Annotated in this window: 155 protein-coding genes, 3 rRNA genes, 2 pseudogenes and 3 riboswitches; of the genes and pseudogenes, 22 read left to right on the top strand and 138 right to left on the bottom strand. The window is 40.3% G+C overall.

Going from position 1 to position 184,510, the window contains the following annotated elements; translation table 11 throughout:
* Nucleotides 1–316 (top strand): 23S ribosomal RNA (locus J7E63_RS10040); the annotation flags it as partial.
* A gap of 660 nt (nucleotides 317–976) precedes the next feature.
* Here the strand turns inward: J7E63_RS10040 and J7E63_RS10035 are convergent.
* The 5 genes from J7E63_RS10035 to J7E63_RS10015 form a co-directional block, all read right to left on the bottom strand.
* Nucleotides 977–1,651: a response regulator transcription factor gene (locus J7E63_RS10035; RefSeq protein ID WP_215011551.1), complete on the bottom strand. Its 675-nt coding sequence runs from the start codon at nucleotides 1,649–1,651 to the stop codon at nucleotides 977–979.
* A gap of 147 nt (nucleotides 1,652–1,798) precedes the next feature.
* Nucleotides 1,799–2,485: a PspA/IM30 family protein gene (locus J7E63_RS10030; protein ID WP_215011549.1), complete on the bottom strand. Its 687-nt coding sequence runs from the start codon at nucleotides 2,483–2,485 to the stop codon at nucleotides 1,799–1,801.
* Between the two features lies 1 nt (nucleotide 2,486).
* A complete protein-coding gene (locus J7E63_RS10025; protein ID WP_215011547.1) occupies nucleotides 2,487–2,900 on the bottom strand; it encodes a hypothetical protein in 414 nt (137 codons plus the stop codon).
* 165 nt (nucleotides 2,901–3,065) lie between these two features.
* Complete coding sequence (add, locus tag J7E63_RS10020) at nucleotides 3,066–4,061, bottom strand: adenosine deaminase (protein ID WP_215011545.1); 996 nt, start codon at nucleotides 4,059–4,061, stop codon at nucleotides 3,066–3,068.
* 71 nt (nucleotides 4,062–4,132) lie between these two features.
* Nucleotides 4,133–4,233: riboswitch (purine riboswitch) on the bottom strand.
* Nucleotides 4,234–4,322: 89 nt separating this feature from the next.
* Entirely contained in the window at nucleotides 4,323–5,213 is an 891-nt protein-coding gene (locus J7E63_RS10015) for an acyl-ACP desaturase (RefSeq protein ID WP_168245907.1), read from the bottom strand.
* Between the two features lie 332 nt (nucleotides 5,214–5,545).
* On the opposite strand from J7E63_RS10015, the gene J7E63_RS10010 reads away from it, so the two are divergent.
* The 3 genes from J7E63_RS10010 to J7E63_RS10000 are packed head-to-tail and all read left to right on the top strand — an operon-like array spanning nucleotide 5,546 to nucleotide 7,883.
* On the top strand, nucleotides 5,546–6,190 hold the full coding sequence (locus tag J7E63_RS10010; protein WP_215011543.1) for a hypothetical protein: 645 nt from the start codon (nucleotides 5,546–5,548) through the stop codon (nucleotides 6,188–6,190).
* Nucleotides 6,191–6,195: 5 nt separating this feature from the next.
* The gene (locus J7E63_RS10005) at nucleotides 6,196–6,717 is read left to right on the top strand and encodes a phosphatase PAP2 family protein (protein ID WP_251033469.1); all 522 of its coding nucleotides are present in this window, start codon (nucleotides 6,196–6,198) and stop codon (nucleotides 6,715–6,717) included.
* A gap of 23 nt (nucleotides 6,718–6,740) precedes the next feature.
* Nucleotides 6,741–7,883: a glycosyltransferase family 4 protein gene (locus J7E63_RS10000; protein WP_215011539.1), complete on the top strand. Its 1,143-nt coding sequence runs from the start codon at nucleotides 6,741–6,743 to the stop codon at nucleotides 7,881–7,883.
* A gap of 60 nt (nucleotides 7,884–7,943) precedes the next feature.
* On the opposite strand, the gene J7E63_RS09995 is transcribed toward J7E63_RS10000, so the two are convergent.
* The gene (locus tag J7E63_RS09995) at nucleotides 7,944–9,119 is read right to left on the bottom strand and encodes an ABC transporter substrate-binding protein (RefSeq protein ID WP_215011537.1); all 1,176 of its coding nucleotides are present in this window, start codon (nucleotides 9,117–9,119) and stop codon (nucleotides 7,944–7,946) included.
* A gap of 365 nt (nucleotides 9,120–9,484) precedes the next feature.
* On the opposite strand from J7E63_RS09995, the gene J7E63_RS09990 reads away from it, so the two are divergent.
* Complete coding sequence (locus J7E63_RS09990) at nucleotides 9,485–10,315, top strand: metal-dependent hydrolase (RefSeq protein ID WP_215011535.1); 831 nt, start codon at nucleotides 9,485–9,487, stop codon at nucleotides 10,313–10,315.
* Nucleotides 10,316–10,416: 101 nt separating this feature from the next.
* On the opposite strand, the gene J7E63_RS09985 is transcribed toward J7E63_RS09990, so the two are convergent.
* Nucleotides 10,417–11,172, bottom strand: coding sequence for an NRDE family protein (locus tag J7E63_RS09985; protein WP_215011532.1), 756 nt, complete (start codon nucleotides 11,170–11,172; stop codon nucleotides 10,417–10,419).
* Nucleotides 11,173–11,178: 6 nt separating this feature from the next.
* On the bottom strand, nucleotides 11,179–11,310 hold the full coding sequence (locus J7E63_RS30090) for a hypothetical protein (protein ID WP_285289926.1): 132 nt from the start codon (nucleotides 11,308–11,310) through the stop codon (nucleotides 11,179–11,181).
* 205 nt (nucleotides 11,311–11,515) lie between these two features.
* On the opposite strand from J7E63_RS30090, the gene J7E63_RS09980 reads away from it, so the two are divergent.
* Both J7E63_RS09980 and J7E63_RS09975 read left to right on the top strand, forming a co-directional pair.
* A complete protein-coding gene (locus J7E63_RS09980) occupies nucleotides 11,516–11,749 on the top strand; it encodes a hypothetical protein (protein WP_215011530.1) in 234 nt (77 codons plus the stop codon).
* A gap of 94 nt (nucleotides 11,750–11,843) precedes the next feature.
* Nucleotides 11,844–12,023 (top strand): DUF3934 family protein, encoded by a 180-nt coding sequence (locus J7E63_RS09975; RefSeq protein ID WP_168241740.1) that lies wholly within the window; start codon nucleotides 11,844–11,846, stop codon nucleotides 12,021–12,023.
* A gap of 144 nt (nucleotides 12,024–12,167) precedes the next feature.
* On the opposite strand, the gene J7E63_RS09970 is transcribed toward J7E63_RS09975, so the two are convergent.
* The 30 genes and pseudogenes from J7E63_RS09970 to J7E63_RS09835 all read right to left on the bottom strand — a co-directional run bounded on the left by J7E63_RS09970 (nucleotide 12,168) and on the right by J7E63_RS09835 (nucleotide 49,727).
* Nucleotides 12,168–13,238 (bottom strand): LLM class flavin-dependent oxidoreductase, encoded by a 1,071-nt coding sequence (locus tag J7E63_RS09970; RefSeq protein WP_215011528.1) that lies wholly within the window; start codon nucleotides 13,236–13,238, stop codon nucleotides 12,168–12,170.
* A gap of 21 nt (nucleotides 13,239–13,259) precedes the next feature.
* Entirely contained in the window at nucleotides 13,260–14,105 is an 846-nt protein-coding gene (locus J7E63_RS09965; protein WP_215011526.1) for a VOC family protein, read from the bottom strand.
* Between the two features lie 250 nt (nucleotides 14,106–14,355).
* Nucleotides 14,356–15,738, bottom strand: coding sequence for an L-cystine transporter (locus tag J7E63_RS09960; protein ID WP_215011524.1), 1,383 nt, complete (start codon nucleotides 15,736–15,738; stop codon nucleotides 14,356–14,358).
* A 270-nt stretch (nucleotides 15,739–16,008) separates the two neighbouring features.
* Nucleotides 16,009–17,670 carry a glycerol-3-phosphate dehydrogenase/oxidase gene (locus J7E63_RS09955; RefSeq protein WP_215011583.1) on the bottom strand — a complete coding sequence of 554 codons (1,662 nt, stop codon included), beginning with the start codon at nucleotides 17,668–17,670 and terminating at the stop codon, nucleotides 16,009–16,011.
* A 141-nt stretch (nucleotides 17,671–17,811) separates the two neighbouring features.
* Entirely contained in the window at nucleotides 17,812–19,302 is a 1,491-nt protein-coding gene (glpK, locus tag J7E63_RS09950; protein WP_215011522.1) for a glycerol kinase GlpK, read from the bottom strand.
* A gap of 25 nt (nucleotides 19,303–19,327) precedes the next feature.
* Complete coding sequence (locus tag J7E63_RS09945; protein WP_215011520.1) at nucleotides 19,328–20,152, bottom strand: MIP/aquaporin family protein; 825 nt, start codon at nucleotides 20,150–20,152, stop codon at nucleotides 19,328–19,330.
* A 306-nt stretch (nucleotides 20,153–20,458) separates the two neighbouring features.
* Nucleotides 20,459–21,028, bottom strand: coding sequence for a glycerol-3-phosphate responsive antiterminator (locus J7E63_RS09940; protein ID WP_215011518.1), 570 nt, complete (start codon nucleotides 21,026–21,028; stop codon nucleotides 20,459–20,461).
* Nucleotides 21,029–21,150: 122 nt separating this feature from the next.
* Nucleotides 21,151–21,861 (bottom strand): heterodisulfide reductase-related iron-sulfur binding cluster, encoded by a 711-nt coding sequence (locus tag J7E63_RS09935; protein ID WP_308161937.1) that lies wholly within the window; start codon nucleotides 21,859–21,861, stop codon nucleotides 21,151–21,153.
* A 19-nt stretch (nucleotides 21,862–21,880) separates the two neighbouring features.
* Nucleotides 21,881–22,369, bottom strand: a complete 489-nt coding sequence (locus tag J7E63_RS29555) for a 4Fe-4S dicluster domain-containing protein (protein WP_308161936.1) — start codon at nucleotides 22,367–22,369, stop codon at nucleotides 21,881–21,883.
* The gene (locus J7E63_RS09930; protein ID WP_215011516.1) at nucleotides 22,362–23,513 is read right to left on the bottom strand and encodes an FAD-binding protein; all 1,152 of its coding nucleotides are present in this window, start codon (nucleotides 23,511–23,513) and stop codon (nucleotides 22,362–22,364) included. Before J7E63_RS09930 ends, J7E63_RS29555 begins: the two co-directional genes overlap by 8 nt.
* Nucleotides 23,506–25,125, bottom strand: coding sequence for an anaerobic glycerol-3-phosphate dehydrogenase subunit GlpA (gene glpA / locus J7E63_RS09925; RefSeq protein ID WP_215011514.1), 1,620 nt, complete (start codon nucleotides 25,123–25,125; stop codon nucleotides 23,506–23,508). The genes J7E63_RS09930 and glpA overlap by 8 nt, the downstream gene beginning before the upstream one ends.
* A gap of 244 nt (nucleotides 25,126–25,369) precedes the next feature.
* On the bottom strand, nucleotides 25,370–27,562 hold the full coding sequence (locus J7E63_RS09920; RefSeq protein ID WP_215011512.1) for an alpha-galactosidase: 2,193 nt from the start codon (nucleotides 27,560–27,562) through the stop codon (nucleotides 25,370–25,372).
* Nucleotides 27,563–27,733: 171 nt separating this feature from the next.
* Nucleotides 27,734–28,771, bottom strand: a complete 1,038-nt coding sequence (locus tag J7E63_RS09915) for a sensor histidine kinase (RefSeq protein ID WP_215011511.1) — start codon at nucleotides 28,769–28,771, stop codon at nucleotides 27,734–27,736.
* Nucleotides 28,768–29,442: a response regulator transcription factor gene (locus tag J7E63_RS09910; RefSeq protein WP_215011509.1), complete on the bottom strand. Its 675-nt coding sequence runs from the start codon at nucleotides 29,440–29,442 to the stop codon at nucleotides 28,768–28,770. The genes J7E63_RS09915 and J7E63_RS09910 overlap by 4 nt, the downstream gene beginning before the upstream one ends.
* A gap of 23 nt (nucleotides 29,443–29,465) precedes the next feature.
* Nucleotides 29,466–29,591: pseudogene (locus tag J7E63_RS29550) on the bottom strand (multidrug transporter); the annotation flags it as partial.
* Complete coding sequence (locus J7E63_RS09905) at nucleotides 29,569–29,715, bottom strand: hypothetical protein (protein ID WP_215011507.1); 147 nt, start codon at nucleotides 29,713–29,715, stop codon at nucleotides 29,569–29,571. The gene J7E63_RS09905 and the pseudogene J7E63_RS29550, both read right to left, overlap by 23 nt.
* 240 nt (nucleotides 29,716–29,955) lie before the next feature.
* Nucleotides 29,956–31,377 carry a sigma-54 interaction domain-containing protein gene (locus J7E63_RS09900; protein ID WP_215011505.1) on the bottom strand — a complete coding sequence of 474 codons (1,422 nt, stop codon included), beginning with the start codon at nucleotides 31,375–31,377 and terminating at the stop codon, nucleotides 29,956–29,958.
* 130 nt (nucleotides 31,378–31,507) lie between these two features.
* Complete coding sequence (locus J7E63_RS09895) at nucleotides 31,508–32,293, bottom strand: 3-hydroxybutyrate dehydrogenase (RefSeq protein WP_215011503.1); 786 nt, start codon at nucleotides 32,291–32,293, stop codon at nucleotides 31,508–31,510.
* A gap of 57 nt (nucleotides 32,294–32,350) precedes the next feature.
* Nucleotides 32,351–33,790, bottom strand: a complete 1,440-nt coding sequence (locus tag J7E63_RS09890) for a GntP family permease (protein WP_215011501.1) — start codon at nucleotides 33,788–33,790, stop codon at nucleotides 32,351–32,353.
* A 383-nt stretch (nucleotides 33,791–34,173) separates the two neighbouring features.
* Nucleotides 34,174–34,839 (bottom strand): 3-oxoacid CoA-transferase subunit B, encoded by a 666-nt coding sequence (locus tag J7E63_RS09885; RefSeq protein WP_251033456.1) that lies wholly within the window; start codon nucleotides 34,837–34,839, stop codon nucleotides 34,174–34,176.
* Nucleotides 34,839–35,498, bottom strand: a complete 660-nt coding sequence (gene atoD, locus J7E63_RS09880; RefSeq protein WP_215011499.1) for an acetate CoA-transferase subunit alpha — start codon at nucleotides 35,496–35,498, stop codon at nucleotides 34,839–34,841. Before atoD ends, J7E63_RS09885 begins: the two co-directional genes overlap by 1 nt.
* A gap of 281 nt (nucleotides 35,499–35,779) precedes the next feature.
* Nucleotides 35,780–37,243, bottom strand: coding sequence for a PstS family phosphate ABC transporter substrate-binding protein (locus tag J7E63_RS09875; protein ID WP_215011497.1), 1,464 nt, complete (start codon nucleotides 37,241–37,243; stop codon nucleotides 35,780–35,782).
* Between the two features lie 177 nt (nucleotides 37,244–37,420).
* The gene (locus tag J7E63_RS09870) at nucleotides 37,421–38,656 is read right to left on the bottom strand and encodes a Zn-dependent hydrolase (RefSeq protein WP_215011495.1); all 1,236 of its coding nucleotides are present in this window, start codon (nucleotides 38,654–38,656) and stop codon (nucleotides 37,421–37,423) included.
* A gap of 336 nt (nucleotides 38,657–38,992) precedes the next feature.
* Entirely contained in the window at nucleotides 38,993–40,015 is a 1,023-nt protein-coding gene (gene mglC / locus J7E63_RS09865; RefSeq protein ID WP_088085227.1) for a galactose/methyl galactoside ABC transporter permease MglC, read from the bottom strand.
* Nucleotides 40,016–40,026: 11 nt separating this feature from the next.
* On the bottom strand, nucleotides 40,027–41,532 hold the full coding sequence (mglA, locus tag J7E63_RS09860) for a galactose/methyl galactoside ABC transporter ATP-binding protein MglA (RefSeq protein WP_215011493.1): 1,506 nt from the start codon (nucleotides 41,530–41,532) through the stop codon (nucleotides 40,027–40,029).
* Nucleotides 41,533–41,804: 272 nt separating this feature from the next.
* Nucleotides 41,805–42,866 carry a galactose/glucose ABC transporter substrate-binding protein MglB gene (gene mglB, locus J7E63_RS09855; protein ID WP_215011491.1) on the bottom strand — a complete coding sequence of 354 codons (1,062 nt, stop codon included), beginning with the start codon at nucleotides 42,864–42,866 and terminating at the stop codon, nucleotides 41,805–41,807.
* A 234-nt stretch (nucleotides 42,867–43,100) separates the two neighbouring features.
* On the bottom strand, nucleotides 43,101–44,687 hold the full coding sequence (locus tag J7E63_RS09850; protein ID WP_215011489.1) for a response regulator transcription factor: 1,587 nt from the start codon (nucleotides 44,685–44,687) through the stop codon (nucleotides 43,101–43,103).
* Nucleotides 44,662–46,143 (bottom strand): sensor histidine kinase, encoded by a 1,482-nt coding sequence (locus J7E63_RS09845; protein WP_215011579.1) that lies wholly within the window; start codon nucleotides 46,141–46,143, stop codon nucleotides 44,662–44,664. Before J7E63_RS09845 ends, J7E63_RS09850 begins: the two co-directional genes overlap by 26 nt.
* Nucleotides 46,143–47,141 carry a sugar-binding protein gene (locus J7E63_RS09840; protein ID WP_215011487.1) on the bottom strand — a complete coding sequence of 333 codons (999 nt, stop codon included), beginning with the start codon at nucleotides 47,139–47,141 and terminating at the stop codon, nucleotides 46,143–46,145. Before J7E63_RS09840 ends, J7E63_RS09845 begins: the two co-directional genes overlap by 1 nt.
* Before the next feature lie 192 nt (nucleotides 47,142–47,333).
* A complete protein-coding gene (locus J7E63_RS09835) occupies nucleotides 47,334–49,727 on the bottom strand; it encodes a beta-glucosidase (protein WP_251033455.1) in 2,394 nt (797 codons plus the stop codon).
* 410 nt (nucleotides 49,728–50,137) lie between these two features.
* On the opposite strand from J7E63_RS09835, the gene J7E63_RS09830 reads away from it, so the two are divergent.
* Nucleotides 50,138–52,492 (top strand): glycoside hydrolase family 3 C-terminal domain-containing protein, encoded by a 2,355-nt coding sequence (locus J7E63_RS09830; protein WP_215011485.1) that lies wholly within the window; start codon nucleotides 50,138–50,140, stop codon nucleotides 52,490–52,492.
* A 47-nt stretch (nucleotides 52,493–52,539) separates the two neighbouring features.
* Entirely contained in the window at nucleotides 52,540–53,853 is a 1,314-nt protein-coding gene (locus J7E63_RS09825; protein ID WP_215011483.1) for a prolyl oligopeptidase family serine peptidase, read from the top strand.
* A gap of 54 nt (nucleotides 53,854–53,907) precedes the next feature.
* Here the strand turns inward: J7E63_RS09825 and J7E63_RS09820 are convergent, their stop codons facing one another.
* From J7E63_RS09820 to J7E63_RS09800, 5 genes are all read right to left on the bottom strand, one after another.
* Complete coding sequence (locus J7E63_RS09820) at nucleotides 53,908–54,897, bottom strand: LacI family DNA-binding transcriptional regulator (protein WP_215011481.1); 990 nt, start codon at nucleotides 54,895–54,897, stop codon at nucleotides 53,908–53,910.
* 3 nt (nucleotides 54,898–54,900) lie between these two features.
* Entirely contained in the window at nucleotides 54,901–55,959 is a 1,059-nt protein-coding gene (locus J7E63_RS09815; protein ID WP_215011479.1) for an aldose epimerase family protein, read from the bottom strand.
* 90 nt (nucleotides 55,960–56,049) lie between these two features.
* Nucleotides 56,050–57,534 carry a UDP-glucose--hexose-1-phosphate uridylyltransferase gene (gene galT / locus J7E63_RS09810; RefSeq protein ID WP_215011575.1) on the bottom strand — a complete coding sequence of 495 codons (1,485 nt, stop codon included), beginning with the start codon at nucleotides 57,532–57,534 and terminating at the stop codon, nucleotides 56,050–56,052.
* A gap of 11 nt (nucleotides 57,535–57,545) precedes the next feature.
* Nucleotides 57,546–58,535 (bottom strand): UDP-glucose 4-epimerase GalE, encoded by a 990-nt coding sequence (gene galE, locus J7E63_RS09805; protein WP_215011477.1) that lies wholly within the window; start codon nucleotides 58,533–58,535, stop codon nucleotides 57,546–57,548.
* Nucleotides 58,536–59,717: a galactokinase gene (locus tag J7E63_RS09800; protein ID WP_215011475.1), complete on the bottom strand. Its 1,182-nt coding sequence runs from the start codon at nucleotides 59,715–59,717 to the stop codon at nucleotides 58,536–58,538.
* A gap of 504 nt (nucleotides 59,718–60,221) precedes the next feature.
* Between J7E63_RS09800 and J7E63_RS09795 the strand changes: the two genes are divergently transcribed.
* Nucleotides 60,222–61,409 carry an ROK family transcriptional regulator gene (locus J7E63_RS09795; protein WP_251033454.1) on the top strand — a complete coding sequence of 396 codons (1,188 nt, stop codon included), beginning with the start codon at nucleotides 60,222–60,224 and terminating at the stop codon, nucleotides 61,407–61,409.
* A gap of 150 nt (nucleotides 61,410–61,559) precedes the next feature.
* Here the strand turns inward: J7E63_RS09795 and J7E63_RS09790 are convergent, their stop codons facing one another.
* The 17 genes from J7E63_RS09790 to J7E63_RS09710 form a co-directional block, all read right to left on the bottom strand.
* Nucleotides 61,560–63,368 carry a glycoside hydrolase family 2 protein gene (locus J7E63_RS09790; protein WP_215011471.1) on the bottom strand — a complete coding sequence of 603 codons (1,809 nt, stop codon included), beginning with the start codon at nucleotides 63,366–63,368 and terminating at the stop codon, nucleotides 61,560–61,562.
* A 31-nt stretch (nucleotides 63,369–63,399) separates the two neighbouring features.
* Nucleotides 63,400–64,230, bottom strand: a complete 831-nt coding sequence (locus tag J7E63_RS09785) for a carbohydrate ABC transporter permease (protein WP_308161934.1) — start codon at nucleotides 64,228–64,230, stop codon at nucleotides 63,400–63,402.
* 6 nt (nucleotides 64,231–64,236) lie between these two features.
* On the bottom strand, nucleotides 64,237–65,127 hold the full coding sequence (locus J7E63_RS09780) for a carbohydrate ABC transporter permease (RefSeq protein ID WP_215011469.1): 891 nt from the start codon (nucleotides 65,125–65,127) through the stop codon (nucleotides 64,237–64,239).
* Nucleotides 65,128–65,211: 84 nt separating this feature from the next.
* The gene (locus J7E63_RS09775; RefSeq protein WP_215011467.1) at nucleotides 65,212–66,483 is read right to left on the bottom strand and encodes an ABC transporter substrate-binding protein; all 1,272 of its coding nucleotides are present in this window, start codon (nucleotides 66,481–66,483) and stop codon (nucleotides 65,212–65,214) included.
* A 298-nt stretch (nucleotides 66,484–66,781) separates the two neighbouring features.
* On the bottom strand, nucleotides 66,782–69,025 hold the full coding sequence (locus tag J7E63_RS09770; protein ID WP_215011465.1) for an alpha-galactosidase: 2,244 nt from the start codon (nucleotides 69,023–69,025) through the stop codon (nucleotides 66,782–66,784).
* A gap of 285 nt (nucleotides 69,026–69,310) precedes the next feature.
* Nucleotides 69,311–72,346: a beta-galactosidase, LacZ type gene (lacZ, locus tag J7E63_RS09765; protein WP_215011571.1), complete on the bottom strand. Its 3,036-nt coding sequence runs from the start codon at nucleotides 72,344–72,346 to the stop codon at nucleotides 69,311–69,313.
* Nucleotides 72,347–72,385: 39 nt separating this feature from the next.
* Nucleotides 72,386–73,210 carry a carbohydrate ABC transporter permease gene (locus J7E63_RS09760; protein ID WP_215011463.1) on the bottom strand — a complete coding sequence of 275 codons (825 nt, stop codon included), beginning with the start codon at nucleotides 73,208–73,210 and terminating at the stop codon, nucleotides 72,386–72,388.
* Entirely contained in the window at nucleotides 73,203–74,072 is an 870-nt protein-coding gene (locus J7E63_RS09755; RefSeq protein WP_308161939.1) for a carbohydrate ABC transporter permease, read from the bottom strand. Before J7E63_RS09755 ends, J7E63_RS09760 begins: the two co-directional genes overlap by 8 nt.
* A 219-nt stretch (nucleotides 74,073–74,291) precedes the next feature.
* Entirely contained in the window at nucleotides 74,292–75,578 is a 1,287-nt protein-coding gene (locus J7E63_RS09750; protein WP_215011461.1) for an ABC transporter substrate-binding protein, read from the bottom strand.
* A gap of 175 nt (nucleotides 75,579–75,753) precedes the next feature.
* The gene (locus J7E63_RS09745; RefSeq protein ID WP_251033452.1) at nucleotides 75,754–77,517 is read right to left on the bottom strand and encodes a sensor histidine kinase; all 1,764 of its coding nucleotides are present in this window, start codon (nucleotides 77,515–77,517) and stop codon (nucleotides 75,754–75,756) included.
* 13 nt (nucleotides 77,518–77,530) lie between these two features.
* Nucleotides 77,531–79,087, bottom strand: a complete 1,557-nt coding sequence (locus J7E63_RS09740) for a response regulator transcription factor (protein ID WP_251033451.1) — start codon at nucleotides 79,085–79,087, stop codon at nucleotides 77,531–77,533.
* A gap of 303 nt (nucleotides 79,088–79,390) precedes the next feature.
* Complete coding sequence (locus J7E63_RS09735) at nucleotides 79,391–80,062, bottom strand: hypothetical protein (RefSeq protein ID WP_215011457.1); 672 nt, start codon at nucleotides 80,060–80,062, stop codon at nucleotides 79,391–79,393.
* 129 nt (nucleotides 80,063–80,191) lie between these two features.
* The gene (locus J7E63_RS09730) at nucleotides 80,192–81,562 is read right to left on the bottom strand and encodes an alkaline phosphatase (RefSeq protein ID WP_285289925.1); all 1,371 of its coding nucleotides are present in this window, start codon (nucleotides 81,560–81,562) and stop codon (nucleotides 80,192–80,194) included.
* Between the two features lie 307 nt (nucleotides 81,563–81,869).
* Nucleotides 81,870–83,477, bottom strand: a complete 1,608-nt coding sequence (locus J7E63_RS09725; RefSeq protein ID WP_215011455.1) for a M20/M25/M40 family metallo-hydrolase — start codon at nucleotides 83,475–83,477, stop codon at nucleotides 81,870–81,872.
* Nucleotides 83,478–83,590: 113 nt separating this feature from the next.
* A complete protein-coding gene (locus J7E63_RS09720; protein WP_215011453.1) occupies nucleotides 83,591–84,997 on the bottom strand; it encodes an amino acid permease in 1,407 nt (468 codons plus the stop codon).
* Nucleotides 84,998–85,038: 41 nt separating this feature from the next.
* Nucleotides 85,039–85,800 carry a dimethylarginine dimethylaminohydrolase family protein gene (locus J7E63_RS09715; RefSeq protein WP_215011451.1) on the bottom strand — a complete coding sequence of 254 codons (762 nt, stop codon included), beginning with the start codon at nucleotides 85,798–85,800 and terminating at the stop codon, nucleotides 85,039–85,041.
* Between the two features lie 17 nt (nucleotides 85,801–85,817).
* The gene (locus J7E63_RS09710) at nucleotides 85,818–86,672 is read right to left on the bottom strand and encodes a dimethylarginine dimethylaminohydrolase family protein (RefSeq protein ID WP_215011565.1); all 855 of its coding nucleotides are present in this window, start codon (nucleotides 86,670–86,672) and stop codon (nucleotides 85,818–85,820) included.
* A gap of 180 nt (nucleotides 86,673–86,852) precedes the next feature.
* Between J7E63_RS09710 and J7E63_RS09705 the strand changes: the two genes are divergently transcribed.
* On the top strand, nucleotides 86,853–87,587 hold the full coding sequence (locus J7E63_RS09705; RefSeq protein ID WP_215011449.1) for an IclR family transcriptional regulator: 735 nt from the start codon (nucleotides 86,853–86,855) through the stop codon (nucleotides 87,585–87,587).
* Between the two features lie 148 nt (nucleotides 87,588–87,735).
* Here the strand turns inward: J7E63_RS09705 and J7E63_RS09700 are convergent, their stop codons facing one another.
* The 15 genes from J7E63_RS09700 to J7E63_RS09635 all read right to left on the bottom strand — a co-directional run bounded on the left by J7E63_RS09700 (nucleotide 87,736) and on the right by J7E63_RS09635 (nucleotide 102,648).
* A complete protein-coding gene (locus J7E63_RS09700; RefSeq protein WP_215011447.1) occupies nucleotides 87,736–89,346 on the bottom strand; it encodes a glycoside hydrolase family 43 protein in 1,611 nt (536 codons plus the stop codon).
* 109 nt (nucleotides 89,347–89,455) lie between these two features.
* Nucleotides 89,456–90,073, bottom strand: coding sequence for a YesL family protein (locus tag J7E63_RS09695; RefSeq protein ID WP_308161933.1), 618 nt, complete (start codon nucleotides 90,071–90,073; stop codon nucleotides 89,456–89,458).
* A gap of 75 nt (nucleotides 90,074–90,148) precedes the next feature.
* The gene (locus tag J7E63_RS09690) at nucleotides 90,149–90,949 is read right to left on the bottom strand and encodes a carbohydrate ABC transporter permease (protein ID WP_215011561.1); all 801 of its coding nucleotides are present in this window, start codon (nucleotides 90,947–90,949) and stop codon (nucleotides 90,149–90,151) included.
* Between the two features lie 115 nt (nucleotides 90,950–91,064).
* Entirely contained in the window at nucleotides 91,065–91,940 is an 876-nt protein-coding gene (locus tag J7E63_RS09685) for a carbohydrate ABC transporter permease (protein ID WP_215011445.1), read from the bottom strand.
* A gap of 87 nt (nucleotides 91,941–92,027) precedes the next feature.
* Nucleotides 92,028–93,338: an extracellular solute-binding protein gene (locus J7E63_RS09680; RefSeq protein WP_215011443.1), complete on the bottom strand. Its 1,311-nt coding sequence runs from the start codon at nucleotides 93,336–93,338 to the stop codon at nucleotides 92,028–92,030.
* Nucleotides 93,339–93,432: 94 nt separating this feature from the next.
* Nucleotides 93,433–94,230 (bottom strand): response regulator transcription factor, encoded by a 798-nt coding sequence (locus tag J7E63_RS09675; RefSeq protein WP_215011441.1) that lies wholly within the window; start codon nucleotides 94,228–94,230, stop codon nucleotides 93,433–93,435.
* A gap of 7 nt (nucleotides 94,231–94,237) precedes the next feature.
* Nucleotides 94,238–95,371 carry a sensor histidine kinase gene (locus J7E63_RS09670; RefSeq protein ID WP_251033450.1) on the bottom strand — a complete coding sequence of 378 codons (1,134 nt, stop codon included), beginning with the start codon at nucleotides 95,369–95,371 and terminating at the stop codon, nucleotides 94,238–94,240.
* Entirely contained in the window at nucleotides 95,331–96,023 is a 693-nt protein-coding gene (locus tag J7E63_RS29545; RefSeq protein ID WP_251033449.1) for a hypothetical protein, read from the bottom strand. The genes J7E63_RS09670 and J7E63_RS29545 overlap by 41 nt, the downstream gene beginning before the upstream one ends.
* 154 nt (nucleotides 96,024–96,177) lie before the next feature.
* Nucleotides 96,178–96,774, bottom strand: coding sequence for a biotin transporter BioY (locus J7E63_RS09665; protein WP_215011439.1), 597 nt, complete (start codon nucleotides 96,772–96,774; stop codon nucleotides 96,178–96,180).
* A 211-nt stretch (nucleotides 96,775–96,985) separates the two neighbouring features.
* Nucleotides 96,986–97,516 carry a GDYXXLXY domain-containing protein gene (locus J7E63_RS09660; protein WP_215011437.1) on the bottom strand — a complete coding sequence of 177 codons (531 nt, stop codon included), beginning with the start codon at nucleotides 97,514–97,516 and terminating at the stop codon, nucleotides 96,986–96,988.
* The gene (locus J7E63_RS09655; RefSeq protein ID WP_215011435.1) at nucleotides 97,509–98,582 is read right to left on the bottom strand and encodes a DUF2157 domain-containing protein; all 1,074 of its coding nucleotides are present in this window, start codon (nucleotides 98,580–98,582) and stop codon (nucleotides 97,509–97,511) included. Before J7E63_RS09655 ends, J7E63_RS09660 begins: the two co-directional genes overlap by 8 nt.
* Before the next feature lie 239 nt (nucleotides 98,583–98,821).
* Nucleotides 98,822–99,415, bottom strand: coding sequence for a hypothetical protein (locus J7E63_RS09650; protein WP_215011433.1), 594 nt, complete (start codon nucleotides 99,413–99,415; stop codon nucleotides 98,822–98,824).
* Nucleotides 99,416–99,555: 140 nt separating this feature from the next.
* The gene (locus J7E63_RS09645; protein WP_215011431.1) at nucleotides 99,556–100,203 is read right to left on the bottom strand and encodes a response regulator; all 648 of its coding nucleotides are present in this window, start codon (nucleotides 100,201–100,203) and stop codon (nucleotides 99,556–99,558) included.
* Nucleotides 100,204–100,209: 6 nt separating this feature from the next.
* Nucleotides 100,210–102,264, bottom strand: a complete 2,055-nt coding sequence (locus J7E63_RS09640; protein WP_215011429.1) for an ATP-binding protein — start codon at nucleotides 102,262–102,264, stop codon at nucleotides 100,210–100,212.
* Nucleotides 102,265–102,312: 48 nt separating this feature from the next.
* Entirely contained in the window at nucleotides 102,313–102,648 is a 336-nt protein-coding gene (locus J7E63_RS09635) for a hypothetical protein (protein WP_215011427.1), read from the bottom strand.
* Between the two features lie 342 nt (nucleotides 102,649–102,990).
* Here J7E63_RS09635 and J7E63_RS09630 point away from each other — a divergent pair, with 342 nt between their 5' ends.
* Nucleotides 102,991–103,527, top strand: a complete 537-nt coding sequence (locus J7E63_RS09630; protein WP_168241690.1) for a ribonuclease H-like YkuK family protein — start codon at nucleotides 102,991–102,993, stop codon at nucleotides 103,525–103,527.
* 67 nt (nucleotides 103,528–103,594) lie between these two features.
* On the opposite strand, the gene J7E63_RS09625 is transcribed toward J7E63_RS09630, so the two are convergent.
* Complete coding sequence (locus tag J7E63_RS09625; RefSeq protein ID WP_215011425.1) at nucleotides 103,595–105,055, bottom strand: PAS domain-containing sensor histidine kinase; 1,461 nt, start codon at nucleotides 105,053–105,055, stop codon at nucleotides 103,595–103,597.
* Nucleotides 105,056–105,369: 314 nt separating this feature from the next.
* On the opposite strand from J7E63_RS09625, the gene J7E63_RS09620 reads away from it, so the two are divergent.
* Nucleotides 105,370–105,852, top strand: a complete 483-nt coding sequence (locus J7E63_RS09620; protein WP_308161932.1) for a hypothetical protein — start codon at nucleotides 105,370–105,372, stop codon at nucleotides 105,850–105,852.
* 111 nt (nucleotides 105,853–105,963) lie between these two features.
* Here J7E63_RS09620 and J7E63_RS09615 read toward each other — a convergent pair whose 3' ends face one another.
* On the bottom strand, nucleotides 105,964–106,974 hold the full coding sequence (locus J7E63_RS09615; protein ID WP_215011421.1) for a DUF418 domain-containing protein: 1,011 nt from the start codon (nucleotides 106,972–106,974) through the stop codon (nucleotides 105,964–105,966).
* Nucleotides 106,975–107,443: 469 nt separating this feature from the next.
* Here J7E63_RS09615 and J7E63_RS09610 point away from each other — a divergent pair, with 469 nt between their 5' ends.
* Entirely contained in the window at nucleotides 107,444–107,812 is a 369-nt protein-coding gene (locus J7E63_RS09610) for an SET domain-containing protein (RefSeq protein ID WP_215011419.1), read from the top strand.
* Nucleotides 107,813–107,860: 48 nt separating this feature from the next.
* On the opposite strand, the gene J7E63_RS30485 is transcribed toward J7E63_RS09610, so the two are convergent.
* From J7E63_RS30485 to rlmD, 13 genes are all read right to left on the bottom strand, one after another.
* Nucleotides 107,861–107,947, bottom strand: a complete 87-nt coding sequence (locus J7E63_RS30485) for a hypothetical protein (RefSeq protein WP_215011559.1) — start codon at nucleotides 107,945–107,947, stop codon at nucleotides 107,861–107,863.
* Nucleotides 107,934–108,056 (bottom strand): hypothetical protein, encoded by a 123-nt coding sequence (locus tag J7E63_RS30085; RefSeq protein WP_285289924.1) that lies wholly within the window; start codon nucleotides 108,054–108,056, stop codon nucleotides 107,934–107,936. Before J7E63_RS30085 ends, J7E63_RS30485 begins: the two co-directional genes overlap by 14 nt.
* A 57-nt stretch (nucleotides 108,057–108,113) precedes the next feature.
* A complete protein-coding gene (locus J7E63_RS30080; protein ID WP_215011417.1) occupies nucleotides 108,114–110,360 on the bottom strand; it encodes an outer membrane protein assembly factor BamB family protein in 2,247 nt (748 codons plus the stop codon).
* A 645-nt stretch (nucleotides 110,361–111,005) separates the two neighbouring features.
* Nucleotides 111,006–111,926 carry a ribokinase gene (gene rbsK / locus J7E63_RS09595; RefSeq protein ID WP_215011415.1) on the bottom strand — a complete coding sequence of 307 codons (921 nt, stop codon included), beginning with the start codon at nucleotides 111,924–111,926 and terminating at the stop codon, nucleotides 111,006–111,008.
* Nucleotides 111,927–111,938: 12 nt separating this feature from the next.
* On the bottom strand, nucleotides 111,939–112,955 hold the full coding sequence (locus J7E63_RS09590; protein WP_215011413.1) for an aldose 1-epimerase family protein: 1,017 nt from the start codon (nucleotides 112,953–112,955) through the stop codon (nucleotides 111,939–111,941).
* A 75-nt stretch (nucleotides 112,956–113,030) separates the two neighbouring features.
* Entirely contained in the window at nucleotides 113,031–114,377 is a 1,347-nt protein-coding gene (gene fucP / locus J7E63_RS09585; protein ID WP_215011411.1) for an L-fucose:H+ symporter permease, read from the bottom strand.
* A gap of 297 nt (nucleotides 114,378–114,674) precedes the next feature.
* A complete protein-coding gene (locus J7E63_RS09580) occupies nucleotides 114,675–115,691 on the bottom strand; it encodes a LacI family DNA-binding transcriptional regulator (protein WP_215011409.1) in 1,017 nt (338 codons plus the stop codon).
* Nucleotides 115,692–115,838: 147 nt separating this feature from the next.
* A complete protein-coding gene (locus J7E63_RS09575) occupies nucleotides 115,839–119,162 on the bottom strand; it encodes a DEAD/DEAH box helicase (protein ID WP_215011407.1) in 3,324 nt (1,107 codons plus the stop codon).
* Nucleotides 119,163–119,650: 488 nt separating this feature from the next.
* Entirely contained in the window at nucleotides 119,651–121,942 is a 2,292-nt protein-coding gene (metE, locus tag J7E63_RS09570) for a 5-methyltetrahydropteroyltriglutamate--homocysteine S-methyltransferase (protein WP_215011405.1), read from the bottom strand.
* 177 nt (nucleotides 121,943–122,119) lie between these two features.
* Nucleotides 122,120–122,300: riboswitch (cobalamin riboswitch) on the bottom strand.
* A 119-nt stretch (nucleotides 122,301–122,419) separates the two neighbouring features.
* Nucleotides 122,420–122,815 (bottom strand): VOC family protein, encoded by a 396-nt coding sequence (locus J7E63_RS09565; protein WP_215011403.1) that lies wholly within the window; start codon nucleotides 122,813–122,815, stop codon nucleotides 122,420–122,422.
* A gap of 611 nt (nucleotides 122,816–123,426) precedes the next feature.
* The gene (locus tag J7E63_RS09560) at nucleotides 123,427–123,756 is read right to left on the bottom strand and encodes a hypothetical protein (RefSeq protein WP_215011401.1); all 330 of its coding nucleotides are present in this window, start codon (nucleotides 123,754–123,756) and stop codon (nucleotides 123,427–123,429) included.
* Between the two features lie 713 nt (nucleotides 123,757–124,469).
* Complete coding sequence (locus tag J7E63_RS09555; protein ID WP_215011399.1) at nucleotides 124,470–125,432, bottom strand: tRNA dihydrouridine synthase; 963 nt, start codon at nucleotides 125,430–125,432, stop codon at nucleotides 124,470–124,472.
* A 261-nt stretch (nucleotides 125,433–125,693) separates the two neighbouring features.
* On the bottom strand, nucleotides 125,694–127,064 hold the full coding sequence (gene rlmD, locus J7E63_RS09550; RefSeq protein WP_215011397.1) for a 23S rRNA (uracil(1939)-C(5))-methyltransferase RlmD: 1,371 nt from the start codon (nucleotides 127,062–127,064) through the stop codon (nucleotides 125,694–125,696).
* Between the two features lie 183 nt (nucleotides 127,065–127,247).
* Here rlmD and J7E63_RS09545 point away from each other — a divergent pair, with 183 nt between their 5' ends.
* Complete coding sequence (locus J7E63_RS09545; protein ID WP_215011395.1) at nucleotides 127,248–127,574, top strand: hypothetical protein; 327 nt, start codon at nucleotides 127,248–127,250, stop codon at nucleotides 127,572–127,574.
* Nucleotides 127,575–127,791: 217 nt separating this feature from the next.
* Here the strand turns inward: J7E63_RS09545 and J7E63_RS09540 are convergent, their stop codons facing one another.
* From J7E63_RS09540 to J7E63_RS09500, 9 genes are all read right to left on the bottom strand, one after another.
* Nucleotides 127,792–129,255, bottom strand: coding sequence for a nicotinate phosphoribosyltransferase (locus J7E63_RS09540; RefSeq protein WP_215011393.1), 1,464 nt, complete (start codon nucleotides 129,253–129,255; stop codon nucleotides 127,792–127,794).
* Nucleotides 129,256–129,319: 64 nt separating this feature from the next.
* Entirely contained in the window at nucleotides 129,320–129,865 is a 546-nt protein-coding gene (locus J7E63_RS09535) for a cysteine hydrolase family protein (RefSeq protein ID WP_215011391.1), read from the bottom strand.
* Nucleotides 129,866–129,973: 108 nt separating this feature from the next.
* Complete coding sequence (locus tag J7E63_RS09530) at nucleotides 129,974–130,915, bottom strand: diacylglycerol kinase (protein ID WP_214998069.1); 942 nt, start codon at nucleotides 130,913–130,915, stop codon at nucleotides 129,974–129,976.
* 217 nt (nucleotides 130,916–131,132) lie between these two features.
* A complete protein-coding gene (locus J7E63_RS09525) occupies nucleotides 131,133–132,053 on the bottom strand; it encodes a hypothetical protein (RefSeq protein WP_215011389.1) in 921 nt (306 codons plus the stop codon).
* 84 nt (nucleotides 132,054–132,137) lie between these two features.
* Nucleotides 132,138–133,217, bottom strand: a complete 1,080-nt coding sequence (locus J7E63_RS09520; RefSeq protein WP_215011387.1) for a hypothetical protein — start codon at nucleotides 133,215–133,217, stop codon at nucleotides 132,138–132,140.
* A complete protein-coding gene (locus J7E63_RS09515; RefSeq protein WP_215011385.1) occupies nucleotides 133,214–133,759 on the bottom strand; it encodes an anti-sigma factor family protein in 546 nt (181 codons plus the stop codon). Before J7E63_RS09515 ends, J7E63_RS09520 begins: the two co-directional genes overlap by 4 nt.
* On the bottom strand, nucleotides 133,756–134,271 hold the full coding sequence (locus J7E63_RS09510) for a sigma-70 family RNA polymerase sigma factor (RefSeq protein WP_251033448.1): 516 nt from the start codon (nucleotides 134,269–134,271) through the stop codon (nucleotides 133,756–133,758). Before J7E63_RS09510 ends, J7E63_RS09515 begins: the two co-directional genes overlap by 4 nt.
* A gap of 221 nt (nucleotides 134,272–134,492) precedes the next feature.
* On the bottom strand, nucleotides 134,493–135,140 hold the full coding sequence (locus tag J7E63_RS09505; protein WP_215011555.1) for a pentapeptide repeat-containing protein: 648 nt from the start codon (nucleotides 135,138–135,140) through the stop codon (nucleotides 134,493–134,495).
* 77 nt (nucleotides 135,141–135,217) lie between these two features.
* Nucleotides 135,218–136,000 carry a class I SAM-dependent methyltransferase gene (locus J7E63_RS09500; protein WP_215011383.1) on the bottom strand — a complete coding sequence of 261 codons (783 nt, stop codon included), beginning with the start codon at nucleotides 135,998–136,000 and terminating at the stop codon, nucleotides 135,218–135,220.
* A gap of 232 nt (nucleotides 136,001–136,232) precedes the next feature.
* On the opposite strand from J7E63_RS09500, the gene plsY reads away from it, so the two are divergent.
* The gene (plsY, locus tag J7E63_RS09495; protein ID WP_215011381.1) at nucleotides 136,233–136,853 is read left to right on the top strand and encodes a glycerol-3-phosphate 1-O-acyltransferase PlsY; all 621 of its coding nucleotides are present in this window, start codon (nucleotides 136,233–136,235) and stop codon (nucleotides 136,851–136,853) included.
* Between the two features lie 54 nt (nucleotides 136,854–136,907).
* Here plsY and J7E63_RS09490 read toward each other — a convergent pair whose 3' ends face one another.
* Nucleotides 136,908–137,462, bottom strand: a complete 555-nt coding sequence (locus J7E63_RS09490) for a thioredoxin family protein (protein ID WP_215011379.1) — start codon at nucleotides 137,460–137,462, stop codon at nucleotides 136,908–136,910.
* Nucleotides 137,463–137,688: 226 nt separating this feature from the next.
* On the opposite strand from J7E63_RS09490, the gene putP reads away from it, so the two are divergent.
* Nucleotides 137,689–139,167, top strand: a complete 1,479-nt coding sequence (gene putP / locus J7E63_RS09485) for a sodium/proline symporter PutP (protein ID WP_215011377.1) — start codon at nucleotides 137,689–137,691, stop codon at nucleotides 139,165–139,167.
* A gap of 34 nt (nucleotides 139,168–139,201) precedes the next feature.
* Here putP and J7E63_RS09480 read toward each other — a convergent pair whose 3' ends face one another.
* The gene (locus J7E63_RS09480; protein WP_215011375.1) at nucleotides 139,202–139,747 is read right to left on the bottom strand and encodes a DUF1697 domain-containing protein; all 546 of its coding nucleotides are present in this window, start codon (nucleotides 139,745–139,747) and stop codon (nucleotides 139,202–139,204) included.
* 209 nt (nucleotides 139,748–139,956) lie between these two features.
* Here J7E63_RS09480 and J7E63_RS09475 point away from each other — a divergent pair, with 209 nt between their 5' ends.
* Nucleotides 139,957–140,388, top strand: coding sequence for a VOC family protein (locus J7E63_RS09475; protein ID WP_215011373.1), 432 nt, complete (start codon nucleotides 139,957–139,959; stop codon nucleotides 140,386–140,388).
* A 1,036-nt stretch (nucleotides 140,389–141,424) separates the two neighbouring features.
* Here the strand turns inward: J7E63_RS09475 and gatB are convergent.
* The 3 genes from gatB to gatC are packed head-to-tail and all read right to left on the bottom strand — an operon-like array spanning nucleotide 141,425 to nucleotide 144,625.
* Nucleotides 141,425–142,852, bottom strand: a complete 1,428-nt coding sequence (gene gatB / locus J7E63_RS09470; RefSeq protein WP_215011371.1) for an Asp-tRNA(Asn)/Glu-tRNA(Gln) amidotransferase subunit GatB — start codon at nucleotides 142,850–142,852, stop codon at nucleotides 141,425–141,427.
* A 12-nt stretch (nucleotides 142,853–142,864) separates the two neighbouring features.
* Nucleotides 142,865–144,322, bottom strand: coding sequence for an Asp-tRNA(Asn)/Glu-tRNA(Gln) amidotransferase subunit GatA (gene gatA, locus J7E63_RS09465; RefSeq protein WP_215011369.1), 1,458 nt, complete (start codon nucleotides 144,320–144,322; stop codon nucleotides 142,865–142,867).
* A 3-nt stretch (nucleotides 144,323–144,325) separates the two neighbouring features.
* Nucleotides 144,326–144,625, bottom strand: a complete 300-nt coding sequence (gatC, locus tag J7E63_RS09460; RefSeq protein WP_215011368.1) for an Asp-tRNA(Asn)/Glu-tRNA(Gln) amidotransferase subunit GatC — start codon at nucleotides 144,623–144,625, stop codon at nucleotides 144,326–144,328.
* A gap of 236 nt (nucleotides 144,626–144,861) precedes the next feature.
* Between gatC and J7E63_RS09455 the strand changes: the two genes are divergently transcribed.
* A complete protein-coding gene (locus tag J7E63_RS09455; RefSeq protein WP_215011366.1) occupies nucleotides 144,862–145,518 on the top strand; it encodes a lysozyme family protein in 657 nt (218 codons plus the stop codon).
* Between the two features lie 38 nt (nucleotides 145,519–145,556).
* Here J7E63_RS09455 and J7E63_RS09450 read toward each other — a convergent pair whose 3' ends face one another.
* A complete protein-coding gene (locus J7E63_RS09450; RefSeq protein ID WP_215011364.1) occupies nucleotides 145,557–146,051 on the bottom strand; it encodes a VanZ family protein in 495 nt (164 codons plus the stop codon).
* An 89-nt stretch (nucleotides 146,052–146,140) separates the two neighbouring features.
* Here J7E63_RS09450 and J7E63_RS09445 point away from each other — a divergent pair, with 89 nt between their 5' ends.
* On the top strand, nucleotides 146,141–146,593 hold the full coding sequence (locus J7E63_RS09445) for an OsmC family protein (RefSeq protein ID WP_215011362.1): 453 nt from the start codon (nucleotides 146,141–146,143) through the stop codon (nucleotides 146,591–146,593).
* 146 nt (nucleotides 146,594–146,739) lie between these two features.
* Here the strand turns inward: J7E63_RS09445 and J7E63_RS09440 are convergent, their stop codons facing one another.
* From J7E63_RS09440 to J7E63_RS09360, 17 genes and pseudogenes are all read right to left on the bottom strand, one after another.
* Nucleotides 146,740–147,174 (bottom strand): YueI family protein, encoded by a 435-nt coding sequence (locus tag J7E63_RS09440; RefSeq protein ID WP_251033447.1) that lies wholly within the window; start codon nucleotides 147,172–147,174, stop codon nucleotides 146,740–146,742.
* 301 nt (nucleotides 147,175–147,475) lie between these two features.
* A complete protein-coding gene (aceA, locus tag J7E63_RS09435) occupies nucleotides 147,476–148,759 on the bottom strand; it encodes an isocitrate lyase (protein WP_215011358.1) in 1,284 nt (427 codons plus the stop codon).
* A 46-nt stretch (nucleotides 148,760–148,805) separates the two neighbouring features.
* Complete coding sequence (gene aceB / locus J7E63_RS09430) at nucleotides 148,806–150,398, bottom strand: malate synthase A (protein WP_215011356.1); 1,593 nt, start codon at nucleotides 150,396–150,398, stop codon at nucleotides 148,806–148,808.
* Between the two features lie 188 nt (nucleotides 150,399–150,586).
* Nucleotides 150,587–151,219, bottom strand: a complete 633-nt coding sequence (locus J7E63_RS09425) for an NAD(P)-binding protein (RefSeq protein WP_215011354.1) — start codon at nucleotides 151,217–151,219, stop codon at nucleotides 150,587–150,589.
* A 3-nt stretch (nucleotides 151,220–151,222) separates the two neighbouring features.
* Nucleotides 151,223–152,671 (bottom strand): uroporphyrinogen-III C-methyltransferase, encoded by a 1,449-nt coding sequence (cobA, locus tag J7E63_RS09420; RefSeq protein ID WP_215011352.1) that lies wholly within the window; start codon nucleotides 152,669–152,671, stop codon nucleotides 151,223–151,225.
* Between the two features lie 27 nt (nucleotides 152,672–152,698).
* Entirely contained in the window at nucleotides 152,699–153,019 is a 321-nt protein-coding gene (nirD, locus tag J7E63_RS09415) for a nitrite reductase small subunit NirD (RefSeq protein ID WP_215011349.1), read from the bottom strand.
* 6 nt (nucleotides 153,020–153,025) lie between these two features.
* Nucleotides 153,026–155,447 (bottom strand): annotated as a pseudogene (nirB, locus tag J7E63_RS09410) (nitrite reductase large subunit NirB).
* Nucleotides 155,448–155,646: 199 nt separating this feature from the next.
* Nucleotides 155,647–156,633 carry a hypothetical protein gene (locus tag J7E63_RS09405; RefSeq protein WP_215011347.1) on the bottom strand — a complete coding sequence of 329 codons (987 nt, stop codon included), beginning with the start codon at nucleotides 156,631–156,633 and terminating at the stop codon, nucleotides 155,647–155,649.
* A 23-nt stretch (nucleotides 156,634–156,656) separates the two neighbouring features.
* On the bottom strand, nucleotides 156,657–156,884 hold the full coding sequence (locus tag J7E63_RS09400) for a hypothetical protein (protein WP_214998049.1): 228 nt from the start codon (nucleotides 156,882–156,884) through the stop codon (nucleotides 156,657–156,659).
* Between the two features lie 267 nt (nucleotides 156,885–157,151).
* Nucleotides 157,152–158,699, bottom strand: coding sequence for an L-glutamate gamma-semialdehyde dehydrogenase (pruA, locus tag J7E63_RS09395; RefSeq protein WP_215011345.1), 1,548 nt, complete (start codon nucleotides 158,697–158,699; stop codon nucleotides 157,152–157,154).
* Nucleotides 158,700–158,818: 119 nt separating this feature from the next.
* A complete protein-coding gene (locus tag J7E63_RS09390) occupies nucleotides 158,819–159,991 on the bottom strand; it encodes a CamS family sex pheromone protein (protein WP_215011343.1) in 1,173 nt (390 codons plus the stop codon).
* A 13-nt stretch (nucleotides 159,992–160,004) separates the two neighbouring features.
* A complete protein-coding gene (gene ligA / locus J7E63_RS09385) occupies nucleotides 160,005–162,014 on the bottom strand; it encodes an NAD-dependent DNA ligase LigA (RefSeq protein ID WP_215011341.1) in 2,010 nt (669 codons plus the stop codon).
* Nucleotides 162,015–162,090: 76 nt separating this feature from the next.
* Nucleotides 162,091–164,358 carry a DNA helicase PcrA gene (pcrA, locus tag J7E63_RS09380; RefSeq protein ID WP_215011339.1) on the bottom strand — a complete coding sequence of 756 codons (2,268 nt, stop codon included), beginning with the start codon at nucleotides 164,356–164,358 and terminating at the stop codon, nucleotides 162,091–162,093.
* A gap of 57 nt (nucleotides 164,359–164,415) precedes the next feature.
* Entirely contained in the window at nucleotides 164,416–165,111 is a 696-nt protein-coding gene (gene pcrB, locus J7E63_RS09375; RefSeq protein WP_215011337.1) for a heptaprenylglyceryl phosphate synthase, read from the bottom strand.
* 150 nt (nucleotides 165,112–165,261) lie between these two features.
* Complete coding sequence (locus J7E63_RS09370) at nucleotides 165,262–165,576, bottom strand: YerC/YecD family TrpR-related protein (protein ID WP_215011335.1); 315 nt, start codon at nucleotides 165,574–165,576, stop codon at nucleotides 165,262–165,264.
* Between the two features lie 26 nt (nucleotides 165,577–165,602).
* Nucleotides 165,603–166,652, bottom strand: a complete 1,050-nt coding sequence (locus tag J7E63_RS09365) for a DUF3048 domain-containing protein (RefSeq protein WP_215011553.1) — start codon at nucleotides 166,650–166,652, stop codon at nucleotides 165,603–165,605.
* Nucleotides 166,653–166,727: 75 nt separating this feature from the next.
* Complete coding sequence (locus J7E63_RS09360) at nucleotides 166,728–168,473, bottom strand: adenine deaminase C-terminal domain-containing protein (RefSeq protein ID WP_215011332.1); 1,746 nt, start codon at nucleotides 168,471–168,473, stop codon at nucleotides 166,728–166,730.
* A gap of 168 nt (nucleotides 168,474–168,641) precedes the next feature.
* Here J7E63_RS09360 and J7E63_RS09355 point away from each other — a divergent pair, with 168 nt between their 5' ends.
* A complete protein-coding gene (locus J7E63_RS09355) occupies nucleotides 168,642–168,944 on the top strand; it encodes a YgaP family membrane protein (protein WP_215011330.1) in 303 nt (100 codons plus the stop codon).
* Between the two features lie 237 nt (nucleotides 168,945–169,181).
* Nucleotides 169,182–169,295 (top strand): EYxxD motif small membrane protein, encoded by a 114-nt coding sequence (locus J7E63_RS30480; RefSeq protein ID WP_348982634.1) that lies wholly within the window; start codon nucleotides 169,182–169,184, stop codon nucleotides 169,293–169,295.
* Here J7E63_RS30480 and purD read toward each other — a convergent pair.
* The 16 genes from purD to J7E63_RS09275 all read right to left on the bottom strand — a co-directional run.
* Nucleotides 169,292–170,566, bottom strand: a complete 1,275-nt coding sequence (purD, locus tag J7E63_RS09350) for a phosphoribosylamine--glycine ligase (RefSeq protein ID WP_215011328.1) — start codon at nucleotides 170,564–170,566, stop codon at nucleotides 169,292–169,294. The genes J7E63_RS30480 and purD overlap by 4 nt on opposite strands.
* A gap of 18 nt (nucleotides 170,567–170,584) precedes the next feature.
* The gene (gene purH, locus J7E63_RS09345; protein WP_215011327.1) at nucleotides 170,585–172,123 is read right to left on the bottom strand and encodes a bifunctional phosphoribosylaminoimidazolecarboxamide formyltransferase/IMP cyclohydrolase; all 1,539 of its coding nucleotides are present in this window, start codon (nucleotides 172,121–172,123) and stop codon (nucleotides 170,585–170,587) included.
* Nucleotides 172,098–172,700, bottom strand: a complete 603-nt coding sequence (purN, locus tag J7E63_RS09340; protein ID WP_168241647.1) for a phosphoribosylglycinamide formyltransferase — start codon at nucleotides 172,698–172,700, stop codon at nucleotides 172,098–172,100. Before purN ends, purH begins: the two co-directional genes overlap by 26 nt.
* Entirely contained in the window at nucleotides 172,697–173,731 is a 1,035-nt protein-coding gene (gene purM, locus J7E63_RS09335; RefSeq protein ID WP_098934677.1) for a phosphoribosylformylglycinamidine cyclo-ligase, read from the bottom strand. The genes purN and purM overlap by 4 nt, the downstream gene beginning before the upstream one ends.
* Before the next feature lie 14 nt (nucleotides 173,732–173,745).
* On the bottom strand, nucleotides 173,746–175,158 hold the full coding sequence (gene purF / locus J7E63_RS09330) for an amidophosphoribosyltransferase (RefSeq protein WP_215011325.1): 1,413 nt from the start codon (nucleotides 175,156–175,158) through the stop codon (nucleotides 173,746–173,748).
* A complete protein-coding gene (purL, locus tag J7E63_RS09325) occupies nucleotides 175,134–177,359 on the bottom strand; it encodes a phosphoribosylformylglycinamidine synthase subunit PurL (protein WP_215011323.1) in 2,226 nt (741 codons plus the stop codon). Before purL ends, purF begins: the two co-directional genes overlap by 25 nt.
* Complete coding sequence (gene purQ / locus J7E63_RS09320) at nucleotides 177,343–178,026, bottom strand: phosphoribosylformylglycinamidine synthase subunit PurQ (protein WP_214998035.1); 684 nt, start codon at nucleotides 178,024–178,026, stop codon at nucleotides 177,343–177,345. The genes purL and purQ overlap by 17 nt, the downstream gene beginning before the upstream one ends.
* Nucleotides 178,023–178,277 carry a phosphoribosylformylglycinamidine synthase subunit PurS gene (gene purS, locus J7E63_RS09315; protein WP_215011321.1) on the bottom strand — a complete coding sequence of 85 codons (255 nt, stop codon included), beginning with the start codon at nucleotides 178,275–178,277 and terminating at the stop codon, nucleotides 178,023–178,025. The genes purQ and purS overlap by 4 nt, the downstream gene beginning before the upstream one ends.
* Complete coding sequence (purC, locus tag J7E63_RS09310) at nucleotides 178,270–178,983, bottom strand: phosphoribosylaminoimidazolesuccinocarboxamide synthase (protein WP_098934681.1); 714 nt, start codon at nucleotides 178,981–178,983, stop codon at nucleotides 178,270–178,272. The genes purS and purC overlap by 8 nt, the downstream gene beginning before the upstream one ends.
* Nucleotides 178,984–179,086: 103 nt before the next feature.
* Nucleotides 179,087–180,385 carry an adenylosuccinate lyase gene (gene purB / locus J7E63_RS09305; RefSeq protein WP_088085139.1) on the bottom strand — a complete coding sequence of 433 codons (1,299 nt, stop codon included), beginning with the start codon at nucleotides 180,383–180,385 and terminating at the stop codon, nucleotides 179,087–179,089.
* A 3-nt stretch (nucleotides 180,386–180,388) separates the two neighbouring features.
* Entirely contained in the window at nucleotides 180,389–181,537 is a 1,149-nt protein-coding gene (gene purK, locus J7E63_RS09300) for a 5-(carboxyamino)imidazole ribonucleotide synthase (RefSeq protein ID WP_215011319.1), read from the bottom strand.
* Nucleotides 181,530–182,018: a 5-(carboxyamino)imidazole ribonucleotide mutase gene (gene purE, locus J7E63_RS09295; protein WP_215011317.1), complete on the bottom strand. Its 489-nt coding sequence runs from the start codon at nucleotides 182,016–182,018 to the stop codon at nucleotides 181,530–181,532. Before purE ends, purK begins: the two co-directional genes overlap by 8 nt.
* 113 nt (nucleotides 182,019–182,131) lie before the next feature.
* A riboswitch (purine riboswitch) is annotated at nucleotides 182,132–182,233 on the bottom strand.
* A gap of 95 nt (nucleotides 182,234–182,328) precedes the next feature.
* Entirely contained in the window at nucleotides 182,329–182,526 is a 198-nt protein-coding gene (locus J7E63_RS09290; RefSeq protein WP_215011315.1) for an NETI motif-containing protein, read from the bottom strand.
* Nucleotides 182,527–182,553: 27 nt separating this feature from the next.
* Complete coding sequence (locus J7E63_RS09285) at nucleotides 182,554–183,414, bottom strand: mechanosensitive ion channel family protein (RefSeq protein ID WP_215011313.1); 861 nt, start codon at nucleotides 183,412–183,414, stop codon at nucleotides 182,554–182,556.
* Nucleotides 183,415–184,102: 688 nt separating this feature from the next.
* Nucleotides 184,103–184,219, bottom strand: a 5S ribosomal RNA gene (rrf, locus tag J7E63_RS09280).
* A 199-nt stretch (nucleotides 184,220–184,418) separates the two neighbouring features.
* A 23S ribosomal RNA gene (locus tag J7E63_RS09275) occupies nucleotides 184,419–184,510 on the bottom strand; the annotation flags it as partial.

The following is a 184,510-nucleotide window of genomic DNA, read 5'->3' as shown; positions in this document are numbered from 1 at the left end:
AAAGGCGTAGGCGATGGACAACAGGTTGATATTCCTGTACCACCTCTTTATCGTTTGAGCAATGGGGGGACGCAGGAGGATAGGGTAAGCGCGCTGTTGGATATGCGCGTCTAAGCAGTTAGGCTGAGAAGTAGGCAAATCCGCTTCTCGCATAAGGCTGAGCTGTGATAGCGAGGGAAATTTAGTACCGAAGTTCCTGATTCCACACTGCCAAGAAAAGCCTCTAGCGAGATAAAAGGTGCCCGTACCGCAAACCGACACAGGTAGGCGAGGAGAGAATCCTAAGGTGAGCGAGAGAACGCAAATCCGCTTCTCGCATAAGGCGATGGCGATACCCAAAAACAATATGCCTATTGCTATCAGAATCAGCAATAGAGAGCGGAATAACTGATACGTAAATGTAATATCTTTTCCCACGTACAATTGCCCAATGAATTGACCTTTTTCGTAAATGGCTCGACTTGTAATTATTAGCCGAATATCTTTAGGTGCCTCACGCGGATGAAAGCCCCCCTTCATTCCCCTTCCGTTTGAATTTCCTTTATCATGCAGTGTTTCCTTTCGAATTTCTCTTACGTTTTGAAATCTTCCATTTATTAGCTGCAGTAAATCAGAGCGCAAGCGGGGATCCGATTCATTCCCCATGATGATTTCTCCTTTAGAATTAACCACATAATAAAAGAACTGATTGACTCCAGCAAACACCAACTCTTGGTCTTCCATTCCTTGTAGATCATTCTGTTCATTTTTTAATAAATAACTTTCAATGAAATTTGCTTCCTGATTCACTAGTGATTGAAGTTCTCGTTCCTGGTTGTTTAGGATAACAACGTGTAGGACGATAAAAACGATCGTAATAAAAAGGACAAGAAAGAGCATGAGCAGTCCACCATACATGCGTGTTAATCGGCCTTGTGTGCTCTTAAAAATATCTTTTTCACCAAGGTTCGTGAATGTCTGTATGAATGAACTAAATTTAGTTACCAAACTTATACCCTACCCCTCTGATGCTTTGAAGCAAATTTTGTTTTCCGAAAGATTGGAGTTTCTTTCGGATTAATTTGACTGTCGCATCAATGGTTTTAGGGGCTACCTCTGAATCAAAGCCCCAGATTCGCTCAAGAATTACCTCGCGCGGCAGGACCTGTCCCTTATTTTTCACCATTAAATCTAATAACTGAAATTCACGAGGGCTTAGTTGAATTTCCTCTCGATCCAAACGTACAATATGGCTCTTCCGATTCAGAACCAATCCTTGAATTTGGATTTCGTCCTCCAAAATGGGTGCATAATTCCGGCGGGAAAGTGCACGCAGCCGAGCTAAAAGTTCGTCAATTTCGAAAGGTTTGACAAGGTAATCATCCGCACCAGAATCTAATCCCTCGATTCGGTCACCAACGGTATCTTTGGCGGTTAACATCAGAATTGCACCCGAATAACCCTGTTTACGCAATCGGCTGCAAATTTCTACACCCGTCCCATTTGGCATCATCCAATCCATGATTACTACATCGTAGTGAGCAGATGTGGCGTAATAGTAGGCATCTTCTCCGTCTACTACCCACTCAACCTGGTATCCGCCCTTCTTTTTAAGCATATAAACGATCAATTCCCCGAGACGTATATCATCTTCTGCTAATAATATATTCATGGTATGAACCCCTTTTGAGATTGATTTTTAGATGAATCTATTCATCTCTAGTAACACAAATCTAGCATCGCAACCTTAAAGTTTACTTAAGAAAAGATAATGATAAAAAAATGAAGCACCCTAAATAATGGGTGCTCCTTCCTCGTCCTATTTTACGATTTCTTCTAATTGCAGTACTTTTTCATTTTTTAGCTTTTCAAGTTCCTTATTTAATTCTTCTTCGTTTACAAAGTTGCTGTACGCCGCTTCATACTGGGCTAACGGTGCGGAAAACTGCTGACCAGCTTGTACCTCTGCTTCCATCATTAAAATCCGTTCTTCCGCACGGGCCACACGTCTAGTAATGTTGTCAGTTTGGAAGGACACCGTTGCATTTTGAATCTGCTTCATCGTCTGCGCCACATTCGCACGGGATGCTAAAAGGATTTTCTTATGCTGCATTTGGTTATAGGTGTCTTTCAGCTCATTTAATTTTTCGATAAGAATTTGAGTTTGGGCTTTAACCGCTTCATTTTGTTGCTTGTATAGGTCTAGCTGCTTTTCATGGACTAGTTTCTCTTGCACCGCTAACTTCGCGATTCCATCCTCACCCTGTTCAATCGCTAGTTTCGCTTGACGCGTACGCTTTGCTACCAATCCTTCGGTTTCCAAAATGAGAGCAGCTTGTTTATTCTCCACAAAAATTTGACGAGACAAGGCATTCTGGCCTTTTAGAATTTCTTGCTCCATTTCTCGTGAATATTCATTTAACATCGAAATTGGATCCTCGATTCCATCTAGTAACCCATTGATTTCTGCCATCGTTATCGTCTTTACTCTTTTAAAAATACCCATTTTACACATTCTCCTTTTTATTGGTTAAATTTTTTTCCCATGTATCTAAAATACTTGCATTTTGATTTATTACCGGTATATGTGAACCCACTGGTGTGTTAATAAATTGTTTCATCGATGAGGCCTTAGCCTTCTTTCTAAACCATCTCACTAAGAGAACCAAAACAGCTAGTCCAATTAGAAGACCGAGCCAAGGAAATCCTCCGCCGTGGTGCGGTCCGTTCATAACCTGGTGAGAACCAAAACCACCTTGTTGTCCCATGGCCCCTCCAGGTCCAGGGCCATGTCCGTGCGGTCCATTCGCATAACTACTATGACTATGGCCTCCAAATAAATAGTGGAGAACATTGACCACCAAAATCATGGCGGCGATTCCCACGCCCCAGAAAATACCTTTTTTCACTTTCGTATTCATCTCTCTTTCCTCCTTTCTACTTGATACCTGAAGTCTAATAAAGAATAGTGAAAACTTGGTGAAAGCCTGTCCCGTTTTTAAAAATTTTTCAAAATAAAAGAAAAGGTGTCAGGCACCATGTGAAAAATTCACATGGTGCCTGACACCTTTCATTCTACTTTTTTCTCAGGGCATAAATTTTTTTAGCATTTCCTTTGTTTCGGAATCGGCAAAGCATGCTTCGACACTATTAATGTAAATTTGCTTATAGTCATTTTCATTTATATTGAATTCTTTAAATACGATGTTACATTCATTCGCCATTGTAGTATCTGAAACGGTCCGGTTGTCCGTATTAACTGTTACCTTGATACCATCCTTATGAAACTGATAGATTGGATGTTCACTAAACTGGTTCACTGCTTTTGTTTGCACATTACTGGTTGGGCACATTTCAAGGACGACATCTTTTTCCTTCACAATGTTGTATGCTTCAGCACAATCCTTTATGAATACGCCGTGTCCAATTCTCTCTGCGCCCAAAAGTTCAACTGCCTCTAATACATTCTTCCCTATGCCTGTTTCACCCGCATGGATCGTAACTCTATAACCATATTCTCTGGCCAAGGCGATCGGTTCTACGAATCTTCCACAAAATCCTTCCTCTTCCGATGCACATAAATCGATGGCCACTACACCTTCTCCAAGGAATTTCTTCCCCTTCTCAACGACCTCAAAGGCACGGTCCGCAGACATCGTTCTCATACAGGAAAGAATCAAGTTGCCCTTTATATCAAATTGCTTTTCAGCATCCTTCATTCCAGCTAAGACGCTTTGAATGATATCTTCAACGTCTAATCCCCCTGCTGTATGAAGGAGTGGCGCAAATCTTACTTCCATGTATTTTACATTTTCCCGGGCCGCATCCTCAAACAGTTCAAAGGAAATCCTTCTAAGATTTTCCGCTGACTGCATAACTAAATTAGGAATAGAAAATTTCTCTAAATATTCATCAAGGGATTTACAATCTAATGGAGCAATGAGCTCTCCTTTAATCTCGTCTATGTTCATAGAGGGTAAACTGATACTCTCACTCTTTGCGATATCAATGATTGTTTCAGGTCTTAGACTCCCATCTAAATGGCAGTGAAGTTCAATTTTGGGTAAGGTTGCGAAATTCATGTGGATCTTTCCCTCCTAATTTTTGTTTGGTAAAAAAGTAAAAAAAAAATTCCTGATTACGAAGAAAATACACATCCATGTACCTTCTTCGTAATCAGGAATTTATTGGTTCCTGGTAGAGACCTCCAAACCATATCATTGGAGTTATACGAAATTTTCATTAAATTATTATTGCTTAAGAATAATAAATCTTATTTTTATTGTCAAGCGTTTTAGTTTCGATTGAATAGGCAATATTTTCCCTTTTTATTTGGAAGTAACTTATTTATTTTTATAAAAACGATCTCTTACTCTTTTCAACCGGGCGTGATAATTTAGAATGTCGAGTCTAGCTTTTTCTGCTTCTGGTGCAATCGGTCTTAATTTTTCCAACTCCCAATAATCAACAATCACATCTAAAACTTGATCAAAATATTCCAAAGGGCCGTAGTTTGCTTCTTTTGCTATAATGGCCATGCGATCTTCAAAATCAGGCATTACTGTTCCAGGCATTTGAAAATTCTTAATAACATGTCCTAAATGATAACAGTAATTGGGTTCTAGTTGCAGATGGAATTTAATCACGTCCCTGTAAAAGGCATAATGCAACGTTTCATCCTTTGCCAGTCGGCGAAGCAAACTTGCTAAATCCTTATCATGCGAACCAGCTACTTTGGCAACATTATTATAAAAAACCATGGTTGCCAGTTCTTGTAACGAGGTATAAACCATGGTTTCAAAAGGCGTATGGTAATCAGGATTCCAGCCATTCTCAACCGTTTGTTTGTGTAATTGGTGGAGTCGCTTCGGATCTACATTGCGTGTAATTAATAAATACGTTTCAATCAAGTTTGAATGCTGATCTTCTTCCGCAGTCCAAGTATGGACAAAATCTTTAATAACCGTTAAAGAACCTTTAAACGTTTGATCGAGATGCGAGGTAAACCATGGCAGGTTAACTTCGGTTAAAAGGGCGGTTTCAACCGCAGTAATAATGGATGGCGGCAGTGTGACCTGACTTTCGTCCCAGGGAACACGTCGAAAATCCATTGCCTTATCCCATGGTAGGAAATCATGGTAACCCCAATCTATTTTTTCAGACCGTTTTTTATGTTCTTCATATAAATCAATAAGTTTAGGCTCTAACCTAAAGTCCAAATCATTCGTTAACATCATAATCCCCCGTTGTTGTAAAAATTTATTTAGGTTTCCTGACAAGCGCTATTTCCAAATTTGAAATATAGGACCACTTATAAATCCCTCATAAAATCTGTAAAAACAATTAGTTTAATATCTGATATTAGTACCTACTACCAATTATATTATAGCACACTATTCTGAATTTATCTAATGAAGGGATTCTTAATATTCTCAGGTGTCAGGCACTCTATTCATGACGAAGATGCTGAATCTTACAATTTCTTTACATTCTTTTAACACCAGCTTAAGAAAAAATTCTCTATTCCCTTATACAATAAAGTAAATAATATCTTTGGAGGGATTGGATGAAAATTACCGTTGCTGGAGCAGGATATGCAGGGCTAGTCACAAGTGCTTGCTTAGCAGAATTAGGGCATATGGTGACATGTATAGACATTAAGAAAGAGAAAATTGACATGCTCCAAAATGGACGTTCTCCGATTTTTGAGCCTGGTCTTGAGTCTCTTTTAGAAAAAAACCTCCATAACGGTCAACTGAATTTTACAGAGAGCCATCACCAAGCCTATTCAGAGGCTGAAGTTATTCTTATCGCGGTCGGAGCACCCAAAAAGCCTGATGGGTCACGGGATTTAAAATACATCCATGTAGTTTCACACACGATTGCTCACTATATCGAAAATGATGTAACTGTATGTACAATAAGCACGGTTCCAGTCGGTACAAACAATCTGATCCAAGAAATTATTAATAGAAGCAAACCCCCGAACCTCCAAGCAAACGTGGTCGCTAATATCTGGTTTTTTCGGGAAGGTTCTGCAATCCGAGATTTTTTCCAAGGTGACCTAATCGTAATTGGAACCAATCATCCTGAAGCAGCAATCATAATGGAAAAAATTTATCAACCCTTGAAAATCCCGCTAATAATAACGGACATCCGAAGTGCTGAAATAATTAAAAACGCATCAAAGGCAGAGGGGAATAGACAATGATAAAAATGCTACATGTATTTTATGGTTTTGAATGCAGGGTCCTGCAAAAGGTAAACAGCCATTTTGATAAAAAGCTATTAAATCTTTTTTTCCGCACGGTTACACACCTTGGTGGAGCTAGAATAACTATCGCGGCGACATTTTTTCTCTTAATCCTCTCGCCAAGGGAGATCAGATTGATTGCCTTTGCCAGCGCACTTGCTTTATCAGCCAGTCATATACCTGTACATCTTGTAAAGTTGCTATTTCCTCGTAAAAGACCCTATTTAATGATTGAAAAAACAAAGTTTCCTGCTAACCCATTACAAGATCATTCTTTTCCTTCAGGGCATACAACGGCAATATTTTCTGTTGTGACCCCATACGTCTTATTCATACCTCTACTTTCTTATGTCCTAATCCCTTTAGGGCTATGTGTAGGCATATCTAGAATTTACTTAGGTCTTCACTATCCTTCCGATGTAATTGCGGGAGGAATTCTAGGGACCCTCACTGGGAGCCTATGCTTTTATTTATTGTGGATATGAGAGAAACAATTAGGAGGGATTATATGAAAATTGCTATTTTCACAGATACCTTTTATCCAGACATCAACGGGGTTGCTGGGACGCTTAAACGATTGACTACCTATTTTGAAGACCAGAATATTGATTTTAAAATTTTTGCACCCGATTCAAATTCCAACGACTATAGTTCTACGAATATTCATCTTTTTAAAAGCCGTTCCTTTTTCTTATACCCTGAATGCCGCCTAGCTTTTCCAAACCTTCTTCAAATCAAGTCAGAGTTACAACACTTCTCTCCTGATATAATTCATGTTGCGACCCCCTTTAATATCGGCCTTTGCGGTATTTATTTTTCTAAGAAATTAAACATTCCCCTTGTTGGTTCCTATCACACCAATTTTGATCATTATTTACGCTATTATGACCTTCATTTTCTTTCAAAAATCCACTGGAAATACATGCTCTGGTTCCATCGAACATGCAGAAAACTCTTTGTCCCCTCAACTGAAACATTCCTACAGCTTAAGCACCATGGATTTTCAAACTTAGAACTATGGCCTAGAGGTGTGGATTGCCAGCTTTATCACCCCTATTATGATAAAAACGCTGTTCAGTGTCATTACAGTACACAAGGAAAATACCTGCTTACCTATGTTGGCAGATTGGCACCAGAGAAAGATATCAAAACACTATTTGCCGTCGCAAAATCAATCCCAGCTGAAATAAGTGAAAAATTACATTGGTTAATCGTTGGTGATGGCCCTTTACGTGAGGAATTGCAAGCCCAAGCTGAAGCTAATATGACCTTTACAGGATACCTATATGGAAAAAGTTTAGCCGAAGTCTATTCAGCATCTGATCTATTGGTTTTTCCCTCACCTACTGAGACCTTTGGAAATGTTGTTCTAGAGTCCCTTGCGAGTGGAACACCTGTTATAGGAGCAAAGTCTGGAGGTGTCAAGAATATAATTAAAGCAGGGATTACAGGTGATTTATGTAAACCAGGTAATGTTCAGGAGTTTAAAGATGCCATTATTCAGATTTTAACGGATGATGGATTGCGAGAACAGATGGGAAACGCCGAAAGAGATTACGCATTAACACAGAAATGGGATCGGATATTTGAAAATCTGACTTGGCATTATACGAATGTAATCGAAGAACAAAACGGACAAAAGTATGCATGATTAATATAAATAAAAAAAGTGAAATGGAAGGACCATCCTTCCATTTCACTTTTCGCAATTTTATGGATTAACTTTCGTGTTAAACACTTGCTTACCGTCTTTATATTCTAAAACAGTTGCTGATTTAATTGGATTGTGGTCTTTATCGATAGTGATCTTACCTGTAATCCTAGAAAAATCTTTGGTATTTTCTAATGCCTCTTTAATCTTTGTCGTATCTGTACCGCCAGCACGCTCAATCGCATCAGCTAATAGATAAACTGTGTCATAGCCAAGTGCATTAAATGCATTAGGTGATTCACCATTGAACTTTTCTTTGTATGTTGTTACGAATTTTTGAATATTTTTATCTGGATCTTCAGATGTGTAATGGTTTGTGATAAATGTATTATTTAAAGCGTCAGCTCCAGCTAATTGCACTAACTTCGGTGAATCCCAACCATCTGCACCCATTAATGGAACAGTGATTCCTAACTCACGAGCCTGTTTTACAATTAAACCAACTTCTTCATAGTATCCAGGAATAAAAATGAATTCTGGATTTTTGGCTTTAATTCGAGTTAACGTTGCACGGAAATCAGTATCTTTCGCAACATATGCCTCTTCGGCAACCACTTTACCGCCAGCCTTTTCATATGTCTCTTTAAATGCAGCCGCCAACCCTTTGGCATAATCACTAGCACTGTCTGCAAAAATAGCTGCATTTTTTACATTTAATTTTTTCGCAGCAAAATTCCCAGCAACGATCCCTTGGAATGGATCAATATAGGAAGTACGGAAGACGAATTCGTTTAATTTTCCATTATCGCCCACTGTTACGTTTGGACTTGTTCCCGATGGAGTTAAAAGAATTGTTTTTGTATCATTTGCGATTTGTGCCTGTGCCACCGTATCACCACTAGTTGCCGCTCCAATAATGGCTGTAACTTTGTCTTGACTTGTTAATTTAATGGCACCGTTTGTAGCTTCTGCTGCTTCGGACTTGTTATCCACTTTAATAATCTCTAGCTTTTTACCCTTTACTCCACCAGCTTTATTAATCTCATCAACTGCAATATCGATACCGTTTTCGAGTGACTCCCCGTAAGAAGCAACCCCACCGGATAGCTCTAAGTTAACTCCAACTTTAATCGTTTTACTGTCACTGCCTGAACTTTTTGGTGCTCCTGAACAACCTGCAAGTATTCCAGCTAATAAAGTGGAAGCCATAAACATTTTTGCCCATTTTTTCTTCATTATAATGACCTCTTTCTTTTTCTGATTTTTCTGACATAACAAAGCGTAGATTGATAACTTTTATGATTCAAAATACTTTTGTTTACTGTCTTAACTAATTGATAAATATTATTTTAGTACAATTTTTTCGATTCGTCTAGTATATTATTCGATTTATTTAAATATTTCTGATTTTTTTGATTAATAATGTTTTTGGTAGCGCTTTCTTTTGCGTATCACCAATAAATGCTATTCAAATTATGTTTTGTGATTCACAAAACATTATACATAAATTTTATCGACCGATGAATAATCCGATTATGGTTCTTATTATTCATTTGAAAAAATAATATGGTATAAAGAGTCTCATTCTGAAGGTTATGGGGGTGTTTGCTCTGAAAATATTACGGCTTGGCCATGCCATGTACGTTCTAAAAAGTAAGGTTGGAAAAAATTATCTTATTGATCCGTTCTTTGATTTAAATCCTGGCTTTCCTCCGCAATTAAACACTGCTGATTTCTACCAATCTATTGATTGTGTATTTTTAACCCACGGTCATTTTGATCATACAAGCGGTCTTCCTAAGTTGGTTGAACATAAACCTGATATTATGATTGTGGCACAATACGAGCTGGCACTCATCCTTTTGCAGCAAGGAATTAAAAATGTCCTTCCCATTAATTTAGGAGGTTCTGTTTCCTTTGAGGATGTAAATGTAACCATGGTACAGGCAAAACATACTTCTTCCTATGGTGAAACCCAAGGCCAACCAGTATATGCCGGTGAATCGGCAGGTTATATTTTTGACTTTAATGACGATTATACGCTTTACCACTCCGGTGATACGGCATTAATGTCAGATATAAAGTTAATTCAAGATGTATATGAGCCGGAAATTGCGATCCTTTCTTCAAGCGGCCATTTTACAATGGGACCAAAAGAAGCCGCCTATGCTGTAAAAAACCTATTAAAAGTTAAATATGTGATTCCCAGTCATACCTTTCCGACACATGAAACAGCTGCCTCTCCTGAATCATTAGCCCAATTATTAAAGGCTTTCCCTGTTGTTGATTTTATGATTGATAAAGACAACGAGTTAAAGGAATTATTAAAGGATTTCCCAAAAACAGCCGTGATTACACTCTCTTATGGAGAAGAAACAGAGTTCGATAAAAACCTTTGGTCAGAAGCTTTAGTTAATAAGGAATTCTCATGATTAGCGAGGCACCCTTTAAGAGGGTGCCTCCTTTTTAAATAAAAGAGTGTCAGGCACCGTTCGTGGACATTTGTCCACGAGTGGTGCCTGACACCATGTTCTTATATTTCAATCTTATATTGCTGCTCACTTATGCCATCCTTAGTGAAGACTCGTTCCACATATTGAATTTCTTTATCTGACATCAACATGACGGTCGAGCTCCTCGTCCCGTAGTTTCCGCTTTTGATAAACAGCGGCGAAAGCATTCTTTCCCATTCTAAAGAAACGCCTGTGTGCGGAAGAAGTTCGTCTGGAGCTTGATCTGCATTTTGGAGGAGACTCAATAGCCATTCTACAAGTTCGACCTGTTCCCCGTTGATGATTTTGGACATGCCTTCCTTGCCTTTTTGCACCTTGGGCCATTCAGTATTTAATAAATGGTTGCTGACTCCATAAATACCAGGCTCCACCTTCAAAAGCTCCTGCCCTTTATTTGAATAATAATAAAGTTCCGTTCCATCCCCTGCGAGTAAGTTATAGCCAGGATACAGATCCTTTTTCTTTACAAGACTTTGCATATAATCCTTTATATTTCCTTTATATTTCAAGGCATCGGCCACCAACTCACCTCTCGAACGCTTTCCTTCCGTTACTTCCTTTGGGTCGCGATAATTGGTCAAAGCCGCAAAACGTCCAGATGTGGTAACTCCCATCCAAGTGCCCATTTTTTCTAAATCTCTACCGGCAAGGATGTCAGGTCTGTCTTCCCAATAATGAGCAGGCGCAGTAGGCCGCCCGTAAAATTCATCTCGGTTTGCCGCTACAAGGAGCTTGTAGACCGGATGGACTCTATAGGCAAAAACGATTAAACACATATACAATCACAGCCTTAAAAATAATGTAACCGGAGGGGTTTTTATTGGATTAATATCGTTCATCATCGAAACTAATTTACTAAACTCCAGTCCCAAACCGTCTTTTTGATCTATTAGGTATAATGTATCCAAATTCACTCCATTACCTCCATGTGGAAAAATAAACCACAAGTTATTATTCGCCTTGTCTCTAGAAAATCCTTTTAACATAGTGGAATCCCGAAGCGTTTTGTATCTTTTAAGTGTTAAAAATGCATAAGGAAAATAAATCTAATCCTGATTTTAATCTCAAGGTTGGAAATAATAATAGCTACGACCTAATTTAATTTGGAGGTGTGTTTTCATGTCAGAATTAGAGCCCTTAGAATACGAAACAGGGACTGCTATCCGCGAATACGACATTATTGATATTACCCAAACAGCCAACGGGTATGAAGTACTGCTTGATATAGAATTAGACAGCGGCTATTCCTTAGCAAGAACCAAGTTAGAAGTTACCAATGAGGACTTATTAGGGTATGAAACAAATGAAATTGAGGAAGGGATTAAATTTGCCTTAGGTTTTTTCAATCATTAACAACAAACTAATATTTTTGAGGGCAAATCACCATGAACTGTGTTAAACTAACCAACGACGTTAGAAGAACGTACATTAATAATGGAGTGGTTAAATGAGTAGTGCGAAAGGGAAAGGCGGAACAGGCAGAGGAACCGGCAAGAAGGGCTGGACTCGTTGGCAAGCAGGTGTCAAAAAAGCAAAAAGCGCCAAACCATATGTCAGCAAAGGTGTCAAAAGAGCAAATGACGGAAACAACACCAGCAATAATAAAGGTGACACATCCGAAAAATAGTAATAATACAAAGACTCAGGGGACTCCATCCCCCGAGTCTTTTTTCCCAGCAAACGACCTTTTCAAAAAAACGTCAGTCCACCACAGGTGGACAAATGTCCACAATCGGTGCCTGACACCTAATTTTTACACCTAATTTCCTTCTTATTTGCTGGTTTCCCTCCTTACGACTGGTGCTACTTCTGTTGCTAATCGCTCGATGCTTTCGGCGACTTGTTTAAAGGGCATTCCGCCGATGTCCATTTGGGCGATAAACCGCTGGTGTCCATATAGTTCGTATTGATGGAGGATTTTTTCAATGATCTGCTGGGAGCTGCCAACAAATAAAGCCGTTTCCGGTCCGGCCATCTGTTCAAAATCTTCTCTGGACATTCTTGTATTCATCCCACGCTGGCGATTAAAGTATCCCCAATAATTAGAATGATACGGATAGAACTCATCCTTTGCCTTTTGGGTTGTTTCCGAAATATATGCATGACCAGTCACTGCAACCTTCATCGACTCAGGATTATGGCCTGCTTGACTGGCGGCTTGTCGGTAAATATCTACAAGCGGCTTAAACCGAATGTGTTCGCCTCCAAGTATCGCTATTGCTAAATTAGTCCCTAATCTTCCTGCTCGTGCTGCGCTTGACGGAGTTCCTCCAACACCTACCCACAATGGAATATTCTCCTGTAAAGGTCGTGGAGCAATTTCCGCATCCTGCAACGGAGAACGAAATTGACCATTCCAGGTCACTCGCTCCTGTGCATTCAGCTGCTGAAAGAGCTTGATGTTCTCTTCAAAAAGCTGGTCATAGTCGTCTAACTCATACCCGAACAGCGGGAAAGATTCTATAAATGCCCCGCGCCCCGCAATAATTTCGGCCCGTCCGTTTGACAGGAGATCAAGTGTCGCAAAATCCTCAAATAGCCGAACAGGATCGACGGTGCTTAAGACAGTTGTAGCACTTGCCAGTTTAATTCGCTTTGTAACTTGTGAAATGGCGGACAAGACGACGGGCGGTGCGGACACGGCATAGTCGAGGCGGTGATGCTCACCAACGCCAACTACATCTAATCCTGCCTCATCAGCCATTTTCGCTGCTTCAATAATTTCTTCAAGTCGCTGTCTTGCGCTGATTGTCTTCCCTGTTCCCCCATCCGGAACTAAATCTCCCAATGTATAGATCCCTATTTCCATACCTGAACGTTCGTCTTTGGAATCTAGCGTCATCTTCAATCCTCCCACTTTCATTTATAAAACTAATCGAATTTGATTTCCTGAAGGATCTTCCGTTACAAAGAAATCAGCTTCTTCCGATATCTGCGCACCTAATTGCTTTAGCTGCTTAAGCACATTCTCTCTTGTTGCCTCATCGGGGAAGACAAGTGTGTACCAATTTAAGCCGACACTGTTTTTTGGAGGTGTCGCTGCCCCTTCACCTTGCCACGTGTTGATAGCAATATGATGATGATAACGTCCTGTGGAAAGGAATGCCGCTTGTGGATAGTAACTAACAATTTCAAAACCAAGCCCTTTAGTGTAAAATTCTTCTGCTTTTTTTAAATTAGATACGTGAAGGTGAATGTGGCCCATAACTGTGCCCGCCGGCAGACCACTCCATTCCGCATCACTCTCCGCGATAATTCCATTTCCATCAAGCTCTTCTGTTGCCATTTCTACTAAACCGTTGTTCCACCGCCATTCTGAAGAAGGGCGATCCCGGTATACTTCAATCCCATTTCCGTCAGGATCGTTAAGGTATAACGCCTCACTAACATAATGATCTGCAGCACCGAGTGGATATCCCGTTTGAATCATATGCCGTAAAAAGCCAGATAAATCAGCTCGTGATGGAAGCAAGATCGCAAAATGATACAAACCTGAACTACGTCCTGTTTTCGCAACCACATCTTTCGGCTGCTCTAGCGTTAATAATGGGGTTTTTCCGTCTGTCGTTAAGACTGCTTTACGATCTAGTTTCTCCAATACTTGAAAGCCCATGATATTTTGATAAAAAGTGATCGCAAAATCGAGGTTTTTTACTTTAATATTGACCTCACCAACATAAATATTTGGTGCCTGATGAAATTTATCCATTTTCTCCTCATCCCTTCATTATTCATTTGTAAACGAATGTTTTAAAAATTAATCTTTTTATTAATATGGTTATTTTACATTCCATTAAACCGATTACTATTTCCTATGCTTACAGTGTACCTCTATTTTATCTTGAATTCAAGTATTTTAAATTCAAAACATATTGCGGACCAGCCTATTTTTTATACTTGCAACAGAAAAAGGACTCTTCCGCTAAGCGAAAAAGCCCTTGAACCTTGCTTCTCGTTTTTTATGCTTCGGCGATATTAGGCTGCTCGTAAACCTCGTTTTCAAACTCGCCTGTTACTTTACTAGTGAGTATGCCTGATGTCATCGCTCCACTGACGTTTAAGGCTGTACGTCCCATGTCAATGAGAGGCTCAACTGAAATAAGCAAACCAACAATCGCAATTGGGAGATTCATCACTGATAAAACGATTAAGGCTGCGAAGGTTGCACCGCCACCTACACCAGCAACACCAAACGAACTAATCGCAACCACAAGAATGAGCGTTAGAATAAAGGATATACTTGTTGGATCCACACCGGCTGACGGGGCAACCATCACCGCTAACATCGCAGGATAAACGCCTGCACATCCGTTTTGACCGATTGTAAGCCCAAACGAACCCGCAAAGTTTGCGATACCTTCGGATACACCAAAGTCCTTTGTTTGTGTTTTAATGGTCATTGGCAAGGTTCCTGCACTTGTCCGTGAAGTGAAGGCAAAAGTTAAGGTTGGCAGCCCTTTTTTCACATAATTTATAGGGCTTAGTTTCGCAAATGATAAGAGAAGAAGATGGACAATAAACACAATAATGAGCGCCACATACGAGGCAATCACAAACTTACCTAGTTTTGCTATCGCGGCATAGTCACTCGTTGCTGTAACCCTGGCTATGATTGCTAAGATACCATATGGCGTTAAACGAAGAATCAGTGTGACCACCCTCATGACAACAGAGTAGAAGGTATCAATGATCTTTGCAAAAAATTCACCATGCTCTGGGTCCTTACGCTTAACTCCAAGGTAAGCAATACCGATAAATACGGCAAAAATAACAACCGCAATCGTCGATGTTGCGCGGGCCCCCGTTAAATCCTGAAACGGATTGCTTGGGATTAACTCAATGATTTGCTGTGGGAGTGTCATATTTTCGATCCCTGCAGCTCTCTCCTCTAACTGGGCATTCCGGGCTGCTTCTGCATCTCCTTCAGTTAGTTGGACCCCGTCAAGACCAAATCCTAATGCAGAGCCGATGCCAACCGCGGCAGAAACGGCCGTCGTTGCAAGAAGGATGCCGATGACAAGAAAACTGATTTTCCCTATATTTTTCGTTAATTTTAGTTTTGTAAAAGCGCCGACAATCGAAACAAAGATGAGTGGCATAACGACCATTTGTAATAGCTTTACATAGCCATTCCCGACTATGTTAAACCAATCAATCGAACCTGACGTTACTTCATGTGTCGTACCATAAATGAGATGAATAATAAAACCAAATATAATTCCTAAACCCAACGCACTAAAAACACGCTTGGAAAAAGAAACATGCTTTTTTTGCATCGTAAATAAACCAAACATGAGTAATAGCAGCACCGCGACATTTACAATGATAAGAAAGGTATTCATGGAATTCCTCCTCTTTATTTTTCGGAAAAATTGAAAACCAAATATTCCAATGCATTAAGTCGGAATTATATTCATTCGTCTTCGTCTTCATCGTCGTCGATATTTCTGTACCTTTATACTTTAAAACAATCAAACGTTTGATATGGTAAATAATATGACATGGCGACCCTATATATTCCAAGCCCATAAATTATTCAATCAAACGTTTGATTAGTTTTTCAATCCTTCCAAAAAGTTACGTGTACCATTAGGGCTGCACGGCGGATAAACTCATTTCATTTCAGTCGGTTTCGGATGGATAGCATCCTTAAGTGCGGTTTCTAATTCGTCTTTGAACGCGGCCTTCTCCTCCAATGTCCATCCAAGAGCATCTTCCATAAAGCCAATGATTGCTTCTTTCCACTCATGTACCCATTGAATATCAAAAAATAAAGCTCCCGTTCGGCGGATAAAAAAGTCCACTGGTTTTACGGCCATTTCTTCCTCTAAGGAATAAACGATTTGAACAAACACCTCTAGAGGCAAGCCAAATTTGTTATTTGGGTCATACGTTTTCGCTATTTCAAAAATACGATCTATATTGGAACCATATCGATGGACTAATTTTCGGTATTGGTCCTTTGAAAGCCCTCTTAACTCGCCTTCTTTTTCCTTTTTTTCTATAAATGAAGCAAAGTTACGAGAGCCATCCATATGACCTCCAGAAATAGGTAAATGCTTTGTTTGGCAAGATCCAATATGGCGTGCTTCGCCGCACTGTTTAGCGATCAAATCTACTACAGTTTCTGCCATTTTTCTGTATCCGGTCAGTTTCCCGCCTGCGATTGTAATCATGCCAGAATTTGATACCCAAATTTCATCTTTTCGCGAAATTTCAGAGGGATCCTTGCCTTCTTCATAAATAAGTGGTCTTACCCCTGCCCAGCTTGATTCAATATCCTCCCCATTAATAGCAACGGTTGGAAACATATAATGAATCGCATTAATAATGTAATCTCGGTCAGCTGCCGTCATTTTCGGATGAATCGGATCGTTGCCATAATAGGTGTCTGTTGTCCCCACATACGTTTTCCCATCCCTTGGAATGGCAAATACCATGCGGCCATCAGGTGTATCAAAATACACCGCCTGTTTAAGGGGAAATCTCGACTGATCCATCACCAAATGGACCCCTTTGGTGAGCCGCAGTTTTTTCCCAGATAACGACTGATCCTTGTCTCGGAGCGAATCGACCCAAGGGCCAGTGGCATTAATGATGTGTTTTGCGTAAATATCATGAACGGTACCAGTTAATAGATCCTCAACATTTGCACCGATCACCTTACCCTCTTGATACAGAAGCTCAATTACTTTTGAATAGTTTACTGCTTTGACACCATGAGCGACCGCTTCTTTTATAACTTCGATGGTTAACCGAGCATCATCGGTCCGATATTCCACATAATATCCGCCGCCTTTTAATCCCTCTCTTTTAATCAGCGGCTCTTTCTGAATGGTATCATCCAAAGAAAGCATTTTTCTTCGTTCACTTTTTTTTACGCCTGCTAAAAAGTCATAGACTCGTAGTCCAATTGATGTACCGAATTTCCCAAACGTTCCACCTTTATGCATTGGCAGGAGCATCCATTCTGGTGTAGTTACATGCGGGCCATTTTCATAAACAATCGCTCGTTCCTTCCCTACTTCCGCGACCATCTTTACTTCGAATTGTTTTAAATACCTGAGACCACCGTGAACAAGCTTCGTTGATCGGCTTGATGTCCCAGCGGCAAAATCTTGCATTTCGACTAATGCCGTTTTCATTCCCCTTGTTACGGCATCTAATGCGATTCCAGCGCCTGTAATTCCCCCACCGATAACAAGTACATCAAATTCCTCAACTGCCATTTTCTTTAAGATCGTGTTCCTATTCGAACCCGAGAATTTTAACATTTCCACTATGGTTACCTCCAATGGGGATAAAAAAAAGAGGCCACAACAATCACAATGATATTAAATCCATTGCTTTGTTGTGGCCTCTCGAGTTTCTCCCGCCAAAATATTAACTTAAGTATAGTTTACCATAGATGACGATTATTTAAAAGCCCTAGCTGCGTTTACAGCCTTTTTCCAACCTGTATATAAATTGTTTCGATCCTCTTCAGCCATATCTGGTGTAAATGCTTTATCCATATTCCATTGAGTAGCTATTTCTTCTTGGCTTTCCCAATAACCTACCGCTAATCCTGCTAAATATGCAGCTCCTAATGCTGTGGTTTCTTTTATTTCTGGACGTTCAACTGGAACATCTAACACATCGCTTTGGAATTGCATTAAAAAGTTATTAGCAACAGCTCCACCGTCTACACGCAAAGCTTTAAGCGAAATACCTGAATCCGCCTCCATAGACGTTAAGACATCCTTTGTTTGATAAGCAAGGGATTCTAACGTTGCGCGAACAAAGTGTTCTTTCGTTGTACCACGTGTTAAGCCAAAGACCGAACCACGTACATCACTATCCCAATAAGGTGTTCCTAAACCGACGAATGCTGGAACGACATAAACACCGTCAGTAGATGCTACACTAGTAGCAAATTTCTCGCTCTCTTCAGCGTTTCTAAACATCCGGAGCCCATCACGAAGCCATTGAATGGCAGATCCGGCAACAAAGATACTTCCTTCTAATGCATATTCTACTTTTCCGTTAATACCCCATGCAATTGTTGTTAACAAACCGTGCTCTGATTTTACTGCTTGTTCTCCGGTATTCATTAACATAAAGCAGCCAGTTCCATAAGTATTTTTCGCCATTCCTTTATCATAACATGCTTGACCGAATAGCGCTGCTTGCTGGTCACCCGCAACTCCGGCAATTGGCACATTACAGCCAAAGAAATGGTAATCAACTGTTTCTGAGTATACTTCTGAAGATGGGCGAACTTCTGGAAGCATCGAAGCAGGCACAGAAAGAATATCTAATAACTCTTCATCCCATTTAAGATCATGAATATTGTACATCAATGTTCTCGATGCATTGGAGTAATCTGTTACATGGGCTTTTCCACCAGATAGTTTCCAAATAAGCCATGTATCAATTGTTCCAAATAGCAGTTCACCACGCTCTGCTTTTTCTCTTGCACCTTCTACATTATCAAGAATCCATTTCACTTTTGTTCCAGAGAAATAAGCATCAATTAAAAGGCCTGTTTTATCCCTGAATAATTGATCATATCCTTTTGCTTTCAATTCTTCACAAATTGCTGCTGTTTGGCGGGATTGCCAAACAATTGCATGATATATCGGTTGGCCAGTTTCTTTATCCCAGACAACTGCTGTTTCCCGTTGGTTTGTAATACCGATTCCAGCCACTTGTTCTGGTTTTACATTCGCCCCGGCCAAACAAGAAGCCATTACCGCTAGGATCGAACCCCAAATTTTATTTGCATTATGTTCTACCCAACCTGGTTGAGGGAAGAATTGTTGAAATTCCTGCTGAGCGACTTGGACAATCTTTCCTTCTTTATTAAAAAGAATAGCACGTGAACTTGTTGTACCTTGATCTAATGATAAAATGTATTTTTCCATATATAAACTCTCCCTTTAATTAAAATTATGCACTGACTTTTTCTACGTGGACCGTTTCCTGAGGTTTCTTTCCCATTACGGAAGCGATCCCAAGAACAACTACAATTGCCCCTATTATAAACCAAAGACTCATTTCTGTTTTACCGAGAAAGGCAGCTTTATAAAATAATCCTCCCAAACTTCCTCCAAGGATTGGGCCTACAATGGGAATCCATGAATATCCCCAGTTAGAACTTCCTTTTCCTGGAATAGGAAGAAGGGCATGTGCTAACCTTGGACCAAAGTCACGGGCGGGATTGATCGCATATCCTGTTGTTCCCCCAAGACTTAAACCGATACTAACAATAAGGAAGCCTACCACAAGTGGATTTAGTCCATCTGTAAATTTATTTGCACCAATCGCTAATATTCCTAAAACAAGAATAAATGTACCAATAATTTCACTAATTAAATTTGCAAAAGTATGCGGAATGGCAGGACCTGTTGCAAATGTACCTAATTTCGCCCCTTGATCTTCTGTTACTCTCCAATGTGGAAGGTATTGGAAATAAATAATTATAGCCCCAATCATTGCACCAATTACTTGACCGAAAATATACGATGGGACTTCTTTCCACGGAAGGTCACCGGTAAAGGCCAGCGCCACGGTTAAAGCAGGATTTAGATGGGCGCCACTAAATTTACCTACTGAGTATGCAGCAACGGCTACCGCAAATCCCCAACCAAACGTAATCACAATCCAACCACTGCCATTAGAGAGTGTTTTCTTCAGATTCACACCTGCGCACACGCCAGCACCTAACGTAATTAAAATTGCCGTGCCAATTAATTCACCCCAAAAAGCTGTCATAATAAACCTCCTTTTTTTTAAAAAACATCTTTATCCGTCGAAAATAATCCAGAAAAAAACAAAAAAGACACACAGAAATATCCCAAAAAAAGGGGAATTCCGTGAGTCTCTGGCTCTTCTTCACATATTATCAACTTAATTACTAGTATAATATTTACCTGAAAGCGCTGTCAATACATTCACAAAATCTTCATATTTTCACTCATTATTTGCCTATATTAATCTATTGTAGCTGCCGAAAACCAACATAAAAAGGCATTCTCTATGAAAATAAAGAATGTCTTTTGAGTACAATTTAGTATTCTATTACTTTTTCTTTTCTGGCTCAAAATATTTCCATAAATCTTTTTTGGATGTTGTTACTGTGATTGCTCCTGCTGCAAATGCTTGTTCTACCTCTTCAATCGTATCGATAAATCCTCCGGCAAATACTTCCCTTTGCGTTCGATTGCGAATATCCTTAATAATTTTCGGCATAATTCCAGGTAACACTTCAATAAAATCGGGCTGGGTCCGTTCGATTAACGCGAAACTCTTTTCGATTGAACTCGTGTCTAATAAAAACAGACGCTGAACCGAAATTACGCCTTTCTGCCTCGCTTTCAGAATAACGCTACCTTTAGTTGAAATCAGTCCAAATGGCTTAAATTCCTGACAAATAAATTCGGTGGAGTATTCATCACTTTTTAGACCATGAATTAAATCCATATGAATAATTAACTTTTTATGGTTGGCCTTAGCCATTTGAAAAATGGGTTTCAGTCTGGAAACATGCAGATCCAAAATGACAAGATACTCATAATTACTTATCATCATTTTTTCAACATCTTCTATTTTTCGAATTGCGGGTAACACCTTTTGTCCAAAGAAGCTCATCCCCATTGTTCACCTTTCATCTTCGTTCTCTTATTCTATTATTTTATAACAATTTTATCCCTCTATACAGTCTTTAATTAGATTTACTTAGATTGGTAATGTCCAAACTGTGTAAATGGATATTATAGCAATACTTTTGCACGTTCATATGATTCTGCTACGATTTGCATGGGGTGTTTAACCGCTTTTTCATTCAGTTGGTCAAGTTGATTTTTACACATTCCACATTCTGTAACGGTATAATCTGCATTCAATTCCTCCACTGCTTCAGCCATCGGTCGGCCAATTTTCATCGAAACATCATATTTTTCCGTTTTAAATCCAAAAGTGCCACATTGCCCGCAGCAGCCTGCTCCCACGTCAGTAATTTCATAGCTGGGAATAAGTTCTAATATATCCATCGCTGGATTTCCAATTCCTTGTGCTTTCATATGGCATGGAGCATAGTAACCTGCTTTTGTATTAATTGGCGCTAAATTCATGTTCAGTTCCCCATTTTCCTTTAGCATGAGCAAATATTCATCCGCATCATAGACATGGTTGGCCAATTCTTTTGCTTCCTCTGTCTTTACATATGCTACATACTCTTTTTTAAGTGCAAGGGTGCAGCTTGTACAGGTGACGACTATATCATAGCCTTGGCGAGTATATTCTAAAAAGCTATTAATATTATCGTTTGCATTTTTCAGTCCTTGTTTCATTTGTCCGTTAGCGAACATTGGAACACCGCAGCATTTTTGGTTGGGTTTAACCACCTCAATGCCATTATGCTCCATCACCTTAATGAAGCTTTCTGCTACTTCTGGTGCATTATAAGTCGCATAACAACCCACAAAATAAGCGACTTTGCGCTCAGTAAAGGCATACTTTCTGTATATAGACACGGTTGAAATTATTAAAACGATACTTTGGAAATTGCCTCTCTGCAGGAATGCCCATGATGATCTCCATCACCTTTCGTACAGGTTTCATTCCCATGGCAAGATTCGTAACAGGTGCAAACGCGGAAGCCAGTTTTCCTACCATTTCAGCATTACTTAACACCAAGTCACGGAATTTTGTTCCCGACTTCTCCGCATGAATCGCTTTTAAATAAGCGGTCAACGTCGATACATGGACATTCTCCGGACAAGACATGTTGCAATTGCCACATAGCGTACATAATTCGATTCGTTTATCATCGAGGAGTTGTCGATTATCCATAAGCCTTTTTAACTCAGGTCCTAAATGTTTCGGGCCGCCGAATTCCAACGATGTATTGGAAACAGGACAGCTTGCAACACACGCATTACATTTAAGACACTTATCAAATGTGGATTCAGCAAATTGCAACTCAAGCACTACGTGTTCCCCCTAACATCATTTGCTGGCGAAGTTGTTCGATCATTTCATGGATCGATAAAAGGATAAAAACACCTCCGGTAATACCGTTCTGCGTAACCTGAATACCCCTGCTTGCACCTACTGGGTAGAGGTTGGTTGGACAATGAAGCAGTGCTCCCTTTTCATCTGTTTCCAGTCGTAAATCCGTTTCCTTTAACCCTTCCGTGGTTACTTCCAATCCACCACCTAGAATCCCTCCGGTTGCGAGGATAAATTGTTTCCCGTTAAGGTTCGTCAATCTATTTGCGGTATGGATAGTCAACGATTTGATTTCTTCTCCGTCAATGATGCACCCAGTAACGGTGGTGTCAGCATAAAATCTCACACCTAATTTCACTGCTTCTTTTTTCAAACGTTCATAGAGACGGATGGCTGTCGTATTCGGTGGCATGCCAGGTGCCTCGGTGATCTTTGCATTAAGTTCAAAAGAAAACTGTTCCATTGTTTCTTTCCATTGCTCAACTCCAAGTGATGCTGGAAAAATAAACATATCGCCTTGCCTGATATTCTCTTCAACAATACGCCGTTTAATTTGGTTGATGCAATGGTTCCGAATTTCCTTTTGATCCAATAGCCGTGCCGCATCTAATTGTGTCATCGTCCGCTGCGAGTGATTTCCTAACTTAATTTTTAATACATCTATAGCTAACTGAGGTCTAGCCTTTTGTAAATTCCCTTTAATATAAGCGGGCTGAAAATCGACTACTTCCTCAAACCCAACGATCACAACATGACCTTTTTCTGGAAGGGGAGAAATGGTCTCAGGGTAAAGTGCTGTCTTTTTCACATGGCCGGAGCCGGTAACAATGGAAGAGAGTTTCTCGATTTCACCCTCGTACGGATATCCTAATTTTTTCGTTAAAGTTTTAAATTGTTCTATTGCTCTTGTCAATTGAGATAGTTGCAAATTACTCATTTGATAAAGCTCAGCCCATTCATTTAATCCCTCCACTGATCCAGGAATTAGGTCCATCACCCCGGTTGATTGAATAATTTCCCCTGTTCCAGTGGCTACTAATGCCGTGCTATACCCTTGTTCTTTTGCCCAAATGGCAGAAATCAATCCCGATAACCCTTGACCTAAAACAACCACATCATACATGTTGATAATCCCCCTCTCCGAGTCCTAAAGAAACTTTATAAATCGTTTCCATCAACTGCAATTGCTTCGCGGTTTCACCCGTAGCAACCACATCCATACCTTTTTTCCTTTCAAAAACTGCATGGTGAAGTGCCCATTCAGCATCCTCAATCGTCGTCTTTCCTTTCTCAACAGCTAGTGCTGCTGTCCGGTGATTGCAGAAGGTTCCTTGACACGGTCCCATGCCTAAGCGGGTTCTACGCCGAATATCCCCTAGATGAAATCGGCCTTCCTCTGGTAAGACGGATTCAATTTCTGCCCAGGTTACTTGCTCACACTCACAAACGACAACATTTGAATGCTTCTCTTTTAAGGCTGATTCAATTTTTTTTGCCTTCGGACCTGCCCAATGAAATAATTTTTGTTTTGCAGCAGGAGCCATATCCACTTCTTTGAAAAACTCATCAGCGTTCCGGTGAGGGACCATTTCCTGGTCCGTGGTGCAGTTTGCCTTTACCCCGAGTTTTTCGCAAATTAAATCGACTGTTTTTTCCGCCATAAAGCGGAAGGTTGTCAACTTCCCGCCTGTAATCGTGACTAATCCGTCCAATCCATCGCGTGTATGATGGTCTAATAACGCAACTCCACGGGTAACATTCCTCCCACTCACATCAGCCACATTCGATTCTTGATATAGTGGACGGCTGCCGCTATAAGCACGAATCAACCGTAATTCATTGATCTTTGGAATTAACTTTTTCCCTTCAGCCAACATACCCTCGAGCTCTTGTCGACTTAAGGAAAAGTCATTCGGATCTTCGACATTCATTCCAGTTGTACCAAAGATTGTCACATTATGGGCCGGAACGAAAATGTCAGCATCTCCGGGCATGCGCAGACGATTAATGACTTGCTTATTGATACGATGGCTAAAAATTGCGAGCATCCCTTTATTATTAATCATTCTTAAGGGAATCCCGGCTAATTGGGCAATTTCCGCCCCCCAAGGACCTGCTGCATTAACAACCAGCTGAGCAAAAATTTCTTTTTTCTCCCCTGTAAAAACATCACGAACACGCAAACCAATTACCCGGTTTTGCTCCGTTAATACATCTACCACTTCATGATAGGTCAAAGCCTTTGCACCATGTTTTACCGCATCCGCGACCACATCAACCACCATCGTAAAACAGTCAACCGCACCATCTGGGACCCGATACACGGCTTGTAAGTCCTTGCTTAAAAAAGGTTCTTGCTGTAAGGCGTGGGCAACAGGTATTTCTTCAACAGGAATACCCACCTTTTCACAAGACGTCAGCCATTTTTGAATATATTGATCATCATCTTCAGGTACTTTTACGAATAAACCTCCTGTTTGCTCGATTGAACCTGGAATCGTTTTTTTTAAGATTAGGTTTTCTCGATAACTTTCAATTGCTACTTCTTCATCACGAACAGCATATCGTGCACCCGAATGGAGCAGACCATGATTTCGTGTGGAAGTTCCATGTCCCAAGTCCTGTTGCTCTATTAATATCGCTTTTATGCCACGTAAGGAAAGATCACGAAGCACTCCTGTACCCGTCATTCCTCCACCTATTACAATTACTTCTGTTTCCAGTTTTTGTCCCATACCCAATTCCCTCCCTGTTCATCTTAAGGGGTATTTTTGCACACAAAAAAGCCATAAAAACGCATAGGAATAGTAATAATCATTCCCAAGGGTTTTTATGGCTTTCTCCAAGTCTCTAAGCCTGCTATTATATTTTCTACTTAAGCATATACCAAAAAAATTTCTTTGCAAAGGTAAATGGCATGTCAAAATTGTGAATTTTAATTGATATATATATAAGGTAATGCTCGTATTTTTTATTTGATTACTTTTCGAATGCTTCAATGTGGTAAATAATCGATGTAAAATCTCTTTTTATCAATGGCAGCATTAATCCAATTTTCATAAGCTCATCGCCCACATATTCCTGTTCTCCCCTATTTACTCTATACATCTCATCCGACTTTAGCCCACGCAACTTCAGCCGGAAAAACGGTGGATTTGGTGTTGCCAACGTTTTAAAGTAAAAAACAGCAGCCCTTTCCTGATTCGGTGAAACATACATCCACGCCGAATCCATTCCATCAAACGGACTTAACAGCCTGAATAAGTCACCAAAACAGACGATATCCTTGATTTGATGATATCGTTTGATTTGCTCCATTACCACCTCCTTATCATCCCGACTCAGTTTGTCGATATTTAATTCAAACCCCAAATTTGCAGCCATCGCCACATGGCATCTCATTAAAAGCGGTGTGGTTCTACCGACCTGGTGATTTGGCACATCTGATACATGTGCTCCCATTGTAATGGCAGGATAAATGAGACTTGTTCCGTATTGAATTTTAAGCCGTTCAACAGCATCCGTATCATCACTCGTCCAGGTTTGCGGCATATAATAGAGCATTCCAGGATCAAAGCGACCGCCTCCTCCGGAACAGCTTTCAAATAAAATCCTAGGAAATCGTTCGGTCAGTTTGTCTAGGATTCGGTACAAGCCAAGCATATAACGGTGCGCGGTTTCTTTTTGCCGATGAGGTGGAAGCGCAGCTGAACCCACCTCCGTCATATTTCGATTCATATCCCATTTCACATAGGAGATCTTAGCACTGCTAAAGACTTCGGTCAGCGTTTCGATTAAAAAATTACATACGTCTTCCCGGCTTAAATCAAGAATTAATTGATTTCTGGACTGTGTTCGGTTCCGTCCCGGCACATGGATACACCAATCGGGATGCTTCTGATACAAATTACTGTCAGGAGAAACCATTTCCGGCTCGACCCATAACCCAAATTGCATCCCCTTTTTTTGGATATAATCAGCCAATCCGGTTAAACCATTCGGAAGTTTTTTCTTAAAAACAAACCAATCACCCAACGAACTTTTATCATTGTCACGATGCCCAAACCAGCCATCATCCAATACAAACAGTTCAATGCCCAACTCTTTTGCTGCATCCGCAAGGTCGATAAGTTTTTTTTCATTAAAATGAAAAAAGGTGGCTTCCCAGTTATTAATGAGAATTGGGCGTGTTTTGTCGCGGTATACCCCTCGACAAACCCTTTCCCTCAGAAATTTATGATATGTCCTGGACATTCCTCCAAGCCCGTCCGAGGAATAAACCATTAAAGCCTCAGGAGTTTGAAAGGTTTCCCCCGGCTGCAGCACCCATGTAAAATCAAAGGGGTTTATGCCGATGCTAAGTCTGGAAGTTTGATAAGGATCCACTTCGATGGAAGCTTGAAAATTCCCACTGTATACCAAACTGATGCCAAATACATCCCCATATTCTTCGTTAGTGTCTTTTGAAAGCAGCGCAACAAAAGGATTATGTTGATGGCTGCTTGAACCCCGAGCTGATGAAATCGTTTGAATCCCGTGGTTGAGTGGCTGTCTTTCGATGTGACGCTCACGCCCCCATGTTCCATAAAGGTGCAGCCAATCCCAATCTGATTGATGAATGTCGACTGACATACTCATACACTTATGTATTTCCACTTCATGGCTGCCAAGGTGCTCAAAGGAGACCGATCTCGTTATCACATCAAAATCACGATAAATTGTATAATGTAGATTTATCCCGATCCCAAGCATGGAATCTACCAGTGTTAGCACTAATGTTTCAGCATCAGAATTATCCTCGACATAAGCAGACGGTAATCCCTCAAGCGTATGTTTTCCTTGAAAAATTTCATGAGAATCAAAGACAAAGTCCGTTACCGTAGTTCCGTCAGCAGAACGGATCTGATAAGCCGGCGAACGAAAGTCCCCGTTCCCAAAAGCGGGATATTCCTGTGGTAGCGTATCAAGTGAAAATTGCGGAAGAGAAGGTTCGGTAGTCGGCGAAAAAGCCCTGCCTTTAAACGCCAGAATGGAAGAAGGATGCAGCGTCTTAACCATCTTGCCCCAATACAAATGAGCGGGATATTTACCATGGACAATTTGAATCAAATAACTAGTCTTGCTATTGTACAAATGAAAAATCCTATCCTTTTCATCCCAATCAATTGGCACGAGCACTCATTCCCCCATTGTTAGATAACCTAAATTACTTACTTATCTTCCTATAAATATGATTTTCCCTATGTATATCAGAACAATAAATTTAAAAAGGGTGTCAGGCACCGTTCGTGGACATTTGTCCACGAGCGGTGCCTGACACCCAAATCTACACAAAAATGGTTTTTATAGTGTAATGGTGAAGGTGGTTCCCTTCCCTTCTTCGCTGTCAACACAGATGGTTCCTTCGTGCATTTCGATGATTTTTTTTACGATGGAGAGTCCTAAACCGCTGCCGCCTTTTGACCGGTCCCTTGCCTTATCTGCTTTGTAGAATCGTTCAAATACATGGATCTGATCTTTTTTCGTGATGCCAATCCCCGTATCGGAAATTTTCACGATCGTTTTGTCATCGACCTGCTGGAGATGGACACGAATACTTCCGTGCTTCTCAGTAAATTTAATACTATTGTGAATCAGATTGGTCCATACCTGGCTCATCAAATCTTCATCCGCAATGATGATGACCTTCTCGAGGGACACATCCAGTTCCAGTTCCTTTTCAATCCAATGTGGTTCACAGGCCAATATAATTGTCCGTAATTGTTGGTCTAACCGATAGCTATGTCGCTCAAAGGGATGATGCTTGGATTCTAGGGAGGTTAGTTTTAGAAGATTATCACTTAATTTCGATAATCTTTTGCTTTCTGTTTCAATAATACTGAGATAATGACTTCTTTCATCGCTCGAAAGCTGGCCATATTGAAGTGCTCTTGCAAAACCCATGATCGACGTCAGCGGCGACTGAATTTCATGTGAGACATTAGAAATAAACTCCTGCCGCATCTCTTCCAACTGCTTTAATTGCTTAGCCATATGATTAATATGGTCAATCAGACTCGTGAATTGATTTCTTTTACCAGCCTTTAAATCGAGGTATACATTAAAATCACCTTTAGAAATCCTACTTAACGCATCCAGTACTTCATGAAAGAGATTGCGTCGCCTTGAACGAGTGAATAAAGATATAAGAAAACCAACTAAGCTCATCGTCAATAAACCAGTAATTACCGATGCCATATGACGAAGGTAATCGGATGTATGAAAATCGAATAATCGATAAGTGCCAGAGACAATAAAATAACCTGCTGAAAAACCAAAAGAGACAAATACAAAGAAAAAGACAATCCCAAAAACATGTTGAAAAAAGCGCTTGATTTTCATAATTTTACCTCAAAGCGGTAGCCTAATCCCCAAATCGTCTGAATCCGGAACGGGAATTCTCTTTCTGGAAACCGCTCTCTTAACCTTTTAATATGAACATCGACAGTTCGTTCGTCTCCTTCATAGTCGTAGCCCCAAATGTCTTCAATGAGCACTTCTCGTGAAAACGTTTTTCCAGGATAGCTGGCCAGTTTAAACAACAGCTCAAATTCTTTCAACGGAATCGTATATTCCTTATTTTTAAAAGAAATTTCATGTGTTTTTCGATTCAATTTAAATTCATTAATCGTAATCGTTTGCGAAACCGTTATATTATACCGTTTTAATAATGCTTTAACTCGAGCGGTTAACTCCATTGGGTCAAAGGGTTTAACTAGATAATCGTCCGCTCCCAACTCGAATCCTTTCAGCTTTTGTGTGGTTTCCCCTTTGGCGGTCAGCATTAAGATGGGAATATCACTAAATTCCCGCAGCTCTTTGCATAATTCCCAGCCATCCATATTTGGCATCATAATATCAATGATCGCTAAATCCATCTTTACTTTTTCCATCAGTTGTAATGCCATTACACCATCTGATGCCTCATAAAGTTCGAATCCTTCTTTTTTTAAAAAAAGTTGGATTAGTTCGCGAATATTAGCATCATCATCGACCATTAGAACTTTTGTCATTCCTCCTCATTCCTTTCCTTCTATTAAGCAGATTCGTTGATCCGTAATTGTTGCTCGGCAAATTCACGATACAAGGAGTGAGTTCTTAAAAGTTGTTCATGTGTACCGCTTCCCTTAATTTTCCCTTTATCCAAAAAGATAATTTGATCGCCCCACTATTGTGGTACCTACACTTAATAAAAGAGCGATACCAAGGAGCAATTTAGATGGATTGGTATGCTGAACCAATCGAATAAATTGACGCCAGCCCTTTTGACTCTTTACTTCAGACATTTATATTTACATCCCTTCTAAAGGTCACGTTAAATTCAAGTCTACATTCTCGATTACAACCCGATTATACAAAGAATATATGAATTGAATATGAACTGCCTATAAGAATAGCTTAAAAAAGGTGTCAGGCACCAGCCGTGGACATCTGTCCACGGCTGGTGCCTGACACCCTAACAAGATCGGCTTTCTTCCACCTACTCTTTTCGAGTTGGAAATGAAGTCCCAAATTAATTATTGTTACTATCTAATAGCATATAATTTACATTTTTCATAGAAACTAGTTTTCCCAATTTCCAGTAGTTTAGCAGCCTCCTGCTTATTGCCATTTGTCACCTCTAATGCATTTAAAATGGCTTTCTTCTCGGCATGAGCAAGTGTTTCTTTTAATGAGAAAATCGGTAATAGCGGTTTTGGCGTCGTCTCAAGATTCTGGGTATTAGCTCCCTTAACAAAGTTAGTCTCCGGTTCCATGTCACGTAAGTATAATGGCAGGTGGACCATTTCAATCGTTTTCCCATCCAGAACATTGATGGATCGTTCCAAGACATTCTCAAGTTCCCGGATGTTTCCCGGCCATGAATGCTCCATTAGTCTCTCTTCTACCACAGTAGATAGCTCAATTCCTTTGCGGTAAAATTTCCCCTCTAACTTTTTCAATAAGCTTTGAGAGATTAGCGGAATATCCTCTTTTCGCTCTCTAAGAGGGGGAATTTCTATTTTGATGACATTTAATCGATAATACAAATCCTGACGAAACTTTCCTTCTTCCACCAGCATCTCTAAATCCCGGTGTGTTGCTGCTATGATTCGCACATCTACTGCAATTGACTTTTGACCTCCGACTCGCTGAATCTCTTTTTCCTGCAGCACCCTCAAAAGCTTACTTTGCATCGAAAGTGGCATGTCACCTATTTCATCTAGAAAAAGTGTACCATTGTTGGCAATTTCGAACTGCCCCTTCTTTCCGCCTTTCTTTGCTCCTGTAAACGCACCATCATCATAGCCAAATAGTTCCGATTCTAGTAAATGTTCAGGTATTGAAGCACAATTGATTGCAACAAAGGGTAAGGAGGCACGCATGCTGCTATTATGAATGGCATGAGCGAATAATTCCTTGCCTGTTCCTGAATCCCCGATCAATAAAACGGATGAGTTGCTTCCAGATATTCTTTCTGCTAATTTTTTGGTTGCTAGAAAAGTAGAGCTTTTTCCAATTAAATCATTGAATTGGTACTTACTTTTCAGCTCTTTTTCCAGTTTTGTTTTATAATACTTTAATTCTTCAACTAGCCCCTGGATTTTTGTTTTATACATCCGCCATTCCTCAGGGGTACGAAACATGACAGTTCCCACCGCTCCGACGATTTTTCCATCCTCAATGATCGGGAAACGGTTTGCAATCATTTCACTTCCATTAATCGGATGAAGAGCAGCAAGTTCTTTTTGTCCTGTTTTGACGACAATGTGCATGCGAGAATTTTCAATGACCTCTTGTACAGGCCGGTTGACAGCATCTTTAACGGTCGTTCCTAAGAACTCACAATATGCCTCATTTATATAAAGAATAGTCCCATCATGATCGACGACTACGATTCGTTCTGCTAATAGATGAATCATTTGCTCATGCCATTTATTGGGAATCTTCTCAAATCCTTGGTACATTCTTTTCCCACCTCTACACCTTAGATATTATAATTATACCAAACGAGTACGTTGATTTGAGTGAATGGAGGCATTTTCATACAATATGAAAATCCTATTCGAACAATCGAATAGGATTCTCTATTTGGAATTATTGAGCCGTGTAGCCGCCATCTAGAATAACTGCTTGACCTGTAACGCCTCTTCCTTTATCACTTGCTAAAAAGACCGCATAATCAGCAATTTCTGTTACGGATAATAGCCTTCTTTGTGGAACCAGCGGGAAGAGTACTTCTTCAATTACACTGTCTAAGCTGACGTTCCTCGTTTTAGCCAAATCTCCCAATTGGTTTCTTACTAGTGGTGTATCCACGTAACCAGGACATAAAGCATTTACGGTGATTCCGTCTGCTGCACCTTCCAATGCTGCAACCTTGGTCAAACCAATGACGCCGTGTTTTGCACTATTATATGCGGCCTTGCCAGCAAACCCGATCACACCATTAATGGAAGCCATATTGATTACTCTTCCAAAGCCTTGTTTCTTCATGATTGGAAATACATTTTTAATCCCGATAAATGGTGCGGTTAACATGATTTTGACTAGTAATTCAAATTTCTCAGTCGGAAACTCCTCAATTGGTGATACATACTGCATTCCTGCATTATTGACTAAAATATCAATACTTCCGAACGCTTTATAAGCTGACTGAAGACTATTTTTAAATGCTTCCTCGTCGGTCACATCACATGGCGCAGATAATGCTTCAAATCCTTGCTCCCTTAATTCAGCAGCCACTTCTTCGCTTTTATTAGCATTTAGATCTGAGATCACAACCTTAGCGCCTTCTTGTGCAAACGCCCTTGCGATTTCTAATCCAATCCCACTTGCAGATCCTGTAATAAATGCTGTTTTTCCTTCTAATGACTTGGTCATACGAGAATCCTCCTTTATAACTAGACAACTATTCTTCTATATTTACGCGCAATGTCTTTAGATAATCCCAAATAAAGTGTAAAGACCAATCACAAAGAAAACGGCTATTGTTTTAATAACTGTTATGGCGAAAATGTCGCGGTACGATTGTTTGTGTGTTAATCCTGTAACGGCGAGCAAGGTAATGACGGCACCGTTATGTGGAAGTGTATCCATCCCACCAGATGCCATGGCGACAACACGGTGCATAACCTCTGGTGGAATATTCGCTGCTGTAATAGCCTGATTGTATTTATCAGCCATCGCGCCTAACGCAATCCCCATACCACCTGAGGCGGACCCAGTAATACCTGCAAGGGAACTAGTTGTAACCGCACCGTTAACAAGTGGATTCGTAAAGGTACTAGAAATCCCGTCACTGATTTTTGCAAATCCTGGAAGTGAGGAAATAATACCGCCAAAACCGTATTCGGCTCCCGTATTCATCGTTGCAAGCAATGCTCCGGCAATACTGAGGTTTAGTCCTTCTTTAAAGTTTACTGTCACACGTTTCCAATCGAAGGCAAGTGACGTGACGATCCCCACGACTAAGGCCATTTCAATGGCCCAGATAGCTGCAACAGTAGGAACATCTACTGTATATGCTTTTAAGCCAATCGCAGAAAAATCAAAACCGTTCGGGTACCATTTTGGTATGTAGGTAATGAATAATTTATTTGAAACAGCTACCAGCACAAGCGGTACAAACGCTAATATTTGCTTTAAAACAGATTGATGTGTCGTTAAATCTGGAACGGTTACGTCCTTTTGATTTGATTCAGCTAAATCCAATGCAGCCGCAGTTTCGGCTTCAAATCCATAATAACCTTCCCCTGCTTTTGCTGCCTTTTTCCTCCTCATCTCTAGATAAAGCAACCCTAGAGTTAAGACAAAAATAGCCCCGATAATTCCAAGTGTTGGTGCCGCATAAATATCTGTTTTAAAGAATTGAATTGGTATAACGTTTTGAATTTGCGGTGTTCCCGGCAGGGCATCCATAGTGAATGTGAACGCACCAAGTGCAATCGTTCCTGGAATTAAGCGTTTAGGAATATTCGCTTCCCTGAACATTTGAGCAGCAAATGGGTAAATTGCAAAAACAGCTACGAATAAGCTTACACCGCTATATGTTAATATGGCGCCTAATAATACAATGGTTAGCATCGCACGTTTTGCACCAAGCAGACGGACAATCGTCTTAGCGATGGATTCTGCAATCCCTGACATTTCAACTACTTTTCCAAAAATGGCTCCTAATAGGAACACTGGGAAGTATGATTTAATGAATCCGACCATTTTTTCCATGAACACACCGGAAAAGAACGGTAAAACATGGCTTGGGTCAACAAGTACAACAGCTAAAAGTGCACAAATCGGTGCAAATAAGATAACAGAAAATCCTCGGTAGGCAACAAACATTAAGAGCCCAAGTGACAAAAGAATAATAAATAATTGCATTTAAATCCCCCTTTTTACTTTTTGTATGAGCTTCAGCATCCCCTTGGTAAGCGTTTACAGGTTAAAGTTCACTTAAAAAAATGCAAGTTCCGTGCCAAAATCGGTTATTAATTTCTCAAAAATTTAAATTTTCTTTATTATCATACAAGTATTATACTAAATTAATAGTTTATAACTATACGTTACCAAAAACCACCCTTTATACTCTCGTTTATGATTCCGTAAATTCGGAAAATTCAGTGCGATTGGATTCCGAAAATCCGGAATTTTCCGTTTTTGCGGAATCAATTTACTTAAAACACTGACTTTAACAGCATTTGATAAATGCCTAATCCCTCGGAATCTATGAAACTCGATTTACTTTTCATTTTCTATCATATTAATTAACCGTTTTTTGCTTTTAAAATAACTGGATTGATCGTAAACACAGCTTCTGTTTTTTCCTTAACGGTATCAAGTTCGACACCATCTTGAAGTTCCTCCAGTACCAATCCTTCAGCTGTTACACGAAAGACCGCTAGTTCCGTCACAATCAGGTCCACTACGCCCTTTCCAGTCAAAGGCAATCGACATTGTTCTATTATTTTGGATGATCCGTTTTTGGCCATATGTTCCATTGCTACAATAACTTTCTTGGCTCCAGTAACTAAATCCATTGCTCCACCCATACCGGGCACCATTTTTCCAGGAACCATCCAGTTAGCAAGATTGCCTTTCGCATCAACCTCTAATCCTCCAAGGACCGTTACGTCCACATGTCCTCCACGGATCAATTCGAATGAGAAAAGGCTGTCGAAGAATGCACCTCCTGGATTAATACCCGAAGGCTGCCCACCCGCATTAACCAAATCCGGATCAATTTCTCCGTCTACAGGCCCGAGTCCGATATATCCATTTTCAGATTGGAGAATGACGTTAACATTTTCAGGCAGGTAGTTTGGGACCATAGTCGGCAGTCCAATCCCCAGGTTAACTACATCTCCATCTTGCAATTCCTTCGCAACACGAGCAGCGATCACTTGTTTGGGATTCACTAGCGTATTTATCATTATCGACTACCTCCCTGAACGAAAATTTTATCTATCAAAATTCCCGGCGTCATCACTTCATCTGGATCAATTTCTCCAACTTCAACGATTTGCTCTACTTGAACAATCACGAGATCTGCCGCCAAGGCCATCAATGGGTTAAAATTCCGGGCCGAACGATGATAAACCAAATTGCCTGCTTTATCTGCTTTATATGCTTTTAGAAGGGCAACTTCAGCGCGAAGCGGTTTTTCGAGTAAATATTCACGGCCATCGACGGTGATCTTTTCTTTGCCTTCTTCGACTACAGTTCCAACACCGGTGGGAGTCAACACTCCGCCAAGGCCGGAGCCTCCGGCACGAACACGTTCAGCAAGTGTTCCCTGGGGAACTAGTTCTACTTCCAGTTCACCTGCAATCATTTGCTTGCCTGTTTCAGGATTTGTACCGATATGAGAAGCAATTACTTTTTTAACTCGTTTGTTTACAATTAATGGTCCTACACCCGTTTCGATGAAAGCGGTGTCATTTGCGATTAGCGTTAAATCCTTCACATCTGCTTCAAGCAGGGCAGTTACCAGTTCTTGTGGTGTACCTACCCCCATAAACCCACCTGCCATAATGGTCATTCCATCTGTCAGAATGGAGGAAATTTCCTCTATTGAAATAATTTTATTCACTTTAACGCACCTCCTGAAAAGAATTAAATGAAATTAGTGCTAGTTACACTCATTTAATATGCAAGAAGTGTGCCAAAAATAGAGTCCCTTAAGGCGATGTCCGAAGTTTTTTGAAAATCAAAATTACGAGGAGCAAAAGAAAAAGCGAAGTGCATCCAAGTGCCCCTCACTTTTTGTCCAAACAATAATATACTTCCTATAAATTAACGGCAAGTGTCCACATCGGGTGGACAAATTGACCAAGTGTCCACGGACGGTGCCTGACACCCTATTTTAATACCCTATTTCTTCCCAACTCTAATATAGCCAATCTCTTCAACGAGCTCCTGCCCTTGTGGCCCCTGCATCCATTCAAGGAATGGTTGGATTGTTCGCATTTTTTTGTTGTCCTTCACTGTGATTGCGTAGAGGGAAGCGGTGAATGGGTATTTACCGCTCGCGATGTTTTCGGGAGTTGGTTCAATCCCATTAATGGCCAGCAGTTTAATGTCAGTGTTCGCCTTCATTCCGGTTGCAAAGAAGCGAAATGAAAAACCAATCGAGTTGTCGTAGTTTCGGTAATCAGCAACCTGTTCAATAATCCCGCCCATCCCTTCAGGTACATCTTCTTTTAGAGGCTTCATAATCGGCGTATCGCCCATTATTTTCTCCAACAGTGTTTGGCTTCCTGAATTTTCTGGACGTTGAAAGGCAATAATCTTTTCGTCCTTGCCGCCAAGTTTTGACCAGGTTTTTATTTTTCCAGCGTAGATGTCTTTAATCTCTGAAACAGCTAAGCTATCAATCTTATTTTCGGGGTTAACAAAAAAGACAAACGCTTCCTTCCCAATCGGGGTCATGACCAGTTCTTTCCCTGCCTCTTTCGCCATTTGCTGTTGTTGTTTCGATGGCTCTGCTCCAAAGTATATATCGACATCGCCTGTTAAAAGCCGTTCATAAGCATAAATCGTATTGGTGAAGGTGACGACCTCCCCGTATTCTTGATAAACCTTTTCGATATTTTCATAGGCTGCATTGGCAAAGGCAGAATAAACCGGGAACGCCGCTTCTGCTCCATCTAAAATAGGCATTTCACTCGGGTTTTTGATTGTAAAGGTTGAGGCAGTTTTCAGCTTTGGCAGGATATTATCTGGGTTGTTAACATCATAAGGATAGAGATCCGTACTAGAATATCCCCCTCCATATTTAAAACCATACGATGGCAGGACCGTTTGACTACGGTGCCATTGAACAGCCGCACCCGTACCCATTGCAAGGATAAATACCATTACAACAGACAGCAATTGCTTTCTATTAAAGGCTGGGCGCGTCCTCCTTTTCAACACGGCAAATAATACTCCTAAAACAAAGGAAAGCTCATATACGAACGGTGCCCAAAGAAATAATCTTCCTTCCCCCAAAAAGATGGCCATAAAATAGATTGGTGCAAAGGGAAGATGAAAGACACTATAATACAACCAAGCATCAGCTCCGTAAAACCCGCTGCTAATCAGCATAAATACAGCCCACAGTACAGCTGTATAGGCAAGAGGAACAAGTACAGGGATCAAATAGTCTTTCAAGTTGTCCTGCTTAAGGAGTTTTTTACTAGCTAGAAACCCAGCAAGGCATCCGAAGATAATCAAGACAGGCAATGATGCTAATAGGATATGATCAAACTCCATCAGTATTGCTAATTCTCCAAATGAAACTACAAGCGGTACAATCCCAAAATACAATAATATGAACTTTACCTTTTTCCCCATATGCTCGCTCCTTTTTACCAATAAAGTAGTTACTCCGTAAATATAATATAGTGTAATTTTACACTTTATTGGCAGATTTTACAATAAAGAACTTTTAAAAAAAGATCGCCAAAGTAAGAAAGAGACCTTTCCGCATCACGAAAAGATCCCTTTAAAGCTAGCTTATTTAATTAAAAACTATTTTGCTAACATCGTTAAAACCGTATCTAATAAAACATTGATCCCTTTTTCGCAATCTTCCCAAGTAGTTAACTCTTCTTCACAATGGCTTTTGCCGTTAATACTAGGGACAAATAGCATGGCCGTAGGAACGAAGCTCGCAATGAATTGGGCATCATGGCCGGCACCGCTGACCATTCTTCTATTAGAATACCCGAGCGCCTGTGCCGATTCTTCTAAACGCTGGCAAATTTCAGATTCGAACCAAACGGTGTCCCGCTCCCATAATTTTGTTGTTTTTACCTCACAGCCTTCATTTAACGAGGTTAAATTCGGAAGTGCTTCGATGAATTTTTTAACCGTACGGACAATTTCCATGTCTTTATGGCGTGCTTCAAGAGTAAAGATGACCTTGTTCGGAATGACCGTATGGATGCTTGGGTACACGTTTACTCTGCCAATCGTGAAGACTAAATCTTCATCTAATACTCCTAACCGCCTGCGGATTTCGTTTATTAAGTTATTGGTTGCAAACAAGGCATCTTTTCTCATCTTCATTGGAGTTGTGCCCGCGTGGTCGGATTCCCCTGTTACTTCAATCTCATAGCAGGCCATTCCCACCACACATTCTACAACACCGATTGAGAGTGCCTCTTTTTCAAGGATCGGTCCTTGTTCAATGTGGAGCTCTAAAAGTGCCGATGCCTCTTTCAATCGATTCTCCACACCGCCTTCGTACCCGCTCGACTTTAACGCCTCCCCAAAAGTAACTCCCTCTGAATCTACCTTTTTTAACATAGCAGACTTTTCGAATTTGCCTGAGAGTACCCCCGATGCCATCATCGAAGGTTCAAACCTGGCACCTTCTTCATTCGTAAAGTTAACAATTGTGATCGGGATCTGTGGTTTAATTTGATTCTCGACCAACGTTCGAACCACTTCTAAACCAGCAACTACCCCTAAGACACCATCGAAACGGCCGCCTTTTTTCACCGAATCTAAATGGGAGCCAATAAGAATTGGCGGCTTTTCTTCTTTCCCAGTCAGTGTCGCATACATGCATCCCATATCATCCACCTTGACTGTCAACCCTAATTCCTCGCAGCAAGAACGGAAGTAATCTCTTACCCGGATATCTTCTTTTGATAAAGACAACCTTGTGACCCCATTGTTTTCTGTCCGGCCAAAGTTTGCAAATTGTTCCAATGTCGTTTTCAGTCTTTCTCCGTTAATCAATAATTTTTGTCGTTGCATGATTAAACACTCCCTTTTTTATCTGAGATAAAGTGCATAATTCAATGTTAAAAATCTCGTGGGGATAAAAACAGAAATTTGCGGACTTTTGATTTTGAAGCTGTTCTGAGGTCCAAGGTAAGCCTAATATTAAATTTAAGTAAATATTCAGACAACAATTTAATTATACACCACTGCTAAGGCCTGTCATTAGACAAAACATCAAATCTTACCCACAAATTGTTTTATAGATTGTATGTATTGGCAACATCACAAAATATAAAAAGGTGTCAGGCACCGCTCGTGGACATTTGTCCACGAACGGTGCCTGACACCAAATTTTTAATACTAATCTACTTATTTTTTCTTTGCGTGTTTGCGCATGTCAAAGGCTACTGCGACGATGATGATTAAGCCTTTTACGATGAATTGAATGTATGGGCTTACGCCAAGGAAGGCTAATCCGTAGTTGATGACTTGGAAAATCAGTACCCCTGTGATAACACCAGGGACGGTTCCAATTCCACCTGATAGTGATACACCGCCGACTACGCAGGCTGCGATTGCATCTAGTTCATACATGTTACCTGTGTTGTTTGTTGCACTACCTACACGTCCAGCTTCCAGTGTACCTGTTAAGCCATAAAGAAGACCTGCGATCGTGTAAATGATAATCAGGTTTCTTGCTACGTTTACACCCGAAACCTTAGCAGCTTCTGGGTTTCCACCAATGGCGTACATATTTTTACCTAGCTGTGTTTTATTCCAAATCACCCAAATGATAAGTGATACTACAATGGCATAAATAATGAGATATGGAAATTCATATTGGCCAATTTTTATTCCGCGTTGCGCAAAAGTTGTAAAGGCTTGGCTTAATCCGCCAATAGGCTGCGCACCATATGGCGGGCGGTCAAAATAAATCGAAGTTAGTCCGTAAACACCAATCATCATACCTAAGGTAGCAATGAATGGAGGAACATGAAATTTTGCTACAATGACACCGTTTAATGCTGAAATTAGACCTGTTGCTACCATCGCAATGACAATCGGCACAATTAACGGTAATTCCGGCAGGTTTGGATACATTCGATAAGCATAATCCCCTGCTTGCAGCATCGAGGCTGATATGACGGCTGCAAGTCCAACCATCCGGCCCGCTGAAAGGTCAGTACCTGCAGTAATTAAGATACCTGCTACCCCAAGTGCGATAATAATACGTGAGGATGATTGACTTAAGATATTAATTAAGTTTGTCATCGATAAAAAGTCCGGAGAAGCAGCGACAATCCCGACAACAAGAAGGATTAAAACTACATAAATTACGTTATCAACAAGCCATTTTGATACGCTTGATTTTTTTGAAGCTTGAGTATTCATATCCATTCCTCCTAATACAAAGCTGCTAATTGCATGATTTCTTCTTGAGATGTTGCGTGAGTCTCAACAATTCCAGCTGCTTTTCCATTACTCATGACTAAAATTCGGTCGGTTACACCCAAAAGCTCAGGCATTTCGGAAGAAATCATGATAATCCCTTTTCCTTCTGCAGCTAATTGGTTAATGAGTTGATAAATTTCAAACTTTGCCCCGACATCAATTCCCCTAGTTGGTTCATCAAGCAATAAAATATCTGGTTTTGTTAGCAGCCATCGGCCAATAATTACCTTCTGTTGGTTTCCACCTGATAAACTTCCAATCGATGTCTTTTGGGAAGGTGTCTTTACCTTCATGGAATCAATTACCCACTGGGTATCATCGGCGACTTTGCGGTCAGATAAGAATCCGCTTTTTGTTTTATATTGCTTCATGTTAGAAATGATCGAGTTAAAGCTAATGCTTAGTTCTGGGAAAATACCGGTTGATCTTCTTTCTTCCGTTACAAGGGCAAATCCATTTTTGATGGCTTGCTGCGGTGAATGGTTTTTAACTACCTTGCCATTTAATTCAATCGTTCCTGATGTTAGCGCCCTCATCCCAAATAATGCTTCAACCACCTCGGTCCGTTTCGAGCCAACCAATCCGGCAATACCTAAGATTTCGCCTTTTCTTAACTCGAAGCCGACATTAGAAAAAGAAGGCTGTGTTTCTGCAGTCAAATCAGATACTTTCAATATTAATTCCCCTGGTTTGTTTATTTTTTCAGGGAACCGTTGTGAAAGGTCACGTCCTACCATCAATTTAATAATTTCATCGGTTGTAAGGTCCTTCGAACTTTTTGTTGCTATATACTGACCATCACGCATGATCGTTACTTCGTCAGAAATCTTTAAGATTTCCTCCATTTTGTGTGAAATATAGATAATCGCAACGTTCTCACTTTGAAGCCTTTTGATGATTCTGAACAGATGATTTACTTCCGTCTCTGTTAGAGAGGAGGTTGGTTCGTCCATTACTATAATTTTAGAATGGTAGGAAACAGCTTTTGCAATTTCCACCATCTGCATTTCGGAAACAGAAAGCGTGCTCACCTTACTACGTGGATTAATACTGATATCAAGACTTTTAAAAATAGCAGCTGTATCCTCGTACATTTTCTTTTCATCGATGAAAATGCCCTTTTTCGGATAACGCCCCAGCCAAATATTGTCCATAACATTCTGTTGACGTACCTGATTTAGTTCTTGGTGTACCATAGAAACTCCGTTTTCGAGGGCTTGCTTCGAATTGGCAAAGGAAACTTCTTTCCCACCAAAAAGAATTTTGCCTTCATCCATCGAATAAATGCCGAATAAGCATTTCATTAACGTCGATTTTCCCGCACCGTTCTCGCCCATTAAGGCATGTACCGATCCAGGCTTTACTTTTAGGGAAACATTGTCTAAAGCGAGTACCCCTGGGAACCTTTTGGTTATATTAAGCATTTCTAGTAAATTAGTAGAACTTGATTCTGACATGAGCGAACCTCCTCTGAAACCATTTAAAAAAGGATGAGAGCTCCACTGGATGCTTCTCAAACTTTTAAAGAGAGTAATAATTTTTTTGCGGTATCCAGCTCCAAATATTTGGAGTCTTACCCCGAACGAAGGAAAAGCGTCCGCTTTTCCTTTGTTCGAGGAGCGCCTAGGGGCTCGGGGTCATAAGCCAATCCGTCAAGAAGGTCAAAGGGCAACCTTCTCGCCGGCTCGTCTTATGCCTGTCGCCCCTGGACAAGGCGCTTCTGCTTTTCTTACTTATAAGCGTCTCTACCAACTTGGATATTATCTTTTGTTACTTCAATGTAAGGAACACGAACTGCTTTATTATCGTCTAGCTTCCACTCAGTTCCGTCTAATACATCTTTGCCGTTTGCTGCATTTGCTGCTAGCTGAATAGTGGCGCTACCTTGGTTTTTCGCATCATTTAAGATGGAACCAACCATTTTACCATTTTCAATCATTTCAAGTGCTTCTGGAATCGCGTCAACACCTACAACAGGCATGAACTTGTCGCCGGAGAAGTAGCCTGCTTTTTCAAGTGAAGCAATCGCACCTAATGCCATACCATCGTTGTTGGCAATAACAAATTCGATTTTGTCATTGTATTTTGCAAGCCAAGCATCCATTTTTTCAGTTGCTTTCATTGCATCCCACATCGCTGTATCCATAGCTAATTCTTCCACTTGAATCCCTTTTTCTTTTACAGTATCCACTGCAAATTTTGTACGAGCTTCTGCATCTGGGTGTCCTGGCTCACCCTTTAGTAATACATATTGAAGCTTGCCATCTTTGTTTTTGTCATATTTATCTTTGTTAGCTTCCCAAGCCTTTGCAATCAGTTCACCTTGAAGTACACCTGATTCAGAAGATGTTGTTCCAACATAGTAAGCTTTATCATAGCCTTTTAATACACTTGCATCAGGCTCTTTATTAAAGAAGATAACCGGAAGATCTTTTGCTTTTGCTTTGTCCACAATTGTTTGCGCCGCTTTTGGATCAACCAGGTTAATTGCTAGAGATTTTGCTCCTTTAGCAATTAGGGTATCAACTTGTTCAATCTGTTTTGCTTGGTCGTTTTGCGAGTCATTTAGCATGAGCTTTACTTTATCTTTTGCTGAAGTCTCCATTGCACGGCGAACATAGGACATGAAGTTGTCATCAAATTTGTAAATAGTTGCCCCAACTGCTGGAAGACTGTTGTCCTTGCCTTTTCCAGAATCTGTACCGCTTGTTGAATCACTGCATCCTGTTGCTAATAGAATACTAGATGCAACTGTTAAAGATAGAATTAAACCTTTTTTCTTTTTAAGCATGTTGTCATTCTCCTTTTACTATTTAGTAAAGACTCTGGTAAGGCAGCAGAACCGCTCCACTTAACCTTGGTGTAAGCCCTTACACTTATGTTAGCATGGGGGGATTCGCTTCAATAGGTCAAAAGTCTAGCATTAATTTGTGATTATCTAGACTTTTTTGCAAACGCTTTATTTTTTATAAAAAAAAATGAGACCAATCCACTACGACGGATTGATCTCATTAGAGGAAAAATATTAACCTACTGTTACTTTGCGAAATTCAGTTGGCGATAAACCTGTGTGTTTTTTAAACACGCGGCTAAAATAGTTTGGATCCTTGTAGCCAATCGTATAGCATATTTCCTTTAAGCTTTTTCCTGGGTCAACCATCGCAGCCTTGGCATGCTGGATTCTTATTTCCGTCACATAATCAATAAAGGTCATCCCAAAACGATCTTTAAATAATTTGCTAAAATAATAGGGACTAAGCTCCACATATTCTGCCACTAATTCCAATGTAATCGAAGCAGCATAATGGTTTTCGATATATTCCTTTGCCTTATGGAGCATGCCCTTAGCGTGATTGTTTCGCCATACCTGGACATGATGAACGACGGCTAATAAATGGGCCTTTCCTTTTTCAAAAATCGCCATAATATCCTCAGACTCTTCCACTGCAGGTGTTCGTTCATAGCTTATACCTAAATCATGGAGCATTCGGGAAATGATAATAAACAATTCATCAAATGACTTTTTAACTAGTGACCCTTTAATATTCTTGTCCTCTGCTAGCATTTTGGCAAATGTTTCAAAAATGAACAAAACCTGATTGACATCTCCCTGCCGGACAGCTTCTAGTAGTTTCTTCTCAATCTCTAACACACCTGATTGAGAAGGGAGTTCAGCAGACCCTTGTTTTACTGCAAATAAATACTTTCGATTTGGAGTTTTTACGAGGTGCTGCAGGGCCATTAGCGCTTCATGATAAGATTTATTTAGTTCATGTGCATGGTTATAAGGAAGGCCAACCCCGATCCTTAACTCGGCATTGAATCCTTTCTTTTCAAAAAGACTGTTCAGATTATCGATGACTGCCTGTGCATTCGTTTTAAAATGGACCTTTTCCGTCGCTTTTTTACAGAGGAATAACACAGGCACCTGTGAATCGGTTGACGGCCCAACCATCATTTCCTGTTTAATCATGACAGAATTAAGGGTATCCTTAAGCCACAAATACCAGTTCTGTTTTTCAACTGCTGAAAGTTCCGTCATGCCCCGAGGCCGCAGTGAGAAAAGCATGATATACCCGGAAGTAATCTCAACTCCAAGCAGCTGGCCCCATTCATCAAAGGTAATATCCTGAACTTGATTTACTAATACCGATGATACCCATTCTTTTTGCGCGATCGATACGGCACGGTCCAGGTTTTGGCGCAAATTTTGCTGCTCTTCTCGCTGTTTACTCTCCTCCAGGATTTCACTAGAAACGCGCTCTAATGCCGCAAGAATATCTTGTTTACTGCTTGGTTTTAAGATGTATTCCTTAACCCCCTGCTGCATCACTTCTTTCGCATATTCAAACGTATTAAAGGCGGAAACCATAATAAACCGAATGCCAGGGGCGATTTTTTTTATCGCTTTGACAGCTTGAACGCCATCTATTCCCGGCATTTTTATATCCATAAAAATGATATCAGGCCGATGTTCCGTGGCCATTTCAATTGCCTTTCTCCCATTGGGGGCTTCTCCAATGACGATTACGTCCATGGATGAACGGTTAATGATCTTCGTTAATGCCGTCCGCTCCAAAACTTCATCATCCACAATAAGAATTTTCAACAAGGCCTTTTCCCCCTTTGGCAACATCAGGAATCGTAAGTCTAAAATTGGTTCCATGGTCCACTTCTGATTCAATTTCAACAATGTCATTTCTCTGATAAAAGAGCTGCAGCCTTCTGATCACATTTTTCACACCAATACCCGTTGATTGACCTTTTGATTTTTCAGCTTCGTATCTTTCTTCTGGTTCGATGCACTCTACATATTTGAGCAATCTTTTCTTGGTAGTATCGTCCATTCCCGTACCGTTATCAATGACTTCGACGTAAATCTGATGATTATGCCTGTAGATATGAAGACGGATGATCCCATTTTCTTCGTAGGATTCAACCCCATGCATGAATGCGTTCTCAATTAATGGCTGTAAGATTAAACTAGGGATTTCTATATCTAAACAATCATCCTCGATGTCCGTTATAAAAGTAATCCGTTCCCCGAAGCGTGTTTGTTGGATATGAAAATACTCTTGAACAATTCTTACTTCTTCTCTTAGCGTTGAGGCTTTGTCGAAATCACTCAAGTTATACCTTAGTATGGCAGCAACAGCTTCTATTAATCTTGTAGTCTGTTCCGCTTCTTCCAAATAGGCCATTTTTGAAACCGTATTCAATGTATTGAATAGGAAATGAGGATTGATTTGGTTTTGGAGACTCTTTAACTCCAATTCTTTTAATAACTTATCCAACTCCCCTTGTTGTTTGATTTCCGTTACGAGCTGTCTAAGGTTCGTACGCATTTGATTGAAGGTTTCTGTTAATGGCTTAAGTTCGTCCTTTGTGGTAATTTTTATATCCTCACCTGCTAAGTTTCCAATTGAAATCTCCTTAGCTGCATGTGATAATAGTCTAATTGGCTTCGTAATCCCGCCGGAAATCCATAATGCCAACAAAGTGCTTAGAAAAAAAGCAGCTGCAAAAAGGGAAATCGACATGAGCTTATAATAATGGTTTTGCTGCTCCATCTGATCATAAAATTTTTGATAGTCCGTCAGTTTATTGTTTAATAGCGCAAGAGTGCTTTCTTGAAGAAATGAGTTTATTTTCAATACTTCATTAAAATGACCCGAATATTGATTAATCTCGTCCTGCTTAAAAGCACCAACAGTTGCATCGCCTTCATCCAAAAAACTGTCAATCATATTTTTATAATTTGTAAGCGTAACCTCATTCGTATTGATTACTTTATAAAGCCTCTTTTGGTCCTTAATAAGCTTTAGCTTTTCTTTTCGATAGTCTTTTAGGTAGGATTCATCCTTATCTAAAATATACCCATGAAGCTTTTCCGTAAGTAAATTGGATCTTTGCGAAATATCATTTAGCAAAAGAAATCGTTCAAAGCTGTCATCATATTCCGTCACCAGCTTTTCACTGCTGTTATAAAAAAAGAACCCGACCGAAGATAACAAAACTACAAGGACAATAAAATAAAGCAGCAATTTTGATCTAATCCGAAATAACATCATTCATGCTCCCCCATTCTGCCATTATTCACGGATAAATCGCTTATTCTCAAAATTCGAGTATCCGTATGGACAATAGGCGAAACCTTTTTCCCCTCAATTAGATCAATCATCATTTTTACTGCCCCATAGCCCATTTGAAATGGTTCCTGGACAACGGTTGCCTTAATGGTTCCCTTTCTTATCAACTTAAGCGTTTCCGGTAGTGTATCAAAGCCAATAATATAAATTTGATTCTGTTTTTTATATTTTTCGACTACTTGGGCAATTTCGATGCCATCCAAGGCACTTGTCCCAAAGAACGCGTTAACCTCAGGGTGATCCTGCAAAATTTGGTTGGCTTTTTCCGCTGCTTTCACTCTGCTAATCTCTGACTCTTCCACAGCAATGATATGGATTCTTTTTTCTGCTTTTACAGCATCCTGAAATCCCTTAACCCGCTGCTGCATATGATTCGCATAAAAGCTCCCCGTAATAATCGCTACATTGGCATAACCCTTTGTATCCGCTATCAAAGCTTTCCCTGCTAAAAAGCCGGAATAATAATTATCTGTTCCAATATAGGCCAGCCTTTTACTGTTCGAGGTGTCCGTATCGACCGTGATAACAGGGATGCCCTTCGCTACGACCCGATTAATAAGCGGAGTAAATTGTTCGTCACTCAATCCCTGTGTAATGATCCCATCAACTTTTGAGGCAGCCGACATTTCAATTGTTTTTACATGATCATCAATATTTGCCTGCTTCGGCCCAGCATATTCCAGCTGAACACTATATTTTTCTGCTGCCTTCTTTGCCCCTTTTTCTACAAGCTTCCAATATTCATTATCTAACTCTTCCGGAACAAGAATAAGATGGTAGCGATACTTTTTTACTGCGCTTTCCTCCTTAGGTAAGTGGTGGGTAACGATCTTATATCCATAAAAGATTGAAAGTGAGCAACTGACAAGAAAAAACAAACTTCCAACTGTATAGGCAACGTTAGATAACTTGCTCATATAACATCCCCAATCCCATAGCATAGTTAAGCTTATTATACGGAACATAGCAATAATCGACAATCTCCCAAAATATGAAAATGTTTTGATTTCCATTTCAATCGGAACCTCATTTTTAACCACTTTTACCAATAAAAAAACAGCCTTCATTCACTTTCAATGAGGGCTGATCACCAATGTCTTTTTTAGGATTTATTTGGTAAGTTGTTCAAAATCAACTTTAGGTGCCAATGCCTCGTTAACCTTTTCAACAACCATATCGTGGTCTACCGTAAACGTTGCTGTTCCTTTAATGTCTTCTGAGGATGCCCCAACTTTTACTGTATATGTGCCTTTTTCTAGAACCCATGCATTTTTCTCTTCATCGAAGGAGGCAAGGTCTTTGGCATTTAGATCGAATTGAAGCAGCTCACGTTGATGAGGCTTAAGGTCTTTTGTTTTACCAAAGGCCTTTAGTTCAACTGCAGGTTTCTCAAGTTTTCCATCTGGGGCGGAAACATAAACTTGGACGACCTCTCTTCCAGGGAGCTTGCCCGTATTTTCCACCAAAGCGGATACCTTAAGCTTGTCCTTAAATTTCTTACCTTCGCTGATATTTACATGGCTAAAGTTGAAGCTTGTATAGGACAATCCATAACCAAATTCATAAGCTGGCTTCACATTGAACGTGGTATTGTAGCGATAACCGACATAAATGTCCTCGTTATAGACGACTTGTGTTGGGTTCTGAACAGGTGTACCAGGGAAGCTATTTGCCGATGCAATATCGCTGTATTTTACAGGGAAGGTAGTTGTCAGTTTTCCGGACGGATTGACTTTACCGGAAATAACATCAGCTACAGCATAACCTGCTTCTTGGCCTGGCTGCCATGCTAAAAGAATAGAGTCAACCTTATCGCGCCAGCTTGCAACCTCAATAGGTCCACCAATATTCAAAATAACAGCCACTTTTTTACCTTGCTTATGGTACTCTTCTGAGACCTTTGTAATCATGTCTTCCTCTGCATCGCTTAGAAGATAGTCCCCTTTTACCACTTTACGGTCCGCACCTTCTCCTGAATTTCGGCCAATAACAATGATACCAATATTCGATTCTTTGGAAGCAGCGGCAATTTCGTTATCTGCTAGTGGCTTTTCAGGAATGGCAGGGATTAACTTGCCAAAATCCTCACCCCATGGACTTGGTTTAATTTTATATTCCTCCTGCGAGCGCAATGTATCAATATATGTCTTATATTCCTGGAGTTCTGTTTGATTTAATTGGTATCCAGCACTCTTTAAGCCATCTGCAATCGAGGTAGTGTAAGCTGCATTAACATCACCGCTTCCTGTTCCACCTTTAACCGTTTCAATTTGTGTATTGCCAAATAACGTGACCTTCTGATCCTTGCTGATTGGCAGTGGCATATTATCGTTCTTTAAGAGAACCATCCCTTCTGCAGCTGCTTTTCGAGCTGTTTGTGCATGAGCAGCTAAATCAGGCTTGTCTGAGTTTTGATACTTTTTAAACTCAGGTGTTTGTATGACTATCTGGAGAATGTTCTTAATATTGCGGTCAAGTATTTTTTCGTCCAAAGTTCTACCTTCAACAGCTGCTTCAATTAAATCGGATTGGGACGACGCACCTGGCATAATCATGTCATTGCCAGCCCTCATTTGTTCTACCGGATTATCCCCGCCAAACCAGTCAGTCATGACAAACCCTGTGTAGCCCCAGTCCTTACGCAAAACGGTTGTTAACAAGTCAGTATTTTGGGATGTGTATGTTCCATTAAGTTTGTTATAGGAACTCATAACGGACCATGGATGGGATTCCTTAACAGCAATTTCAAAGCCTTTTAGATAAATTTCTCTTAATGCTCGTTCAGAAACGACGGTATCAATGCTATTCCTGTTTGTTTCTTGGTTATTAGCAGCAAAGTGCTTGATTGTTGCGCCAACGCCGTTCGATTGTACCCCATTTACCATCGCTGCAGCTATTTTTCCTGAAATTAATGGATCCTCTGAATAGTATTCGAAGTTTCGTCCATTTAATGGATTACGGTGGATATTGAGTGCCGGGGCTAATAAAAGGTCGACACCATATTCTTTCACTTCATTTCCCTGCGCTTTACCTACTGCTTCTGCTGTTGCAGGGTCCCAAGTAGATGCCAGCGCCGTCGCAATTGGGAAAGCGGTTGCATAATAAGTTTGAGTTTGTCCAGGTCTTGTTGGACGAATCCGTAGTCCTGCCGGGCCGTCGGCAAAACGCAGTTCAGGGATCCCTAACCGAAGAATTCCATAGGTGCCGCCTACTGCTCCGGTTACTTCGAAGGGTCCTCTTGTAAACCCAGGCATCCCTACACCCACTACAAATTTTGCTTTTTCCTCTAGAGTCATGGCTTGAATCACACTGTCAATGGAAGCCGCATCTGTTAAGTTAGGTTCTGTTGACTGTACTGTAGTAGATTGGTTTTGTTGTACGGTTGATGGATCTTGACTCTGAGCGGATGCAATGTCAAAAGTGAGTCCTGAGAGAAGTAATGAAGATGTAAGAGTAATGGCAAGTAATTTTGACTTTTTCTTTTTCTTTAGTTTTTTTAACATAATTCTAATACCCCCATCAAATTAGTTTGAACTTTTTACTCATAAATTAAAACGCTTTCATTGCAAGTTTAACTTAAATTAAGTTTCAGACTATTGATAATTTTCTGGATTATATTGCGAAAATCTTCACTATTTTGTTTTAGTTGAAAGAGATTAAGAATCGATAGAAAGAGTTTAAACTGATTTCCTTTACAGTTTTATAACCCTTTCTCTTAATTCATGTCGAATAATGTCTAAGAAATATGTATAATTCCTCTTGAATAGTTAATAATTTATTGAATATCCAGTCTATAACAAATTAATCTAGTAAATCACAATTTAATGCTACCTCTTGTAACTTATCGAATTACACCTTACATGTTAACCTCTTGGTTGTAAGGGTTTTCATTCGAAAGAAGGGGTTGTTAGGTGTGAAGGGTTATTACAAAGTTCTAAGTTCATCCATGTTAAGTCTAATGCTATTGTCATCAGGTTATTCAGGAGTACTAGCAGAAGAACAGCCACCATTACATGTTAATACTGCGGCTGTTGCTACTGACAATAGTGGTGTACAAACTGATGCTGTTCAGGAGCAAACACCGATGTTAGTGGACCAAGCTTCCATTCCAGCAGTTATTCGGGCCATGACGCTGGACGAAAAGGTGGATTTGATCGGAGGAGCTGGTGCGGCAGTAACAGGGGCTGCTGGAGGAACGTTTCCAATTCCACGGCTTGGTATTCCAAAGCTTACTTTTGCCGATGGTCCAGCCGGGCTTCGATTTGGATCAACAGCAAATAAGTCGACAACTGGTTTCCCAATTCCCTCGGCATTATCTGCTAGTTTTAATAAGGATTTAATGTACCAGGTTTCTAGCGCGATGGGAAAAGAAACCCTTGATTATGGCGTAGATGTTATATTAGGACCCGCATTGAATATTCACAGAGATCCAAGAGGTGGAAGAAACTTCGAATATTATTCGGAAGATCCATACTTAAGCGGTGAAATGGCAGCTGAGTTTACTAAAGGCGTGCAAGACCAGGGTGTTGGTGTAAGTATGAAGCACTATGCAGCAAATAATCAGGAAACAAACAGACAGTCAGTAAACGAAATCATTTCTGAACGTGCCTTAAGAGAAATTTATTTAGCCGGATTCGAGCGGGTGGTTAAAGAAGCAAATCCTTGGACCGTAATGAGTTCCTATAACTCGATAAATGGTCCATTTTCTGCTCATAATTCATGGCTGTTAAATGATGTACTAAGAAGTGACTGGGGCTTTAACGGAATGGTTATGACAGACTGGGGCGGATCTAAACAAAATGGAGTAGCGATGTTGAATGGCGGAAATGACTTGTCCATGCCAAGTTTAAATGCGGTTGGTAAGGCAGCAGTTAAAGCGGCCATCTTAGACGGTTCACTTCCAGAGGAGAAACTTGATAGTGCCATCGAGAATATTCTTAATTTAGTGGTTAAGTCACCTACATTCAAAAAATTAAGTAGCGTTGATGATACGAAACAAAGTGTAAGTGCTGACCTTGCAGCTGCTAATGCAAAACTTTCAAGAGAAGCTGCACCGGAAGGAATGGTTTTATTAAAAAATAAAAATAAAGCGCTTCCGTTTACAGATAAGGTCAAGAAGGTCGGTTTAGTCGGCAACTCCTATACCATGCCAAGCTGTGGATTTGGTACCCCTTCTTCTGCGTGTACGACGGATAATGCCGCTACGAAAATGTTCTTAATGGGAACAGGAAGTGCCTATGTTACCCCAACACATACGGTCCAGCTTCCAGAAGGACTGAAAAATGGAGGGTATACTCCTGTTTATACGAACGCGAGCGGTATAGAAATCAATGAAAATCTAACTCTCGAAGATGCAAAATATATGGCAAACAATTCCGATATCGGCGTGGTCATGATTGCAAGAGGATCTGGGGAAGGTGCAGATGGAAATGTGACTACCTTTGAACCAACTGCAAAAGAGTTAGAACTAATTGAAAAGGTTTCTGAAGCATATCACGCTGTTAATAAAAAGGTTGTAGTGGTCTTAAATGTTGGGACTCCATTTAACACGGCAGACTGGAAGGACTATGCCGATTCCATTTTATTATCATGGCAGCCTGGGATGGAAGCAGGGAATGCCCTTACAGATGTTCTTTCCGGCAAAGCAAATCCTTCAGGTAAACTACCGGCAACCTTCCCAGTTCATTTAGAGGATGCGCCAAGTTATGCTAACTTCCCAAGCTCTGATGGCAATCCAAATCTAGTGAAATATAATGAAGATATTTATGTAGGCTACCGCTACTACTCGACATTTAATGTACCAACTGCCTATGAATTTGGTTATGGACTATCTTATACAACTTTTGATTATAGCGATTTTAAATTAAATAAAGACAACTTATCTAATAAAATTAAAGTCTCGTTTAAAGTGACAAACTCTGGTTCCTTTGCTGGAAAAGAAGCACCACAACTATATGTAAGTGCACCAGATGGGAAACTAGAAAAACCATCCATCGAACTTAAGGCCTTTACAAAAACGAGAGTGCTAAAGCCGGGGCAAAAAGAATCAGTTAATTTCTTTATAAATCCAAAAGATATTGCTTCCTTTGATGAAGATACTTCTTCATGGATTTTAGAAAAGGGTTCCTATCAATTCCATGTAGGTTCGTCTTCAAAGGATTTCAGAGGCACCTTAACCTTTAAAGTAGATAAAGACTTAGTTGTTGAAACGGTTAATAACAATGGTCCTGAAGTTCAATTAGATAGGCTATCAAAGTACAATCAATAGAAAGATAGATAGATAGACTTAAAAGGAAAAATGAGGAGGCAAAATAAATGATAAAAAGAATTATGTTCTTACTGATGGCCATTATGATGGCATTTCCTTTCAGCTTAGGGGCACTTGCCAAGGAAGTTAAGACGCAGCCAACCTCTTACCGTACGGTTACAGAGATTGAAGATTGGGGAGCGGCCATTACAAAAGTAATCGTCGATGTAGGCAGACCGATTCCAAAAGACTCCGTAACAACAGATACGTTCAATGTTCATGTTGTTAGAAGTGACAGCAGGTTAAAGACACCATTTCTAGAGGAAGGTGACCGTACCGTTACAAAAGCATATGTTTCGGATAAAGACGGAAACCCTGCAGTTGCAACAGGAAAATACGTGGTATTAGAAATGAAGATTGGACCAACTGTATCTTTAGGTTCCCCGCTCAACTATGATTTTGCTGGAACCCGATTTAATGATTGGATTGATAGCAAATATACGATCACTCAACAAAAAGACATTGTGACTAGCGCTGGAACCATCTCGGGGTTAGTGGTTGACACATTTGCAGGGGAAAAAAGAGAAATTGTCGATGACTTCACTACCGGGAAAGCAACGTTTGATAATACTACATTAACTTACGCAGATTATGCACCAGCAAAAGACAAAGGAAAGAATCCACTAATTATCTGGCTCCACGGCGGCGGTGAAGGGGGAACAGATGCAACCATTCCACTTTCTGCAAATAAAGCTGTAAGTCTTTCTACTGATAAAATTCAATCTTACTTTGGTGGAGCTTATGTTTTAGCACCTCAGGCACCTACTAGATGGATGCATGGTTCTATAACGGGTGGAGCAGATGGAACTTCTATCTATGAAGAAGCTCTTATGGCACTAATTAAAGATTATGTTTCAAAAAATCCTGATATTGATCCAAATAGAATCTACATTGGCGGAGCTTCAAATGGCGGATATATGACAATGTTAATGGTTCGTGATTATCCAGGATACTTTGCAGCCGCTTATCCGGTATGTGAAGGGTTAAATGATACATTGATAACCGATGCTGACATCCAAAAAATTAAAGAAACTCCAATCTGGTTTGTTGCAGCTAAAAATGATACGACATTGCCTCCTGCAATCAACACAGTACCAACCTATGACCGATTAATCCAAGCTGGAGCAAAGAATGTACAATTATCGTTATTTGATGACGTACATGATACTTCAGGCTTATTTAACAATGCAGATGGTACACCATATCAATACGCTGGACACTGGTCATGGATTTATGTATACAACAATGAACCTGCAGCATCTATTAATGGCAAAACAACAACAATCATGGAATGGATGGCTGCCCAGTCATTAAATAAATAGATTCCAGCAAATAGTACAGAAGAAACTCACCAAATTTTTTGGTGAGTTTGCTTTTTAAAAACTGCTATTCCTAATGATAAGATCGGTTGCAATGAATATCTTTTTTGCTGTTTTTCTGCCTGCGATTCTCTCCAAAAGGGTGTCAACGGCGGTTTCTCCCATGATTTCGGTATACACCTTAACCGTGCTTAACGCTGGATAGACATATTTGGAGATACTGATGTCATTCACACCGATGATGTTAACCCGTTCTGGAACAGAAATTCCTGCCTCCAGTAAAGCCCGCAATGCCCCAACTGCAATCGAATCATTACCTGCAAAAAAGGCGGTTGGCAGGTTGTCCCCATGTTCATCAATCGCCTTTTTCATCATTGCATGACCATCATCGGCTGAGAAGGTTCCTACATACATAAAAGCTTCATAGGGCATCCCTTTACCTGTTAAATAGCGCTTGAACGCCGATTCCCTTGGGTCTTCTATGATGGAAGTTTTATCTTTAAAAACTTCTCTTCCGCCGATATAGCCGATTTTCTCATGACCCTTCTTCATAAAATGATCAAGTACCTTTATTGTTGCCCTTTCAAAGTCAATGACGATCGAATCAAACCGATCTTCGTCTGGTGAGGTGTCAACAAAGACAATATTTTTGGTTATCTTAAGCATCTCATTCACTTGCTTCTTGCTAAATTTCCCAATCGCAATCAGCCCTTGAATATCGTCTTCCCTCAAATCCTCATAGTTGTCTTGAAAATATTTGGCCACTTGAATCCCTTGCTGTCGGCATTGGTTTTCAACCCCAAGCCGGATCGACATGTAATACAAATCTTCCAGTTCTTCTTTCTCGGTATACCATTGCAAGAGGGCAATTTTTCCCGACTCCTGCTTGCGAGCTGATTTCTTTTTATACGATAGTTCTTCTGCCACTTCGAAAATTCTTTTCTTGGTTTCATCACTGACAGAAAGTGTTGTATCATAATTCAAAACACGGGATACAGTGGCGATCGATACACCTGCAATTTGTGCAATATCTTTGATGGTAGCCATAAATCAATCTCCTAATGTATTAGCAAAAAATCGAAACACTGTTTTGGAATAGTATACTTCCTCCGGGTTTAAAATGACAGAGGGGAACGCCGGATGATGGATAGCATCAGGAAATCCTTGCGTTTCCAGACAGACACCCAAATAATTTCTTGACCTGACACCTGCTATGGAATAAGGTCCTTCTAATTGATTCCCAGTATAAAGGACGACGCATGGCTGGTCGGTCGAAACAAGCAGCGAACGGCCGCTTTCCTCATCACTAAGCATGATTGTATTTTCACCCTTTTTGGTAAAAACAAGTGGGTGGTCGTAACCATTACCAACAAGCACATTTTGTGGATGAGACGAAACCATCCCAGAGCGTAACCTTCTGCCATGCTTAAAATCAAATGGGGTATTTTTGGTATCAATCATTTTACCAGTAGGGATAAAACCTTCGCCCAGTTCTAAAAACTGATCACTTTCTAATTGGAGAATATGTTCAGAACAATCTCTTTTTACATTTCCACTCAAATTAAAATACGAGTGATTCGTTAAGTTGACAACCGTTTTTTGATCCGTTTTTCCTTCAAAAGTAATATCGAGTTCATTTTTATTGTTTAGAATATAGGTAACAGTGGTGTCTAGATAACCAGGATAGCCTTCGTCACCGTCTGGACTATGATAAAAAAACTTCAAACCGACTGCATTTTCTTCCTCTATTATTTCAGTTTTCCAAATCACAGAGTTAAAGCCCTTCTTGCCCCCGTGTAAATGATTGGGATAATCATTGTCTGCAAGATGGTATTCTTTTCCGTCCAACTCAAAGCTGGCACCATTAATTCTTCCGGCTACTCGTCCCACAACTGCGCCAAAATACGGGGACCATTCTGTGTAATCTTCGAAGTTTTCAAATCCAAGCACTACATTTTCAAAGTTTCCATGACGGTCAGGGACGATGATTTTAGTAATCACACAACCATAATTAAGGCAAGAGACTATCATGCCGTAATCATTGACTAAGGTATACTCTGTAACAGACTCACCCTCGTAACTGCCAAATATTCTATCTACTATTTTCATCGATTTATCACTCCATATTTTTCAGAAGGTATCTAATTTAGTTCTTTTTAGAAACTAGAGCTATTCACAAAGTTCTGGGCCGATTATGTTTTATAAAGTACTGATAAACCGCTGGAACCCAGCTGCACCCACTTCATTTCGCTTAAACACACCTGCATCCTCCAAGCACCTTAAAAACTTCTTTCCTACTTCTTCTCTTACCAGACCATCCACATTCGCTTCATTGGCAATAGCTTGATAGCGTGCTTTTAACGCTTCCGCCCAGTCCAAATGATAGTCTGCTACTGCCGATGATCGACCTAGGATATAATTTTTCACTTCTACTAGTTCATCCTTTAACCGTGCTGGTAAAACCGCTAGCCCCATCACTTCAATTAGGCCAATATTTTCCTTCTTAATATGATGTACATCGGCGTGAGGATGGAAAATGCCAAGCGGATGCTCATTACTCGTTCGGTTGTTACGCAGAACCAAATCCAGTTCAAATGCATCCCCATTTTTACGTGCAATTGGTGTAATTGTATTGTGCGGTGTTTCGCCAGTCCTCGCCTCAATTCCTAAACCTTCATCACTGTACTTTTTCCATTTGTCTAAAATATGTGATCCGGCTTCAACGAGCGTACTAATTTGATCGGAACGCAGGCGAATAACGGACATAGGCCATTTAACAACCGCACACTCTACATCCGGATATCCGGCCATTTTAAATGTCCAGTCATCCCCTGCCTTCGCCATCGCAAATTGATAATTCCCGCCTTGATAATGATCATGGGATAAAATCGAGCCCCCTACAATCGGCAGGTCCGCATTAGAGCCAACAAAATAATGTGGAAATTGCTCAACAAAGCTTAATAGCCGTAAGAATGTCGTTGGACTAATAACCATTTCGGTATGTTTTTCTGCTAACACGATACAATGCTCGTTGTAATAGACATATGGTGAATACTGCAAGTACCATGTGTTTTCTAATAGATTTACACGAATCATGCGGTGATTGGAGCGGGCAGGGTGCCCGATTCTTCCCGCATATCCCTCATTCTCCACACAAAGCAAGCATTTCGGATAGTCCATTTGCTTCACCGACCGCTCGAATTCAATACTTTTGGGATCCTTTTCTGGTTTGGATAGATTAATGGTAATATCAAGTTCACCATATTCTGTAGTGGTTTTATAGTCAATATTATTGCGAATACGTTTCATCTGAATGTAGTTGCTATTTTTACTTAACTCATAAAAATACTGTGTTGCTGCTTTTGGATCCTGTTTATATTTTCCATAAAAAAGCTGATTAACAGCTGATGGCCGAGCGATGAAACAGTTCATAATTTTACTTGAAAAAATCTCTTTTTCATCAAATAATTCTTCAATAATCCCTTGATTGCAGGCATAATCTACAATTAAATCGAGTAAATCAGGGATATCAAAGTTACTTTCCCCTGCTGCGTCCACTTCCTTAAACTCCGTTAGATGGAGAAGTGATAATATTTGATTGCGCGCATAGATTTCATCTTCCCGCTCAATTACTTGAGTGGCAATTGCTTGATTGATTAATTGTTGTATTAGTTGATAAATCATCATGTTCACCTCTATTTCTGATATCCATTCGGGTGGTGCTGATGCCAGTTCCAGGCATTGCTAATCATTTGATGAATCGATGTTCTCGTTGGATTCCATCCCAATATCTTTTTTGCTTTTTCCGAAGAAGCAATTAATGTACTTGGGTCTCCAGCTCTTCGTTCACCGATTCTTACCGGGATATCAATTCCTGTAACCTCTTTAGCTGTCTCAACAATTTCTTTTACCGAGAATCCTTGACTTGAGCCAAGATTGAAATGATTACTCTCCCCGCCATTTTGTAGATAACGGAGGGCTAATATATGGGCATCAATTAAGTCTTCTACATGAATATAATCACGAACACAAGTACCATCTGCTGTATCATAATCTTCCCCAAATATCGTAACGGCAGGTCTTATGCCTAATGCTGCTTCTAATACAACAGGGATGAGATGCGTTTCTGGGTTATGGTCTTCGCCAATTTGTCCGTCGCTTCTTGCCGAAGCAACGTTAAAATAGCGAAGGGAAACATAGTGAAGATCAAAGGCTTTTTCGCACCAAGCCATCATTTTTTCCATCGCTAGCTTGGTTTCGCCATAGGTATTCGTTGGAATGGTTGCCGCATCCTCTGTAATCGGTACAACTTTCTGCTCTCCATAAACAGCTGCTGTCGAAGAAAAAACGATGTGCTTGACGCCAAATTCCTTCATCATTTCAAGGACAACTTGTGTTCCGTAAACGTTGTTATCAAAGTATTTTAACGGTTCAACCATGGATTCCCCGACAAGGGAATTGGCGGCAAAATGCAAAATCGCTTCAATGTTTTCTTTTTCAAAAACAGAGCGCATAAACTCACGACTGCGGATATCCCCTTCATAAAAGCTTGCCTTTGGATGAATTGCATCGCTATGGCCTGTTTGCAAATTATCAATCACAACCACCGGAAACCCCTGATCAATCAACTGATAAACAGCGTGCGAACCGACATAGCCCGCACCACCTAATACAAGGATACTCATTTAGATCGCCGCCTCCATTTGAATTTCTTTTGCCCCGTCACCAATGCTCGCTGCATAAAATTCTGCTTTGTAGCCAATTTTCTCGAGATAGACTGCCCCAACATTTGTAATAAAGTTTTCAACCTCGTCATTTTCTACAATCGCGATGGCACAACCGCCGAATCCTGCACCAGTCATCCGCGCTCCAAGAACTCCTGGTTGATTCCAAGCAGCTTCTACTAAACTATCAAGCTCCACTCCAGTCACTTCATAATCATCCCGTAAGGATACGTGTGATTGGTTAATCAATTGTCCAAATGCCTCTAAATTTCCGGCTTTAAGCTCTTCTAGAGCCTTAATTGTTCGCACGTTTTCATAGACAGCGTGCTTTGCTCGTTTGCGGACCGTTTCATTGGTAATTAGGTCTTGATTTTCATCAAATTCCGCTTCTGATAACTGACCAAGAGCCACAATCGGAAGTTTTTGTTGCAGTTGCGCTAGCGCCTCTTCACATTCTCCTCTTCGCTCATTGTATTTCGAATCAGCTAATTCCCTGCGCTTATTCGTATTCATGATTAAAATTTTGTAGTCATCAAGGTGAATGGGTGCGTATTCATAGCTAAGAGTCTGGCAATCTAGTAAAATTCCAGCATCCTTCTTCCCCATTCCAATTGCAAACTGGTCCATGATGCCGCTGTTCACACCAATAAATTCATTCTCTACCTTCTTGCCAAGCTTGATGAGATCAAGTCGAGGAATTTCTAATTCAAACAGGCCGTTTACTAGCACTCCGGTTAAAAGTTCAATGGAGGCTGACGAAGAAAGTCCTGCGCCATTCGGGATATTGCCTTGAATGGCACAATCAAATCCCGTTGGAATTTCATATCCCGCCTCGAGCATGTAACGAATCATCCCTTTCGGATAGTTGGCCCAATTGTGTTCTTTCTGATAATCTAGTTCGTTTAAGTTAAATTCGATGATTCCTTTTTCAGGGAAGTTCGTTGAGTATAGACGAATCACTTGGTCTTCCCGCTTCCTTGCTACAGCGTAGGTACCGTAGGTAATCGCACATGGAAACACATGACCGCCATTATAATCGGTATGCTCGCCAATTAAATTAATCCTTCCAGGAGCAAAAAAGGCTTTTCTAGGTAAAATATGAAACATATCTAAAAATACTTTATTAAGTGTGGTAACGTTCATTACAAATTCCTCCTGAAGTCATGTGTCTTGTAAGTTAACTGATTTAATTTAATTTAATTTTACTCTCCTTAGTAAAAATTTTCAATATTTTTACTAAAATTTTAACTAAAAAATATTGAAAATAGCTCAGGAATTTAGTTCATGCACTATCACTGTTCTTTTTATCTTAATAATCGCTTACTTTGAACAATCAACGCAGTAGAATTGCTGGCAACCTTCCTATTTTCCCCTCATCCTTACAATTATTTTTTGAAAGAAGCCGGTTATATTTAACATTCTTACTTTATATTTTTCTAAGGAATGTTCACCCATTATCTCTTCGCCTGTAATCAGGTAAATACTAACGGTTCAAACGCGGGAGTATTTGTGCTAAACTTGATAGTAATTCTAAAAAAGAAATAGATAAATAATCCCTATTTAAACAAATGCTTAATGGTATTAAAGCTAAATAAAAAGGCGTGATGTATTTTGAGTTTCGACCCCAAAACTGGAAGTTTCGAAAAAATGAAGTTACTTAATCAATCTACCGTTTTAAACATGATTCGATTAAGAGAACCGATTTCAAGAGCAGAAATTGCCAAATTAACAAAATTAACTCCACCAACCGTCAGTTCATTGGTTAGTGAATTGATTGAGAAAAATCTTATAGTAGAGGAACAATCAACGAGCGCAACATCAGGCGGGAGAAAGCCGATTCTGCTCCGGATAAATTACTCTGCTTATTATATAATCGGAGTCTACGCCGCAGCGGAGGTTTTGCGCGTTATTTTAACCACTATGGACGGAAAGATTGTAACCGATTTCAGTAAGGATATTACTGAACTTCCAACTAAATCCGAATTTATGGACATGATCATAGAGTGCATCCATAATGTCCTACAAAATAAACATATAGACATAGATTTAATCCTTGGCATTGGTATTGCCATGCATGGGCTTGTTGATTCTGAAAAAGGCTTGGCCATCTATTCTCCACACTTACATTTGGAAAATATACCTCTGAAAGAAAGGATAGAAAAAGAATTCAATATCCCTGTTATTGTAGAAAATGATGTTCGAGCATTAGCAAATGCAGAAAGTTGGTTTGGGCAAGGTCAAGGGGTCTCAGATTTTATCTGTCTTAGTGTGGGACGAGGGATTGGTTCTGGAATCTTTATTAATAACGAGATTTATAAAAGCTCTTTTTATACAGCAGGAGAAATCGGACATACTATTTTAGATGTGCATGGCCCCCTATGCGAGTGCGGTAATAATGGATGTTTAGAGGCTTATGCATCTGAAACTGCCATCTTAAAAAAAGCTAAGGAAGAACTTAAAAATGATAACGGTACAATCCTTAAAGAATGGTTGAAAGATAGCAGTAATGAACTCTCCTTAATCATGATCTATAAAGCCGCTAAGGAGGGGGATCGCTTTGCTATTTTGCTATTAGAAGAAGCCGGACAATCCCTTGGATTAGCCGCAGCTAATATGATTAATATACTTAAGCCTTCGAAATTAATCGTAGAAGGCAGTATCTTCGAAGTAGGAGATTTTGTTTTATCTCAACTAAAAAAAAGGATAGAGAAATATACTTTTAAACGTTCTCATGAAGAAATTAGTGTGGTTTGTTCCGAATTAGGGAAAACTGGTATGGTATTGGGAGCTGTGACCTTAGTTTTAAAGAAACTATTTAAAACGGATGGTCAATAAAAAAAGAGTTGGATCAAATGATTCAACTCTTTTCTTGTTTAATTTGTAAATGTGTATTTAGTTACTGAATAGTATACCGTAGAAAAGATCGCTGCTCACTATATGAATGATTAGCTCAAACGATCTTTTTAGAAAGGATTTAATTATTGTTTAGCGTTTTACAATATTAGAATGCCACATATCATTGATTTCTCTTATTTTTGACAACTCACATTTCGGTTCTCTGTTATAGGATAATAATCCGTTAATTTCTTGCTCTACATCTGTTAACTGTGTATAACAATAGCCGTGTAGGGCTTTGGAGGCATAGACCGCTTCCATTACTCGGCGATAATCTGCAATAAACTCGTGTTCATCCTTCACAGATGTATAGCCCCAACCGTTATCTTCACCAACTTTGAACCCAATGCCACCGAATTCAGTTAACAGGATTGGTTCACCTTTGTGTTCAAATCCATCAGCATAAATTCCTCGATTCGCTGGTTTAGATTCTAAAAGATTTTCTTTAGTTGATAAGGATTCTTTAAATGCTTCATATTTTGCTTTTTCATCGTTTGAACCGTGATTATAGTTGTGAATCGCACAAATATCCGTCTCTGTAAGTTCCCAGCCATCATTCGATATCACTAAACGGCTTGGGTCAAGGGAATGAATAAGATGATACATCGCTAAAGAATGGTGCTGCTGCTGTTTATTTGCTTTAATAAAAGGCACTCCCCAGCTTTCGTTTACAGGAACCCAAGCGACGATAGATGGGTGATTGTAATCCCGTTCAATAATTTCAATCCATTCATTTGTTAATCGAGAAGCTGCATCCTCACTGTAGGATGGAAATGCTGCACATTCTCCCCAAACCAAGAATCCTAATTTGTCTGCCCAATAAAGGAAACGAGGATCCTCGACTTTTTGATGCTTTCTGCAGCCATTGAAGCCCATTTCAAGAGCTAATTCAATATCCTTTTTCAAATCTTCATCCGTTGGAGCCGTTAATAACCCTTCCGGCCAATAGCCTTGGTCAAGAACTAGTTTTTGATAATACGGCTTGTTATTTAAATAAACCATTCCATTTTCAATATGGACCTTTCTCATACCGAAATAGGATTCTACCTCGTCTAAAATTACCTGATTTTCCTCATCATTTAACGTGAATCTGATATCAAATAAATTGGGATTTTCCGGTGACCAATTCCAGCCCATATGGTGGAATGAAGTTCTGAAGATTTGGCGATTATATAAGTTAATGGAACGCTTATTATACGTTTCAAATACCTCGATTGTATCCTTTACTACCTTTTGACCTTGAAAACTAATTTCAATGTCTGCTTTTGTGTTAATAAACTCACCTGAGACCTCGAATTCGACAATAATATCTCCACGATCAATATCTGGTGTTAATCTTAATTTAGATACATGTGTTGAACTAACCGGCTCAAGCCAAACTGTTTGCCAAATCCCTGTCGTCCTTGTGTACCAGATAGAGTCAGATTGTTCAATCCAGAATTGCTTTCCTCTTGGAATGGTCTCATCTGTGGACGGATCTTCTACTCTTACAACAACCTTCTCGTTACCCCAGGTTAAATAATCGGTAATATCGATTGAGAAGGACACGTTACCACCTTCATGAAAACTCACATATTGGCCATTTATATAGACCCAGGCACGGTAATCTACTGCCCCAAAATGAAGAACTACCCGCTGATTATTCCAATCTTGAGGTACCGTGAATTCTCGGTAATACCAAACATAATCATGGAACGTGGGATCATTAATTCCGCTTAACTTTGTCTGATAGGCAAAGGGAACATTGATTTTTCGATCAAATCGATTTTCTGCTTGAAACCATTTTTCTTTTAATCCAACATTTTTATCATCAAAAGCGAAGTCCCATTCGCCATTTAAATTTACCCAATCTTTTCTAACCAATTGAGGTCTTGGATATTCATTACGGGGTACTGACATGTTATTCTCATTCCTTCCTGAAAAAATAATCCTATTTAATTCCTGATTGATTCACGCCTTTGATAAAGGAACGTTGACCAATGATAAACAATAATACGGCTGGTATGGTTGCAATCGATGTTAATGCCATCAACCTGCCTGGTGACGAAACAAAACTTCCTTGCTGCATGATAGCAATACCGGTTGTGATAGTTCTCATTTCTGGAGAATTTGTAGTTACAAGTGGCCATAAGAAGTCATTATATATACCCATAAAAGTAAAAATAGCTAATGTCCAAATAACTGGCCGTGCCGATGGTAGAACGATTTTTACAAATACCTGCCATTTATTTGCACCGTCTAGAAAGGCCGCTTCTTCCAGTTCTTTTGGAAAGCCGCGGAAATATTGATATAGAAGAAAGACACCAAATGCATTTGCGGAATAGGGAAGAATTAATACTGCATAAGTATCTAAAAGACCTAACTTATTAAACTCCATATATAATGGTAAGAACGTAATGACCCATGGAATCGTTAACGAGCCTATAAAAATGCTAATAAGCAATTTTTTAAATGGAACATCTAAACGGGCCAGACCATATGCGGCTAGTGTGTCTACAACAAGAACAATTAGTGTCCCAACAATCCCAACAAAAAGGGAGTTGCCCATCCATTGTAAGACCGGTGTATCTGAATTTCCTGCTAAGCTATACTGATAATTTTCAAGAGTAAACACTTTCGGAATCCATTTTAAGCCAGCAGTAAATGCTTCCTGATCAGTTTTAAAGGAAGTAGCCAGCATCCATAAAATTGGAACGATAAAAATCAAGCCAACAATGATCGCAAGGATAACAATGAAGATTTTAAACGGTGTTTTTTGCACGCTGAACTACTCCTTTCGATTGGTGATTCGGAATTGCAATATTGAGATAACGATCATAATCAGAGCCATAAGTAATGACATGGCGGCCGCATTCCCTAATTGCCGCTGCTTAAAGGCTTCATCCACAATATTCATTAAAAGAACTTTCGTTGAAGTCCCTGGACCGCCCCGTGTCATTAAATAGGGTTGACCGTATATATTAAAAGAGGCAATCGTTGATGTAATAACGACAAACAGCATGGTAGGTTTAATACTAGGTAACGTGATGTGCACAAATCGCTGCCAGCGATTGGCGCCATCAAGAGAACCCGCTTCATATAGTTCCTCCGAAACATCATTCAGTGCATTGATAAAAATAACCATGTTAAAACCAATCGTCCACCATAAAGTCGCGATAGCGAGTGAAATCCAGGCCCACGGCATATCTGTTAACCATGGAATTAATGGTAGATTCATCTTTTGTAAATATTGATTAATCAACCCACTGTTTGTATCAAGTATCCATAACCAAATAATGGCAACGACGGAAACAGAAACAGAATAGGGAATAAAGTAAACCGTACGAAAAAAACCTTTGAATTTACCTGGTAGTGCATTTACTAACAATGCTAAACCCAATCCAACCACAACCAATAAAGGAACACTATAAACAACGAATTGGAAAGTGTTTTTAAGACCCTCGAAAAAAAGATCATTAAGATAAGAATTAGAGTCAAAGACTTTTGAATAATTCTTAAATCCTACAAATTCATGGACAGGGTTTAATAAATCCCAGTTATGCAAACTTATCCATGCCCCGTAACCAATAGGAATTAAAAGAAAAACAACAAATAGCAGCAAGTAAGGAAGAACAAAAAGACTTGAAGTCAATTGTGATTTCCAGCTTGTATTTCTCATTTACCTTCCTCCTTTCGAAAACTTACTAGTTTAAAAATAAGAGACGAACAGGTAATACATCCTACCGTCCGCCTCCTTTAATGATTACTTATTCAATACTTGTTCTGCCTTTTTATCCGCATCATCCAATGCTTTTTGCGGGTCCTTCTTGCCTAGAAGAGCAAGGTTTACTTCAGCCCATAATGGGTCTGACAATTGACCCCAGTTGGCAACGACAGGAGCAAACTTAGCATATTCAAATTCTTGAGCTACGATCGGCTGTTGTTTCATACTTTTAAATTCTTCACTTTGTTCATAGATCGCTTTTGAAGCTGGTGCTTGTCCAGATTTAGCCCACTCCATTGTGTTTCCAGCAACATATTTTAAAAAATCAGTAATACCATCTAATTTTTTTGAATCTGTTACAGTAGCAGGAATTACGAAATTGTGTCCATTCGCATAAACCGCTTGTTGTTTAGTGCCTAATTGCGGTACTGGAGCAACACCATAGTTTATACCAGCCTTATCCCACTGTTCCATCATCCATGGACCATTTAGATGCATAGCGTTTTTACCTTGCAAGAATAATGTTACTTCACCATCTTGTTGAACATTTGCAGGAGAAACTTTTTCTTTTTGAATCAAATCGCGATAGAAGGTTAACGCTTCAACCGCTTCTGGGCTGTTGTAATTTGGCTTGCCATCCTTCATTAACTCTCCGCCATTTTGGAATAAAATAGTTGGGAAAATGAACTGGTTTGGCCATAGTGTTGGTACAACAAAACCATATTGATTCTTAGTAGAATCTGTTAGCTTTTTAGCAGCTGCTAGGAACTCTGCACGATTTGTCGGTGCCTTTTCGGGGTCTAAACCGGCTGCTTTAAATAAATCTTTGTTATAGTACATAACTAATGGATGAATATCCAAAGGAATAGAATAGTGCTTACCACCAATATCGCTAGCCCTCCAAGCAGTTTCAGAATAATCTTCCGACTTAACACCTGCTTTTTCAACTGTACCAGTTAAATCTTTTAATAAGTTCTTATCTGCATAATTTTTAAGCTGGTCAGTATGCATAATCAATACATCTGGCGCATTTTTTTGACCAGAGAATGCAAGGTCAACGGTTTTATAATAGTCAGATTGTGGGACAATTTGGAGATCCACTTGATACTTAGATTGAGATTTATTGTAGTTTTCAACAATCGTCTTCATACGTGGACCATCCGCACCAGAGAAAGGTGCCCAATAAGTAATTTTTTCCCCTTTTCCGCCATCTGAATTATCTGTGTCCTTCGCGCTTGTACACCCTGCCAATGATCCAAGTGCTAAAGCAGCTGTTAAAGCAATACCAAGCCATTTCTTTTTCTTAACCATTTTTATCCCCCTTAGGTAAAAAATATAGGTTACTTCTAGGATGAGGAAATGTATTCAAACTATACTTTCCTCGTTAGTTAATTAAGTTAATTTACTTTCTGTATTTATCATAATCTTGTAAGCGCTTTTTGTCAATTAGGTATTTTGGGAGTTTTTGATTTTGAGATAAAATTTGATTAACGTTATTACAAAAAAAGGCCTCGGTCCAGTACCGAGGCCATCTGCTAGCAGCAAAGGCATTTTATTAACCTTTGCCAAATTATAGGTTGTAGTTCATTTCATATTGTCACTATTGATTTTAATTCAATTTGGTCTCTGTACTTCTTAAATAGAAAACCTGTGACTGGAAGTCTCCCCCGCGTTCAAAATTCCCGCCATTTACACCATTAAACTCCGTTGGAAGCTGCAGCCCCACAGTCATTAGTTCATCACCATAATATGTCTGCTCGCTCCCAGTCACCTTATAGGCTTTTGACTCATCTAATCCACTAAGACGAAGCGTTTGCTGCTTCTTAGGATTCGGCGTCGCCAATACCTTATACCAGCCAATCAAGGCTTCCGATTGGTCTTGGCTCACGACCATCCACGCGGTTTCATTATTGGAAAACGGACTCAATAGGCGATAAAAGTGACCATCGCGCATCAACGCACGATGCTTTTTATAAAAAGCAACCTGCTCTTTAATTTCTGCACGCTCTTCTTCGGTTAATTTCACTGGATCTAATTCATAGCCAAAGGTTCCAAAGTAAGCAGTATTTGCCCTTATTGATAACGGTGTCGTCCGCAATGTTTGGTGATTCGGAACAGCCGACACATGAGATCCCATGCTGTAAACTGGATAGGCGAAGGAGGTACCGTATTGGATTTTTAGCCGTTCAATCGCATCCGTATCATCACTTGTCCATGCTTGCGGTGCATAATACATCATCCCTGGGTCGAATCTTCCCCCGCCTCCTGCACAAGATTCAAACAACACATGCGGGAATTCACGTGTTAACCGTTCATAGAGATCATAAACCCCTAAAATATAGCGATGGAAGAACTCGCCTTGCTGATGAACGGCTAGTTTTTGTGAGAATGCTTCGGTAATGTTCCGATTCATATCCCATTTAATATAAGCAAGGCTTGTTTTTTTAATAATATCGGACATTTTTTCATAAAGATAATCAACAATTTCTGGTCTTGAAAAGTCAAGAACCAGCTGATTACGTCCCAATGTATAGTGCTGACCTGGGACACCAACGGCCCAATCAGGATGCTCGCTAAATAATTCACTGTTTGGACTGATCATCTCCGGCTCAAACCATAACCCAAATTTCATACCAGTCGCAGATATTTTCTGGGCTAAGCTTTCTAAGCCACCCGGAAGTTTATCTAAGTCCACATGCCAATCTCCAAGAGAGGAGGTATCATCGTTCCGTTTTCCAAACCAGCCATCATCGAGGACAAGCAGCTCGATTCCTAATTCACTTGCTGATTTCGCAATATTGACGAGTTTCTCCTCAGTAAAATCAAAGTAGGTTGCTTCCCAGTTATTAATCAAAATCGGACGCACGGCCTTCTTCCATTGCGCTTGAATCAGGTGCTCGCGATAAAGACTATGAAAGGCCTGGCTCATCCCATTTAAACCTTGATCGGAATACACCATTACTACTTCCGGGGTTTGGAAGGACACGTTCGGCTTTAGATTCCACTTGAAGCCAAACGGATGAATCCCAACCATAAGTCTTGCTGTGTCGTAATGATCTACTTCTATTTGCATCAAAAAGTTACTGCTATATATAAAATTAAAGCCATATACCTCACCTGTATGTTCCGTCGCCTCCGGACGCTTTAGTGCCAAGAACGGATTATGGTGGTGTGAGCTTGCACCACGCAGACTGGAAATCGACTGAATGCCTGTTTCCAGTATTCTCTCTTTCACATGACGCTCCCGTGACCATGCACCCGCTAAGTGAGTAAATAAAAAATCTTTATCCGGAAGGTCAAGCGATGCTGCCATTAATCGATCAATAATCAATTCCACTTGACTTTCATTTTTCAAGGAAGCACTTCTCGTTATTACAGGCATATCACGGAATATTGTATAATTTAACGTCAATTCTGCTTGGAGGAATTCATCCTTTAAGATAATTTGAAGTGTACTAGCGTCCTGATTGTCTTCTGTATAGGTTGCCGGCAGACCTTCAAGACAAGGCTTTCCGTCTACCAGTTGATACGAATCATATTTGAAATTAGGAACATGATTAGCCGTCGTTTTGCTCACACTTATTGCCGGTTCGCGAAAATCAGAATTTCCGTAGGCAGGGTATTCTTGACGGAGCGTTTCCAAACCAAAAGCAGGATCCTCTGCATACACGTGTGTAGTAGCCCCTGTCGGCACATCATACGTCTGCAAGTGAGAAAAATCTTCTCTGTGGTGCAATGCCTTTCCATAATAAAGATGGCCTAATTGTCCATTTTTCATCACGTGAAAAATATAACTAACTTGGCCATTTGTTAAATGAAACTGTCTGTCCTCTTGATTAACATGAATAAGCATAACCTTCTCCTTCACAAAATTGGTTTGTTTTAGACATATTCTTTTTACTTATAGTCTCTATTAAACTTGGTTGTTGATTTCCGCTCCAGGCACTGCGCTTTCCGCGGGCGGTCCGGGGAGCCTCCTCGTCGCTTCGCTTCTACGGGGTCTCCTGCCCCGTCCTCCCGCAGGAGTCTTCGTGCCTTCCGCTACAATCAACTTGTGTATAAAATTTTTACAAAGCTTACTTGAAAGGAAAGAGCCTGACAATATAAGGCTCTTTTCTTTATTTGATCCATTTCATAATTAGATTCTATTAATCACAAACTCGAATTCCATGTCTTGATTGGCAGGAATAAGGTGTTCATCATGTACCGGTGCACCCCAGCTGTCGTCTCCGCCGACGCCCATCTGCTTTCCTGCGACCGTCACAACCGTGTAATGGACATTCGGAAGCTCATATTGATGCTGGGCATTCTCGAGTTCAAAAGCCGTATACGGGGAAAAATTACACTCTAATGGTTCAGCAGCCGCTGATATTTTTATTCCCTGTCCTTGCTTGTTGGTCAGACTAACTCGGCGCACTCCCGTCCGGCTGCCCGATTCTTGCGGCATGACATATCCGGATAAATTCTCAATTACTTGATTTTTAAATATTCCAAGTCTTGCTCCTTGCGCCCGGTCTGAGTAATTTTCTTCAGGACCCATCGCATACCATTCCAGTTGGTCATAATCGGCAGGCACCTTGAAGGATACTGCAAAAATCGGCAGCTGCGGGAGATTTTCCGCCCCCTGATAGACCGACTTCACATGAACACTGCCATTGGCAAGAACGGTATAATTTACTTTCACCACTACTTTTTCACTAATCGATAATTTATAAGTAAAAGCAATGCTCACCTGGCCATTTGCTTGCTCAACATCCAGCCCAATGCATTGGCGCGCAAGACTGGCTGCATACCAAAGGCCCGAATGATAGCCTTGAGAATAACCGCGGTCATTATCCGTCGTCGCCCGCCAGAATAACGGTGCCGGCGGAAGAGCAATCATCTCTTTCCCTGCATAGTTAAGTGAAACCAGGCTTCCCGCCTGTTTCGAGAACAAGATGCTGAAGTCAGGGCCGTGGACACCAATATTGACATCGCCAGTGACAACCCGTAATTCCCCGTGAGCTGCCATCTGCTCGACAAACGCCTCCGTTCTGAACACATATTGTCCGAACGCGATTTCGTAGCCAGCGTCCGCCCAGAGATTACTTTCCTTCAGCTTAAAAGAAGTTTGTATACAATATTCGCCAGAAACGCTGGTGATTTCAGCAGGCAATTTAAATTCGATGCGCCCTTCACTCTGCGGTGCCACCACCACATCGAGCTGATTCCGATACAACTCTTTACCTTCAAGGTAGAGAGTGTACTCCAAATCATAATCGGACGTATCTACGAAAAGACCCTCATTCTGGATTGTTACCCCCGTACGATCCGGACTCAGTTTGATATTTTGATATAAATACTTTACTTCCTGCATCTTCGGCGACAACTCTCGATTGGCATACACAATCCCATTCGTACAGAAGCCATAATCCGTTGGGCGATCGTCAAAATCACCGCCATATGCCAAAAATTCCTTACCATAACGATCCTTCTTAATAATTGATTGATCAATATAATCCCAGATAAAACCACCTTGATACATTGGATATTTCTGCTCTAAATCCGTATATTTGTACATCCCGCCAAGGGAATTCCCCATGGCGTGCATATATTCACAGCTAATGTATGGCTTTGACGGGTTATCGTTCAAATAATTCTCAATGTCAGCTGGCTTTGCATACATCCGGCTTTCCATATCACTCGTATCATTGTAATCACGCGCATGGAAAACACCTTCATAATGAACCAGGCGACTTGGATCTACACTCTTAAAATATTTAGAAACATTCAGAATCACTTCACCCGCATAGGATTCATTGCCACATGACCAAATGAGGATCGACGGGTGATTTTTGTCCCGTTCAAACATGGATACCGCTCTGTCCATGACGATGTTCTCCCATTCCGGCTTATTCCCGGGGATGTTCCATGACGGCTCGACTGCCCCCATCTTTTGCCATGAACCGTGCGTTTCAAGGTTCATTTCATCGATGACATAGACACCGTATTCATCGCATAACTCATACCAATAACTTTGATTCGGGTAATGGGACGTCCGGACAGCGTTAATGTTGTTCTGTTTCAATGTTTTAATATCCCAAAGCATGTCTTCCTTTGTAATCGCGCGGCCGGTACGGCAATTAAATTCATGGCGATTGACACCCTTGAATACAATTCGTTCACCATTAAGGCACATGATTTTATCAGCCATTTCAAATCTTCGGAAGCCGACTTTCTGCGGAATAACCTCTACCAAATGACCTAAATCGTTATATACCTGAATATAAAACTGATACAAATAAGGATTTTCCGCACTCCATAGCTTTGGATTATTGATCATCATTAAAACTGTCCAATTTCCGTCAGTGAAATCACCGTTTTGCGCTGCTACTAAGTGCCCCTCGGTATCGTACAATTCAGCAACTATTTTTGATGGAGAAACCACATCAGATAAAAGCTTTAGGTCTGCTTGAAGCGTCCCTTTCGTAAATGTCGGATCCAGCTCTGCGCGAATACCGGCGTCATAAACATGAATTTCTGGTACTGTGTAGAGGTAAACATCACGGAAAATACCAGAAAAACGCCAGAAATCCTGGTCCTCGAGCCAGCTGCCCGTGCTCCGTTGGTAAACCGCAACGGCAAGCTTATTATCACCTTCTGTAATAAATGGTGTAAGCTCAAATTCTGCAGGAGTAAACGAGTCCTCACTATAGCCGACGAACTCCCCGTTTAACCACACATAAAAGGCCGACTCCACACCTTGAAAGGATATATACAGTGGCTTGTTTTCCATTTGAGGGGGAACGGTAAACATCTTCACATAGCTTCCAACCGGATTATGGTCGAGTGGAATTTCTGGCGGACGGATCTCGTTAAGCCCGTCCCATGGGTACATCGTATTCACATATTGTGGTTTCCCGTAGCCTTGAAGCTGAATGTGACCTGGGACGGTGATGTCCCCCCAGCCCATGCAATTAAAATCCAGCCGGTGAAAATTCTCCGGGCGATTGTCTGGATTAACGCTATAGTTAAATTTCCAGTTACCGTTTAATTCATGGCGCATTGCCATTGGGCCTGCCATTTTTGCCTGCTCCAGTGTTTCATAATATCGGTGGTCTGAATGTGCTGGAAGTCGATTAACGGCAAACACATTTAAGTCTGTAAGCCAATCTATTTTTGGAATTGTTGTCATCACTATCACTCTTCCTATCTACATTTTTCCAAAATTTTATTATTTAACTGAACCCATCATCCCTGCAACGAAATGCTTTTGCATAATGAAGAAGATAAGTGCTGCCGGCAAGGTTGCAATTACAATCGCTGTCATGATCATTCCAAAGTCAGGTGAGTAGCTGGAACCGAGGTTCGAAATTAACAGTGGAATCGTCTGGTTCTCTGGTGACTGCAACACAACTAGCGGCCATAAGTAACTGTTCCAGCTAGCCATGAAAGTAATGATGGCAGCTGCCGCGTAAGTCGTTTTCATTGTAGGTACATAGATTCGAAAGAAACATCCCAATTCAGAGAGACCATCAATTCTTCCAGCTTCAAGAATTTCCTTCGGAAACATCTTGGTGCTTTGTCTAAAGAAAAAGATCAGATAGGCGGTTGTAACCGTCGGTAATATGACCGCTGCCATTGTATCAATACCAATGATCGGTAAGGATTGTGAAATGGTAGCAAACATTCTAAAGAGCGGTACCATCAAAGCAGCAAAAGGAATCATCATAGAAACTAGTAAAATGTTAAACACAAAATCCTTCGATTTACTTTTATAAATTTCAAATCCATATCCTGCCAGGGAGGCAATCAGCATGGCAAGGACGGTCGTTAAAATCGAGATTTTCGTTGAATTTATTAAAGCAGGTACAAGATCAACTGTGTCTAGTAGATTGTGAAGGTTTTCTATAAAATGACTGCCTGGCAGCATCCTTCCTTGCGTCACATCTACAGACTTGTTTGTCGAGCTCACAATCATCCATAGAAACGGAAACATAGAAACAATGGAAGCGATGATAAGGACTGTATAGCTGAATGAGCGTTTAAGGTTATTCATTTTTATCACCTGCCACTTTGAACTGAATGATAGAGAAGATGACAATCATAATTACGATGGCGTAAGAGACAGTCGCGGCATACCCAAAGTCAGGGGTATACTTAAACGATAAATTATAGATATACTGAGAAATTGTCATTGTCGCATTACCCGGCCCACCCTTGGTAATATTCATGACCTCGTCAAATAGCTGAAGCGTACCAATTGTTGAAGTGATAGATGTAAATAGGATAATCGGCTTCAACATTGGGATCGTAATCTTGAAAAATTGTTGAACTGGCGAAGCCCCATCTATCCTAGCTGCTTCATAGATAGATTCATCAACGTTTTGAAGAGCGGATAAATAGAAGATCATGTTATAACCTGTCCAACGCCAAGTGATAGCCACAATAATGGCAATTTTGGCCCAAAAAGGATCGGTGAGCCATTGGATGGGCTCAGAAATTAGTGAAACTTTCATTAACATGATATTGATAATCCCATCTTGACCAAACAAATATTTGAAAATGACGGAATAGGCAACAAGTGAGGTTACGCATGGTAAGAAGATGGCTGTTCGAAAAAAGCCCTTGAACTTCAACGTTTTATTATTTAGTAAAACGGAAAGAAATAAAGCAAGTAGAATCATAACTGGTACTTGGATGATTAGATAGATCACCGTATTTTTTACCGTTGTAAGGAACGTTGGGTCCTTAAATAAACGCGTATAATTATCGATACCTGTAAATGTTAAATTCGCACCTACCCCTGATTGAAATGACAAAATAAGAGCCTGAACCATTGGGTAGAAGTAAAACAAAAAGATCATTACGGCAGCGATAATCACAAAGGACCAGCCAATAACATTATTTTTTAACCGAATCTTCCGACCTGAATTTGCTTTTGGAAGGGTTTGAGTGTGGTTTTCTTTCGCAGTTATCAATTTTAGTCAACTCCTTACGTTGTAATTTCAAGAAAAAAAGAAAAGAGCCTCAGAAAATCGCCTGACACATCAGATAGCTCCAATTACTGAAGGGTAGAAGCCGGCGAATTCCAAGGCATAATCTCTTTACAAAGATGTGTTACTTGCTAATTTGTTCTGTTATTTAATTTGTTCTTCTGCTTGTTTTTGTGCATCTTCTAATACTTTATCTAGATCTTTACCTTTAAGGTAATCTTGCATTCCCACAGCTAAAATGTCCTCAATTGCATACGTATGCATACCATAGTTTACTTGAGGAATTTTCTCTGTCCAGGCAGCAAAGTCACTAACGACCTTTTGACCTCCGAAGAAATCGTCCGCAGCCTTATACGCTTCGCCTTCAGCAGCTGGCTTGTAAGTACCGATCGCTCCCATTTCCTTATTCAAAGTCTGATAAAAATCAGCATTAGAACCAAAAGTTTTTGCTAAGAAGTCAGCAGCCTTTTCTTTGCCAGGAATGTTAAGCACGTACCAAGAGCTTCCGCCTAAGTTAGAGGCGTTCACGGAACCTGAAATTCCAGCTTGTTTTGGGATCGGAACCACTGCCCACTTACCTGCTTGTGAGCTTTCTGCTTTGATGGATGGAGTAATCCAGTTACCCGTTGGAACCGTAGCAACATCACCACTGTTAAAGCCTGCTACAAATTGGCCCCAATCAGAGACAGGTTTCACTAAATCCGCATCTAAAAGCTCTTTATATGTTTGGAATGCTTCCTTTAAAGAAGCGTTGCCTGCTAGGTCAGGTGTAACCCCGTCGTTCTTTAAATACCATGAACCGCTTGTCTGAACCATCATACGAATAAGACCAAGGTCTTTTGGATCCTGTGTAAGCATTTGTTTACCCGTTGCTTCTTTTACCTTTTTACCAATTTCAATGTACTTGTTCCAGTCGATATCTTTTAAATCATCAAGCGTGTAGCCCGCTTTTTCCATGTAATCCGTTCTAACATATAGTCCTGTAACACCAGTATCGAATGGAAGGCCGTAGTTTTTGCCGTCCAAGCTTGTAGGGGCAATTTTATACTGAGCAAAATCATCTGCTTTAAACGATCCAGTTAATTCATGGAACATATCTGGATACGCTTTAAGGAAGCTTTGTGCCCGGTAATCTTCAATTAAAACAATATTCGGAAGTCCTTTTGTAGTTCCAGAACTTAAGCTCGTATTAAGCTTTTGAATAATGTCATCTTGAGCATGTTCAATAACTTTAATGTTTACATCTGCGTTTTCAGATTTATAAGCTTCTTTTGCTAAATTCATTGCTTTAATGTTAAAATTCGGGTCCCATGCCCATACTGTTACTTCATTTGTATCTTTGCCGCTGTCGGAAGTCTCTTTATTTGATCCCGAAGAACAGGCAGTTAGCATCAATATACTAACTAAAAAGAGTGCTAGTACTTTTTTCATTGATATTCCCCCAACATTCTATTTTTGTAAGCGTTATCCAACTTACAAATACAATGTTATCACCTGTTAGGAAGTAACCGTTAGGACGATATTTTTAATGGTTGGTAATATTTTTATAACATGAACACGCTTCCAATTGATTTATTTGGATTATTTTTAGATTTTATGACTATTTTCACTTAGTTGAAACTGGAAGTGTCATCCGGACCTTAGTCCCTTCACCCAACTCGCTAGAAATTGTCACCCCATACTGTTCCCCGTAAATCAGTTGGATACGCTCATGGACATTCCGCACACCAATCCCAGAAAACATCTGTTGTTTACGCTTTGTAGTCGGGAGTTTATTCTCTGAAGAGACTTCCATTCCATCTCCGTTATCCACGACTTCACAAATCAACGTATTCTCCTCTTTCCAGACAAGTACATTAATATAGCCACCAGTCTTATGATTGAAGCCATGAAAGAATGAATTTTCCATAAAAGGCTGCAGGATAAGCTTTGGTACGTGATATTCCAAACAATCTGGCGCGATAAAATAGTTAACATTAATCCGGTTACCGTACCGCTTTTGATTAATAAGGACGTAATTTTTTAAATTATCCACTTCTTGGACAATGGTATTCGTCTCGCTGACATTGCCAATTGTATTCTGAAGCAAGGATATTAAAGCATTAATTGTTGCTTCGGTTTCTTCTTTTCCACCTTGCTGCACCATGAATTTTATTGAAGTTAACGTGTTGTATAAAAAATGAGGATTAATTTGCTGCTGCAGCGCAGCCAATTCCGCATTGCGCTTTTGCTTTTGTGATTCCACAAGCTGTTCAACATACAAGTGGAGCTCATCGAGCATGGAATTAAAGGCATTGCCGATTTTCATGGTTTCATATGTGCCGGTTGCAGTAACATATTGGTGGAATTCATGTTTTGACGCATCTTCTATCTGCTTAACAAGACTCGATAACGAATTTGTCAATCTCCTCGTCGCTAGTAAGACAATGATTAACGCCACAAAGACGATACCCATTGAGATGAGCACGATATCTTTCTTATCAATTAGGTCTCCAACTGCTTTTTGCTTATCAATTATATTAAATAGGTACATGTCAAACGATGGAAGGTATTCCATCGAGATAATTTGATCCTTTCCCATAAAATTATCAATGATATAATGGTCTGAACTCTTTTCAATTTTTCCTACATAGCTAAGCAGGCCTTTTGGTGCTTGACCTATGAGCTTTGATTGGTTGCTAGAAACAATAACTCCCTGCTTGTCTACGACAAACACATTATTACCAGGTCCTGTATAGCTTGTGAAGAACTGTCTAAATTGACTTTCATCAAACGCAAAGAACATCGATCCATAAACAGTACCGTTGATCCGTTCCATTAGTACCTTTGATGCCACAATGAACTGGCGATTCGTTCCATCATTTCGCTTGTCCAATTGGTACACCAGTTTCTTTGGTTCCTTAAACGTATTACTAGTAAGTCTGCTAGTCCTTAATTCCTCATCCGTTATTGGCCAGTACGTCCGATCCGTTGCAAAACTGAACCCATTTCTACCCATGACTAGAATGCTTTCTTCATATGCATCTAAATTGGTTTCAATTCGATTTAACTGTTGGCCCGTATTAAAATAGGCATTAAGTTTCTCTTTATTGCTGTATTGCTCCTTCGTCAGAATTTTTTTAATCGTATTGCTTTGAAGGAGATTGTTAGATGCTAGGACGACCGAATAGTTAAAGGATTCGAAACTTCCCTTTACCTGACTCATTACTTTAGAGTTCGTAATGCTAAACTTTTTAATAAAAAATTGCTCCGACATCCGAATCGTTGTCCATGTAATAGTGATTGAAACTGTGATAATCATCATAACCGTAATGAAAAACATAACGATAAACAATCCGTTATGTTTAAAACGTTCGGGAATAAATCTCATAATTCACCATCTCTTATCTTAGTTTTTGCTTTCTTTTGTATTGGCTTGGAGACAATCCCTTTATTTTCTTAAAAACTTTACAGAAATAACTATGGTCCGAATAACCGACCATTCCACTAATTTCTGAGATAGATTCCATTCCCTCCATGAGCAGTTTCGTCGCTTCTTCGATCCGCATTCTATTTAGATATTCGATGAATCCTTCCTTATTATGCGTTGAAAAATAGCTTGAAAGATAAGATGGATTAAAATGAAAGTGCTTTGCGACCCCAGTAAGGGTAAGCGGTTCGGCATAATGTTCTCTAATATATTCCATCAGTTTTTTCATATTTATATCTTCGGGCTCACTCTGCACCAAAAATATGCATTTCTCCGCTTCTTCAATAAAGCGATTCATTAGTTCAACCGTGGCCTTCGCCGAAGGTGCTTCATCAATCGACCTAAAATATGAATACTTGGCTTCTTCCAATTCTGTTACGTCAAATTTCATATTACTTAGAAGAATGGTAATGTTAAAAATAATGTTGCCAAAAAAAGCTTTATATTCAAAGACATCCATCGTATAACAAGAAGACATTACCTTTACATGGTCTTGTAGATATTTGAAAGCGGAATCAAAATGTTTTCTCTTTAATTCTTCTGTAAACCAATCCAAATTAAAATTTTCGGGTTTGGGCGGCACTTTTGGAAGATTCTCTTTCATTAAAAACGGTTGATTTGGAAAATAAAAGCGATAATCTAACAATTTTACGAGACTTTCTTTGTAGTTGCTTCCTAGTTGTGAAAGGTCTGAAAACTCATCCGTCAAGGCAATACTCATTCCTGGTATAGACTCTGCAAGTTGGCTGGCCAATTTAATAAACTCTTTATCATTCTGCTTGTTTATATTAATTAAGTATCCAATGATATTCTCTTCAACGCTTAAGGGCTCGTAAACAACTTGATTTATGATATGTTGCAATGCCTCTTCGATTTTCGCCTTGATACTTGTTTGAAATTCTGCACTATTTCTAGACTGGTGATTCCTTAAATCAGCTCCAATTAAACAATAATGGCTGTATGGCAAAGCTTTGGATACTAACTCCGAATCATAATTCACTTCATATCCTGAAATCAGTTTATTGATAATCTGCCCAATTGGGAGATTGCCTGTTAATCTTTGATCCACTTTCTGAAAGGAAGGAATTCTGCTTGCGGCATTTTTCAACGCCTTTAACAGACCGTCTGCATTGAGCTTCGGCTTTAAAATATAATCAACAACACCACTTTGGAAGGTGGATCGTACATAATCGAATTCTCCAAAACTACTTAAAATAATGATTTCAATGTGAGGATATCTTTCCTTCACAATTCTGGTTAATTCTTCCCCATCCATGATCGGCATTACGATATCTGTAATAATGATATGTGGGGCGGCGGCCTCAATTAATTCCAGTGCTTCTTGACCGTTCGAAGCCTCACCAACAATCATGAACCCCTCTTGCTCCCAATTGATATAGTGCTTAATCCCTTGTCTGATCAACATTTCATCGTCTACAATTAGTGTTCGGCATAGTTCCCCGACTGTCAACGCAATCCCTCCAGAAGAAGACATGTACAATTAGAAATTTTAGTATTTTTATTATACTATATCCATAATGACTACCCTCTCATAAAAATTGTACCAATTTGTTGCACAAACTCGGAATACAAAAAGGGCCCTATCCCAAAAATGGGATGGGCCCTGATGTAATTCCACCTGCCTACGACTCATTTTCGCACGACCAAATCAGGATGAAAATAGTGGATTGAATTTTCTACCAGGACAAAGGGTGTCAGGCACCGCTCGTGGACAAATGTCCACGAGTGGTGCCTGACACCTTTTCGTTCTCCATTAAAAATCAAGTTGGATTTTTTGTGCTTCCTCTAGTCTTTCGTGTTTATCATTAAACACGTCACTGGTTAGAATACTAATCCATTCCGTTTTTTTGCTGCCTGCTTGGTCAACTATAAAGCCTAGACTCCCCCATTTTATTTGATTTCCTTCGATTTCTCCATTCAAATGTTCAAGATACATATCCTGTTTCCAGTCCATTTTCACACCAGTATTCGTTTCAAAAAGGGCGACTGGGGCAAAATTCCGCTTTTCTTTGGAGTGATTCTTAATATCCACACTTATTTTAATAAAATCAAATTCCTCGGCTTCCGTTAACGGGTGGAAATAGTCAATTAAGCTATAATCAGGTCTGTAGTGGAGAAGTTTCATTTCTTTGATCGTGTACTCAATATCCCCAAAATGATAAACCTTATTTATTGGTTTTATCGCTTTTAAAGTAGCCTCCCCTTTTTCATCCGTAACAGACTGTCCGGGTTTTTGTAACGTTGAATCATCCGTAACCTGAGGGCTATTATAATAGGCGTCATGATCGTCTTCGGAGATCTTTTTGGTAGCTGTGGAAGTATTCTCTGTTTTTGCATCAGTTTTCTCATTAGTTGGCTGAATTGAAACAAATGAACAGCCCGTAAGTAGAAAAACAAATAAAATAGTTATCATTGCCTGTTTCACATCGATTCCCTCCACCAAGTAAAAATTCTTTTTAGAAAGATATCCCATTGCTAAAAAGGCAACGGGATATCTTATTTGCGAATTCTAAATTACTGTTATTGTTAAAACTTACTTGTCTTCGATGACTGTTTATCGGCTGCCTTTTTCAAGAATGTCAAAGATGATTTTGGCATTATCTGTATTATCGATTTGACCGGCAAAGCGTTCGCTGGCGGGTCCGAATGCATATACATTTACATCTTCGCCTGTATGTCCGCCCGTCGTCCATCCAGTGAATGAACGGGTATCAATAATTTGTTCGATCGCATTATCGATATCCACTACTTTCTTCGTAGCCGCAGCATCTTTAACAGACTGAATCTCTTTATCTGTTAAAGTAAGATTGATATATTTAGTCAACGTTTCTTTCACATCTGCACCGTTAGCAATTTGCTCTGCCATAAAATCAGGTGTGCGTTTTGTTGCATTGATTGGTGCACTAAACCAGTTGTACTCTCCGCGGGCACCGATCGAATAACCGCCAGTTGAATGGTCAGCTGTTGCCACAACCAATGTATGCCCATCCTTTTTAGCAAACTCAATCGCTGCTTTGAACGCTTTTTCGAAATCTTCCATTTCACTCATTGCGCCTACAATATCATTATCATGACCTGCCCAGTCAATTTGGCTTCCTTCCACCATCAAAAAGAACCCTTTTTTATTTTGATTTAAGCGCTCAATGGCAGAAGTCGTCATATCTGCTAGGGAAGGCATCTCTGCCGTCCGGTCGATCATTTTTGGCATACCCCGTTTCGCAAATAATCCAAGAACCTGGTCATTTTTGTCTTTTTTCAATTCTTGAAGGTTTGAAACATAACTGTATCCGTCTTTTTTGAATTCATCTGTAAGGTTACGGTCTTGACGGATAAATAAATCTGAGCCGCCTCCCAAGAGAACGTCAATTTTGTGTTTTCCGTTAACCATCTCATTATAATAATCATCCGCAATGGCATTCATGTTATTACGGTTTACATCATGAGAACCAAACGATGCAGGTGTGGCATGTGTGATTTCTGACGTAGCAACAAGTCCGGTTGATTTCCCTTTCTCTTTCGCTGCTTCAAGGACAGTTTTCACTTCAGATTTGTCATTGTCAACTGCGATGGCGGCATTATAGGTTTTGACTCCCGCAGCCATTGCTGTAGCGGCTGATGCTGAATCCGTTACATTTTGCTTTGCATCCTCTGGATATGTAGTCTGTTGTCCAACTAGAAATCTATCAAACTCAGTTGACTCCACTCTTTTAGTAGACGGGTCGTCTTTTAAATAACGGTAGGCCGACGTATAAGAAACACCCATTCCATCCCCGATTAGAAAAATAACATTTTTTATATCTGCATTGTTTTTAGTTGTATTTTCTGATTTTGCGTTAGCGGTGCCTGTTCCAACAAGACTGCTAAAAGCTATGGTTGAAAGGACAGCAACTGGAAGAACCTTTTTCATAAGTTTTTTCTTAAACAATTCGATTTCCCCCTCAAATAAACTTGAATGTGTTGGATTACGATTATCATTATAGCGGGGGTTTATTAAGCGAATGTAAACAATTGTAAAAGCGAATAAATCGAAAGTGCTAAAATATAGGCAATTTGTATGAGAGTAAATCACTTTTAAACAAAAAAAGCTACATTTTCCATTAGGATGTCAGATTAACTCCTCCTTAAAAAGGCCTATTTTTCTTTATATTTTCTTAACAAAAATTGAACATTTGAATAAGAGTAGACCCACCAGATAAAAAAAACTGATTCGACGATACGAATCAGTTTCTTTCCTAGTTATTAATCATCATTTTTATCATACCCTCGACAAGGACCGGAACTTCTTCAAATGCACTTTTCATATGAAGACGCTCCGTTCGTTTGTGGGCGTCTTTTCCGAGTGGGCCAACATTTAAGACAGGAGCTCGGAGTTCTTTCATCGCATCGAATGGGATGCTGTAACCGCTGCCCCATACCGGGGTATTTGATTTGAAGACGGTCCATCCTTCCCCATCGTCCTGATAATTAACATAGCTTAAGTCGCTAATTCCATTAAAATAGTGAACTTGCTGAACAGGCAAATTAAATTTTGCGAGACCTTGCTCTTTCAAATATTCTACACATCGTGTAATGAGTTCATCATTTGATGAATTTACCGCTGGATAATAAGGTGGAGCAAATAGCAAAACAATCGCCGGTGCAAGTTCCTGGCACTGAATTATTAGAGTATCTGCAATTCGGAGGGATTTTTCACGGTCATCCCATTCTGAATTTGCATGAATGGCTGCTTTGATTGCTTCGACAAAATCCGTTCCAAATTTATTAATCGCATGCGTAAGTAAAGCCTCATAACGTAAGACATGCACTTCACCAACTGGGTCTACAAACTGCTCTTTGCAGACTTCCATATAGGCCCGGTTGCAGGTACTAGCCGCGTTAACAGCCACTTTTTCAAAGATATCCATAATTTCTTCCGCATTCCGCTCCATTAAAAACACATTATACAAGGCTGCTGCGCGGTATGGTGTTTGAGCAGAGTATTCAAGTTTTAAATCTTTTTGTTGAAGTGTGACCGGAAGAGGGGTTGTTTCACCCCTCACCGTTTCTTGGAGGCTCAAATTCCATTCCATCTTCTGCGTCAAAAACGATGCAATATATGGTGCTGTGATTCCACTGAGAGGTTCACCAACATGTGTCTCTTTCCCGTAAAAAAGTGCGGATGGCATAATTTTACCGATGGAACCTGAATACACATAATAATTTTCGTCACCCGGTTCTTGTGAAAATACGGGTTCTCCGTTCAAGAAAAGCTTATAGGTGAGATCATGCTTTTCCTTTAGTTCTAATAATTTCGGTACAGCTGCACACATACCCGCCGAATTTACTTCCTCATCTGGCACGGTTAACAAGAGAAGATTAATCGGCCATTGTTCGACAGTTGCTTTTTCGATTAATCCCATATGCATCACAAGTCCCATTTTCATATCCATCGTGCCTCTGCCGAATAAATATTCTCCAGATTTCAGATCCTGCACCACATCTTCCGGTAACCCATCCAATCTTTCATGGAGCAAGTTGGTTAGCTCTTCTGGCTGATAAGCAAAATCCTCTAGATCTCCATATTCCTCCGTATTCACTGTATCAAAATGACTAATGAGAACGATGGTTTCTTTTGCATTTGGATGTTTATATAAAGCAGTTAAAAACCGCCTGCCCTGATCGGCATCGTGAAGAAGTAAGTGAGTAGGATTTTCCTGAAAATAGCCCAACCCTCGTAGTTTTGCTTCTACCTTTAAAGGAAAATTACGTTCACCCTCTGTCAATGTCATGCTTCTCCAGCTCACCACTTCGCACAAAAGCTCACGAAGTGCCTCTGGTGTCCCCCAATTTAGATGATTCATTACCCGATTACTCCTTTAATTAATTACAAAATGGTGAATCACAACTGTCCACCTAAGATGGACAAATGCAGCCAACTGTCCACGAGTGGTGCCTGACACCCTATCGTGACAACCTATCGATAGTCTACATCATTATTTGCGCTCAATTTGTCCTTTTTATTCTTAAAATAATAGGAAATATAGCATACGGCTAAAAATCCTAAACCCACTAGTAAACCGACTAATTGGGTCGGATCAAAGGCCAAGAATATTAAGATTGAAACGCAGAATACGATACAAATAATTGGTATTAATGGATAAAATGGGACTTTATATTGTAACTCCTCTAATTTTCCGCCATCTTGCAGGTATTTCCTCCGAAACAACAACTGTGAAAGGGCAATACCGATCCATGAAATCGTTACAGAAATGCCGGCAATCGACATTAACAATACAAACACTGTGTCGGCTGCAATGAAGCTAGTTAGCAAGGATAATAGAGAAAAAACCATCGTAAATACTAGAGCAGCAAATGGAACCTTGCGTTTTGATAGCTTTCCAAACCGTTTTGGAGCCATTCCTTCTTGCGCCATCGCCCATAGTAAACGGGTCGACGCGTAAATACATGAGTTTCCAACCGATAATATTGCTGTCAGTATAACAAAGTTCATAATATCTGGTGCGAAAGGAATACCTGCCATATCCATAAGGGTTACGAATGGACTTTCCAATAATCCCAGTTCCTTAGATGGGAAAATGGCGGATAATATAACAATAGAAGCTAGATAAAAGACGATAATTCTAAAAAGGACGTTTCGAATGGCTCGGGGAATATTCTTTTCCGGCTCCTCGCTTTCCCCAGCAGCAATTCCAATCAATTCAGATCCTTGATAGGAAAAGATAACATTCATCATCGTAACAAAAAGGATGACAAAACCTGCAGGGAACAATCCAGATGGTGCTAAGTTTTCTAAAAATGGAGCGGGACGGTCGGCCAATGGAATGATTCCAAAAATAGCAGCGAAACCAATAATAATAAAGAAAATAACAGCAACCACTTTAATACCTGCAAACCAATATTCTGCCTCTGCGAATCCTCTGGTTGTAAGAGCATTGAGGACAAATAAAAGGGCAATGAAAACAGCACACCATATCCAGACTGAAACATCAGGAAACCACCGTTTCATTAGGATTCCTGCCGCGGTAAATTCAACCCCAGCCGTTGTCGCTGAACCAACGAAATACATCCATCCTAACGAAAATCCAGCGGAAGGACTAATAAATTTACTTGCATATGTTTGAAATGAGCCTGTTACAGGCATGTGGACAGCCAGTTCCCCTAGGCACACCATGACCAAGTATAAAATGATCCCACCAAATAAATAACCTATTAATGCACCACCAGCTCCGGCCTGATTAATGGTATAGCCAGCATTTAAAAACAACCCTGTTCCTATGACTCCACCTAACGAAAGCATAAACAAATGACGACGTTTCATTGATCGATTTAATTGATTCTGCTGACCCTCTCGTTCAACCATCCCCCACACACCCCTTGTCTATTAGCAGTCCCCAATGTTCCTTAAAAACGTAGTGATAAACAGCTTAAGCCGCCATCTAATTTACGAAATTCAGACATGTCGAGCTCAATCGTCCGAAAACCAGCCTCGTTCATTTTTTGCTTCGTTTGAGGAAAACCTGCTGGAATGATGACATAGTCATTCACACGAATACAATTCGCTGCATATTCCTCTTCCGGTGGAACGATAATTTTTGTATAGGAATTAAAATCTGGATGATCAATAAATTCACCTGCAACAACAATTGTACGATTTCCAAGATAAGAAATACCTGTTTTAAGGTGGAAAAACTTTTCTAGTTGAACAATAGTCGCCTGGTAATGTTCCAACTCAAGAATTTGCTTTAATTGTTCAGCTCCTTCCAAATTTGTCCTTTTAGAAAGACCTATATAAAAATGATTATCAATTTGTAAAATATCGCCGCCGTCAAGGGTTCCTGGTGACTTGATATAATAGATGTTTTCATAATGGGATTTTATTGTCGGCTCCATCTCAAAAATTTCCCCGTTACGTGAAGGGGCCCCTGGGTTTGAAATAACCGCAAACTCAGGTGTCAGCACTGCCGTGTCTTCTACAAAGGTAGAGTCTGGGAAATCCTCATGATTAGGCAGGACGGTTACTTCTACCCCACAGGTTTTTAGTGCATCAATATAAGCTTTATGCTGCTCGAGTGCCTTTTCTAAAATAGGACTCCCTAGATCAGAAGTCGTTAAGCCATGGATGAAGCTTTCTCCAGGTGTTTTGACAATTGTAGTTTTAAACATATTTTTTCCTCCTTCAATTATGTACGGATTACAGGACAAGTGAGACAGGTCGGACCACCTGTACCTAAATAAGAGATTTCATTTCCTTCATATTCATAGACGGTTGCCCCCGCATCCATTAATTTCTGCTTAGTGTAAGGGCTTCCAGAAACTATGATACAAATTCGCGGTGCTAAGGCAAGGACATTACAGCCTAGTCGATGATATTCTTCGTCGGGAACTTCAATTAGTTCAAAGCCACGCTTGATTAGCATTTGTCTTAAGAAGACTGGCATTAATCTCGAATAAACAACAGCCAGGTTATCATCTACGATACTAATAAAAGACATAAGATGTAGACATTCGTCCTCACCTTGGTCATGCGGAAGCTGAACAACGATACATTCGTCCACTAAACCTTTAGTAATTTCCTTGATTTGGCGGATCGCTTCATCATTCGTTCGATAGCCACGGCCAATTAACAGTGTGCGATCATCCAGCCAAACAAGATCTCCCCCGTCAGCTACTGCTTCACCAGTAAGTTCACCTAATATAGGAATGTCCTTTTCTATTAAAAATTGTTTATACACCTCGGCTTCCGGCTGTCGTAATTTTTTCCCTGATTTTAAAATAATTGCACCCTTTTTCGTAAATTTAACGGGATCATGGGCATAGAGAGAATCTAATCCTACACGTTCTGACGCGGGTAAAAATTCAATATGGTCCACATGCTGTTTAATAATAGAAAGAAACTGTTCAAATTCATGCTGTGCTTTTGAAAAATCAGGTTCATGAATATAGTTGAATTTTTCCCATTCCTTTTTTAAATGTTCTTGATTAATAAAGGCTTCATTTGGGTGTTTAACAATAACGGTGTTGAGTTTTGTATACATAGATGATGCCAAAGCAGTTCCCCCTTCACTTTTCCGTATAGTGGAATTCATTTCCCCTGACAGGAAAACTTATAATATGATATTATAGTAGTAATAATTTCATGTCAATATATTTTGAATTTACTGATTAATAGTTATTAATATTTTTACTGATACCTAATTTAAATAGGAGATGAAAATATGCAAACGATCGATCGAGCCATGCAGGTGATCAAAGTCCTTGTTGGAAATGAAACGAAGAAATGGTTTTCAATTACAGATTTATCTAAGGAGTGTGACTTACCTGTTAGTACAATGCATCGTCTTTTACAATCAATGAAGCAGCATGGTCTGATACAACAGGATCCAAATTTAAAACATTATTCAATGGGGAACACCTGGTTAGAATATGGCTTACAGATGTATGATACCTTTGATTTTGTAGGACTAATTCGCCCTGAGATGGAAAAATTAATGCTTGAGGTAGAAGAGAGTATTTATTTCAGTAAACCAATGGGGCTAGAATCATTAATCGTTGAGAGAATTGACTGCCAGCAAAACCCGATCCGTATATATGATCAATTAGGATTACGCATTCCACTTAACATTGGAGCAGCAAATAAAGTCATGTTAGCCCATATGCCCTCAATTGAAAGGCAAAAAATCGTAAATGAACTAGTAGCTGAAGAAGATAGAGATACTTTTTTAACTGTATTAAATCAAATAGTGAAAGAGGGCTATGGGGAGAGTCATGGGGAGAGAACGAAAGGCACATCATCAGTAGCTGCCCCTATTTTTAACCAAATAAATGAACTAATTGGCGCTATTAGTATTGGTTATGTCAATTTCAACATAACGGAAGAACGAAAAAACTTCCTAATCGAGCGAGTCATCGCGTACGGAAAGCAAATTTCCACCAAACTTCGATTCAAATAGGTTCCGTATTTATAGCAAGTGTCTGAAATAGATTATTAGGGGATTCGAACTAAAAAGGACGGTGTCAGGCACCATTCGTGGACAAATGTCCACGAGCGGTGCCTGACACCTTTTTGATATCAACAACAAACTTAAATGTAAAATTGTATCAATTGTTGTTTTTGTAACTAAAGTAGTCAAAATCTGCATGCAGGTTTTGGCCTGATGTGTCTTGGCATTGTATGCCTACAAATGCGCCGGTGAAGAAGCCGCCGCCTTGAATATAATCGTCCGACAACTTGTAGGAGTGGAATGTTACTGGAATCACTGACCAGTTCTCACCATCAAAGGAGAAGGAGTATTGGTATACATCCGTCTTCACATCCACACGAAGATACACATATTCAACATCCTCTGGAATGACAATTTCTTGACCTTGAAGCGGTTGGTCAAAGGTAAAATTGTCACAGGTCATGAGTTCAAGGATTCTCCCTTTGTCCTCGTTCCAGGTGACCTGGCATGATGTCCAGTTCTGTGTATTATAGTAATTCACCAGGCCTGCAGATTGCTGGAAGGTATTCGGGGTAAAGGCAACCTTTGTCTCCGCGCTAAAGGTAAAATGCTGCCAACGTCTTGCCACAAATGCTTGTGTGAATTTAGAAGTTAACGATTCTTTCCCGTACAGGCGCAAGTGGCCAGGGTTATCTTTTAATGAAACGATTTTCTCCCCTAATGGGATCCGTAAGCTCTGAAAATGAGGGTTCAACATTTCTGTATCAAATTCGTCTTTCTCAGGGAAGTCCCTGTCCCACTTCACTTCGTCCACCCTTGGCCCTTCTATCTCAACAGATGGCTTGTTTCCTCCGACAACGTATGGCCAATCATTTTTCCACTCTAGTCTTTGGATCGCAGTTTCCCTTCCAAGTGGACAGTAGCCACGGGGATCTAACAAAGGCTGTCCTTCTCTGGATAATGGTCTCCCAGTTAAATGAACAAGGAACCACTCACCTGTATGGGTATGTACAATCGAAGCATGACCTGCTTTTTGAAGAGGAATCCTCGGGGCATGGAACGACGTGATCAGCGGGTTCTCCGGATGCACTTCGTATGGACCCCTCAGTTGTTTAGAGCGCGCAATGGTTGCTTGGTGATCAAATTTCGTGCCGCCTTCAGCTGTTAATAGAAAGTAATAGTCACCAATTTTATATAAATGCGGCGCTTCCGTTAGTTTAATATCCGTCCCTTTAAAAATAATTTCAGCCTTACCAACTAGCTTTTGTTCTACCGGACTGTATTCCTGAAGTGAAATCCCGTAAAAATTGTGATGACCTATACGATGATCCCAATTCATGTTGACCAAATATTTTTTACCATCTTCATCATGAAATAATGAGGGATCAAAGCCTGAGCTATTCAAATAAATTGGGTCTGACCACTCGCCATCAATCGTTTCACAGGTAGCAAGGTAATTATGGCAATCCTTCCATTGACCTTCAACCACCTTTACATCCGTATAAATCAGCCAGAACTGACCATCACGGTAGGTTAGTGCCGGTGCCCATATTCCTCCCGAATCCGGATTTCCCATCATATTTAACTGGCTTAACCGGTTTAGCGGCCTTGCTGCTAAACGCCAGTTTTTTAGATCCTTGGAATGGTAAATCCCCACCCCTGGAAACCATTCAAATGTCGACACCGCTATATAATAATCTTCGCCAACCCGGCAAATACACGGATCTGGATTGAAACCCGTTAAAATTGGATTTTGAATTGTAGCCATTTTTAACACTCCTGTTCATCAACTAATATTTATGCTCGTTTTTGTACCCGTATCTTAATGACATGGGGAATGTGTCATTTTTCTTTTGGTTGGAAGAGCTGCTGCAAATCTAGTGTCTAGCCCCCATCCGGTTAAAACTATAATTCCCACCAAACATCAGTACCCAAGCAATCGTTGCAGCACTAAAGAATGGGATGAAGCTTGTTTGGTACAAAACCAAGAAAATGATCGCTGCTGAAGCTGCCAGCATCAATACGGTCATGTGGAAATTAAGTATGCTTAAGAAAAAGGCATTTTTTATATAATCCAAAGTTTTTAATTCAAAATGAACATAGACTGGAAAAATATAAACAAGGGTAAGTACATAAAATCCTGTGATCATCAGTAATGGGATGAACAAGGCAAATTGGAGCGCTCCTCCTACTGTTCTCAAGTAAAGAAAGTCAAAAATGATAAATGCCCCACTCAATCCGATACATATACCCAATCCATTTGATTTTTTGAATTCTTGTCTGTAAACGGAAAGAAACGTTTTCCAAATGGGGAGGTCGGTTTCTTTCAACTGCCATTTTCGGACGATCGTAAAAAGAGCCACCGTTGCCGGCATGATTCCTAGGAGAACCAATCCTGCCAGGGAAAAGAAAAACCATAATAGATTCACGTATGCAAGCCTCATAATCCACTCACAAAAAGTGAACAGTTTCCCCATCGTTTTTCCAAATTGCACGGTTTTTCACCTCTAATCCCAAGTTTCCCTCAATACCTTCTATCCTATTTTCATAGGTTGCTAGATTTTAATAAATCAGCCTTTAACTGAACCCGAAGCAATTCCTTCGACAATTCGGTTGCTCAAGATTAAGAATGCAATCAGAATTGGCAGGATACTAATAACAAGCGTTGCACCAATTGCACCCCAGTCCGTTGTATATTGACCGATAAAGTTCTGAATTCCAACTGTCAGCGTTTTAAAGCTGTCTGAACTAATAAATGTGTTGACGAAAACAAATTCATTCCAGTTGTAAATCATGTTAATAATCGCTGCCGTTGCAATAACTGGTGCAGTCATTGGCAGGGTAATCCGGAAAAATATATGATTAATCGAAGCTCCGTCCATTACAGCAGCCTCTTCTACCTCTCTTGGCAGCGCCTCATAAAATCCAAGCAATATCATAATTGTGATCGGCAGATTAAAGGCAGTGTAGGCGAAGATGACGGAAAGCGGATTATCAATCAGGTTTATTTTTGTAAAAGTATTGAATAAAGGAATCAGTGTGGAATGGACCGGAATCATTAGTCCAACCATGAATAAGCCCAACACCAATTTCCTGCCCTTCCAGTTCATTCTCGTAAGGGCGAATGTTACCATACTTGCTAAAATAACAGTCAATACAACCGCTACTACCGTGTAGGTGATACTGTTGAAAAAGTATTGGCTAATGTTCCCCTCTGTCCAAACCTTTTGGTAATTCTCCCACTTTGGCTGTGCTGGCAAGGAAAAGGGAGACATATTAAAAACTTCTTGGTTATTTTTCAATGAAAAAAGAAATAACCAGATGATCGGAAAGATTTGAAAAATAGCTACGATAATAAGGAATAGGTACATAATTCCATAGGCTGCGCGATTAAGGAATGGGCTCTTCGCTAGATTCGATTTTTCCTTATTTATGATTACCGGAGATCCAGTCGTTTTCACCGTATTCACCTAAATCCCCCCTCTTTTAATAAATATCGTCATTCTGTGTGGTAACTTTCCTTATGATATACGTAACAACTAAACAGATGATTAATAAGAAGAAACCAATAGCACTTCCGTACCCAAAGTCAAAGCCCTTAAATGCTTTATGGTACATATATGAGGCCATAACCTCACTGGAATTGTTTGGACCTCCATCAGTCATGACATAAATCAAGTCGAAATATTTCAATGATCCGACAACTGCAAGAACAATCGTTACCTTGATTACATTCATGATTAATGGAATTTTTATTTTTAATGCAATTTGAAGTGGCGTAGCGCCATCAATTTTTGCAGCTTCTTCAAGGGAATCCGGGATGTTTTTCAATGCTGCATAATAGATCAAAATATAAAAGCCTGCATATTGCCAGATAATCGGGACGATAATCGCGTATAGCGCGATGCCTGGTTCCGCTAGCCATGCGGGTGGATTTTCAACTCCAAGTGAAACCAGAACACTATTTAGAATTCCATTTGTAGGGTGGTAAATTTTCAGCCAGAGTTGCGCAATGGCAACAGATGCAAGCAGCATGGGAATCAGATAGATTTTTCTAAGCAAATCTGCTCCTTTTATTTTGCCTGCCAATATCATCGAGATGAATAAATAACCAATCAAGCTAAGTGTTGAAAAAACTGCCAGTATTAAGGAGTGGTAGGCACTCTTCCAAAACAAGGAATCCTGTATCAGATAGGCATAATTTTTTAAGCCAATGAATTCCATCTCTCCGATTCCATTCCATTTCATTAAGCCGAAATATCCGGTTTGGACAATTGGGACATAAATCAAGGCAAGGATAAGAAAAAGCGCTGGTGCGATATACAGAGCAACTATCTTTTTATTGGACATAACTCTATTCATTACGGTTCAACTCCTTTGCAAACAGGATAAAAATGAAGGGGCACATACCAATAGTAAAGATATATGCCCCTTTTTTCTAAGTTGCGATTATTTGCCTTCGTCAGCTTTTAACGCATCTTCGTGTTGTTTAGCAAATTCTTTTGGATTCACTTCGTTCCCGAACAGTGATTGAATTAGATTCAAATGTGTTTCAGCAACAGATGCACTCATTTGAACATCTGCGAATAATGTTAGATTGCTAGCTTTATTCAATTCGTTTAATACATCAATATAAAGTTGTGGTAATTTAACTTTGGCAGTATCAACTTTAGTAGCTGGAATTACACCTGCTTTTTCAACAGATTGCTCTCCCCATTTTTCAACAAAGAATTTAACAAATTCTTTTGCTTCAGGCTTAACCTTTGAGTTTTCAGATACGAACAAGCCGACCCCAGGGCCGCCAACCCAGTTGTCGATGTTTCCTTTACCGCCTTCAACTGTTGGGAATTTAAAGAATCCAACAGTGTCACGGAATGCTTGTGGAATTTCTTCATTTGTCGTGAAGTTCGGAAGTTCCCATGTCCCCATCAGGTACATAGCAGCTTTTCCATTTAAGAATTCTGATTTTCCTTCATCATTAGACAAACCATTAAATCCTTTATTGAATGCATTTTCTTTTACAAGTTTTTGAATTTCATCTGCAGCTGCTACTAAGGCCGGATCTTCAAATGAACCAGTACGATCGATTGCTTTGTTTAAAACCTCAGAACCACCTAAACGGTCTGCAAGGTACATATACCATAGAGATCCAGTCCAACGATCTTTATTTCCAAGTGCAATTGGTGCTACACCTTTACTAGCAAGTGTTTTCACAACATTTGTGAATTCACTGTATGTTTGTGGTACTTCGAGATTAAATTTTTTGAAAATTTCTTTATTGTAATAAATAGGAGCGATGTTTAATTCTAGTGGAAGACCATAAGTTTTACCGTCTAACGCATATGCTTCTGTTGTTCCACTAACGAAAGAATCTTTTAACCCGCCAGATAATACATCATCAAGTGGTGAAAAAAGCTTTCCTTTAACGAAAGGAGTCATATATCCAGCTGCCCATGTAAAACCTACATCTGGAAGCTCGTTAGATGAGGAAAGAACTTTCATTTTGTTCTTGTATTGTTCATTTTCAAGTACTTCAACCTCAATTTTTACATCCTTATGATTTGCCTCGTATTGCTTGATAATATCTGACACGATCAAATTTTGTTGTTTGGAGCTTCCGGCAGGCCAAAGATGCATGAATTTAATCGTTTTCTTGGAACTGCTCTCATTGCTAGCCTTGTCAGAACCACTGCAGCCAGCAAGGCCAGCTGTAAGAAGAAGTGCAAGTACTAGTAACAATGTATACGCTTTCTTAAACATTTCAAAACCCCCAGTAAATTGTTTTCGCTTACATACTGAATTTTAGCACTAATAAAAAATCACGGTAAGGTAACCGTGATTGGGGGAAATTCCACTATTTTTGGATAGGTGCTTCGTCAAGGACAGCCACTTTTCTGTATTTGCTTGGTGTAATTCCCTCATAATCCTTAAAGATTTTAATGAAATACTTAGCTGTTTGATAGCCTGCCTGCTGGGCGATATCTTCGACATGTGCATCGGTGGTCAATAACAGGTTTTTGGCCATTTGCAGCCTTTTTCTCGTCAAGTATTCACTAAATGTCAAACGGGTTTGTTCTTTAAACAAAACACTGAAATAACTGGCATTTAAATGGACAGTATCAGCCACTTCCTTTAAGCTGACCTGCCTATTTAAATTTTTATTTATGTATGTAATTGCATCTTTTATTAGCGAATTCGAGAGGTCTTTCCGAGCATCCACATTCAATAGCTTTTGATCGGCAACTTTTTCTAGATGGTCTGCCCTTTCGATGTTAGCTTCTGTTTCCAATGCCTGCTCAACTTCTTCAATTAGCTTTTGTTTACTTAACGGCTTCAGGAGATAATTAATTACTCCAAGACGAATTGCTTCCTGAGCATATTCAAAATCAGGATGTCCAGAAATAATCATCACAACGGGCTTATATCCTCTATCCTTAATGTTTTTCAACAGTTTCAAACCATCCATCTCAGGCATGCAAACATCTGTGATTAGAAGGTGAATTTTATGTTTGCCAAATAGCTCATATGCCTCAGGTCCATCAGTGGCACTTATTATTTCATATTTTCCCGCGGACCATATTTCCAGTGTTTTTTTCAAGCCTTGTCTTGTTGTTTGCTCATCATCGACGATTAAAATAGTCTTGGTAGACATCTGTTATTTACCTCCTCAGCTCTGGAATTTCAAATGTAACCTTTGTTCCCTCGCCTTGTTCACTATCTAGGTATAGATGCTTCAAATCGTATTGATCATAATAAAGTCGAATTCTTTTATTCACATTGGTAAGAGCCATCCCCATTCCTTTAATGGAAGACTCACCATCCATTTCTATCGCGTGATTAATTTGTGAAAGCATTTCCGCCTCCATTCCTGAACCATTGTCCTTTACAGTTATCGTGATATTTGAGGAGTCGTCCACTTTTTCAACATGGATAAAGACGGCACCTTGTTTTCTCTTTTTCTCAATTCCATGGATTATTGCATTTTCAACTAAAGGCTGAATGATAAGCTTTGGTATTTTTATATCTATGTATTCTGGCAGCACAGATATAGACCATATCAATCGGTCACCCAGCCTCATTTTCATCAGCTGTAAATAGCGTTCAATATGTTCAAGTTCATCGTGAATGGTTACCCATTCGCCACTATTTTTGTTTCCAATTGTATAGCGGAAAAGCTCTGACATCGCAATGACTGTCCCAGCCAATTCCTCTTCTCCCTTTTCTTCTAATGACCAGTAAAGGGCATTTAAAGTATTGTAAAGAAAATGGGGATCGATTTGGGATTGAAGCGCTTTCAATTCAGTCCTACTCCGCAACAGTTCCTTTTCATACACCTCTTGTATTAGGTGATTCGTGTTTTCGACCATTTGGTTGTACGTATTATTAAGTTCAATAATTTCCAACGACGCGGAACTTCCAGGATTTATCTTTAATTCATCCATTTTAGCTTTCTTCATTGTATTGGTTAGTCGCTTAATTGGCCTCGTGATCATCGTCGCCAAAAAAATAGAAGAGACAAAGAAAATGATATATCCGATCACACCCGATAGTAAAATAACGGGACGTACCGCTGAGACACGTTCTGAAAGGAAACTCGTCGGCTTTAAGATAACCAATGTCCAGCCCGTCAGTTTGGACGATTCCTTTACTATCATGAACTCTTTTTTATTAATGGTAACGGCTTTTTGTCCTTCTAGAAGCATATTCTGAATATCAATTCCATAATCGCCAGTAATCGGAGATGAATCACGATCAAGGAGCATCATATACCCCTTTTCTCCATGTTCCTCCATGTTCCTCCATGTTCTCTTTTACTTGAAAATAGCTGTTAGAGATCCGAACGACCAAATATCCCCCGTTTGAGAACCAACGGTCTATTAAACTCACTCTTCTAATGGCATAAGAATAATTGGAATTGGCCGGGTCTTTTCCAACCCATACTAATCGTCCTTTTTCTTTATCCGCTACCTCTATCCATCTCGGTTGAATGCGGTTGGATAAGTTTTTATTATCAAAAGGATAAATTCTCTTCCCCTTAGATGTATATAGTTCAAAGTTGGAAATCCCATCCGAGTAGGCGTAGAAATTATTGATGACTTTGATTAACGATTGCTGCTTGGCGAAATCCATGATATCCCCGTCAACGATCCCTAACAGCAGCTGCTGGACGGTACCATTCGTCGCCAATTGGTTCGACAGGGTGTCCACTTGTCTATATAATGTTTCCATTCTTCCATTTGCTTCAACTGCTGTTTGCTGAATTTGTTCCTCTGCATTGTCCTTCATTAAAGTTCCAACCTGGTTGTATACCATAATGGAAACAATCGCAAGAACAATCATCATAACAAACAAAAAAACAGCTAGAATCTGATTACGCAGGGTATTTAAGCTTCTCAATCGTGACCTGATGATTGTAATCACCCATTCTGTAATAACTTCTATCAATATATAAATCCATTATTCCTGAATTATATCAAAATACCATTGTAAATTATATGTGTAACATCCGAATAAACTCAAAAAGGTGTCAGGCACCGCTAAAAGACAAATGTCCACGAGCGGTGCCTGACACCCTTAGTTTGTTTATAACTTGATGCCCTTAAGAAACACGCTTTAGATGTTTAAATTGTCCTTTTGAAAGGACGGTTTTTTCTAGTCTGTGGGCCATGATTCCGGCAAGGACGGCTAAGATTATGTCTTTTGGCAGTGGAGCAACCATCCATAACCAGGCCATTTTATAGGTGAATCCTTCTGGTGCAGCTGCCCAAAGCTTATAGGCAAAATACATCCAATTAGTACCGAAGAAGTAGTTTACAGCCATTCCGATTAAGGAGGCGATGATAAAGGCTGCGACAGTCTTCTTCTTCTCAACGATTTTTCCAATGATAAACGCTGTAAAAATATACGATAGAATAAAGCCGAAGGTAGGGCTAAAAATTGTGGATGGACCTGCCCCAAATTTAGCAAAAACAGGTACGCCCGCAAAGCCAACTAGCATATAAACCGCCATCGCTATGGATCCTAACCGGCTCCCCAAGATAGCACCTGCTAAGATTGCAAAAAAGGTTTGGAATGTAATTGGAACTCCTCCTACCACCATAAAAGGCACCAACGAGGTTAGGTTTGCCCCAATCGCCATCAATGCCACAAACATCCCCACTAGTGTTATATCCAACGCTCTTAATTTTCTCTTCATTCTCCCACCCCAATATTAATTGTTATAATATTAAAATATATGGTTGACCACTGCATTGTCAACCCAATGTTAACTTAAGTTAACATTAAGGATGAAAGAAGGTGTCAAGCACCGAGAAAGACCAACGTCCCCTCCACGTGGACAAAAGGCAGTTTTGTCCACGTTCGGTGCCTGACACCAACTTTTTAACACCAATTTTTAACACCAACTTTTACTTGGATGTGATATCGGTCAGGACGGCATAGCCGTTGTTTACTTTTAGTTTGGCTAGTATTTCTCCTTTAGCAGAAGCTTTTTCCCATTCTGCCCCGGTGTTGTCCTCTAGGAAGTATTTATCCAGATTGTACTCAATGAAGGCAATTTCTTGTCCTTGGTTGTCTTTATCAATATAGTTTATTGTTCCTTTTAGGAATATTCCCTTATCGGGTTTTTCAAGGCTGACTTTAATGGGGGTGTGGACTCCGTCCTTTTTCTCCATAAGAACGAATACGTCAAACTGTCCCCCCTGGTCCTGCAATCGTGAAACCACAGCCTTATCCACCAAACTTATCGGGACTTCTTCAGCTTCATATTGAAGGGTCACATAATCCCCTCGAAATAAGTCAGATGGGTCCAACGGTTTGGTTTGGAGAATCATTTCCTCCCCCGTTAACATGGTATAGAGGGGTGCGAAGCACATGCCTAACAAAATCAGCACCGGTACGGAACAGGCTAAAACCAACTGCTTTGCTCGCTTATTCATGCACACCGACCCCTTTCTTCCTTTGTTTTTCAAAATAAAAACCGAAACCGAGCAGCAGGAATCCTCCAATAATAAATACGAATGATTTCGGCAAAAACTCAAAGGATAAATCCAAGTAAAAACGGAAGATCATCACGCATAGAATTATTATACTGAGCAGACTTCCTTTTTTAATTAAGTACAATACATAGAGCACATAGATGACCGAAAAGGGAATATACATCCAATCCATTGGCCAGGTATCTTCAAAAGATAACAATAGCGCTGCGGCACCATGAACGAGGTATCCCAAAACAACGTAAATGTCTCTAATTCTCCCTCTTGATAGGAATAGAGCCACGCCTATGACTAAATAGATTAATCCATACACGTAAGGAAAATCAGTATAGTCATAGCGGTTGACAAAAAAGCTAATGACCGTCCCGATAAATGCTAGTGACAGCAGGCCCGTGACAAAGCCAGTGGCTTTTGAAAAACCTATTTTTTCATTAAGTAAATAAATGGCGGCAATCCACAGCAGTGTCCAATACGGGATATTTACTCCTTCGAGATATTGTCCATCCAGCATGTATTTGAGGACAAAAATGGAAGATGCAAGTAGGATCCATTTATCCCGTAATACCCATGCCAACGGCAAAATGCCAAGCGACCACCATAAAAAGGCATTTTGTGAATTTGTTCCGAGATGAAACATTTGCTCTACAAGAAAAATTCCCGCCCCGAACACAAGAACACCTACATAATAAAGGCTTTTAGATGTCTTTGGATAGTTCATTTCCATTTTAAATCCTGCCAGATTACTGGCAACGAACAGCACGATGATTAATAGGAGCTTCGCTATTTTTCCAATCTCATCCCAATTACTCGCGATAAAACTGAGTACCCCCGCGCCAATCAAAATAGAACCCACATACAAAAGTGTTTTTGTGAAAGAAAGTCTCTGTACCTCGTAAATCTCATCTATTTCATTGACCTTTCCTGCAGGCAGAATCTCTGAATCTTCTAAGAACCTTAGCTCCCGCTTCAAAAAATTTAATTCATGCTGTTTTACAATCCGCTTCGCCATCCATCCCACCCCTTTAACATCTATTTATTTGGGACTACACGCTTACAACCACTTTAGGCTAATTGCACTACAGTTAAGTTTATTCGACAAATAGTGTTAATATCCTTTTAAAAATATAGAAGGGTGTCAGGCACCGCAAAAATACACTTTCGTCATTTTGTCTACTACACGTGGACACCACATGCCATGTGAGGCAAGGAAAAAGGCTGCCCTGATAGAAAAGGGCTGCCTTGGTTTATTTATAATTTAGTATTTATCGTTTCACCTGTAGCAGCAGTGTAGTTCCCACCTCTTACTTTCTTTAAAACCTCAATTCCAAACCACATGAATGGAATGCCCCAGGCAAGCACGGAGTAGTCGGTTACGATTGGAACGAAATTCAGAATTGGCCCCAGTATGAGCAGGATCGCTGGAACCTTTGAAAATACCTTTGACCTTAAAACGGCAATTCCTAGTAAAATCATCGAAAGCATCACGGTAACCATCATTAATGGACCTGCAACCATGATTGGAAGTGGCGGCATATCTATTTGCAATACCTTTGGATCGTATGTTGCAAATACTAAAGTAGAAAACACCATCCCCATTAGGATAAAGCTCCCAATGGCATAAAGTATAAACGCCGTAAAGCCCAGTTTCCCAAACTTATTTTGATGCGATAAATACAATCCGAAAATCCCTAATCCCATAAATATCGTTCCTAGGACACCTGCCGTTAATTCTTGCGGACTATTCATCCCCCATACTAGAGCAAGCGGACACATCAATGCACGAAAAAAACCTCCAATGATACTAAACAGAGCCAACAGACGAACAACTTGATTAAAAGTCATGATATCAACTCCCCTCCGATTTATTAACTTAACTTTATCAATCCCGACGTCCCGGCGTCTTGTGAGCACCGTCCCGAGTAGTTCGGGAAGTTTTTGCCTAAAAAAGAAGAACCCTTTACAAAAATGGGTTCCGTTAAACATTATTGACTATCCTTACCAAGCCCCGCTTCTCGCGCCATAATAATCGCATGGGCCCGGTCGCTCGCCTGCAGCTTACTTAAAATATTGGAAACATGATTGCGCACCGTTTTTTGGTTTAATCCTAGCTTGTTTGCAATTTCAGCATTATTTTTCCCTTTGGCAATATGGTCAAGTACTTCTCGCTCTCGTTCAGTCAACTGTGGAAAAACATCTACTTGTGTTACTTTCATCTTCGCTTCAAAATAAAACATCATTCTCCTAGCAATTGCCGGGCTAAAGATCGCTTCTCCTTCACTTACTGCTTGAATGGCTCTAACAATCTCATTTCGATTCGCCTCTTTTAAAAGATAGCCCCTTGCACCAGCTCTCATCGCTGCGAACACTGAGCTGTCGTCATCATACATTGTTAAAACGAGAATCCCAATATCGGGATTTGTCGGTACAATCCTTTTTGTTGCTTCGATACCACTCATCTCTGGTAGATTGATATCCATTAGAATGATGTTGGGCTTAAGCTGTTCAGCCAACTCGACCGCTTCCTCCCCAGACGCTGCCTCACCCACTACATTAAATTCCTCCACCGTTTCTAACATCTTTTGTAACCCATCTCGAAACATCGGGTGATCTTCCACAATTAAAATTCGCATCCTTCTTCAGTTCCCCTCCATCCACAATGGCAATCTGACTTTGACCGTCGTTCCGATATCATCCACTTTTTTAATAAAAAATTCGCCGCCAACTTCTTCCGCACGCTCTCTCATCGAATGTAACCCTATCCCGCTTTTTCGGTTCTCAGGTAGTCCAATTCCATCGTCTTCTATGAAAATGGTTAAATGTGTATCATCTGTTTCTAGTATTATTTTACAAATGGATCCCTTTGAGTGCTTAACGGCATTCGTAATTGCTTCCTGAGCAATTCGGTAAGCCGCGACTTCAATCGCCGCATGAAGCTGGAAATCTATATTACCTGCCTCAATAGATACTTTTACCTTGCTGTCTTCAAATTGTCTGCTTAGTTCATCCATTGCAAAAATAAACCCTAATTCATCTAAAGCAGGCGGCCGCAAGTTATAGACCAATTGACGAATATTTCCGATAGCAGTCCGGAGGTTATCTTGTAATTCAAGTAATCTATTTTTCACCGTTTGATCCACTTCATTTTGAAAAATTAAGGTATCCATTTTTAGTGAGATACTCGCTAGACTTGCCCCAAGCCCATCATGCAAATCCCTTCGCATCCTTTGGCGTTCCTCTTCTCTTAAACTTACTAGCTTAATGCGTGAATGTTGCAGCTCCCTTGTAATTCGGACAGTCTGCACAGCCAACGTTACCTGCCTGAATAAATCGTTTAGCATATAGACTTTCTCTGGAGGAAGGGTCTCCTGTAATGAGCGAGCTCCAACAATGAGCGTGCCAATACATTCCTGTTGGATTGTTAGTGGAAATTCTGACTTCATTTGAATCTCTTGGCCGAACGAAGCGACACGTTGAAACTGCCCCTCCATTTTTATATCAATGGCAGCAAAGGGAAGTTTGAGTGCTTTTGCCACTTCCTCCACAATCGTAGGCAGTACTGAAGAATTCGACATCGTTAACTCTAAGCGTTTGGTTAGCGAGGATAAGATTTTATACGGGTCATCACGATCCCCGTATACTAAACGATTGACTGATTGTTGTACTTTTTCCCGTAAAGGCTGAAAAATTACGGCCACAATCCCGGTTGCTAAAAGAGAAATAAAGATGTTATTTTGATAATTAAATAGAAGCCCTAGTGACCCGATAATCAGCACATACACACCCATAACGACTATCGTGACGAAGGAATAGACAATGGTCCGGCTAAATAACGTGGATAAATGGCGTTGCCTCTGCTCTAGTATGGCAATTCCAATTGAAAAAGGCATGCACAAAAGGGCCAAGTAATAGACAAACCACATACACAGTTTTACAAGTCCATCTTCGCTATAACTGGTTGATAAAAGAAGCGCCAACACAGAAAGGATAAATCCACTCATACTAACCGCGAACCAACGAATTTGCCTTTTCAATTGCTTCGTTTCGGCATGCCGATAGCGATATATTTGCGAAAAAATAACAAGGAGATGCAGGGCAATCCATGTACCAGTTCGAGTTAACGTAGGCCAAGATAATGGATCCATGATCGATCCAGGAAAAAAATAAGTGCCAATATTCCCTCCTAATCCGATAAATGCAGGGACCCACAGCCATCTCGGTCGAAACCTTCCATCAGGGAACAGAAAGAAAAAGAATAAATATATTTCTCCTACAAAGCTCTCCACTTTAAAAAGGCTTTGCAAATGTGGTGCCTGTAGAATTAGCGGATTGCTAACGCTCATTATCGTTCCAGTCGCAATTAGCATAATCGACGTGTAGAGACAAATTCGATCCCTCATACCATAGACATAAAGAAGACAGCCTGCCGTAAAAAAGGACAGGAATTGGATAAGTAAAAGCACAACAAGTATTCCACTGTAAAAGGACATCGAAATTCCATAAGCTTGTAAACTTTCGGTTTCCCCAGAGGAAAGCAGGAACAGATCTGTACAACTTTTACCTTCGCACCCCTTTAGCAGCCAATCATAGACCTGCGTCTCAGAATAGAGAAAAAGAGATACCGAAATAACCGTTATATACCACCAGGCCCCATGTGAAAACAAATGAAATAACCACTGAAATTTTCTCCCCATATACCTTCCTCATTATCAATGACTTGGTCTAACCAGCTATTTTCTATATTATTTCAACCGTAAGCCTGAAAGACCTTCGGCACTAAAAAAAGAAAGGGTGTCAGGCACCGCAAAAGGACAAATGTCCACGAGCGGTGCCTGACACCATTGTTTATTTAACCCGGCAGTTTTTGCAAACTTTGATGGTTTGGTTTGTTTCTGTTGTATGCGGATATAGTAACTTAATTCTTGTCCTTTCACACAGCGGGCAGGTCCCCCGTCCATTTGAAGGCAGGTAGCTGATTGTTTTCCCTCGGTTTCTCTTTGCCATTTCCATCCATCCCTATCTAGATAAAATCTCGTTTCTTTATCTAATGATGGACTGGCACAAATATTGTTAGGCAAATAATTGTTTTTAGAAAAAAGGCTGTTCCATCGTTATTAATTTCTATATAGGGTTGCAGATTCCATTTTCCGTTGTTAATTGGTCATAATTCAAAACCGAATCAATACTGAGCAGCCTTCGTGTTGTCCTCCCAGTACGGACAAATGAAGTGTTTGTCCACGGACGGTGCCTGACACCCTAAGGTGTCACACCCATGCATTTTTGCTCACCTATCTACATACATTTCAATAAAGATCAAATACTTTCAACGGCTGCACGACAATAAATCACTTTCCATAAGATAGGAGTAAGAGTCGAGACTAAATTTTTTTAGTTGGAAAGGAAAGATGTGGTGCTTCAAGATGAAAAAAAACGGGGCTTATCACGATTTGTTTCAAAATCTTCAGGAGAATGGGCTGTCGTTCGAACAAGTCTTTGAACGGATTGTAACATTCATGAAGTTAGACCCAAGTGGGAACTACCGACTAATGGTTGGCACAGATTCTCAAGTCCATAGATCCACAACTGTTTTTATCACAGGAATTGTGATTCAAAATAAGGGAAATGGAGTATGGGCGTGCATAAGGAAGGTCATTATTCCAAGAAAAATGACTCACTTACATGAACGGATTTCCCTTGAATTGTCGTTAACTGAGGAAATTGTTTCGATGTTCAACGAAGAAAGGAAAAATGAGTTGATCAACCTTGTCCTCCCCTATATTTATAAAGGCGCAACCTTCACAATGGAGGGGCACATTGATATTGGTGCTGGGAAACGAAACAAGACGAGTGAGTTTGTAAAAGAAATGGTAACGAGAATCGAATCGATGGGGGTTGAACCGAAAATCAAACCAAATGCCTTCGTTGCTTCCAGTTATGCAAATCGTTATACCAAATAAAAGTGTCAGGCACCACGAAAAGGCAATTGTCGCTTTTGTGGTGCCTGACACTCTTTTTTCATTCTTATTACAGACATTCCAGTTCAACTTTTACAGTGGTGCCTTTCCCAGGTTGACTGTCGATTTTCATAGTACCATTATGTTCCTGGATGATTTTGTTGCTGACGGTTAGGCCAAGTCCGATTCCTTTATCCTTGGTTGTATAGAAGGGAGTTCCCAAATATCGCATAAGTTCGCCGTCAATGCCCATCCCTTCATCCGAAAAGCTAATCTGCACTCGTTTGCCTTCTATCCTTTGCACATGAATATTCACATTTCCACCAAACGGCATCGATTCAATTGCATTTTTTAAAAAATTTACAAAAACCTGTTTCAACTGATTGGGATTACAAAGCAAATCAATATTATCCTTTTGATAATGGCTGATTATTTGAACATTATGTAATAAAGCTTGTGGATGAAGTATATTAACCGTGCTTTCTAAGATTGAATTTAGATTTTCTTGATCAAATTGAATGGCTTGAGGTTTCGCCAACGACATAAATTCATTCACAATCATATCAATACGATCTAATTCGTTCATGATGATTGATAAATAATTACTTTGTTTTTCTTGGTTCCTAGTATCTTTCAAAAGCTTTGAAAACCCTTTCAACGAAGTCAACGGGTTTCGTATTTCATGAGCAACTCCAGCAGCCAATTGACCAATAATCGAAAGCCGGTCCAAATTTCGGAGGGCATCATCATTTTTTACTCGGTCTGTTATATCCCTTCCAACTGTCACATAGGAATCAATTTTTCCTTGTTCATTAAAAATAGGAGAAATAGTGGTCTCCGAGTATATTACTTCCTTATCACCTTTTTGTATCTTTGTTTGCAGTAGTTGTGGTTCCTTTGTTTCTATTAACCTTTGATAAACTCTTTCAAAATGTTCTATTTCCTCTGGCATGATAAGATCGTATACGGTTTTACCTATTAACTGGTCAGGAGTATATCCAATTCCGTTTTCATGAGAAGGAGATGCATAGACAATCTTTTTATCTCTCGAATAGACCTTAATCATATCCGATGTATTTTCAGTTATAAGCTTGTACAGTTCACGTGTCTTTTTTAATTCTCTTTCAATATTAATATGCTCTGTTATATCGCGAAAGATTGCAATAACAGCAATAATTTCCCCACATGAATTTCGAAAGGGAGAATAGGAAACAGCAATATCAAGTATGCTTCCGTCTTTATGGTATCTTTGGGTAACCATATCAGGATATGCTTCACCACTTTTGACTGATTCAATAATATCATGCACAATGTCAGGATTAGAAAATTCTTCAACTCTTTTTCCGATGACATCGTCCTCTGTATATCCAAATATCTTCGTATACACATGGTTCACTCGAATAAACCGATTCTCCATATCGACCATACAAATCGCATCTGCGGTACAGTCAAGAAATAAGTCAATTAAATCATCTGGATTATAAACCACAGATTCATTCTCTTTCGTAAAAATCGGGAAACTCTTCGACATAGAGATCTCTCCAAACACATCAATTATACTCTTAATCTCCATTTTACAGAGTTTTACGATAAAGAAAAGAAGAATTTCACAAAATGGTGTCAGGCACCACAGAAAGACACTCACCTGAATATGTCTACTCCACAAGGACACATTCAAACTTCCTTCCGCTTGACTAGTAAAATCACAATTAGGCTCGGAAACAATTTACATTAGGTATGGGGGAGCTTCCAAACTAGCTCTACTATAGAAATCACTTATTAAAAAATCCTCACTCATATTGGACTTCCATTACCTCATAAATTGGGTATTAGGAGGTGATGGAAGTGAAAAAATGGCTATTGACCATTCTCTTACCATTTATGATTTTATTGTCCGGATGCTCCAGTGATCCTGTGCAAGATGATTTACTTAATTATGTAAATAAAGAAATGAAGGAAGCAGGGAAATTAGAAAGGGCTGCCGTTTCAGCCTATGAAGGGGTCTCAGGTAAAAACTATCAGGATGACCAAACGATGTATGATGCCTTGATTAATGATGTTATTCCAAATTACAATGAATTTATTAAGGAGCTAGAATCTGTAAAAATAGAAACTGATGAGGTAAGAGAAATTCACGAAATATATATTGAAGGGGCGGATATACAGTTTAATGCCTTTGCATTGATTAAACAGGCGTTAGAAGAACAGGACGCCAATTTGATCCAAAAGGCCAATGAGATGTTGGCTGACGCGCGCAAACATATTAGTGATTATCAAACTAAATTGGATAAATTAGCAAAGGAACACGATGTGGATATTGAAAAATAACATTGTCTCCAGACATAAGCTGTAATAAAAATCGAGTCAGTCCTCCAGCTTTAAACATTGGAGGACTGACATTTCTTTAGCATTCCCCATCAAACGGATGGCGTTTGCTCTCTATACTCTAGTTTTTCGCATTGGACGGAATTCAAAGTAGGTCAGCATGCGCCACACCCATTCCAATGGGCCGAAGCTGAAGAACCGCATCCAAACCGTACTGAACATAAGCTGGATGACAAAAATCGCCACACACAGGTTAAGAGATTGTACATACGTCAATTGATTAAATAAATCGAAAACTTTTCCAGCGAGCAGGATTAGAGCTGTTTGCGAAACATAATTTGTCAACGCCATCCGTCCGTAGCTCTTTAAAGGGGACAGAACCTGCCGGACAACAGGAAAATACAGAAGCAAAATCATCAGCCCGATATAAAAAGCAGAGACAATTGGACCAATCGTGATTCCAATCCGTAAGAATTGCTGCGTTTCTATGGACTCACCACCTGATCCAAATGCAAACGGGGCATGCTGATATTGATAAATAAGACCTGCCACACTTAAAACAAACATCCCCCCTGTGAAAACAGCTGTCACTTTCCATTGATCTGATATTCGTTCAAATAGCCGGTACTGCCCGGCGGCGATTCCTAACAACATCAATGGAACCACCATAAACATTTTCTGAGCATACAAACCTAGGACGAGCAACATGACCATTCCAAAAACAAGATTTACAACCTTGTTCGCTTTATAAAAAGGTAAAATAATCAGACCGCAAACAGCGTAAACCGTTAATGCTTCCCCTGGTTGAAATTGCACATGCACTAACCCAAAGAAAAACAACACGAGGATTCGCCGCAAAAACAAAACATAGCCATTTTTCCCCTTCGCATTTGCCCTGGAGATAAATATATAAAACCCCACACCAAACAAAAAGGTAAAGATCGTATAAAAGCGGCCTTCCACAAATAAATATAAAAACCTCAAGTACGATGCATCAGTTGTATGGGGAATTGGTAACTTAACCGACAATAATGGAATGATGTTAACCAGGATAATCCCCATTAGTGCAAATCCCCGTAAATAATCAAGAACATCGATCCGTGTGGATATCTCCTTCGCATTCATCCTTATCAACTCCACTATCATTATAACCGTTAACAAGATATTCAACTATTTTGCCAATCTAAAAAGGCTGACAGCATGCTTCCTGTCAGCCTTTAATATTTTTAGCTTTGCCACAATCGTTCTATCCTTATATCATTGTTCTTCAATTTTAAAAGAAACACATCTGGATTACTAAGATTTCTCCAGTGCTCAAAGCCAAAATCTGGTAGATAATTTTTTAAAAGTAACGACATTATATTCCCATGGGTACAGTAGATGAAAATCAGATAAATATCCAACTACAGTGCCATTTTGGGTTTATTATCCAATAATGTCAATTTATTTAAGCATAAGTTCTAATAATGTACACAGCCGATTATTGGAGACAAAGGCCCAGAATATAATTGACCCGTACCAAACACCTCCCTTTTTCATACCTTAATAAAAAAACTGCAACTGAGATGTGTTTAAAATGGAGGTAAACAGAACTATGTTGGAGGTAAGGCAATCCCAATACGGGAGAGGGGTTTTCGCGACTCGTGATATTATGAAGGATGAACTTCTAGAGGTGTCACCCGTCATTGAATTCCCTAAAGATGAGTATAAGTATTTGAAAAAAACCAAGTTAATAGACTATGTCTTCTGGTGGGGAACAAATTATGATGACTGTGCATTAGCATTAGGAGTCGGGTCACTATTCAATCATTCCAGCACACCTAATGCCATTTTTAAAAGAAAATTTAAAAAAGGGACAATCAAATTTTATGCCTATACCGACATTAAGGCAGGCGAGGAAATTAAGATAAATTACAATGGAGACCCTGATGACAAGACACCACTATGGTTTGAGGAAGATTAAGGTACATTGATAATAAATTGAGCTCAGTCGTAAGACTGGGCAAATCTATTATATCTGTATTTTGAAAATATTATTTAATAATTTAATAAATGTCTCCTGGGTAAGATCCTTTGCCAACTCCTTATCGCCAATCATCCGGTAAAGAAAGCTGTATACCGGCTAATAATGCATACCGCCTCACCAATATTTCCTGACTCGACCTGCTCCCCCTCTTTATATCAGCAATCAATTCTAAGTCAGTCATCTACACACCTCCACTAGCTAACGAGATAAAAGAAAAAAGAGAGCACGTTTGCCCTCTTTATTTCACTATAGTCAGTTTTTGGCCAATATAAAGAGGTTGATTGGGATCGAGGTTGTTGGCTTTGACGATGGAGTCAATCGTTACACCATTCTTTTGGGCAATCTTCCAGAGGGAATCGCCAGCAATTACGGTGTAAACAAAAGTTGATACCGTTGGAAGGGTTATAGTAAATTTTGCTACATACCCAGAATCCAAAGTAACGCTGTCTTTCTTGTATTCAATTGAATACCAGTCTCCGATTGCGGAATAAATTTTTATATCTGTATTCATCGGGAGCACGATCTTTGTATCATACTGAGTTCCAGGATAGGATCTAACATTGACGTTTGTCCTCGTCTTAGCACTTTCGATTGCTTGAATTTCCTGATTGGATGGAACTTTGATTAACGGCTTGGAGACATATCCTTTCAGAACTGCGCTGATAATCCTGTACTCAATCTGATACCAATCACCCGTTTCTCCTGTTATGACTACTTCTGAACCAGCTGGGATTGTTCTTAGTATCGTACTTTGTGTGGTTGCAGCCGAGCGCAAGTTGGCATTTTTTATAGTTAGTCCGAATCCTTCTGTTATCTGAATTATTTTGTCACGTACTGCATACTCATTCTTATTTCCAGCAAGATCTGTGAGTTTTACAATTGGATAGTAATTTCCACGGATGACATTAAAGCCACGGCTATTTTTTCCATCCCAATAAAAATTGGAAGTACCCTTCAAATGGCGTCCCCAACCGATGGTCTGAACTACCTGGCCGCTTTCATCAACAATGGTTACATCCATATCCGCCGTTTCACTTATTGTAACCGGAATCTTGATTTGATTCTTTCCATCCTGCATAGAAAGCTGGCTGACTGCTGGCAAATCGATCGTTGCCGTTGGCTTTTCTGTATCTAACTGGCTTGGTTTGGGCACGGCGTACGTATAGAGAAATTGATTCGTCTCGGTTACAAAAATTGTGTCTTTGATGACACCGATTGGGCGTAGACCAGATGCGCCTGTAGTAGGTGTAAGCTGAAGAGTTGAATAAATAAGTTGCCCAGTTGCTGAATTAAAGAATTTTATCTTGTTGTAATTTCCCAAAATAATTCTGTCTGAGGCTACGACCATACCGCTTGACCCTCTAATGGTCTGTAGTCCCCCGGCAACGAACTGCTCTGCGTACATGGTCTTCCATTTTTGTACTCCAGTATTTTTATCAATCGCCATGATATTGATCTCATCCAGGACAATTAAAGAATCATCCGTTACAGACAGAGGCTGTGTAAACATACCCGTTGGACTAAACCTCCATAATGTTCTTCCGGTTGCTGCATCCAATGCCCAAATGGTTCTAGTTGTTTTTTTCGTTTCGAAGTAAAGCTTCTCTTCTTTATAGACAGGAGCTCCGTAAATAGGCAAACTTGAATCAAGATCAAATGTCCAGAGAACAGTGCCGGAAGAGGAATCGAATGCATACATTTTGGATGTCATTTGCACTGGATTCCGTATATTTGCATACAGTCTATTTCCTCCAGCAGCAAAAACTCCTTCGATTTGCTCTTGGAATTTAAGGGGATAACTCCATTTCTTTTGACCCGTTTTTATATCTACTGTACCAATCGCATCCAGACCCTCGGTGGTTCTGGTGTAATAAAATAATGTATTTTGGTCAAGTAAAAGACGATTCGCAAAGCTATCAACGGTCCAAAGTGTCAGTGGAGAGGTTCCGTTATCCTGAATCGCATAAAGTCTATTCATGGTCGAAGCGTATACCACTCCGTCTCTTGCTATCAAATCGAGAAATGCATCCTGGTTTTCTGTTGAAAAATTCCATCTCTCTTTATAGGTGTCTAAATCGGATGCAGAAAGAATTTTTTTCCCAATTCGTTCCACAGAATACAGCTGATTCAGATTCACACTAAACAAGGAAGATGCATTATTAAATGGATCTTTCTTTAATGATAATAACGTCAAATCTACTGACATTGTAGCAGTTGAGTAATTGGTATTTCCCTGGTCAGCTAAGTGCATTTCCCAGTTTTGGTCATTAGCCCGTAAGCTACGATTCGTTACCAGCGCCGTTAATTCTGTTATCCTTTGCCTTAATTGTTCGTTTTGAGCCTTTAATAGATGATAATCACTTGTGACTCTAAAAACCTTATGTTTTTCATCCCAACTAACCTTTGCTCCTATCCTGCTTAACTCCGATATCGGCACATAAGTATTGTAGGGGTTATTTCTATAGTAATGATTGAAATACATCATATTTGAACATCACACCTCCATTTTCGTGCACTAATCATTTTATGCACATATACCTACGTGGTGATGTTCATTATAGTGCATGAAAATTAGAAAATCTGAAATAATGTTCGTTGGGTACTCACGTGTGATTTTTACAATTTTCCCCTTCATTTATATCCCACTTTCTTAAAGTGTCTATACAACATATTTATTTTAATTGTCCTTCAGGCTAATTTCACTTCTATTAAAAGAAATTTAAGGGGATAGGACTAAATCCGTTATTGATTTGGGCTTTAAATGAAAAGTTATACTTGAGTATCATGAATAATGGAGAGAAATCAGTAAAAAACGAGGAAGTATTAACAGTACTAAACATCTAAGTGACGGACTTGCTGTAGCAAAAAGGACTAACTAGTAAATTAGACAAAAAGAAGATCGCAGCCAACAGGACAGTTATGATTGTGGTACCTTGAAGCTGACCTGCAACCAAATAATTAAAAGATTTTAGACCTCGGGGACAGAACCGAGGTCTTTTTTATGAATCCAAAAATTTTTTTTATTGTGCAGCCATCTTAGAATATTTTTTAATGTAAATTCCCATACCTAACTAATGAAATATATTTATATCCGATATCTCCAAATTTGAAAATATGCCTGTTATTTTAATCAAACTTCCACTTTCATAAACTGTTCGACCTCATCGATACTAGGGTAAGAGACCTGTGTACCACGTTTTGTGACGCTTAATCCTGCAAAAGCGGTAGCCATTTTTATCGCATGGAGAATGTCGCCATTCTGCACGAAATAGTGGGCAAAGCAGCCGATAAAAGCATCTCCCGCTCCGGTTGTGTCAATAGCGGCTACCTTATGTGAGTCAACGATATGCACTTCTCCTTTGGTCACCCACATAACTCCGCGGCTGCCCATGGTAACAATCACGTCTTTAACTCCTCTAGCAATTAACGTGCTGGCAGCAGCCTTTATTTGCTCTTCCGTTTCAACCGGCATGCCTGTCAGGATTTCCAGTTCGCTTTCATTTGGAATGAAAAAGTCACATTTGCACACATAGCTGAAGTCCAGATCCTTTGAGGCCGGAGCAGGATTCAAAATGACTGGAATTCCATGCTCATTACCAAATTCAATTGCCCGGTAAATGGTCTCAAGCTGAATTTCAAGCTGGAGGATAATCAGAGAACATTTCTTCAGCTTCTCTGCCGCCCGGTCCACATCCTCTGGTAAAAGATGCTGATTTGCCCCCTTAATGATGAGGATACGGTTTTTGGATTCTGAATCCACAAAAATCGGTGCAACACCACTTGAGGTAGCTGGAACTTTATTGGTAAACTCCGTATCAATTCCATATTTTTCAAGGTTTTTAATCGTGTTGTCTGCAAAGAGATCATCGCCAACCTTCGTTATCATCATTACCTTAGAGCCCATTTTTGCCGCCGCAACTGCCTGGTTTGCTCCTTTGCCGCCGCAGCCAATTTTAAAGTCTGGTGCCTCGAGGGTTTCCCCTTCTTTTGGCATTTTATCAATATATGAAATAAGATCCACCATGTTGGATCCGATTACTGCGATATCCATGTATAAACCTCCTTATTTTTTCCCTGTTACTACTGTAAAAGATCGTTCTTCCCCAGCATCCAGCTTCAATAAAGTACCGGATCTTTCTGCAGCCAGGAATCCTTCTGGCCTGCATGTCGCAGGCAGCACGAAAGCTCCAACCTGCTGATCAGGGTTGTGTAAAATCCAACGTGTTGCGTAATTCAACTCCGCAGTCGAAAATCTGGTAAAAAAGACTATTCCATCTGGCAGAACCATTTCAAAATCTGCCTCTTCCTGATATTGATCCAGCCTATCCGCGAAAAATACAATCTCCGGATCATACATCTCAGGCTTGTTTAAAGCTGTAATCTTTTCTTCCCCACTAAGAAGCTTCTTATTGTATTCCATCCAGCGCCCGGTCGGTTTTACATGTCCCGGTATCGACTCCCTTAGTTTAAAAGCACTGTCAGGAATATTCTGCTTCATAACCGCATTTTCGTTATAGGCATAGTTTGTGTGACACATATATTGAAGCGGCATCTCTGTTCCAGACAGATTTTTAACATTCATGGTGATTTCAATAAATGTTTCTCTATTGAACATTTTTACCGTTGGCCGTGCCAAGTAATGGTGGCCAAATCCCTTAACATACTCTGCCTCGCCACAGATTTTAATGCCTTCGTCGTTAATCTCAAGCCAGGCTCTATCCATTTCGGCACACGGCATTTCGCCATGCAGTTCATGGTCGTCCTCTGGTTCAGGGCAGCCGTTGCGGATCAATCCTGAGTGAAAAGCAAAGCAGCCATATGTATCTATGATACTTCCTGCCTTTTTCGGCTGAGAGAACATGTTTTTCATTTTCATTTCAGTGCCATTAAACTCTAAATCCCAGATCATTTGGCCCATATAAGGAAGAACAACCATCCTGCCCTGCGAATTTTTCAACTCAATAGCTTCCACACCTGAAGGATAACGGAATAGACTTGCTGTCATTTCTTCATTACGAAAAATTATCTTGCTATTTTCTGTAAAATAATCACGTTGTAATTCAATGATTCCTGGTGCCATTTCCATTCATCTCCTATTTTAACAATGGGGGGGCAGCCGAAACGAAACCCGGCCACCCTTGTGTATCAGGTATTCTTACTGAGCCATCTTTAATGGTTCCGCCGCTTTCTTTACTGCCGTATTCCGCTTCATTTCTCCGAAGAAATAGAAACCTACATAGATAAAGCAACCCATAGGAACAAGGAATGAAAGCTGCATTGAACCAAGCAGGTCGGATACATATCCCTGTGCTGCAGGTATCACTGCTGCGCCAACAATAGACATGACAAGAATCGCACCTGCCAGAGCTGTATATTTCTTCTCTTTAACGACTCCTAGTGTTTCCGCATAGATCGTTGGCCAGCACGGTCCAAACAGCATGCTTACGCCAACCGCCGCATATACCGCTGTAATATTCGGTACAAATGCCACATAGGCAAGCAATGCTGCACCGATGATTGAATAAATTACCAATACCCTTGAAGGCATGAACCGAGTCATGAGGAAGTTCGCAATGAACTTTCCGACAAAGAAGGCAATGAAACTGAACACCATGAAGTTCGAAGCGACACGCTCATTGATGTCAGGATTGAGTTCAAGTGCTAGACGAATAGTAAACGACCATACCGTAACTTGCATACCAACGTATAAAAATTGGGCAGCAATCCCTTTACGGAAGCTTTTATTCCCTCCTAAATATTTCAGGGTTTGCAGTAAACTAGGCGATTTTTCAGATGCCTTTGATTTTTCCGAAACTGGTTTGCAAGCAGGGAATTTAGTAATTACAAATAATACCAATATCCCAATTAGAACAAAAATAATATATTTATATGGTTCAAGTGTATGTTGAAGCATCTGTAGTCCGAAAGCATGCGCTTCTTCAGGGGACATCTTGGACATCTTCTCCTCAAGACTTGCCCCTTCTTGGAAAACAAGGTATTTTCCGAGCAGGATTCCTGAAATGGCTCCAAGTGGATAAAACGTCTGACTGATATTCAAGCGCAGCGTTGCAAACTGTCGCGGACCAATCATGGAACTATATGTGTTAGCTGCTGTTTCAAGGAAACCAAGCCCAATGGCTATGGAGAATATAGCGAATAGGAACATCGTATATGTTGCCATCTCCGAAGCCGGATAAAACAATGTGCATCCCGCAATATAGAATAGCAATCCTGCAATAATCCCAATCTTATAGTTCGTCTTTTTAATAACCATGGAAGCTGGTATCGCTACAAGAAAGTATCCACCGTAAAATGCACTTTGCACTAAAGCGCTTGCAAAATCACTTAATTCAAACACATGTTTAAACTGTGTGATGAGGATATCATTCAGGCTTGCCGCAACCGCCCATAATGGGAACAGCATTGACAATAAGATAAACTGAAAAATGGGCGTTCGGTTTAAATATCCATCGGGGAGCTGAATCAGGTTTTTGCTTGTCATAGTCATTTCTCCTTATAAATAAATTTAATAAAAAACAAAAATGTAAACGTTTAGATTTATTTATAAAAAAAGACAACTTAGCTAGTTCTATAAATAAAGGAATTTATCAATTTAATGTAAACGTTTAGATTTCGTTTCTGAATCTAGATTATCACCATTCTCTAAAAGTGGCAAGAGTTATTTTGAAGCGTTTTCAAAAATAAATGCAACCTCTTAACAGATGAAAAGCCATAGATAAAACCGCGCATGATTATGTTGATCAAACATAATTCTACAAGGTCTTTCTTATGGCTTTTCCTACTTCCTTACAAGCCGGCAGGACTGTCTTATAATCAGTTCTGGTGGCAGCGAATATTGACGCTTTGGAAGATCATTCTTAAAGTGGATCCTTTCATGCAAGAATGTAAACGCAATTTCACCAACCGCATTCATCGGTCTTGCCACGACGGATAGCTTTGGATTCAGGAATGTCGCAATATCCACATCATCAAAACCAATGAACGACACTTCATCGCCAAGCTTCCAGTTCAACTCATCCAATGCCTTCATACAGCCAATGGTCATCAAGTTATTCGATGAAAAAATCGCTGTTGGTCTTTCATCCAGCTCATTCAGCTGCCTCGTTGCCAGATATCCACTATGCTCCCCAAAATCCCCTTGGACCACAAGCCTTTCATCAAGAGGAATATTATAGTCCTTCAGTGCGTTTTTATAGCCAAGGAACCGTTCAGACCCCGGCGTCGTATTTTGTGGACCGCAAATGATCGCTATTTGCCGGTGTCCCTGAAGAATCAGGTGCTGGACTGCCTGATACGAGCCCTTTACATTATCCACTAGGACAGTATCTACCTCGAAGCTCCTAATACTGCGGTCAACTGCCACTATTGGTATATTCTGTTCCTGAAGCAGCTTAAGATGTTCACCATTTTCATTGGCAGTTGTGATAATGACCCCATCCACGCCGCGTTCAATGAAATTCTTTACAATTTTCTCTTCAATAATCGGGGACTCGTTCGTACTGCTCAGAATCGTGAAATAATCCATTTCACGGGCTTTCTGCTCAATCCCGGCCATCACGAGGGGAAAGAAAGGGTTTTTTATGTCTGGCACAATGACACCAATCGTGTTGGTTTCTTTTCGTTTCATTGTTCTGGCAGCAGCATTGCGAATATACCCCAGGTCCCTGATAGCCTTAAGAATCCTCTCCTCCGTTACCTTCCTAACACCACCCTGGTTGTTGATCACCCTCGACACCGTTGCGATTGAAACATCCGCAAGTCTCGCTACATCTTGGATATTTGGTTTTGAATCCATTTCTGCATTACTCCTATATTATTTAACGTTTAGATGTAAACTTAAAGTAGGGTACATGACTCAAAGTAAATATAAACGTTTAGATTATTGTTTCTGAAATCAAACTATCACCGTTTCTATTAAATAGCAAGAATAATTGATAGGCATCTAAATATTTAATATTTCCCTAATCTCCTGTTCTGTTATTCTTGAAGTTGCTTGGTCTCCTGGTTGCACGACTGTTTCGATGAGTTCTTTTTTGTTTTGTTGGAGCTCATATATTTTTTCTTCGATCGTTCCCTGTGTGATTAATCTGATGACTTGAACAACATTTTTTTGGCCAATTCGGTGGGCCCTTCCCGCTGCTTGCTCCTCAACAGCAGGATTCCACCAAAGATCATACAAGATCACCGTATCCGCTCCTGTTAAGTTGAGTCCTGTATTTCCTGCTTTTAAAGAAATGAGGAAAATATCAGCCCCTCCTTGATTAAACCGATCAACCATTCTGATCCGTTCTTTAGGTGATGTTTGACCGTCCAAATAGAAGAAATTTAAACCAGAACTCGATAACTGTTCACGTATAATCGAAAGCATACTCGTAAATTGTGAAAAGATTAGCAGTCGTCTACCGTTCTCTATGGCATTACTGACTATCTCCATTAGTTGTTGAAGCTTACCTGAATCGCCTTTATAATTTTCCAAAAACAAGGAAGGATGGCAGCATAATTGACGGAGTCTAGTCAAACCAGCCAAGATTTTAATACGGCTTTTTTGAAAGCCTTCCCCTTGAAGCGATTCTTTTGTTTCCTTTTGGATTCTTTCAAGATAAGCGAGGTATAGCTCTTTTTGTTGCTTTGTAAGCTCAGAATAGTTGACCGTTTCAATTTTGTCAGGTAATTCTTTTAATACATCCTTCTTAACTCTTCGCAATAAAAACGGGCGAATCATTTTTGCTACCTTAGCTGGTTCAAGCTGGCGAAACGCCTTCTGATTTGGAAAGAAGTCTGGCATAATCGTTTGAAAAATGGACCAAAGCTCATCAATTGAATTTTCTATCGGTGTCCCGCTAAGTGCAAAACATGTTTCTGCTTGAATATCCCTTACCGCCTTCGCCGTTTTGGTTGCATAATTTTTAATCGACTGTGCTTCATCTAATATTAGCGTACTAAATTCATGCTGTGCATAAGAATCAATATCCTGCCTTAAGGTTGGATAAGATGTAATCCAAACATCAGGCAACAAATCACTTTGCAGCCGTTCCATCCGCTCTTGCGGTGTTCCAATTATCACATCAGTTGATAATGATGGGGCAAATTTTTGAAATTCATTTTTCCAGTTATAGACGAGTGATGCTGGTGCAACAATCAACGCTGGTTTTGCGTTTTTGTTCCCATTTCTTTCTGATAAGATAAAGGCAATACTTTGCACTGTCTTCCCAAGGCCCATATCGTCTGCAAGCATGCCGCCAAGACGGTAGTAGCTAAGCGTTTTAAACCATTGGAAGCCAAAGTTTTGATAGTCTCTTAATTTAGCCTGCAGCAAATCAGGCAGCTCAAATTCCAACTCTTCAGGGTTTTTCAAACGGTTTAATAACCGACGAAATTGCTTTCCGTACTTGGCTTTGCTGCCGTTTTCCTTATCAACCAATTCATCCAGCTGCATTCCTCTGTATATTGGAAGCTGAATCGTGTCTTTTTCCCATTGTGATGGTTTAATCTTTAACTCTTGAAACATGTTTTGAATCGTTTGAAATTCTTCTGATTCCAATGAGACGAACGCACCACTTGGCAGCAGATAATATTTTTTCTTCTCAACAACAGATTGTAGAATATTCCTAATCTCCTTCTGCTCAATCCCTGCCATATTAAAGCTCACCTCCAGCCAATTACCTGAAGAATCGACATCGATATTGGTAACTGGGGCATGCTTGTCTGGTAATACAAATGACCTAACAGCACTTGTCAAGAAAATTTCTATTTTGTCTTCAAGCCGCGGTAAAATTTCATATAAAAACTCGAATATCTCATCTTCACCTTCAACATAAAGAAGTTTTCCATTGAATCTTAGAGAAGTAGATTCGAGCACTTCCATGATTGCCTGTTCCTTTTCGGCATCCCTCATTAAAATAGGACCGCTCTTTTCAGGAGTCGTTTGCTCAAACGGATTTATCTTATTTTCACCGTAATGGAATTCCAGTGAAGCATGGAGAAGATCGTCCATTCGGTCAACATAAATCCTTGCCTCCAGGGGAAATTTTACGATTTTGCTTGAGACGTTTTCCGTAATCTCCAATTGACCAATCTTATCAATTCTCGGTACCACCTGGGAGATAAACGGTTCAATTTGATCATTAGCGATTGGCAGTATAGGATTATTTGACTGATCAATTAGTTTTTTCAGTTCCTTGATGAGTAGCTGCTGTTCAACAGAAATCTTATAAAAGCGATGATCTGCTATGATATATCCATATAAATCTAAGTAGTTGAAAGTAGCTAGTGAAGTCAAGTCTAATTGAAACTCATCTGCTTTTCCTTTATCTAATTGAATCGTAAAAGGCAATTCAGATTGATAGATTTTAATCTGATTAAAAGCTTCCCTACCATTTTCAAAGTGAACCTCTCTGTTTTCAAGCTTTTTAAGAAGCTCATCCGCAACCATCGGGGGAATATTAAGCGCCCGTTCATCTGACGAACCATAGCTTCTATTAAAAGGAGTTTGGAATTCCTGGTATATCTCCTCATACTTAATGGCATCCTGCAAAAGATTAATAATCTCCTGATCGTTCGATGTAAACTCTTGTTCTGTCGGATTATAGGTAAAGCTTTTTGTTAACGGGTACTGCACCTGAATATTTATAGCCTTAAGATAATCCTTTATTTTCTTTACAACATAGGTTCTCTTTTGGCCTACCTTCATTTCTAATGTTAGAAATTGTTTTGATGAGTAGTACGGCTTATATACTTTCATTATCCATTCTACTAGTAAAGGCCCCTTAATTCTCTCTATCTTCTGTTCCTTACTTCCTTGTAAAATACTAGAAAAGCTTTGAATAAATTGATTAGTCAGTTGCTTGACATAAGCTGCTTGTCTTTCTTCCCTTTGCCTTTCTAGTTCCAATTGTCGATTTTGAAATTCCTTCTCCTGTATTCGTTTCCTATCAAGAAAACTTTGGTTATCGTTATGAGGGTTACTAAAGATAATTTCCCCCTGGGTATTGGCGTGAATTTTTAGCATAACTGCAGCAATATGTTTACATGGGTCCCAGTATTTATCATAGGCAGGACAATTGCAATCTGTGGAAATTCCGAACCCATCAGCCTCAATTGTCACTAGATAGGTTTTTGACCCTCTTACTTTTGCACCCCAGATATTTCTAACGGGATCATGATATAAATCTCTGACACGACCTTCTTGAAAGTAACCAAGCCCACGGCGGTAAACTGCATTTGTAAACATATCTTTTATATCAGCTTTTGTTAATTGCTCGAACATATACTTCCCTCCACCTAAAGCATCCAAGGAAATAGACTACTACTTTCATACTTTCCAATTATCTAATATTCTAGACTGTAATACTACAATTTTACTTATGTGAATTTTCTACAGTATTCATGGCATAACACTGGGGACAAAGGACAGGTATTGTTCGGTTCACAATAAATACAAAGAGGCAGGCATTTTTCAATGGGCTTTGGTCATCCGGTAATTACGGTTATGTTTCTATTCCATATGCCTATTTCAATTTAATATTTAAAATCAACATTATACTTTAAAAAATATGTCATGGCCCGAAGTTGTAAAATTCTGTCGAGCTTATTATAGCGAATAGCGACTTGGCACTGTTCGCCTGTGGCAATGCTTTCGAGATACTGCTGAGTCTACTTATTGTCCTTTCGAAGAACTACCTATATATAGCTTAACAAACCAAAGAGCCTTTCCAAAAATGGAAAAGGCCATTAATTTAATTGTTAAGATTAGATTTAAACAGTTTGTTGTTGCTGTTGGCGTAGTTTCCGAGCGGCTGACACCATATTTTTTAGCGATGCAATGGTTTCTTCTTCATGACGTGTTTTTAAACCACAATCTGGATTCACCCAGAACTGTTCTTTTGAAATAATTTCTAAACTATCGTTTAAAATCGCATTGATTTCTTCTAGACTTGGTACACGTGGACTATGAATATCATACACTCCTAAACCAATACCAAGTTCATATGGATTTTTTTTAAGAGATTGAATCAACTCCCCATGACTTCTAGACGTTTCGATTGAAATCACATCTGCGTCAAGGGCACGAATCGGCTCAATAAAGTCATTAAACTCGCAATAGCACATATGTGTATGGATTTGTGTTTCATTCTTCACACTAGAAGTTGCTAACTTAAAGGCATTTACACCCCATGATAAATAATCAGCCCATTTTTCTTTGCGTAATGGCAATCCTTCACGTAATGCCGGTTCATCCACTTGTATAATGGCAATGCCTGCATCTTCTAACGCTTGAATCTCTTCTCTTAGTGCTAAGGCTAGTTGGTTGGCTACTTGTTCACGTGAAATATCATCGCGGACAAAAGACCAATTTAAGATTGTGATAGGACCTGTTAACATCCCTTTCACATACTTAGACGTTAATTGCTGTGCCGCTTCTACTTCCTTCACGGTCATTGGGGCCGTCCACTCGACGTCACCATAAATAATTGGTGGTTTGACACAGCGTGAACCATAGGATACAACCCATGCTTTTTCTGTAAAGGCAAAACCTTCTAGCTTTTCTCCAAAGTACTCAACCATATCCGTCCGCTCAAATTCACCATGCACTAAAACATCCAGTCCTATTTCTTCTTGAATTTGAATCCAACGGGCTGTTTCACTTTTTAGAAACGCTGCATACTCAGCGTCTGTAATTTCCTTTTTACGCCACGCTGTACGTGTCCGTTTTACTTGATCTGACTGAGGGAAGCTGCCAATGGTGGTGGTTGGATAATCTGGTAAATCTAATGCCCTTTTCTGCAAAGGCTGACGTTCTTTAAACGTCATTGAACGAGCAAAATGCTCTTGTGTTACTTGTAATACTAGCTCTTTCACACGTGCATTTTTCCTTGCCTTATGCTGTGCTAATGCTTCAGTCGCTATCATACTTTGTGACACGCTCTTATTTCCTGTCCAAGCCTCGTCACGTACGTAAGATGCGATATGTGATAACTCAATTATTTTCTCATCGGCAAATGACAAAGCATTTGTCAGTATGGCATCCAGCTTTGTTTCTGCCTTCGTCGTCACAGGTACATGCTGTAAACTACATGAAGACTGAATCCAAGCTTCTTTTACACCGCTTAATAATAAAACAGCTTTTGTATTGAATGCTTTTTCAGCCAAATTTGCCCGCCAAATATCCCGTCCATTTACTATACCAATTCCTAATACTTTGTCTTGTGGGAAGCCGAGTTTTCGAAGTGAAGCCATATTCTCTTCGACACCATGTATGAAATCAAGACCAATCCCTGCAACAGGTAATTGAGACAGCTCTTCATACGCTGATAGTCCTTCAAAATAGGTTTGCAACATGATTTGTGCAGCCGGTACTTCTTCTGCTAATTGCTTGTAAATTTCTTGCACTAGTTTTACATCATCTGCTGTTAGTGAAAGGGTTAGTGCTGGTTCTTCCACTTGAATCCACTGTGCCCCAGCCTCTACAAGCTGTTGGAATACTTGTGCATATAGCGGTAAAAGTTTCAAAATAAACAGTGCTTTGGTTTTGGCATCGTATCCTTTCGCTAAACTAACAAAAGTAAAAGGACCGATTATTGTAGGCTTTGTAATAAGTCCTAATTCCTCTTTGGCTTCTACAAAATAATCTAAAATGTAGTTTTTGGTTAATTGTAATGACTTACCTTCATACTCAGGTACGATGTAGTGATAGTTGGTGTTAAACCACTTTGTCATCTCACAAGCCACAACATGGCTTGCCCCACGGGCCATTTCGTAATAAGTGGTTAGATCGACTTCACTACCTGTCCACTTATAACGATTTGGAATCAATCCGAACATTGCCGCATGGTCAAGCATACGGTCATAAAGGGTAAAGTCCCCAACTGTTAGTAACTCTAAGCCTAATGATTGCTGGCGCTTCAAATTATTCAAGCGAGTCGCTTTCATCTCGAAAATAAATTGCTCCTCTGATATCGCACCCTTCCAAAAAGATTCTAAACAACGTTTCCACTCCCGATTATCACCAATGTACGGGTAACCAATAGCAGTACTTACTAAATTCATTTATCATTTCTCCTTTTTTAGATTACAAATTCCCAAATACGAAAAAGCCATCTCCACAAAATGGAAATGGCTTTACAATCAAGTTAAAGTTTGCTTAAAAAACATGCATAAACATAGCTACTCATAACTCGTTTGTCGTACAAATGAATGTCACCACCTATTTCCACGTAGGTATTTGGTGTGTACTGGAAATTGGCAGGTCTCCTGGCTTATCATCATGGCTCCTCACACCTTCCCATCATTTGACAGTGGTATTTGTGATTCACTCCGATTTACAGTTGCGGGACAGCGACGGAATTACACCGTTCTTCCCTATTAAGCCAAGCCTTAGCTTGGCACCAATTCTTACACGATATGTAATTTTCACTAACTATAGCATATTAATAATATGAAGTACATAATTTTCTGAAAAGTATTCAGCATGATGAGAGTTCTCTCGCTCACCTTAGGATTCTCTGATATCACATATCATGGGTTCTATTTTGCATTCGCATCGGGTTGATGAATTCCGAATATATTGCCTTCGGTATCAATATAGTATCCTTGCCACGCCATTCCAGGCAGGGCATATTTGGCCATTGCGACCTTGCCGCCATTCTCAATAATTTTAGCTTCCGTTACATCGTAATTTTCCACTCCCATTGTACAAGCAAATGCATTCAAAGCTTGGTTTGCTTCCGGTGGAGCACTTTGCCGCTGCATCAAAGCACCATTGATCCCAGGTTCATTCTCATCGCCAGTCACTGCTCCAAAGTATGGCATTCCTGCATACTCACTCCAATCTTGAAATGACCATCCGAATACCTCTCCATAAAACTTCTTTGCCCGTTCCATGTCATTGACATGAATTTCGAAATGAACTAATCTTCCCATGATTGCCTCCTAATTAAAAGTAATTATATTCCATTCTAGCAAGTTAGTACTTATGTATATCTTGAAGTTAAGATGCTTCATCTTATGTTAGCAAAACTAAGGGTGAAGCCATCTTTTCAATTTGAGCCAAAGCTTAATATATTTCCTCTTTATTATAGGATAATTGTTGAAATATATTCAATTTTTATAAAAATGAAATAATTTTACTTATTAGTTCCTGTTTGATATTCTGGCCATTTATTGAGAGAGGATTTTGGTAATAAACTTCCGGAATTGCACACAATTCATTTGCTTTCTATTCATATCCTAATTCCGTTAATCAGCATACAGGTTTGTTAAATTTAGAAGGCATAGATCTACCGTGATATAATAAATACGCATTTTTTACTTTTTCCCAAGCTAAATTTGCTTGAATTTTATTAAATTCATACATGGATTGGTAATAAGATAATAAATGTCTAAATTTAGCATGTGTTTTTTGGGGGATAAAAGAAATTCATAAGATTATCTGGAGATGGAATGCAAATTGTTACATTATGAAGGTAATTGCTACTATAGAGTTATATGGATACGCAGCGAAATTGAAGAATTTAGCAAATAGTCTTAAAACATTAGCCAAAATACACTCTTACACTACCTTCTATTTTTGCTGTTGCTAAACAATTCTGTATAAAATTCAGGATTTGTTTTTGATCCCAAGTTAAGAAATCACTTTCTGACAGTGAATCACCATTTTTATAAAATTGTTTGTAGACATTCATAGCCTTTTCAATTTGTTGTATCGAGAATATAGAACTATCGCCTGATCCACTAACTCCTGCATAGTAATTATTTGCATCAAGTAAATTATACAGTATGGTAGCATTATAATTCCCCATGCTAAAACGAGCATAAGCAATTTCTTTTCCAGCTTTATTGTATCCTGATATATCGTGACCCATTAATTATCCTCCTTCAGATATAAATTTACTTACCAGAAATAATTAGTCTTAGGAAACTTATAATGATAATATGCCTACATGGTTTACCTATCCTTTCAGGTCTATTTTTTTTATTAAACAAATTTCTTGAAAATAACATTGAAGAAATGGGTGTTAAAGCAGAAAAATGTGAAGATTCAATAAGGATGTTGTTCATAAACGTTTGCATAATTTCAAAGTTGGATTTATTCTTCAAGGGTTTCATAAAATCTTTGTTTTTATGGGGAAAATGATGGAGGACAGAAACGTCAAAATTTGAAAAAGTAATTATTTTATTGTCATGTATCCATTTTGATACCTCCTTCAGATAAAATAATATCACATTAGAATTCATATAAATTTAGTCTTTTCAAAAGCTTTTCTACAATTATGTGAACATAATAGTAAATCATTAAAGTACCTTTAAAAGGCAACACCCAAAGGGTTAGTTGCCTTCTTTTAATATGAGGTGCGCCACATACTCCACATGTATTGAGTGTATGTGGCAACACAAGATGCTGGTGGGTTTATTACATTTTTAAGACCTTTTTCTTTCAGAAAACAGACTTTATCAAAACAAACGTTGCCGGCTGTAACGGAACTTCAAACTGAATAAAATAAGTACACATGAGTTGATGTGATTCATTTTTTCTCTAAATTTTTGAGAGTTACATCATTTCACTGTCCCCGTCCCATCAACATTCTTTTCCAAAGTTATCAAGCAATGCACGCACTTCATTTGTTGATTTCGTGTTCATCAATTGATTTCTTAATTCACCAGCTCCACGGAATCCTTTGACATAAATTTTGAAAAAGCGATGAAGCCCTGTGATTGAACGTGGCAGTGCTTCCGCATATTGATCTTGAAGATCAAGCTGCAGTCTTAGAAGATCAAGGTATTCTTTACTGCTATGCTCTTTTGGCTCTTTTTCAAAAGCAAAAGGATTTTTAAAAATACCTCGCCCGATCATAACGCCATCAATACCATATTGTTCAGCAAGCTGCAGCCCAGTTTGACGGTCAAGAATGTCTCCATTGATTGTTAGTAGCGTATTTGGTGCGATACGGTCACGTAATTTTTTGATTTCCGGAATTAGCTCCCAATGCGCATCTACTTGGCTCATTTCCTTTCTTGTACGTAAATGAATAGAAAGGTTCGCAATATCCTGTCTTAAAATATGCGTTAGCCACTCCTCCCACTCATTTACATCCTTATAGCCAAGTCGTGTTTTCACGCTGACAGGCAGTCCACCCGCTTTTGCTGCTTGAATAAGTTCTGCCGCAACGTCTGGACGCAGAATAAGGCCACTACCTTTCCCTCTCGATGCCACATTCGGTACAGGGCAGCCCATATTAATATCGATACCTTTAAATCCTAGCTCTGCCATGCCAATACTCATTTGACGGAAATATTCGGGATTATCCCCCCAAATATGTGCCACCATTGGCTGTTCATCTTCTGTAAAAATCAAACGGCCACGCACACTTTTCATGCCCTCTGGATGACAATAGCTATCCGAGTTTGTAAACTCTGTGAAAAATACATCCGGGCGACCGGCTTCACTTACTACGTGACGAAAAACAACATCTGTCACATCTTCCATTGGTGCAAGTACAAAAAATGGTCGTGGTAAATCACGCCAAAAATTATCTATCATTAAAAACTCAAATCCTCTCACAATGGATACAACTTCAAACTCTCGGTCAAAAAATATAAAGCCAAATGTTCCACTTCTTTTACACTTATATCATGCTTAATAACTTATTATCAAACACAAGTACATTTGGACATTTATAATTTGTGAAAAACTATTGTGAAAATCGGCAATGTTTATTTTAACGAAAATCCGTCCTGAATGGTATTTTTATAAATAAAAAAGCAGATGGTATAGATTTTTTCTATATCAACTGCTTTTCTATTATACCAACTCCATCCACGCGACCGCTTCACAATGCGTCGTCATCGGAAACATATCGACCGGCTGCACTTCCACCGTTTTGTATCCGCCGTCTTCCAATATCCGCAAATCTCTTGCTAAGGTGGCTGGATTACACGATACATAAACGACTTTTTTCGGTTTCATCTCAATAATCGTCTGCAGCAAGGCCTCGTCACACCCTTTGCGCGGCGGGTCAACGACCAAGACATCGGCCACATTTCCTTCCTTATACCACTTCGGTATAACAACCTCGGCTTCCCCAGCAGCAAACTCTGTATTCGTCATTTCATTCAACGCTGCATTCCGCTTAGCATCCTCTATTGCCTCTGGGACAACTTCTACGCCGAATACTTTCCGGGCTTTTTGTGCTAAAAATAGAGAAATCGTTCCGATTCCACAGTAAGCATCAATCACGCTTTCTTCACCGCAAAGGTCCGCATATTCAAGCGCCTTATCATATAACACCTTTGTTTGAACAGGGTTTACTTGGTAAAAGGACAGTGCAGAAATGGCAAATTTCACATCCCCGATATAGTCATAGATGACTTCATTCCCCCACAAAACGGTCGTTTTTTCTCCCATGATGACGTTTGTGCGCTTCGAATTGACATTATGAACGATTGACTTTACCTTCGGCAGCCTTGCAACAATTTGCTCTACCAGCTGATTTTTCTGAGGAAGATCTGCCGTCCTCGTGATAATTACTACCATGAGCTCTCCCGTCTGCTGACCATAACGAGCCATAATGTGTCTGAGTACACCTTTATGAGATTCCTCGTGATACGCACGAATCCCTAGCTCACTGCATATTTCCTTTACCGTTTGGACGGCTTCATTAATTTCAGGCAATTGAATGACACTCTCATTCGTATCAACAATTTCATGGCTTCTCGGTTTAAAGAAGCCAGCAATCAATTTGCCGTCCTTCTCTCCAACAGGTACCTGGGCTTTATTGCGGTAATGCAAGGGATGGTCCATCCCCAGAATCGGATGAACAACAACATCCTCCAGTTTACCGATCCGTTTGAGCACCTGACGGACCTGGTTTTCTTTATATTGCAGCTGGCCTTCATAGCTGATGTGCTCGAGCTGGCAGCCGCCATATTTATGGATATCACCGCTCTCAATATCGACTCGGAACGGGCTTTTTCCATAAAGCTCGACCAATCGCCCAAAGCCGTACCCTTTGCCTGTCTTAATTACCTTCACTTTTGCCTTTTCGCCCGGCAGTCCGTTCGGGACAAATAACGGGTACCCATCCACCTTGGCCACACCCGCTCCGTCATGGGTTAAATCTTCAAAAACTACATCTATGTAATCATTTTTATTAACCGGTACTATTCTGCTCATACGTTTCTTCCTTTGCTCGTTTTGACTGCTAAGATTGTAACACAAAGCATGACTGATTGCGAAACCTGTTAATGGACAAAAGCCTTTTTTTCAATAAGACCACGAAAATTGTCAGAATATTTTTATTTCCAAATATAATAAAAGTGTATATGATTAAAACAATCTCATTACTGGAAGGAGTGGATGATAATCAAGCTAATAAAAAAACTGTCCATTCCGTTACTCTTTGCCTTCCTTTCTTTCACCTTTAGCCACTTTTCATATACACTTTCACACTCTCATCCTGATATCAAAGCAATCATCAACGTAGATGATGGCAAGGTGAAAGATCAATGGGGTGATGAAAAAAAGCTTCCCGTTGTTATACAAACTCTCTTTATCCTTACGACCATCCTTTCAGCAGCACTAGCTCCACTCATTTATTTGTTCATAAGTTTTCACAAAAGCTTTATTTTTCTCATTCCCATCTTCCATCAATCAAACTATGTGATCCACCCTCCCGAATCATAAGCTTACACCATAATAAGGGAGGAAATTAATATGTGGATCCGCTTTGTAATCATTGGCTTCTTTTCAGTATCAGCCGCAAGTATGCTTACCTACCAGGGTATCGAAATTTTCCATGCCTTTGTCGATTTCTTCAAACAAAAATAAACGAAGGGCAGACTCAAAAGGGAAATAAAGCCCCCTTAAGTCTGCCCTTTTTTATCAAAAGAACGCCTGATCGTTACCTTTTCATTGCCTCTACCTTGTCTTTAACCTCTTCAATATTTCTCATCTTGTTATCCCAGCATTTTTGACTCAAGTCAACTGGATAATCTTCTGGATTCGTAATCCGCTGATACTCGCCCCAAAGTGCATCGAGGTTTTGCTTTAAATAATCACGGGATTCTTCCAAGCAAGGCATTTTATAAACAAGCTCACCTTTAGAAAAGATTTCTTCATGTAATTCTTTTGCTGTAAAGTTGGTAACCACCTTATTCAAATACGTGTGGGTTGGATGGAACATCCGCAGCCGTTTTTCAGGCAGCTTTTCGTCCGCTAACGCAATATAATCACCTTCAGCATGGTGGTTTGTATTATTGATGATGCGATAAATTCTCTTCAAACCTGGGGTTGTAACCTTTTCTGGATTAGAAGAGATCTTGATCGTATCTTCCATTTTCCCTCTTTCATCCTCTATGGCCACAATTTTATAAACCGCACCAAGTGCAGCTTGGTCGTAAGCCGTAATCAGCTTTGTACCCACTCCCCAGCTGTCAATTTTGGCACCTTGAGATTTCAAACTCATAATCGTATATTCATCTAAATCACTTGAGGCAACAATCTTAGCATCAGTGAATCCAGCCTCATCGAGCATTTTGCGTGCTTCCTTTGATAGGTATGCAAGGTCGCCGCTATCAAGACGAATTCCGATAAAATTAATTTTATCGCCTAATTCTTTTGCCACTTTAATCGCATTTGGAACACCGAGGCGGAGTGTATCATATGTATCAACCAAAAAGACACAATCCTTGTGTGATTCTGCATATTTAATGAAAGCCGTATATTCGTCTTTATATGCTTGGACCATCGAATGGGCATGTGTTCCAGATACAGGAATGCCAAACAGCTTACCCGCTCTTACATTGCTTGTTGATTCAAAACCGGCAAGGTAGGCTGCTCTTGTTCCCCAAATCGCAGCATCCATTTCCTGGGCCCGTCTTGTCCCAAATTCCATCGCCACTTCATCACCCACAACTTGCTTAATGCGGGATGCCTTCGTAGCAATTAATGTTTGATAGTTCACAATGTTTAGCAGCGCCGTTTCAATCAATTGCGCTTCACAAAGCGGAGCTTCGACACGTAAAATCGGTTCATTGCCAAAAACAAGCTCGCCCTCTTTCATCGCACAGATTGTTCCGGTGAAACGGATGTCTCTAAGATATTGGATAAAATCTTCCTTGTACCCTACTTCATTTTGCAAATACTCGAGATCTTCCTCACTAAAGCGGAAGCCTTGAATAAACTGGATAACTTTCTCCAATCCAGCGAATACTGCATAGCCGTTCCCGAACGGAAGCTTGCGGAAAAATAGTTCGAAGACCGCGCGTTTATTATGTATCCCATCTCTCCAATACGTTTCAACCATATTGATCTGATATAGATCGGTATGCAGAGTTAAACTATCATCGTGATAAAAGTGTGTCATAATCAGACCTCCGAAATACTGTTTCAGCTTTTCAATCATTATAACCAATATTACCCTCGAAAGTCTATTTAACTATTGCTCCAAGGGATTGTTCAAAATGTCCGAGGGCCCATTCATGACCCGCCTGATTAAAAGAAGCCATGGCATCCTTATATACCACAATCTTAAATCCTTTATTGTAAGCATCTACTGCTGTATGAAGAACACAAATATCAGTGCAGACGCCGACCAAATGAACTTCTGTAATTCCGCGCTCTCGTAATTTGATTTCAAGGTCTGTTCCCGCGAAAGCAGAGTATCTTGTTTTATCCATAAAGGTAACATTCTCACGTTGTTCATTCATTTCAAACATTTCCTTCAGCGCGCCAAACAAGTCTCTTCCTGACGTCCCACGAAGGTTATGCGGCGGAAACAATTTTGTTTCTGGATGGTATTGGTCACCCTGATCGTGGACATCAATGGCAAATACAACATAATCACCCTTCGTAATAAACTCTTTTGTCAGTTCAACCATCCTTCCTTCGATTTTTTGTCCTGGCTCACCGCATGTTAACGCCCCATCAACCGCCACAAAATCATAGGTATAATCGATATTTATTAACGCCTTCATTTCACAACGCCCCTTCTCATTTCATTACAGACATTATTCTAGGACTATTACACAATTCCTTTTTTCACCTGTAAAAAAAGCCCGCTCCGATTGGAACGAACTTTTCTCTTAGCTATATCTTTTCCCCGATTCCCAGTCAGTCGGCCGATCATTCGGGCGAATATCATCAAGAGGAACAAACACCTCTAAATGACGGTACAAGTTTTCAAACTCGGCTGGAAGCAAGCCGCCAAATTCCCCATCCAAATTCAACTGGACTTTATCTACTGCCTGGACTTTAATCCGGTTGGCCTGAGTGTAGATGACATTTGGATCATTTACATGCTCACCGCGAAGAGCCAACGTCGCAATCCGGATAAATTCAGCAAGATTCGTCTTTTTCAATATTAATAATGAAAAGAGTCCATCGTTAATAGAAGAATCCGGTGCCAGCTTTTCAAAGCCGCCAATCGAGTTTGTCAGCCCGACAAGAAAGAGCATCGCTTCACCCTCAAACAGTTTCCCATCATACTCAATCGAAACTTCGGAAGGTTTAATAGAAGGCAGCATTTCCATCCCTTTTAAGTAGTAGGCTAGTTGGCCGAGCATCGTTTTCAATTTGCTTGGTACTTCATATGTAAGCTCGGTTAGTCTACCGCCGCCCGCAATATTAATAAAATATCGATCATTGATACGTCCAATATCGACGGGAATCAATTCACCTTTAGTGATAATATCTACAGCTGGTCCAATATCTCTGGGGATATGGAGGGCTCGGGCAAAGTCATTCGTGGTTCCTGCTGGAATAATCCCTAATTTAGGACGGTAATCTTGTTCCGCAAGTCCATTGACCACTTCATGAATCGTACCATCTCCACCCGCTGCAATGACGATATCATACTGACGCTCAACAGCTAAGCGTGCTGCTTCGGTCGCATCGCCTGCACCAGTGGTTGCGTGACAAGAAGCTTCATACCCAGCAATCTCAAGCTTTTGAAGAATTTCTGGAAGATTCCGCTTTAGTATTTCACGTCCTGAGGTAGGATTGTAAATTAGTCTTGCTCTTTTCATCGTTTTCATCATCCTATTTTTGAAATCAACAATCGGCATTCGTTATCTGCTCAATTCAATATTCTACCAATTATTATCCTAGCTTACAAACTTATAACCAAGCCTATAAACTATTTTCTTCAAACATCCAACTCCTATCATAACGTTTTTTTATTTTTTTGCAAAAATCGAGACAAGTGGATTTATCCATGTATGTCTAAATCACTTGTCTATATATTTATTTATTCGTAGTAAGACTAACATCATAGGCATTGGCAATATTGATATGGTATTTTCCTTCACCGGATTGATAAACCGCATTTTTCCTGCCATTGTCGATGCCATTTAAATCCTTTTCCGTTGACACCTTCCAGTCGCCATCTTTCCCTCTTACCCCTTGGGCACCTACTGCTGCAACCTTCAAATTGCTAGCCGCGGCCACATCGATAACGACCGATCCGACACTTTCAATACTCCAGTCGTTCACAAGCGAGCGTGGCTTTAAGGTTAACGCATTATCACTGCCAATCACCTCAAGCTTCACATGATTTGGAACCAAAAGCGTCGCAGCAACCTCTCCACTTGCATTAAACGGACTCATTTCGTTTGGCAGTGACTTCATGTTTAAATAGAGCGTATCACCCTTTTGGTTTGCTGAAATCACATCATCCGCACTTTGGAGTAACTTCTCCTTTTTGGCTGTTTGCACCCGGTATGTACCGAACAATGATACCTCCTTTTCCTCCGTTGACTCCACCGTCATCTGATGGCCCACCGTCCTGACCACCACCCGTTTGATGCTGTCATCCATTTGGTAGGAAAAAGCAGGCAGTTCAAACGAGCGCTCTTCCCTCGCCATCACTTCTTCCACCTTCCCCATAATCCCCGTTGTGCTTAAAATTGCAAACGCAATTCCCGCAGTTCCAATTAATCCTACAAAGAAAATACTAAGAAAATCATATTTCAAGACCGGCTTTTCCTGCCGTGACAAAAACAAATAAAGGAGAATTTCAATTCCGAGAACAACCAATAGAAGCGGCCACCAAGCCGTCATAACTTGTACAAGGTCTAACCCCAAAAACTTTGAAAAAAAGAGAAAGAGGCCAAGGAAAACGAGTGAGGCCCCCATCGAAAACGTCCCAACACGCCAAGTTCTCATGCTTCTTCTCCTCCCTTTCTTTTTCTAAAAAGGAACCCAATCCCGAACCCGATTATAGCTGCCCCTGCAATTGTTTTTCCCCACTTACTCATGCTTCTCAGCCCCCTGCTTTTGTTTGCTTCCAGATAGAAGTTTAATTCCCCCGCCAATCAACAGTAGACAAACAAGTCCCGTTTGAAAATAACCTTGAACCCAATACATCACATCGATATCAATTAACCTGCTTAACATCGGTGAAAAAGCTGGAAGCAGGACGTTCATCACTAGATAGTAGAGTCCCATCAAAACAAGCCCAATGCCGACCCATTTCTGATGGTTAAGGAAATAAGCAATAATCGGAACATCCTCCACCGTTTCTTCCCCGTACTTTGAAACCTTTTGCATCGCATCAAAAAAGCTGTAAAACCAAATGATCGGGATTAAGAACAAGAAGATACCAAGCCGTAAGATATCTAAAATATAGATAGAAAAGAGAAACGCTGCCATTAACTGAATGCCCCGGCGCTGTAAGCCTAAATAGAGGTGGCCTGCCCCTGGGAAGATCGAAAGAAAAGTCGCAATCGACTTACTCTTTTTCCCGTCCTCGCGGCGCATTTCAAAGTCTTCAAAGATCGTTCTGTCGACAAGCTCCTCACCGCGCTGCTTTTTATTTACCTGTTGAACCGCATCAAAGAATCCGTAGACCCAGATAATCGGCAGGGCTGCCATAAAGACCATAAATTCGCCGCGGTTGGAAAGTGCAGTTACAAATGTAACCATGACCCCCAGTCCCAAAAACGTTGCCAAAAGTGTTAAGCCTCTGTTCATCAGTCCAATTTGGAAGTGCCCTAGTCCCGGAATAAATGACAAAACGATGGTATAGAAGCGTTCTGAATCTTGGGAAGCCTGTGGCTGCGGCTCATCTGGGTTCGCTGCCTTCTGCGCTTTTTTATGTTTAGAAACCTGCACACCCATGTCGATAAAACTAATTAGGTAAATGAATAGTCCTAACATAAAAGTAACAATGCCAACTTCCTCATTATTCGTTACTAACCCAATGACAGTGACGAACGCCAACCCCATTACGGTCAGTAGATATAGTACTCCGCGAAACATGTTGCCGAAATATATATGACCAAGGCCTGGAAATAAGGATAAGGTCAATGCTTTTGTCGGATTTTTCATTTCTTAACTGCCTCCTTTTTTTCTAGTGAATCCATCCATGCAAAGGTTTTATTAATAACACCCTCTGTGACCGAATGCTTCTTTTTCTGAACTTGTGGTTGCGGGCTTTCTAACGAATTCGCATACGTAGCGAGCGACTGAAAAGCACCCGTGAAGGTCAACAGAATCGTCGCCGCTGCAGCCAGCAGATAATGGAATGCCGCTTGCTGATAAAAAGGTTTTTTCTTCATTATGGTTTTGGCATCATTTTTGGTGTCATTTTTGGTGTCAGGCACCGAAGGAACCATTAACATAGTGTTAAGGTGTCTAACGGTGTCAGGCACCACGATTTTTTGTTTCGAAACCTCTGCCATGACCAAATCGGTAAACTCGCTCATGTCTGATAGAATTGGAAGCGATGATTCATTTGCTCCCATCGCCATTAAGTAATGGTTGAGACATTGGTCGCACGAGTATAAATGGTCTTCTAATTCCTGCCTTGAATTCTCATTGATTTCGTCATTAACGTATTGCAACCACTCATCATAAGTGTAATGTTTCATGAAAAATCGTCCTCCTTCCAATTCTTTTTCATCCAATGGCGAGCCCGGTACAGCTTTGTTTCAATCGTTTTCACCTGTACATTTTGTTCTTCTGCCATTTGCTGATAGCTTTTTTCCGCTATGTAAAATCCATAAATCACATCACGGTAATTTTCGGGCAGTTCATCAAGCTTCTTCCTGACGAGCCTTCTTCGGTCAATTTCCATTATCTCTTTTTCAACACTATCCTTCGGTGTCCCTACTAACTGCAGCTCGAGTTCCTCCGCCACTTCCTCTCTTCGTCTCACTTGTTTTCTTTTGATATCTATCGCATGATTAACTGCTATTCGCGTCATCCACGTTTTGAAACCTTGATTTTGGTATTGGGGGAGAGAAGTATAGATTTTCATAAATACTTCCTGTGCTGCGTCTTCTGCCTCCTTTTGGTCGCGAAGAACAGCAAAGATGGTCCGGAACACATCATTGCGGTACTTCTCAACCAAAAGGCGAAAGGCGTGATCGTTGCCTTCCAACACATTTTCTATTAAGGCTGCATCGGTAATTGTTCTCTCCCCCTTTCTTTGTTGTTACTCACTTTAATAGACGACAGCTTATTGAAAAAACCCTACACTAATTTAAAAAATATTTTTTTGAATCTTTTTTATCATACCATGCTAATTTTCATGGCAGAAAAATTCCACAAGAAAAAACCGTGCGACGTCGGCAGCACGGTTTTTAGCAGATATATCGTAGATTATTCTTTAATTTCCAATCCTAATAGTTTCGCAAATCCTAGCGCCTGGTCTGCAGAAACCGTGCACCCTGCAACACTATCAAGTGAGAGATTTAAGCGGTTAAATTTACAGGTGCTGAGGTCCACTCCTTTAAGAGTGGTTCCCGTAAAATTCACATCATCAAGATCACAATTTTTAAATTCAATTTTTTTAAACTTGGCATCATAGTAATCAGCATTGCGAAGGGAACAATTTTCAAATCTCATTTCCTTCAAATCGGCATATCCAAACGAGCCCATATTCAGATTACAGCTTTCAAACAAGACATTACGAAGGGTAGCATCAGCAAGATTTAAACCTAATAGTTTAGAATCGCGAAACTCGACACGGTGGATAATTCCATCGGTAAAATCCGCATTGGATAGATCGCATCGATCAAAAATGACATCGGTTAATTGAATAAACCGAAATGATCCATCGAGAAAGGTTACATTTTTAAATACAACCTCCTCAAAAATTAGCTTTTCAATTTCCTCTTGTGAAATCGAGCAGTCGCTGATGATTGCCATGTTAATGTAAGAATCTTCTCTATCGTTAAAGTCTAATGGTGTTAAACTTGGTGGAATTTTTGGCTGTTGAATTTTTAGCTTCTGACTCAAATTGATCATCCTTTTCATAAGGCGATGTTGTTTCATCATGTGATGAGTTTATCTTTTAAGTTATTATAACGTAAATAGTAGAAGGTCTACTCACCAATTCTTAAAATACAAACATTACATTCATGTGGAATGACAAAGGATTCTTGATCTGGTATTGAACTGGCTAACTCCTCCAATGCCGCTTTTCGAACAGTTACATCTATTCCTGCCAGCCATGAAATCGACTCCATTCGCTCGATCCATTCCTGCTTTGTAAAGTTGACCCTGTAATTTAACTTATAAAAATCTCTTAGTTCGAAACCATTTGTCTGCCATTCAGCAAACCACTCGATGGGAAATCCGTTCATCCGCATCTGGGACTCTGCTTTCGAACCTGCTGGCAATAAGCCGCCTTCAACGTATTTAGCTAGCACTGCAAAGGTTTTTTCAACGGCAGGCGTGCCTGATAGAAAACCAGAATCAATAACAATTAACGTCCCTTTTGCTTTTAATATCCTTTTCATTTCTTGGATTGCCTTAGGACGATCAAACCAATGCCATGCCCTTATTACTGTGACAATATCAAACTGTGAATCTTTTAGACCTGTATCTTCTGCACTGCCCAGTTGATATGGAATGGTAAAATTCTTCGTAAGATTGAAAGCCTTTGCCTGTTCTAGCATTTCCTTTGATGGCTCAATGCCAATTACATCCGCTTTTCGTAAGGCCACTTTTCTTGTTAACACACCCGTTCCCGAGCCGATATCAGCGACTTTTTTTCCTTCAAAAAAAATATTGCGGAGATGGAGGCTATCCATTAAGGTTACGGGAATATCTTCTCTTGCGCTTGCATAGCTATTAGCAACTTGACCAAAATCAATTTGTCTCATGTTGAGCGCTCCCTTTTCTTACTAATAGTGAGAATTCAACAAAATAATACCACTGAAGTGTGATAGAATCTATAAATAACACGAATTTATAAAGAAAACTTGCCGACTGGCGAGCCGTTAGGCGAAGACAGAGGCATAGTTTCACTTATGCGAAATAAGAAAGTATGAACTTTCGCACCGAAAGTTTATTCTTTCTTATTAGCTTAAAATAATAGATGGGGGAAGGGTGCTTATGTTTTGGCTGTTGCTTCTAGCTTCCTACTTAATTGGAAGCGTTCCCACCGCCCTAATTGTAGGCAGGTTGGTGTTTGGTGTAGACATCCGGGATCATGGCAGCAAAAATCCTGGTGCAACCAACACATTGAGGGTTCTTGGTAAAAAGTCAGCTATTTTCGTCCTGCTTATTGATCTTGCGAAGGGCGCTTTGGCAGCCTACATGCCAATTTACTTCAATCTTGAGGCGGAACCCCTTTACTTTGGATTCGCTGCTGTTGTTGGACATTGCTTTCCAATTTTTGCAGGCTTTAGAGGGGGAAAGGCGATTGCTACAACTGCCGGAGCACTGTTGATTGCCAATTTTCCTTTATTAGTAATTGCCTATATTACCTTCTTTTTGGTTATTTTTTTAACAAAGTATGTATTCTTCGGCTCCATCACCGTTGGTCTAAGTATGCTCGTATATGCATTGGTTTCTCCTAATTTTGAGTTAGAACTTATCTCTTTTTTATTTACTTTTTTCTTAATTTATTTGCACCGGTCGAACATCCGTAATTTCATTCTTGGAATTGAGCCAAAAATCAGTGATAAAAATTTGCAGAACGACCGCATCCCTCCAAAGAACAGCAGTATTTAATCTGGAAGAGAAAAGGATCCCCTTGTAGTTAAAACTACTTGGGGATCCTCTTTGTTATTTTAACAGTGTCGATAGGATACTATTGGCAACGGTTTGCCAAATGGCCGCATCTGTTTGATAGGTTTCTTTAAAGCTCTTAAACATTGCCATTTGTTTCTCTTGGAAATCCTCAGCTTCTTTTTCTGGCAAAGCAGCACGCTTTTCGATTACAAATGCCTGTATCTCAGGTGCTCTTGGTCCCCAAACGCCTACTTCATTGCCTTCTTCATTGATAAAAATAAAAATTGGAATGGCTCTCGACGTGCCGTTGGTTAAATATTGGTCCATTAACTCCAAATTAGAATCGCGGAGCACAAAACGGACTTCCATCCCGGCGGCCTCAGCTATTCGCAGCAAAATTGGGTTATTCAGCATCGCATCCCCACACCAATCCTCTGAGAGGACAATCGCTCGTAATTTTTGCGGTCTTAATGCCTCGAGTTTATTTCTGTCTTCGTCCGTTAAGGTAAATTGCTTATAGATTGTAAGCATTTCATCTTTATTGGTGGTCATCGCGTTGATGTACCCATCGACAGTTAATCCTTTTTGAAACCATTGGTTTAAATCCATTTACACAGCACCCTTTCCATTTGCTTCTATAATAGTCGTTTCAAGTACACGTTACAATCGAACTGCTTAAGCAGATTCGCCAATGTTATACTACAAGTATTTTTCCCTACTTTATAAAAACATATTTTTACACTAGTAATAGAGTTTTAAAGTTGATAGAATATTTTTTATATAGGAAATATTATTAAAAGTATTTTCTACGATAACAAAACAGGGGAGGAAATATATGTCAAACGAATCACTACAACTACTCTCGATTGGAATCTATATTGCCGCTATGCTCTTTATCGGTTGGTATTCTTATCGAAAGACTAGCAATCTCACGGATTACATGCTTGGGGGAAGGTCTTTAGGACCTGCTGTAACCGCTTTAAGTGCAGGGGCTGCTGATATGAGCGGCTGGCTCTTAATGGGCTTACCTGGGGGAATTTATGTAACCGGTTTGGCAGATGCGTGGATCGCGGTCGGTTTAACGATTGGAGCCTATCTTAACTGGCTGCTAGTTGCACCTCGCTTGCGTTCTTATACTCAAGTTGCCAATGATTCCATCACGATTCCTAGCTATCTTGAAAACCGTTTTAAAGACAACACCAAACTACTCCGTATTGTTTCAGGTATTGTTATTCTTATATTCTTTACTTTTTATGTTTCTTCCGGAATGGTTTCTGGGGCTGTCTTTTTTGAGAGCTCGTTTGGCACGAGTTACCATACTGGGCTTTTGATTGTTGGCGGCGTTGTGGTTGCCTACACCCTATTTGGTGGATTCTTGGCTGTAAGTTATACAGACTTTATTCAAGGATTAATGATGCTGATTGCCCTAGCACTTGTTCCCGCCATTGGCATCTTTCACACGGGCGGTCCCGCTGAAACGTTTGAAACCATTCGAGCGATTGATCCTACTAAAATGGACTTATTAAAAGGGACAACCTTTTTAGGAATAGTTTCGGCAATGGCATGGGGCCTAGGCTATTTTGGCCAGCCGCATATTATTGTAAGATTTATGGCAATCAAAACGATCAAAGAAACAAAAAGCGCCCGTCGAATTGGTATGAGCTGGATGATTATCTCACTTATCGGTACAATTTTCACAGGATTTATTGGGATTGCATTCTTCCATAATAATCCTGAGCATGTATTAAAGAATCCGGAAGCGGTATTTATTGAATTAAGCCAGATTTTATTCCACCCACTATTCGCTGGATTTGCTTTGGCTGCCATTCTTGCTGCGATTATGAGTACGATTTCTTCCCAATTAATCGTAACTTCTAGTGCGCTTGTTGAAGATTTATACAAAATGGTGATGAACAAAAATGCTAAAGATAAACAACTTGTCTTCTTAGGAAGAATGGCGGTTCTTCTAGTTGCTGTTATTGCTGCTGCACTTGCTTTCAAGCAAAATAGCACCATATTAGACCTTGTTGCCTATGCATGGGCAGGCTTCGGTGCTTCTTTCGGACCAGTTATCCTGCTAAGTTTATTCTGGAAAAAGATTACGAATTGGGGAGCCCTTTTCGGGATGATCGTCGGTGCTGTTACCGTTATCGTTTGGAAAAATGTTGGACTTGGTGACACACTTTATGAAATTGTTCCAGGCTTTGCCTTCAATCTAATTGTAGCAGTCGTTGTCAGCTTGATCACATATAAGAAAAATGATGCGATTGAAAAGGAATTTAATGAGAGCGTTCGCCTATTAAAAAATGAATAAATTGACAAACGCTCGGATCCAATCGATCCGAGCGTTATTTATTTATCAAATCTTCTACCATGGTCGATAGTTTGATGACGGTTTTCCAGTTACGTACTGTCGCAGGAACACTTAGTTTCGGCAGCTGTGCTGCTAGTTTTGAATCTAGGATGCTCTGCCGTAAAAAAAGATAAACTTCTTTCCCTTTTGTAAAACATTCGTCCGGCTCGCTTTCGAAGCTGCGTAAATGGTCCGTTTTCACTTGGGAGGGTTCCTCTGCCAAAAAGGCTAGTTGGATACTCTCGCCTTCCTTAAGCGAATCGATAGAATAGGGGCAATCACGGATAATCTGTTCGTATTCCTCAGCTGTTCTTAAAATAACAGGGACAGGAAAACCAAATGTCTTACTTATCTCACCCTCTAATCGTTGGCTAAGTTGCTCTGCCTCATCTTTTGCTTCGAATAAAACATTTCCACTTTGAATATATGTTTTCACCTTGGTTAGGCCCATTGTTTCTAATAGACTTTTTAAATCTGCCATTTTAATCCGGTTATGCTTGCCAACATTAATTCCTCGTAACAGCGCAATATAAATTGTCATCCGTGTACCTCGCTTTATTTTTAACATCACTTTGTTTAAATCTTACCATTTATTTGCTGATTTAAACTACGAATAATCCTAAAATCTACTATCCGCAAGTTGGTGGCGGTTATCCGCAAGTTGGCTCACTCTATCCGCTAGTTAAGGAGGAGAATACTAATTTTTTGGAGAAGAGTACCACATAATAATTTTTATGGAGGGATTTATTTATGGTTCCACAAAGAGTTAGTTTGCTTACGATCGGTGCCTACGATTTACCGGTCCTTAGGAAAATTTATCAAGCTCTGGGATGGGAGGAGACAGAATTAAGCTCAGATCAATACGCTGTCTTTAAAACGGCCGGGGTCCTGCTTTCGTTATTTCCGATTGCTGAGTTAGCTAAGGATGCCGGCATTGAATTTACACAATCTCCTGGGGGCTTCCATGGTGTGACCTTTGCTATTAACGTGGATCAGCCAGAACAAGTTGACACAACGATTGAAAGCATTCGCAGCGCAGGGGCAAAAATACTGAGAAAACCTAGTGATGCCTTCTGGGGCGGACGGACAGCTTATTTTGCCGATCCCGAAAATAACCTATGGGAAGTTGCTTGGAATCCTTCGGCCATTTTTGATGAGCGCGGTGCGATGATTTCGTTTTAAAAACAAAGGGAGTATCTAAGAAGCTTTAGGTACCCTCTTTTTATTTTCAAATGATATTTACACATTAAAAGACGGTGATTTTTATAATAAATCGTTTGTAAATATGTTTTTTAATAGATTTCTACCTGTCAAATTGGATTTTAAGGACATCATTAACTTTTTAATTTCGAAAACGTAAGATTTATTTGTGAAAAACCCAATTTTATTTTCGAATCCAATTTTGTCTCACCTTAACACAGGAAATTTATCCGAAAAAACTAGTTTCATATACTAATAAAGGTCCCCTCTCATTTTTTATCAGCGGATTTGAGGGTTTTATCAGCGAATCTAGTCCATTTATCAGCGAATTCACACAGTTTATCAGCGATAAACTAGATTTTATCAGCGTATCGAAAAATAGACGAATTAAGCAGTCTATTATTTAGCCTTTATTCCTTTACATACCTCGACTATTTCCCCCCAAATACGGGACTAACCAAACGTTTGATTAAAACTAGTATCAGCCCCGGTAAATCAAAGTTTCTCTCGGTAATCATATAAATAGTTTGTCGATAACTGGGACAGCTAAGCCTTCCATTCACCTTATTTCTCTTTAAATTTACACCCTTCGACCAACTGCAAACTAATCAAACGTTTAATTAAATAGGCGGAGTAGCCCTCCCACTCAACCTTTTACTCCTAAATCCGGAAAAAAGATTGTTGAATTTACACTGCTCCAAAAAACTAACCAAACGTTTGATTAGTTAGCCACGACGCCATATAAACAAAGGGTTTCAGCCATTTATTGTGAAAATCCTTTGTCGACTCGAGCGATAATTTACCTCTAATAAGATAAAAAACAAGTCGATATTTGGATTTCCTTAGGGAAACTCTTATGCTTCGACACGATACCTAATCATTCGTTACTAACCAAACGTTTGATTAGTCTCGGGATAAACCCTTTTAAGAAAAGGATTTTTTCCCGGGAAATTGCGAAAAGAATGTCGAAACACGCAAACCATAAAAAAACTGGCAGAATTGACTCTGCCAGCTTCGTTTAACGTTTTTGTAATTCTTGCTGCAATAACTGATTGACCATCTGCGGATTGGCCTGACCCTTAGTTGCTTTCATTAATTGCCCAACTAGGAAGCCCACCGCTTTATTTTTCCCATTCTTAAAATCTTCAATCGATTGCGGATTCGCATCCAGCACTTCAGAAATAATTTTGAGAAGTGTTCCCTCATCGGAAATCTGGACAAGCCCCTTGTCCTTCACAATTTGCTCGGCATCGCCGCCGTTTTCGATTAATTCTTTAAAAACGGTTTTCGCGATTTTCGAAGAAATTGTTCCGTTTTCGATTAGCTTAATCATGCTTGCTAGACCTTCTGGTGTTAAGGCTACTTGATGAAGCTCTTTTTGCTCAGCATTCACGTAGGCAGAAACATCCCCCATGATCCAGTTCGAGGCAAGCTTCGCATCCGCACCGCCATTAACTGTCTCCTCGAAGAAATCAGCCATTTCTTTCGTTACAGTTAACACCTTCGCGTCGTAAACTGGTAAGCCAAGCTCTTCTACATAACGCTTTTGACGCTGGTCTGGCAGTTCAGGGATTTCGGCACGAATTCGATCTTTCCAATCCTCATCAATGTACAAATCCATTAAATCCGGCTCTGGGAAGTAACGATAATCATCGGAACCTTCTTTGACCCTCATCAACAAGGTTGCCCCAGTGGCTTCATCAAAGCGGCGTGTTTCTTGATCAATCGTTCCACCGGCCGACACTACTTCGCGTTGACGCTTCTCTTCGTATTCAAGCCCTTTGCGGACAAAATTGAATGAGTTCAGGTTTTTCAATTCTGTTTTCGTTCCGAATTCTTCTTGTCCAACGGGACGAATCGAAATATTTGCGTCACAACGAAGTGAGCCCTCTTCCATTTTACAATCCGAAACGCCTGTATATTGGATAATGGATTTTAATTTTTCAAGATAGGCATAAGCTTCATCAGGAGTGCGAATATCCGGTTCAGAAACGATTTCAACAAGCGGAGTACCCTGACGATTGTAATCGCATAATGAATATCCTTTGCCATGGTTCAGCTTTCCTGCATCTTCTTCCAAATGAATTCGCGTAATTCCAATCCGCTTCGTATAGCCATTTACCTCGATATCAATCCAGCCATGTTCCCCAATTGGCTTGTCAAACTGGGAAATCTGATAGGCCTTGGGATTGTCCGGGTAAAAGTAGTTTTTGCGGTCAAACTTTGTGTGGGTCGCAACCTCGCAATTAATGGCCATGGCAGCTTTTATCCCAAATTCTACCGCTTTTTTATTAAGGACAGGTAAAACTCCTGGGTATCCCAGGTCAATCACACTTGTATTTGTATTCGGTTCAGCTCCAAAATGATTGGGGCTCGCCGAGAAAATTTTTGAATCTGTTTTTAACTCAACATGGACCTCAAGTCCAATCACTGTTTCAAATTCCACGGTCTTCACCCCCTATAATCCAGGTTTCTGTTTATGATAGTCTGTTGCCTGTTCAAATGCATGTGCTGTCCGATAAATTGTTGCTTCATCAAAATACTTGCCGATGATTTGTAAGCCTAGCGGCAACCCGCCATCAAAGCCACACGGAACCGAAATTCCTGGTAAGCCTGCAAGGTTCAATGGAATCGTTAAAATATCATTGGCATACATCGTTAACGGATCCTCGATTTTTTCACCAATTTTAAAAGCCGGCGTTGGTGTAGTTGGTCCGATAATCACATCATACTTGGCAAATACATTCTCATAGTCTTGCTTGATTAATGTCCGAACTTGCTGCGCCTTTTTGTAATAAGCATCATAGTAACCTGAGCTTAGTGCAAACGTTCCAAGCATGATCCGGCGCTTTACTTCATCACCGAAACCTTCTGCTCGTGTTTTTTTATATAAATCAATTAACGTTTCCGCATCCTTTGTACGATAGCCATAACGGACTCCGTCGAAACGGGCGAGGTTCGCCGAGGCTTCTGATGACGAAAGCAAATAGTAAGCGGCAAGTGCATACTTCGAGTGCGGCAGGGAAACTTCTTCCCAAACTGCGCCAAGACTCTCGAGCACCTTTAATGCATTTAAGACGGATTGTCGGACGGATTCGTTGACACCTTCACCAAGATACTCTTTTGGTACTGCGATTCTAAGACCCTTTACGTCACCAGTTAAGGCACTAGCAAAGTTGGGTACGTCCACATTTGCTGAGGTTGAATCCATTGGATCCAGGCCGGATATCGCTTGAAGCAGGTAGGCATTATCCTCAACGGTTCTTGTAATCGGTCCAATTTGATCAAGTGATGACGCAAAGGCTACAAGGCCAAAGCGGGAAACACGACCATAGGTTGGCTTTAAGCCTACGACACCACAAAAAGAAGCTGGCTGACGGATCGAACCACCCGTATCAGAACCTAGGGAAAATAGGACTTCACCTGCTGCAACAGATGCTGCTGAACCGCCTGATGAACCACCTGGAACCGTCTCAAGATTCCATGGATTCCGTGTCGTTTGATAATGGGAATTTTCGTTTGAAGATCCCATTGCAAATTCATCCATATTTAACTTCCCAATCGTTACCGTTTCTGCCTGCTGCAGTTTCTGAACGACGGTGGCATCATAAATTGGATCAAAGTTTTCGAGAATTTTACTCGCACAGGTTGTCCGCAGTCCTTTTGTAACCATGTTATCTTTTAAGCCAATCGGCATCCCGAATAACAAACCTTTTGCCGCATCCGTGTTAAGTTTCTCATCTAATGCTTTTGCTGATTGACGGGCGCGCTCTTCATCTAATGTTAAAAATGCCTGAACTTTGTCCTCGACTTGTCCGATTCTCTTGTATGATTCTTCAACAAGATCGGATACATTTAGTTCCTTTTTATGTAGCAGCTCATGTAGGTCTGCAACTTTATAATCAAATAAACTCACGTTCTAATCCTCCTTCCCCATAATCGATGGTACTTTAATCTGTCCATCCTGATGTTCAGGCGCATTTTTTAGTACCTCTTCAATTGCTAGTCCTTGTTTGGATTTATCTTCACGTAAAACATTTTTCATATCCAGCACATGGTATGTAGGTTCCACATTTTCCGTGTCCAATTCATTTAACTGCTCAGCAAAGGTAATAATCGCATCCAGTTGCTTTGTAAACTTTTCTGTTTCTTCTTCTGTTATCGCCAAGCGTGCCAGGTTGGCTACATGCTTAACCTGCTCATTTGAAATTCGTGACATATCATAACCCCCAATCCCATTTGTCTTGTCATATCAATACTAATGATGATACCAAACTTTTCCGCATTACCGCAATGATTCCACTATCAGTATTGGCAAGCAAATCAATTTTTGTTCAAACTTTTGAAAATTAAATCTATTTTTCTCTTAATAATGCAAATATTTTTTCTAATAAGTTCATCACAGACATTCTTGCCAACTTCCCTTATAATGGTCATGGATGGGAGGGTTTCTGAATGAAGAAACGAAGACGGAAGAAATTCAAACTCTTTTTGATGCTGTTTATGCTTTTTTGCGGATTGGCTATGTTCCAAAATTATTTTCAACAACCAGATTCCCTGCCTCTTGAAAAATCTGATCCATTTGCTGATGTAATAAAATATCGTCCCTTAATACATGATGAATTAGCGAAATATAATCTCGAAACTCATACGACAGTTCTTGTCGCCTTAATGCAGCAGGAAAGCCGCGGCAAAGGCGGGGATCCTATGCAGTCGTCGGAATCGGCTGGGTTAGCAAGAAATACAATTACAGATCCGAAAAAAAGCATTCAGGTTGGGGTTAAACATTTTCAGCGCGTTCTTACTTATGGGAATCAGAAAAAGGTCGATTTTCAGACTATTATCCAGTCCTACAACATGGGAATTGGTTACATTGATTTTGTTGCACAGCACGGCGGCAAACATAGTGAGGCATTGGCGAAGGAATTCTCACTGCAGCGGGTAAAAGAAAAGCCAACCATTTATACATGTGGCGGCAATAAAGATAATTTCCGCTATCCATACTGTTATGGTGATTTTACCTATAGCACAAAGGTAACGAATAATATTCAATTGTTAGCAGATACCGTTCCAGTAAACGGCACCGAAAAAACCACCAGTGGATCTTTTTGAAGATTCTCGGTGGTTTTTGTTTACTTTGAAACTGCCCTCTAATATTGCCTTATGTTCATGTTCTTCTTTTTCAAATGGGCGATCAAAAAAACGAGCTTAATAGGCAGGTAACCAAGAATTCCACCAGCCGTATTTAAAATTAAGTCGTCCACATCAAAGCTGCCAAATTCAAATACGAGCTGCAACAGTTCGAACGTTAGACTTAAGCAAAAGGTAGCAAAGGTGACAGCGCTGATTTTTTGAAATTTTTTTGCCAGCAATGGTAAGATAAATCCGAACGGCATAAAACCGATGACATTCCCTGCTAAGTTCTCAATTCGAATACTAAGATTGATATCTGCTAAAAACAGATAAAATTTAATGGTTTTAAAGGGGACGAAATTATTCGACCGCCAGTGGTATTCATCATAGGTAAAGTTAAAATGATTAATAATCTCAGATAACGGGATATATTTAAACAAAATTAATTTTGAAAGAATCGCTAAATATAAACAAAGAATTAGGAAAAGGGTAATTTTAAAAATAATTTTCATTATCACTGCTCCATTTTTTACGTATCAAATTAACCATACCATATTTTCCAAATAACGTGGGGGCAAAACTAAAATTGGAGGAAATTAGAATGGCAGAACATGTTTTTCACTTAAAGGCGAACTGGCCGGGATTACGGAATGATGTCGGAGAGATTGAAGCAGGGAATCTAAAAACAAAGATTTCCATCCCACTAGGAATGGAAGGGCCGGGTGTCGGCACTAATCCAGATGAGATGCTGCTCGGGGCTGCCGCGACCTGCTATATTATCACACTTGCAGCCATGATAGAACGTAGTCATTTGCAGAAGGAGACTCTAATGATGGAGTCTGAAGGAATTGTGGATGTCACCAATGGGGTTTTTACGTATAAAAAGATTATTCATCGACCACATATAGTCTTGAAACCAGGTGCATCCGAAAAAGAAGTGGCGATGGCTAAGAGACTCGCAAAAAAAGCGGAGACTTCTTGCATGATCAGTCGCGCCATTCAGGGAAATGTTGAAATAGAGCTTCAGGCAACGGTGGAAGTGGCAGCTGGATGAAAACAGAGGAGTGTATAGTGTCATAAAGACAGTTGAAGGTTGGGCATGAGGTATTTTGTCCTTATGAACTCCTCATAAGGACAGTTTGGGCTCTGGCTTGATGATTTCCGGTGTTAAAGGCGTATGTTCTCTGAAATCACATCTGCTTATTTTTTAAAGATTTTTGAAAAAAAGCCCTTGCTCTTTTTAACTTCCTGCAGCTGGGCAGGTACCTTCTTGGTTATATAGATATCTTCCTTATCAATTGCATAATCCATAGCTAACACCAAGCCGATTTCCGTGTCGTGCTCTTTATTGGTCACAATAGTATGTTCAATCTTATATTTTGTGGCCAGCTTTACATATTTGGAAAGGGCCTCGTAATTCATGTTTCCATTTAAGAAAAGATGGGACTGGGGCTTTTCATTCATATGCTGCTCCACTTGGGGATATACTTCATTTTCTCCCACTTGGCTTTTCTTAAGGGCAATAACAATCCGCTCTCTTAAAGTTCCTAAGAATTTCCGCCGCTCATCTGGTTTTGTTTCAAGTGGTCCATAGATACCTTGCTGTAAGACCTCATCAACGGTTGTCTTTTTCAACTCAATCAACTCCATAAAAAGGCTATTATTATCTATGAAGATACATTAAAAAACGTTCCGTTCCAAAAAGTGGGTTCAGTAGCTTGTAAATTTAACTATACGCAAGTTGGATCATCTCATCCGCAAGTTGGATCCCCTTATCCGCAAGTTGGACCATCTCATCTGCAAGTTGGATCACCTTATCCGCAGGTTGGATCCCAATTCCCCACCTATCCGACAGTAAACCACTAATTTATTCATATACCCACCAACAAAAAATCCCTCCCTCCAATAGGAGAGAAGGATTCCGCCCTGCTGATACCTAGTTTTTTCCTGTAAATTGTTCTGCCTCAGTCGAACCTTTTAATGCGGTTGTTGATGATGTTCCACCGGTAATGACCATAGATACTTGGTCAAAGTAACCTGTACCAACCTCACGCTGGTGACGTGTGGCTGTGTAGCCGTATTGCTCGCTGTCGAATTCCGCTTGCTGCAATTCGGAGTAAGCTGCCATGCCGCGCTCTTTATAGCCGCGAGCAAGTTCGAACATGCCATGGTTTAGGGCGTGGAAGCCAGCAAGAGTAACGAATTGGAACTTGTAGCCCATTTTTCCAAGTTCGACTTGGAATTTCGCAATTGTTTCTTGATCCAATTTCTTTTTCCAGTTGAAAGATGGCGAACAGTTGTATGCGAGCAACTTGCCTGGGAATTGCTCATGGATCGCTTCTGCAAATTGTCTTGCTTCCTCAAGATTCGGCTCAGAAGTTTCGCACCAAACAAGATCCGCATATGGTGCATATGCTAGACCGCGAGCAATCGCCTGGTCAATCCCCGCCTTAACACGATAGAATCCTTCTCCAGTACGTTCACCCGTAATAAAAGGTGCATCATTCATATCGATATCACTTGTAATTAAATCCGCCGCGTTGGCATCGGTACGAGCAACTAGTATCGTAGGAACACCCATAACGTCAGCAGCTAAACGAGCGGCTATCAAGTTACGAACCGCCGTTTGGGTTGGCAGCAATACTTTTCCCCCTAAATGGCCACACTTTTTCTCGGAAGAAAGCTGATCTTCAAAGTGGACACCTGAAGCACCGGCTTCAATCATGCCTTTCATTAGTTCGAAACAGTTTAATTGGCCGCCAAAACCGGCTTCTGCATCAGCGATAATTGGAGCAAACCAATCAATTGAGTTGTCGCCCTCTGAATGGGTAATCTGGTCTGCACGTTGAAGCGCTTGATTAATCCTTTTGACAACACTTGGTACACTATTTGCTGGGTATAAGCTTTGGTCAGGGTACATGTGTCCGGACAGGTTTGCATCGGCTGCTACCTGCCAACCGCTTAGGTAGATCGCTTTTAGTCCTGCCTTAACTTGCTGGACTGCTTGATTTCCTGTTAATGCTCCAAGGGCATTTACATAGTCTTCTTCATTTAATAGCTTCCAAAGCTTTTCAGACCCTTTTCGAGCCAACGTATGCTCAATATCAATGGATCCGCGTAGCTTGATAACATCCTCGGCAGTATATGGTCTTGTAATCCCTTTCCAACGGCTATCCATTTCCCAGCTTTCTTGTAATTGTGCTATTCTTGAATTTGTCATTTTATATTCCTCCTATTAATCTATTAAGTATTTTTTATAAAAAAATCTAGATAAGCTCATATCCCGGCAGGGTTAAAAATTCAGCAAAATCATCATTTAAAATCAAACGGTCAAACAGTTCAACTGCTTCATCAAATCGACCGCCTTCAAATGCCTGCACACCAATTTCCTGTTTTATTTTTCCTAATTCCTCCACCTTATATTGCTCATACATCTCCACAGTGACTTTCCGTCCGTCGTTCAGAATCCCTTTAGGGTGGCGAATCCACTGCCACAGCTGGGCTCGTGAAATTTCTGCAGTTGCAGCGTCCTCCATTAAGTTGTGAATAGGGGCTGCACCACTTCCACTTAGCCAGGAAGCCACATATTGAATCCCAACATTTATATTCAAACGAACGCCTTCTTCAGTAATCGTTCCACCTGGTGATTCAAGCAAATCTTGGGCAGTCACACTGATTTTCTGTTGCTTAAGTGTATGAATTTGGTTTGCAATCGGCATTTCACGGTTGAAAACTTCCAGGGCTATCGGAACAAGACCTGGGTGTGCCACCCATGTTCCATCATGACCATCACGGGCTTCACGCTCCTTATCAGCGCGGACTTTTGCAAAAGCCTCCTCATTAGCAGCCGGATTATTGCGAATCGGAATTTGGGCTGCCATTCCTCCGATTGCCGGTGCCTTGCGGCGGTGACAGGTTTGAATCGTTAATAACGAATACGAACGCATGAATGGTACTGTCATCGTTACCTGTGATCGATCCGGTAAAATGACATCCTTGTGGTTACGCAGCTTTTTTAAGTAACTGAAGATATAATCCCATCTTCCACAATTCAATCCTGCAGAGTGTTCCTTTAGCTCAAATAAAATCTCATTCATTTCAAATGCGCCCATGATGGTTTCTAGTAAGACAGTCGCTTTAATGGTTCCATTCGGAATCCCAAGCTTCTCTTGCGCAAATACAAATACATCATTCCAAAGCCTTGCCTCCAAGTGACTTTCCAGCTTCGGCAGGTAAAAATATGGACCTGTTCCCCTCTCAAGTAACTGTTTCACATTATGGAAAAAGTACATCCCAAAGTCGAAGAAACTTCCTGAAATAGGCTTGCCATCTAGTAAAATATGTTTTTCTTCTAAATGCAGGCCGCGTGGTCTAACAAACAGAACAGCTGTTTTTTCATGTAGTTCATATTTTTTACCGTTAGGATTTTCAAAGGAAATCGTCCGATTTACTGCATCTCTTAAGTTGATTTGTCCTTCGATGATGTTTTCCCATGTCGGTGAAGTGGCGTCTTCACAATCAGCCATAAAAACCTTTGCACCAGAGTTTAAAGCATTGATGACCATTTTTCGATCGGTCGGGCCTGTAATTTCTACCCTGCGATCTTGCAGGTCATCCGGCAGCGGAGCAATGGTCCAGTCACCATTCCGAATATGTTTTGTCTCAGGGAGAAAATCTGGCAATTTCCCATCATTAATTTCGGCTTGGCGTTTTTGCCTGTACTGTAACAGTTCAATTCTTCTTTCGCCAAACTTTCGTTCTAGCGCTTCAATAAAATTTAATGCCTCTGGTGTTAAAATCTCTTCGTACTGGGCTCTCATTGCCCCAACCACTTCAATACCTGTCGTTTGCGTCGACATGAACTACATCACCTCTTTGTTATAATACAGCAACTATCTACGTTTTGTATTATATAACACTGATTTTAAAAATGGAACCACTTTTCAGAAAATTTTATAAAAATAGGTAAATACTCCCTGTCCTCTGATTTTTCAAAAGGAAAAGTCCATAAAAAAAAGGACGTCATCGACATCCTTTTTTGCAGTCATTATTGGCCCGTTTCGTTAAGAAGCGTTTCATATAATCTAATAAAGTCATCTTCCCGATTATCACTAGTTAAAAACTCCGAACTTACAATGGTTTTTAATAGTTTTCTCTTCAAAGAAGCATTTTCCACTTCTTTCAGAATCCATTTTCGTTTTGAAAAAAGAAACTCAAGATAGCCCTCGTAGGAATCATCAAACTGCTCCTTGAGCTGCTCCCGAATTTTGCTGGCGAGAGATGGACTCGCACCTCCTGTTGAAACGGCAATGCTCAACAGTCCACGTTGAAAATGGGCTGGGACATGGAAATTGGAGCGATCTGGATCGTCTGCAATCGTTACAAGCTGATGGGGTGCTGCTGAACTTCTAATCAACTGATTTATTTCTCGAACATTCGTCGCAGCAAAAATCATGAATGCATCCTTTATGTCGCTCGCAAAAAAAGACTTTTGCTTCCAAACAATTTTCCCCTCACGATGAAGCCTTTGGATTTCATCCGTTGCCTCCGGGCTGACGATTACGATTTCTGCACCCGTACCAAGCAGTCCCGTCACTTTTCGCTCGGCAACTTTCCCGCCCCCAACAATGACGACTGTTTTTCCTTCTAACCTTAGGATTACAGGATAGCCTGAATTCATCCGCTACACTTCCTCGACAGGACGGACCGCTAAATATTCAACCAAGGCTTCTTTCGTTGCGCTGGCAGGCATTCCATGTGACATAAACCCGGCTTTTCCAACGGCAGCTGCTGTTTGTTTTCCCATGCTGACCACATGCAACCCTTGCAACAATTCAACCGCATTCAAGTCACATTCACGTAACCCTTGTACAAACGGTTCAACGGACGCACTGCTTGGGAATACCATGGTATTCACGTCAGCCTCATCTAACATTCTTTTAAAAAGAGGCATGAACTGGTGATCTATTTCTTTTCTGCTAGTCACCATGATGTCTGCCTGATCATACTCTTTTTTCAAGATGCTATCGCCCCCAACAATGAGCAAGGCTCCGGTCTCGTCCATTTCATCAACTTGTGCAGCGATAAATCCACGATTATTTAATGCTTTGATTGATTTCATCGAAGCGCCAAAGAAATCGGCACGGATTTTTCGAATATCCATTCCACTTTCCATCACCGCTGTGAAAAATTCGTCTACACTTTCAGGTGAGGAAAAAAATATTTTTTTATAGGAAGTTACTTTTGTCAGATCAACAGGCAGTGCCGTCTTTTTCCACTTTGGAAATTCAATCACATCGGCGCCTTGATCCATTAATTCCTTTGCTAATTCACTTTGACCCTCACTCGTACGAGCAAGGAGGATTTGCCGTCCATACAATGGCATTTTCTCGAACCAGCTGATTTTTTCACGCAGAGATATGACATCCCCAACTAAAATAATCGATGGATTGCTAAACTTTGCCTCCAAGACCTTCTCGGAAATATCAGCAAGTGTCCCTTGCAATGTTTTTTGGCGGCCAAATGTACCCCATTGAATCAAAATAATCGGGGTCGACGCTGGTTTACCGTTGTTAAGGAGATTTTCGCAAATAAACGGTAAATTGCCGACTCCCATGTAAAAGGCAATGGTATCAACACCACGAGCCAGTCCTTCCCAATCAAGTACTGGTTTGCCCTCTTGCGATTTGTCATGGGCAGTAACGACTGCAAATGACTCTGCATACTCACGGTGGGTAACAGGAATTCCTGCATAAAGGGGGGCTGCAATCCCCGATGAAATGCCAGGGACAATTTCAAATGGAATTTGATATTCGGCCAGGGATGCCGCTTCTTCGCCAACTCTGCCAAACACGCCTGGGTCTCCGCCTTTTAAACGAACGACCCGCTTGCCTTCAAGAGCCTTCTCAACCAACAGCTCGTTGATATTCCCTTGGCGTAAAATATGGCGGTTCGGTAATTTCCCACAGTAAATCAGCTCGCAATCCGCTGGAGCGAACTCCAATAGCTTTGGATTGGCAAGCCGGTCATATAAAATCACTTCGGCTTGCTTTATAGCCTCCAGTCCTTTTACGGTGATTAAACGAACGTCCCCGGGTCCTGCTCCTACTAAAAATACTTTCCCATTTTTCATTCTGCAGCCATCCTTCCCATTTCGCTCTTATCTGACAATAAAAACGATATCTTCCTCTAATTCAACCTTAAATGTCCGTACTTGACCTACATCCGGTGACTGTACTTTACCATCTTTTAAGGATATTTTCCAATCATATACGGGACAATATACATACTCACCACTGACAAGGCCTTCTGAAAGGACGCCTCCTTTTGGATGGGGACTGCGGTTTTCAACAGCATAAACCTCTCCACTTGTTAATTTATATAGGGCAATTTCTGTATCATCGATTTTAATCGTATACCCAGATCGAACTCTAAAATTAGAATAGTTTGCTACTGGAATTCTTGTTATTGTTTGAAGCATATTGAATCACTCCCCAGCCTTAATAGTGTGTTTTGCATAATATTTATCTTGAATTTCTTCACTTTGAATCGCTTCATTCCAAGGTTCGATATATTTATTTAATGTTTTATCCATGCGATCGTTTAAGGCTTTCCGTGTTTCCTCATTGGCAAGTACTTCTCTCACATGATCCAAGCCAACACGTTCTACCCATTTTGAAGTACGCTCTAGGTAATTGGCTGTTTCACGATAATATTCAAGGTAAGCACCCGTGATTTCCATTACTTCCGCTTGTGTTTTCACTGTACATAGGAGGTCCCCCGCACGGAGGTCGACACCGCCGTTACCAGCGACATAAATCTCCCATCCGCCATCAATGCCGACAAAGCCAATGTCTTTGATTCCTGCTTCGGAACAGTTCCGTGGGCAGGCAGATACGCCCATTTTTACTTTATGAGGAGTATCGAGGCGTTCAAATTTCTTTTCAAGTTCGATTCCAAGTGCCATTGAATCTTGTGTTCCATAGCGGCAGAACTGAGCGCCGACACAAGTTTTTACGGTACGAAGCGTTTTTCCATAGGCATAACCAGATGGCATATCGAGCTCTTCCCACATACTTGGCAGGTCTTCTTTTTTCACTCCGAATAAACCAATCCGCTGTCCGCCTGTTAATTTTACGAGTGGTACCTCATACTTTTCAGCGACCTCGGCGATTTTTTTCAAATCAGCGGCTGTAGTTACCCCGCCGTACATTCTTGGTACAACCGAGTAGGTTCCGTCCTTTTGGATATTGGCATGCATTTTTTCATTGACGAGTCGGGAGTCACGATCGTCTTTGTATTCATCCATATGAATCATACCTAGATAGTAGTTGATGGCTGGACGGCATTTGGTACAGCCTTCCTCATTATTCCACTCAAGAACATTCATAACTTCTTTTACACTTGTTAAGCCTTTTTCTTTAATTTCCGCCACAACTTCATCACGGCTTAGGGTTGTACAACCGCACAGGCTTGTCTTTTGTGCTGCCGCTTCATCAAATTGGTCGCCTAGTGTATAGGCAAGAATATTGCTTACCATCGGTTTACAGCGTCCGCAAGAACGGCCTGCATTCGTACAATGGCTCACTTGATCCAGTGTGGTTAACCCTTGAGTTTTGATTGCTTCCACAATGGCGCCTTTTGTGACTCCATTACAGCCACAAACTAATTCATCATTCGGCATTGAAGCTACATCATCATTGCCGCCTTCAGCACTGCATTCAGATTGCAGCACCGATATACTGGTCATTCCGCTGATATCCTCTTTTTTGGTCAGCATTCGGAATAGTTTGGTGCTATCCTTGGTATCGCCATATAGCACGACACCAACAATCGTGTTATTTCTCGTTAAGATCTTTTTATAGACACCATCATATTCATTGTAGACCATGATCGATTTTGTTGAACCATCTTCAAAAATTTCTCCAGCAGAGAAAAGGTCCACGCCGGCTACCTTTAATTGTGTTCCTGTTACAGAGCCTTCATATGGTTCGCCTAAATTTCCACAAATACGGTTAGCCAGCACTTTTCCTTGTTCATATAACGGGGCCACCAAGCCATAGACAATTTCCCGGTGCTCCGCACATTCCCCCACTGCGTAAACATGCGGGACACTTGTTTCCATAAAGTCATTGACCACTATCCACGATTGACATAGATTCCGCTGTTTCTTGCCACTTCAGTGTTAGACTTAATCCCGATTGCCATAACCACCAGGTCCGCTTCCACCTGTGATTCTCTTTAAAGCGAATACCTGTTACTCGTTCGTTGCCAAGGATTTCAACCGTTTCTTTTTCCATTAAGAAGTTCATGCCCTGGCTTTCTAGTTCTGCCTTCAGTAAGGATGAAGCAACCGAATCCAGCTGTCGCTCCATTAGATGCGGCATTAAGTGAACAACATCAACCTTCATTCCCAGGTTTAACAGTCCTCTTGCTGCTTCAAGACCTAGAAGTCCGCCGCCGATGACCACGGCTTTCTTAAATTGCTGTGCTGACTTGATCATCATTTCACAATCATTGATATCACGAAATCCAGTCACACCGACTTTGTCTGCACCTGGAATTGGGAGGATGAAAGAATTCGAGCCAGTGGCAATAATTAATTCATCATATTCGACTTCCCTGCCTAAATTACTAACCACACGTTTTCCGTCCACATCAATGTTTACAATCGCTTCACCTGTAAACAATTGAATACTATTTTCTTTATACCAATCTAGCGGGTTAATGATGATATCTTCAAAGTTTGTATCCCCTTGAAGTATATTTGATAGTTTAATCCGATTATAGTTTGGATACGGTTCTTGTCCAAAAATAGTAATTTCAAATGGTTCAGTGGATACTTTGAGAATTTCCTCTATCGTTCTGACACCTGCCATACCATTTCCAATCATCACTAGTTTTTTCATTTATAGATCGCTCCTTATATATTAAATTATTAATTTTATGGTTAGTAAGGATTTCTTTATAGTTAGATTGTAAATGCTAGCGTCGATAAAATTTGTGAAGTACGTCACTATCCCAACAATTATGTGAATAATTTCACATAATTTCATAGTATATTTGAACAACAAAAAAATAGCACACAAAAAATGCATGCTATCTTCTCTAAACTACCTTTTTTTCGGTTTTCCTTATTTGAAAAGGTTTTACTAATGAATGAATCATCGGAACAAGCACACCAATTACTGCAACAGGGGCAAGTTCCCATAATACCAAGGGTGGAGTGATGAGAATACCAGTTTTATGGATTGCATACAAGGTAAGGAAATAAGCTGCGCTACCAGCAAGGCCTGCTAACCGGGAGTTTTTTCTAAACAATAAATAGCATAAAGGAATGAATAAAAGCGTTATCGGAACATAAGAGGTTGGATAACCAACTGCAGCAAAAATAGCTTTGCCTACAAACCTTAACAGGATATAAAGTGCCGTCGCCATCACAGGTATGGTATAATCGCGGCAATATCGGATGATTAGAATTGTTAGGAGAGCGACCATTAGGATTGAATAGATGGGATAGACCCATTCCGGAATGCCGCCAAAAATCTGTGAGGCAGGATCTGAGATTAGTTCAAGGATTTCCTTTGAGGCAATCGATTTTCCATGAATGTATTGATCATATGAAATGGCCCCGTTTTCCTGTTGCATATTCGGAAACATCAAGCATTCAAGGAGATACATGGCAAACCAAGTATGAATTGACCACCATGACGGTTGAATATCTCTCGTATATAGAAGGTAACCGCGCCAGACCCCAAAAATCATAATTGCTGTACCAATATAATAAATAAAATGGGTTGGACTCCATGTGGTTAAATCAATTCCATACGCAATATGATAGGTGAAATCTAGTGGGATCCCAATTAGGAATATAACGTAGCCTATTGTAATCAGGTTTCTAGAAAATCGGTCCAGATAATGTAAACGTCGCCACTCTTGAATTAACAAATATGCGCCTAAAGCAAAACCGATGGTATTAACAATATGGGGAATGGAGTATTCCTCAAATAAATATTTAAAATGATAAGAAGCATCCCATGCAGAACCAATAAATTTTAATAGAAAGGCAAGTACCCATAAACGATAATATTTCAACGATATCATCTCCTCTCTAGCGCTTATCCAAGTAAATCAAATATATCCCCAAAGATGGCAATAAGAATATAATTCACAGCCAGTGCAATCGCAAACGTGATTCCAGCGCCCCGAACATTTTTCTGTCGAAATAATTTATACATAAACGTAAGTCCTGCTGTGACAACAAAAATATTACAGATTAAAAATGTCCAAAGTAAATTTTCACTATGTTGGACTGATGTGACGTGAAATAGATATAATGGAATCAATTTTACAATCCCCCACACTTTTAGTTCCTTACTGCCTTTTCTCTATATTATCATTATTTTTACTATAGGTAGCTTTTTAAATTACATAAAATTCTTGCATTGGTTGAATTAGGTAATGTATTTTATCGAAAGTAAGTTTTCTATGTAAGGAGGAAAATTCAACCTGAAAAAACTTTTTTAGTCTACGCCCCCGAATAAAGTAACTTACATTATTATTCTTTACAAAAAAACCTCTTTCCACGTGTGGAAAGAGGTTTTTCTTTTATATTAATACATTTCTGAAGTTGTTTTTGCCTGCATATGAAGCAGCAAGTAGTCAGGACCGCCTGCTTTAGAATCAGTTCCGGACATATTGAAGCCGCCAAATGGCTGATAACCAACGATGGCTCCAGTACATGAACGGTTAAAGTACAGGTTTCCAACATGGAAGTCTTCACGAGCTTGTTCCATGTGAGCACGGTTTGTAGTAATAACTGCACCAGTTAAGCCGTATTCTGTGTTGTTCGCAATTTCAAGCGCCTCATCGAAGTTCTTTGCCTTGGTGAAACCAACAACAGGGCCAAAGATCTCTTCCTGCATAATACGTGCTTTAGGAGCAAGATCCGCAATAACCGTTGGTTTAATGAAATAACCTTTAGTATTATCTCCTTCGCCGCCAGCCATTAACTTGCCTTCTTGCTTGCCGATTTCAATGTATTCCATGATTTTTTTGAACGCATTATTGTCGTTAACAGGACCCATGAACGTAGCTTGTTCAGTTGGATCTCCAACCGTTAACTCATTAGTTAATTCAACGACGCGATTCAATACTTGATCGTAAACACTTTCTACGATTACCGCACGTGAACATGCAGAACATTTTTGACCTGAGAAGCCAAACGCACCTGCAACAATTGATTGAGCAGCAAGCTCAAGATCTGCTTCACTATCAACCACAATGGTATCTTTACCGCCCATTTCAGCAATCAAACGTTTCATCCATACTTGTCCTGGGTTCACTTTCGAAGAACGCTCGAAAATTCGAAGTCCAACATCACGGGAACCAGTAAAGCTGATAAAGCGAGTATCTTTATGGTCCACCAAATAGTCGCCCACTTCAGCACCGCTTCCTGGTACGAAGTTAAGAACACCTTTAGGCAGACCTGCTTCTTCCATGACTTCAACAAACTTCGCTGCAATCACTGGAGTAGTTGAAGCGGGTTTTAATAGAACCGGGTTACCAGAAACGATAGCTGCTACTGTAGTTCCTGCCATGATCGCAAATGGGAAATTCCATGGCGAGATAATAACACCAACACCAAGGGGAATATAGGAATAACGATTAAATTCGTTCGGACGGCTTTGAACGGGTACGCCATCTTTAAGTGCTAGCATTTGGCGTGCATAGTATTCAAGGAAATCAATTCCTTCAGCAGTATCTGCATCCGCTTCTCTCCATGGCTTACCAGCTTCTTTCGTCATAAGAGCAGAAAATTCGTGTTTGCGGCGGCGAATAATTGCTGCAGCTTTAAATAAAACATCCGCGCGGACTTCTGGTTTGACTTTTTTCCAAGTTTTAAATGCTCCGACAGCTGCTTGCATCGCCTTTTCAGCAAGTTCTTGGCTTGCTTTTGAAACCCGGCCAATTACTTCTTCCTTATTGGAAGGATTATAGGAAACAATTTTATCTTCTGTTGCAATTCTTTCTCCATCAATAACTAAGTCGTAATCCTGACCTAAATAACCTTCGACTGTTTTTAACGCCTTTAGATAGGCCTGACGGTTCTCTTCAATCGTAAAATCTGTAAATGGTTCATGCTTATAAGGTTGTACCATTTGTTAAACCCTCCTATGTATTAAAAACGTTTACACTCCACTTTTCATTCTAACATGTTTCATTTAAAGGCCGCAAACAAAGATAATTCAAAAAAAGAGACCCGGCAATATGCCAAGTCTTATTGATAAATATGGACAAACGGTTCCTCTTCATTAGCCTTTCGGACGATCAGTGCTTCAGGACCATCCACAGATGTAACACTTACCGAGACAGACAAATACTTAGGGAAATGTTCCATGACAAGTCCGGTTACATACTGCGTAAAACCTATTCCTTCTGTTTTTCCATAGAATTGAATTGGAATATTAATATTTAAATCCTGCAGTTGGTCTCCCATGTAAAAGGCTCTGCCAATCACACCATTATAGTTAGGAAAATACTCCTCCACATCCTGCTTAAAATTTAAAAACGCAGTGACATCATCACGATGTTCTTCCTGTGCATCTGCGGAAGGGAAAAGAAAGTACTTTTCATTTACATTTTCCCAGCCATTTAAAGTAGTGCTGCCATTGTCAACAGTGGAATAGGTAATGAAGTTTCCAGGAACGACGGAAGATTTGCTTGCTTGCTCAAACAAGGCAATCGTAATTGGAACGTCCTTTAAAGACTTTATGCTCCTCATACGCTTTATCACTTCTGCAGCTATTTTCTTCCCTTCACTGACCATTTCTGAATGCGGGACTTTTTCCTCAAGGGTGTCGCCGTCTGATGTCTGTTTATAGTAGTAAACTGAATTTAAGGCAAGGCCAATCGTAACACCGCCGAGTGTTACATTCCCCTTTTCATTTTTTATTAAGTAGTCGTGTTCTAAAATATGAGCTAAATAGATTGGCGAACTCGGTTCACCCTTGCTTCCAGTATCCACAGGATTCAGCCCAATATTATCAGCATCTTTTAGTGTAGGATCTACTTTTTTCTTTTCCTTGAACTGCTCTTTCGTGTATTTACGGTTTAACCAAAGTCTTATTGTCTCTTCTTTGATTTCCTGTCCTTCACGAAACAAATATTTTTCTGTATCAAAAGAATTTTGGGCAATTCTCATTAAGCCCATTTCAAACTCGTTTAAGTCATATCTTGTATTGATATTATTGACAACCAATCCGCGTGCTTCCCCTGGTTCAAATGGCAAAATTGTCCGGTAATAGCTGTCCGAAATATTATACTTTGGAATAATTGCCTTCCCTTTCACTTTCTCCTTCGTTTGCACAACCTCATTTTGCTTCTCAAAGTTTGGTGCACAGGCACTCAGCAAAAAGACAAGGGAGAGAGCGAGCAATGAGAACTTTCTCACGTCGATACACCTCTTATTTATTTAATTCAACTAGGAGTTTCTCCTCGTCCCACACTTCAATTCCTAGTTCTTGTGCCTTGGTTAGTTTTGAACCCGCCTCAACACCTGCAATGACAAGGTGTGTTTTTTTGCTGACACTTCCAGCCACATTCCCGCCCAGCGCTTCGATTTTATCCTTTGCTTCATTCCTGGATAAACGTTCCAGCTTTCCTGTAAGAACAACAGTCTTTCCTGCAAAGATGGAATCGGAATCTTCTGCAGAAACTGGTCTGGAACCCTTATATTCCATATTAACGCCAGCAATAACTAATTCGTTGATTAACTCCACAGCCTCTTCTTTTTCAAAAAAGGCGACGATAGAATCCGCCATTTTATCACCAATTTCATTAACCGCGATTAAATCTTCCTTGGTGGCAGCTGCGAGTTTGTCCATCGTACCAAATTGTTGGGCTAACGTTTTTGCGGCTTTGGCACCAACATGACGGATCCCTAGTCCAAATAAAAGCTTTTCAAGTGAATTATCTTTCGATATCTCAATGGCTTTAATAAGATTAGTAGCTGATTTCTCACCCATTCTTTCAAGGGCTAGAAGCTGTTCACGAGTAAGCTTATAAATATCGGCAACATCGGCAATTAATTTTTCAGCAAAAAGCTGGCTGATCACCTTTTCCCCAAGACCCTCGATGTTCATCGCGACCCTTGAAACAAAATGAATTAAGCCTTCCCGAAGCTGTGCAGGACATTTAGGGTTAATACAACGTAAAGCCACTTCTCCTTCAAAACGCACGAGCTCACTTTCACACTCGGGACAATGAGTCGGCATGTGGAATTCCACTTCTTCCCCTGTCCGCTGGTCAGCCAAAACATTGACCACCTCTGGAATAATATCTCCTGCCTTTTTGATAACGACTTTGTCACCAAGCTTGATATCCTTCTCCCGGATTAAATCCTCATTATGCAAGGATGCACGCTGTACAGTTGTTCCTGCTACTTTGACTGGCTCAAGAATGGCCGTAGGGGTAATCACACCTGTTCTACCAACACTTAACTCAATATCTAAAAGAGTTGTGACCACTTCTTCTGCAGGGAACTTGTAAGCAATGGCCCAGCGCGGACTTTTTGCTGTCGTTCCGAGTTCTGCCTGGTGGGCATAGGAATCTACTTTAATGACGATTCCATCAATCTCATAGGGAAGGTGCGGGCGCTTTTCGACCCAGCTATTGACATATTCGATCACTTCGTCAACCGATGCACACTTGTTCCGCTCATGATTCGTTTTAAAGCCGAGTCGATCCAAGTAATCTAGGCCATCACTATGTGACTCTATCCCACTGCTTTCACTGATATTTCCAATTCCATATAAAAAGACATCCAGCTTTCTAGAAGCAGCAATTTTCGGATCAAGCTGTCTTAGCGATCCTGCTGCTGCATTTCTAGGGTTGGCAAATAGCTCCTCGCCGCGTTCTTCCCTTGTTTGATTCAAGGCCTCAAACGAGCGTTTGGGCATAAAAGCTTCGCCGCGAACCTCCAAGGAAACATTTTCGCGGAGACGGAGCGGGACGGATTTGATGGTTTTTATATTAGCGGTAATATCTTCACCAATGGTCCCATCGCCACGGGTAGCGCCTTGTGCAAATAGACCATCCTCATATCGTAACGATACAGCCAGGCCGTCAATTTTCAACTCACATACATAAGAAATATCGTCCCCGACAGCTTGACGGATACGACGGTCAAAATCCCTTAAATCTTGCTCGTTAAAAGCATTGCCAAGACTAAGCATCGGTGTACGATGCTCTACCTTTTCAAACAGATCGAGCACGGTACCGCCAACCCTCAGTGACGGGGAATCTGCTGTTTTTAATTGCGGAAATTTCTCCTCAAGTTCCAACAGTTCATGCATTAATTTGTCATATTCAGCATCTGGTACAGATGGTTTGTCTAAAACATAGTATTCATAGCCATAGTGATTTAGCTGGCTGCTTATTTCAGTAATTCTCTTTTCTGCACGTTGAAGGTCCATATATTCAGTCCTTTCACCCGAAAATTTTCATAAGTAACTGGTCAGCCACTCATGAAAACTTTCGTTAATCTATCATTTACGCTTTATTAATCGGAGCAAATTTGGCTAACAGGCGTTTGATTCCAACCGGACTTGGAAAAGCAATATCTAACTCCGTTCCTTCCCCTTGGCCTTTTACACTTACAACGGTTCCGATACCCCATTTACCATGTTGGGCTTTATCGCCAACCTTCCAGCCAGCCTCATCGCCAGAAGGAGCTGAAACTGGGCGCATAACTGGTTTTCTGGCTGCAGCCGGTGTACCAAATGACGTTTTCGGCGTTCCGAACGATGTGCTGCGTCCTGAGCCAAATGAATTTCCAGTCGACCCAAAAGGTGAATTCACTTTTTTCTCCGCTCGTTCGACTCCTTCGATCAGGTCTTCAGGGATTTCTTTTATAAAGCGAGAAGGTGGATTCATATTGGTTCTCCCAAACAATGTTCTCATTTGGGCGTTTGACAGGAACAGTGTTTGCTCCGCTCTAGTAATTCCTACATAGGCTAGACGGCGCTCTTCTTCCATTTCTACTTCTTCCATCAATGATCGGCTATGAGGGAATACACCTTCTTCCATACCAATCAAGAAGACAACCGGGAATTCCAGCCCTTTAGCCGAGTGCAAGGTCATAAGCGTAATTGAATCTGCCTTTTCACCATCGTCATCAAGCGAATCAATATCAGCTACCAGGGCCAAATCAGTTAAAAAGGCAACAAGACTCTTATCTTCACTTGAATCTTCAAAGCTTTTCGTCACAGATAATAATTCCTCAAGGTTTTCGAGGCGGCTTTGGGCTTCCAGCGATTTTTCCGCTTTGAGCATTTCACGGTACCCAGATTTTTCCAGTACTTCTTCAACTAGTTCTGTAACAGACAGAAACTCTTGCATATTGGTATAATTACCGATTAAATCGCGAAATTCCCTTGCCGCTTTGGTGATTTTCGGACTTAATCCTAATAATTCTACAGACTCAAGTGCTTGGAAAAGGGATAAATCATGCATATCGGCAAAATCAGCAATTTTATCAACGGAGCTTGAACCAATCCCCCGCTTTGGAACATTAATAACACGACGTAAGCTAATATCATCATCAGGATTGGAAATTAGGCGTAAATAAGCCAGCATATCCTTAATTTCTTTCCTGTCATAGAACTTTGTTCCGCCCACGATTGAGTACTCGATATTCGATTTTAGAAGCACTTCCTCCATGACACGGGACTGAGCGTTCGTGCGATACAGGATGGCAATGTCGGTTAATTTATTCTGATGATTACGGGTTAATTCTTTAATTTTTCCAGCAACGAATTGTGCTTCCCCCTGCTCACTGTCCGCACGGTAATAAACAAGTTTGTTGCCTTCCGGGTTTTCGGTCCATAGGTTCTTCGCTTTACGGTTTAGATTGTTTTGGATGACCTTATTGGCAGCTAGAAGAATCCTTTTTGTTGAACGATAGTTTTGCTCTAGTAAAATAACCGTTGCGTTCGGATAGTCTTTTTCAAACGAAAGGATATTTGCGATATCCGCTCCGCGCCATCGATAAATGGATTGGTCAGAATCCCCTACTACGCATAAATTCTTGAAACGACTTGCAAGTAACTTTACTAACAGATACTGTGCTTTGTTCGTATCCTGATACTCATCGACATGAATATATTGAAACTTGCGCTGATAATATTCGAGGACATCAGGAACACGTCTAAATAATTGAATTGTCAGCATAATGAGATCATCAAAGTCCAGTGCTTGATTCTTTCGTAGTCGCTTCTGGTATTCTTCGTAGACATTACCTACGACGTCTTCAAAATAGCCTCCACCTGTTTTCTTATATTCGGCAGGTTCGATTAACTCATTTTTCGCTGAGCTGATGGCTCCTAAAATGGCACGTGGATCAAATTTCTTCGGATCAATATTTTTTTCCTTAAGAATTCCTTTGACCACGGATAGCTGATCAGTTGAATCAAGAATCGTAAAATTACGATTAAAGCCGATTCGGTCAATATCTCTGCGTAAAATTCTTACACACATCGAGTGAAAGGTAGAAATCCAAATTTCTTCGGCAGCCCCGCCCATCATTTTTCCGATACGATCTCTCATCTCTCGTGCGGCTTTATTTGTAAACGTAATCGCTAAAATATTATAAGGATTTACTCTTTTTTCTACAATCAAATAGCCAATTCGATGTGTCAGAACTCTTGTCTTACCACTTCCGGCACCAGCCATTAGTAACAGCGGTCCATCGGTTGCCTTAACGGCACTTTGCTGCTCTGGATTCAGTCCGTTTAATAGCTTATCAGTTAAATATTGCATTTAATATCCACCACCATCACAAACATTTGTTCTTATTTTAATATTAACTCTATTTTTCTACTTTAGCAATGATCGGTCAATCTTTACTGTTTCCAAGGCTAGGTCAAAATTTTCATAAATGGCATTTCCGACCACAATGACATCAGCATGCTTGGCCATTTCTGCGGCATGTTCAATGGTTGATATTCCTCCACCATAAAAAAGGATTGTATTATCAAGCGACTTTTTTACGTTCGCAACCAGTTCAACATCACCATATTTACCGCTATATTCTACATAAAATATCGGCAGCTGAAACATTTTTTCAGCCATTACCGCGTAAGCAATTACCTCTTCATTGGTTATGTTTGTTTTCGCATTTGTCAGTTTCGCAGCTTTGCAGTCCTCGTTTAAAATGCAATAGCCTTCCATGATAATTTCTTCCCAATCCATGATTTCACCAAATTCCTTAACCGCTTGGTGGTGAAGTCCTGTAATCCATTTGGTATCGCTGCTATTTAAAATGGTTGGAATAAAATAAAGGTCGAATCCTGGTGTAACCGTCTCAATCGTTGATACTTCAAGGACACATGGGACCGAAAACCTGCGAATTCTTGCCATCAAATCGAGGACTTTTTCTAATGTAATCCCATCTGTCCCACCTACGATAATGGCATCGGTTCCTGATTCACAGATTTTTTCTAAACGGTCCTCTGCTATTTCTTTATTTGGGTCGAGTTTAAACACATGCCGCCACTCGCGAAAATCATACATCAAAAAGATCCTCCCATATCATTAATTCCATTTCACCATTATAGCACTAGCCGATTCGATAAAAAAAGAAAACACTAAATCTAAATATAGAAATCATAACCAATTTTAAAGGTGAAAAAGAAAAACCGAAGAGCAATTTCTCCGGTTTGTTTATTCTTGTTTAGTTGCAGTCGTTTCGCCCTTAACTCGTTCAAGGACCATTTCATACGTATCGTTTCCATAGTTCAAGCAGCGTTTCACCCGTGAAATGGTGGCTGTGCTCGCTCCGGTTTCCGTTTCAATTTTGTGATACGTATTCCCTTCGCGAAGCATTCTTGCTACATCAAGGCGCTGTGCTAATGACTGAATTTCATTAATTGTGCATAAATCGTCAAAAAAGCGATAGCACTCTTCAAGATCATTTAAGGAAAGAACGGCTTGAAACAATTGATCAAGCTCCTTACCCCGTAATTTATTAATTTGCATATTGTTTACCCCTTTAAAATGTCTATTTAGTTTACATCAAACGTGGCAATATTCTGCAGACCAGGTTTGGTTGGAACAACATTGACCCATGTTTTTCCTGGTACGAGTGGAACCTCTTCACCATTTTTGACTGGAACAATTTCACCGTTCTTATTCATCCACTCCACTTGGTTGACCTTACCCTTTTGAAGCAAATAGGCTTTTCCGCCAGACTTAAAATCGATATCTCGGCGCCCATAGGAATCGATAAACTGATGCTCAGCTTCGATAATAAAAATATTATCCAACAAAACAGGCTCTTTTGTATCTAAATCAATGGTTTGCTCGTTGCCTGAAAAACGAATATATTTACCGATCGTATCGTCAAATTTAAAGACTGAATTGGAAATTCCACTCTTAGAATAAGTAATCTTAACAGATTTAGCATCCTTACCCGTAATATTTTTACTTTCTTCTTCTGTGAAAAATTTAAATGGTGCTGGACTTTTTCCCATTGAGTATTTCTTCTGCTTAGCACCTTTTAAAATGTTTTCATACGTAATATAGGAGTTATGGGGTGCTTTTCGGGTTTTAGAGCGTTTAAATAGTGTACCATCATAGACCATCCCATTTAAATTATCAATATAGTTACCATTTAAGAGTTTCTTTGCTTCCGGGCTATAGCCATGGGCAATGTAAAGGGCATTAAGTCCTTTTGCCAAGTATATATAATAGTCCCTTGCACTCCTTACCGGACCAATATTTGCCGGCTTTTCACTTTGAAATACTGCCAGGAAGCGAGTGATATCACCCTCTGCTAGAATTTCATAGACGATATCTGCCTTGTTCAGGCCCGATTGGGGTCTTGCTTTTGGGTGATTATTAATCATTACAGCTACCGCTCTTCCATCTGTGCTGGTTTCAGAGCCAATCCCTGTTAATGGATAAGAATACGGGTCAACTTGTTTCTCTTCGGGTTTATTCTCTGTTTGAGTTACAGGTTTTTCCTTCTTTACTGTTTCCTTAACCTTTTCCTTATCACTACACCCAGAAAGTAGTAACAGGAAAGCTATCACGAAAACAACCCATTTTTTCATTTTCATGAACACACCCCTATTTACTTTCAATAAAGAAAAACACTTTCACGCTTTAAAATTTTACTCACTTACAGTTTAACGCATTATTGACGGAAAGAGTACTGTTTTATTCATTACATCGTACATTCCCTGTGGGGTAATCCGAATGTAAGGCAAATGTGTTGCAGAAAAGAAGGCAAGACTGTATATAGGATCTAAAAATGAATAGCCTCGTTCTTTTAACTCGGTAAGCAGTCTTTTTTCATGACTGATTAATTCTTCGATTGGAAGGTTTGACATGATTCCACCTAAAGTTAATGGTATCTCGCACACGACCTGATTGTCCTCAACCATCACAATGCCGCCGCCTAATTCTTTCATTCTATTAAAAGCCTGGAGCATATCTTGTTTATTTTTTCCTATTAAAATAATATCTCCGGTATTTGAATACGAACTGGCCAACGCTGATAATGTAGTCGCAAATCCCTTTAATAACGTATTAATTCTCCATTTCCCATTGCGGTCAATCAATGTAAAAAAGCATTCATCATGATGTGATGGCAGTTCATCTCCTGAAGCATCAATTGAAATGGAATATGGCTTGGTGATGACGGCATTTTCCATCTTGATCCCAAACGGCATGGAAAACTGCATATCATCTACTGACAAATCCCAATCCAACTCCATCGGCTTTAATCCATATTCGTTCCAAGTAATTGGAGGGTAGGCATCGGCCACTCGCTGTCCATCCCGTTTGACCCATTTTCCTTTCGCTAGAACGGAAACAGGTGTTGGATTTTCAATACTGGATAAGAAGTTTATATTTGCTACCCGGCCAGTTGCAATATTACCATGGAGATGATCAATATTGTAATAGCGGGCAATGTTTACTGTTGCCATGTTATAGGCATCAATAACTGGAACACCTTTTTCAATGGCAATGCGAATCATTGCATCAGTGACTCCTTGCTCGTAAAAGGTTGAGGAAGAGCCATCAGTATTAAATATTAATCTATCATATGCCTCTATACCTAGTCGCTTCATATCATCCAATATGTTCGGAAGATCAGGTCGAATCGATGAATACCTTAAAGACACCATATACCCTTGCATTAATCGGTTATATACTTCTTCACCTGTCATCGCTTCATGGTCAGAGTCCGCACCAAGCAGCATCATTTTTGCCAATGTTTTTTCCGAAGCTCCTGGAAAGTGGCCTTCAATTTGCTTGCGCATCCGTTTTGCTTCTTGAATCCAATGGAGCATCATATCATCTCCATCAAGCAGTTTGGGCCATCCTGTCAATTCCCCGCCCTGAAGAACCGCATCGTGCTCAAGCCATGATTTAACATTACTATGTGAAAAAATTTCTTCTTCATGCAGAATTTCTGTTTGTGAATCAAAACGGCTCCACCAAAACATCGTTGTTGGAATAGAGCGAAGATCCTTTAATAATGTAAACGCTTCCCTTTTTTCCAAATGTAAAACAAGGGCCATATTGTCATTAATTAATGTCGTTGTTCCAAACTGGGATGCATACGCAGCCAGTGTTTGGGGATTATATAATTGAAACGGATGGGCATGTGGTTCAATGTATCCCGGAACAAGAATCTCATTGGTGCAATCAATGATTTCACAGTTATCAAGATGTGTTGGCAAGTTCTCACCCACATAAACAATCCGATCTTCACAAATCCAAATATTTGCTCTTAACCACTTTTGAAACGTCTGATTTAAATACAAGGCGTTTTTCAATAAAATGGTTGGAGACGTTTTTCCATCCAAAACGGATACATGCATGCGTAAGTGTTTATTTTTCCAGCGGTAGCGTTGCTCTAGCATACGTCTTCCCTCCCCTTTTTAAAAAACTATCTATACAATAATAAGTTGATTTAACAGTAAAGAAAGCCCTTACAAAAAATTCTTTAGATACAATATTATCATATCTTACTATTTAAAGCATTAAAGAATTGATAATAATTGTAAACAATTTGTGAAGGAGTGAACAAAATGAATGTTAAACCAAATATTAGTATCTTAAATGCATTAATTCGGATTACGATTGGCTTAACGATTCTTTCCTGGACTACCTCTAAGCTTGTCAAACACCCTTGGAGAGATTCTTATTTGTTTGTCGCCTTGTGTGGAGCAATGAAGGTAGCAGAGGGAATTGTCCGCTATTGTCCGCTTACTGCTTTATTTGAAAAATGTCAGTGCATGATCGAGGATCACGATCGGGCGGTGGATTCAATGGATGGAATGGAAGGACTTAATGGGGATGGAGATCAATTGGTACCCTATAATCCAACTTAAATTTGAATTTGGAGACTCCTGTTAGTATTTGTAAATATTTTCAATTTTACGTAAAAATAATTCAAGTTTTGGTGGATAAATTTAATTTTTCGTATAAATAATTTATATTTTGGTGGATAAAATTCAATTTTTCGTAGAAATAGCCCAAATTTTATAAAAAGAATCAAATTTCACCTTTATTTTGCTAAAAAAGAGCTGACCCTAAAGCGGTCAGCCCTTAATTGGAGTTGATTGTTCATGTTTTGGGAGTATCTAACGGATATGTCGTTTGTTCTAATTGCCATTATCGGCAGCATTGTCGCACTTCTTTATGTGTTTATCCGTCGAACTGGAAAGAGGCGAGCCCGTTAGCGCGAAACGGGTTGGATCGCTTTTGCACCGATATCTTTTCGATAAAAGACACCATCACATGTTAACTTTTCAAGTTCACGATACACTTTTTCTTGCGCTTCTACTATACTTTCGGCTTTGGCTCCTACAAGAAGGACCCTGCCTCCAGCAGTAACAAACTCACCTGCATCATTTTTCACTGTTCCTGCATGAAAAGTGAAAACCTCTTGATCATTTAAATCTGCTAATCCTGTTAACACTGCACCCTTTTCATATGCCTCAGGGTACCCTTTCGCAGCCACTACAGCACCGATCATAGCCTGGTCATCCCATTCAAGAGTGGGACATCCTCTATTTAAGAGCTCCAACACGACTTGAACTAAATCCGATTTCAATCTAGGCAGCACTACTTGTGTCTCTGGATCACCAAAACGGGCATTAAATTCAATCACCTTTGGACCATCAGGTGTTTTTATCAAACCCGCATATAACACGCCGCAAAAACTTCTGCCTTCCTGCACCATTGCTTTTGCAGCCGGAATAAGGACAGTATCAACAGCTGTTTGAACGGTCTCCGCACCGATTTGAGGAACAGGTGAGTAAGCACCCATTCCTCCTGTATTTGGACCAAGGTCACCATCATAGGCGCGTTTATGATCTTGAGCGATTTCTAATGGTACGACGACCTCACCATTCACCAATGCCATTAACGAAAATTCCTCACCCGCTAAAAACTCTTCAATGACTACACGGGATGACGCTGCACCGAATTTTGCATCAATAAGCATTTCTTCCACGCTAGCGAGGGCCTCTTCTTTCGTGAGCGCTACGGTGACACCTTTTCCTGCTGCTAATCCGTCAGCTTTAATGACAATCGGCGCACCTTTTTCCTCAATATAGTTACGGGCATCCTCATATTTAGTGAAAACAGCATAATCAGCCGTAGGAATATGATATTTCTTCATTAATTCCTTTGCGAATGACTTACTTCCTTCGATCTCGGCTGCTGCTTGGCGCGGACCGAATACGGCCAAACCAGCAGCTTCAAATTTGTCAGCAAGTCCCTCCAGCAAGGGTACCTCAGGTCCAATAATCGTTAAGCCCACTCCATTGTCCTTAGCGAACTGAAGGAGCTGTTCATGTTCCGACTCTGCAATCGAGACAAGTTCCGCTACATCTGCCATTCCGGGATTACCAGGAGCAACAAATACTTTTTCTAATCCTGCGCTTTCACTTACTTTTCGGCAAATTGCATGTTCTCTACCGCCACGGCCGATAATCAGTACGTTCATCGAATGCCCTCCATCGGTTTAATGTTTGAAATGTCTAACTCCTGTAAACACCATTGCAATTCCATATTCATCAGCCTTTTTAATCGAATCCTCATCACGGATGGATCCGCCTGGCTGAATAATTGCCGTAATTCCAGCTTTCGCCGCTGCTTCAACGGTATCGTCCATTGGGAAAAAGGCGTCTGATGCAAGAGCCGCTCCCTCAGCCTTTGTACCAGCTTGCTTCAACGCAATTTCAGCCGCACCTACTCGGTTCATCTGTCCAGCACCAATACCAATTGTCATATCCTCATTCGTAACCACAATCGCATTTGATTTCACATGCTTGACAACTTTCCAGCCCAGCTTTAATGCTTCCCATTCTGCATCTGTCGGTTGTCTTTTCGTAGCAACCGTGACGTTCGCATCTTCTAATGTATAACGGTCTTGCTCTTGAACTAACAATCCGCCTTCAATCGTTGTCATTTTTAGCTCTGGTTTTTTAACATCATTAAATGGAATGGTTAACAGGCGAAGATTCTTTTTCCCAGTTAAAATCGCTAATGCTTCCTCTGAGAAGGAAGGCGCAATGATAATCTCTAAGAAAATTTCATGAAGTTTCCTTGCTGTTTGGGCATCTACTTCACGGTTAAAAGCAATGATTCCGCCAAAAATGGACACAGGATCGGCCGCAAATGCTTTTGTGAACGCATCATACCCTGTTTCACCTGTTCCAACACCGCATGGGTTCATATGCTTTACGGCTACAGCCGCTGGTCCTGCAAACTCTTTAACAATCTGCAGGGCTGCATCCGCATCGTTGATATTGTTATAAGATAGCTCTTTTCCATGAAGCTGGACGGCATTCGCAATCGAGAATGTCGAACCAAGTGGCTTTTTATAAAAAGCTGCTTGTTGGTGTGGATTTTCCCCATAACGAAGAGATTGTTTTAATTCATATGTTACGGTTAATGTCTCTGGGTTTTTTTCTTCAGCCAATTGGGTCATATACTCCGCAATTAAGGCATCATAGGCTGCCGTGTGGCGGAACACCTTTGCTGCAAGCTTTCTTCTTGTTTCAAACTTCGTTTCACCATTTGCTTTTAATTCAGCAATTACAGTCTCATAGTCAGTTGGATCGACCACAACAGTGACATATTGATGGTTTTTGGCAGAAGCACGAAGCATCGTTGGACCGCCGATATCAATATTTTCAATCGCATCGGCAACTGTAACATCTGGTTTTTCGATTGTTTGCTGGAAAGGATAAAGATTGACGCAAACCAGTTGAATTGCTTGTATTCCATGCTCGTCTAGCTGTTGTTGATGCTTTACATCATCCTGTTTTGCAAGCAAGCCGCCATGGATCAATGGATTTAATGTTTTCACACGACCTTCTAAAATTTCCGGAAAATTAGTTACATCACTAACGCTAAGAACAGGTATACCCTGCTCTTGAAGAGCCTTTTTCGTGCCTCCTGTGGAAATAAGTTCATATCCTAGGCTGACCAAATCCCTTGCAAATTCAGTTATTCCATTTTTGTCAGAAACACTAATTAGCGCGCGCTTTTGTGTCATTGATTACATCTCCTTGTGTCAATAGCATTTGCAGTACGGATGGATAAAGTTTATGTTCGCTTTTCTGGATTTTCTGCTGTAGGCTTTCTCTTGTCTCATTTTCGTCGAGTCGAACCCGCTCCTGAATAATGATTGGGCCCGTATCCATTCCCTCATCAACAAAATGGATGGTGACACCGCTCCACTTCACTTGAGCAGCCAATGCCTGCCCTATCGCATCTTTACCAGGGAAAGCTGGAAGCAGTGAAGGATGGATATTGATGATTCTTCCTTTATACTCAGCTAACAATTTCGAACCAATCAAGCGCATGTATCCGGCAAGGACAATGAATTCTACACCTGAGGTCTTTAATTGAGCTAAAATTTCTTCCTCATAATGTTCCTTACTAGTATAGTCCTTTGCGGTAAAAACAAAACTCGGGATTTTTGCTGCTCTTGCTCTTTCAATCGCAAAAGCACCCGGTTTGTCGCAAACTAAAAGAGAAATATTTGCATCAAGTTGGCCTGCTTGAACTACATCAATAATGGCCTGAAAATTACTTCCGCTCCCTGATGCAAACACAGCTATCTTTTTCATAGGCGGCCACCTTGAGCCTTGATGTTAATTCCTTCATTCCCAGTTACCACACCAATTTCATAAGCGGTCTCCCCAGATTGGTTAAAATGTTCTAACAGGTCAGCTGCGTTTTCCGGATCCACAGCAATCACCATGCCGATCCCCATGTTAAAAATATTATACATCTCTTGGTAATCAATTTGTCCATGAGAAGATAGTAGTTTAAAAACAGGTGGGATATCCCAGCTTTTTTCATACAACTCTGCACCTAGACCCGCTGGCAGCATGCGCGGAATATTTTCAATAAATCCGCCGCCTGTTATATGAGCCATACCTTTTAATTGGAACTTTTTCAACGCGGACAAAATCGGTTTCACATAAATTTTTGTAGGCTTGAGCAACTCTTCTCCTAATGTACACCCGAGTTCATCAACAAAATCAAGTAACGACCAGTCATTAAATACTTTTCTTACAAGTGAATAACCATTGCTATGAATACCGCTCGATGCTAAGCCAATCAGCACATCACCCGCTTGAATCGTTTCGCCCGTAATGAGCTGCGATTTTTCACAGGCACCAACCGTAAATCCGGCTAAATCATACTCCGTTTCACTATACAATCCAGGCATTTCAGCTGTTTCACCGCCAACTAGCGCACAGCCAGCCTGCTCACAACCGTCGGCAATTCCTTTGACAATTGCCTCAATTTTTTCAGGCTCCGCTTTTCCACACGCAATGTAATCTAAAAAGAACAAGGGCTCTGCACCCTGTACAACAATATCATTAACACACATCGCGACTGCATCGATTCCAATCGTATCATGCTTATCCATCCAAAAGGCAATCATCAGTTTCGTGCCCACCCCATCGGTGCCTGACACCAAAACTGGTTCTTTTAATTGGAGTGCGGATAAATCAAACATGCCGCCAAATCCACCCAAACCGCCAAGGACGCCAGCCCGGGCTGTTTTTTGAACATGCTTTTTCATTCTCTCTACTGCTTCATAGCCTGCTTCAATATTAACTCCTGCTTGCTTATACGCATTTGCCACGCTGCTCGCCCCTTCTACTTTTGGTAATAATATTGGAGTGTGTCAGGGTAAATTTCGGTTGGGTAATTTCCGGTAAAACAGCCAAGGCAATAACCGCTTGTGCCGTCCCCATCTTTTCTACCAATCGCTTCGATCATTCCCTCCACGCTAATAAACGTTAGCGTGTCCGCACCAATCAGTTCTCTCATTTCTTCGATCGATTTATCAGAGGCAATCAATTCTTCTTTTGTCGAGGTATCAATTCCATAGAAGCACGGATTTTTAATCGGAGGAGAAGTAATGACCACGTGAACCTCTGTTGCTCCTGCGTCTTTTAGCATCGTGACAATCCGCCTGCTTGTTGTTCCTCGAACAATCGAATCGTCCACCATCACGACTCTCTTTCCTTCTACTACGCCACGTACAGGGGAAAGCTTCATTTTTACCCCTTGCTCTCGTAACGATTGAGAAGGCTGGATGAACGTCCTTCCGACATAGCGGTTTTTGACTAATCCCATTTCATAAGGAATTCCCGTTGCTTCCGCATAACCAATCGCCGCTGAAATACTAGAATCCGGTACACCTGTGACGACATCCGCCTCAAACGGGGCTTCTACTGCCATTCTTTTCCCGAGGTTTTTACGGGCGGTATGAACGTTGATTCCTTGAATGTTACTGTCCGGTCTTGAAAAATAAATATATTCCATCGTACAAATAGCTTTCGTTGTACTTACAGCGAATTGTTCAGAAGTTATGCCCTCATCATTGATAATTAATAGTTCCCCCGGGCGAATATCGCGAATATATTCCGCACCTATTACATCAAAAGCACAGGTTTCTGATGCAACAATATAGGCATCACCAAGGCATCCGAGCGAAAGAGGTCTTAAGCCGTGCGGATCAAGTGCCACCATTAATTCGTTTTCTGTCATAATAAGGTAGGCATACGCCCCTTTTAACATCGAGAGTGCGTTTTTGGCACGGTCCCTTGAATCAGCATAACCGCTTCTTTTCATAAGGTGAGCTAAAACCTCAGTATCAGAGCTGGTTTGAAAAATACTCCCTTGAGCCTCAAGCTGATGTTTTAATGAGTTCACATTAACTAGGTTGCCGTTATGTGCAAGGGCAAGACTTCCCATTTGTGAATGAAACAAGAGCGGCTGAACATTTTCGTACCCGCCGCCGCCTGCTGTTGCATACCGAACGTGTCCAATCGCTGCAGTACCTGTCAATTCCTTCATGGCACTAGCCGTAAAGATTTCGGACACGAGCCCTTCACCCTTTACGCCTTTTAGCTTACTTCCATCAGATACAACAATACCTGTTCCTTCCTGGCCGCGATGCTGAAGGCTGTGAAGTCCGTAATAGGTAAGCTGTGCTGCGTCTACATGTCCCCAAACCCCAAAAATTCCACACTCTTCATTTAATCCCTTGATTTCAGGTAACATGGGATCGCCCCTTTCCAGGCATCTTTTAATTCTTCAATTGAAGCTTCAAGTACGGTTGACTCACCCATTGTGATTTGCAATTTAGCTGTATCATTCACTAAACCGATTTGTACTGCGTCTACTAAGCTTTCAAATTCAAGCTTATCTTCTTCTTTTACCGACAAAAGGAAACGAGATTGTGTTTCACTGAATAAGGCAGAAACTAGGTTCCCCGCTATTTCTACTTCCGCTCCAAGCTTTTCATTCGCAAAAAGACATTCAGCTAACCCAACGGCTAAACCGCCTTCTGATAGGTCATGAGCTGATTGAACCAATCCTTCACGAATCGCAGCTAGGACCTGATTCTGTCTTTCTTTTTCAATCGTTATATTTAATTCAGGGGCTTTACCGAACACCTTTCCGTTCAGAAGCTTTTGCAGTTCACTGCCGCCGAATTCATCCTTTGTCTCCCCGACTAAATAAATAAGGTTGCCGCTATTTTTAAAGTGCTGTGTCGTAATATGATCAATATCGGTTACTAAACCAACCATCCCGACGACTGGTGTTGGATAGATCGCTGTTCCACTTGTTTCGTTATATAAAGAGACGTTTCCACCAATTACCGGTGTCTCAAGAACACGGCAGGCTTCGCTCATGCCATCAGCAGCTTTTTCAATCTGCCAGAACACTTCTGGTTTTTCCGGGTTTCCGAAATTTAGGTTGTCTGTAATCGCTAATGGTTCCGCACCAGAACAAACAATATTGCGGGCTGCTTCTGCCACGGCGATCTTCCCACCCATTTCTGGATCTAAATAGACATAGCGGGAATTACAATCCGTTGTCATCGCTAATGCTTTCCTTGTTCCGCGAATTCTAACAACGGCAGCATCTGATCCTGGGGAAACGACTGTATTGGTACGCACCATGTAATCGTACTGCTCATACACCCATTCCTTACTTGCAACAGTTGGCTGACATAAAATTTGTAAAAGCGTTTCTTTCACATCATCTACCTGTGGAATTTCGTTCTCCATCGCCTGGAATTCTTTAAAATAGCTTGGTTCTTTTGACGGTTTTTGGTAAACCGGTGCATCTTCCGCTAACGCATCAGCCGGAACGTCCGCAACGATTTCCCCGTTATGAATGAGACGAAGCTGTTTATCGCTTGTTACTGTCCCGATACCAACTGCTTCAAGTCCGTATTTTTCAAAAAGCTCGACGATTTCTTGTTCTCTACCTTTTTTCACGACGATGAGCATCCGTTCTTGGGATTCAGACAACATCATTTCGTAAGCAGACATCCCTGTTTCCCGCTGTGGAACCAAGTCTAAATTCATTTCAATTCCCATTCCTGCTTTACTGGCCATTTCCGCAGATGAGCTGACAAGTCCCGCTGCACCCATGTCCTGAATACCAACAAGTGCATCAAAATGAATTAATTCTAAGCAGGCTTCAAGCAGTAATTTTTCCATAAATGGGTCGCCTACTTGAACTGCAGGACGATCCTCATTGGATTGTTCCGTTAATTCCTCGGAAGCAAAGGTTGCACCATGAATTCCGTCTCGGCCAGTTTTAGCCCCAACATACATAACAGTATTGCCTTCACCATGTGCTTGCCCTTTTTTAATGTCCTTATGGTCAATTAGTCCAACACACATGGCATTGACTAACGGATTTCCTTCATAGCAAGGGTCGAATTGGATTTCGCCGCCAACTGTTGGAATTCCAATACAGTTGCCATAGCCGGCAATCCCTGCAACGACCTCTTTAAATAAATAGCGTACCCGGGCGGAGTCTAGTTCACCAAAGCGAAGCGAGTTTAACATAGCGATTGGTCTTGCTCCCATCGAGAAAACATCGCGGATAATACCGCCTACGCCGGTTGCTGCTCCTTGATATGGTTCAATAGCTGATGGGTGATTATGACTTTCTATTTTAAAAACAACAGCCTGTTCATCGCCGATATCGACGATACCCGCACCTTCACCAGGTCCTTGTAAAACTCGTTCCCCTGTAATCGGGAACTTTCTAAGAATCGGCTTCGAATTTTTGTAGCTGCAATGTTCCGACCACATGACGGAAAATAAACCTGTTTCGGTATAATTCGGTGTACGTCCAAGAATGTTTTCAACCATTGCAAATTCTTCGTCGGACAAACCCATTTGCTGATATATTTTTTCTGCTTTGATCTGGTTAGGATTTGGTTCAAGCGTTGACAACATGTGCTTCCCTCCAAGCTTTTACAATCGATTGGAACATTTTCAGTCCATCGGCGCCGCCTAATAGTTCATCTACTGCTCTTTCCGGGTGTGGCATCATCCCAAGAACATTTCCTTTTTCATTGGTAATTCCAGCGATATCAGCAAGACTACCGTTCGGATTCTGATTATAGGTAAAAACAATTTGATTATTTTCTTTCAGCTTCGCAAGTGTTTCCTCGTCACAATAGTAATTTCCTTCACCGTGCGCAACAGGGACAACAATAGATTCCCCTTTGCTGTATTCAGAGGTAAACATCGTCTGATTGTTTTCTACTTTTAACTCAACAGGCTTACAAATAAATGAGAGGCTTTCGTTTCGTCTCATAGCCCCTGGAAGTAACCCTGCTTCGAGCAGAATTTGAAATCCGTTACATACTCCAAGAACCGGCTTTCCTGCTTCTGCCGCTTTGATGACTTCTTTCATAACATTACTAAATCTAGCAATAGCTCCAGTGCGCAAATAGTCACCATAAGAAAAGCCGCCTGGAAGCAAAATTCCATCAAATTCTTCTAAGCTTTCGGAATCATGCCAAACATATTCAACTTGCTCTCCAAGTTCATCTTGAATGGCATGAAACATATCAACGTCACAATTTGATCCTGGGAAGACGATGACCGCAAATTTCACAGAGTAACACACTCCTCTACTTCGTAACGGTAATCTTCAATGACCGGATTAGCTAAAAGATTGATACAGATTTCATTGATCACTTCATTAATATCCCGATCTGATTTTTCAATCGTTAACTCCATATATTTCCCGATTCGGACATCGGCTACTTCCTTATAGTTTAGAGAATGTAACGAGTTGGTTACCGCTTTCCCCTGTGGGTCTAATACACTTTCTCTTAACGTGACAAATACCTTTACTTTATACATGCTGACGTCCTCCCAATCTCGCTAAAATATTTTCGTAAGCATCTGTTAAACTTCCTAAATCACGGCGGAATACATCCTTATCGAGCTTTTCATTGGTTTCTTTATCCCATAGCCTGCAGGTGTCGGGGGAAATTTCATCGGCAAGTAATATTTGACCGTCCTTGTCTTTTCCAAACTCTAGTTTAAAATCGATGAGACGTATGCCAAGTTCATTGAAGAAGCTTGATAAAACTGTATTAATTTGGAGTGCTTTTTCTCGTAAAATTGCTGCATCCTCTTCAGTCGCAACTTGCAGTTCAAGGATGTGATCTAATGTTACAAGCGGATCTCCAAGTTCATCGTTTTTCAGGTAAAACTCAACAATCGGCGTCGATAATTCGCGGCCCTCTTCGATTCCCAATCTATTTGCAAGGCTTCCTGCCGCGATATTTCGAACAACTACTTCAAGCGGAATGATGGTTACTTTTTTCACCAATTGTTCTATTTCAGATATACGCTCGATAAAGTGGGATTCAATTCCCTGTTCTTTAAGTTTTAAAAATAACAAACTAGTAATCTCGTTATTTAAACGGCCTTTTCCTGTGATGTCAGCCTTCTTTTGTCCGTTATAGGCAGTTGCTGAATCCTTATACTCAACCAAAACAATCTGTTCGTCGTCTGTTGCATAAATTCGTTTCGCTTTTCCTTCGTATAAAGGTTTTTTCATTGTAGAAACGCCTCCTATATTGCAATATTGGGAATCTTCTTACTAGGCGAGGGGCATGAGTGCCCCTGCTCTCGCCTTTTTTATGTTTTAGTCACATGTCCCTTTACTCATTCAACCCTAAGCGGTCAAAAATTGTATCTACATGTTGAAGATGATAGCTATAATCAAAACAATCGGCAATTTCAGCACTAGATAGCAGCGAAGTAATTTTATCCTCTGCTTCAATTAAGCTGCGGAAAGGAACTTGTTTCTCCCATGCTTCCATCGCCTTTGGCTGTACTGTGTCATAAGCTTCTTCGCGTGATAGCCCCTTATCAATCAGTGCAAGCAACACACGTTGGGAATAAATCAACCCGAGGGTACGATCCATGTTGCGCTTCATATTTTCCGGATAAACGGTTAGGTTCTTCACAATGTTACCAAAGCGGTTCAACATATAATTCAAAGCAATCGTGGCATCTGGCAAAATAATCCGTTCCGCAGATGAGTGAGAGATATCACGTTCATGCCAAAGCGGTACATTTTCATAAGCCGTCATCATATAGCCACGAATCACGCGGGCCAAACCGGTCATATTTTCCGAACCAATTGGATTTCGTTTATGCGGCATTGCCGAAGATCCCTTTTGTCCTTTTGCAAAAAACTCTTCTACCTCACGAGTTTCACTCTTTTGCAGACCGCGAACCTCAACAGCGAATTTCTCAATAGAAGTTGCAATCAAAGCAAGCGTCGACATGTAGTGGGCATGGCGGTCGCGCTGCAAGGTTTGCGTCGAAATCGGCGCCCGTTGCAACCCCAATTTTTCACAAACATACTGTTCTACAAACGGATTAATATTCGCGTATGTCCCCACCGCACCTGAAATCTTTCCGAACTCGATACCCTCGGCCGCTTGTCTAAAGCGCTCCAAGTTCCGTTTCATTTCTTCATACCAAAGGGCAAGCTTTAAACCAAATGTGGTCGGCTCTGCATGAACTCCGTGCGTCCGTCCCATCATTACCGTTAATTTATGTTCCTTGGCTTTATTTTTTAATATCTCAACAAAGTTTTCTAAGTCTTTTTGTAAAATCGCATTGGCCTGCTTTAATAAATAAGAAAGGGCCGTATCAACCACATCTGTTGACGTTAGGCCGTAATGGACCCATTTCCGCTCTTCCCCTAATGTTTCGGATACAGCGCGGGTGAACGCAACCACGTCGTGCCGTGTTTCCTCTTCGATCTCTTTAATGCGGTCAATATTAAAAGAGGCATTTTCACGAAGTTTCTTAACATCTTCCTTTGGAATATCCCCAAGTTCCGCCCATGCTTCACATGCAAGGATTTCCACCTCAAGCCAAGCATTAAAGCGGTTTTCCTCTGTCCAAATAGCTCCCATTTCAGGTCTAGTATAACGATCAATCATGTTTTATCCCCCGATCTTTTCTTTTGTTTTTTTCCAGATGCTGCTTTCATTAATTTCCGCAAGAGCCGCTTCGACACTCTCTCGCAAAATCGTCACATGGCCCATTTTCCGTTTGATTTTTGGTTCTATTTTTCCATATAAATGAATCTTCCAGTCATTCAAAGTCGGAATTTCCTCATATAGGTTTTCAAGATGCTCTCCTAATAGGTTAACCATAACAGCCGGTTTTAATAGCCCCGTTCTCCCTAGCGGCCAATTACAGATCGCACGGATATGCTGCTCGAACTGTGACGTTTCACAAGCTTCAATTGAGAAATGGCCAGAATTATGCGGCCGTGGCGCCAATTCATTTATATAAATGGTTCCATCACTAGTCAAAAACATTTCGACAGCAAGCGTCCCGACTAATTGTAACGAATCGGCCAGCTTCTTTGCCAGTTGAATAGCTTCTCTTTGTAAAACTTGTGAAATTCGTGCAGGAACAATTGTCGTATCTAAAATATTTTCTTCATGAATGTTTTCAGCGACTGGAAAAAATGTCGTTTCACCATCAAGCTTTCGTGTCACAATCACAGATATCTCTTTTTCAAAGGGAATCCATTTTTCTACTACACAGGCACCATGTTTTAGAAGGGGTTCGCCCTTCGATAAATCCTGCGGTTCCCTAATCACCAGTTGTCCCTTCCCGTCATAACCGCCTCTTGCCGTTTTCAGGACAGCCGGGTAACCGATGATGTTAATTTTTAAAAATAAATCCTCCATGCTGTTGACCACTTCATATGGTGCAACTTCAACACCTGCTTGTTGGATGGCTGCTTTCTCCTTAATCCTGTCCTGCGTGACCGTTAACAGCCGCGGCCCTTGCGGCACATAAGCTTGATCACATAACCAGTCTAATGTATCTGCATCAATGTTTTCAAATTCATATGTGATGACATCACTAACTTCTGCTAATTTACCGATGGCTTTGCGATCATCATAAGCCCCAATGACTTCAATATCTGCGACTTGTCCGCACGGAGAATCTTCCGTCGGTTCTAATACCGCAATTCGAAAGCCTTGAGCCTTTGCCGCTAGAGCCATCATACGACCAAGTTGGCCGCCGCCGATAATTCCTATCGTTGCTCCTGGTAAAATCGTTTGGTTAGACAAGTTGATCACTACTTTCCAGTACCTCTTGTTTAGTTGCTTCTCTTCTTGCTTCTATTTTTCCAGCTAATTCAGCGTCACCCGTTGCTAAAATTTGTGCAGCTAGTAAACCTGCATTCACTGCACCCGCTTTGCCAATCGCGACTGTTGCTACAGGTACACCACCCGGCATTTGGACGATAGACAACAAAGAATCCAATCCCTTTAATGCCTGTGTTTGTACGGGAACACCGATGACCGGCAAGATGGTTTGTGAAGCTACCATTCCGGGAAGGTGCGCCGCACCTCCGGCTCCGGCAATAATCACCTTTAAACCTCTATCTCTGGCTTCCTTCGCATATGTAAACATCAAATCAGGTGTCCGATGGGCTGATACCACTTTTTTTTCATAAGCAATTTCTAACTGGTCGAGAACCTCACAAGTATATTTCATTGTTTCCCAATCCGATTTACTCCCCATGATAACTCCAACAAGAATGGACATCGCTAATCCTCCTTTTTTACCTAAATAAAAAGCCCGAACAAATAGCTTCTCATGAAAGAGAAAGCCATTTGTTCGGGCATAACAATAGAAAGGGGCCAGCCCTTAATCTACCGAACATATTGACTTTCCCTCATAGTCCAATAATTTACGGTTATTGGGTAGAAACTTATGGGCCATATCCCCATGGATATACGAGGGTAAAGATAAATTGTTTGTTGTTTAAATCACTTCTATATATTACAATCAACTCATTAAGGTGTCAATAAATAAATCGAACGTTATTTTCAAATAGAACTATAATGTTCGTGTTTTACTCTGTTACTATGCCTTCAAAGATGATTTGGCGTGCTACAGGCTCATAAATAGTTTCGCTGCCTTTTTTTATTTCTTGAAAAATTGGCTTCTCCGTTCGGCGTACGGGCGTATATCCCAACTTTTTCATTCTATTCAAGCATTCCTCAATACTTTCGTTTTCATGTACCTCAAATTGCATTTTCTTTTTACCCATTGACACTAATTACCTCCATTTCCACCTTTAATTTCTCTCTCTAAGTAAGGCATTTTCTACCTCTCTTAATAACATAGTGTCTTCTGCCAATTTTATTTCGTAATCAAACAGGGTTTGAGCAATAATCCTTCTTGCTCCTTTTGCCGCATCCCAGTAATAGGCATCATCCACAAGACCCGTTACCGTGTATTCTATCCCTCGATAACCCGAATTGATTGTAGTCATCCCATATACTTTGAACGGCTCTATAACACAATTGGAATGGTCTAACTTTAAACATGGTTTGTGTACTTCATTCATTTTTTCACACGCAATCTCAAGAATCTCAAACACCCTTTCAGGATTTTCCCGATAGCTTACCACTACTCTTTCAATCACACGCATTTGATCGATATTAAAATTGTGAATCTGTTCTACTTCTCCATTGCTTATCGTTAAAACCTTTCCACTCCATTCTCTAATCTTTATGAACCTTAATCCTATATCCACAACCGTTCCATTAAAGGTATTATTGATTGTGATAAAATCGCCTTTATGCAGCTGCTTTTCATAAATTAAGAAAATACCTGAGAGAATATCTTTGATTAAGCTTTGCGCCCCAAACCCAACGATTACCCCGACAACCCCTGCCCCAGCAAGAATTCTTCCAAAATTACTTACATATTGGGATATCGCAAAAAAGATGAAACTAATCGTAACTGTGTATTTTGTTAAAGAGCGGATCATGCTTTCAATCGTTTGCTCTTTTCGTTCCTCAATGAAATGGGTTTTTAGAAAGAAATTATGAACCGTTTTATTTATGATTAAAACAATGACCCTTGCAATAACAGCAGCTATTAGAATACTTATCAATTTATAGCGATGCAGCAATTCCATCCAATCCATCATATCACCCACTTGTCTTCCAATCATACTTAGTGTTTGCAATATTTGTTGATACAAACAATTGATGGAAAAATAATTTTATTAAACACAAAAAAGAACAACTTTTTCAGGTTGTCCTTGATTTGCTCCTGGTAAGGTTTACTGCCACTGGGAGGCGGATACGATCTCCATCGCTTTTTTCTTTTTGCATTGCTCCAGTATCTTTTTTTGTGACCAGTCCAGGGTTTTACCTCTCCACTCGTGGAGTTTTGTCCTTCGAATTCCTTACGATAGACATTTTGCCTCTTCACTGGTGGAATCTTGTCCTTCGGAACCTCTACGATAGACATTTTTCCTGTTCTCTTATGGAGTTTTGTCCTTCGGAACCTCTACGATAGACATTTTTCCTGTTCTCTTGTGGAGTTTTGTCCTTCGGAACCTCTACGATAGACATTTTTCCTGTTCTCTTGTGGAGTTTTGTCCTTCGGAACCTCTACGATAGACATTTTTCCTGTTCTCTTGTGGAGTTTTGTCCTTCGAGACCCCTACGATAGACATTTTTCCTGTTCTCTTATGGAGTTTTGTCCTTCGGAACTTTATAATAGACACTTTACTCGTTAACGGGCATGGCGATACTAAATCATCTCAAACCAAACAATTTTCTCCCCATCACAAACAAAAAAGAACAACCTATTCAGGTTGTCCTTGATTTGCCTGGCAACGTCCTACTCTCACAGGGACGCGTGTCCCAACTACCATCGGCGCTGAGAAGCTTAACTTCCGTGTTCGGTATGGGAACGGGTGTGACCTTCTCGCCATTACTGCCAGACTATTTTTTTAGAGGATTCATTCCCTCAAAACTAGATAATACAGAAGAAGTTTGTAAAACGAGTGTGCCTTAAAATTGTCCAGCTGCGGCTCCTAACTTCTCGGCCGTTTCGATCTGTCCCTCCAAATCCAAAACCAGGATTTGCAGTGCCAGCTCTCCAACGTCTGTCGAAGTTGAACAGTCGCCTCCGCTTTTCGTATTGGTTAAGTCCTCGAACGATTAGTATCAGTCAGCTCCACATGTTACCACGCTTCCACCTCTGACCTATCAACCTGATCATCTTTCAGGGAT

Source organism: Bacillus sp. ISL-75 (assembly GCF_018613095.1).
This window is presented reverse-complemented; position numbering and strand designations above follow the sequence as displayed.

What these genes read in the sequence shown, in the direction of transcription:
- J7E63_RS09825 (WP_215011483.1), top strand. Translation starts at nt 52,540, where the DNA reads ATGATAAAAAGAATTATGTTCTTACTGATGGCCATTATGATGGCATTT.
- J7E63_RS09720 (WP_215011453.1), bottom strand. Translation starts at nt 84,997, where the DNA reads ATGGTTGAACGAGAGGGTCAGCAGAATCAATTAAATCGATCAATGAAA.
- J7E63_RS09815 (WP_215011479.1), bottom strand. Translation starts at nt 55,959, where the DNA reads ATGAAAATAGTAGATAGAATATTTGGCAGTTACGAGGGTGAGTCTGTT.
- metE (WP_215011405.1), bottom strand. Translation starts at nt 121,942, where the DNA reads ATGAATTTAGTAAGTACTGCTATTGGTTACCCGTACATTGGTGATAAT.
- J7E63_RS10000 (WP_215011539.1), top strand. Translation starts at nt 6,741, where the DNA reads ATGAAAATTGCTATTTTCACAGATACCTTTTATCCAGACATCAACGGG.
- pcrA (WP_215011339.1), bottom strand. Translation starts at nt 164,358, where the DNA reads ATGCAATATTTAACTGATAAGCTATTAAACGGACTGAATCCAGAGCAG.
- purB (WP_088085139.1), bottom strand. Translation starts at nt 180,385, where the DNA reads ATGATTGATCGTTATACTAGACCTGAAATGGGAGCTATTTGGACAGAG.
- J7E63_RS09900 (WP_215011505.1), bottom strand. Translation starts at nt 31,377, where the DNA reads ATGTACCAAGGATTTGAGAAGATTCCCAATAAATGGCATGAGCAAATG.
- J7E63_RS09455 (WP_215011366.1), top strand. Translation starts at nt 144,862, where the DNA reads ATGAAGAAACGAAGACGGAAGAAATTCAAACTCTTTTTGATGCTGTTT.
- J7E63_RS09700 (WP_215011447.1), bottom strand. Translation starts at nt 89,346, where the DNA reads ATGGCTACAATTCAAAATCCAATTTTAACGGGTTTCAATCCAGATCCG.
- J7E63_RS09715 (WP_215011451.1), bottom strand. Translation starts at nt 85,800, where the DNA reads ATGTTTAAAACTACAATTGTCAAAACACCTGGAGAAAGCTTCATCCAT.
- J7E63_RS09670 (WP_251033450.1), bottom strand. Translation starts at nt 95,371, where the DNA reads ATGGAGGAACATGGAGAAAAGGGGTATATGATGCTCCTTGATCGTGAT.
- J7E63_RS09685 (WP_215011445.1), bottom strand. Translation starts at nt 91,940, where the DNA reads ATGAATAGAGTTATGTCCAATAAAAAGATAGTTGCTCTGTATATCGCA.
- J7E63_RS09625 (WP_215011425.1), bottom strand. Translation starts at nt 105,055, where the DNA reads ATGTCGAAGAGTTTCCCGATTTTTACGAAAGAGAATGAATCTGTGGTT.
- J7E63_RS09480 (WP_215011375.1), bottom strand. Translation starts at nt 139,747, where the DNA reads ATGACAATTTATATTGCGCTGTTACGAGGAATTAATGTTGGCAAGCAT.
- J7E63_RS10030 (WP_215011549.1), bottom strand. Translation starts at nt 2,485, where the DNA reads ATGGGTATTTTTAAAAGAGTAAAGACGATAACGATGGCAGAAATCAAT.
- J7E63_RS09970 (WP_215011528.1), bottom strand. Translation starts at nt 13,238, where the DNA reads ATGACGCTAGATTCCAAAGACGAACGTTCAGGTATGGAAATAGGGATC.
- J7E63_RS09530 (WP_214998069.1), bottom strand. Translation starts at nt 130,915, where the DNA reads ATGAAAAGAGCAAGACTAATTTACAATCCTACCTCAGGACGTGAAATA.
- J7E63_RS09575 (WP_215011407.1), bottom strand. Translation starts at nt 119,162, where the DNA reads ATGTTCGAGCAATTAACAAAAGCTGATATAAAAGATATGTTTACAAAT.
- J7E63_RS09975 (WP_168241740.1), top strand. Translation starts at nt 11,844, where the DNA reads ATGAGTAGTGCGAAAGGGAAAGGCGGAACAGGCAGAGGAACCGGCAAG.
- J7E63_RS30480 (WP_348982634.1), top strand. Translation starts at nt 169,182, where the DNA reads ATGTTTTGGGAGTATCTAACGGATATGTCGTTTGTTCTAATTGCCATT.
- J7E63_RS09710 (WP_215011565.1), bottom strand. Translation starts at nt 86,672, where the DNA reads ATGTATACAAAACTCAACACCGTTATTGTTAAACACCCAAATGAAGCC.
- J7E63_RS09795 (WP_251033454.1), top strand. Translation starts at nt 60,222, where the DNA reads ATGAAGTTACTTAATCAATCTACCGTTTTAAACATGATTCGATTAAGA.
- J7E63_RS09790 (WP_215011471.1), bottom strand. Translation starts at nt 63,368, where the DNA reads ATGTCAGTACCCCGTAATGAATATCCAAGACCTCAATTGGTTAGAAAA.
- J7E63_RS09910 (WP_215011509.1), bottom strand. Translation starts at nt 29,442, where the DNA reads ATGACAAAAGTTCTAATGGTCGATGATGATGCTAATATTCGCGAACTA.
- J7E63_RS09905 (WP_215011507.1), bottom strand. Translation starts at nt 29,715, where the DNA reads ATGTCTGAAGTAAAGAGTCAAAAGGGCTGGCGTCAATTTATTCGATTG.
- J7E63_RS09690 (WP_215011561.1), bottom strand. Translation starts at nt 90,949, where the DNA reads ATGTACCTATTCCTTATTATCGTAGCTATTTTTCAAATCTTTCCGATC.
- J7E63_RS10015 (WP_168245907.1), bottom strand. Translation starts at nt 5,213, where the DNA reads ATGTTAACGAATGATTTGGACTTTAGGTTAGAGCCTAAACTTATTGAT.
- J7E63_RS09560 (WP_215011401.1), bottom strand. Translation starts at nt 123,756, where the DNA reads ATGGGTCACGATATATCAGGATACAATAAAGCTGGAAAAGAAATTGCT.
- aceA (WP_215011358.1), bottom strand. Translation starts at nt 148,759, where the DNA reads ATGACAAATTCAAGAATAGCACAATTACAAGAAAGCTGGGAAATGGAT.
- J7E63_RS09565 (WP_215011403.1), bottom strand. Translation starts at nt 122,815, where the DNA reads ATGGGAAGATTAGTTCATTTCGAAATTCATGTCAATGACATGGAACGG.
- galE (WP_215011477.1), bottom strand. Translation starts at nt 58,535, where the DNA reads ATGAGTATCCTTGTATTAGGTGGTGCGGGCTATGTCGGTTCGCACGCT.
- J7E63_RS09425 (WP_215011354.1), bottom strand. Translation starts at nt 151,219, where the DNA reads ATGAATTCAGGCTATCCTGTAATCCTAAGGTTAGAAGGAAAAACAGTC.
- mglC (WP_088085227.1), bottom strand. Translation starts at nt 40,015, where the DNA reads ATGAATACTCAAGCTTCAAAAAAATCAAGCGTATCAAAATGGCTTGTT.
- J7E63_RS09580 (WP_215011409.1), bottom strand. Translation starts at nt 115,691, where the DNA reads ATGGATTCAAAACCAAATATCCAAGATGTAGCGAGACTTGCGGATGTT.
- J7E63_RS09995 (WP_215011537.1), bottom strand. Translation starts at nt 9,119, where the DNA reads ATGAAGAAAAAATGGGCAAAAATGTTTATGGCTTCCACTTTATTAGCT.
- J7E63_RS09545 (WP_215011395.1), top strand. Translation starts at nt 127,248, where the DNA reads ATGATAATCAAGCTAATAAAAAAACTGTCCATTCCGTTACTCTTTGCC.
- purH (WP_215011327.1), bottom strand. Translation starts at nt 172,123, where the DNA reads ATGACACAAAAGCGCGCGCTAATTAGTGTTTCTGACAAAAATGGAATA.
- rbsK (WP_215011415.1), bottom strand. Translation starts at nt 111,926, where the DNA reads ATGGATATCGCAGTAATCGGATCCAACATGGTGGATCTTATTTCATAT.
- J7E63_RS09500 (WP_215011383.1), bottom strand. Translation starts at nt 136,000, where the DNA reads ATGAGACAAATTGATTTTGGTCAAGTTGCTAATAGCTATGCAAGCGCA.
- glpK (WP_215011522.1), bottom strand. Translation starts at nt 19,302, where the DNA reads ATGGAAAAATACATTTTATCATTAGATCAAGGTACAACAAGTTCACGT.
- purE (WP_215011317.1), bottom strand. Translation starts at nt 182,018, where the DNA reads ATGTCCATTCTTGTTGGAGTTATCATGGGGAGTAAATCGGATTGGGAA.
- J7E63_RS30085 (WP_285289924.1), bottom strand. Translation starts at nt 108,056, where the DNA reads ATGACTGACTTAGAATTGATTGCTGATATAAAGAGGGGGAGCAGGTCG.
- J7E63_RS09960 (WP_215011524.1), bottom strand. Translation starts at nt 15,738, where the DNA reads ATGAATACCTTTCTTATCATTGTAAATGTCGCGGTGCTGCTATTACTC.
- plsY (WP_215011381.1), top strand. Translation starts at nt 136,233, where the DNA reads ATGTTTTGGCTGTTGCTTCTAGCTTCCTACTTAATTGGAAGCGTTCCC.
- J7E63_RS09630 (WP_168241690.1), top strand. Translation starts at nt 102,991, where the DNA reads ATGAAAAAAAACGGGGCTTATCACGATTTGTTTCAAAATCTTCAGGAG.
- cobA (WP_215011352.1), bottom strand. Translation starts at nt 152,671, where the DNA reads ATGAAAAATGGGAAAGTATTTTTAGTAGGAGCAGGACCCGGGGACGTT.
- J7E63_RS09535 (WP_215011391.1), bottom strand. Translation starts at nt 129,865, where the DNA reads ATGAAGGCGTTAATAAATATCGATTATACCTATGATTTTGTGGCGGTT.
- J7E63_RS09940 (WP_215011518.1), bottom strand. Translation starts at nt 21,028, where the DNA reads ATGAGCTTCTTTGGACAAAAGGTGTTACCCGCAATTCGAAAAATAGAA.
- aceB (WP_215011356.1), bottom strand. Translation starts at nt 150,398, where the DNA reads ATGTCGACGCAAACGACAGGTATTGAAGTGGTTGGGGCAATGAGAGCC.
- J7E63_RS09820 (WP_215011481.1), bottom strand. Translation starts at nt 54,897, where the DNA reads ATGGCTACCATCAAAGATATTGCACAAATTGCAGGTGTATCGATCGCC.
- J7E63_RS09870 (WP_215011495.1), bottom strand. Translation starts at nt 38,656, where the DNA reads ATGCAACGACAAAAATTATTGATTAACGGAGAAAGACTGAAAACGACA.
- pcrB (WP_215011337.1), bottom strand. Translation starts at nt 165,111, where the DNA reads ATGTATGATTTTCGCGAGTGGCGGCATGTGTTTAAACTCGACCCAAAT.
- putP (WP_215011377.1), top strand. Translation starts at nt 137,689, where the DNA reads ATGTCAAACGAATCACTACAACTACTCTCGATTGGAATCTATATTGCC.
- J7E63_RS09365 (WP_215011553.1), bottom strand. Translation starts at nt 166,652, where the DNA reads ATGAAAAAATGGGTTGTTTTCGTGATAGCTTTCCTGTTACTACTTTCT.
- nirD (WP_215011349.1), bottom strand. Translation starts at nt 153,019, where the DNA reads ATGCTTCAAACAATAACAAGAATTCCAGTAGCAAACTATTCTAATTTT.
- J7E63_RS09745 (WP_251033452.1), bottom strand. Translation starts at nt 77,517, where the DNA reads ATGAGATTTATTCCCGAACGTTTTAAACATAACGGATTGTTTATCGTT.
- purC (WP_098934681.1), bottom strand. Translation starts at nt 178,983, where the DNA reads ATGAAAAAACCTTTATACGAAGGAAAAGCGAAACGAATTTATGCAACA.
- J7E63_RS09490 (WP_215011379.1), bottom strand. Translation starts at nt 137,462, where the DNA reads ATGGATTTAAACCAATGGTTTCAAAAAGGATTAACTGTCGATGGGTAC.
- glpA (WP_215011514.1), bottom strand. Translation starts at nt 25,125, where the DNA reads ATGGGACAAAAACTGGAAACAGAAGTAATTGTAATAGGTGGAGGAATG.
- J7E63_RS09640 (WP_215011429.1), bottom strand. Translation starts at nt 102,264, where the DNA reads ATGGGGAGAAAATTTCAGTGGTTATTTCATTTGTTTTCACATGGGGCC.
- J7E63_RS09655 (WP_215011435.1), bottom strand. Translation starts at nt 98,582, where the DNA reads ATGGCGAAGCGGATTGTAAAACAGCATGAATTAAATTTTTTGAAGCGG.
- mglB (WP_215011491.1), bottom strand. Translation starts at nt 42,866, where the DNA reads ATGCTTAAAAAGAAAAAAGGTTTAATTCTATCTTTAACAGTTGCATCT.
- J7E63_RS09665 (WP_215011439.1), bottom strand. Translation starts at nt 96,774, where the DNA reads ATGAAGAGAAAATTAAGAGCGTTGGATATAACACTAGTGGGGATGTTT.
- J7E63_RS09750 (WP_215011461.1), bottom strand. Translation starts at nt 75,578, where the DNA reads ATGAAAAAAGTACTAGCACTCTTTTTAGTTAGTATATTGATGCTAACT.
- fucP (WP_215011411.1), bottom strand. Translation starts at nt 114,377, where the DNA reads ATGACAAGCAAAAACCTGATTCAGCTCCCCGATGGATATTTAAACCGA.
- J7E63_RS09555 (WP_215011399.1), bottom strand. Translation starts at nt 125,432, where the DNA reads ATGATAGATAATTTTTGGCGTGATTTACCACGACCATTTTTTGTACTT.
- purD (WP_215011328.1), bottom strand. Translation starts at nt 170,566, where the DNA reads ATGAACGTACTGATTATCGGCCGTGGCGGTAGAGAACATGCAATTTGC.
- J7E63_RS09590 (WP_215011413.1), bottom strand. Translation starts at nt 112,955, where the DNA reads ATGGCACCAGGAATCATTGAATTACAACGTGATTATTTTACAGAAAAT.
- J7E63_RS09355 (WP_215011330.1), top strand. Translation starts at nt 168,642, where the DNA reads ATGAATGTTAAACCAAATATTAGTATCTTAAATGCATTAATTCGGATT.
- mglA (WP_215011493.1), bottom strand. Translation starts at nt 41,532, where the DNA reads ATGTCAGAATCAAGTTCTACTAATTTACTAGAAATGCTTAATATAACC.
- J7E63_RS09835 (WP_251033455.1), bottom strand. Translation starts at nt 49,727, where the DNA reads ATGTTAAAAAAACTAAAGAAAAAGAAAAAGTCAAAATTACTTGCCATT.
- J7E63_RS30080 (WP_215011417.1), bottom strand. Translation starts at nt 110,360, where the DNA reads ATGATGTATTTCAATCATTACTATAGAAATAACCCCTACAATACTTAT.
- purS (WP_215011321.1), bottom strand. Translation starts at nt 178,277, where the DNA reads ATGTATAAAGTAAAGGTATTTGTCACGTTAAGAGAAAGTGTATTAGAC.
- purF (WP_215011325.1), bottom strand. Translation starts at nt 175,158, where the DNA reads ATGTTACCTGAAATCAAGGGATTAAATGAAGAGTGTGGAATTTTTGGG.
- J7E63_RS09985 (WP_215011532.1), bottom strand. Translation starts at nt 11,172, where the DNA reads ATGTGTTTAATCGTTTTTGCCTATAGAGTCCATCCGGTCTACAAGCTC.
- J7E63_RS09525 (WP_215011389.1), bottom strand. Translation starts at nt 132,053, where the DNA reads ATGAGAACTTGGCGTGTTGGGACGTTTTCGATGGGGGCCTCACTCGTT.
- J7E63_RS09475 (WP_215011373.1), top strand. Translation starts at nt 139,957, where the DNA reads ATGGTTCCACAAAGAGTTAGTTTGCTTACGATCGGTGCCTACGATTTA.
- J7E63_RS10025 (WP_215011547.1), bottom strand. Translation starts at nt 2,900, where the DNA reads ATGAATACGAAAGTGAAAAAAGGTATTTTCTGGGGCGTGGGAATCGCC.
- lacZ (WP_215011571.1), bottom strand. Translation starts at nt 72,346, where the DNA reads ATGACAACAATTCCAAAAATAGATTGGCTTACAGACTTAAATGTGTTT.
- J7E63_RS09360 (WP_215011332.1), bottom strand. Translation starts at nt 168,473, where the DNA reads ATGCTAGAGCAACGCTACCGCTGGAAAAATAAACACTTACGCATGCAT.
- J7E63_RS09660 (WP_215011437.1), bottom strand. Translation starts at nt 97,516, where the DNA reads ATGAATAAGCGAGCAAAGCAGTTGGTTTTAGCCTGTTCCGTACCGGTG.
- J7E63_RS09780 (WP_215011469.1), bottom strand. Translation starts at nt 65,127, where the DNA reads ATGAGAAATACAAGCTGGAAATCACAATTGACTTCAAGTCTTTTTGTT.
- J7E63_RS09845 (WP_215011579.1), bottom strand. Translation starts at nt 46,143, where the DNA reads ATGTTATTTCGGATTAGATCAAAATTGCTGCTTTATTTTATTGTCCTT.
- J7E63_RS09890 (WP_215011501.1), bottom strand. Translation starts at nt 33,790, where the DNA reads ATGCAATTATTTATTATTCTTTTGTCACTTGGGCTCTTAATGTTTGTT.
- J7E63_RS09285 (WP_215011313.1), bottom strand. Translation starts at nt 183,414, where the DNA reads ATGATGGATTGGATGGAATTGCTGCATCGCTATAAATTGATAAGTATT.
- J7E63_RS09915 (WP_215011511.1), bottom strand. Translation starts at nt 28,771, where the DNA reads ATGAAAATCAAGCGCTTTTTTCAACATGTTTTTGGGATTGTCTTTTTC.
- J7E63_RS09680 (WP_215011443.1), bottom strand. Translation starts at nt 93,338, where the DNA reads ATGTTTAAGAAAGCGTATACATTGTTACTAGTACTTGCACTTCTTCTT.
- J7E63_RS30485 (WP_215011559.1), bottom strand. Translation starts at nt 107,947, where the DNA reads ATGATTGGCGATAAGGAGTTGGCAAAGGATCTTACCCAGGAGACATTT.
- J7E63_RS09725 (WP_215011455.1), bottom strand. Translation starts at nt 83,477, where the DNA reads ATGAATCATCTAAATTGGGGGACACCAGAGGCACTTCGTGAGCTTTTG.
- J7E63_RS10005 (WP_251033469.1), top strand. Translation starts at nt 6,196, where the DNA reads ATGCTACATGTATTTTATGGTTTTGAATGCAGGGTCCTGCAAAAGGTA.
- J7E63_RS09885 (WP_251033456.1), bottom strand. Translation starts at nt 34,839, where the DNA reads ATGATAAATACGCTAGTGAATCCCAAACAAGTGATCGCTGCTCGTGTT.
- J7E63_RS09875 (WP_215011497.1), bottom strand. Translation starts at nt 37,243, where the DNA reads ATGGGGAAAAAGGTAAAGTTCATATTATTGTATTTTGGGATTGTACCG.
- pruA (WP_215011345.1), bottom strand. Translation starts at nt 158,699, where the DNA reads ATGGTACAACCTTATAAGCATGAACCATTTACAGATTTTACGATTGAA.
- J7E63_RS09895 (WP_215011503.1), bottom strand. Translation starts at nt 32,293, where the DNA reads ATGACCAAGTCATTAGAAGGAAAAACAGCATTTATTACAGGATCTGCA.
- gatC (WP_215011368.1), bottom strand. Translation starts at nt 144,625, where the DNA reads ATGTCACGAATTTCAAATGAGCAGGTTAAGCATGTAGCCAACCTGGCA.
- J7E63_RS09965 (WP_215011526.1), bottom strand. Translation starts at nt 14,105, where the DNA reads ATGGATAAATTTCATCAGGCACCAAATATTTATGTTGGTGAGGTCAAT.
- J7E63_RS09945 (WP_215011520.1), bottom strand. Translation starts at nt 20,152, where the DNA reads ATGACAGCTTTTTGGGGTGAATTAATTGGCACGGCAATTTTAATTACG.
- J7E63_RS09290 (WP_215011315.1), bottom strand. Translation starts at nt 182,526, where the DNA reads ATGGGTAAAAAGAAAATGCAATTTGAGGTACATGAAAACGAAAGTATT.
- J7E63_RS09800 (WP_215011475.1), bottom strand. Translation starts at nt 59,717, where the DNA reads ATGAACGTTACCACACTTAATAAAGTATTTTTAGATATGTTTCATATT.
- J7E63_RS09650 (WP_215011433.1), bottom strand. Translation starts at nt 99,415, where the DNA reads ATGACTTTTAATCAAGTTGTTCGTCTGTTGGCTCTGTTTAGTATCATT.
- J7E63_RS09980 (WP_215011530.1), top strand. Translation starts at nt 11,516, where the DNA reads ATGTCAGAATTAGAGCCCTTAGAATACGAAACAGGGACTGCTATCCGC.
- galT (WP_215011575.1), bottom strand. Translation starts at nt 57,534, where the DNA reads ATGATTTATCAACTAATACAACAATTAATCAATCAAGCAATTGCCACT.
- J7E63_RS09705 (WP_215011449.1), top strand. Translation starts at nt 86,853, where the DNA reads ATGCAAACGATCGATCGAGCCATGCAGGTGATCAAAGTCCTTGTTGGA.
- J7E63_RS10035 (WP_215011551.1), bottom strand. Translation starts at nt 1,651, where the DNA reads ATGAATATATTATTAGCAGAAGATGATATACGTCTCGGGGAATTGATC.
- J7E63_RS09675 (WP_215011441.1), bottom strand. Translation starts at nt 94,230, where the DNA reads ATGTCTACCAAGACTATTTTAATCGTCGATGATGAGCAAACAACAAGA.
- add (WP_215011545.1), bottom strand. Translation starts at nt 4,061, where the DNA reads ATGAATTTCGCAACCTTACCCAAAATTGAACTTCACTGCCATTTAGAT.
- J7E63_RS09505 (WP_215011555.1), bottom strand. Translation starts at nt 135,140, where the DNA reads ATGATCAATTTGAGTCAGAAGCTAAAAATTCAACAGCCAAAAATTCCA.
- J7E63_RS09450 (WP_215011364.1), bottom strand. Translation starts at nt 146,051, where the DNA reads ATGAAAATTATTTTTAAAATTACCCTTTTCCTAATTCTTTGTTTATAT.
- purL (WP_215011323.1), bottom strand. Translation starts at nt 177,359, where the DNA reads ATGTTGTCAACGCTTGAACCAAATCCTAACCAGATCAAAGCAGAAAAA.
- rlmD (WP_215011397.1), bottom strand. Translation starts at nt 127,064, where the DNA reads ATGAGCAGAATAGTACCGGTTAATAAAAATGATTACATAGATGTAGTT.
- J7E63_RS10010 (WP_215011543.1), top strand. Translation starts at nt 5,546, where the DNA reads ATGAAAATTACCGTTGCTGGAGCAGGATATGCAGGGCTAGTCACAAGT.
- J7E63_RS09515 (WP_215011385.1), bottom strand. Translation starts at nt 133,759, where the DNA reads ATGAAACATTACACTTATGATGAGTGGTTGCAATACGTTAATGACGAA.
- purN (WP_168241647.1), bottom strand. Translation starts at nt 172,700, where the DNA reads ATGAAAAAGATAGCTGTGTTTGCATCAGGGAGCGGAAGTAATTTTCAG.
- J7E63_RS09840 (WP_215011487.1), bottom strand. Translation starts at nt 47,141, where the DNA reads ATGAGCAAGTTATCTAACGTTGCCTATACAGTTGGAAGTTTGTTTTTT.
- J7E63_RS09610 (WP_215011419.1), top strand. Translation starts at nt 107,444, where the DNA reads ATGTTGGAGGTAAGGCAATCCCAATACGGGAGAGGGGTTTTCGCGACT.
- J7E63_RS09540 (WP_215011393.1), bottom strand. Translation starts at nt 129,255, where the DNA reads ATGACACACTTTTATCACGATGATAGTTTAACTCTGCATACCGATCTA.
- J7E63_RS09520 (WP_215011387.1), bottom strand. Translation starts at nt 133,217, where the DNA reads ATGAAAAATCCGACAAAAGCATTGACCTTATCCTTATTTCCAGGCCTT.
- J7E63_RS09370 (WP_215011335.1), bottom strand. Translation starts at nt 165,576, where the DNA reads ATGCAAATTAATAAATTACGGGGTAAGGAGCTTGATCAATTGTTTCAA.
- J7E63_RS09645 (WP_215011431.1), bottom strand. Translation starts at nt 100,203, where the DNA reads ATGCGAATTTTAATTGTGGAAGATCACCCGATGTTTCGAGATGGGTTA.
- J7E63_RS09445 (WP_215011362.1), top strand. Translation starts at nt 146,141, where the DNA reads ATGGCAGAACATGTTTTTCACTTAAAGGCGAACTGGCCGGGATTACGG.
- J7E63_RS09775 (WP_215011467.1), bottom strand. Translation starts at nt 66,483, where the DNA reads ATGGTTAAGAAAAAGAAATGGCTTGGTATTGCTTTAACAGCTGCTTTA.
- ligA (WP_215011341.1), bottom strand. Translation starts at nt 162,014, where the DNA reads ATGGACCTTCAACGTGCAGAAAAGAGAATTACTGAAATAAGCAGCCAG.
- J7E63_RS09770 (WP_215011465.1), bottom strand. Translation starts at nt 69,025, where the DNA reads ATGCTTATTCATGTTAATCAAGAGGACAGACAGTTTCATTTAACAAAT.
- J7E63_RS09955 (WP_215011583.1), bottom strand. Translation starts at nt 17,670, where the DNA reads ATGTTAAAATTCTCGGGTTCGAATAGGAACACGATCTTAAAGAAAATG.
- J7E63_RS09615 (WP_215011421.1), bottom strand. Translation starts at nt 106,974, where the DNA reads ATGAATGCGAAGGAGATATCCACACGGATCGATGTTCTTGATTATTTA.
- J7E63_RS09930 (WP_215011516.1), bottom strand. Translation starts at nt 23,513, where the DNA reads ATGTATGATGTGGTTGTTTTAGGTCAAGGGTTATCGGGATTGATTTCT.
- J7E63_RS09760 (WP_215011463.1), bottom strand. Translation starts at nt 73,210, where the DNA reads ATGAATAACCTTAAACGCTCATTCAGCTATACAGTCCTTATCATCGCT.